Consider the following 227,883-nt stretch of genomic DNA (forward strand, 5'->3'; position numbering starts at 1 on the left):
ATAGAATGCGGTCGGCGTGATCGTCGCTCCCGGCAGTCCTGCGACCACATAGTGAAGCGCATCCTCGTCCATGTCGGACACGTCGAGAATTGCCTGGTAGGTCTCGCCCACCACCGCCACCGCGTCGCCCAAATAGGAGATCACCGGCGCCTCGTTCTCGCTGGTGACGCTGATGTTGAACGTATAGCCGCCGGTAAGCGGCTCGCCCGTGCCGTCGCCATCGTCGGTCGCAGCGACGATGATCGTGTAGTCCCCGCGCGTATTGGCGCCCGGCGCCAGGTGCAGCATGCCGGTGCCATCCCCATTGTCGGTAAAGGTTATGAAGCCAGGCAGCGGACGATAGGGGCTCTCGTTGATCGCGCGCAGCGTCAGCGGATTGCCGTCGCCATCGAAGGATTCGACCGGGATATCGAGCGTGTCGCCCTTGGCGATGGTAACGTTCTCGATCGGGGCGACGCTCGGGCGGCGGTTCTGGTTGAACACGCGGATCGGCACGTCGATCTCGGCGGAGAGCGGAGCTTCCTCGCCGTCACCGATATCGGTTGCGCGCAGGTGGATGACGTAGTCGCCCGCCTGCGCCGCCGTCGGTGTCCAGGCGAAAGCCAGCGTATCGGGATCGAAACTCGCCCCCTCGGGCAAGTCGCCGACCACTTCGACGCTCACAGTCTTGGGTAGATTTGTGGTCTCGGTCACATTGCCGAGGCTGTCGCGCAGGGCGGGCGTATAATATGGATTGTCCGGGTCAAAGGCGAAGGCGGTGAATGCCAGTTGCTGCCCCTCAAGAACCTGCCAGCCGTCCTGTTGATTGAACACCGGCGCGCCATTGGCGTTGAACACGGTGACCTGGCTGGTGACTTCGACATCGGTCTCGCCGTCGCTGACGGTGAAGGCAATGTCGTAGACGCCTTCCTGGGTGTAGGTCGGAATCCACTCGAACTCGCCGGTCAGCGGATTGAGGACCGCGCCGAAGGGCAGGTTGTCGCTGGTATAGGTCAGTTCGCGCCCGCTGTCGGCCTTGGCCTCGATCTTGAAGCGGACGAAGTCCCCCTCGCGCGCGCTGCGGTCGGCCGGCACCACGACCTGCGGCGGTTCGTTACGCTCGGCGACCCGCAGCTCGACCACGATCTCGTCGCTGTTGACGCCGTCGGTGACCATGAAACGGACCGGGTAGGTGCCGGCCGCCTGATAATCGGCAAGCCATGAGAAGGTGTGCGTCGCCGGATCGAATGCCGCACCGCCGGGCAGACCGTCGGCAAGGTAAGTGAGCTTGTCGAGATCGGGATCCAGCGCGACCAGCTGGAATTCGAACAATTGCCCCTCGCCGCCGTCGAGGGTGAGCGGGGGATTTATGAATTGGGGTGCCGAATTGCCGCCCGCGATCGCCAGCACGAAGCGCTGCAGGCTGACCGCGCCGCGCGTGTCGAACGCCTCGACCACCACCGGCACCGCGATCGCCGCCGTGGCGGGCACGTCCCATGAGATGAGCCCAGTCTCGGCATCGATGGTCATCCCCTCGGGCGCGGTGAGCAGGCCGAAATGGATCGCCTGCCCCTCGGCATCGGTGGCGGTCACCTGGTGCGTGAAGGTCCCGCCCTTCGCCAGCGGCGCGCTCGGCAGGTCGCTGGTGAAGACGGGTGCGGTATTGGGAAGGGTTCCGGCGACGATGCCGGTCGAGAAGGAAAGCCGCTGGTTGCCTCCGGTGACGATTGAGACGGTACGCCCGGTGGTCGATTGCCCCGCTTCGAGGATGCCGTTTGCGGGCAGCGCATCGCCGAGATCGATCAGCCAGCGGCCATCGTCGCTCTGCCCGGCGGCATCGACCGGCACGTTGGTGAAGCCCGCCAGCGGGTCGATCGTCAATAGCGCAGGCAGCGAGATCGGGCCGTCGGTCTTGTTGGTGACGATCACCTCGTAGGAAATCGCCCCCGTGGAGCGGTCGAGGCGAGTATTCACAAATTCCAGGTCGACGAGCGCGGTAATGTCGTCGAACGCGGTGAAAGTGCTGGCGTAATTGACGCCCAGCCGCTGGCCGTTCTGGCTTGCCAGCGCGGCATCGACGGTGAGCGTGAACTCGTCCGCCAGCAACGCGCCGAAATTGACATAGGCGGTGCGCGTCGCGGCATCGTAGGTGACGCTCTGCACAGCCTGCGCGCCCGTGCTCGCGCCCATGAGCGAGAAATAGTCGGGATTGAGTACCGATCCCGCATCGTCCGCAGCGCCGACGAACATGTCCTGGTCGAACGTGACCGAGAGGAACGGCTGCGGCAGCGCGATCTGCGAACCAGCGGGCGGATTGGTCGCGATCACGGTGGGCGCGGCGGCCGGCGCGATCAGGTCGACCTGGTTCGACTGGCTGACCAGCAGCCGTCCGTCGCTGGTGGCGAACACCACGTCGCCGCGGGTTCCGTCCTTCGCCACCGCAATCCGCTGGAGGGTGGCGAGATCGAGCATGGTCAGCTCGCTGCCCATCTGCGCCAGCCCGTCATCGCCGATATCGCCCGACGTGTGGCTGACGAACATCAGGTCCTCGAGCGCGGTGCCGGCCTTGCCGAAGGCGAGCGAATCCGCCGGCGCGTCGAAGGTCAGCACGGTCTCGGCGCGCGCGCGGTCGGTGAAGCGCACCACTTGCGTGCGGTCGGGCCAGGTCACCGCCCACAGGTCGCCCGCCTGGTCGAAGGCCAGGCTGCCGACGCGCAGGTTCTCGTCGCGGCTCCACTGGGCGAAGCTCCCCGTCTCGGGATCGAAGATCGACACGCCATTATTGGTCGAGACGTAGATGTCGCCCGAATCGGGATCGACGGCGAGCGCGATGGTGATGCCGTCACCGTAGGAATCGAGGATTTGCCCGCTTGCCGGGTCGAGCCGGACGAGGGCCCCGCCCCCGGTCGTCGCCCACAGGCGCCCTTCCTTGTCGAAGGCCATGTTGAAGATCGGCACGTCGAGCTGCGCCAGGGGTTCGCCCGCCACGCCGCCTTGCGCGCTGAACTTCCAGATCGTCCCGCGATTGGGTCCACCCGATACGAGGAAATCGCCGTCGGGCGTCTCGACGATGGCCATCGGGCCGATCCCGGCATCGCTGGTGCCGATGCCGGTGGCGAAAGCGTTGGCGATGAACGGGCTGAGCACGGAGTCGAATTCGCTCGGCCGGGTCAGCGGATCGGCGGCGGGCACGTTGGCCTCGGCTTCGAGGAACAGCGCATTGGTCGATGGCTCGGGCGAAGGCGCCGGCGGCTGCCCGAAATTGGGCGCGGTCGTGCCGGGCACGCTGGGCACGCCGCCGAGATTGACCGAGGACCCGTCATCGACCGCGTTGACGCCCGGGCGCGGCACTTCGCGATTGCCGGCGATATCGGTCGCCAAGGCCAGGAATTCGTAGCTCTTGCCTGCCTCGCCCTCGAACACCATCGACCCCGACGCGTCTGCAAGCTTGCGTTGCCAGATGCGGAAATCGCCGCCATCCTCGGCCACGTAGAGCGTGACGTGCCCGACGCCGGAGCCGGCACCGTCGTCCTCGACATTCCAGGTGATGTTGAAGTCCGACGTGCCGGGAACGCGGGTGGCGGTGATCGTGCTCGTGGGAGCCTTGGCGTCGATCACCTGGCTCAGCACGGTCGTGTCCTCGGGCGCGAAGCCGGTCATCACCACGCGTGCCGAGGCGGTGATTTGCTCGCCGGTGAGCAGGTCCTCGCGCGGCTCGACCGTGTAATTGACGAAGCCGGCTCCGGTGCCGAGCGCGTCGTTGGGCGCCAGCAGCCCGCGCGTGTCGTCCTCCAGCACTTCGCCCGTCAGCGCGTCGATCGCCTGGATCAGCCAGCTCGCGCTCGCCGGGTCCTGGAACAGGTCGAGCACCGCGCTCACCCGCAGGATGAAGCCGCGGGTCGCGGTGAAGTCGATCTCGGTCTGGAAGTTGCTGCGCCCGTCGGGGACGTCGATGGTGATGTCGCCGATCTTGATGTCGCCGAAATTGAACGTGCGCGGGTCGAGATCGGGATCGAGCTGGGTGACGACCCGGATCTCGTTGACATAGGCACCCGACCCGGCGGCATTCTCGAACCCGACCGAATAGGGCAGCGCCTGGTTCTCGGGCAGCCAGCCCTGCGTCTCGAGCGTCGAAGGGCCGGTGATCGAGGCGAGCCGGCCGACCTCGCCCTCGCTCGAGAAGACATTGCTGAAATCGAGGCTGGCGAAGGGATCGCCGTCGACCGGCTCGGGCCCGTTGATCTGGAAGTCGGCCGGCAGGCCCGCCCCGCGCTGGTCGAAGGGCATCCACGGCACATAGACGCGGAACGCCTCGAACTGCGTGGGATTGGACAGGCCGAGGTCGAAATCGGCGAAATCGGGCAGCGCCGGGATCGGCACCTCGCCGACATAACGCGGGCTCTGGCGCGGATCGTAGAAGTCGATATCCGCCATCAGCCCTTCCTGGTGGCCGTAGAGCTGGCGAACCTGCTCGAAGAAGGAGATGAGGTCACCGGTCGAGCGGATGTCGTTACCCGCGGGTCCGAACAATATGCCCGAGGCGAGCGTCGCCACCATCGAGACAACCTGCGCGTTCTCGCGGATCGGCGGCAGATCGCCCTCGGCCCGCAGCAAGCCCGCCTCCTCGAGCGCGGCGAGATAGAGATCGACCCATTGCCCCTCGTCCGCGGCGAGCGCCAGCAAAGCGGGCGGCGCATCGTCATTGGCGAGGATGGCATTGCGCATGTCGCGCGCGGCATTGCTCTGGAAGGCGACGAATTCGTCGCGCGTCATCGTCGTCGCGGCGGCGGCGATGTGGAAGCGGAACGGGATGAAGGGAATCTCGTCTTCGCTGGGTACCGCGCGGTTGGCATTGTAGAGGCCCACGAAATCGAGCCCCTCAAGCACCTTCCCGGCACCGGGCACCTCTTCCTCGACGGTATCCTTGACCGCGTCCCACCATTCCTCGAGCCCCGCCTCGCCCGAGGCGAGCAGGTCGTCGAGTTCGGGGAAGACCTGCTCCATCTGCGAGCGGAAGGTCTCGAAGGCCCGGTCCGACATCGCCTTCAGACCCGGATAGGTCAGCACGTTGAAGGTGAAGCCGTCGAAGCCGCTCGCCGCCTGGTCGTACAGAAAGCCCGAGGTCAGCAGCTGCCCGTTCGTGTTGGTAATCGACTCCAGGTTGCGCCACGGCACGTCTTCGTTGGCCGTGCCCACCGCGCCTTCGGGCGTGCCGCGGATGTTGGTGAAGAAGTCGAGGAAGGCGAGGCCGAAGACGTACTGGTTGAAGTTCAGCTCGGGCACACCGACCTGGAAATAGGTGTAGGGCGCGTCGAGGTTGGACTGGTTCTCCAGCGCCACCGAATAGGTCGCCTGGTCGCCCGCCAGGATCACCCGCGGGCCGCCCACGCCGATCGTCACTTCGGGTTCGATCCCGCGCTCGATCAGGAAGCGATAGGGCTCGACCGTCTCCTCGCCATTGGGATTGATGATCTTGAGGTCGTAGAGTCCGTGCGGCGCGTCGGTGAAATCGAAGGTGGCGATGATGGTCGAGGCGTCGATCACTTCCCACGCCACCGGCTCGAATTCGGCGATGCCGGGGCGCGAGAGCTTGACGATCGCGTCCTCGTCGAATTGCGCGCCCTTGATCGTGGTGGTGACGTATTTGCCGTCGCCGCCCGTATCGGTGTCGATATCAGTGATCACCAGCGGCAGCAGGTCCGCCGTCAGCGTCACCTGCGTGCCGTCTCCGGGGCCCGAATAGCCGCGAACCAGCACGTAATAGACGCCCGGTTCGGTGCCGGGGACGATGGCGGTCAGTTCCTGCGCCAGCGGGCCGGTATAGGTGGCATCGAACAGCGCCGAGGTCGGCACGCCGTCATGACGGATGAAAACCTCGTTGATGCTGCGCTCGTCGTCCGATCCCACGCGAAAGCGCAGGGTTTCGTCCGCCGGGACCTCGATCTTGTAGAGCCGCTCCTGCCCCGGGGCGAGATCGACCGTGAGCGGCACGCCGAGCTGCAATTCCTTGACCGATATGGCGAGCGTGGAGGGCGAGGCGGTGGTGTTGTTGGCCTCGCCGGTATCCTCGTGCAGCTGGTTGCGCACGTCGGTGCGCACGATGATCCGGTAATCGCCCTCCTCGGCCCCCGGCAGGGTGGTGTTGAGATTGAGCGAATAGCTCTGGCCCTCGAGCAGATTGCCGCTGAAACTCTGGCGGCCGAGCAACTGGTCGCCGATGTCCCAGGTCGCGTCCCTCGACAGGTACACCGCGTCAGTCCAGCTGCCGCTGGCAGTGACCGTACTCTTGTTCTCGACAGTCCAGCTGATCGCCACGTCGTCTCCCGGCCGCCCGCTGGAAGGGATGACGATGTCGGTGACCTGGATGTCGGAGGGCGGCGGCAGGTCGATGATGATCGGATCGACCGTGCCGACCGTGTTGTTGCGCTCCTCAGCCTCGAACACGTCGCCGGTCGAATTGTAGCGCGTGGGGTCGGTGACCACGAAGACGTAATAGGCATCCGTGCCAAGATTGCCCGGCATGGTCAGATCCAGGCTGACATCGTAGCTCTCGCCCGCACCCAGCCCGCCGGTATGCCTGACGCTGCCGAGATATTTGTCCGACGTCAGGTCGAGGAACGGATCGCGCGAGAGATAGACGAGGTCGTTCCACATCCCCTGCTGGGCCGGGGTCTGCCCGCCGGCATTGGTGACCGTGTATTCGACCGTGAACTTCTGCCCGCGCACCGCGCGTTCGGGCGCGACCAGAGCGCCGACCTGCAGGTCGGGCGCCGAATAGGGCGACAGCGTCACCGTTGCCGCGGTGGTGTTGTTGCCCTCGCCCTGGAATTCGCGCACCTGGCCATTCGAATTGCCACTCACCCCGCGCAGACGCGGCGAGAGGGTCGAGCCGCCATAGCCCGACTGGCCCGGCCCCGAATCCGCCATGGCGATGACGTGGAATTCGCCTTCGAGTTCGAACGGCAGCGTGACCGTGGCGGTGGCGATGTAGAATTTGCCCGGCGCCAGCGCGCCTTGATGCGGGACTTCGGCCTTGATCTCGATGCCGTTCTGGCCCTCGCGCGTCATCAGCCAGTCGCCGGTGTCGAGCGAGGCGTCGAGCGAGAGGTAAAGGCGGTCTGTCCAGTTGGTCTCGCGCGTGGTGCGGGTACCGACATTCTCGACCTTGAAGCTGATCTCCACCGTCTCGCCAGCGGTGAGGTTCTCAGGCAGGGTTAGCCCGGTGACCTGCAGATCGGGCTCGCGGTAGATGACCGGGAATTGCGCCGCGCCGCTATTGCCCGCGGGCAATTCGAAGGCGGACTTGGCGAAAGCGCCGTCGCGCAGCGAAGCGTTGTCGCCCCGGGTCACCACCTCCGGCTGTGCCGGATTGTTGCCGCTGACATTGGTGAACACGTAGACGTAATATTCGCCCTCCACCCCGGGTGGCATGCTGAATTCGGCGGTGTTGGTGTAGCTCTCCCCGGTCGCCAGCCCGTTGGCCGGCTGGAGGATGGTCGAGACCAGTTGCGCGCGCTTCGGATCGAAGGTCGGATCCTTCGAAATCCACACCTGGTCGCGCCAGTAGTCGGTGCCGTCCCACACATCGGCGCCATCGTTGCGCACGGTATAGGTGACGCTGGTCAGCTCGCCCGAATAGGCCGGCATCGACGGGGCCGAGGGAACCACCGAGACGACCCGCAGGTCTGCCGGGGTGTTGGTGACGTTGGTGGCGTCGAAATACTGGTTGTCGAGCTTGTTGGCGTCGGCCCCGTATTCGGAGACGACGATAACGTACATGCCCTTGGCCGCCGGGTTGAGGTCGAAGGTCTCGGTGCGCGAGTAGGAGGCGCCTGGATCGAGCGCGCGCAGGTTATTGAAGGAGCCGAGCAGGAACTTGTCGTGCGCGTCCTCCAGCAGCGGCGCATCGGCCAGATAAACCTGGTCGCGCCAGCCACTGGCGGTCACATCGCCCGCCGCCTTGACCGTCCAGCTCACGGTGAACGGCTGGCCGCCGGCGCCGGTGGGATCGGCATCAACCGCGGTGACGGCGATGTTCTTCGTCGTCGATTGCGCCGGAGTGCCGACGATATCGATCGCGCGCGCGCGATAATTGCTTGAATTGTATTCGCTGGGATCGTCGGGATTGATGTTGGGAACGAGCGGATCTTCGAGCAGGGTGCCGTAGGGATCTACCCATGGCGTGATGTAATAGGTGCCCGAAGTCAGGCCGGTCGGCAGGGTAACGGTCAGCTGGCGATCGTAGCCTTCGTCTTCCTGCAGTACGCCGTCGACATATTTGAGCGTGGTCAGCAGGATGTCGCCCTGCCCGGGATGCGGCCGGTTCTTGTCGCGGGTGAGCCAGATCTGCTCGGTCCAGGTGCCCTTGTCGGTCTCGCCCGCGCCGCGATTGGTGACGGTGTAGCGGACGTCGATCGTATTGCCCTCGAACGCCTGTGCGGCGGTAACCACATTGTCCACCACCAGGTCGGCGAAGGGGATCGGTTCGACGTAGAGCTCGTGCGCGACGAGATTGCTGGCGTCGGTATCGTTGGGCCATTCGTCGACCGCGTTGCCGCTGTCGGCTTTGACCAGCACGTAGACCGTGCCGCGGAAACGCTTGGGCCCGGTGAACACATCGGAGACCGAGCGATATTCCTCGAGCGAGCCCAGCGCCGAAGCGTTCTGCAGCGAGGAAACGAGGATGTCGTCGCTCGACAGCTTGTCGTCGAGCGAGAGCCAGACCTGGTCGGTCCAGGTGCCGCTGGCCTCCTCGAGGCCCTGGTTGACCACGGTGAACTCGATCGAGGCAGTGGCTCCAGCGGTGACCGTGTCGGGGCCGGTAATGCCGCTGACGGTGAGGTCAGGCCGCGGCAGGACCGAGACGACGATCGTGTCGTCGTCCACCGTCTGGTTGTTGCCCGACGCCGCGCCATATTCGTAAACCGAATTGCCGGCATCGGTGACCACCACGATCTCGAACGCGTCGCTGGTCTTGACCGGCAGGCGCATTTCCTCGCGCCTGGTGTAGCTCTTCCCGGCATCGAGCGGGCCGGTATAGGAATAGGAGCCGATCAGCGTGCCGTTGCCGCTATCGCCGACCCGGCGCAGGTAAACCTTGTCGATCCAGCTGCCGGTTGCGGGTGCCGCGCCGTTGTTCTTCACCGACCATTCGACGTCGATCACCGTCCCCTCGACGCCGGTGGACGGCGCGGAGATACCGGTAACCACGAGGTCGGGAGAGGGAGCGAGCGAGACGTCGAAGGTGCCCGATTCCCCGCGATTGTTGTCGGTGTAGATGAATTCGTAGGGGCCGCCGCCGGGATTGCTCGTGCCCGGCACCTCGATCGCGATGCGGTATTCTCCCGCGATCCCCTCGGGCAGGGTGAAACTCGCGGTGCGGCTGTAGCTGTCCTCGGGCGCGAGGAAGCCGAGATGGTTGACCTGCCCCAGCCGCACGCGTCCCGACCCGTCGGTCTTTTCCAGCCACACGCTGTCGTACCAGTTCGACGTGTTGGTCAGGCCCGGCCCCTGATTACCGACCTGCCAGGTGACCGTGATCTCGTCCCCCGATTGCGCATTGCCAGGTGCATCCACCCCGACGACGTAGAGGTCCGCCCACGGGAACGGCGAGACGTCGAACGGTTCGGCCATGGCGGTGCGGTTGTCGTCGGCGCCGTTCTCGAACACGGTGTCGCCCGCATCGCTGCGCACGAAGAGCGTGTAGCGTCCGTGAAAGCCCGCCGGCAGGATCAGGTCGAGACTGGCATCGTAGCTCTCGCCCACCTCAAGCGCACCTTCGTGCAGCAGTTCGCCGAGTACGATATCGTCGCCATCGCCAAGGATGTCGTCCGAGCTGACGATCACCTTGTCGACCCAGCTATCGGTCGCGCCGGGGCCGGTGCCGTTGTTGGTGACGGTCCAGCCGACGGTGACGCGTGCCGGGTCCTCCACGGTCAGCGTCGGCGCGCTGACATTGCTGACTTCGAGATCGGCATAGGGCGCGAGACCGACTGTCAGGTCGGCCGACGCGAAATTGTTCGCCTCGCCCGCGCTCAGTTCGGCGATCTGGCCGCCGCTATCGGTACGCAGCAACAGCTTGTATTCGCCGCTGGCATCGATCGGCAGCAGGACCTTGAGCGTGCCGTCATAGGTCTCGCCCGGCGCCAGCGCGTCGGGAGCGACAAGTTCGCCCAGTTTGATGTCGGTTGAACCAATTGTGCCGTCTCTTGAGAGCCAGATTTCGTCGGTCCAGCCCTCCAACGTCGTCCCGCTCCCGCCGTTGCGAATGGTCCAGCTGACCTCGATCTCGGTGTTCGACTGAAGATCGGCACCGCCGTCCTGGGCAAGGTTCTCGGGCACGAGGTCGGCATGTGAGAGCACCAGCTCCAGGCTCGCTCCGTCATTGTCGGTTTCGGCCCCGCCCTCGAAGATCTGCCCGTAAACGTCGGCGCGCACGAGGACGTGATAGCCCGCATCGCCGAGATTCTTCGGTAGGGTGACCGCCTGGGTGACCTCGTAGCTCTCGCCCGGGGCGAGGTCAAACAGCCGCCCCACGGTGCCCAGGATTGCCGCGCCCGAGACGGTCTCGTCATCGTCGATATAGATGCGGTCGGTCCACGGCGCAGTCGCCGGCTGGGTGCCGGTGTTGCGGATGACGTAGGTGACATCGACCTGCTGCCCAGGCACCGCGCCTTCCGGGACCGAGAGGCTCTCGACCACCAGATTCGCCGAGGGCGCGGAGGCGAAGGTGATCGGCGCTGAGACGCCGATATTGTCGTCATCGAGGAGGTTCTCGAACACCGTTTCGCCGGCATCGGTGACGAGTATCAGCCTGAACTGGCCCGACCGCCCGTCGCTCACGCTGACCGGGACCGACACTGAATAGGTCGATCCCACGGCAAGCGGCGCGTCGTGGGTAACTTCGGCGAGCATCAGGTCGTCGTCGCTGGCGGCCCCATCGGAGGAGAGAAGGATGCGGTCCACATGGCCGCCCGACGCGGCGGCGTCGCCGGTATTGCGCACACGCCAAGAGACGGTGAAGGTTTCCCCGCCCGACACCGTGCCGGTCGGTCCGAACACCGCATCGGCGACCAGGTTGGGCGCCTCGCTCGTCAGCGCGATCGAGGCCGGCCCGCCGACATTGTCGGCACGGGTGTCGGGCTCGACGACATCGGCATCGGCATCGGCGACGACGAAGATCGAATAGGTGCCCGCGACATCGCCCGGCAGCAGCACCGAGGCGGTCCCCGCATAATGGGCCCCGGCCGCCAGCGCCGTATCGCGCACCACCTCGCCGAGCACCACATCGTCCTCATTGCCGAGCACGCCGTCGCTCGACAGAATGATCCGGTCGACCCAACCGGCGGAAGAGACCGCGGGAACCGGCCCATGGTTGGTCACGGTCCAAGAAACATTGATCGTTTCCCCGCCTGCCGCCATCGCGGGCGCCGAGACGCCGCTGACGGCAAGGTCGGCATAGGCGGTTTCCTCAACATCGAAATTAAGGACAGGGGTGTTGTTGGCCTCGGCATTGTATCCCGCGGCGACCTCGCGCATCGTGCCCGCCGCGCCATTGGCACCGCGATCGCCATAGACGGTGACCCGCACGCTCCCGGCCGATGCCATGCCCTCTGGCAAGGTGAAGGTCAGGCTCTTGTCGCGGGATCCGCCCGCCGCCAGCGCATCGGTCGAGGCAACAGTGGTGTCGAGCAGGACCTGACCATTATCGAGATTCTGGATGTAGATGCGGTTGGTCCAGCCCTCGACGGTGGCGACATTGCCGATATTGCTCTCGGTCCAACTCAGCGTGATCGTGTCGCCCGAGGCCGGGGTGGCGGCGTCGATGGCGAGGTTGTCGAGCTGGATGTCAGGCGAGGAGACGATGTCCTGCGTCTGCAGATTGTTCGTCTCGCCGGTAGCGCTGTCATTGGCCTCGGCCACCTCGTCGAGAACGTCGGTGACGATCTCGAAGCGGAAATTGCCGTGGGCGCCGACCCCGTCGGGCCATACCACCTCGACCGAGGAATCGCGGCTGGCCCCGGCATCGAGCGCGCCTGCATTGACGATCGTGGCGAGATAGAAGGTCTGGTTGCTGCTCGTGTTGCGCACCGAGATGCGCTCGGAAAAGCTGCCCGCCGTGGCGCGGTTGCCGTTATTGGTCGTGGTCCAGGTGAGCGTCACCGGGTCGCCCGGCGCCCAACCGAAGGTAGGGTCGGGCTGGAGGTTGGAGGTGACGAGGTCGATGAACGGCGCGAGCGTCGAAACGACTTCGATACTCGCGGTATTGTTGCTCTCGGCGGTACCGTCGAGATTGGCCTCGGCCACCGTATTGGCATCGTCCAGCGCGAGCGAGAAGGACAGGCGGCCGACGGCGCTGTTGCCCTCCGGCAGGGTGATGTCGACCTGCCGCTGACGCTCCCCGCCGGCCGGGATCGTGCCGCCATTATCGTCGAACAGGTAATTGCCGATTACCTGCCCGGTATCGAGATTGCGCACGATCACCCGGTCGGACCACAGCCCCTCCGCGGGCTGCTGGCCGGCATTGGCGGTCTTCCACGCCAGCGTGACGGTTGCACCCGAATAAATGCCGTCTCCGCTCATCACTGCCAGTTCGGCGGCGACAAGGTCGGGTGCGTTGTTGGCGTCGAGGTCGATTTCGACGGGATCGCTTTCGACCTGCTCGATGACGTTCAAGCCGTAGGTGTAGATCGCGGAGGCATCGCCGATGCGCCCCTCGATGAGCAGGGTGTAGGTCCCGGTCGAAGGCAGGGTGAAGGCTTCGAGGTCCTGGAAGTTGTTGATGAAGAGCTGGCGCCCCGTGGGACTGATCAGCCGCCAATGCGCCGTGCCGCCAGAGAGCGAGAGGCGGTCGAAGAAGAAGGTGTCGCCGGCTTCGGCATCGAAGCGGTAGATTTCGGTCTCGGAAGCCGGGCTCAGTGTGCCGTTGACCGGCAGGCCCGGCGTCAGGTTCTGGCCGCTGGCGAGGTCCGAGACGCGGATGGCGAAGGGGCGGCCGACCACGTTCTGGTTCTCGACCCGCAGCACGTAATCGCCCGCGGGCAGGCGCAAGACGGGATTCCCGGAGATTTCCGGCCCGTCCGATTGGCGGAATTCGCGCGAAGCGACCTGGCCGAGGGGACCCGTCAGCGTCCAGGCGAGGTCGTTGTCGTTGGTCAGCGGATCGACGTTGACCAGCGTCTCTTCGGTCAGGCTGAACGAGAGAACCGCGTTTTGATATGGCTGGTCGAGGCTGGCCGAATAGGTTTCGCCCAATGTCAGGTCGTCGACGAGATCGGCCAGGCGGGTGACCTGGAACTGATAGGCGTCGGTCCCTGTATCGGCGATGCGCCCTTCGAACATCAGGTAATAGGTGCCGTCGCGATCGAGCGTGACCGGCCCGTAATCGCGGTCGAACGTGTCGTGGAACACCTGCCGCCCATTGCCATCGACCAGCCGCCACTCGCCAAGGCCTTGATTTATCTGGAAATCGAAGAAAAAGCGTTCGCCTGCCGCGGCGTCGAATGTGTAGATCGCCGTGGCATTGGCCGGGTCGAGTGTGCCCGTGGTCGGCGTGCCCAGCGGCAGCGCCGCGGCATTGGCGAGGTCGAGCAGGCGGAAGGCAAAATCGCCCAGCGCGTCGCCCGAGCCGTCGATGGTCAGCGTGTAGTCGCCCGCCAACGCATAGATCGCGGTTGAATCGTTGCGATAGGTGGAATCCGAACGCTGCAGCGTGCCGCCCGCGATCTCTCCTTCGGCGCGAGCAAGCGACCAGGTGAGACCGTTGTTGTCGGTCAGGCTGTCGAAATGAAGAAGCGCGGCTTCGGGCAGCGAGAAGGTAAAGCTTCGCCGCTCGCCCGCCTTGGACAGGGTGCCGGAAACCTGCGTGCCGAGTGTCATCGCCGCACTCGTCTCGACCATTTCGACCAGCGCGAATTCGAGCGTTTGCGGCGTAGTGGTGCCGATCCGGCCTTCGACCAGCAATGTGTAGGTGCCGTCGCGGTCGAGTGTGAAGCCCTCGTAATCGCCGATCCGCGTCACAGGGTAGACCACGTTCCCCTTGGGATCGACGATCTGCCAGAATGGCGAATTGGACCCGGAGACGAGGTCGAGGAACAGGCGCTGCCCAGCGGTGCCGTCGAAATGATAGACGTTGGCCGAATTGCCCGGCGCCTGCGTCAGTGCGACCGTGTCGCCGATGGCGATATCCTCGCCCGCACCCAGATCGAGCACCCGCAGCAAGAAGCTGCCGGTATTGCTGCCGCTGGCGGAGATCGCCATCTCGTAGTCGCCGGGATCGAGCCATACCACCGACTGGCGATTGCGGCCTTCGTAGGAATCGGTGTCGATAAAGCGGACCGCGCCGCCATCGTCGGTCGTCCCGGTGATATCCCAGTACAAATTGCCGTTATTTGTCAGGGTATCGACCGCGACCAGCGTCCGCTCGGGTAGGGTGAACCCGTAACGCTGGATCCCTCCCGCCTGCGCGATTGCGCCGCTGACGGTTTCACCGAGCACCAGCGCGGCGACGGGGTCGGCAGCTGGTGTCATCACGAGGCCGACATTGTCGATGTCGATATTGGCGATATTGCCGCTCGTATTGCCCGAGATCGCCGGTCGATAGGCTTCGAGCTCCGCACCGCCGAGATAATATTGGTCGACCAATGTGGTCGCGGTGCCGCCCGGCGGGGTCAGGATCAGCGAGACGAGCATGCCGCCATCGGCGCGCTCGAGCACCACTTTCACATGCGCCCAGTCGCCTGCCACGAGGTCGAAGCCGGGATCGATGCCGTCGAGCAGCTTGGTGCCATCGAAATGCATCTGGATGTGGTTGTCGTTGGGATCGTAAGAGCCACCATTGTCGGTATCGAAGTAGAATTCGATCGCGCGGTCGAACGCGTCCCAGTCCGCGGTGGCGGGGCCGGCCGGGCCGTAGAGCGAGACCGGCAACAATGACAGGCCGAGCCCGTAGGGCCGCCCCGACTGGCCAGGACGGTTCTGGATGCGGAAATCGAAATCGAGCGCGATCTGGTCCTGCCGCCCCTCGCCATTGGCGGAGAAATAGGCCGTGTTGGTCTCGTTGGTGGAAAGGATGTCGGTCAGCCGCAGGACGTTGTTGCCGCCATCGTCCACCACTTGCGCGGCAGAGCCGCGATTGTTGTAGAGGACATAGGGCAAACCGCCCGAGGACTCGAAGTCCTGCAAAGTCTCGCCTGTGCCATCGGGCTGGAGCGGCACCTGGAAGACGAAGGAATAGGGCACGTCGCCCGAGTTGCTGTCGCGGCCTTCGAGCAACAGCGTGTAGGTCCCCGCCACGGGCGCGGTGACAAAGCCGATATCGGCGATATTGGCCGGACCGAACACCACATTGCCGTTCGGGTCGATCAGCCGCCACTTGTTCTGGCTCGATACGCCATTCAGCACGTCGAGATAGAAGCGCATCCCCTTGGTCGCGTCGAAGCGGTAGAGGTCGGTCTCGCGGCCCTGCTGGCCGAGCACCCCGTTATAGGTGCCGCCAGCCACCATCTCCTGCGCGGTGCCGAGATCGAGGAGGCGGAAGGCGTAGGCGCCGGTAAAAGCGCCCGCCCCGTCGAGCGACAGCGTCCATTCTCCCGGCCCGAGCCGCAGCACCGGATTGCCGCCGAAATCGTAGCCGTCGCTCGAGCGCATTTCCCGCCCAATGACAAGCGTGCCATCGGGACCGGTCAGCGTCCAGTTGACGTTCTGCAGGTCGCTGAAGCTGTCGAAGACGACGGTCTTCGTTTCGGCCAAGGTGAAAGTGTAGCGGTCGGTCTCGCCCGGCTGGCCGATATCGGAATCGACGCGGGCCCCGATCGCATAGGCGCTGGTCTGCGCCGAAAGCGGGGTGACCGAGAAGGCGTAGCTCGCGGTCGATCCGTGATGGATATTACCTTCGATGAGCAGCGTGTAGGTGCCCGCGATATCGAGCGTGAGCCCGTCAATATCGGACATGCCCTGCGGTCCGAAGACCTCCTTGCCGAGTGGATCGAGCAGGCGCCAGTGGACGTCGTTCTGGACCGAGACGACGTCGAACACGAAACTCTCGCCTGCGTTCGCCGCAAAGCGGTAGGCAGCGGTGGAATTGGACGGGTCGAGATCGCCGGCCACTTCGCTGCCGAGCGGCAATGGCGCCACGTTTGCGAGGTCGCGCAGGCGGAAATTGTAAAAGCCGACGGTGTCGCCCACCCCGTCCACTGTCAGCGTATAGTTGCCCGGCACCAGGGACAGAGTCGGCGAACTGGAAAAGTCCGACCCGTCCGACTGGTCGAAACGCCGGTCGTTGACGATCGTCCCCTGCGGCCCCTCCAGCGTCCAATGGAAGTTGGAATTGTTGGTCAGGCTGTCGAAATAGGCGAGCGTGAAGGTGTCGGCACTGAAAGTGTAGCTCTGCGTCTCGCCCGGAATGGCGAGGCGGCCACTTACCCCGTTGGCGTTCATCGATTCCAGCGTCGCGCCCGAGGACAGGCCGGTGTCTTCGAACTCCAGCGCCAGCAGCAGGCCCGCTGTGCCCGAGGGCGGTGCGCTGGCCATGTCGGCAGCGACCTCCCCGGCGGTGCGCGCCACGTCCCACAGCCGGAACGAATCCACCGCCCCCTCGACCATGCCTGCGTAATTGGCCGGGGAGTCGTAGCGCCCGATCCAGAGCGGCTGGTCATTGTCGTACATCTGCGTGTTGCGAACCGTGCCCGATGCCTGCGCGACGCCATCGACATAGAGAGTCATCTGGCCGTTATCGCGATCGACGACGGCGGCGATGTGGACCCACTGCCCGGCCTTGAACACGCCCGAAGCGGTGCGTATCTCCTGGGCACCCGAATTGTCCGCGACATCGAGATTGACCGTGCCGTTGGCATTGACCGACAGGTGATAGGATAGGCGCGTGGGCGTATATTCGTTGCCCTTGCTCGCCAGCACCGTCCAGGTGTCGGTGAAGCGGTCGAGCTTGAACCAGCCTTCCAAGGTCATGTTCTTGGCGGGCGAGGTACTTGTCCCGTCGGGCACTTCGACGTAGTCGACACCGCGCAGCGCGAGCGCATTACCGTCGACGCCCGGGACCACCAGCGGCGCATCGGGGTTGGCACCGCCGAGCGTGATCGGGATCGCATCGTTGACCGGCACCGAATAGAGCGCGAGGCGATAATCGAGCGGCCAGTTGTGCCATACCTTGCCCTCGACAAGCAGCGTGTATTCGCCGCCCAGGGCGAGCACGCCGGTCTGGAAGTCGTCGAAGTTGAGCGGTCCTGCGACCTGCCTTCCATAAGGGTCGATCAGCCGCAGGCTGGCGCGGTTGCTCGATGATCCGAAAGCCAGCGCGTCGATGAACAGCTGCTCGCCGGCATCGACGTCGATCTTGTAGGCATAGTTCTCGCCCGAGCCCGAGATGGTTCCTTCGGCCACCCCGCACTTGCCCAGCGGCACGGCGGTCGCGAGGTCGAGGATGCGGAAGGCGAACCAGCCGCTGACACTCCCCGCGGCATCGACGGTGACCGTGTATTGCCCCGCCGGTGCGACGAAGACCGGGTTGCCTGCGCCAAACTCACTCGCATCGGCGTTGCGCAGATTGCGCGTGACGACGAGGCCGTCGGGCCCTTCGACGGTGATCCCGAAATCGCTGTCGTCATTCAGCGAATCCACTTCCAGCATCGTATCTTCGGCGAGGGTGAAGGTGTAAACGCGCTTGTCACCCGGTACGTCGAGCCGCCCCTGCACCGCGCCGTCGATGCTGGCGAGGTCGGAGACGACATCGACCGGCAATCCGGACACGCTCTCGGTCGTGGCACCATCGGAAAGGTTGTCGAATGACAGGCGGGTGACGAGGCCGGTCGTATCGCCCGGCGCGCCAACCAGCATGTCGCCCTGGATGTCGCTCTGCGTGCGCGCATGGCTCCAGATGCGCAATTCGTCGAGCCCGCCCTGCAGCCGGCGATAGGATTCGTCGATTTCCTGCGTGCTGCCCACATAGAGCGGCGTGTCGGGCGATCCGCTCGCCGAATTGGTGCTGATCGTACGCGAAGCGGCCAGTTCGCCGTCGAGATAGATCTGCATCGTGCCCGAAGGCCGGTCGATCACCACCGCGACATGCGTCCATTCGCCATAGGGGACCGAGCCGGAAGCGGTCTCAACCGTGTCGCTGGCCCCGCCCCTTTCGCTCGAGACGTGGATATAACAGCCGCGGTTGAACCACACCGAGTAAGTCCGCTCGTTGGCGGCGGTGCCCTTGTAGACGATGGGAGTCCAGGTATCGGGCGATTGTTCGGGATTGAGCCAGAACTCGACCGTCACCGTGTCGCGCAGGTCGAGCGCGGGATCGGCGACCTCGATTTCCTCGTGACCCGACATGGAGATCGCATTGCCGATCCGGCCGGGTCGCAAGGTGGGTCCTGAAATCGACCCGTCGAGCGGCAGCGCCGCGACAGAAGTGTCCGCATCGTAGAGCGCGAAGGAATAGGGACGGCTGGCGGCATTGTCCCACACCCGCCCCTCGACCAGGATCGTGTAGCGCCCGGTCTGGGCAACGGCGAACTCTTCCTCTCCGAAATTGCCGTCATAGACCGTCTGCTTGCCGTCGGGCCCGATCACCCGCAGCGTCGCCGAGCCCGGATCCTGGAACAGGCGGAAATAGAACCGGTCACCGGCCGTGGCGTCGAAGGAATATGTGTCGGTCTCGTTGGCCGGTTCAAGCGCCGCGCTGATCACGTCGCGAAAGGCGATCGGGGTGGCATCGGTCAGGTCGAGCAGGCGGAAGTGCGCTTCGCCGGTGTTGAAGCCATTGGCATTGACCGTGACGCGATAAGTCCCCGCCGCGAGCTTGATGACGCGCTCGGACGTATCCTCGGCAGCATCGGAATAGTAGAAATTGTCGGCGGCGATCTCGCCCGTGATCCCGGTCAACGACCAGTTCATCTGGGAATTGGCAGTCAGCGAATCGAAGTAGATGCTGGCATCGCTCGCGAGCGTAAATTCGAACGTCGCCTCCTCGCCCGGACGCGCGACATGGGCGATCGTCTCCTCGCCGATGACCAGCGCCGCGACGGGCGGATCGACCGGCCGGTCGAGAACGAAGGAAACGTCCCTCGAAGCGCCGGTCTGGAACACCCTTCCCTCGACGAGCAGATAATAGGTACCCGCCGCATCCGCGGTCAGGAACATGTCGCCGAGATTCTTCGGGCCCGTCAGATCGCGGCCATAGGGGTCGATCAGACGCACGCTGCCATAGGGGAGGCTGGTCAGCGCGTGGAGCGAGAACTGCTCCCCCGCCGCCGCGTCGAAGGCGAAGACCTTGGTCTCGTTCTCCGGCGTCAGCGTGGTATCGACCTGGCTGCCATCGGCGGAGGTCGCAGTGGCCGAGGCGGCCAGGTCGATCAGTTGAAAGGCATAGTCGCCGGTCGCATTGCCGCTCGCATCGATCAGCAGTTCGTAATCGCCGGCGGCAAGCAGCGCGTTGGGCAGGCGCGACAGGTCGTGCGAATCCGAATAGCGGAAATTGCCGTCGATCACGCCGTCGGGCCCGGTCAGGCGCCAGATGAGATTGGCATTGGACGTCAGCGAGTCGAATACCACCAGGCGGTCTTCGGGAAGCGTGAAGGTGTAACGCTGGACGTCGCCCGGCGCGGCCAGCGTCCCGCTCACCTGCGTATCGAGCGCCAGTGCGATCGGCGCGGGATCGGACGGGCGATTGAGCGTGAACGCATAATCGTCGCCCGCCGCGCTGTTCCATACCCTGCCCTCGATCAACAGCGTATAGGTGCCGTCGAGCGGGAGGGTGAGTTCCATGTCGGCGAAATTGAGCGGCCCGTTGACCTGTCGCCCGAAGGGATCGAACAGCCTCACGCTGGCAGAGGCGGCGACTTGACGGGTAAGGAAGATATGCTCGCCGGCGAGCCCGTCGAAGGTGAACAGCTCGCTTTCGCTCGAGGGGTTAAGCTCCCCGCTGATCGTCGAATTGTTGACCGCCACCGGCGTTGCTGATCCGAGGTCCAGCAGGCGGAAGGCGTAATCGCCGGCATCGCCTGTGACCTTGACTTGGTAGTCGCCAGCCAGTGGCAGGTCGATCGCGAGATCGCCGTATTTCTCGAAGGAATCGGAATAGTAGAAATCGACCGGACCGACTTCGACGCCGCGCGGCCCGACGATGGTCCACTGGCGGTCGGTCGTCGCAGCAAGCGAGTCGAAATAGAGCGTGGTCGGCCCGGTGGTGGAGAAGCTGTGCAGCGCGGTCTCGCCCGCGCCGAGCGTGCCCGCAACGCTGCTGCCGAGCGTGAACGGCGTGCCCGTGGAGGTATCGGCGGGGGGCGTGTTGCCGGTCAGGTTGACGCGGAACTGGTAGTCGTGCGTCGCGGCCTGCGAATAGCGGCCTTCCAGGACCAGTGTGTAATCACCGTCCATCGGCAGGGTGAAGCTCTGCGAGCCGTAGAAATAGCGCGGCGAGACGGTCTGGCGTCCGGTCGGGTCGATCAGCCGGAAATAGGTGTTGTGAGCGGTGCTTTCGCTTGGCTCGGCGATGGCGATCTCGTCGCCGGCCGAGCCGGTGAAGGTGAAGACGTCGCTCTCGTTCGCCGGGCTGATCGCACCTGAAACGTCGCTATCGTAGCCGATCGTCTGTCCCGCCGCGAGATTGAGCAGACGGAAGGAAAAGCCACCCGCCGCATCGCCATTGCCGTCGACCGTCAGCGTGTAGTTCCCTGCCCGAAGGTCGAGAACGGTATCGAAATTGGCGTCGATCGAATCCGAGCTCGAAAACAGGCGGGAGGAGACTTCCTGCCCGCGCGGTCCGGTCAGCGACCATGTGACACCCGGCGATGCCGACAAGGCATCGAACAGCAACTGCGTGTTGCTCGCCAGAGTGAAATCGTAGCTCGCCTTCTGTCCCGGAATCAGCGTGTCGGAAATCGTCGTGCCGGGCGCCAACGTGCCGGCGATATCGACCACTTCGAGCAGATCGGCGCTGAATTCGGCGGCTTGCGTCGCGTCGATCTCGCCCTCGATGACGATGGTATAGGTGCCGGTCTGCGGCAGGTCGGAAAGATCGAGGTCCTGCAGGGCAAAGGAGGGTTCGAGCAATTGCCCGTCCGGCCGGAACACCCGCGCCCGAAGATCGGCGCCGGTGTTGCTGGTCACGTCGAGGAATATATGCGCGCCCTGCGTAGCGTCGAATTCGTAGATTTTGGTCTCGGTCGCATGCACCGTGCGCTGGGTCGCGACGGCATCTGTAAGCGAGGAGTCGGCGGCAGTGAGCCCGTTCTCCTCGTCGAAATTCCAGTAGCCGACCAGTCCGCTTTCGGCGCCGGTCAGCGGGGTCATCCAGCTGTCGGCGATCTCGTTCTCGGTGCGCGCCCTGTCCCAGATGCGCACGTCGTCGAGCTGGCCGCCCCAGACGTAATCGCCCGAGGGCGTGGCGCCGATCGCCAGCGGCCCGGTGCTGTGCGCAATTCCCCCCGAATAAGCGGTTTCGCCGGCCAGCTCGCCATTGACGAACAGCCGCATCGTGGTCCCGTCATAAGTCGCCGCAACCTGGCTCCAGGCGTCGTCGGCAATCGTGGCGGAGACGTAATTCGTCGACCAGCCATTGATCCAGAAGCGCACCTCGCTGCCGAGCCGGATCAGGCCGTAGCCGTCGCTCCAGCTTGTGCTCGAGGTCTTGGCAAGAATGCCTTCGTAATATTGCTGGGGGTCGGGCTTGACCCAGGCTTCTAGCGTCAGCTGCGACGGCCGGTGCGCTGCGTTGTCCGGCACCAGCAGGTCGGCATTGCCATTGACGGCCCACCCGTGATTGACGCTGCCGGGCATACCTGAATAATCGAGCGGAGCGCCGTCGGGACGCGGGGCATTTTCCGACGCGCCGCCATCGCCGAACACCGAGCCGAACGTTCCGCCGAGCGGCACTTTTTCGCCGTCCGACAGATCGAGGAGGCGCAGGCCAAACGAACCTTGCGCATCGCCCTCGCCTGAGACGTCGAGCACGTAATCGCCGCCATCGAGGTCGAGCAGCGAATCCGCATAACTGCCGTCGGAGTGGCGCAGGTCGCGCCCGTCCACCACCGTCCCGTGCGGACCGATCAGGCTCCAGCGGAAATTGGGCGGGACCTTGAGCGCGTCGAAAAGCAGGCGCGTGTCGCCGGAAAGAGTGAGGTCGTAGCGGATCGAGCTGCCCGCTGCGCCGATCCGGTCGAAGATCGCCGTCCCCGGCGTGATTGTGCCACTGCCCTGGGTAACGCGCGACAGCGTGAAGGAATAGTCGAAGGCTTGGCTGTTCGAATCGCGTCCTTCGATCGCCAGCGTGTAATGCCCCCCGCGGTCGAGCGTGAATGGACCCGAATCGGCGAAACTCGCCGGCGCCGAAACCAGCTCGCCATCGGGACCCAGCATCCGCCACGAGGTGCTGCCGGAGGTGAGTACATGGGCATCGAAGAAGAAGCTGTCCCCCGCCGTCACGTCGAAACTGTAAAGGTCGGTTTCCTTTCCGGCATTGTGGCCGGAGACGACCTCGTCCGGCGCAATGTCGGCGGCATCGGCGAGGTTCAGCAGGCGAAAGCCGTAAGTGCCCGTGGCGTCTGCGGCCCCATCGACACGCAATGTGTATTCGCCCACTGCGAGGTCGAGAATATTCGAGCCCGGCGCGTCCTGCCCGTCGGAGGAGCCTAAGGCCTGAGGCGACTTTACCACCCCGTCGGGACCGACGACCCCCCAGGTGATGGAGGAGGAATCGGTCAGAGAATCGAAATAGAGCTTGGTCGGCTCGTCGATCTTGAACAGATAGCTGTCGACCTCGCCGGCGGAATCGATCGCCCCGGCTATCGCCGGCGCATCGGCGGAGAGCAGCAGGCGCGGTTCGAGCGGCTCGACCGCGATCCGGTTGCGCAACATGGAGGACGCGCGCAGCGCCGCCCTCTGTCGCTCACGGAAAGAGCGCGGTAGCGCCGATACGCGGCTCGCCCCGCGCGCGAGCACGTTGCGGAAATCGCCGAAAGTCATGGTGTTCATGCCCGCCCCTCCCGCGGGCCGCCGCCGGCAAGGACCGTCCGATGAGCGGCACGAAGACCGCCGAACATCTGCACTTTCGAATGATCGCGTCCCACCAGTCGCCCTCGCTCGATGCGGAGGCGCTCCGTCGCGGCACCTCACCCCTCGTTTAAGAAGGCGTTAAAACTGGGGCTGGGGGATCACGAAAAACGGATTCGGGTCATGGCTTGCGCCTGCGCGGACCTATTGCTCGGCCAGCACCTGGAACCGGGTGACCGGAGCGCCGGCGCGGCACAGGTCGAGATTGGCGTTTATCCCCGGCCGCAGGACGCCGACATAATTTGAAAGCTCGTCGCGCTTGGCCAGTTGCGCCATCAGTCGCTCCGCTTCTTCCCAGTTGCGGCAAGCCTCCTCGCGCTTTCCCGCCTCACGGTAGATCGAACCGAAGATCGCCCTTCCATAGGCCAGATCGCTAGTCGAGCGCGCCGAATGCGTTCGCTCGACCTTGGCCACACGCCCGTCGATCACCTGCTGCATCAAGGGAATAGCCTCGCGGTACCGACCGAGATTGGCGAAATATTCCGCTTGCGCCTCGCGCAGGCGCTCGTCGAAGGTCTGCAAAGAATTATCGGCCTCCTCGATTTGGATCAGCTTGCCGACCGATTCCCGCGCCTGCGCCAGCAGCCGCGTCGCCATCGGGTCGTCCTCCAGGGTCGCGGCCGCGGCATAGCCGTAATAGGCGTTCCAGCCGCGCCAGTAGAGCGTCATCGGATCGTTGGGAAAATCCTCGAGGATATCGGCATATTCGCCGTCGGCCTTGAGGTAGAGGTCGACCGCCCGGCGATAGCCCTCGTCATTGCCCAGATTGTGCTGCACGATCGCCTTGTAATAAGTACCGATTGTCCGATCGAAGCGCTCCTCGTAACCGCCTCTCTTGTCGCGCGGCCATTGCTCGATGTCCGCCAACAGCTTGTCCGACGTGTCGGCGATCAACGCACTGTCGAGTTCGAGATCGCCCCATTCGAGGGCGGCCACGCGGGCGATCCGCCGCGCATCCATCCATCGCCAATCGCGCTGCGGTACCGGCACGCGTTCGAGCGCGGCATCGGCCTTGGCGATCGCCTGCTTGGATTCATCCGGCTTGCTCTCGCCGTGGGCAAGCAGCAGCGCGCGATAGGCGTAAAGCCGCGCGAGGCCGATATCGGCGCGTGCCGAGCCGACCTTCGACAGCGGGCCGAACAGCGCCTCGGCCCGGTCGAGATTGCGACTCGCTGCTTCCGGCTCGCCGAAATTGGGATGAGCGGGTATCCCTTGGATCTTCGCAAGCTTCAGGAAACCCTCGGCTGTTTCGAGCTGAAGGTCGGCATCCTGGCTGCGGCTTTCGGCGAGACTGACGAGATAGGCCTGCGAGCGCTCGGCCAGCGCCAGTCGTGCGGCGGTATTGCCGATCACGTGGTCCAACTCGTCGTACAAGTCGAAGATCTGAAAATGGGCGAGGTCACGCAATTCGGTGAAGCGTTTCTCGGCCACGACGCGGGAGGCCTCCGCGCGACTATATGCGATGCCGGTGACCAGCAACGCACCGACGATTGCCAGCAGGATTGCCCCTGCCGCGCCGACGAGCGCCTTCTCGCGGGTCATGAACTTGCGCAAGCGATAGCCGGGCGTGTCGGCGAAAGTGACGACAGGCAGGCCGGCACGGTAATTCTCGATCTCGTCAATCATCTCGCTGACGCTGGAATAGCGTTGCTCGCTGTCCTCGTCCGAAGCCTTGGCGGCGATTGCATCGAGTTCGGGCTGCTTCTCGGCCCCCGTCATCAGGGAGAAGATACGGCCCAGGGAATAGATGTCGGTCAGTGTATTCGACCCAGTGCCCTGCGCGCGCTCTGGTGCGGCGAAGCCCGGCGTCAGGCTGAGCCCGGTCAGGCGCGACGGTTTGGCATGCTCGTTTTCGTCGGATTGCGGACGGGCGATGCCGAAATCGATCAGCTTGGCCTGCTCACCATCCGTGACGAGCACGTTGCCCGGTGTCAGGTCGCGGTGGATGACGAGGTTCTGGTGGGCAAATTCAACTGCGTGCGCCACTTGCAGGAACAAGTCGAGCTTGCGCTCGAGGCTGGGCGCGTCCTGCGAAATCCAGTCGCGCAGCGTGCGTCCCTGGACATATTCCATGACGATATAGGGCTGCCCGTCCTCGGTTTCACCGCCGTCGTGCAAGTGGGCGATATTGGGATGATTGAGCCGGGCGAGAATCTGCCGCTCGCGGCGAAAGCGGTCGACCAGCGTATCCCCCAGCACGCCCGGCTTGATGACCTTGATCGCCACCTTCTGTTGGAAGTCGCGGGCGGTCCGCTCGGCAAGGAACACCGCGCCCATACCGCCACGTCCGAGCAGGCGCACGAGGCGGTAGCCAGGCAGGTCGGGCGGTTCGAATTCCTCGTCCGCGTCCCGCAGCGCCTCACCCGCCCCGCCGGTATTGATCGGGACGCGCATCTGGTTTTCGGATACGAGCAAAGCGAGCGCGAATTTCCGGATTTCCTCGGTCACGCCGGTGTGGTTCTCAATGTAGGCCTTCTGCTCCTCGGAGGGCAGGTCCAGCACCTCTTCGAGTAGGGCCATTGCCGCACCCTCGATCGAAGTTTCGGACGTACGGGTCACGCCGAGCCCGTCACGCCCGAGCGAGCCGGTGCCTGAGCCAGGCACGAGTCGAGGCCCAGCGGCGCTTTACGGTCGGTTCGGATACGCCGAGTACGGTGGCGATATCGCCTGTCGACATGCCGCCGAAGAAGCGCATCTCCACGATCTGCGCCCGCTCTTCGTCGATCTCGAACAGGTCCTGAAGCGCCATTTCGATGGTCATAAGATCGAGCGGCACTTCCCACTGCGCGACATTGGTGGTGAGCGTGATGGCGGTGTGATGGTGTTTGGCGCGGTTGCGTTTGCGCGCCTCGTCGATGAGGATCTGCCGCATCAGTCGCGAAGCCAGCGCGAGAATATGCGCGCGGCTCTGGATCTCCATGATGTTGAGGCGAAACAGCTTGATGATCGCTTCGTTGACGAGGTCGCCGGTCGATAGCGAGCAGTTGCGCTCCTGCCGCAGCCGCGCCGCGGCGATCGCTCGCAGTTCGTCGCCAATCGCGTGGAACAACTCGTCGCCCGCCTCCCGGTCGCCATCCTGCCAATCCGATGCCAGCTTCGCGTAATCCACCCATGCCCCCTTCACCGCATGGTAACCATGCCCCACGTGGCAAGGGCCTGCAAATTGCCAGTTGGTAGTCGTACCGCGACGGTACGTTGGGCAAGATGCGGCGGACAGGGGAGCCCTGAGCGGAGAGGCGCGGCATTCCCCTCATCGCTACCATTTGGCCCCGCTCAGCGGCCGGCACCAGGGGTGACCGGAATCGTCAGCTCAGCCGAGGGATCGACGGCAGAATCCTGCTTCGGCGTCTCATGCGTGCCGGTGGATCGTGCTTCGGGCGCGGGATCGGGTTTGAACTGAAATACGCGGGCGTGGACGCGGTCGTAATTGACCGCAGGATCGTAAAGCATCGCCGAATCGAAATTGAGGTGGTGTGCTTCGGCCAAACCCATCGCCGCCAGCAGGTCGAAACCCGCGACATAGGCGTCGCGTCTCGCGGTCAGCAGAGTGACCTGCGAATTGAGCAATTCCTGTTCGGCATTGAGGCGATCGAGCAGCGGGCGGAGTCCCGCCTTTGTCTCCGCCACCAACCCCATCAGGGCGCGCTGGTTAGCCGACGCGCCGCGCTCTGCCGAGGCGATAACCCGCATCGCCCCCTGCCACGAGGCGAAGGCGGAACGCGTATCCGCGACGGTCGCGCGTTCGGCCTCGTAAATGCGCTCGATAGCGACCGAACTCTTTGCCTGCGCCTGGCGGACGCGCGCCATTTCGCGCCCGCCTTGGAAGAAAGGAACGCGCAGCCGCATGCCAATGAAGGCGGTCGTACCTTGGTCGCCATTGCGCGGCCCGGTGCCCGTCTGCAATGATCCGAGGTAGTCGTACTGGTTAAGCCCTCCGATTGCGCTTAGTTTGGGCAGCCCCTCCGCGCGCACCGCATCGACATCGAGCGCCGCCGCTCGACTCTGCGAAAGGGCGGCGAGATATTCAGGGTTATTGTCGAGCGCGATATCGACCGCCGCGTCGGCGGTGTCGGGTAATTGCGGTAGCATCGGCGGCCGTTCGAGATCCTCCGGCGCATGTCCGACGAGTTTGATGTAGTTCTCGCGGCTAGCGATCAAGTCTGACCGGGAGCTTTCGAGCTGACTCTGGGCAAGCGCCAGCCGCGCTTCGGCCTGCGCCACGTCGGTCGGCCCCCGGTTCCCCGTGCGGTAGCGCTCCTGCGTCTCTTGCAGGGTAAACCGCATGACCTCGGCATTGCTCTCGTTGAGCGCCACCACCGCCTCGTCGCGCAGGACACCCATGTAGGCGGCGGCGACCGCGACGAAGAGGTCGCTCTCGACGCTGCGCAGACCGAGCCGGCTCGCTTGGACGCGCTCCTTGGCAGCGGCGATCGAATTGGTAGCGGCACCGAAATCGAACAGGGGCGCATCGGCATTGAGCTGGGCGACCACCTGACGGTCGGGATCGGAGAAGAAGCCGCTCGGCGAGGGATCGCCCTTGAGCACATTCTCCTGGTAGGTCGCACTGCCATCGAGCGTGGGCAGAGCGGCGGCACGTGCGATCGGCACGTCCTCGTCGGCGACCCTCACTTGCCCGCGCTGGGCGGCAAGCGTCGGATTTGTCTGATAGGCCGATTGCAGTGCTTCCTGCAGCGTCTCCGCCCGCGCGGGCGCTGCGATGGCAAGGGCGCTGCACCCCAAAAAGGCAAGCTTGCGGATCATCGTGTGGCTCCCTGTTTCCCCTCGGCACCCATCACATTTTGCGCCCGTCGCCCGTCTTGGTGGACGCAAGTTCGATGCTGCAGCGCAGCCCCGCTGGCAGGCTGTAATCGGGATTGGGCAGTTCCAGCCGCATGCCGAACGTACCGCTGGCGGCATCGAAGACGCGGTCGATCACCTTGATCTTGGCGGTGTATTCGCCGCCCACCGGGGCTTCGGGAATGATTTTCACCGGATCGCCGACATGCACCGCGTCGAGCTCGCTGATTGGGGCGAAGACCTCGACAAACAGCGGATCGACTTGCGCAACGGTCACGATGTGCGAAGCGTCGGGCCCTCGATATTCGCCCGGCGACATGACCCGCTCGGTTACGATGCCGGAGACCGGGCTGCGCACGGTTTTTTCGGCGAGGATGCGCTGCGACTGGACGTATTCGAGCTGCGCCACGCGCTGGTCCTCAGCCAGCGCCTGGCGCTCCTCGCGCGCGGCGCGGGCGTTGGATTGCGCTTCCTCGACCTTGTCGGCGGCGAGATATTGGCCAATCTGCTCGCTCCGCCGGCGCACCGCCTCGAGATAAGCGGCGCGCGTCTCGGCGGCGCGCACAGAGTACGAATTGTTGGCCTTGGCCTGCGCGGCAGCGGCGCCCGCGCGATCGACGTCGCTGCGCAACTGGGCGACCACCTGCCCGCGCCTGACAACGTCTCCGCGATCGACATAGATCGCCTGGATCACCCCCTCGACGCCGCTATTCACCTTAACAACCTGACTCGGTTCGATCAGGCAATCGGTCGGCCGCGCGGCATCGAGTCCTGGCGCGGCTATTGGCGAGGCGAGATCGGCAGGCATGTCCGAAGCCAGGTTGACTTGCCGCGGGACGGGCAAATCGGCTGCCCGCCTCGCCTCGTTCGCTGCGCCCTCGGCATCGTCCGAATTCAGTGCCAAAGCACCGACGACGACCGCGAACGCGGCAATGCCGCAACCGAGATAGACTTTCTGCCTGCCCTCCATACCTCGTCCCCAATTGCGCAGCCTCAATGAGGCCCAAGGCGAGACGGGTGCCACCGGCATCCCACCCGTCATCTCAATTGGCGACAGAATTGGATTGGCGGTATCAACTAATCGCGGGAAAGATTGTGCCCCCTTGCGTCTGGCTGGAAAGCTCTGGTGCGAACGCGGCCGAGCGAATGGTTCGTGGCGGCGACCCGAGCCACGGATCAAATTAGTACACTCAAAATGTTGACCAGCGGGCTTGCATGCAGCCGGCTTAGAGGCTTCAATCGCCTGGGAGAGTGCCGGAATGGCGAGTGCCGAACAGATCTATTCGTCCTCGACGAGCGAAGATGCGACGCCAGCGCGCTTGGCGGAGAAACTCGCCCGGCTGATCGAAGACGAAATCGCCATCAACAACCTCCCTGCGGGCGGAATCGTGGGTTCGCTGCGAGACCTGTCGGAGCGCTATTCGGTCGGTCGTGCCGCAACACGCGAGGCTGTCGCCCTGCTCGAGCGTCGGGGCCTGGGGCGACTGCGGCCCGGTCCTTGCGGAGGCTTTGTTGTCGCGCAGCCGGAGGCGGATTCGATCGGCACCGAACTGGCGAATTACTTCCGCTTGATCGAGGTCACGCGCAGGCAAATACAGGATGCGTACGAAGCGGTGGATCTCACAGCCGCCGGAGCCGCGGCCCGTGCAGAGACGAATGAGGATTTGCTCGAGTGGCTGCGCACGCCGCAAGAATTCGCGGGCCCCCAATGGCATCGCGAGATCAGGCGGGCGGTCGGGCGAATGTCCGGGGAGCCGGTGCTGGAGTTGTTCGTCCAGTGCCTGAACGCCCTCACGGAGCCGCTTGTCGGATCGGGGGCTCCGGACGCCGAGAGTGAGAGATCCGCGGCCATCGAAGCCGGACGTTTGGCCTCCGCCATCGAAGCCGGCGACGGCGGAGCCGCGACAGCCGCGGCGGCCCATCTCCATGCGCGCCTCCGTACCTGGCTTGAAAATGCGGATTCCCGCATCGAGTTGCCCGACATCGAGACCTCGCGAATGGCCGACGACCGAACACTCGCCTCGCTCGTCGCCCGGCGCATCGCGGCGGAGGTTGTTCGCGGATCTGGGTCGGGCCAGCGGCTGGGTTCGGAGTGGGACCTGTGCGAACGGTATAGCGTAAGCCGGACAACGCTCCGTCAGGCGATTAGGCAGTTGCAGGACAGCGGACTCGTCGAGTGCCGCCGGGGACGCGGCAACGGTCTGCTGACACGCGACCCGAGGGGTACCGGCAGCATCAGGCTCGTCCTCGCCTTCCTGATCAGCCGACAAATGGACCCGCTCAACGCCGGCACGTTCCTGTTCCAGCTCAACCGCTACGTTCCGGCCCTCGCGGTGAGCCGGGCCAGTCCAGCCCAGCGCGTGAGGCTCGAAAAGCTGCTGGCGCGGGTGCGGCGGAGTGTGTCAATCGATCGCTACGACTTGCTTCGCCTGGTCCAGTGCGTCTCGCAGGCAGCGAACAGTCCTATCATCGACCTTTTTTCGCGTTGCCTTGCGGCCTACGAAGCGAGGTTCCACCCACAGCTGATGGAGCGCCTGCCGACCGATGTGCAGAGCGAATACTTCGACTTGTTGTCTTCCTTGATGGCCGACTTCGACGACGGAAGCCGGTGGGACATCGATCGGGCAAAGGAGCAGTCGGCCAAGGTCATGCTCGAGATGAGCCGCACGCGGCCGATCTGAATTTCGCCTCAGGGCTGCGGTGGGAAATACAAGTCTTCCCGCAAGCGGCGGCCAGCAAGCCAGTAATGGAAAGCGGCCCAGGCAAACACCGCCAGAACGCCTAGCAGCGCCAGGCGCAGACCGTGTGTGGAAGCGACAAGGCAGGCTGTGTCAAGCACGGTGCCCATGCCGTCTTCGCCTCTGCCGCCCGGACAACGGGCGAAGAAATCTCCGCCGGCGAAGGATCGAGCGGCGAAGAGATCGCTGAGATAGCCCGTCACCGATGGTCCCAAGCCAGCACTCAAAATACCGACCATGAGCGCCACGATAGCCGCAGTGATGGCCCGCATTCTCGGACCGGCCAGGTTCTGCATCGTCGCCATGGTCTGCGCCATGTGCGTGCCGAGGATGAGGTTGCCGACGAAGACGAAGCCGAGCGAGACGTAAAGGTCGCGGGCGAGCAGCGCTCCGGCATAGGCCGGGATGCACAGCACGAGCGCGATCGCCGGCGCCCACATGGCCCAGCGTATGTCGCGCCGAACAAGCCGGTCGTAGCCGAAACCGCCGACCAGCATGCCGATGCCGTTTGAAAAGAAGCTCACCACGCCGAAGAGGAGGCCGATCGTCGCCAGGGGCACGGCGAACCCGCGCAAGTAGAAGGGCAGCACGAAGTTGGCGATGGCGTTCATCGCGAAGCCGGCCAGCACGAAACCGGCGAGCAATTGGCGAAATGTCGGCTTGGCCCACAGGAAATGGACGACGGTGAGGAATCCGGGAGCCTTCTCGTCTGGCGCGGAGATTGCACTTTCAGCCATTCCGCGAGGCGGCTCGCGCAAGGTGAAAGCCACGAGCAGCGCTACGACGAGGCCCGGCACACCCATCGCGTAGAAGGCCGCGCGCCAGCCCCACTGGCTGGCGAGAATTCCGCCTACGGATTGTCCCAACAGGAAGCCAACTGGGGCGCCGAGCAGGATGATCGCCATCATCGACCCTCGGCGCTCGGAACGGAAATGATCGGAAATCAGCGAATTGCTGATCGGCTGTGCGCCCGCCTCGCCGATACCAACGCCAACCCGGCCGAGCAGCAGGGTGGCGAAGTTTGTGGCGAAGCCGCAGGCGACCGTCATGATTGACCAAGCGGCGATGCACGCCGCCAGCAGGCGCGTTCGCATGGTCCGTTCGGCCAGCATGCCCAGGGGGATGCCGAGCACCGAGTAGAGGATGGCGAAACCAAGACCCTGCAACAGCCCAAGATCGGTATCGGTCAGGTGGAGGTCTTCCTTGATCGGCTGGGCGAGCACGGCCAAGATCGCCCGGTCGGCGAAATTCATCACCGCGACCAGCAGGAGGACGAATATCACCCACCGGCGATAGCCCGGCTGTAGCAGCGCGTGCTCGCCGCTTCCGGCCGCGTCCCCGGCTGGAACCGGCTCGTTCGCAATGTCTGCCACTCTCCCGCCCCCTTGTCCGTGCGCACCTTATTCAGCGGCATCCTGCAGCTCAGCGTGCGGAACGACGGTCACGTTATGGGCCTGCAGCCTGGGAAGCACTTCCTCGCCGATGCGGCGGATCTGGTTCATGTACTTCTCGTGCGGCATATCGCCCCGGTTGATCACCAACAGGACATTGTTTGCCCCTGCGTCGCTGCATTCGGCGGTGATACGCTCGACGATTTCGTCGGCGGTGCCCAGCGGCATGTGCTGCGCCGCGCCGCGCACCGTATCGATATCCCATTCGTTGAAGACGGTATCGTCCTCCGCCAGCGTGCCCTTCGCCCCATCGCGCAAGTGTTCGAAGGCCGTGGACGAGTAATACTTCGTCTTCTTCACGTCGCTCTGCCAGACTTGGTCATAGCGCAGCAGCGTGTTGAACAGGTACATAAGGTGTTCGCCATATTCGTCGATCGCCTGGTCCTTTGAATCTGCGACGTAGCAATCGACCATGATGCTGACCTTATTCGGATCGACCTTGCGACCGTACTTCGCCTGGCATTGCGCGAAGTAGCGGAGGGTGTCTTCGCGTACCGGACCGGCGAAGATACCGGGCGTGATGGTGGCATCGTGCTCTGCCGCCCACTCGATGGTTTCCTTGGAGCCGGTCAGAGGCACCCAGACGGGCGGGTGCGGCTGCTGCACTGGGCGGGGCCAGATGGCCACATCGTTGAACTGGTAATGTTCTCCGTCGAAACTGAAGCTGTCCTGCGTCCAGGCGCGGTGCATGACTTCGTAGGCCTCGTTGAAGCGCGAGCGCGATTCATCCATCGGCACGTTGAATATCTTGTACTCGCGCGGTGCGCCGCGACCCACGCCGCAGATCAGCCGCCCGCCGGTCATGCAATCGAGCATGGCGATCTCTTCGGCCAGCCGCAGCGGCTCGTGGATCGGCAGGAGATTGGCGTAGACGAGGATCTTGATCTTCTCGGTCAGCTGCGAAAGCGCCGCCGCCATCAGGTTAGGCGAATTGCCCAGACCGAAGGGCGTGCCATGGTGCTCGTTGATCGCGATTCCGTCGAAACCCTGTTTCTCGAGCTCGACCCAAGCTTCGACATGATTCCTATAGGTGTCGATGGCGACCTGCGGCTCGAAGTGCGCCTTTCCGAGCCGGGGCAGTTCGCCATCCTTGCGGAACTTGTCCACGTTTTCGGCGTAGGCGGTCCAATCGAAAACAAACACCTGCATTATCAAATCTCCGCGTACGATTTCGTTAACTTCCCGCGCAGGATGCGCCTTCGACGGCGGTCTCGGGCGCGGGCTCAGCCCGGGCCGGTTCCTTCCGGCGTCCCGATGCGAAACTGCGCTTCCTCCAGCCGGATCACCCGCGCCAGGCCCGACTGCTGCATCGGATCGCCGGCGAATCCGGCGCGCACCTCGTCGATATCGTTGGCGCGCATGACGAACAGCACCAGCTCGGACTCGGCGAGCAGGCCGGCCATGGCGATCATGCCCGACTTCTCGAGCGCTTCCATATAGGCCGCGTGCTCGGCGAAGCCTTCCTGTTCGAATGCAGGCTTGGACCGGTCCCATTTCTCGGTCCGCTCCACCAGCGCCACGTAACTCTTCAGCATCGTCTCCATCCCCTGTCCCGGCCGGTGTCGGTCATTCGTCGAATACCGCGATGGTGCGGACCTCGAAGCTCTCGCGCCTCGGCGAATCCGGGTCGGCGGTCGGGTCCACGATGGCGGTGTGGCCGGTGAACTTCCAGTCCGGGTCGGCGGTGTCGAACAGCCGGAACACCAGCGCCTCGTCAGGTTGCATGTCCGGGAAATAGTACCATTCGTGGTTCGGATTGTAGGCCATGTTGAGGCCCGCCGGCATGCCCGGCTTCCAGCCATTCTCCTGCTTGCCGAAGCAGACCCGCAGGAAGTCGCCCTTGTCCACGCTACGCCGGTCGCACACCGCCAGCGGCGAGTTCTCGACGGGCTTGGTGCCGCGCCAGACATTGACGTTCATCAGCCGCTTCCTGCCGATCTCCTCTTCCCGGCCGGGCGCCAGGCGAGGAATCCACATGCGCAGCGCCTCCTCGTTGAAATCGACGTGCGCGCTCAGCGCCGGACCGCCGCCCTTCTCATCCTCGCCGCCGCGCCAGATGCCCATGAAGGCGAAGACCTCGCTGGCGCCGGTGACGCGCTTCACCAGGTCGCAGACCTGCGGATAGTAGCGGGTCTCGAAATCTTCGGTGTTCGACCAGTCGATGTCGACAGGATGCTTTTCCAGCGTGAAGCCGTGCGTTTCGAACGAGGTGTCGGCCAGCCGCGCGTTTCGGACCACTGCATCGTGATCCTCCATCGCGAATGAGTAGCTGCCGTTCTTTTCGATCCACCCGCCGTCCGCCGCGCGTTCGGAATAGCGGACGAAGCTCTCGATTTGCCCGGCCCGCGGCTCCTTTTCCTTCACATCGGTCATCGCAGCCCTCTCCATCGGCGCTGTCAGGTCCGTTGCCGCCACGCGGTTCGATCCGGACCCGTCATCATCAGTTAGTGCCACGCGTGGAGTCGAAAATAGTGCCCACATTGCCGTGTGGCTGCGCGGCGCCGGCCCATCACGGCAAAGCGGATTCGATCATGTCGGCGGTTTCTGTGACCGCGACGTGCTGAAGATCGTGGGTGAACGGCATTTCCTCGACCCGCCAACCCTCGCGCTTGCGCAGCTTTTCGGCCACGGGAACGAAGGTATCGTTCTTGTAGCCGGTGGCTACGACATAGGTCTTGATCGGGATCCGCTCGCGAGCACCGGTAATCCGCGCCGGCTCGGTAAAACAATAGACCGACTGCGGCGTGCGGCGGTCTTCGTAGGACGCGCGCGCGGCATCGGTCATGTGGGTGTTGAACCCGACCTTGTTGATCCGCGGCGGCGGAACGAGGTACTCGCCTTCCTGCTCGGGCAGGTGGGCCGGCATCGCGGTGATCTCATTGAGGGTGTCGCCGTCTTCGGGGAAGAAGGCGTCGAGATACAGCAGCGAGGCAATCTTCCCTTCCGGGATCAACGACAGCGCCTGCGAAACGGCCATTCCGCCATAGGAATGGGCGACGAGCAGGACGTCGTCGAGATCCTCGTACTTGATGACGTTGGCGATGTCCTGCGCATGCAGCGAAAGGTTGACGTCCGGGCTCGTCAGGTGGGCCCGCTCCCCCAGCCCGGTCAGCGTGGGCGTGAAAACATAGTGGCCGCGATCGCGCAGCAGGTCCGCCACCTCGCGCCAGCGCCAGCCCCCGACCCATGCGCCATGGACGATGACGATATTCGCACGCTTGTCAGCCATTCAGCTCTCCGTTCGATTCGATGGCGATGCGCTCAGTTGTCCAGCGCGACATCGCGTAACTAGTGGCGACATTACCGCCGGTCACACCGGTAATCCCTCGGCGCGCATCTGAAGAATCCGCTCGCGATAGGCCTTGATCCCCAGCCAGTAGACGGTCGCCGCGGCCGGGAAGAAGATCGCCGCGCTGGTGGTCATTGCATAGCGCAACATGGCTTCGTCAGCGAAGACGACTTGCGTCAGGTATGCAATCAAGGTGGGCCCGATGGCAAAACCGGCGGCAAGCATCACGAACAGGTAGATCGCGGTAACCTGTCCGCGCATCTCGTTGGGTGTCATCACCTGCAAGGCGGTGTTGAGCGAGGGAAGCACCATCAGCATGAGTGCTGGGCCTATCCCGTGCATGGCCAGGGCCAGCCAGGGCGACGGCATCAGCGGCATGGCGATGGTGAACGGGACGGCGGCGGTTATGCCGATTGCCATCACTCGCAGGTTGGCATCCGCATGTCCGCGCCGGCTGAAATATTCGTTGATTTTCACCGCGGCATAAAGCGCCGGAGCTGCGAAGGCCAGACTGACGAGGCCATTGAACAGGCCGATCTGTGCAGGCTGCCAGCCATAGGTACGGGTGAAGAATGCCGCGTTCCATGCACCGACGCCGGTCATGTGGATCGACGTGAAGGAAAGGCCGAGGAACATCGGTAAATAGAGCTTCCAGTGCCGAACGAGGTACCGCACCACGTCGCTGAGAGTGGCCCCCCTCACCTTTTCACCTGGAAACGGCGCTATGCGAATTCCGCGACGCGCGGGCTCGGCCAGGAAGGTGAACAGCAAGGCGATCGGCAGACCGACAAGACCGGTCATCATGAAAACCAACTGCCAGTCGCGAAGTTCGCCGAGAATGGGAACTTCGATCGTTGGCAAGCCTGCGAGTATGTGGATCAGGAATGCCCCCAGCAGCAATGACATCGCGGTGCCGGCCTGCAGACCGACGTTGTAGATGGCGATGCCTCGGGGAAGCTTCTCGGGCCGGAAGTAGTCCGCCAGAAGCGAATAGGACAGCGGCCCCTGGATCGATTCCCCCGCACCGATCCCGAAGCGGGCCACGAAGAACTGCCAGAAGGTGACTGTCAGCCCGCACGCTGCGGTCGCGACGCTCCAGACCGCGATGGAAATGATCATCAGCCACTTGCGATTGTACCGATCCACCAGCCGCGCCGCGGGAATGCCCACCACCGCGTAGAACAGCACGACGGAGAACCCGAGCAGGTAGCTCATCTGCAGATCGGAAAGCTGGAGGTCGCGCTTCACCGGTTCAACCATCAGTGTCATCACGCCGTTGTTGAGCTGGGCGCACATCTGTGCGGCGGCCAGCGCCCATGCCGCGTAGTAGGCCTGCCGCATCGGAGGCCAGGAGGCGGCGCCTGCGACATGCGGCTCCTGAACTACCGCGATATCGGCGGGAGCGGACAAGCTTACATCGTCCACGCAATCATCTCCCGGCTTCGCTGCTGGCCATCGGTGTTCTCCCTCAATCGTAGACCGGCGGTGGAGCGCCGGCGAGCGCATCGCCGGTCCAATGCTCTGCGATCCATCCGTCGGCCATGCGAAACATGTCGAACCCCGTCGTCGTGTAGGTTTCGCCGCGGCGCGCCGGGTGGGGATGGACCCGCGCCGTGACCAGCACGACCAGGTTCGCTTGCGCCACGACCGCCACGACAGGCTGCGAGACGTGGGACTCAACCGACTTGTCGGGGAAACTCGCCAGTCGCGCTGTCAGCGCCTTGCGTCCGCTGGCATGGTTGGGGTCGTGCTCGACATAGGCCGCCGCGACGAAGCGTTCGGCTTCGTCTTCGTGAGTGGCTTCGAAGACCGTGCGCCAGGCGTCGAATACCAGCCGCTTATTGGCCGCCAGCGTCGGATCCGCTGCTCGCAGGAGGTCCAATTGCGCGTCGCCGACGCGCCCGGTCACACGCTGCGGACCGCCGGCTTCGGGTGGAGGGGTGGCTGGGCCCGGTGGAAGCTCGACCGAGTGCCAGTGTTCGGCCAGCCTGCCACCGGCGATCCGGAACAGGTTGAAGTGCGTGGTAACGAACGGCCTGCCGTCGGGCCCCTTCATCTCCTCGCGCAAGGCCATGACCACGAGGTCGTTCTCGGCCAGGATCGTTATCAGCGGGGGCGAGACGACATCAGGGATCTTCCGCCGCTCGACACCCGCGAAGACCTTCTTGAAGGCCTCGCGTCCGGTTGAGATGACCGGGCTGTGCTGGATGTATCCTTCGGCCAGCATGCTGTCGGCCAGTTCTTCGTGCCCGGCATTCACGACGCTGCGCCACATGTCGAAGACCAGGCGCTTGTTGGCCGCGAGCTGTGGATCGGCGTCTGCCAGCAATGACAAGGGGTGGGGGTGAGCCCACAGGTCGACCATTCCGTCTTTCGCCGATGGAGGAACGGGCGGCGCCAGCGTCACTTGAACCTTCGACTCGTCTGCCATCCCGGCACCCGCGCCCGGTATTGCGGCGAGCAGGAAAAGGACGGGGCCCACACCTGCTTTCACTCCCGTTCCGTCCGCCACGACGCGTCGCGCGTCACCGCCGTCGCCACACCGTCGGTCCGGGCGGGCGCTCAAAACTTCTTGCCGAGTTGGACCTGGAACACCCGCCCGAGCGGGCTGCCGTAGGTCGGATCGAACCGCACCGCGCTACCGGCTAGACCGGACTGGTTGACCACCAGCGGCGGGTCGGTGTCGAACAGATTCTGGACGCTCAGGATCAGCGACAGCCCGTTGGCGAGCCAGTTGCCGGGCGCGTCTCCGGTATCGAAGCCAAGCGTTAGGTCGACGGTGGTGTAGGACGATATCTTCGCATAGTTCGCCGCCACGCCGACCGGCAACTGCGCCAGGTCCATCTTGTAGGACCCGCGATAGTTGACGAAGCCATGAGCCGACAGCCGGCCGACGCCGACATCGCGTCCCCAGCCGATCGTGCCGCGACCCTGGAATCGCAGCGGATACCCGAACCTGTTGACCTGTTCGGTCAGCGGGGCGCCTGGGATTGGCGAGATCTGCCAGCCCAGCGTATAGGTCGCCACCACGCCCAGATCCCACTGGTTCAAGCCGGTGTCGAACGTGTAGTCGGCCGTGAAGTCGATCCCGTCGCCGATGGTCTTGCCGGCATTGATCCGCCGGCCGCTCACGAGGGCAAGCACGTTGCTCGGCGGCGTCGGCGGACCGAACAGCCCGCCGGTCTCACCCCCGGTGTTGTAGCAAGTGATCATCGAATCGTAGAGCGCCTGAGTGGTCACGGCCTGGCCGAAAACGGCGGCGCAGGCCGGGTTGCTCGTGTCGATGGTCGGGAATTCGCCGAAGAACGCCACCGGGTTGTTCGCCGCCAGCGTCGGGAAGAGCGCAGGGTTGTAGATGATCTGCGAATTGTAGATCTGCTGGTTGATCGCCGCCACCGGGCCGACGTTGTAGGCCGGGGTACTGACCTGTCCGTCGTAGGTGACGTGCCAGTACTTTGCGGAGAGGAAGAGCCCGGGGATTGCAGCCGGTTTCCAGTCGGCCCCGAAGGCGTAGGACTCCGATGTCTCTGGAGAGAGGTTTCCGTTCGCGCCGCCGATCGCCTGGTATATCGAGGCGAAGCCATATGCCGGGCCCTGGCAGGCGGCACAAATCGAACTGGAGATCTGCGATCCCGACGCGACTCCCGGAATCACGCCCGTCTGGGAAAACGGATCGTTGTCGGCGAGGCCGGGGGCGTGAAACGCCGTTCCCCAGCTGCCGTAGAGCTTGAGCCCCTCGACCGGCCACCAGTTCACGCCGACGCGCGGATTGGTCGTCCCCCCGGCGTCGCTGTAGTGGTCGTAGCGCCCGGAGACGTTGAGTTCGAGCTCGTAGATCGCCGGAGTCTCGCTGCCGGGCGAGACCAGCGGAACGTAGACTTCGCCGAAGACCGAATCGACGTTGCGCTTGTTGAAGTTGCTTCCGCCGAAGTTGTTCTGGTTGAGCAGCGAGCCGACATAATGCTCCCCGCCGAGTGCAAGCTTCACGTCGCCCGCTGGCAGCGAAAACAGCTTGCCGTTAGCGACTGCGGAATAGACCTGCATCTCGAACTTGGCGCGGTTCACCAGCGAAAGACCCTTAGCGAGGATCGCCTGAGCCGTCGCGTCGTCGGTACATTCGAACGCGGTCGGATCGCAGAAGAAATTGAACGTTCCGAAGTTCGGCGCGGGGGCGCCGCCGGTCTGCGTGGTAACGGTGGGTTCGTCGTGGGTGCCGGCGTAGGCCGACACGGTGAGGCCCCAATCGTACGGCAAGGAAATGTCCGCCCCGCCGCCGTAGCTCCAAGTCTCGGTCGTGCCGGTGCGCATCGGCGGGCCGATGTCGTAGACCGTGCTGTATGCGACGTTGAGCCCGCCCGACTGGCACGCCGCTACCAGTGCGGCGGGGCCGGTCACCACGCCGCCGGTGTAGTGACTCGGGTTGCAGGGGCTGAACGGATTGCTGTTGGGGATGACCGGCAGTTGGCCGAAGTTGGTAACCCGGTTGCTGGTCGACGAGTTCGGGCCGTTAATGGCGATATCGCGGTGGACGTAGAGACCATCGCCGAACAGCTCGAGCCACGGCGTCAGCCGCTGGCGAAAATTGGCGGCGACGCGGTCGGCCTGCATTTCCGGGATGACTTCGATGCCGTTCCACGTGTTGAAACGGTTGGCCGTCGTGCTGAGCTGCGACAGCGTCAGTGTCTTGCCGTCCTGCCCTGCGGGAATGCCGTAGTAGACTCCGTTCACCACGACGTTGCCGGGCGCCGAGAACAGCGACGATGCAGGGCCGCCGTACGGTGAGAGGTCGTCGTTGTAGAGATCGGGACGCGATGACGCGGCGAACGCGTCCTGGTCCGAATGCTGGTAGGATGCGATGATGCCGCCTTCGAAATCGCCGCCCTCGCCCCAGGTCGTGCCGGCGATGCCGGTGACGTACCAGCCCTCCTGCCCGTCGTTCTTGCGATAGCCGCCGTAGGCCTCGAGCGTGCGCTCGGGACGCCGCAGGATGTAATTCACCGTGCCGGCGATCGCGTCGGCGCCGTAGAGCGCGGAACCGCTGTCCTGCACCACATCGATGCGCTGGATCATTTGCGCGGGATAATTGTCCCCGTCGAAGATGTTCATGTTGGCGCCCTCGTACGGTACGCGGTGTCCGTTCACGAGACTGAGAGTCGCCCCGACCCCGAGTCCGCGGATGTTGGGCGATTTGCTATAGGTAAAGGCAGTCAGCGTGTTGCCCTGCTGGGCCTGCCCACCCGCATAACTGTCGCCGCTTCCCAGCTTGAGAATCGAGGGAACGGTGTTGAGAATGTCGGCCGTGCTGGTCAGGCCTGTCGCCTCGAGATCCTTCTGATCGAGCTGGACGAGCGATGCGCCGACCGGGGCCACACCTTCGATCCGGGTGCCGGTGACGATGATCGTGCTGCCGCCGCCGTCGCTTTCTTCGGAGGTGCTGCTGTCGGCGGGGTTCGCTTCTGCGGTATCCTGGGCGCTGGCCGATCCGGCGGACGCGAAGATCGAGGCACTCGCGAGAAGTCCGTAAAACGCCGCCCGCTTGAGGAAAGCCGGCTCGCTGCGCATCGCATTCATATCTTCACCCTCCCAAAGAGCACTCTTCGGCGGCAGCGATTCCGCCCGACTGCCGCGGCGCGGTGCATATCGCGCGACAAGTCGGCACGCCCGGTGCCTGCTCCCGAGTGCTCATGTGGAGCTTTGCACCTGCGTGAAAATAGTGCCGTCAATTGCGGCCGGCTCTGGCCGTCGCCCCACGGGCCGGCCTCCCACGCCCTCGGAAGACCGGGCAAGCGGCAGCTTTTTCGCTGCACTTTCCGCGGATTCGGCAACCTGGAGGATGAGCTGAAATGAGGGCACTATTTTACCACGACAACGGAGCGCCAGATGCATGCGACACCGGAACTTGGGTGAACGGGATGAAGTCAAAGCGTGGGCGCGGCGTGCCCAGGTCGCTTCGAAGACGTCGCCCGTGACCTAGAATAATCTGGCGGGAGGCGAGGTCATCTGCATGCAAATCAACCAACTTCATCCGCGTTTCGTCGGGGAGCTAGTCGGGCTCGACACGTCCGCGCCGATTTCGCAGGAAACCATTGACCAGGTCGAAGAGGCGATGGCGAAATACGCCGTTTGCGTGATCCGCGACGCCGCTCTCGGAGATGACGAGCACCTGGCCTTCAGCCGAGCTTTCGGCCCGGTCGAATTCCCGCCCTTCGGCGGGCAGCGCATCGCCAAGGAAATCTACGACGTCGGCAATCTCACGGCGGACGGTGAGATAAGGCCGTACAATCCCGACGGTCCGCAACCGGTCGACTTCGAACGCTTCCACACCGACAGTCCGTTCAATTCCCTGCCGACGAAGTGGTCGCTCCTGCTGGCTTACGAAACGCCGCCTGCCGGCGCAGACACACAATTCGTCGACCTTCGGGCGGTCTACGAGGACCTGCCTGACGAACTCAAGGAAGAGATCGATGGACTGCAGGTGGACCATGACATGTTTCGCGCGCTGCAGCGCACCGGGGTCGAGTTCACCGATGAAGAGATGCGCCGCACCTATCCGCGCATGACCCATCCGCTCGTACGCACCGCCGCCGATGGCCGCAAGACGCTGTACCTGGGCTGGCACGCAGTTGCGATCGAGGGGTGGGAGCGCGAAAAGGGCGAGGAACTGCTCGACCGCCTGTTCGCGCTCGCGGTCCAGGAAAAGTACGTCTATTCGCACAAGTGGCGCCCACGTGATCTGGTCATCTGGGACAACCGCTGCACGATGCACAGCGCGACATCGTTCGAGCGCTACAAGTACCGGCGCGACATGCGCCGCACGACCATCAACGAATACGGCCCAGAGGTCTCCGCAATCGAGCCGGAACGCAAAGAGGCGGTGTGAAAGCGGCGCAGACCGGACTGTTCTTGGAGTATTGCGCCAAGCCCCGACCCAGGAGAAGCAGCACTGACACGCGGAGCGGTACCATCGCGTGAAGGCCTGCTGGCCCAGCCTCGCGTCACGACAGGCGGGGGTTACCGGAACGCAACTTCGCAAAGCCGCTCTTCCGCTTTTGCCCCAATCAAAAGCTTCCCGCCAGATCCTGAAGTCAAGAACGAATGGTGCCGCTTACTGGACTCGAACCAGTGACCCCCTCATTACGAATGAGGTGCTCTACCAACTGAGCTAAAGCGGCGTCCGGCGGCCCCTTATCCGCGTTTGGGCTTGCCCGCAACGGTTCGTGGCGCTTTGTTGTCATTGAGAACTCGGTTCGCACGACAAAGGAACCGCGAATGACGAATCAAATGAAGGTGGACCGGCGCGGAGTGATCCGTGGGGGCGGAGCAATGGTGGCTGGGGCCATGCTGCCTTGGGCAGGCGCCGCGAGCGCTGCGGGCAGCGGCACGCAACTGCACATCCTCGGCTCGCGTGCCGGGCCTAGCGTCGGGAGCGGGTCGTACCAGACGAGCTACGCCCTGACCGTCGGCGACGCGCTGTACGTGGTCGACTGCGGCTATGGTGCGACCGAACAGTTGGTCCGCGCCGGCTTGCGCCCCCAGGACATGCGCGACTTGTTCATCACGCACCACCATCCTGACCACAACATCGAGCTCGGCACGCTGATCTATTTCGCCTGGTACGCCGGGCTGGAAAAGCCGCTCGGCATCTACGGCCCGCCGCCGATCGAGGCGATGACCAAGTCCTACCTCGCGGCGATCAAGCCCGACATCGACATCTGGCTCGACGATATCGGCCACGCGCCGCTCGGCCCGATCAACGTTACCGAGCTGAGCAAGCCGCAGGATGTGCTCGACGACGGCACGGTCAAGGTGCGGTGCACGCTGGTCAATCACCCGCCGGTGGTCCCGGCGCTCGCCTATCGCTTCGACACGCCCGGCCGTTCGATTGTGTTTTCAGGTGACACCACGCCGATGCAAAGCCTGGTGGAACTTGCGCGCGGCGCCGACGTGCTGGTGCATGAGGCGATTTACACCAAGGACGGCGTCACCGCGAACCTCACTCTCAACGGCGATGCGCGGGTGGATAGCAGCGCGGCCGGTTCGGCGATTGCCGGAAACGCGCAGAAGCTGCTCGACCACGTCCTCAATTCGCACACCAAGGCGGAGGATGCAGGGCGCATCGCCGCCGAAGCCGGAGTCAAGACGCTGGTCCTCGCGCACACGGTCTCGCTGGTGCCGGGTGTCACCGACGGCATGTGGATCGAAGCCGCGCGCAAACACTTCGATGGCGAGGTAATCTTCGCCCACGACCTGATGGTGATCTGACGCTTTCGGGAAGGATGTGGAGGCCCGAGCCGGAATCGAACCGGCGTGCAAGGATTTGCAGTCCTCTGCGTAACCACTCCGCCATCGGGCCCCCGATCCCGCCGATGGCGGACACCGCCGGAGCGGGGAGACGGGCACCTAGCGAATGGGCGGCAGGGGCGCAATGCGATTCCGCGCCCCCGCTTGCCCGCGCCGGGCAACACGCTTAGCACGCTAGCGATCGAGGGAGAGCCGCGATGGCCGACGAGGTAAAGCTGCAAAGGGTCGAGGGCCACAGCGAGGAGCGCTTCCTCGGCTCCGACGTGTTCCAGAGCGACGGACGCGCCCTGCCCGCATCGCGCCGCGGCGGTACCGTTACGGAAGAGGCGCGCGAGATCGACATCTACCACAGCGCCGACGTGGTCGTGGTCGGCGGTGGCCCGGCAGGCTGCGCCGCGGCCTGGGCTGCCGCCAAGGCCGGTGCCGACGTGACGCTGGTCGAGCGCTACAACTGCCTCGGCGGGCTTTCGACCGGCGGCCTCGTCATGTGGATCGACCGCATGACCGACTGGCAGGGCAACCACGTCATCCAGGGCTTCGCGCGCCACTTCATCGAGCGCATGCCGAAGGAGGGCGTTGCCGGCCCGCCGCCCGAGGACTGGGGCTCCACCGACGAGAAGAAGGTCGCCTACTGGGGCCAGCGGACCACCGCGTTCCACGGTATCGTCCAATGGGCGCCGACGCTCGATCCGGAAAAGATGAAGCTCCTGAACCAAGAGATGCTGCTCGAAGCGGGCGTGCGGATCGTGTTCCATGCCTGGGCGGCGCGGCCGATTGTCGAGCATGGCACGGCAAAGGGCGTGATCTTCGAGAGCAAGGCCGGCCGCCAGGCGATCATGGCCAAGGTCGTGGTCGACACCACCGGCGACGGCGACATGTTCGCGCGTGCCGGGGCGGAATTCGACACCGACATCGAGGAAGGCGATGTCCACCATTCGATGAACACCGGCTGGGTGCTCGGCGGGGTCGACATGAACCGGTGGATCAACTGGAAGGTGCTCTACCCCGAGCAGCTACGCGACTTCATGGAGAAGGGACGCAAGGAGCTCGGTTTCTTCCAGACGCCCTACGTCAGCTGGCGACCCGACATCGCACTGTTCCTCGGCCCGCGGCAGTCGGGCCTGTCGGCGCTCGACGTCGACGACATGACCGAGGTCGAGATCCGCAGCCACCGGCTGATGGAAGGCCATTGCCGCTTCTTCCGCGAAAATGCGCCGGGGTTCGAGAGCGTCTACAGCCAGCAAAGCGCCAGCCAGCTCGGCGTGCGCCACACCCGGCGCATGGCCGGAGTCGAGCGCATCGAGCGGAGCGGCTGGTCAGACCCGGCGCCGGCGGGAACCGAGGTCGGCGTCAGCCCCTCGATCAGCCCGAAGTTCCCGGTCGTCTCGGTGCCCTACGGCAGCCTCGTACCAAGGAACCTCGACGGGATGCTCGCGGCAGGGCGGCACATGAGCTGCGACGCCAACAGCCACGGTTTCATGCGCGAGATCCCGCAGTGCTGGCTGACCGGCCATGCCGCCGGAGTCGGCGCGGCGGTGGCCGCCAACCGCGGCGTGCAGCCCCGCGAGGTCGATGTCGACGAGGTGCGCAGCATCCTGCGCCGGCAAGGCGCCCACCTGCACGACGATGCCGCTGTGGAGGCGGCGAGACACAGCGAGGCGGTCGCGGCGGAGTAACCCTTCGCAGGCTGCCTCAGCGCTGGAAGCCGTACTTGCGGCCCAGCTCGGGATTGCCGAGATCCATGACGATCGTGCGGCGAGCGATTTTCCATTCGCCGTTTTCGCGTGCGTACCGGTCCTCGTAGCGGCCGACCGAGAGCACTTTGGGACCCTCCTCGCCGTCGCGGATCAGCGTCGTGACGAAGCTCGTGCCCGTCGCCTCGTCGCCCGACAGAGTCTCGATCACCGTGTTCGTGATGAGATGGCGCATGAGGAAGGTGGTCGTTCCGTCGGGGAGCCGGACCGCGAATCGCTCGTGATCGCGCGCCGCCTGTGCCGCTATATTGTCGCGCCCCTGGACCAGCACCCTGCCTCCCGACGCGATTTCACCGTCGGCGGTGAACAAGGAAGCGTACTCTTCCGGAGCGCCAAAGTCGTGAACCTCGCCGTAGCGCATCATGAGATTGACGATCGCAGCGCGGTCATCGGCTTCTCCGGCGCTCGCCGGAATTGTCCATAACAGGCCAAGGGTGGCCGCCGCCGCCAAGGCTCCGCGGATGTTTGATCGCATTTCGTTCTCCCCTCCCGACTTGCTCGCCGACCGAAGCCTTATCGAACGCATTGGACAAGCGCGCCAGTCGGGTTATTCTTTGCCCGGCGAATTATCTGCTGCAACCGGGGGAGAGAACGGTGACTACAGTGTTCAGGGCCGTGGGGGCGGCATGCGCCCTTGCCGTCTCCGCCGCCGCGGCGGGCCATCACTCGACTGCGGAATTCGACTATTCGAAGACCGTCCTGCTCGAAGGAACCATCAAGGAGGTGCAGTGGACCAACCCGCACTCCTATGTTCAGGTGATGGTCCCGCAGAAGGATGGATCGGTCGCCCAGTGGGGGATCGAAATCGGCGCGCCGGCGATCAACGTGGCAATGGGTTGGCGCAAGAACAGCGTCAAGCAAGGCGACAAGGTGAAGCTCGACGTCGCGCCGGCGCGGAGCGGAGCGACCTACGGCACGCTCCGTCACCTGACCTTTCCCGACGGGCGGACGCTTGACGGCGTGGCGGCGCGCGTGAAGGCCGGCCCTTCGGGCAGCATTGCGGGCTAGATCGTGTCGCACCTGCCCAGCCGCCGCCTCGGAGCCCACCTCGCACTGGTCTTCGCCTGTCTAGTCCCCGCATCGTCCTGGGCGCGAGCTGCGCCGAGCCCGATCGCCGGGACCTGGATCGCCGACAGTTCCCCAGTCCATGTCCTGACCCGGGAGGGCAAGGAACCGCCGATGACTGCGGATGGCAGCGATGCCTACCGCGCCAACCTGGCCGATTCGACATCCGCTCAACCGCAGTTCGATCGAACGAGGTGGTGCGCCGGCCCCGGGGTCCCGCGCATCATGTTCATGCCGACTCCTTTCGAGATCGTCGTGAACCCGAGGATCGTGGGGTTCATCTATGGTTGGTACCGCTGGCATCGCGCTGTCGACATGAGTGGAGAGCCGGCCGACCCGTTGCTGCCGCAGCCGATGGGGTATCCGGTGGGCCGCTGGGAGGATGACACGCTCGTCATCGTATCCAACGGCCTGTCAGGCGACACGATCATCGACGGTTCGGGTCTGCCGCATAGCGACGACATGGTTCTGGAGGAACGCCTGCACGTGGACGGTAGGGACAAGCTGCACGTGCGCTTTCGCATTACCGATCCCGAGTTTTACAGTGCCCCGTGGGAAACCGAGATGACCTATCACCGCGCCCCTGCCGGTCAGCGGGTCGAGGACGACGTCTGCCCGGACCGCATTGCGGCCGGCGGACCGGCGATTGAGCGGGAGGTGCGGCCATGAAGCGGCTCTCGTTCGTCCTGGCCCTTCCGCTGCTGTTCGGCACGGCACCGGTCGGCGCACAGGACGCCGCGCGCGACAGGCACGATCTCAGCGGGATGTGGGAGGCCGAGCGGTTCTTCTTCAAGGTAGACGATCCGCCGCTGCTCCCGGCCACCCAGGCCATGATCGACGGTTATCAGCAACGGATGAAGGCCGGCCAGATCATCTACACCGGCTGGACCTCGTGCCGGCCGGGGGCGGCGAATGCGATGGTCATGACGATGAACACCATCGCCATCGTGCAGACCGCGGACGAGATCGACCTGCTCTACGAAGAGCCGCGGATGAACCGGCGTATCCGGCTCGGCGGCAAGCACCCCACCAAGCTCGCGCCCAGCTACCTGGGGGACTCGGTCGGGACCTGGGACGGAGACACGCTGGTGGTGGACACCATCGGCTACAACGGCAACTTCGAGCTCGACGCCTTTGCCCTTCCCACCAGCATGAGCATGCACACGGTGGAGCGCTTCACCCCCTCCCCGGACGGCAAGCAGATCGCCATCGAAATCACCTTCGAAGACCCGGAGTACTACAGCGCGCCGTTCAGCGTGAAGCGGGTCTGGAAGGCATCCGACAAGCGGCACCAGTTCGATTACGACTGCTCGGAGAACCCGCGCGAGGAAGAATTCTCGCACACCTATTTCGTCAAGGATCTCTATCGTCCGACCTGCGTGCGTTACGAGGGCAAGGGCGCCGAGCTGTCGAAGATCGTCTGCACCAAGCCCGACGAGGTCGGGGTCGAAGCGGCGAACTGACGTTCCAAGCGGCCTCCGGGAACCGCCGCGCGCGCGGCGGATTGCCCGGTCATGAGGTTCATCTCCAGTCTCGCCGTCCTGCTGCTCGCCGGGTGCGCCACGACCGACGCGGGCCCGCAACTGCGGCCGGCCTATCTCTCCGAGCTGGAGCTTGCCGCGCCGCCGCAAGCGGTCGTCGCCGGCGCAACCATTCCCCTGACGCTGACGAACCGCAGCGGACAGGCGGTGGGCGTCGATCTCTGTCGCGGCGCGCTCGAAAGGCGGGTGGCCGGCATCTGGGTTCCCGCGCTCACCGCTTACCACCCCTGCCCTGAAGGTCTCGCCCCGCTCGCCCCGGGCGCGCAGGCCAGCGGTGTCGCGATGGTGCCCAGCGAGTTGGAGAGCGACGAGTACCGCTACGTCACCGAAGTCAGCGACGTTGTCGGCACGCCGGTCCCCCAACTCGTGCGCAGCAATCCGTTTCATGTCTTGGCCGTGTCCGCGCAGGACTAACCTGAACGCTATGCGGCTTTGGGCGGCGCGAATGCGCCGCGCCGACATCACGCGATCAGCAGCTCGGCGGTAGGAGGACGCCTCCGGTCGACATGTCGCGCACATCCTGTCGGAAGGTGCCGAGATAGCCGCGCGCGTCGGTGCGATAGGCGCCGATCGCGCGCGAAGCCAGTTCGTCGGCCGGCACGTCGATGTCGATGCTGCGGTTCTCGACCGAGATGCGTACGATATCGCCGTCGCGCACCTTGCCGATGGGGCCTCCCGTGGCCGCTTCGGGATGGACTTCGGCCACGGTCAGCCCCTTGAGGCACAGGCCCGAGAGCTGTCCATCGGTGACGAAGGCGGCCGTCTTGGCGAGGCCGGCGGCGTCGAGCGCAAAGAGGATGACGCTGGCCGAACCGCCCATCGCCGGGCCGCCCTTAAGCCCCTGGTTGCGCGCCACGACCACGTCGCCAGGCTGGACCACGCCGTCCTCGATCGCCTGCATGCATTCGGCGGTGCTTTCGAACACCCGCGCCGGGCCGGCGAATTCCTCTGGACGCGAACCGTCGCGAATGCCGAGCCGCACGACGGCGGTCTCGGCGAAGCTGCCGCGCAGGATGGCGATACTCGGCCCCTCGCCGACAGGATCGTCTACCGCATGGATAATGTCCGGGCCCGGGATCACGTAACCCTCGAGGTTCTCGCCCAGCGTCTTACCGGTGCACGTCAGCGCCGCGGTAGCGATCCGGTCCTCGAGCCGTTTGAGCACCGCCCGCGCCCCGCCCGCATCCTCGAACTGCTCGATGCGGACATGACCGGTAGGCCGAACTGCTGAGAGTACCGGCACGTCGCTCATCTCCTCCCACAGCGCAAAAACGTCGACGCCGTTCTCGGCCTCGATAGCGGTCGCCTGGAGGTGCTTGATGGCGTTGATCGAGCCGGAGACCGCGAGCACCGTCGCCACCGCGTTCCTGAAAGCGCCCGGCGTGAGGATGTCGCGCGGCTTGAGGTCTTCGGCGACCATCTCGACGATGCGGCGCGCGGCGGCGCGGGCGTTGTCTCGCATCTTCGGACTGTTCGCGCGCACCGGGGCGTGGCCCGGCAGGCACATGCCCAGCGCCTCGCCCACAGAGTGCATGGTGTTGGCGGTCGCCATCCCGGCGCACACGCCCGGACCCATGATTGCGTGCTCGGCCATCTCGGCGACCGGAAACTTCGGCTGCGCGCCGAACCGTTCGCCGACGCTGCCCGACCACACGTCCTCGACATCGACCGGCTCGCCGTCGATCTCTCCGGCTTGCTGGTAGCCGCCGATGACCAGGATCGTCGGGATGTTGAGACGCGCCGCCGCCATCAGGTGGCCCGGCGGGGTCTTGTCGCAGCTGGTCAGGCAGATCATCCCGTCGAGGAGTGCCGCCTCGACCTGGACCTCGATGTCGTTGGCGATGATGTCGCGCCCGGCGAGGATGTAGCTGCCGGCCTTGTTGGCCCCAGTGATGAAGTCCGACGGCGCCGCGGTGCGGACCTCGAACGGGACCGCCCCGGCGGCGCGGATTTCTTCCTTCACGAGCTCCGCGATCGCGTCGAGATGGGCGTAGCAGATCGCCAGCTCGCTCGAGGAATTGACCACCGCGATCTTGGGCTTGAGCATGTCCTCCTGCGACAGCCCGAGCGCGCGCCAGTTGGCACGGCGGCCGGGCGTGTTGGCCGCGAGGCTGCGCAAGGTCATTCGGCCGGCTCGGGAACGGCGCCGGACAGCCCGGCCTCGGCCTCCTGTTCGCGGCCAAGCCGCCGGGCGAAGAAGGCCAACGCGACGATTCCGACGACGACACCGGCAAGGCACAGGCCGACGAAGCTGTAGCCGTCGAGCACATCCTGCTTGGTGGCGACGAACATGTTGGCCGCCACCATCGGGGCGAGCACCGCGGCGAACTTGGCCATGAAGCTCGCCCAGCCGCCGCCGGTCGCGCGGACCGAACTCGGGTAATAGATGCTGGTAATCGAGATCACCGAGGCATGGCCGACACCGACGGCGATCATGCCAAGCATGATGACCGTGATGAACAGTTGCGAACCGATCGGTATCGCGCCCGTTCCGATCAGCAACGCCAGCGGCACGCCGATCAGGGGCGCGGCCGCGATCCAGATCGGCCCCTTCTTCTCGGTGACCATGAGGAGGAAAACTGCGCCGACCGCGCCGACCAGCCCGCCGACCGAGGAGATGTTGCGCGCCACGTCGGGGGCGAGGCCGAGCACCTGGAGGAACTTCACCCCGAAGCTCGCCTTGATGTAGATGGCGAAGGAGGAAAAGAAGTAGGTCACCCAAATGATCGGGGTGATCCATGCGAGCTGGCCTTTGAACAGCGCTGCCGACTTGGCCAGCGGCGAGGTCCCGCCCTGCTTGCGTTCGTCGGACAGGACCAGTTCGGTATAGCCCTCCTGCCCGACGCCAGGATCGAACCGGCTGAGCAGTGGCAGCACTTCAGCCACCGGTTTGCCCTTGGCGACCATCCAGCGGGCAGATTCGGGCATGGTGAAGCGCAGCACCAGTGCCAGCAGACCCGTCGTCGCCCCGGCGAAGAAGAACACCCCTTCCCAGCCGAAAGCCGGCGCAATCAGGTTGGTGATCTGTGCCGCGGCTGCGCCGCCGACGCTGAAGCCGAGCATGATGATCGTAACCGCGGTGGCGCGGTACGAGCTCGGCATCGCCTCGATATTGATCGCCCAGGCCGGGGCGAGCAGCCCGCCGATGGCGAGCCCCCCGACCAGCCGTAGCGCAATCAGCATCTCCGCACTGGAGGCAAATCCGGTGAGGAAGGTGAGCAGTGCGCCGATCGCGGTGCACCACAGGATTACCGGCCGCCGTCCGAATACATCGGCCATGTAGGACCCGGCGAGCGAGCCGATCATCTGCCCGAGGAACGCGGCGGAGTTGACCGGACCGAGCATCTCGTTGCTGAGGCGCAACCCGTTCTGGATCTCCGGCAGCGCGACCGAGACGAGCGAGAAGTCCATCCCGTCGAAGAATGTTACGAAGCACGAGATAATCAGTAGCCGGTAGTGGAACGGCGTCATCCCCGAACCCTGCAGGAACGCGGTAACGTCAAGCGTCCGGTCTGGCGCGCCATTGGCCATCGACGATCTCTCCCATGCATCGTTAGCACGGCAACAGTATCGTGCCGCCGCCGGCTAGACCACCCGGATAATCGCTGCGGTCCAAGCGACCGGCACCGCGCGGCTATGCCGTACCGGCGGCGCGCCGCCCGCGTGTCAGACGTTGACGCCCCTGGACTGGAGATAGCGCTTCACGTTGCGCGCCGCCTGGCGCAGGCGCTGCTCGTTTTCGACCATGGCGATGCGCACGAAGCCCTCGCCCTTCTCGCCGAAACCCACGCCCGGCGCGACCGCCACTTCGGCATGAGTCAGCAAGTCCTTGGCGAACTCGAGGCTGCCCATGTCCTTCAGTGCCGGGGGCAGCGGAACCCAGGCGAACATCGAGGCCGGCGGAGGCGGGATGTCCCAGCCGGCGCGGCCGAACGATTCGACCATCACGTCGCGGCGCTTCTGGTAGAGTTCGCGGTTGCGCACGACGATGTCCTCGGGCCCGTTGAGCGCCGCGCAGGCGGCTGCCTGGATCGGGGTGAAAGCACCGTAATCGAGGTACGACTTGACCCGTGTGAGCGCAGCGATGACCTGCCTGTTGCCGACCGCAAAGCCGATCCGCCAGCCGGCCATGGAGAAGGTCTTCGACAGCGAAGTGAACTCGACAGCCACGTCCTTGGCCCCGGGCACTTCGAGGATCGAGCGCGTCGGCTTGCCGTCGTAGTAGAGCTCCGAATAGGCGAGGTCGGAGATTACCCAGACCTTGTTCTCCTTGGCCCAGGCGACGAGCCGTTCGTAGAACTCGATGCCGACCGTCTCCGCCGTCGGGTTGGAGGGGAAGTTGACGATCAGCACCGTGGGACGCGGCACCGTGAAGTTCATCGCCGCCTCGAGCGCCTTCCAGTAGTTCTCGTCCGGCGTGGTCGGCACCGCGCGGATGGTCGCGCCGGCAAGGATGAAGCCGAAGGTGTGGATCGGGTAGCTCGGGTTGGGCGCGAGGATCACGTCGCCGGGGGCGGAAATCGCCGTCGCCAGGCTGGCGAGCCCTTCCTTCGAGCCCATGGTCACCACGACTTCGGTCTCGGGATCGAGGTCGACCCCGAAGCGGCGGCCGTAGTAATTGGCCTGGGCCTTGCGCAGTCCCGGAATGCCCTTGGATTGCGAATAGCCGTGCGCGTCGGGCTTGCGCGCCACTTCGCACAGCTTCTCGATGACATGGTCGGGCGGCGGCAGGTCGGGGTTGCCCATCCCCAGGTCGATGATGTCGCGCCCTTCCGTGCGTGCTGCGTGCCGCATCGCATTCACCTCGGCGATGACGTAGGGCGGCAGGCGCTTGATGCGGTAGAAATCGCTGTCCATGTGACCTTTTACTGGCTCGCGCGCGGCGCGATTGCCGCACGGGCCGCGGACATAGGCGGAAACGCGCGGCTTCCGCAATTGATTGCTCGCAACTGCAACGTGCCGGAGCTAGGCTCCGCGCATGGACGAGACCGAAAGCGGCGATGCGGTGGACGTGTTCGCCGAGATGCTGAAGATGCAGAGCGAGGCGGCGCGCGCGGTGTTGGCAACGACGAACCCCGACGAGCGCGCGGTCGCCGAATGGACCGAAGCGGCGGGCCGATTGCAAAAGATGTGGCTCGAATTCCACGTTCCGGGAGATCGCGATCCCGACGTGCCGGTGCCGATGTTTGCCGATCCCGCGCAATGGTTCGGGCTGGTGCAGGAATGGCAGCGCCAGGTTCCGTGGCTCGACCCTGAGCGGCAGGGTCAGCTGATGGCCGAAAGTGCGGCCTTGTGGGACCAGGTCCTGACCCAATTCGGCCTCGGTTCGAAACCCGATTCCGACGGCCCCGAGGTGCACCTGCCGCGCAGCGACCGGCGCTTCAGCGACCCGGCGTGGCGCGAGCAGCCGGTCTATGCGCTGATCCATCAAACCTACCTGCTCTTTGCGGAGCGCATGCAGGACATGATCGGCGAAGTCGGCGGGCTCGACGAGGCCGAGCGCGACCAGCTGCGCTTCGCGCTGCGCGGCGTTCTCGACGCGATGAGCCCGGCGAACTTCCCGCTCACCAACCCCGTGGTGCTCGAACGAACGCTGGAAACCCACGGAGCGAACCTCGTGAAGGGGATGGAGCGGCTGATCGCCGACCTTGAGAAGGGCCAGCTGACCCACACCGATTCGAGCAAGTTCAGGCTGGGCGAAAACATCGCCTGCACGCCCGGCAAGGTGGTCCATGAGACCCGGCTCTACCAGCTGATCCAGTACAGCCCCGACACCGAAGAGGTCGCCGCGGTGCCGGTGGTCATCTTCCCGCCGTGGATCAACCGCTTCTACATCCTCGACCTCAACCCCAAGAAGAGCTTCGTCAAATGGGCGGTCGAGCAGGGTCTGACCGTGTTCATGGTCAGTTGGAAGTCGGCCGACGAAACGATGGCCGACGTCACCTGGGACGATTACGTCCGCGCCCAGATCGACGCGATCGACCATATCCGCGAGCGGCTCGGCGTGCGGGCCGTGCATACCATCGGTTACTGCGTGGCGGGAACGACACTCGCCGCGACCCTGGCGATCCTGGCGCGGCGCGGCGAGGCCGACAAGGTTGCGAGCACCACCTTCTTCACTGCCCAGGTCGATTTCGAGCGCGCCGGCGAGCTCAAGTACTTCGTCGACGAGACCCAGCTCGCCCTGATCAAGCAGGCCAGCCAGGGCGGGTACCTCGACGGCCGATACATGGCGGCGACCTTCAACCTGCTGCGCGGCACCGACCTGATCTGGAACTATGTGGTCAACCACTACTTGCTGGGCGAGGACTATCCCGCGTTCGATCTGCTGCACTGGAACGGCGACGTGACCAACCTGCCGGCCAAGTGGCACGCACGGTACCTGCGCGACCTGTACCGCGACAACAAGCTCGTCCAGCCCGACGTCATGAGCGCCGACGGGACCCCGATCGACCTGAGACTGATCGAGACCCCGGCCTACGTCCAGGCCGGCCGCGAGGATCACATCGCTCCCGCCGGCAGCGTGTGGAAGCTGACCGGTACGCTGGCGGGGCCCGTCCGCTTCGTCCTCGCCGGCAGCGGCCACATCGCCGGGGTGGTCAATCCACCCGCGGCGCGCAAGTACCAGTACTGGACCAACGAAACGCCCGCCGGCTCGCTCGAGGCATTCGTGGCCGGGGCGACCGAGCATCCCGGCAGTTGGTGGACCGACTGGATCGCCTGGCTCGAGAACCTCGACGCGACCCGCGTCAAAGCGACCGGGAAACGAAAGCCCGGAGGCAAGGGCGACACCGTCATAGAAGACGCACCGGGACGCTACGTGGCGATGCGCTAGCAGCGTGCCGCCGGACAAGTGGAAGACGAGGGAGAGGACACGAGATGAAGAAGATCATGTTTGCCATCGCGGCGGGAGCCATGCCGCTCGCCCCGGCTGCCGCGCAGATCGGTTCGCCGGGCGCCACCGACTGGGCGCAGAAGCTGCAGCCACCCGCGGCCAGCCCGTTTTCGCCCGTCGTACCGGCCGGCCGGGCCGACGACTACGTCTCGATCGTCAACCTGCTGAACACCTATTTCATTGCCCTCGATGCCGGCGACCTCGACACCTACACCAACACCTTCGCGCCCGATGCGGTGATGTACTGGGTCGGCGGTGTCGAACGCGGGCGCGAAGCCATTTACAAGAATCTCGCCAGCTTCGGCACGGGGCGGCAGTCGCTCGACAAGGCCGCGACGACCCGCCCGCGCTTCATCCACACCTTCGGAAGCCAGCGGATCGACTTCACCGGACCCGATACCGCGCACGACGTCGGCATGTGGCTGGGATTCAACAATCAGGCCGAAGATGGCAGCTTCCGCGTCGCCGAGTTCGGCCATTACGAGGACAAATACGTCAAGATCGAGGGCCGCTGGTACATCTCGGAACGCCGTATCTACAACGAACGGCTCGGCAACAAGGCGCTCTACTACCCCGAACTTGGCGAGAAGGACCCGCGGCAGAAGTAGGGCCGTTCCTGGCGTGAAAGGCCCGCTCCGAACGCAGGCCGACATCCCGCAAGGTCCACGCTCCAGCACACCTTTGCTGCACTGCACCATTTTTGCTTGACTTCGCGTCTGCAGCGCCTATTTTGTGCACTGCAACAAGGCCGGCAATCGTCCCCGGTCGGCATGGAAGCGAGGAAAGATGGCCGAGTCTCCCGACAACGCCGCCGATAGCGCCGAAAAAGCCTACGCCGCCGCGGCGGAGAAGGCCAAGCCGGTCGCGTCCGTAACTGCCCAGCCCGAAGCCGCTCCGGTTCCGGACGCGCCCGCCCCCGCCGACAAGCCGGTCGCTGCCGCCAGCGCACCGGAACCGGCGAAGGCCGAGCGCCCCTCTGTCGCGAAGCCGGTTGTCGCCAGAACCGCCTCGAAGAAGGCGGCGGTAAGAAAGAAGGCCGCGCCGAAAAAGGCAGCGACCAGGAAAGTCAAAAAGCCGGCGGCGAAAGCCGGGCCGGCCGCAGGAAAGAAACCCGTCGCCGCGAGACAGGCCGCCCGTGCGGACAAGCCTGCCGCGAGCAAATCCGAACCCACGATTACCGAACTCAAGGAAAAGATCATGGCTACTGCCAAGACCCCGGATTTCATGAAGACCGTTACCGACGCGATGAGCGAGCTGCAGTCGAAGGCCAAGGAAACCTTCGAGAAGAGCACTGCCTATGCCGGCGAGATGACCGACTTTGCCAAGGGCAATGTCGAAGCCCTCGTCGAAAGCGGCAAGGTCTTCTCGAGCGGCATGCAGGACATGAGCAAGACCGTCGTCGACGAAGCCAAGTCGGCTTACGAGACGATGACCGCCGACATGAAGGAAATGGCCGCGATCAAGAGCCCCGCCGAGCTGTTCCAGCTGCAGGGCAAGCTTGCACGCCGCAACTTCGAAACGATGGTCGCCTATTCGTCGAAAGCCGGCGATTCGGTCATGAAGCTCTACAGCGAAGCGTTCGCCCCGATTTCGGGCCGCATGAGCCTGGCCGCCGAGAAGGTCTCGAAGGCCGCCTGAGCCTAGCTCTCCCGCCGCTCGTTCTCTCTCCTCTCCCTCGAGCGGCAAAAAAGCGGGTCGGACGGTCTTGCCGTCCGGCCCGTTTTCTTTCGCGCAGATAGCGCCCGCGAGCCGCGTTAACTCTTCTTGCGGCGATCCAACCTTGCCGTTTCACCAATCGATACGATATTTGCGGACCGATGCAGATGAATCGCCCTTTTCGCCCGGTCGTCCCGGCTGCCGCGCACGCGGCCGGCAGCGGCACGCCCGACGATGGCGATAACGGGGGCGATATCGGCGTGAGCGATGGCGAGGGCCAGGTCGGCATCGCCACCAAGACCCGCACCAGACCGAAGAAGCCGAGCCAGTACAAGGTGCTGATGCTCAATGACGACTACACGCCGATGGAATTCGTCGTGATGTGTCTCAAGCGCTTCTTCCGCATGGATCTGGAACAGGCCACCCGCGTAATGCTTCACGTCCACCAGAAGGGCGTCGGCGTTTGCGGCGTCTTCCCCTACGAAGTGGCCGAAACCAAGGTCAATCAGGTCATGGATTTCGCCCGCCAGAACCAGCACCCGCTGCAGTGCACCCTGGAAAAGGCCTGAGCCCCGGCGCAATCGGCACATGACCTGCGCAGTTTCGGCGGTTATAGCCCGGCGCACCCCGATGCCGCTAACGATACCAGATTGAAATTCCTTACCGCCCTCGACCGGTACATCCTGCGCCTCGTGCTGATGCCGATGTTCGCGGTGTTCGTGATCGCCGCCTCGCTGCTGATCCTCGACAAGATGCTGCGCCTGTTCGAGTTCGTGTCGACAGAAGGCGGGCCGGTCGGGGTGGTCTTCCGCATGTTGGTCAACCTGATCCCGGAATATGCCGGCCTGGCCATCCCGCTTGGCCTCATGCTCGGGATCCTTCTCGCCTTCCGCAAGCTCGCCACCTCGAGCGAGCTCGACGTCATGCGCGCGGTAGGATGGAGCTACATACGGCTGCTGCGCGTGCCGTTTCTCATCACCCTGGTGCTGATGGCTGTGAACCTGGCGATCGTCGGCTATCTCCAGCCGCTCAGCCGCTATGCCTATGCCCAGCTCGACTACGAGCTGCGTTCGGGCGCGCTGGGGGCGTCGATCAAGGTCGGCGAGTTCACCACCCTCAAGGACCGGATGGCGCTGCGCATCGAATCGAGCGAAGACGAAGGCCGCAAGCTCAAGGGCATCTTCGCGCGCTTTGCCGGCAAGAACGGACAGGTGCTTTCGATCTCGGCGCGCGAGGGTCAGTTTCTCGCCAATCGCGAGGACCGTAACACGATCATTCTTCGCCTGCTCGACGGGACCATCGTTCAGGATGTCGCCGGCAAGGAGCCGCGCGTGCTCAGCTTCAGCCAGCATGACCTGCCGGTCGACTTGCCGGCGATCGACCGTTTCCGCGCCCGCGGCGACCAGGCGCGCGAATATGTCCTGCCCGAGCTGCTGCGTCTCGGCTGGAGCAATTCGCTCCCCGAGGTCCAACGCGCCGGGTCGCAGGCCAACTTCAACTACCGGCTGGTCGAGGTCATGATGATGGCGCTGCTGCCCCTGCTTGCGGTGGCGCTGGCGATCCCGCCCAAGCGATCGACCAGCGCGCTCGGCGTCTTCGTGTCGATCGTCTTCGTCGTCGCCTACCACAAGGTGAACGAGTACGGGCAATCCATCGCCCAACTCGGCCGGATCGATCCCTTTCTCGCCCTGTGGGGCCCGTTTGCGTTGTTCTCTGTCCTCATTGTGTGGATGTTCTATCGGGTCGCCTACGTGCCCGGCGGGCAGGCCATCGGCGCGCTCGAGTCCGCCTACGCCAAGATCGGCAAGCGCCTGCGCAAACTGCTCAAGCGGCGGGAGCATGTGCGCGGCGCCGGCCTTGATCCCCTCGCGGATGACGAGGAGCTCGGCCAAGTTGCTGTTTGACTTCTTCCCCTCTCGAACGCTGACGGCGTACCTGGCCCGCACCTTCGTGACGCGGATTCTGGCCGTGCTGGTCATGCTGGTGCTGGTGCTGATGATGCTCGACCTGCTTTCGAACAGCGGCGACATCCTGGCCCATCCCGGCAACGGCGAAGGTGAGCTTCTGCGCTATGTGGGGTACCGCGTGCCGCAGCTCATCGCCCGCTTCGTGCCGTACTCGGTGCTGCTGGCCACGATCATCACGCTGGTCACGTTCAATCAGAACAGCGAGGTCGTTTCGATGAAGGCGGCCGGAATGTCGGCCCACCAGATCCTCGCCCCGCTGTTGCTCGCGGCGGGGATCGTGTCGCTCGGCTCGATTGCCTTCAACGAACTCGTGGTGACGCGGGCCACGGCTTCGCTCAAGGCTTGGGAGGCCGCCGATTACGGTCCGGCCCCGCAGGAAACCGAGACTCGCGCCAACGTCTACTTCGCCGACGGCAACAACGTTCTGACCGCGACCCTGATGGAGGGCAGCGGAACCGACACGATCCTGCGCGGAGTGACCTTCTACGAACGCGATGCCCAGGGCATGATTCAACGCCGCGTGCGCAGTGCCATCGCGACTTATGCCAACCCAGGCTGGAAGCTTGCCGCGCCCGACGTGTTCGATGTCCAGCAGGCCGAGGACAGCAAGCTGCCGGCCCCGATCGTCGTCGCCCCCGAACTTACGCTCGACCAGATCGAACTGAGCAAGGTCGATCCCGATGCGCAGTCGCTGCCCGAACTGTCGCGGTCGATCGCCGCGCTTGACGCAGCCGGTCGCCGCACGGCGGAACTCAAAGCCAAATGGTGGCACAAACTGTCGGGCCCGCTCTCCGCTGTGCTCATGCCCCTCCTCGGCGCGGTGGCGGGGTTCGGACTCGCCCGCTCAGGTCAGCTGTTCGCCCGCGCGGTGATCGGCATGGCGCTCGGCTTCGCCTATTTCGTCGTCGACAACGCCGCGCTCGCGATGGGCAGTTTCGGCGGTTATCCGCCCTTGCTCGCCGCTTGGGCCCCGTTCCTGCTGTTTTTACTGCTCGGAGAAACCGTCCTCGTGCGGACAGAAGAATAGTAGTTGCCACATTTTTGCCCTTTTTCGGGAACCCGCCCCGAGGCCGCGCGTCCTTGCCTCGATGTCCGAGAAGGAGAATACCGGCATGAAGAAGCTTATCCTGACCGCCGCCGTTGCCGCCGCCGCGCTTAGCCTCGGGGCCTGCGACAACGATGCCGACGACGCGGCGACCGAAGGCGCCGACACCACCATCGTCGAAACCCAGCCCGCCCCGACCGCAACCGAAACGACGGTGGTGACCGAAGAAGCCACGCCTTCCGATGGCAGCACCGTCAGCATGGGCCCGGACGGCGCGAGCGCCGACATCGACGCCGGCGACACTCGAATTACCGCCGATTCCAGCGGCAACGCGACGGTCAAGACCAACTGATCGCCAACAATTAAGTGAAGGCCTCCTGCCTCGCGGAGGGGGCCTTTTCTTTTTCGCGGCGTGCCACCGGGAGTGGCTGAGAACCCGGTTAGCGGCGGGCCATCGTCGAGCGGGCAATCCGCGCGACCAGCGGAGCCATGCCCTTGTGCGTCGTTTGCGCGAAGGTCGACTGCGGTCCGAGCCGGGCGCTGATGCGCTTATGCGCCTCACCCAACGAATGATAAGGGAGCGAAGGCATCAAGTGATGCAGCGCGTGATAGCGCAGCCCCACCGGTGCCCAGAGCGCGGCCAACGGCGAGGGTGGCGGAACGTTCACGCTGTCGAGATACTGCCCGGTCACCGTCATCGCTTCGCCCTCGTTCTCCCACAGGTGGGCCACAAGCGTGCGCAGCTGGTTCAACACCGCCACCGCCGAGAACACCGCGAGCGCGATCAACAGCGGGCGCCAGCCGAGCCAGAAAACGCTCGCCACGAGCAACAGCGCCCAGAGCGCCGCGCCCGCCTCCTGCCAGAAAAACCGGCTCCGAAAGGCGGGCTCCGCAGGGCGGCGGCGGAATGTCGGATTGATCGACAGCGCCGAGAACCGTTCCCACGTCACCCGTCGCAGCGGCGGTATGAGCAGACCCAGCGGGGCCAGAACGCCGAAACGGATGACCAGGGCGGGCGGCGCCAGAAGGGCGATCAGGATGAACACCGGAAGAGACCATGGCTTCATCAGGGCCAGCGGCAGGTACTCCGGATCCTCGACGGTGCCGTAGCGGGTGCGCGCGTGGTGCAGCGTGTGCACCGCTTCGTACATCAGCGAAGGCGTCAGCATCGGGATGCCGACCAGCGCGTTCCAACCGAACAGGAAACCGGGCACCTCGTTTTTCCGGAAATGCGAGATCTCGTGGATGAACAGCAGCGCCCGGTACAGCAGCAGCACGGCGGCCGCGCCGCTGGCCCAGGCGAGCCAGGCCGGCTGAAGCAGGATCGCCCCGGCAAGCAGGGCATAGCCCGCCAGCGCGGAGCCGAGCATGTCGGCCCAGTAGATCGCCGGGCGATGCGCGGCGATGTCGCGCGTCAGCTCGGCCGCGGCGCGCATCATCGCCTTGTCGTCAGGGATAGTCGCCAGCACGCGGCGCTCCGCAGCGGGTGCGGAGGACGTTGCGCCCGCCTCGATCGATCCAGCCGTGTTCATCATTCAATCCTATGCCCGTCGTTGTCCGTAGACAATCCGAGGCGGAGTTCCCGTTACAATGGTGCTTGCCGACCATTAGCAGGCGTGCAATCCGCGTGCCTTCTTTCGCCATGCCACTAACGGCAAAACGAGGCCTGAACGTGTCCCAGAAGATAGATATCGCCCCCGTGTCGGGCAAGAAGGACCTCAACGCTTTTGTCGATGTCGGTTATCGACTGAACGAGGCGGACCCCAATTACGTGCCGCAACTGCGTTCCGAGGTGGTCGAGCTACTGACCCCGGGCAAGAACCCGTTCTTCGAGCATGCGCGCGTCCAGTTCTTCCTCGCCCGCAGCGAGGGCCGGGTCGTCGGTCGCATCTCCGCGCATATCGACGAGCTCGCGCTGGCCCAGCCGCCCGAGCAGGGCATGGGCCCGGGCACCGGCAACTGGGGCCTGTTCGAGGCCGAAAGCGAGGAAATCGGCCGCGCGCTGATCGCCCGCGCCGAGGACTGGCTGCGGGAACAGGGCATGACCCGGGTGCTGGCGCCGATTTCGATGTCGATCTGGGAAGAACCCGGTCTGCTGGTCAAGGGCCACGACCACCCGCCGACGGTTATGATGGGGCACCACAATCCCGCCTACCAGGGCTGGTTCGAACGCGCCGGATACAGCGAAGCTAAGAAGTTGCTGACCTTCGAACTCGACATCACCAAGGAGTTTCCGCCGCTCGTTCAGCGTATCGTCGCCGCGGGCGAGAAGAACCCGCGCATCACCATCCGCTCGATGGAGATCAAGCACTTCGACCGCGAGGCCGGCATCGTCATCGATATCCTCAACGATGCCTGGTCGAGCAACTGGGGCTTCGTGCCGTTTACCGAAGCCGAAGCCGAGTACGGCGGCAAGAAAATGACCCCGCTGATCCGCGAGGATCTCAACATGGTCGCCGAACTCGACGGCGAGCCTGTCGCCTTCATGCTCACCTGGGGGAACGCCAACGAGCCGATCAAGCAGATCGGCGGCAAGCTCTTTCCCTTCGGGTGGATCAAGATGCTGCGCTGGCTGCGAAACCCGCAGTGCGAGACCATGCGCGTGCCGCTGATGGGGGTGAAGAAGGAATACCAGAACTCTCGCCTGGCCAGCCAGCTGGCCTTCATGATGATCGAGTATATCCGCCGCAATGCGGTCAAGAACTACGGCGCGACCCGGGGCGAAATCGGCTGGATCCTCGACGACAACAAGGGGATGCTGGCGATTGCCGAGACGATCGGCAGCAAGGTCAACAGGGAATACGTGATCTACCAGAAGGCATTGTAACGCAGCGGGAACCGGGCGGCGCCGAGCGCCGTTTCCCCAGCGCGAAGGCCCGAACCGTTCCGGCTTTGCATGAGGTGGCTGGAAAATGGGTACGACGATCGACGAAACCAAGCGCCAACGGGCCCGGCCGGCGCTCGATCGCGTGCTCATCGTCGAAGACGACGCTCTTCTAGCCATGGCCATCGAGGACTCGCTGCGCTCTCAGGGGCTGGCCCGCGAAGTCGTCATCTGCCCGAGTACGGCAAAGGCGATGAGCGAACTGGAAAAGGCCCGGCCCGATGCCATCGTGATCGACGTTCACCTGAGCGACCGCGACGATGGCTGGGCCCTCGCCGAACTGGTCGAACTTCTCGGCGAGAAGCGGCCGCGAATTATCTTCTCGACCGGCTCGCCCGAAGACATCCCGCCGAACATCGCCGAAATGGGTCTGGTGTTCGACAAGCCCTACGATCCGGACGAGCTTGCCCGGGTCCTGGCGAGCGACCGCAAGGAAGGGCTGTTCGCCCGCCTCCGCCGCAAGGCCTGATCACCCCTTCCAGACAGCACGACCAGCACCCTGCGGCACTTTCGTGTTCGTATGTGTTCGACAAAAAAAGGCCTCCGTGCTCTCTGCACGGAGGCCTTTCGGGATCGTATCACCAGCCGCTTGGACGGGAGGGGGGGTCTCGGCGGTGACATAGCAATAAATGACCGGACAAAAGGTAGGTTCCCGCCGCCTCCAAACTTTTTTCCCAGTCCCCTTTTGCCATGTGCAGTGCAGCGCGCTAGATGGCGCGCAAGGCCGACCCGGCGGGCCGTACAGACGGTTTTTTGGGGGGCCGTGGAACCCGGAAGGCGCTTGTCCGTTCCATGCACGCCTGATCTCTCTCGGGAAGGGGAATACATGTCTATCGGTGCCGAAGTCGCCGCTCATTTACCGTACCTCCGCCGTTATGCCCGCGCCCTGACCGGGTCGCAGACCACCGGCGACGCCTTCGTCAAGGCCACTCTCGAAGCCGCTCTCGCCGACCAGGCGCTGGCGGATTCGCTGCGTGGCGGGCGGGTTCCGCTCTACGCCGCGTTCAACAAGCTGTGGGCGAGCGCCTATCTCGAAGTCGCCGAAGAAGGCGACGGGACGGGCGGGCTTCACGAGGTCGCCGCGCGCGATCAGCTCAAGAAGATCACCCCTCTCAACCGCCAGGCGCTGCTCCTGACCACGGTCGAGGATTTCACGCCTGCGGAAGCGGCGCAGATCATGGGCGTCGACGAGAACGATATCGAGCAGCTGGTGCGCGAGGCGATCGAGGAAATCGACCGCGAAAACTCCACCACGGTCCTGATCATCGAGGACGAGCCGCTGATCTCGATGCAGCTCGAGGATCTCGTCCGCTCGCTCGGCCACGATATCTGCGGCACCGCGGCCACCCGCTCGCAAGCGCAGAAGGTCGTCGCCGAGGCGATGCCCGGCCTGGTGCTGGCCGACATCCAGCTCGCAGACGGGTCCTCCGGTCTCGACGCAGTCGACGACATCCTGTCGATCGGCAGCGTGCCGGTGATCTTCATCACCGCTTATCCCGAGCGCCTGCTCACCGGCGACCGGCCCGAGCCGACTTACCTCGTCACCAAGCCGTTCCAGGAATCGACCGTGCGCGCGGCTGTCAGCCAGGCGCTGTTCTTCGGCTCGAGCCGCCCGCCGGGCTAAGCGTGGGCTGACAAACAGCAAGCAGAACGCCCCGCCATCGAGCGGGGCGTTTTTCTTTGCGGGATCAGCTGTCGCGGCGCTGGGCGCGCATCGAGAACGGGGTCGGCTCTCGCACCGGAATGGTCATCACGCATTTCACCCCTTCCGGCTCGAAGCTGAGGTCCACGGGGCTTCCGAGCTCGTGTGCGACGATCTTTTCGATGAGGTCGGTTCCGAACCCCCGGCCCGGCGCCCCGCTGACCGGCGGCCCGCCGCGCTCGACCCATTCGAGCCGTACCCGGTCGTGCGACGATTTGTGCCAGGAAACGCTCACGCTGCCCCCGTTGCTGCCCAGCGCGCCGTATTTGGCGGCATTGGTCGCGAGTTCGTGGATCGCCAGTCCGAGCGAGAGCGCGTCGTTGGGCGCGAGCTGAATTTCCGGTCCGCGAACCTCGATCCGTTCCTCGCCGGCGTGGAGGTAGGGAGCCAATTCGGCATCGACGACCGCGCCGATCGGCGTTGTGCCCCAATCGGACTGGGTCAGCAGATCGTGGGTCGCCGAAAGCGCGCGGATGCGACCGTCGAGACCTTCGGCGAAATCCTCGAGGTTCTCCGCCCTGCGCCGTGTCAGGGCAATGATCGAGAGGACGTTGGCGAGCGTGTTCTTGACGCGGTGATTGAGCTCGCGGGTGAGCGAGTTGCGGATCGAGGCCTGTTCCTCGAACCAGCGCAGCGCCGCCTCGTTCTCGGACGCCTGCCGCGTCAGCATGCGCATCACCAACATCAGCAGGCTGGCAACGAGCAGGCCGAAGATCAGCGTGACCATCGACAGGCCGGTCAGCGTGCGGTCTCCCGGGGCGTCGAGCTGCAGCGTCCAGTCGTGATTGGCGATGGTGATGGGCTGGCTGTAAGTGGTGCCGTAATCGGAGTCGCGCGCGAAGGTCGCCAGAAGGTTTTGCGGCACCACGTCGCCGTCATAAATCCGCACGCCGTAATTGCCCGGCTCCTCCAGTTCGAGCGCCGAGGCGAGAAAATCGTCGGCATTGAACGGGCTGTAGATGAAGCCTTTCAGATCCCGGCCCGTGGCGGTGGTGACGAAGACCGGCATGTACATGAGGAAGCCCGCCCCATCGCCGCCGCCCTCCTGCTGCAGCACGACCTTGCCCGAGACCGTGGGACTGGTCGTGCGCATCGCTTCGTCCATCGCCGCCCGGCGCGCCGGATCGGAGTACATGTCGTACCCCAGGGCACGGCGGTTTCGCTCGGTATCGGGCTGCAGGAAGGTAACCGGGACCGCGAACGGCTGATTTGCGCCGATCGCCGGGTGGAGCTTGGGCGAGCCCGGCGCCTCGCGCTTCATCATCTCGTCGAATTCCTCGACTCCGTCCGGATAGACCAACTGCGCCCAGCCAATTCCCTCGCCCCCGCGATAATCGGCATCGAGCCGTAGTTCGCTGACGAAGCGGCGGAAACGCGCAGCCGGAATCTCGTCGAGCGAGGCAAGCAGAGCCGCCCCCGAACGCAGATAGGCGCTATTGGCGTTGGCCCGCCGCTCCAGCGCCGAGGCGACCTCTACCGCGCGGCTGCTCAGTTCGGCCTTCTCGCGTTGCTCCTGCCCGCGCTCGATGGCGAAGACACTGAGCAAGGTCACGGCGATGACGAGCAGGAAGATCGCGATCGGAATGCCGCGCGGGTGTTGCACCAGCCAGTGGCGCGGTCGCCGATTCTTGCGTTCCAGCTTCTGCACCTCTTCCTCCGGCCGCGCGAACCGACCTGTTACGAGCCCTCGTTTGCGCGCAGTCGATCCCGTCGCTCGCGCGCACCCTGTCGCCAGGTAAAGGGCGGATGTTTTCGGGGAACCTTATCCGGCAGGTTTCGTTCCACTCCACGTCGCAAGATGCTACAAAGATGCATGCATGCAACAGGTATCGGTAGCTCTCGCAGATCATTCTTAGGGACGGGCAAACTTGCAATTCATGGCTGGTAGAACTCAGGATAAGCGCGCGGCGCCGCCCGGCAAGGGCAAGGCCGCGCCCGGCGAGTCGGATTGGACCAAGGGGCTCAAGAAGCTTTACGATTCGGTCGTCGACGAACCCTTGCCGGACTCGTTTCGGGATTTGCTGTCGAAGCTGGATTCCGAGGACTGAATGGCGAAAAGCAGCCCGGACAGGGAACTGCCTGAACGCAGCGCGGATGAACGGCGCGCCTTCAAGCGAGAACTTACCGAAGTCGTCCCGCACCTGCGCGCGTTTGCCCGCGGGCTTTGCGGCCGGCCCGACATGGCCGACGACCTGGTGCAGGAGGCTCTGCTCAAGGCATGGGCTGCGCAGGAGCGTTTCGAACCAGGCACCTCGATGCGCGCCTGGACTTTCGTCATCCTGCGCAATGCCTACCTCACCGACATGCGTCGCAACCGTTTTCGCGGCGAGTATGACGAGACCGTGGCCGAACGAATCCTCACCGCCCCTGCCGGGCAGGAGGAACCGATCCACCTGTCCGACATGCACCGCGCCTTGTTGACGCTGCCCCCCGAACGGCGCGAAGCCTTGCTGCTGGTCGGCGCCGGCGGCTTTTCCTACGAAGAGGCGGCGAGCATCTGCGGTTGCGCAGTCGGAACGATCAAGAGCCGGGTCGGCCGGGCCCGCGCTGCGCTGACGGCGATGATCGAGGAGGGCAACATTCCCGACCGCTCGCTCGACGATCCCTCCGCCCACCGGGCGATCCTGGAGGAACTGGAAGATGTGGCCGCCGGCAACGGTCAGGCCGTCGCCACGCGCTGAAGCCTTGTGCATACCGGCTTGATCGGCCGGACCGCGCGCGGCACAGTCCGCGCCCCTGCAGGCCCGCATTTCGAAAGCCCAGCGCGCCATGAGCGATAGCATCCCGCCCGAACCGCAGCCGGCCCAGCCGCCGCGGCGCCGCGCTCTGACGTTCGCAGCGCAGGAACTGCGGTTGATCTCCTCGCTCGTGCTGCTGCTTGCACTGGGCCTGTTCCTCGCCCTGCCGTTCGTGCTGTCGATCGGGGCGGTGGTCTTTCTGCCGGTGGTTACGGCGATCATCCTCACCATCGTGCTTTCGCCGCTGGCGGATCGGCTGGCGCAGGCCGGTCTGCCCAACCTGCTCGCCAGCCTGCTGTCGCTGATCGTGTTCCTGGCGGTGCTGATACTTGCGCTGACCGCGGTATTCCGCCCCGCGGTCGGTATGTTCGACGAGATGCCTGCCTTGCTCGGCCGCATCGGCGAACACTTCCGGCATCTACAGCACAACTTCGCCTGGGTTTCCTCGCTTAACCGGCAAGTCCTCGAGCTGACCGGGCGCGAGGAAGGCCGCGAGGTCGTGCTCAAGACTCCGACAATGCTCGAACAGGTCGCCTTCGCCACGCCCACGGTGGTGCTCGAAATCCTGCTGACCTTCCTGATGTCGTTCTTCATGATCGAGGGCCGCGTGCGCATGCGCCGCCGGCTGCTTCTCGACCGCCAGCACTTCGGATCCAGCGTCAAGGCGGCGCGAGTGATCCGCGACGTGCAGGACCGCGTCGCCGCCTATATTCTGACGGTCGGCCTGATCAACCTCGGCGTCGGTGTGATCGTCACCCTCGGCGCCTGGGCGATGGGGGTCGATGCGCCGTTCATGTGGGGCGGGCTGGCCATGCTGCTCAACTTCCTGCCCTACATCGGACCGCTGACGATGGTCGCCCTGCTCGCCTTGTTCGGTCTCGGCAGCTCGGCCTCGCCGTTCCTCGGCATCCTCCCGGCCCTCGCCTATCTCGGCCTCCACGCGATCGAATCCAACGTCGTCACCCCCGCGATCCTTGGCGCGCGCTTCACCATGAGCCCGGTGATGATCCTCATCGCGCTGAGCTATTTCACGTGGATCTGGGGCGTGACCGGGGCGCTGCTGTCGGTGCCGATCCTCCTCGCGGTGACGGCGCTGATCGATCACCTCGGCAAGCCCAACCTGATCGGCTTCATCTTCGGCGAACCGCTGTTTACGACCAACCCGCTCGACCTCGGGGTCGACGACGACGTGACTGCGGATACCCCCTGACAAACGAAAGGGCCCGCCCTGCCGCATGGCGGGGCGGGCCCTTCGATCGCGCATCCGTCGGGACCTAGGCCGGGTAGGTCCAGGCCGATCCGCGGGCCAGGTTCTCGGCCGCGAAGTCCCAGTTGAGGTGATTGTCGATCACCGCCTTGAGATAGCTCGGCCGGGCGTTCTGGTGATCGAGGTAATAGGCGTGCTCCCACACGTCGATGGTCAGAAGCGGATTGAAGCCGCTGTCGGCCAGCGTGTCGCCATCGTGGGTTTCCTCGATCGACAGGTTTCCGCCCTTCTCGGCGAGCCAGACCCAGCCGCTGGCGAAGTGGCCCGCGCCGCGCTCCGCCAGCTTGCTCTTGAGATCGTCGAGACTGCCGAAGGCGCTGTCGATCTTGCCGGCGAGGTCCCCTGAGGGCGCGGCGGAAGAGCCGGTCAACGAATGCCAGTAGAAACCGTGGTTCCAGCTCTGCGCGGCGTTGTTGAACAGGCCCTGGTTCGAACCGCGGGCGGCGGCGATGACCGCCTCGAGCGGCTTGCCGTCGAGCTCGCCGCCTTCGATCGCGGCGTTGGTCTTGTCGATATAGGCCTTGTGGTGCTTGCCGTGATGGTAGCTGAGCGTCTCGGCGCTGATCGCCGGAGCGAGCGCGTCACTGCTATACGGCAGGTCGATGAGTGCGAATGCCATTTCGGTCCGTCCTTCCTGTTTCTTGCGGGGCTTCACGTGCCCAACGCGCGAGAGGCGCGCCGGGTTTCGGACCGGTATGCCATGCACTGGTGACAACGCGGCTGCAACGCGCCATTGCGCGTGCAGCGACAAGGAAAACTGTTTCGAGGGGCCTCCATGGCACGTAAGTACTTCGGCACGGACGGAATCCGCGGACGCGCCAACGCCGCTGTCCTGACACCCGAACTGGCGATGAAAGTAGGTCAGGCGGCCGGGTGCCACTTCCTGCGCGGCGATCACAAGCACCGGGTGATCATCGGCAAGGACACGCGCCTGTCGGGCTACATGATGGAGACCGCGATGGTCGCCGGGTTCACCAGCGTGGGGATGGACGTAATCCTGACCGGCCCGCTGCCCACGCCCGCGATCGCCATGCTGACGCGGGAGATGCGCGCCGACCTGGGGGTGATGATCTCCGCCAGCCACAACGCCTTTCCGGACAACGGCATCAAGCTGTTCGGACCCGACGGGCTCAAGCTCTCCGACGAGGACGAGGAAGCGATCGAGGCGCTCATCGCGTCCAAAATGCCGCTGGCCACCGGAGGCGACATCGGCCGAGCGCGGCGGATCGAGGATTCCCGTGGGCGCTATATCCACGCGGTGAAAGGCTCGATCGGCCAGGACGCCCGGTTCGACGGGCTCAAGGTGGTGATCGATTGCGCCAATGGCGCCGCGTACCAGGTCGCGCCAACCGCTATCTGGGAACTCGGCGCCAAGATCTTCGCCGTCGGGGTCGAACCCAACGGCACCAATATCAACGACAACGTCGGCTCGACCGCACTCGATGCGGTGAAGGCCAAAGTGATCGAGGAGCAGGCGGACATCGGTCTCGCGCTCGACGGGGACGCGGACCGGCTGATCGTGGTCGACGAGAAGGGGGAGACGGTCGACGGCGACCAACTTATGGCGCTCATCGCCACCGAGCTTGCCGCAGCGGGCAAGCTCAAGGGCGGCGGCGTAGTCGCCACGGTGATGAGCAACCTCGGGCTCGAAAGGTACCTCGAAAAACTGGGGCTTCCGCTCGTGCGGACGGCGGTCGGCGACCGTTACGTGCTCGAAGCGATGCGCGCGGGCGGTTACAACCTGGGCGGCGAGCAATCTGGGCACATGATCCTGCTCGACCACGCGACCACCGGCGACGGCACGATCGCCGCGCTGCAAGTGCTGGCGGCGCTCGTTCGGTCGGACAAGAAGGCGAGCGAGTTGCTGCACCTGTTCGACCCGGTCCCGCAATTGCTCAAGAACGTGGTCTACGCCGACGGCGATCCGCTGGCCCACGCCGACGTCAAGGCCGCGATCGCCGAGGGCGAACGCGCGCTCGACGGCCGCGGACGCCTGGTGATTCGCAAGTCGGGCACCGAGCCGAAGATCCGCGTGATGGCCGAAGGAGACGATGCGGGTGAAGTCGAGCGAGTGGTCGATGCGATCTGCGACGCGGTGACGAAGGCCGCCGCGTAGTGGCGCTCGAAATGCGCCCCGATTGCGAACGTTGCGGCGCCGCTCTGCCGGCCGAAAGCGCCGGCGCCTTCATCTGCAGTCTCGAGTGCACCTTCTGCGCAACGTGCGCCGAGGCGATGGACGACATCTGCCCCAACTGCGGAGGCGAACTGGTCGACCGGCCGACTCGCGCGGTGCGGCACCACGCAAGCAACCCGCCCGGAACGGTGCGCCGGTTCAAGGGATGAGCAGGCCGCCGCGCGTCCTCGTCATCGCCGGCTCGGACAGCTCGGGCGGCGCCGGAATTCAGGCCGACATCAAGACGATAACCATGCTCGGCGGCTACGCGATGACCGCGATCACCGCCGTCACCGCGCAGAACACCCGCGGGCTGCAGGCGGTCGAAACGTTGTCGCCGCAGCTCGTTGCCGCGCAGATCGACGCCTGCCTCGGCGACATCGGCGCCGATGCGGTCAAGATCGGCATGCTCGGTTCGGCCGACATTGCCGAAGTCGTCGCCGACCGGCTCGAGGATCTCGGCAAGCCGATCGTGTTCGATCCCGTCATGGTCGCGACCAGCGGCCACGCGCTGGCCGACGCGGCCACCATCGCGGTGTTCGGCTGGCTGATGGAGATCGCCACGCTGACCACGCCCAACGTGCCCGAACTGGCGGCGCTGGGGGGCCGTGCGGCGCTCGAAGACGCGGACATCGCGTTTCTAGCCAAAGGCGGCGATGCCGACGGTCCCGAGGTCACCGATTTGCTGGTCCGGCCCGGGCGGCCCGACCGCATGTGGACCGCCCCGCGGATCGACACACCTCACACCCATGGCACCGGCTGCACGCTGTCGAGCGCCATCGCTACGCTGCTCGCCCAGGGCAGCACGCTGGAAGAGGCGATCGAGGGTGCCCGGGCCTTCGTCCGCGCCGCGCTCGATGCCGCGCCCGGGTTCGGCGGCGGAAGCGGCCCGATGGGCCACCAGGCGGTGCGGCCCGGTTGGGCGACCTAGAACTCGGGCCGGTCCGGGGCGTTGATGCCATAGAAGGCGGAAATGTGGCCCCAGGCCTCCTCGGCCGTCTCGCACCAGCGGAACAGGTCGAGGTCCTTGCGTGACACCGTGCCTTCCTCGCACAAGGCGTCGAAGTTTATCACCCGGCTCCAGAAATCCTTCCCGAACAGCAGGACCGGGATGGGCTTCATCTTGCCGGTCTGGATCAGTGTCAGCAGCTCGAGGAACTCGTCCAGCGTTCCGAAGCCGCCGGGAAACACGGCCACCGCGCGGGCGCGGATGAGGAAGTGCATCTTGCGCAGCGCGAAGTAATGGAACTGGAAGCTGAGGTAGGGCGTGACATAGGGATTGGGCGCCTGCTCGTGCGGGAGGACGATGTTGAGCCCGATGCTTTCCGCCCCGGCGTCGCTCGCCCCCTTGTTGGCCGCTTCCATGATCGAGGGGCCGCCGCCCGAACAGACGACGAACTGGCGCTGCCCGTCCTCGATGATCGACTTCTCGCTGACCAGCCGCGCGAGGTCGTAGGCTTCGCGGTAGTACTTTGCCTTGGCGGCCAGACTCTCGACGATCTTGCGCTCATCTTCGGGCAGATCCTTCGCTCCGGCGAGCGCCGTCTCGACTGCCTCGGGCGGGGGAATGCGAGCCGAGCCATACATCACCAGGGTAGAGCCGACGCCGGCTTCCTCCAGCAGCATCTCGGGTTTGAGCAACTCGAGCTGAAAGCGCACCGGGCGCAATTCCTCGCGAAGCAGGAAATCGGTGTCGCGGAAAGCGAGGCGATAGGCCGGATGGCTCGTTTGCGGGGTGTGAACCGGGCTGGCATCGGCAAACCCGGCTTCCTGCTCCGCACGGTAGAACTTGCGGGCCTTGAGAGCGCGTTCGCGCTTTTCATCTTCTGTCATGGGCCGTCGGTTAGGCGCAGTGCAAAAGCGCCGCAACCGTCAGTTGCCGCGCTACCCTTAAACCGGCGCCCACCCGCCGGATCAGCGCGCTTTCGCGCACTCTTCCCGCAACATTCGCACAAGCCCCCAGGCCATCGCCAGCAGCACCAGCGCAAAGGGCAGGCCGGTGACGATCGCCGCGGTCTGCAGCGCGGTCAGCCCGCCGGCCCAGAGCAGGGCTCCGGCAAGCAGCCCCATGGCGACCGCCCAGGTCACCCGCGGCAGGAAACCGGCGTGGTGGTGTCCCCCAGAAGCGATCATCGCGGTGACCAGCGCGCCAGAGTCCGCCGAGGTAACGAAGAACGTCGTGACGATGACGATCGACAGCGCCGAAAGCCCGCTCGCCCACGGATAGTGCGCGAAGAAGGCGAAAAGCGCGTCGGGCATCGAACGGCCGACCGCCTCCGATAACCCGCCTTGCCCGAACAGTTCGATGTACAATGCGCTGTCGCCGAAGATCGTCATCCAGGCGAAGGTGAACAGCACCGGCACCAGCAGAACCCCGCCGAGGAATTCGCGCACCGTGCGCCCATACGAGATGCGGGCGATGAAGATGCCGACGAAAGGCGACCAGCTTATCCACCAGGCCCAGTAGAACAGCGTCCAGCTGCTCTGCCATTCGCCGACGTTGTAGGTCTCGGTCCAGGTCGAAAGGTAGATGAAGCGTTGCAGGTAATAGCCGATGTTCTGCACGAAGGCGTCGAACAGGAACACGGTGGGGCCAAGCACCAGGATGGCGAGCGTCAGCAGCACCGCCAGACCCATGTTGAATTCCGACAATCGCTTGATGCCGACATCGAGCCCGAGCGCGACCGAGATTGTCGCCAGCGACGTGATCACGGCGATGATGATGGCGTGGCTGACACCGTTCTGGGGCACCCCCGTCAGCAAGCTCAATCCGGCGTTGACCTGATTTGCGCCGAAGCCGAGCGAGGCGGCGACGCCGCAGACGGTGGCGACGATCGCCAGCACGTCGATGGCGTCGACCAGCCAGGTGGGAATTTTCGGGTAGGCGGTGCGCAGGAAGGCGCCGATGCTCAGGGTCAGCCCGCGGTTGAACGCCACGTAGGCAAGCGCGAGGCCGATCATCGCGTAGATTCCCCAAGCATGCAGCCCCCAATGCAGGAACACCAGGCCCATGGCGTGCTGGGCGTTGCCGGCAAGGCCGCGGGGCAGTGCCGCGTCGGGAGTGGAAAAGGCGCTTACCGGCGGGTTGGAGAAATGCATCACCGGCTCGGCGACGCCGTAGAACATCAGGCCGATGCCCATGCCGGCACTGAACAGCATCGCGAACCATGTGGCGCGCGAATATTCGGGGCGCGCCGCCTCGCCGCCGAGCCGGATGTGCCCGGTTCGCCCGAAGGCCAGCATCACGCAGCCGAGCAACAGGACGTTGACGGTCAGCACCAGCACCCAGCCGAAGGTGTGCGTCGCGACCGCTTGCACTGCGCCGAAGCGCGCGGCGGCGAGTTCGGGATCGGCGACGGCGGCAACGATCAGGACGGCGATGAGCGCAATCGCGCCAAAGAACACCGTCGGCTTGAACTGCGATCGGTCGGCTCCGGCCGAAGCTGGACTTGCGCTCATCCGCCAAGCCCTGAAATGAACGGTGCAGATAATCGAGTTAGGCGGATGCTATTTCACCTCGGTGCAAAGTAGTTATCCCACGAGTTTGCCGCACTTGCGGTCGAAATCGGTCCGGCGCGCCGGCGAATGGCGTCCGCGGTACCGCCGCGCGGCCGCTATTGCAACGATTGCACCCCATCGGCGCGCATCGGGCCTCCCGTTATTTTCCGACAACTGTCCGAAGCGGGAATTGTTTTTCCACGCTGCGAGCGGCCAGCGCAAACGCCTCATTTTGATGACGACAGGCATTCTGGTAATCGTAGACGAGAGGGGGATTTCTCGTGCGGTATGCGATGGCGTTGCTTGCGCTCCTGTGGACGTCCGGCCTGCTGGCCCGCGATGCAGACACGCCGATCGATGCGTTTGTCGATCGGGAGCTGCCCGCATCCGGAGCTCCGGGGGTCGCGTATGCCGTTGTCGACAACGGCAAGATCCGCACCGGCGCGCGAGGCACGGTGCTGGCGGGAGGCGATCGGATAGTCACGCCCGACACCCCCTTCCACATCGGTTCGATCTCCAAGAGCTTTACCGCGCTTGCAATCATGCAGTTGGTCGAAGCCGGACAGGTAGACCTGGATACCGGGGTGGCAGACTATCTCGACGTCTTTCGGGGGCGTCCGCAGGGCCAGATAACCGTTCGCCAGTTGCTCAGCCACACGAGCGGATATTCGACGGTGCAAGGCAATAGCCGGCATGGGGACAGCACGCTTGCGAAGCACGTCGCTCGCCTGGCCCGCTGGAAACCGGCCTATTCGGCGGGCGAGCGATGGGAGTATTCCAACGCGAATTACCAGATCCTGGGCGCTTTGATCGAGGCAGTGAGCGGCCAGGATTACGCCACGTACGTCCAAGTCAACATCTTGATCCCGCTCGGGATGAGCGACAGCTTCGTTGCTGACGGCGGCACGCCGCGAGGCGTCGCCGTCGGACACCGTCCGTGGTTTGGCGGAAAGCGCGCCTATCAACGAGGCGGGACGGAACCCGCGAACGCGCCCGCGGGAGGCGTGTTTTCTAGCGCTCGCGACCTTGCCCTCTACCTCGCCATGATGATCAACGGTCAAGACGACCTTATCAGCGTAGCCGGCAAGGCGATGATGTTGAAGCCGGCAAGCGAGGCGTCGCCGTTCTACGGTCTGGGATGGTTCGTCGACTCTGCGACCGGAACTGCATATCACGACGGCCTCGTCCCGGGGACGGAGACACTCGCCACACTGCTGCCCGATAAAGCACAAGCAGCAGTCGTGCTGGTCAACGCTAACGGCGGGATTGGCTTCGGCGAAAACCTGCAACTGCGCAAAGGTATCACCGCAAAGGCGTTGGGCGTGCCATACCACGGTGAAGGCTCGCGTATCTGGTCAAAGGCGACGTACCTGATGGTACTCCTGTTGCCGGTCTTCTTCCTGGCGAGCATCGGCTGGGCCTGGTTCGCCCGCGACAAGATCAGGGCCAAGTCCGGCGCTGCCGGTCTGTTTAGTCTATGGCTTCGCTCTTTGCCATGATCGTGCTCGCCGCTTTCCTGCTGATTGTCATCCCGCGGATGTTCGGCGGCTCGATCGGCACTCTTCTGCTATTCCAGCCCGACTTCGCATGGGCGATGGTCGCTGCCGCCGCCTTGGGCCTCCTATGGGCGGTGTTCAGACTTTCGGTGGCCCACGGCGGCTAAACGCCCTTACCGTGTACGTCAGGAATGTCTGCGGCTGGCCTGCTTTCGGCCTCGGTTTGCGCTTTCAGGACCGTGCGAAGCGGACCATTCGACAACGGCCTCGATTCGGCCATTTGCATGTATGTAGGATTTCCGTGCATGAAGGATCGGGGACTGGACGGGGCGCATGGCTCCTGGCGCCCCCGGGCAGCACAGGAGACAGGCATGCCAGCACCGATCGTGTTCTTCGACATCGCCGGGCCCGATGGCGCGGCGGTGCAGGCATTCTATGCCGAGGTGTTCGGCTGGAAGGTTGCCGCGGACGGCGCGGTGTCGGTCGCGACCGCCGGGCAACTCGAGGGCAATCTGCGCACCGAGGGCACGAACGAAAGCATGCTCTATTTCGGCGTGCCCGACGTGACCGTCGCGCTTGCCCGGGTGACCGCCAACGGCGGCACGGTCGAGGCTCCGCGCTTCGAAGTTCCCGGGGTGGTCATCCTCGGCCTGTTCCGCGATCCGGCTGGCAACCGCATGGGCCTTGTCGAGATCGGCGAGGACGGCCGGGCGATCATTCCATAGGAGAAGATATTTCCTCGCCCGAGGGCCGCTTCGCCGCGTTCATTTGCTGAACATCATTTGGCAGCACGGTGGGCGCGCAGCCGCTCTCTAAGAGCTCGCCAAGGAACGATTTTTCAGCGCAAACCTGGATGCCCCGCGTGGATTCGAACCACGATTGACGGAGTCAGAGTCCGTAGTCTTGCCGTTAGACGACGGGGCAACGAGGGGGCGCACTTAGGCAGGGGCCGGGGCCACGTCAAGTCGCGCCGAGCGGCAAACTTGCCCCGCCTGCCGCGCTCGGCTAGCCTGCTGGCAGGTTCGGTTCCCGCACGGGGCCGCGAATGACAGAGAAGTTGGATTTCCATGGCGGATCACTCACCGCCCGAGCAGCTCCGTTCGGCTGCATCGAAGGCAAACGGCACGACGCAGCCGCCGGAAGGGTGGCGGCGCCCGCCGCACAATCATTATCGCCAGGCCTATGCCGCGATCGACCTCGGCACCAACAATTGCCGCTTGCTGATCGCCCGCCCGACCTCGGAAAACTTCATCGTCATCGACGCCTTCAGCCGCGTCGTGCGGCTCGGCGAAGGGCTGGCGCAGTCCGGCCGCCTGTCGGATGCGGCCATGGACCGCGCCGTCGGGGCTCTCAAGATTTGCGCCGAAAAGCTGCGCCGCCGCAATGTTCATCTCGCCCGCTCGGTCGCCACCGAGGCGTGCCGCCGCGCCTCGAACGGCGCCAGCTTCATCGAGCGCGTACAGCGCGAGACGGGTATCCTCCTCGACGTGATCAGCGCGCAGGAAGAGGCGCGGCTCGCGGTGCTCGGCTGCCACATCCTGCTCGAGGACGGGATCGGCCCGGCGATGATCTTCGACATCGGCGGCGGCTCGACCGAACTTGTCCTGATCGAACCCGGCGGCCCGGTGCCGCGGATCATCGACTGGCAGAGCGTTCCTTGGGGCGTCGTCTCGCTGACCGAGACGGTCGGGCCTGAAAAAGAGGACGCCGACGACGAGGAGCGCGCCGCGCGCTACGCCGAAATGCGCCGCATCGTATCCGAAAGCTTCGCCGCGTTCGCCGCGCGGATCGAAGGGCATCGCGCGCCCGACCTGCGGCTGCTCGGCACCAGCGGCACGGTCACGACCCTGGCCAGCGTCCATCTCGAACTGCCGCAATACGACCGCAACGCGATCGACGGGCTGGTGGTGCCGTCGGACTCGATGCGCGATATCGCCACGCGGCTTTCGTCGATGGCCCCGCCGCAGCGGCGCGGTCTGCCGTGCATCGGCAACGAGCGTGCCGATCTGGTGGTGGCGGGCTGCGCCATACTCGAGACGATCCTCGACATCTGGCCGGCGCCGCGCCTCGGGGTGGCCGACCGCGGCATTCGCGAAGGCATCCTGCGCTCGCTCATGGCCGCCGACGCCGAGGGCAGCCAGGCCCGCGCCGAACTCAAGCGCGCAAGGCAGGGGGAAGCATGAGCCGCTCGGGCAAAGACTCCGATCGCCGGGTCAAGACCGGCCGGGGGCGCACCGCATCCTCGGTCCGCTGGCTCGAGAGGCAACTCAACGATCCCTACGTCAAGCAGGCCAAAGCCGAGGGCTATCGCAGCCGTGCGGCCTACAAGCTGATCGAGCTCGACGACCGTTTCGGGCTGGTCAAGGGAGCGAAGCGGGTGGTCGATCTCGGCATTGCCCCCGGCGGCTGGAGCCAGGTGGTCCGCAAACGCGCGCCGCAGGCGAAGGTGGCGGGCATCGACCTGCTCGAAACCGAGCCTATCGAAGGGGTGACCATCCTGCTGATGGACTTCCTTTCCGACGAAGCGCCCGCAGCGCTGTCCGAAGCGCTCGGCGGCGCGCCCGACCTCGTGCTGTCGGACATGGCCGCCAACACCGTCGGTCACAAGCAGACCGATCATTTGCGCACCATGGGGCTGGTCGAGACCGCGGCCGACTTCGCGATCGCGACGCTGGAGGAAGGCGGCGCATTCGTCGCCAAGGTCCTGGCCGGCGGGACCGACGCCGACCTCCTGGCGCAGCTCAAGCAGCACTTTCGCAGCGTCAAGCACGCGAAACCCCCGGCGAGCCGCAAGGGCTCGTCGGAGTGGTACGTGGTAGCGCAGGGGTTCAAGGGGCGCGGTTAGCGCCCCTGCGCCGAGTTTACGGGTTCGTGGTCGCCCCGACCTGCTCTGGCACCGGCTTTTGCATGCCCGTCGCGTCGGCCGCCTCGACCGGCTCGACCGCGCTGCCTTCGACATCCGCGGTGATCGCTTCTTCGCCGGCGGCAGCGGCATCGCCTTCCGCCGGAGCTGCGGCCGGAGCGGGATAGTCGGGACCGCCGCCGTTGGCCTTGAGGTAAGCGATGACGTTGGCGCGGTCTTCCGGCTTGCCGAGGCCGGCGAAGCTCATCTTGGTTCCGGGCGCGAAGGCTTTCGGGCTGGTGAGCCAGGCATCGAGGTTTTCGTAAGTCCAGTTGCCGCCATGGCCGGACAGCGCGCTGGAGAAGGCGTAACCGGCCTTGCCCTGACCGATCGGCTCGCCGACCGTGCCGTAGAGGTTCGGCCCGATGCCGTTGGCGCCGCCCTGCTCGATCGTGTGGCACGAGGTGCACTTGGCGAAGATCTTTTCGCCCGCCGCCGGGTCGGCCGCGGCCAGCAGGGTGCCGAGATCCGGCCCCTGGTCCGCCCCGCCGCCTTCGTCCGCCGCCTCGACAGGATAGCCGGCTACTTCCGGCCCTTCATGCGAATCGGCCCGGAACACGTGCGAGCTGACGCTGCTGAGGCCAAGTGCGACGATGCCGGAAGCAAGAACCCAGCCTGCGATAGTGTTGAAACGGTCTGTCATCGGTGCGGTAAGTCTGCCTAGGGAACTTCGCGCGCCGCTCTAGTGGGGCGCGCCGCGCTTCGCAAGCCCGATACTGGCGCATAAGCGGCTTGTCCCCTGCCCCCCGCGCGGTTACGCGCCCTTGCACCATGCACAGCTTCCCCCTCCCCGCCCTCGCCCTGGTCGAGCAGATGGCCGCCGCGGCCGCCGAGAACCCGGCGCAGGCCATCGCCTTTCAGGGCGCGCCGGGGGCCAATTCGCACAAGGCTGCGCTCGAATGGGCGCCCGGCTGCCTGCCGCTGCCGTGCTTCAGTTTCGAGGACGCGATCGAGGCGGTGAAATCCGAGCGGGCGGGCTGCGCAATCATCCCGATCGAGAATTCGCAACACGGGCGCGTCGCCGACATTCATTTCCTGCTGCCGGAAAGCGGCCTGGCCATTGTCGGCGAGCATTTCCTGCCCATCCGCTACGCCGTGATGGCGCTCGGCGAAGGACCGTTCGAAGCGGCCTATTCGCACCCGCAGGCGCTGGGCCAGACGCGGTTCTGGCTGCGCAAGCGCGGCATCGTGCCGATGACCTACCCCGACACCGCCGGCGCCGCCGCCTTCGTCAAGGAGCAGGGGGATACCAGGGCCTGCGCCATCGCTCCGCGCATCGCCGCCGACCTCTACGACCTCAAGGTGATCGAGGAAGACGTCGCCGATGCCGACGACAACACGACGCGCTTCGTGATACTTGCCAATGAGGCGCTCGATCCGGCCGCGCTGCGGGGCGCAGCGGCCATGACGACCTTTGTCTTCGAAGTGAAGAACATCCCCGCGGCGCTGTACAAGGCCATGGGCGGTTTCGCGACCAACGGGGTCAATATGACCAAGCTCGAGAGCTACCAGAAGGGCGCGAGCTTCGCGGCGACGATGTTCTATGCCGATATCGTCGGCGCGCCCGGCGATCCCGCGGTCGATCGCGCGCTCGACGAGCTGGCGTTCCACTGCAAGGAGCTGCGGATCCTCGGCACTTATCCGCAGGCACTGCAGCGCGGCTGACGCTCATTCACCGCCGAAAATCGCCACTTCGTCGAGCCCCGCGCTGTCGCAGCGGGCGCGGTACATTCCAGCGGTATTGAAGGCGAAGGCGGTGGTTCCGTCGGCGGCGACGACGATCAATCCGCCGTCGCCGCCGAGAGCCGCCACCTCGGCCAAGGCCGCGTCGGCTGCGGTCTGCGCGTCCTCTCCCAGCAACCGCATGCGCATCGCCACGAGGTGCGCTGCGGCGGCGCGCAGGAACACCTCGCCCGCGCCGGTCGCGGAAACCGCGCAACACCGGTCGTCGGCCCAGGTCCCGGCGCCGATCACCGGCGAATCCCCGATCCGGCCCCAGCGCTTGCCGGTCAGCCCGCCGGTCGAGGTGGCGGCCGCGAGATGGCCGTGAACGTCGCGCGCCGCCGCGCCGACGGTGCCGTATTTGACGTCGGCGTCGAACCAACCGGTCTTGCGCGCGCGGAATTCCTCCCACTGCTGGCGCCGCCGCGCCGCTTCGAACCAACCCTCGGGCGCTGGCTCGATCCCGTGCAAGCGGGCGAATTCCTCGGCGCCGGCCCCCGCGAGGAAGACGTGCGGCCCTTGTTCCATGACCTTGCGCGCCAACGAGACCGGGTTCCTTATCGTGCGTACCCCCGCGACCGCCCCGGCGGCGCGGCTGCGGCCGTCCATGACCGCCGCGTCGAGCTCGAAATGCCCTTCGTAGGCGACGGTCGAACCGCGTCCGGCGTTGAACTGCGGATCGTCTTCCAGGACCCGTACCGCTGCCTCGACCGCATCGAGCGCAGTTCCGTGTGCGGCAAGAATAGCGGCGGCCGCGCCGCGCGCGGCAGCCAGGGCGGCGCGCACCGCTGCCTCGTCCGCCGCCGATATGGTCGTGCGCGCGAGCGTGCCTGCGCCGCCGTGGATCGCCAGACTCCAGCCGGTGTGCGTCATGGCGGCACACCTGCCCACCGGCGCGCTCGCTGGCAAGCTTGCGCGCGCGCTGCGCCCATGCCACCACCCGAGGGTGACGACGGGTCGGGGGGATAATACGGCGGGCGGCGCGGGCAGCGATTTCCTCCGCGACTGGGCAGCCGTGCGCCACGACAGCTCGATCCAGTTCGCTCCGATCAAGGAGCCCGAACCGGAAGCGACACCGCAATGGCTCGAAAATCTTCTCGACTGGCTCGGCGACCTGTTCGCACCGGTGGCGCGCGCACTGGCCGGGTTTTTTCACGCCATCGGTCTGACCGGCCCGGCATGGCCTTGGATCGGCGGCGCACTTCTGGCCGCCTTGCTGGCCTTCGCGGCGTGGCGGTGGTGGCCGCGCGAGCGAGAGCGCGGCGAGGCGGAGCGCGAGGATAGCACCTGGTCGCCCGAGCGCGGCGCGGCGCTCGGGCTGCTCGAGGATGCCGATCGGCTCGCTTCGGAAGGACGCTACGGCGACGCGGCGCACCTCTTGCTGCAGCGCTCGGTCCGGCACATTTCCGAAATGCGGCCCGATGCGATGCGGCCCTCGTTCACGGCCCGCGACATCGCCGCGCTGCCGGTGCTTTCGGAAGGCGCGCGCGCCGCCTTTGCCGCGATTGCCGAGCGGGTCGAGCGCAGCCTCTTCGCGCTGCGTCCGCTCGATGCCGGCGACTGGCAGGCGGCGCGCGAGGCCTATGCCTATTTCGCGCTGGGCCGCGGCGCATGAGCCGGCCCGGCTCGCCGTTCGACCCGCGCGTCGTCCTCGCCGTCGTCGCGGTTGGCGCGGCGACCTTCCTGCTGTTCCTCTACGCGCTCGGAGCGGGCTGGACCGGCGGCGACCGCGCCACCGGTTCGGGCCACGCGGCGAGCAAGGCGCTCAATGGCTACGCCGCGCTCTACGCCTTGCTCGACCGCCGCGGCTACGACGTATCGATGTCGCGCAATCGCGGCACGCTCGACGCCGACGGGCTGCTGGTGCTGACCCCGCCCCACTTCATCGAAGCCAAAGGCCTCGCCGAGCTGCTCGCCAAGCGGCGCCTGCAGGGACCGACGCTGCTGATCATGCCCAAGTGGTTCGGATTCGATGCGCGGCGCTTCTCCGCGGCCAAGGACGCGCCGCGCGGCTGGGTCATCGTGTCCAACCCGGAAAGTCCCCCATGGGCCGGCAAGATCGGCCTGCCCGAGCTCGATCTCGAGCTGCGCAAGGAGCCGAAGTGGCGGGCGCGCGGTGCGAACGGTGCCATGCCGGCGCCGGGCGCGGTCCAGACGATCGAAGCGCCCGCAATTTCGGCGCTTGTGCGCGGCAGCGACGGCAGGGTGCTCGCGGCTTATCGCGAGGACGGTGGAGATTATCGGGCGCTGCGCGAATGGTCCGATGCGACGTCGCGCAACCCCGCCGCGCTCGAACGCGCACGGCAGCGCGACAGGCCTATCGTCACCCTCGATGCCGCTCCGACGCAGGGAAGCGATCCGGCCGAGGACTATTGGCCGCTGGTGGTCGTTGCCGACCCCGATCTGCTCAACAACAGCGGCATGGCCGATCCCGACCGCGCGCGGCTCGCGGTCGATCTCGTGGAGGCGACGATCGACGGTTACGATCTGCCGGTGGTGTTCGATCTGACCCTGGCCGGCCTCGGCAGCCAGCAGAACCTCCTTACGCTGGCCTTCGAACCGCCGTTCCTCGCCGCCACGCTGACCCTGTTGCTCGCCGCCCTGGTGATCGGCTGGCGCAGTTTCGTGCGCTTCGGGCCGCCGCGTCAGGGCGGCCGCGAGCTGGCCGGCGGCAAGGCGCAGCTCGCGCGCGACGGGGCCCTGCTGATCGAGCGCGGACGCCGCTTCGCGCTCGTGGGCGCGCCCTACGCCGCGCTGGTCGCGCGCCGGATCGGCCGCGCGCTGGGCATGCGCGATACCGCTCCGCCGGCAATCCGCCGCCTGGCCATCGTCCGTGCACTCGAACGCCGCGGCGAGGACCGCGACGGCTTTGACCGGGCGAGCGAGGTTCTCAAGGCGGCGCACCGCCCGGCCGACCTCCTGCGCGCCGCGCAGGCACTCAACACGATTGAAAGGACCCTCCGCAGATGACCACAGCACTCGACCAGACTCGCCAGCTGGCAGAGGCCATCAGGGCCGAGGTCGGCAAGGCCATCGTCGGGCAGGACGAGACTGTCGAGCACCTGCTTATCGCGCTCATCGCGCGCGGCCATGTCCTGCTCGAAGGGCCGCCGGGCACGGCCAAGACCTTCCTCGCGCAGTGCTTCGCCGCCGCGACAGGCCTGGAATTCGGCCGCATCCAATTCACCCCCGACCTGCTGCCGGGCGACATCCTCGGCTCCAACTTGTTCAACTTCCAGACCAGCCAGTTCACGCTGACCCGCGGGCCGATCTTCCGCGAGCTGCTCCTCGCCGACGAGATCAACCGCACGCCCCCCAAGACCCAGGCCGCGCTGCTCGAGGCGATGCAGGAACGCCGCGTGACGCTCGACGGCGAGAGCCACCCCTTGCCGCAAGAATTCATGGTCGTCGCGACGCAGAACCCGATCGAGCACCAGGGCGTCTATCCGCTGCCCGAGGCGCAGCTCGACCGCTTCCTCTTCAAGCTGCTGGTCGGCTATCCAAGCGCCGAGGAAGAGGCGGCTATTGTCGCCCGCTTCGGCGAGCGCAGCGGACCCCAGGCGCCGGGCGACTTCGGCATCGCCGCGGTGGCCGACAAGGCGACGCTGGCCGCGGCGCAACAGGCGGTCCTGGCGGTGACGCTGGCGCCCGAGGTGATCGACTACACCGTGGCGCTCGTGCGGGCGACGCGCGAAAGCCCCGATCTCGAAAGCGGGGCCAGTCCGCGCGCCGCGGTACTGCTCGCCGGCGGCGCCCGCGCCCGAGCGGCGCTGCAGGGCCGCGACTACGTTTTACCCGACGACGTCAAGGCCCTCGCCGCCGCCGCCTTGCGGCACCGCCTGCTGCTCTCGCCCACGGCCGAAATCGAGGGCCGCCGCATCGAGGACCTCGTTGCGTCCCTGGTCGAACAGGTCGAGGCACCGAAGTGAGCTTTCTCCCCGGGATGGGGAGGGCGACCAGCCGCAGGCTGGTGGAGGGACCCGCGCGCCAGGCGCGACAGTGCCGGCGGAGCGACGCCCGATGGGGCCCCTCGATCCTCCGTTTCGTGGGCGGTCCCTCTCGCCGTGCCTGGGAGGAACGATGATCGCCCCGACGGCCCGGACCCTGGCGCTGATCGTGTTCGCCGCGCCGGCCGCGCTCGTGGTCGCCGCCTTCGCGCCCGCGGCATGGCCGCTGGTGCCCATCGCCGGGCTCGCCCTGCTCGCGCTGGTGACGCTCGACGGATGGTTCGCCGGCCCCTTGCGCGATGTGCGGCTGATCGTGCCGCGCGACGCCGAGATCGGCCACCGGACCGAAGTGCCGCTGCTCGCCGAGATCGATCCCCGCGCTGGCGCCGCCGCCCCCCGCGCGGCACTCGGCTTCGATTACCGGCTCGGCGCGGAAGCCGCGGCCGAATGCCGTCTTGAACCCGACGAAGCGCGCGGCGTCTGGCGAGGCAGCTTCGCGCTGACCCCGAAGCGGCGGGGAACCGGCACGATCGACACGCTGTGGGTCGCCTGGCGCGGCCCGCTCGGGCTCGCCCGGCGGCAGGAGCGGCGCGAGATCGGCGAAGAGCTTCGTGTCTGGCCCGACCTTTCGCCGGTCCGCTCTCCGGTGCTCCAGCACTACTTGCGCGACGCCCAGTTCGGCACGGTCGCGCGGCGCATTCGCGGCGAAGGTACCCAGTTCGAGGCGCTCAGCGAATTCCAGCGGGGGATGGACCGGCGGCAGATCGACTGGAAGGCCAGCGCGCGCCACACCGGTCTGCTCGCCCGCGAGAACGAGGCCGAGCGCAACAACCAGATCGTCTTCGCGCTCGATTGCGGGGCAGCGATGAGCGAACCGATCGACGGTTTGCCGCGCCTCGACCGCGCCGTGTCTGCAGCGCTCACCGCGGCTTTCGTCGCATTGCACGGCGGAGACCGCGTGGCGCTGTTCGGCTTCGCCGAGCGGCCCGGCCGGCTCTCGCCCTTCGCGCAGGGCACCCGCGCTTTCCCGCAACTGCAGCAGGCCGCCGCCGGGTTCGACTATTCCGCGCGCGAGCCCAACTTCACCCTCGCGCTGACCACTCTGGCTACCGCGCTCAAGCGGCGCTCGCTGGTGGTCATCGTCTCCGACTTCACCGACCCGACCTCGGCCGAACTGATGATCGAGAGCGTCGAGCGACTGGTGCGCCGCCACCTCGTCCTGTTCGTGACGATGGAAGACGCCGAGCTGGCGGCGCTGGCCGCGGCCGCGCCGAGCAGTGTCGGCGATATCGCCGCGGCGGTTGCGGCCGATGCCCTGGCCCGCCAGCGCGCGCTGGTGCTCGAACGGCTGCGCCACCTCGGGGTCGACGTCATCGAGGCGCCTTGGGAGGCGCTGACGTACCAGTTGATCGACCGCTACCTGGCGACCAAGCGCGCCGAGGCGATCGGCTGATGGCGCTGACCCTCAATCTCCCCTTCCTGCGCCGCAAGCCGCCCGCGCCGCCGCCCGACGCGGCCGCCGCGGCGCTGCGCTCGGACCGCTTCCGGCTCGAACGCGAGACCGACTGGCGACGGCTCGAGGACGTCGTCGCCCGGCTCGAGAAAAACCGGTTGCGGCGCATCTCGGACGCGGACCTGCTCGATCTGCCGGTGCTCTACCGCCAGGCCGCCTCGAGCCTCGCGGTGGCGCGCGAGACCTCGCTCGACGCCGCGACGCTCGACTATCTTGAGGGGCTGGTGCGGCGGGCCGCGCTGCAGGTCCACGGCCCGCGCGAGGGCTTCGGGCGGTGGATGCTGCGCTTCCTCGGCGGCGGCTGGGCGCGGGCGGTACGGGCGCTGTGGCTCGACATCTGCATCGCGCTGGCGGTCTCGCTCGCCGGCACGCTCGCCGGGTGGCTGCTCGTCGCCCGCGACGACGCCTGGTACTACGCCCTCGTCCCGGCCGGCTTCGGCGAAACGCGTCAGCCCGGAGCGACGCGCGAAGTGCTCGCCGAGACGCTCGCGGGCACCGACAAGGCGCACGGCCTGACGGTGCTGGCGACTTATCTGTTTTCCAACAACACCGGTGTGGCGATCATGGCCTTCGCGCTCGGTTTCGCCTTCGGCGTGCCGACTTTGTTGCTGCTGGTCCACAACATGGCGATGCTCGGGGCGATGCTGTGGCTGTTCGGCAGCGTCGGGCTGCTGCCCGATTTCGCCGCGTGGATCTCGGTTCACGGGACGACCGAAATCAGCGCCATCGTGCTCGCGGGGGCGGCGGGGCTGCATGTCGGCCGGGCGATGGCTTTTCCCGGGCAGCGCTCGCTGCTTGCCGCGGTGCAGGATGCCGGACAGCGTTCGGCGCGGGTCATGGCCGGGGTCGTCATCATGCTGATCTGCGCCGGCCTTCTCGAAGGCTTCGTGCGCCAACTGGTCGAGCCGACCCCGGCGCGCTTTGCCGTCGGCGGGGCGATGCTGGCGCTGTGGGCCGGCTATTTCACCCTGTCGGGACGGCAGCGGGCATGAACGCCCCGGCACGCCGGATACGCGCGATGACGACGCCCGAGGGCATCGCCATGCCGGTGACGCTGGCCGGCCGCGGCACCCGGGCTGCGGCGCTGGCGCTGGACCTTGCCTTGATCGTGTTCGCCTTCGGCGTCGTGGTTCTGGGCCTGATTGCGCTCGGTATCGGGCTCGATCGAGTCGGCACGGGCCAAAGCTCGCCGGTCGCCGAATTTCTCATGGTCGTGCTGATCCTCGCCGGCTTTCTCGCGCGCTACGTCTACTTCGCCGCATTCGAGCTCGGTCCGCGCGGGGCGACGCCGGGCAAGCGCGCGCTCGGCATCCGCGTTGCCGCCCGCGACATCGGCCGCGGCAACGGCCGGCTGACCGCCGAAGCCGTGCTGGCCCGCAACCTGATGCGCGATGCCGAGCTGTTCATTCCCTTCGTGTGGATCGGCACGAGCCTGACCGGCGAGGCGGGGATTGCCGGCTACGCGGCCGGGGCCTGGCTCCTGGTCTTCGCCCTGTTCCCGTTCTTCAACCGCGACGCGCTGCGCGCCGGGGACCTCGTCGCCGGGACCTGGGTGATCGAGGCGCGGCGACCCCGGCTCCAGGCCGCGATGTCGGTCGGCGAGGACCACCGCGAGCAGTACAGGTTCGGCCAGGAGGCCCTCGCGGCCTACGGGGAACACGAACTCAAAGTGCTCGAAAGGGTCCTGCGCGAAGACCGGCCCGAGGCGCTGCGCCAGGTCACCGAGACGATCTGCGCCAAATTCGGCTGGACCGCGGGCAACGGCGACGAGCGCGAATTTCTCGCCGCGTTCTACGCCGCCCTGCGCCAGCGGCTCGAGGCCGACCTGCGCTTCGGCAAGCGCAAGAAGGACAAGTTCTCCTAGAAGGCCACAGCCACGAGCGCGCCGCCGCCATGGCTGTCGCCCCACGGGACCACGGCCACCCGCTTGTCCGCCAGCGGATGCGTGATCAGCAGCCCGCCCGCCGTGCCGATCGCGGCCCCGGCGAGGACATCGTACCAGTAGTGTTTCCTCGCCTCGACCCGCGCCAGGCCGACGAAGCTCGCCAGCGCCAGCGCCGGGATGCCTTCCTCGGGCCCGCGCCGCTCGAGAATGCTGGTCGCCGCCGCAAACGACAGCGAGGCATGGCCGGACGGGAAGCTGCGCCGGTTGCTGCCGTCGGGGCGCGTCTCGTGCACGGTGTACTTGAGCGCCTGCGCCGCCGCCTCGGCGGAGGCCATCGACCCGGCGGCCTGCAGGGCCCCGCTGCCGTCGCCTTCGGCCAGCGGTACGCCGAGCGCCCAGAGGGCGAGGATGCCCTCGCCGGCATCGCTGGCGTGGGCCCAGCCGCGTTCGTGGGCCGCCGCCGGAGCGGCCAACGCCATGGCCAGTACGGCGACGAGCAAGCGCAGGCTTGCCCACGCGGCGAATTGCGGGGATGGACCGCAGCGTGAAACCCAGCGGATCGGCATGACGACCTCCTATCGCATTGTTACCGACGACCTCACGGGAGAAGACGTCGCCGACCTGCTGCGTCTGCACCTCGAGGAAATGCAACGCTGGTCGCCGGCCTGCAAGGTCCACGCCATGCCGCTCGAACGCCTGCGCGAGACGGACGTGACGTTCTTCAGCGCATGGGACGCCAACCGGCTCGCCGCAGTCGGCGCGCTCAAGGAGCTCGGGGCGGGCCGCGGCGAACTCAAGTCGATGCGCGCCGCGCCGGCCTATCGCGGGAAGGGAGCGGGCGAAGCCATCCTCATGCACCTGGTGGCCGAGGCGCGGGCGCGCGACCTGACCTGGCTCGGGCTCGAGACCGGCCGCCCCGCGCCCTTCGTGCCGGCGCGGCGTCTGTACGAGAAGCACGGTTTCGCCGAATGTCCCGCGTTCGGCGACTATGTCAGCGACGAATTCTCGCTGTGCATGGAGCGTGTGCTGTGAGGATTCGTCTCGCCGGTCCCAAGGACGCAGAGTTGCTGGCCTCGATGGGCCGCGAGAGCTTCGTCGCCGCCTTCGCCCACCTCTATTCGCCCGAGGATCTGGGCAGCTTCCTCGAGGCGCACAAGACCCCCGAGGCTTTCGCCGCCCATCTTGCGAAACCCGGCTACCGCACGGCGATCGCCGAAGTCGACGGCGCTCCCGCCGGCTATTGCATCGTCGCCATGCCGAGCGAATTCGCGCAGCACTCCGAGGCGGCCAACCCGCTGGCGCTGAGCCAGCTCTACACCGCACCCGGACGCACCGGAGAGGGCATCGGTGCGGCGCTGATGGACTGGGCGCTGGGTCAGGCGCGGGTCCTCGGCGCAGATGCCGTGCAGCTATCGGTGTGGAGCGGCAACACGCGCGCGCAGCGGTTCTATGCCCGCTATGGCTTCGCCAAGGTGGCCGACATCGATTTCTGGGTCGGCAACCAGCGCGACGAGGAGTTCCTGTTCGAGCTGAAGCTCTAGAGCCACTTCCAGCGGCGGAACAGCCACAGCATCGCCACCAGGATCGCGAAGCACAGCACAACCACGGCCCAGAAGGCGTAGGGGTGGAGTCCCTCTCCCGCCCCCGGCATCCCGTCGACGTTGATCCCCAACAAGCCGGTGAGGAAGGTCAGCGGCAGGAAGATCGCCGCGACGATGGTCAGCAGGTAATTGGTCCGTTCGGCGGCGGCGAGCGCGCGGCCGCGCAGTTCGTCGAGCAGCACCACAGCGCTTTCCTTGCTCACGTCGATATCGTCGAGATAGCGGCGCAGGAGGGCGATGGTCTCGCCGATCTCGCGCCGGTCGTGGCCCTCGAACCAGTCGGGCGCATCGCGGCTGATCGCCTCCAGGGCCACGTGCTGGGGCCCCATGTGCCGCTGCAAGGCGAGGCAGTTGCGGCGGATGAGGGTTATCTTGCGCAGCAGCGCCTCCTGGTCTTCCTGGTCGAAATCGAGTTCCTCGACGAGCGTGAGTTCGTCGTTCATGTCGACGATCGCCGCGTTCATCCGATGAACCATGTGCTCGGTGAGCGAAGTGACCAGCGCGCCGGCGTCGCCGGGCCCGTGGCCGGCATCGATCTCGGCCAGCGTGTCGCGCGGCGTCTGCAGGGGAATGCGGCGCAGCGTGACCAGCCGTTCGCCGTCGCACCACAGCTGCATCGACACCATGTCCTCCGGCTCGGCGCCGGGATTGAAGTTGATCCCGCGCAGCGTGGCGACGAGCACGTCGCCGTCGCGAAAGGCGCGCGGCCGGGACATGTCGCCGGTCAGCAGTTCGGCGGTCGGTTCGGGGATATGCAGTTCGCTCTGCAGCCAGTCGCGCACGCCCGGCTCGTTGCGATAGAGGTGGACCCAGAGCATTTCGCCGGGCCGGGCGGGCTGCCAACCCTGCAGCTCGTGCCAGCTTATCGGTCGCCCGCCGCCCAGACCGTCGAGCACGCGGGCAAACAGGAGCGGGCCTTCGGCGGTAACGTCGTCGGTGCGCGTGAGGTCGTCCATCGAACCGGACTACCTCATGCCAACGCGATTGCCCATGCCCCGACGGGCGGCGTCAGGCCGCCGCCTTCAACTCGGCGAAGGCGCCCGCGTCGAGCGCCTTCGCACGGCGCTTCTCGATGTCGTACATCGCGGTGGTCAGGAAGAACGAAACGATGATCATCACGAACTCGCCGCCGTCCTCGATGAACGCCTCGATGTCGGTGCGCGCCACGGTGTGCGGACCCCAGTCGGTCGCCGCGTCGACGACGATGCCAAAGAACGCGGCCATGAAGATGCAGCCGACCAGCAGCAGCGAGTTGATGATCGGGCGGGGCCGCGACTGGCGCAGCGACAAGGCCAGGCCGACGAGCCAAACCAGCCCGACCGCGACGAACAGCAGCGGCTCGCCGAAATAGTGCGCGTCCATCGGCAGGTTGGCCGGCAGGACCATTTCGAGCGTCGGTGCGATCCAGAAGCCGAACGCCTCATGGATCTCGACCGCGTTGTCGATCGTCAAATAGGCGAACAGGACCGCGTTCACGAGGTAGATCGGCGAACGGTCGCGCCGCCACATCAAAAACAGCATCACCGAAGTGGCTGTCATCACGCTGTATTCGAGCGTTTCGCCGAAGCTCCAGTCCTGCGAGACGAAGAACTGCGCCGGCAGCGCCTGTCCCGTAATGTCGCCGTAGCGGCTGGCGACATCCAGGCCGATAATCACCCCCACATAGGGCAGGATGATGAGCGCGATCGTGCTCAGCGCCGGGGCGAAGAGAACTTCGCGCAGAACGGCGGGGACTTCCTTGACCATGGCTGCAATCTGCACGGCCGCCACCCTTTCGATTCGTTACCGCACACCGCGCGCGGCAACGGGATTTCCTACGCGCTCGCGAGGGGGATGTCGGTTAAGGAAAATGGTGAAGATTGGCGCCATCCCGAAACGGCACAGATGGCGCCGGGGCGTTTCGGGATGGTCTCGGCCCAGCGGCTGCCATAGAGTCCGGCGTGGGAGAGAGCGACATGATCGATTGCCCGGTGCTGATCGTCGGGGGAAGCCTGGTCGGCTTGTCGGCGACCTGTTTCCTCGCCGCGCAGGGCGTTCGGCCCCTGGTGGTGGAGAAGCACGCCGGCACCTCGATCCATCCTCGCGCCGGCCATTTCCACCTCGGGACGATGGAAGCCTATCGCCGGATCGGCCTCGAGCAGGCGATCCTCGCCGCCAGTCGCGAGCAGTTCGGACCCGACGGCGGGATCAACCTCGTCGAATCGCTCGCCGGGCGCGAACTGGCGCAGTTCATTCCCGACATCAACGCAGGCGTTGAACCCTACAGCCCGAGCCGCCGCTTCTTCATGACCCAGCAGAGCCTCGAACCGCTGCTCCTGGCGCGGGCGCGCGAGCTCGGTGCACGCCTTTCCTACCAGACCGAGCTCACCGGTTTCGAGCAGGATGGCGAAGGCGTGCGCGCCGCGGTGCGCGACCTGGCAAGCGGCGAGGAGCGCGAAATCCGAACGCGCTACATGGTCGCCGCCGACGGCAACCGCAGCGCCGTGCGCAAGGCGCTCGGCATATCGACCAGCGGTCCGGGCTGGCTGTCGGATTCGATCACGATCTATTTCTCGGCCGACTGCCGCCCATGGCTCGAAGGGCGCAAGATGGGCGTGATCTACGTGAAGAACGCCGACCAACGCGGCTTCTTCCGCTTCGAGGCAGACGGCACGCGCGGTTTCCTGGCGGTCAACACGCTGGGCGATCTCGCGCTCCCGGGCGCGAAGGACGTTGCGGGCGACCTCTCGCCGGAGCGCTGCATCGCACTGGTCCGCTCGGCCGTCGGCGTGCCTGACCTCGCGGTCGAAATCGAAGACGTCGCCACTTGGAAGGCCGAGGCGATCTGCGCCGACCGCTGGCGCGAGGGCCGAGTGTTCCTCGCGGGGGACGCGGCGCACGTCGTGCCGCCGACCGGCGGCTTCGGCGGCAATACCGGCGTGCAGGATGCCGACAACCTGGCCTGGAAACTCGCGAAGGTGCTCGGCGGCGAGGCCGGCGAGGCCTTGCTGGACAGCTACGAAGCCGAGCGGAGCCCCGTCGCCCGCCTGACTGTCGAGCAGGCCTATGCCCGCTACATCCGCCGGGTCACGCCCGAGGAGATTACCCCCCAGACCCCGGAGATGATCGACGACCTGGCGATCGAGATCGGTCAGCTCTACCGCTCGAGCGCGATCATCGGCGGTCGCAGAGAGGGCGAGCCCGCGTGCCTGCACCCCGACGAGGCGCGCGGCCGATCGGGCGCCCGCGTGCCGCACGCCTGGCTCGCGGGCGGCCGCTCGACGCTCGATTGCGCGGGCGACGGCCTCGCGCTGCTGGCCGCCCCGCAGGCCGATGCATGGCTCACCGCCGCCGCGGACTTCGATCTGCCCCGCGTGACGCTCCCGACCGACGCTGCGCGGCAGTGCGGCCTTGGCGCGACCGGCGCCCTCCTCCTTCGGCCAGACGGCTTCGTCGCCTGGCGGAGCGATGAAGCGGACGATACCGCTCGCGCCCTGCGGCATGCGCTCGCCCGGTTGCTTCAGCGGGCGTAAAGCGGCGTTTTCCTACAGCGCGCAAAGCTGCTAGAGGCTCGCCGCGATGATCGATCTTGCAACAATCCATTCCGCACACGCCGGACGCCGCGCCGCTGGCGCGACGGGGGGCGATTTTTTTGCCCCTGGACCGTGTAACACGCGGTCCATGTGTGTCACCTTCACCGCACGAGCGGGTGGGCCCCGATGAGCGCGATTCGCCCCTGGCGCACGATCGAGCGGCGCAAGTCGCGTCAGATCATGGTCGGCAAGGTTCCCGTTGGCGGCGATGCGCCGATCACCGTGCAGACGATGACCAACACCCCGACCGAGGACGTCGGCGCGACGATCGACCAGATCCGCCGCTGCGAGGATGCCGGGTGCGACATCATCCGCGTCTCGTGCCCCACGGCAGAGGCGACGGCGAACTTCGACCAGATCGTCAAGGCCAGCAGCATCCCGATCGTTGCCGACATCCACTTCCACTACAAACGCGCGCTCGAAGCGGCCGACAAGGGCGCGGCGTGCCTGCGGATCAACCCCGGCAACATCGGCAGCAGCGAGCGCGTCGCCGAGGTGGTCCGCGCGGCCAAGGCCAACGGCTGCGCGATCCGCATTGGGGTCAACGCCGGCAGCCTCGAGAAGGACCTGCTCGAAAAGTATGGCGAGCCGTGCCCCGAAGCGCTGGTCGAGAGCGCGCTCGACCACATCAAGCTGCTGCAGGACCACGACTTCCACGAATACAAGGTGGCGGTGAAGGCCAGCGACGTATTCCTCGCGGTCGCCGCCTACATGGGTCTCGCCGATGCAGTCGATTGCCCCTTGCACCTCGGCATTACCGAGGCCGGCGGGCTGATCGGCGGCACGGTCAAGTCTTCCATCGGCATCGGCAACCTGCTGTGGGCGGGCATCGGCGACACCATCCGCGTCAGCCTCTCGGCCGAGCCCGAGCAGGAAGTGCGCGTCGGCTTCGAGATTCTCAAGAGCCTCGGCCTGCGCACCCGCGGCGTGCGCGTCGTCTCGTGCCCGAGCTGCGCGCGGCAAGGCTTCGACGTCATCCGCACGGTGCAAGCACTCGAAGAACGCCTGCAGCACATCAAGACCCCGCTTTCGCTCTCGGTCCTGGGCTGCGTGGTCAATGGGCCGGGCGAAGCGCGCGAGACCGACATCGGCCTGACCGGCGGCGGCGCGGGAAAGCACATGGTCTACCTCTCGGGCGTAACCGACCATCATGTGAAGGACGCCGACATGCTCGACCACATCGTCGCGCTGGTCGAGGCCAAGGCGGCGGAAATCGAGGACGGGATGAGCGATGCGGGAATGAGCGATACCGGGACCGCCGTTGCCGCCGAATAGCCGCCAAGCCGGAATTCGATGATCGCCGATTTGCTCGCCGCACTCGCACTGTCCGTCGCGCTGGCGATGGACGCCTTCGCCGTCGCGCTGACGCAGGGCGCGCGCTTTCGGCCGGGATGGAAGCAAGGCGCGGCGATCGCCCTGACCTTCGGTGCATTCCAGGGGCTGATGCCGCTCGCCGGCTGGCTCCTCGGCAGCTTCGCACTGGCCTATGTCGAGGCGTGGGACCACTGGATCGCCTTCGCGCTCCTGGCCTTCATCGGCGTGCAGATGATCCGGGCCAGCGACGACACCTACGAGACCGGCCTGCCCCCGCTGTCGGGCGCGGCCTTGCTGACGGCGGCAGTGGCGACGAGCATCGACGCCTTCGCCGCAGGGCTGACGCTGCCGGCGCTCGGAGTCCCGCCGCTCGCCGCCTGCGCCCTGATTGCGCTCGTGACCGCGGCGCTTTCCGGCGCGGCGCTACTCGTCGGCCGGCGCGCCGGAGACCGCTTCGGACGGCCGGCGGAGATCGCCGGCGGCGTGCTGCTGATCGTGCTGGGCGCAAGCATCGCCTTCGAACACGTCACCGCCGCCTGAGGTGCTCCGCGTCGTGAATGCCGACGAGCTCCACGAAGGGTCTCGCCGCGCCCGCTTTACGCTCGCTTAAGCCTGTCCGGGTACGATTGCCGCCCATGAAGTCGCTCGTCCCCTCCGTGCTGATCATCGGTGCCGTCGTCGGCTGGATCGGACCCGACCTGAGGGCGCCGGACAAGGCGGCGGCAAGTTCGGCTGCGTCCCTGGAACCGAAGGCTCAGCTCGAACTCGCCGCGGCGCCGAAGTGGTACGGCGGCGACATGCAGCTGCAGCGCGCGAACGACGGACACTTCTACGCCGGTGTCCGGGTGGACACGCGCGACTACCGCATGCTGGTCGATACCGGCGCCAGCATGGTCGCGCTGACCGGCGACGATGCCCGCAACATGGGGCTCGACTGGGATCCCGGCCACCTGGTCCCGGTAGCGCGCGGCGCCAGCGGCGCGGTGCTGGGCGTCCCGGTGCGACTGCGCGAAGTCGCTGTCGGCGATTTCGTCGCGCGCAACGTCGATGCGGTCATCATCCCCGACGGTCTCGCCGTCTCGTTGCTCGGACAAAGCTTCCTGTCGCATATCGACAAGGTCGAGATCGCCGGCGACACCCTGACCCTTTCCCAGTGACCCTGACCGCACCGAAACCAAGAATCGCTTAACTTCCGCCCGATAGAGTGCCGTCCATGACCATGTCAGGCCTCCTGCCGCAGCGCTGGCGCACCGGACCCGGCGACCCGCACCGGGCAGAGGCGCTCGCCGGAGTGCTCGACACGCCGCCGCTTGTCCCATCGGGCCAGGGCTTGACGCTGTGCGTCCGCATCGGAACGCAGCAACTGCTCCCGGCCCTCGTCGCACTCAAGAGCCTGCATGGCCGGCTCGGCCGCGGTCGCTGCATGGTGCTCGATGCCGGGACCCTGACCGGGGCCGACCGCGCGACACTGGCGCACCACCTCGGCGATCCTTCGATTGCCGCGCGCTCCTCGCTGCACCTCGACGGCTTCCCGCCGGACCATGGCTGGGAGCCGTTGCTCGCCGCGCTCGACGGGCGGGCCGACACGTATTGGCTGCTGGTCGATCCGCACGCCGTGGCGCTGGGCGAGGTGACCGACGTCGTCCGTGCGATCGCCGCGAACCGCAGCTTGTGCGGCCCCGGCCTGCTCGGCTTCGCCGCCGGTGGACCTGCCCGGCCGGACGCCGAACGGGTCCTCGCCGCCCAGGCGCGAACGAAGCTGGCGCCCCACGCGCTGCTGCTTGGCCGCGAAGCCGCGCCGATCCCGCTGCCCCCGGAACGCTACCGCGCCAACCCGGCGAAGAAGGACCTGCCGGCCTGCACCTTCGCCGCTTTCGGCAAACCCGGCCTGCGCTCCGCAGCCGCCCATGCCGCGGCCAGTTGCACTGCGCTTGCGACGCTCGGACGGTGACAGTGCATCATTCCGCGCCAACACGACGAATATTTGCTATGCAGGGTTCATGCTCAGGCGGACCGACAGCGTGAGAGTCAGCCGACGCGGCTTCATCGCCGCCAGCGCAGCGGCGGGCGGCGCTCTCGTCGTTCCAGCGCGGGTCTTCGCGCAGGCCTCGACCGCGAGCGAACGCGACCGCAAAATCCTCGACGTGGCGCGGCGCGAGGTCGAGCGCGCGGGCGATGTTCTGTGGCGCCGCGATGTCGCCGGCATCGCCGACTTCGGCCTTCACTCCGCGCAGCCCCGCTTCCACTTTGCCAATCTCGAGCAGGGCACCGTCACCAGCTACCTGGTCGCGCATGGCCTCGGTTCCGACCCCGAGCACGACGGCATGCTCAACTGGTTCTCGAACGAGGTGAACTCGAATGCCACCGCGCGTGGAGCCTACATTTCGTGGGAATGGTACAAGGGCAAATACGGCACCTCGATCCGCCTTGGCGGGCTCGATCCCGACAACACCAACACCTACGAACGCGCGATCGTAATGCACGCCGCCGACTACGCGGCGCCCGAACATGTCGAGAAATGGGGCCGCCTCGGCCGCTCGAACGGTTGTTTCGCGATGGCCCCCGACGACTTCATGTTTGCGCTGACCCGGCTTTCGGGCGGGCGCCTGGTCTACGCGGACAAGCTCGACATCGCCTGAACGTCAGGGTGGTTGGCGGTCCCGGTCTTATCCGCCCGTCTCCCGAGCGCCGGGGCGGTGAGCGATCAGCGGCCCTCCTTCGTCCAGGGCGAGACGGTGTAGTACGGCGCCTGGTAGAAGCCTGCGACGACTGCGGCGATGCAACCATCGGTCACCTTGAAGGCCTCGAGCAGGCCCCAGCTCTGCGGCTCCTGGAATACCGACTTGGTCTCGGTGCCGTCGGTCAGCTTGTAGGTGTCGAGCACGCCCTTGTGGTCGATGAACCCTCGGCCCAGCGCAATCTGCCGTGCCTCGTCGACCAGCACGATCTCGCGCCGGACGCGGTTGTTGAACAGGTAGCGGCCGGACTCGAAGCCCTGCTTGATGTCGTTGAACATCATCATGTTCTCGCGCCGCGTGGCGTGTTCGTGGAAGCAGGTCCCACGAATTTCGCCGTCGTTGTGCTGCAGGGTGTCGAAATAGCCGTTGGCATGGGCCGCAAGCTCCGCGCGGGTCAGCCGCTTCGCCGCCGGCTCGACCCGGTCGACCGTCGGATCGTAAGCGAAGCCTTCGATTTTGCCGATCGGAGTCGGCGGGCTCGACAGGTTGCGCGCGGTCGAGATGATGTGCTCGACTTCGGTGATCTTGCCGCCTGAGACTTTGAAACGGACGCTGAGGAAGCCGGGCACCTCGCGCTGGCGGATGGGTGCGAAGATGGCCGCCTGCTCGGTCGCCGGGTCGGACAGGGTCAGGACCGGACCAGGCATCTCGGTCACGGTGTCCCAGGTCCCGTCGGGGAACGGCATCTCGACGTTGTTCTCGGTGTAGCGCACGTGCGCAGCGAACGGCGCCTTGGAGGGATCGTGCGCGAGATAGGCGGCACGATATTGGTCGGCGATGCCCTCGAGGCAGGCCTTGTCGCAGGATCCGGCCGCACCGGCTACCGTGCTCGCGGCGAGCATGATCGCAGCGAGCAAGCCTTTCACCACAACTTGCTTCCTGCTCGCCCCTCCGCTCGCGTCCTTTCTACTGGTCATGCTCTGGCCTCCTTTTCGGCGAGGCCAAGATCCTCGGCGTCCCACCAGTATCCGTGCACCTGCGTCGAAGCGCGAAACGGCAAATAAACTCGGGCGATCTCCTCGAGCTTTTGGGCGTCAACTACGATGAGTTCGGTGCGCATTTCGGCCAGATCACTGGCCGTCCCGATCAGGTAACCATCGCCCTCCTGGCTGCTGCCGCGGCGAGGCACGAAGGTCAGTTCCTGCAGCGAATGGGTGTCGCCGGCGAAGAAGCTCTTCATCACCCCGTCCTCGAGATCGAAGCGGGCATAGGAGTTGACCGGCGCGCGGCCCACGTCCCCGCCCCGCTCCCGATCGAAAGGTTTCGACGGATCGGCAAACGTGGTGAAGGCATAGCGCTGCGGCAACGTGGTGTAGCGCTGGTCGACCTTGCCGAGATCGACGATCGAGGTGTCGAACAGCGTCTCCTCGCGCCAGCTGTCGTCCTTCGAGGAAAGGTCGAAGGTGTACTTGCGCACGAACGCCTGCGCCCGGCGGGGGTCCCACGGGCTGCCATCGATGTTCGGGAAGAACGGGAAGAAGTTGCCGTCCCAGAAGGGCGCCAGAAGGGTCACCTTGTCGCCCTCGCTCTGCGCGTTGAAGACGTGCATGAAGCAGCGTTCGGGGCCTTTGAACCACCTCAGGTCGCTGCCGTCGCCGTCGCGGCGCATGATGCCGATCATGCTGGGGCGGCTCCGATCCCATTGCCAGTGGATCTTGCCCGCCTTCAGCTGCTCCATATCGGTATAGTAGCAGGCGAAAGGGAAGATCACGTGGTCCTGCGTCAGCGCATAATCGTGGATCAGCGAGACGTAGGGCTGCTTGATGCGGATCTCGTGCTTGACGTTCCCTTGCTTGTCGACGCGGTAGAAGAACACGTCGTCGCTGGCGAGGCCGGTGGCTTCGTAGCCGAAGGCGTAAAGATCGCCGGTCAGCGGGTCCCACTTCGGGTGCGCGGTGAAGGTCTGGCTCTTCCAGCCGCCGCCAAAATCATGGAACCCGATCGTCTCGAGCGTGACCGGGTCGATCTCGATCGGCAGGGCATCTTCCTTGAGCGTAAAAAGCTTGCCGGCGTGGACCATCGGCGCGGTGTTCGAGACAGTGCCGTTCACTCCTTTCGCCGCCGGGTCGTCGGTGAAAGGATTTCGGTAAAGTCCGAACAGGTTCCTGCCCGCAGCCAGATTCGCCTCATAGCGCGGGGTGCGCACGTACCTGCCCTGATAAGAGACGCGCCCGTTCTTGAAACGGAATTTCGAAACATAACCGTCCGAATGCAGCGGGGCGTCGTTCGGCAGCAGCGGCGGGTAGAGAAACTCGCCGCCGACCCGCATAAAAACGCCATCCATGTCGGCCGGGATCGTTCCCGACACCTCGCAATCTGCGACCGTGCCCTCGAATCGCTGGGGCGCGAAGAAGCCGTCTGTCAGCGTACCGTCGAATACCTTCACCATGATCGCGCTCTCCCGTGGCGATGCCCTGTCACAGCGCGAACCCGGCGGCGATCCGCTCGGCCTCGCTCATGCGCGACGTCCGGCCGGTCCCGCGATAGCCGCCAGGCCGCCGATAGGGCGGCAGGGTGGCGCTGGGATCGGCCATAAGCCCGTCGTTGAAATAGGCGACAACCGCACCGGTCGGCCGCTCCGACCCCGGCGCGCCCGGCAGCCGGGCACCGAGCGGGCCTGCAAGCCCTGCAGCCAACCCGAATCCGCCGAGAGCGAGCAAGGCGGTTCGCCTGGTGCATCCGGTCCGGTCAGCCATCCGCTACTCCCTCGCCCCCCCCTGTCATTCCGGGGCTAGGCCTGATCATTGTCACCTTGCTCGCACGCGGGCTGGCAAAACGCTATGCGTTTTCAAGTTCTTTCGACTTCGCCAGACCAATGTCCTCGCTGCGGGCGAAATTGCCGTGCAGGCCGAAGCGAAGGCGAATCGGGATGTGCACCGTGGCCAACGGTCCTTTTTCGATGTCGAGTGCATCGAAGATCAGAAGATCGGTGTTGCGGTTCTCGAGTCGGTTGCACAGCATGACGATCCAGCCATCGCCCTCGGGCGCGTCGGGGGTACGCGGAATGAAGCAGGGTTCCTGAAGCGAGGAGACCGGACCGCACCACCAGTGCTTTTCTTCGCCGCTCTCCAGGTCTTTGAGGAACAGGCAGTTCATCAGGAAACCGCCGGCGCTGCCGCCCTTGAGCTCGTTGGGCCGGCTCATGTCCATTTCGAGCCCCCAGGCGTAGCGATTCTTCACGCCGGTGAAGCGATCGTCGATCCGCGGGAACTCGCTGGCGGTGTCGGTGAGCTGCTTGATTTCGTCGAACTCGTCGCCGTTGCTGGCCATGTCCACCGTCCAGCGGGTCAGCTTGCTCATCGCCTCGGCTCCGTTGAACGGCGCGCCGTGGATGTCGGGGAAGAACGGGAACATGTTGTTCTTCGCCTCGGGGATGACGAAGTGGACCTTGGTCCCTTCCTGCCAGGCGTTGACCACGTGACTGGCAAAGCAGTTGTCGCGCTTGAACCAGCGAATGTCCTCGTCCTTCAGGTCGTCGCGGCGCGGGATGATGCCGAGGTAGACCGGTTTGGTAGTGTCGAAGGCGAAGTGCTCGCGCTTCTGTTCGAGATATTCCCAGCTGCTGGTCGAGGGGACGATGTGCAGCACGAGGTAATCTTCGGTAATCGCGAAATCGTGCATCATGCAGTAATAGGGGACCTTGAACCACTTCTCGCGCACGAGGTTACCCTCGGGATCGACCTCCATGTAGGAGACGTCGTCCGAACACAGGCCGCTGGCGGCATAGCCGATGGCGACCATGTTGCCGGTGGCGGGGTCGATCTTCGGATGCGCGGTGAAAGTCTGGCTCTTCATTGCCCCTTCCCATGTCTCGAAAGCCTCGGTTTCGAGCGTCACGGGGTCCATGATCAGTGCCGGCGAATCCTCCTTCATCGCCCATAGCTTCCCGGCGTAGACCCAGGCGTTGGTGTTGGCGGTCGAGCGGATCATGCCCTTGACGCTCGGATCGTCGGTGAGCGGGTTGCGGTACCTGCCGAACAGCCCGTGTCCGGCCTCTCGTTCGGCCTTCCACTTGTCGGTGTGCGCCCAGCGCTGGCGGAAATCGACCTGCCCGTCGTGGATATGAAAGCGGGTGATCATCCCGTCGCCGTTGAAGGCGATGTCGTCGCCCAGCATCGGCGGGAACTGCGGGTCCGGCTGGACGCGAAAAAACGCGCCGTCGATCTCAGGGGGGATCGTCCCTTCGTAAGCCAGGTCTTCGATATCCGCCTCGATCCTGCTCGGCGTGTTGAAGCCGGTGAAATTGGGTGTGTCGGGAAACTGGGCCATGTATCGAGTCCTCTCCTTGCGAAGAATTGTATGCTCCACTAACAAATAGGCAAGCACGACAAGAGGCGTGGGGATAGGATCGCAGTGCCGACGGCCGCATTGACCGAGGACAACGAAGACGACATCGGCGAACTGGCCGATATCGTCGGCTTTCACATCCGCCTGGCGCACGTCGCGGTCTACCGTCATTTTACCGAAACTTTTTCGAATCTCGACCTGACCCAGAAGCAGGTCAGCGTGCTGTGGCTGGTCGACGACCACCCGGCGATTTCGCAGATCGACGTCGGCCGCCGGCTACGGATGGACCGGGCCACGACCATGACCATCGTCAACCGGTTGCAGGGCCGCGACTTCCTGCGCCGCGAGCGCTCCGAGAGCGACGGACGTAAGCAGGCGCTGTATTTGACCGACGAGGGCCGCGACGCCCTGTCCGGTGCAAAAAGCTGCATCGCTGAACACGAGGCCTGGTTGAAGAGCCGCTTCAGTGCCGCAGAAACCGAAAAACTGGTGGAAATGCTCGCGCGAATCCACGAATGACCGAGCATTCCAGGGAGAGGAACTAAACCAAATGGCCGGACCCGCCGCAGTCGCGAACCCCATAGCAGCCATCAACGACACGCCCATGGGCGCGCGGCAATGGATTGTCGTGTTCCTGATGATCTTCCTCAATGCGCTCGACGGCTTCGATGTGCTTTCGAGCGCCTTTGCGGCGCCGGGCATCACGAAGGAATGGGGCATTCCGCGTTCCGAGCTGGGCATCGTCCTTTCGGCCGAGCTCGTCGGCATGGGCTTCGGCTCGGTAATCCTTGGCGGCATGGCCGACCGCTATGGTCGGAAGAGCACCATGCTGGTGTGCCTCGCGATCATGACCGCGGGCATGTGGCTGGCCCATGCAGCGACCGGAGTGACCGAGCTGACCGCCTGGCGCTTCATGACCGGCCTGGGCATCGGCGGCATGCTGGCGGCGACCAACGCGGTCACTGCCGAAAGCTCGAGCAAGGCGAGCCGCAGCATCGCCATGGCGCTCTACGTCATCGGCTACCCGGTCGGCGGCGTGATCGGCGGCTTTGCAGCGCAGGGCTGGCTTCTGGTTCCCGGCCAGGACCCGTTCTTCCTCGGCGTCGGCGGCGTCGGCGTCAGTTTCGAACTCGGCAGCTGGCGTTCGGTGTTCCTGTTCGGAGCCGTGGTCACCGCGGCCATGATCCCGCTGGTCATGCTGCTGGTGCCCGAGACCCCGGCCTATTTCCTGGCCCGCCGCCCCGAGGGGGCGCTGGCCAAGATCAATCGCTCGCTCAAGGCCTTCGCCAAGCAGCCGATCGCGGAAATCCCCCCCGCACCCAGCGCGGCGGACAAGCCCAAGGTTACCGACATCCTGGCCAATCCGCGCCTGCGCCCGGTCACGCTGATGCTGGCCTTCGGCTACATGTTCCACACGCTGACCTTCTATTACATCCTCAAGTTCGCGGTGCAGATCGTCGCCGACACCGGATTCAGTCAGCCCGACGCGGCAAGTACGCTGACCTATGCCAACATCGGCGGTGCTATCGGCGGCGCGCTCTTCGGACTGTTCCTCAAGAAGTTCGACATCAAGGGCCCAACCATAGGCGCCTGCGTGCTCGGGGTGATCGCGGTGGCGTGGTTCGGGCTGGGGCACGGCACGTTGGGCGCATGGCGCCTGGCGGCGTTCTTCACGATGTTCTTCCTCAACGCCGCGATTGTCGGATACTACGCCGCTTTCGCCCGCGGTTTCCCGGCCTATGCCCGGGCGACGGGCACCGGTTTCGTGCTCGGCGTCGGCCGGGCCGGCGCCGCGGGTTCGCCGATCATCGCCGGCTATCTTTTCACGGCGCTGGGCAACGACAACCTGCTGGCCGTTTCGCTGATCATGTGCCTTGGCGCGTTGCTGGGAGCGGTTCTGGTCTGGATGGTACCGCTGCGCGATGCCGACGCCGACCTCGAGGCCCTGGCGGCCCAGCCCATCGACTGACCTGACGGAGACAAGACCGAAATGAAGACCCGTGCCGCCGTAGCTTTCGAAGCCAAGAAGCCGCTCGAGATCGTCGAACTCGACCTCGAAGGCCCGAAGGAAGGCGAGGTGCTGGTCGAGATCATGGCGACCGGCATCTGCCACACAGATGCCTATACGCTCGACGGGCTCGACTCCGAGGGCATTTTCCCGAGCGTGCTTGGCCACGAGGGCGCGGGCGTCGTGCGCGAGGTTGGTCCGGGGGTGACTTCGGTCAAGCAGGGCGACCACGTGATCCCGCTTTACACCCCGGAATGCCGGCAGTGTAAGTCGTGCCTCTCAGGCAAAACCAACCTGTGCACCGCGATCCGCGCGACGCAGGGCAAGGGGCTGATGCCCGACGGGACCAGCCGTTTCTCGTACAAGGGCGAGACGATCTACCACTACATGGGCTGTTCGACCTTCTCGAACTTCACCGTGCTGCCCGAGATCGCCGTCGCCAAGATCCGCGAAGACGCCCCGTTCAAGACAAGTTGCTACATTGGCTGCGGGGTGACCACGGGCGTGGGCGCAGTGACCAACACCGCCAAGGTGCAGGTGGGCGACAATGTCGTGGTGTTCGGCCTCGGCGGGATCGGGCTCAACGTGATCCAGGGCGCCAGGCTCGCCGGGGCGAACAAGATCATCGGCATCGACATCAACCCCGAGCGCGAGGAATGGGGCCGCCAGTTCGGCATGACCGACTTCCTCAACACCAAGGGGATGAGCCGCGACGAGATCGTCGCCAAGGTCGTCGAGATGACCGACGGCGGGGCAGACTATACCTTCGACGCGACCGGCAACACCGAGGTTATGCGCACCGCGCTCGAATGTTGCCACCGGGGCTGGGGCACCTCGATCATCATCGGCGTGGCCGAAGCCGGCAAGGAAATCGCCACCCGCCCGTTCCAGCTCGTCACCGGCCGCAACTGGCGCGGGACCGCATTCGGCGGGGCCAAGGGGAGGACCGACGTGCCCAAGATCGTCGACTGGTACATGGACGGCAAGATCCAGATCGACCCGATGATCACCCACGTGCTTTCGCTCGAGGAGATCAACAAGGGCTTCGACCTCATGCATGCGGGCGAAAGCATTCGCAGCGTCGTCGTGTTCTAATGCCCGAGGAGATCAATCTCGCCGGGAAGTTTGCGCTTATCGACGAGCATTGGTCTCCGCGGCTCGCCGCTCGCTACAACGGCAACGAGGTTCGACCAGCCAAGGCCTCGGGCGATTTCCATTGGCACAGCCACCCAGACACCGACGAACTGTTCCTTGTCGTCGAGGGGCACCTCGAAATCGATTTCCGCGAGCGCACCGCCCGCCTCGCCCCGGGGGACATGATCGTCGTGCCGCGCGGCACCGAACACCGCCCGCGCGTGCCGCAGGGCGAAGTGAGCATGCTGGTGATCGATGCGGAGGGCACGCCGAACACCGGCGACCCGGGAACGGCGAAAGTCGTCACCGCGATCTAGCGAGGAATGGGAATTTCGGTCTTTCACAAGTCCGAAATTTTCGTCTATGCGATGAACAACCGCGACGCGCGGGCGATTCCGTGCGCGCCTGAGAGGAGAAAGCCCCATGTTCACCCACGTTTTCCTTGGTTCGAACGACGTCGAGCGCAGCCGCAAGTTCTACGATCCGGTGATGGACGTGCTCGGCTACAAGAATGTCGCCCCGCCGGAAGCCGGCCGACTGATCTACGCCGGCCCGCAGGGCACTTTCATCGTCGCCCCTCCGCTCAACGGCGAGCCTGCGACGGTATCGAACGGCCATACGCTCGGGTTCGCAGCGCCGGATGACGAGACCGTGGTGAAGTTCCACGATGTCGGCGTCGCCAATGGCGGCACCGACGAGGGCGGCCCGGGTCCGCGCGAGGCGGCTCCCAACCAGTCGCACGGCGCTTACCTGCGCGACCCCGACGGTAACAAGATCTGCTGCTTCCACATGCGCCACTAAGCGGCCTGGACCGCCCCGAACCGAGCCATGAGCACTGCCGTTGCCTTGATCCTGTTCGCCTGCTGGTGGCTGCCGCCGCTGGTGCTGGCGCTCGTACTCAAGGTAACGCGGCAGACGCATCTGGACTGGCGCTGGTTCGGCGCCGCGGCGGCAACTTATGCGATCTATTCGCTGGCCGGGCACTGGACCCTGCCCGCGGACGTCGCCTCGCTTCCGGCCGAGGCGCGGTGGTACAGCCGGATTGCCCAGCTCGTGACCGGCGCAGTCATCGCCTTTGCGCTGTGGAAACGGCACCGCCTGCTGGACGCCAAGGGCCTCGGCCTGACGCTCAGGCAGAACCCCGGCTCGCTGAAGTGGTCGCTGCTCGGGCTCGTGCTGCTCGTCGCGCTCGGCCTGATGCCGGGCGGTATGGACGCCGGCTCTGGCGACGTGCCGGGGCCGCTCGGCTGGCTCTATCACCTGACCCTGCCGGGCATCGAGGAAGAGCTGATGTACCGCGGACTCGAAGTTTCGCTGCTCTCCGCCGCGCTCGGCGGCACGGCCAAGGCGATCGGCTGGGCTGCGGTCATGGCGACGATGGTCTTTGCCCTCGCTCACGGGATTTTTCCCAGCGGCGGGCAAATTGGCGTAAACGTGTTCATGATCGCGTATGTTGCCGCGGCAGGAACCATCCTGATGGGCATGCGCCTAAGGAGTGGCAGCCTGGTTCTGCCGGCCGTGGGCCACAATCTCATCGGCCTGGCGATGCGGCTGGCCTAAGGAGACAGACGGATAATGGAACGGGTCAGCAATTCGATGTGCTTCGGCGGCAGCCAGGGGGTCTATACCCACCATAGCTCCGCCACCGGCACGCCGATGACCTTCCAGGTTTTCATACCCGAGCATCGCACCACCGAAGCACTGCCTGTGCTGTGGTACCTTTCGGGCCTGACCTGCACCCATGCGAACGCGATGGAGAAAGGCCATTACCAGCGCGCCTGCGCCGAGCACGGGGTGGCGCTTATCGGCCCCGACACCTCGCCGCGCGGCGATATCGTACCGGACGACGAAGCCTACGACTTCGGCAAGGGCGCGGGCTTTTATGTCGATGCGACGCAGGAGCCGTGGAAGGCGAACTACCGGATGAGGAGCTACGTCGAGCGCGAATTGCCCGAGCTCGTCGCCGACGCGTTTCCGATGCTCGACCTGTCGCGGCAGGGCATCACCGGCCATTCGATGGGTGGGCACGGCGCGCTGACGGTAAGCTTGCGCAACCCGGGGCGCTTCCGCTCGACCAGCGCCTTCGCGCCCATCGTCAGCCCGATACATGTGCCGTGGGGCGAGAAGGCGCTCGGCGGGTATCTCGGCGAGGACAGGGCGGCCTGGCGCGAATACGATGCCTGCGCGCTGATCGAGGACGGTGCCCGCCTGCCCGACTTGCTGGTCGACCAAGGTCGCGCCGACCAGTTCCTCGAAGACCAGCTCAAGACTCACCTGCTCGAAGAGGCCTGTCGCGAGGCCGACATCCCTCACGAGATCCGGCTCCACGAAGGGTACGACCATTCGTATTTCTTCATTTCCACATTCATCGCAGACCACGTCGCCTGGCACGCAGAGAGGCTGAAGGCATGAGTTCGAAATCCGAAAAAATCGGCGAGATCGTCGCCCAGCATCACGGCCGCGAAGGACCCCTGCTGCCGATCCTGCACGACGTGCAGGCCGAGTTCGGCTGCGTCGATGCCGAGAGTGAGGCGCTGATCGCCAAGGGCCTCAACCTGAGCCGCGCGGACGTGCACGGGGTGGTCAGCTTTTATCACGATTTCACCCCCGAGCCTGAGCTACGCCCGGTCGTGCAGATCTGCCGCGCCGAGGCCTGCAAGGCACGCGGCGTCGAAGAGATCATGGACCAGGCCCGCGCCGCCGCCGGCGATCGCGTCAAGCTTCACACGGTCTATTGCCTCGGCCTGTGCAGCGTCGGCCCCAGCGCCCGCGTCGGCGATACCCTCCACGCCCGGCTCGACGGCCCGGCGCTGGCCAAAGTAATCGAGGACGCGTGATGTCTGAGCAACGCCTTGTGAAGATTTCCGACGACGCCCTGGCCCGCGCGCTGGGCGCCGACAAGCTCACCGCCGCCTTCGAGAAGAAGGGCTGCGAGGTCCACCGCACCTCGAGTTGGGGCATGCAGTGGCTTGAGCCGATGGTCGAGATCGACGGCATCGGCTGGGGCCCGGCGACTCTCGAGGACGTCGACGATATCCTCGATGGCGGGGCCGACGAGATCTGCATCGGGCGGATCGACGCTCACCCGTTCATTTCCCGCCAGCAGCGCCTGACCTTCGCCCGCGCGGGCAAGACCCGTCCGACGAGCATGGAAGACTACGAGGCGACCGGCGGGTGGGCTGGGCTGCGCCGGGCGAAAGAGATCGGCAGTGAGGCAATCCTCGCCGAGGTCACTCAGTCGGGCCTGCGCGGCCGCGGCGGGGCAGGCTTCCCGGCGGGCATCAAGTGGCAGACTGTGGCCCGGGCGCCGGGGGCGCAGAAATACATCGTCTGCAACGCCGACGAGGGCGACAGCGGCACTTTTGCCGACCGCATGGTGATGGAGGGCGACCCCTTCCTGCTAATCGAGGGCATGGCGATTGCCGGCGCTGCGGTGGGAGCGGACCAGGGCTATATCTATATCCGCAGCGAGTACCCCGACGCCATCCGCAAGATGAACGAAGCGCTCGAAAAGTGCCGGGACACCATTGCTCCCTTCCGCTGCGAAGTCCGCGTCGGCGCGGGCGCCTACGTCTGCGGCGAGGAAACTTCGCTGCTCAACAGTCTCGAGGGCAAACGCGGCGAAGTGCGCGCCAAGCCGCCGCTGCCGGCGCTCGAGGGCGCGTTCGGCAAGCCCACGGTGGTCAACAACGTGCTGACCCTGGCGGCCGTCCCGCACATCCTGACCGAGGGCGGGTCCTCGCTTTACGACAGTCTCGGCATCGAGCGCTCGAAGGGCACCATGCCGATCCAGCTGGCCGGCAACATCAAGCACGGTGGGCTGTTCGAAATCGCCTTCGGCATCACGCTCGGCGAACTCGTCTACGAGATCGGCGGCGGCACCGAGAGCGGCCGCCCGGTCAAGGCGGTGCAGGTCGGCGGCCCGCTCGGCGCCTACATCCATCCAGACCAGTTCGACATCAAGTTCGACTACGAGGAATATACCGCCGCCGACGCGTTGATCGGCCACGGCGGCATCACCGTCTTCGACGACACGGCCGACATGGGTGCGATGGCGCGCTTTGCTATGGAGTTCTGTGCTGCCGAGAGCTGCGGCAAGTGCACCCCGTGCCGCATCGGCGCGACGCGCGGAGTCGAGATTATCGACCGCATCCGTGCAGGCGGCCGCGCGCCCGACGAGATTGAGCGCGCCCCGCAGATGCACAACGCCCCGCGCCACGGGCGCAGCGCAGGCGACGAGATCGGACTGCTGACCGACCTGTGCGAGACGATGAAGTTCGGCTCGCTCTGTGCACTCGGCGGCTTCACCCCCTACCCGGTAATGAGCGCGCTCAAGAACTGGCCGAAGGATTTCACCGGCAAGACTTCCGCCGAGACGGAAACGGCGGAGTGATGGGCTCTTCGAAATGATTTTGGGCGTAGTCCTCGCAGGCGGCAAGTCGACCCGGTTCGGCAGCGACAAGGCGCTCGCCGAGCTCGGCGGGCGAACGCTCCTGGCGCGCGCGGTCGACGGACTCTCGGGCTTCTGCGAGCTGGTGGTGATCGCCGGGCGCGACCACGGTCCGGCGCGCTGCATTCCCGATTGGCCGCACGCCGGCGAAGGGCCGCTTGCGGGCATTGCCGCCGGTCTCCATCTTGCCCAGGACGAAGACTACGCGACGGTGCTGACCTGCGGCGTCGACAGCGCACAGCTGCCCGACGACCTGCTCGACCTACTCAGTCCGCCTCCGGCTTATCTCGCCGACCAGCCGGTCGTCGGCCACTGGCCGACCAGCGCGGCGAAGGACATCGAAGCGATCCTCGAAGGCACCGGACGGCATTCGATGCTGGCCTTCGCGGACAAAATCAACGCGCGCCCCGTGAAAAGCGCGCAGGAACCTGCTAATATCAACACACCGGCGGATTTGGCCGCTGCGGAGAAGACCCATGGGATATGAACGCCAGAAGGATTTCGGTACCCCGGAATCGAACGCGACCGAAGCGGTCACGCTGACGATCGACGGGCGCACGGTCACCGTTCCGGCCGGCACCAGCGTCATGCGCGCGGCTGCCGAGATCGGCGGCGAGATCCCCAAGCTCTGCGCGACCGACAACATGAAATCGTTCGGTTCGTGCCGCTTGTGCCTTGTCGAGATCGACGGCGCGCGCGGCACCCCGGCCTCGTGCACCACTCCGGTGGGTGAGGGCATGGTGGTCCACACCCAGACCCCTCGGCTTGAGAAGCTGCGCCGCGGCGTGATGGAGCTGTACATCTCCGACCACCCGCTCGACTGTCTGACCTGCTCGGCCAACAACGATTGCGAGTTGCAGGACCAGGCCGCCGCGGTCGGCTTGCGCGACGTGCGCTACGGCTACGAAGGCGATAACCACCTCGACCAGCCGACCGACCATTCGAACCCCTACTTCGACTTCGATCCTTCCAAGTGCATCGTCTGCAGCCGCTGCGTGCGCGCCTGCGACGAGGTCCAGGGCACCTTCGCGCTGACCATCGACGGGCGCGGCTTCGCCTCGATGGTTTCGGCCGGGCAGGACGACGATGACTTCCTTTCCAGCGAATGCGTCAGCTGCGGCGCCTGCGTGCAGGCTTGCCCCACCGCCACGCTGCAGGAGAAGAGCGTCAAGGCGATTGGCATGCCCGAGCGCGCTGTGGTCACGACCTGCGCCTATTGCGGCGTGGGTTGTACCTTCCGCGCGGAGATGCGCGGCGAGCAGCTGGTCCGCATGGTCCCCTACAAGGACGGCAAGGCCAACCGGGGCCACTCCTGCGTCAAAGGCCGCTTCGCTTACGGCTATGCCAACCACAAGGACCGCATCACTTCGCCGATGATCCGCGAGTCGATCGACCAGCCATGGCGCGAAGTGAGCTGGGACGAGGCGATCGCCCACACCGCCGGCCGGCTGCGCGAACTGCGCGAATCGCACGGTCCGCGCGCACTCGGCGGGATCACCTCAAGCCGCTGCACCAACGAGGAGACCTTCCTCGTCCAGAAGCTGGTCCGCGGCGTGTTCGGCGCCAACAACGTCGATACCTGCGCCCGCGTGTGCCATTCGCCGACGGGTTACGGCCTCAAGACCACTTTCGGCACCAGCGCAGGCACGCAGGACTTCGATTCGGTGATGGACTCGGACGTCATCCTGGTCATCGGCGCCAATCCGACCGACGCCCACCCGGTGTTCGCCAGCCGCATGAAGCGACGGCTGCGCCAGGGCGCCAAGCTGATCGTGATCGACCCGCGGCGGATCGACCTGGTCAAGTCGCCGCACATCGAGGCCGCCCACCACCTGCCGCTGCAGCCGGGCACCAACGTCGCCGTTCTCACCAGCATGGCCCACGTGATCGTCACCGAAGGCCTGGCCAACGAGGAGTTCATCCGCGAACGCTGCGACTGGGACGAATACGAGGACTGGGCGCGGTTCGTCTCCGACGAGCGCCACAGTCCCGAAGTGCTCGAGGCCGTCACCCGCGTCCCGGCCGAAGAGCTGCGCCAGGCGGCCCGGCTCTATGCCACCGGCGGCAACGGCGCGATCTACTACGGCCTCGGCGTGACTGAGCACAGCCAGGGCTCCTCCACCGTGATGGCGATCGCCAACCTGTCGATGGTGACCGGCAACATCGGCCGTCCCGGGGTCGGCGTGAACCCGCTACGTGGACAGAACAACGTGCAGGGCGCCTGCGACATGGGCAGCTTCCCGCACGAATTGCCGGGCTATCGCCACATCCACGACGAGGTGACGCGCGGCCTGTTCGAAAAGGACTGGGGCGTCACGCTCGACAGCGAGCCGGGCCTCAGGATCAACAACATGCTCGACGCCGCCGTCGACGGCAGCTTCAAGGCGATCTACATCCAAGGCGAGGACATCCTGCAGTCCGACCCCAACACCCAGCACGTCGCCGCCGGGCTCGAGGCGATGGATCTGGTCATCGTCCATGACCTGTTCCTCAACGAAACCGCCAATTACGCCCACGTCTTCCTGCCGGGCAGCACCTTCCTCGAAAAGGACGGCACCTTCACCAACGCCGAACGCCGCATCCAGCCGGTGCGCAAGGTGATGGAACCAGCCAACGGCTATGGCGACTGGGAAGTGACCCAGCTGCTCGCCAATGCCCTCGGCGCGGGATGGACTTATACCCATCCAAGCCAGATCATCGACGAGATCGCCCGGCTGACGCCGAGCTTCGCCGGCCTGAGGTGGGACGACCTGCTGGTGCGCGGCAGCGTGCAGTGGCCGATCAACGAAGCCCACCCCGACGGCAGCCCGGTGATGCACGTCGACGGTTTCGTACGCGGCAAGGGCAAATTTGTGGTCACCGACTACGTGCCGACCGACGAGAAGACGGGACCGCGCTTCCCGCTGCTCCTGACCACCGGCCGCATCCTCACGCAATACAACGTCGGCGCGCAGACGCGGCGCACCGGGAACGTCGTCTGGCATCCCGAAGACGTGCTCGAAATGCACCCCACCGACGCCGAGAACCGCGGGCTCAAGACCGGCGACTGGGCGCGGCTGGCGAGCCGCAAGGGCGAGACCACGCTCAAGGTGCTGGTCACCGACCGCGTGGCGCCCGGGGTGGTCTACACCACCTTCCACCATCCCGAGACCCAGGCCAACGTCGTCACCACGGACTTCTCCGACTGGGCGACCAATTGCCCCGAGTACAAGGTCACCGCGGTGCAAGTCATGCCCTCGAACGGGCCGAGCGAGTGGCAGGAGGAGTATACCGAGCTCGCCGAGCGTTCGCGCCGGATCGATCCGGCGATGGAGCCGGCCGAATGAGTTCGACCATCGAGACGCTGCGGCGGATGGCCGGCGACATCGCGCGCAATTTCGAGGCCATCGGCCACGAGAACGCGGTGCTGGCGACGGCCGATCATATCAACCAGTTCTGGGACCCGCGGATGAAGGCGGCGATCTTCGCCGACGATCACAGCAAGCTGATCCCGATCGCCCGCGAGGCGATCGAACACCTGCAGGAGGGCGGCGATCCGCCGCCGCAGACCAAAGCGACCGAGTTCAACGCCGCCTTTGAAAGCGGCCATTCCGATGCAGGGTAGGTGTGCGGCGCGGAACCGGTGACACGTGGAGCGAATGTCCAAGGTAACCGAGGTTGGCTCAGACGGCACCCGGCGTTCGCTCGTCCGGGAGTGGGTGCCCGAAGTCCCGGTCGCGCTCGAATTTAACGGTCTCAGCTATGCCGTGATGATGGCCACCCCGGCCGATCTCGAAGATTTCGCCCGCGGCTTCGCGCTGACCGAGGGCCTGGCGAAAATCCCCGCCGACATAACCGACATTGCCGTGGCAGAGACCGATCTCGGCTGGATCGTGCGCGCGCAGCTCGCGGGGCTGGGGGTCGACAAGCTGACCGAACGGGTTCGCACCCGCGTTGCGGAATCGAGCTGCGGCCTATGCGGCATCGAGAACCTCGAAGCGGTGAACCAGCCGCTGCCGCCGGTGCCCGCCCACGCAGCGCTCGCGCCTGAGGCAATCTTCGCCGCGCTGGCAAAACTGCGCGACCTCCAACCCTTGACGGGCCGCACAGGCGCAGCGCATGCCGCCGCTTTCTGCAGCCTCGACGGCACGATCATGGCGGTGCGCGAGGATGTCGGCCGGCACAACGCGATGGACAAGCTGGTCGGCGCGCTCGCCGCGGCGAGTGCGAATCCGGCGCACGGCTTCATTCTCTCGACCGCGCGCTGTTCCTATGAAATCGTCGAAAAGGCGGTGCGCGCCGGCGCAGCGCGACTGGTCACGGTCTCACTGCCGACCTCGATGGCGGTGGAGCGGGCCAAGGCGGCGGGTCTTGGCCTGTGGTGTCTGGCACGCGGTGACAGCGTCTTGCAGGTCAGCACGCCCGAAGTGTGAGCGCCGCGCAGACGAAAAGGGCCGCCCCAAGGGCGGCCCTCCGTGAAATTGTTCCGAGCCTACTACGGGCTGGTCGGGCTGTCGTTGTTGTCGTCGAAGATCAGGATGCCGGCGACGATTGCAGCCGCGACGATCGCACCGATCAGGATCATGTTGCTGCCCTGGAGCTGCTCGGACTTGCTGGCCGGCGAGCCCTCGCGAGCATCGGCGGCCTGCGCCATGACCGGCGCGACGATCAGCCCGAAGGCGGCAGTGGTGGCAAGAAGCTTCTTCATCGACCCATTCCCCTTAACAGAATTGCCCTAATCGCTTGTTTCCTAGCAGAATGTGCCAACAAGTCTTGCCTGATGAATCACGCTTCATCGCATAATTCACACATTTCATCGCGAAATCGGGCTATCTATGCTGCACCGCACTATTGCCCAAACCCGCGATGATGTTCGATGCCACGGCCTTGCCGAGAAGTACCGCGCGGTTTCGCTCTCCTCACTGCACGTCTGCTCGGAGGTTCTTGTGAGAACGCCGCGGATTTCAAAACCGCATGTCGTGTCACCGGCTCAGCAGGTAGACCGCATGCTCGGCGCGCCAGTTGGCGCCTCGGTCGCCAATCTCGCGGCCGCCCGAGAAGAACCAATTGGACTCGACGGTAACACCCTTCGTTCGTAGCAAGTCGCGAAAGTCCTCGACCGTCACGTGATGGATGTTCTGCGTCTCGTACCAGCTGACGGGCAGATGCCGTGTCACCGGCATGCGCCCGTTTGTGAGGAGCGAGAGGCGCATGCGCCAGTAGGCGAAGTTCGGGAAGCTGACGAAGGCCTGTCGCCCGACGCGCAGCAGCTGGTCGAGCATCTGGTCGGGGCGCGCCGCCGTTTGCAGCGTCTGGCTGAGGATGGCGACGTCGAACGCCCCGTCGGGATAATCGGCGAGATCGCGGTCCGCGTCGCCCTGGATGACGGAAAGGCCGCGCGCGACGGCGCGCTCGACGAGCCCGGGATCGATCTCGAGCCCGCGGGCGTCGACGTGGCGGCTTTCGCGCAGAACTGCCATCAATTCCCCGTCGCCGCAGCCGACGTCGAGGACCCGCGCGCCCTCCGGCACGTTCTCCGCGATCTTGGCGAGATCGGGACGCAGGCTCATCCCAGGAAGCCTTTCACGACACGGTCGAGCGCAGGGCTTTCGAGCAGGAAGCTGTCGTGACCGTAGGGCGCGGAGAGCTCGACGAAGCTGACCGGCGCGGCGACCGCGTTGAGCGCGTGGACCACGTGGCGCGATTCGGCGGTCGGGTAGAGCCAGTCGGTGTCGAAGCTGACGAGACAGAAACGCATGTCGCCGACATTGGCGAAGGCGTCCGCCAGCCGTCCGCCGTGCTCCTCGGCGAGATCGAAGTAGTCCATCGCCCGGGTAATGTAGAGGTAGGCGTTGGCGTCGAACCGGTCGGTGAACGCGATACCTTGATAGCGCAGGTAGCTCTCGACCTGGAAATCGGCGTCGAAGCCGAAGCTCTTGGCCTCGCGGTCCTGCAGGCGGCGGCCGAACTTCTCGGTCAGCCCCTCCTCGGAAAGGTAGGTGATGTGCGCCGCCATCCGCGCCACCGAGAGGCCCTTTTCCGGCCCCTTGCCATGCGCATAATAATCGCCGCCGTGCCACTCGGGATCGGCCATCACCGCCTGGCGGCCCACCTCATGGAAAGCGATGTTCTGCGCCGAATGGCGTGCAGTCGTGGCGATCGCCAGCACCCGGGCGGTGCGGCCGGGAAAGTTGGCGGCAAAGCTCAGCGCCTGCATCCCGCCCATCGACCCGCCGACCACCGCATGCAGTCGCTCGATGCCGAGCGCGTCGAGGAGTGCGATCTGCGCGCGGACCATGTCGCGGATGGTGATGACCGGGAAGCGCATGGCATAGGGGGCTCCGTCCGGCCCGGCGCTGGCGGGGCCAGTCGAGCCCATGCAGCCGCCGACGACGTTGACGCAGATCACGTGATAGCGGGCCGAATCGAGGGGCTTTCCGGGGCCGACCATGCGGTCCCACCACCCGGGTTTGCCCGTGATGGGGTGAGTGCTGGCCACGTATTGATCGCCGGTCAGCGCATGGAAGACGAGAATGGCGTTGGTCTTCCCCGCGTTGAGCTCGCCGTAAGTTTCGTAGGCGAGCCGCACGCCGGCCAGTTGCTGACCGCTGTCGAGCGGCAGGGCCTGATCGAGCACGATGCTCTTTCCATCGAGGGCGACAGCGCTGGTCACGTGCGGCGATTGGGGGTTCACGCAAGTGCTGTCAATTGCCGCCCGCACCGGCTATGCGCCCCGCGGTTATGAGCGAGCGGCCTGCGATGAAGCCCCAGATGAAGGAATGGATAGCGGGCATCCATGCTTACGTGCCCGGCCGAAGCGCGGCGGCCGACGGTACGCCGCTGGTCAAGCTCTCCGCCAATGAAAACCCGCTCGGGACCAGCCCGCAGGCGCTCGCCGCCCGCGCCGAGGCCGCGGGTCCCGCGGCCTACCCCGACCCGGACAGCACCGCGCTGCGCGCCGCGCTGGGCGCGCTGCACGGCATCGATCCCGCGCGGATCGTCTGCGGCACCGGCTCCGACGAGTTGCTTAACCTCACCGCACAGGCCTTCGCCGGGCTCGGCGACGAGGTCCTGTTTCCGCGCTATTCCTTCGCCGTCTACGACATCGCCGCACGGCGCTGCGGAGCGACGCCCGTCGAGGCGGAAGACAGCGATTTCACCGCCGACGTCGATACACTGCTCGCTGCGGTGAGTGAGCGGACTCGGGTGGTCTATCTCGCCAACCCCAACAATCCGACCGGCTCGTTCCTGCCGCGCGCCGAGGTCGAGCGCCTCCATGCCGGCTTGCCCGCAAATGTCTTGCTGGTGATCGACCAGGCCTACGCCGAGTACGTCGGACCCGGCGACGAGGACGGGGGGCTGGCGCTGGCGGCCGCGCACGACAACGTACTGGTGACGCGCACCTTCTCGAAGATTTACGGCCTCGCCGGCGAACGAATCGGCTGGGCCACCGGCGCGCCCGGCCTGATCGACGCGCTGAACCGCATCCGCGGACCCTTCAACGTGACCGAGAGCGGGCAGAAAGCTGCCCTCGCCGCGCTCGCCGATCAGGATTTCGTGACGGCCAGCCGCGAGCACAACCGCGCGGTGCGCCGGGCTTTCGTCGCGGCCATCGAGGCGCTCGGCAACCACGGCCTGCGCCCCCTGCCGAGCGAAGGCAATTTCGTGCTCGTGCTGTTCACGGGCGAAGTTTCGGCGGAGGCGGCGCTGACCGCGATTGCGCAGGCCGGATACGCAGTCCGCCACTTGCCGGGACAGGGCCTGCCGCAGGGATTGCGCATAACGATCGGCACCGCCGAGCAGATGGATGCGGTGGCCGCTGCGCTGCGGGAATTGTGCCGGTGAGCTTCGAGCGCGTCGCCATCATCGGTCTCGGCCTTCTCGGCGGTTCTGTCGGGCTGGCCGTGCAGGAACACCTTCCGGGCGTCGTCACGAGCGGCTTCGACGCGGATCCCGCCGTGCGCCGACGCGCCGCCGAGCGCGGGCTCACCGCAAAGGTGTGCGAAAGCCCGCAGGAAGCGGTCGCGGCTGCCGATCTCGTCATTCTTTGCGTTCCGGTCGGCGCGATGGCTGAGGTGGCGCGCGAGATTGCCCCCGCCCTGTCACCCGGCGCACTTGTCAGCGACGTCGGTTCGACCAAGCAATCGATCGCCGCCGCACTCGGCGAGGCGCTGCCAAACCATGCGGTCATCCCGGCCCATCCGGTCGCAGGGACCGAGCACTCCGGGCCAGACGCCGGCTTTGCCAGCCTCTTCCGCCACCGGTGGTGCATCCTGACGCCACCGGCCGACGCCGACCCGGTGCAGCTCGACGCGCTAGCCGCCTTCTGGCGCGCGCTGGGCGCGACTGTGGAGATCATGGACGCGGCGCACCACGACCTGGTGCTCGCGGTGACCAGCCACATCCCCCACCTCATTGCCTACACCATCGTCGGAACAGCCAGCGATCTCGAGGACGTCACGCAGGGGGAAGTTATCAAGTACTCCGCGGGCGGCTTCCGCGACTTCACCCGCATCGCCGCGAGCGACCCGACCATGTGGCGCGACGTGTTCCTCAACAATCGCGAGGCCGTGCTCGAGATGCTTGGCCGATTCACCGAAGATCTGACCGCGCTGCAGCGCGCGATCCGCAGCGGCGACGGCGAGATGCTGTTCGACCGCTTCACCAAGACCCGCGCCATCCGCCGCTCGATCATCGAGCAGGGCCAGGACGACGCACGACCGGACTTTGGCCGCAAGCACGACGCCGACTAGTCGTTCAAGGCATTGATCGCCTGGTGCACCCTCGCCTCGATCTCCTCGCGTGGCAGGCCGGCCGGGATCGCTTTCATGAAGCGCACGGTTATCGTGCCCCGCCGCTTCCAGAGCCGGTGATAGGTCGGCCCCGAATCGATCGCTACCGGCACGACCGGTAGCCCAAGCAGCTTGTACAGCCCCGCAAAGCCCGAGCGCAGCGGCGGGCGGGTTCCGTGTGGGACCCGCGTGCCTTCGGGAAGGATGCAGAACGGGCGGCCGCTGCCGACGAACTTGCGGGCGTCGGACAGCATCTTGCGCAGCCCCTTTGCCCCCGAATCGCGGTAGACCGGCACCGAGCCATAGGCGAGCGCGGCGCGGCCCCAGCCGGGTATACGGTAGAGCTCTTCCTTGCCGAACGGCACCGGCATGTCGAACAGCGTGCCGAGATCGATAGCCTCGAAGAAGCTCTCGTGCTTGAGCGCGTAAATCGCTTGCTCGGCGATCGGCTCACCTTCGACCCGCACCTCGATCCGCAGCACGTGGACCACGCACCAGCGGTGGAAGCGCGACCAGGCGTTGGGCCAGGCGCGGAAATGCTCCCCCGGCACAAGAGCCTTGCTGAGCAGCGTAGCGATCACGAACAAGGGGGAGGCCCCATAGAACAGCAGATAAAAGGCAAGACTGCGGAGGACGTTCACAGGTTGCCCAGCCAACTCGCCAGCAGCTTGAGATATTCGAGAAATAGGATGCGGAGCGAGGGTTCGCTCGGCACGGCGTCTTCGACCACCCGGACCTTCGGCGGCAGGACCTGTTCAAGCTCGTTGGCGCTGCGCCGCATGTGCCAGTCGCTGGTGACGAGGCGCAGCGAGCGGTACTGGCCGTCGCGTATCCATTGCGCCGTTTCGCGCGCGTTGCCGCGGGTGTCGAGCGCGGAGAACCCGAGCACGACGCAGCAAGCCATTTCCTCAGGACTGAGGCGGTATTCGGCGGCGAATTCGGCCGGTGTAACTCCTTCGAACACCCCCGAGACGAGCAGCTTCTGCGCGGCGCCCGCGCGAAGCAGTTCGACGCCGCGATCGATCCGCCCGACACCGCCGGTCGGCACGATAATCACGTCGGTTCGGTCCTTGACCGGTGCGGGTTGCGGCAGCGTGGCTGCGAACCACGCAAAGCCGAGCAACCAGACGGCCAGCACGAACCCGGCGAAGCGCAAGATCACAGCATCCTCCGCAAGGCGGCGAGAACCGTAAACCGGGCCGTCAGCACCGCGAGGACAATGCCGGCGACGGGAATGGCGCCGATCAGCACCCAATCGACCATCTTGAGCCCGCCCCCACCGACCATGCCCGAATCGAGCGCTGCAAACTGCCGTCCCAGCACGAACAGTGCAGCCACGCCGAGCGCGAGACCCACCACTCCGCCAACAGTGGCATCGGCGGCAATCGAGCGCTGGAAGAGGCGAGCGATCTGGCGGTCGGTCCCGCCGAGCAAGTGGACGATCTCGATGGTGTCGCGGTTCGAGCCGAGCGCACTGCGCGCGGCCAGCCAGACCGCCGCGGCGCTGGTCAAGGCAAGCAGAACGACGAGCCCGATGGCAAGCCATTGCAGCGAGGCAATGGCCTGGAACACGGGGGCGAGCCAGCCGGCCTGGGCGTCGACGCGCGCCGAAGGCACCGACGCCGACAAGGTGTCGCGCAATTCGGCCAGCCGCCGCGGCGTAATCGGTCCCTGCAGCCGGGCATCGATCAGCGCAGGGGTCGGAATGGCCTCGTCGCCCTGTCCGGCGAAGTCGCCAAGCCACGGCTCGAGCAACTCCGCAAGTTCCTCGTCGGGGACGCGCCGTACGCTGGCGATATCCTCACGGTTGGACAGGATCGCCACCGCGACCTCGGCCTGACGATTGCGTTCGGCCGGTGCCGCCTCGACCACTTGCACGGTCAGGCCGCCGGCGATCTGGGAGCGGGCATGCGAGGCGATGTTGCTCAACGCCAGCCCCCCGGCCGCGGCGATTACGGTCAATGCGATCATGATCGCGATGACCCACGGCATCGGCCCGGCGAGGCGGGTCTGCTGCAAGATACCCGAGCGCTCGGCGCCGAAGCGCGGCTGATTGCGCCGCAGGAGTCCGGGAATCGCCATCAGCCTGCCTGCCGCCGCGGCGGATAGCGCAACGCGCCGGTCGGATCGTGCAGTCGCCCCTTGTCGAGCCGCATGATAAGCGAATCGGGCACCTTCTTGAGCAGGTGCACGTCGTGAGTGGCGACAACCACCGTGGTTCCGAGCCGGTTGAGCGCTTCGAACAGCCGCAGCAGCTTGAGGGCCATTTCCGGATCCACGTTGCCGGTCGGCTCGTCGGCGACGAGGATCTCGGGTCGGGCAATTACCGCGCGGGCGATCGCCACACGTTGCTGCTCGCCGCCCGAGAGCGTGGCCGGACGCGCATCGGAGCGGTGCGAGAGCCCGACCCATTCGAGCATGTCGGCGACCGGCTTCTCGATATCGCTCTCGGCGACGCCCGATACGCGCAGCGGCAGCGCGACGTTGTCGAATGCGGAGAGGTGGTCGACCAGGCGGAAATCCTGGAACACGGTCCCGATACGGCGGCGTAGCGCCGGCAGCCGCTCACGCCGGAGCGTTATGACGTCGGTGCCGAACATACGGATCATCCCGCGCGAAGGGCGCTGGGCGAGGTAAAGCAGCCTGAGCAGCGAAGTCTTGCCCGCGCCGCTGGCCCCGGTGAGAAAGTAGAAGCTGCCGGGATAGAGCGTGAACGACACGTCGCTGAGCACTTCACGGTCGGTTCCATAGCGCAGCCCGACATTGTCGAACTGCACAATGTCGCCCTCCGCCGAAGTCATCGGCGGAAATCCGGCTCGGCTTTGACCAGGATGGCGGAAAAGGGCGGCATGCGCGCGGGCTATAGCTTCCTATCAGTGTGGAAAAAAGCCACGGTGGGACGCATGTTCACGGTCGCACATCTTGTTGCCATGTATCGCGGGGCGCTAGGCTGGCCCGCAACATGATAATCGCCTGCCCCGCCTGCTCGACCCGGTACGTTGTGCCCGACAGCGCCATAGGCGTCGACGGACGAACGGTGCGCTGCGCCAAATGCCGGCATTCGTGGTTCCAGGAAGGCGCGCCCGCGGGGCCAGCGGCCGAACCGGCCCAGGAGAGACAGCGCGCTCGTGCACCGCAACCGCCCGTAGCACCGCCTCAACCACCGGCCCCCGCCCCTGTCGCGCCGAGCAGGGCCGAGCCGGAGCCCGAACCCGAACCCGAGCCGCCCACCACGGCATTCGACGAGCCTCTGCCGCCGCCCGTCCGCAGCGCACCGCCCCCACGCGAAGAGGAGCCCTCGCAGTTCGAGCACCAGCCGCCGTTCCGCAAGCGCCGCAACTGGCTCAGGGTGTGGACTTACGCCGGTGCCGTCTTTGCGCTCGTCGCCGCCGGCTTGATTGTCGCGGTGAGCTATTTCGGGCTGCCCGACTGGGTGCCGGTCAACCGCCCGACGTTCGCGATGGGCCAGCGCGACCTGCAGCTCGACTTTCCCGCCGATCAGCAGGAACGACGGCAACTGCCCAATGGTACCGAGTTCTTCGGCGCCAGCGGAACGATCACCAACATCGGCAGCACGGCGCACGATGTCCCGCCCATCCTCATCGTCCTGCGCGACGGACGCGACCGGATCGTCTATTCCTGGGAAGTCTATCCGCCGAAGCGCACGCTGGCGCCGGGCGAGACGATGTCGGTAAACGAGGCCGTGACCGACGTGCCGCGCGCCGCCAAGGTTGCCGAAATCGGCTGGAAACCGCAGTAGCGCGGCGCGCCTATTCGAATTCGAAGGTGACCCTGGCGCCGCTCTTGCGCACCTGGCTTCGCGGCGCGTCGGGGGAATTGCCGCTGGTCAGCTTGCCGTCCTGCACCACGGCCGGGCGCACAATCCGGGCGGACACCTCGGCGCCGACCACTTGCGCGCCCTCACCATGCACCTCTTCGCGCGCCGCGGGCGCGGTCTGCGTTGCGACGACGGCAAGAACGAGGGCGGGGGCGAAACTCATGGGCAAGATGTTGCCGCGCCGTTCACCACGTGTGCAAGGGGACCGTTAGGAGCGTTCCGCGGTGAAACGACGGGGCGTGCATTTCCTAGTACCGAGCCGCTTGCAGGGGGGTGACCCCTTTGCTAAGGGCGCGCACCTACCCCGGAGGAGCCGGTGTTAACGGCTCCTTTTTTCACGTGCGGTCGTGGCGGAACTGGTAGACGCGCAACGTTGAGGTCGTTGTGGGCGAAAGCCCGTGGAAGTTCGAGTCTTCTCGACCGCACCACTCAGTCCGAGAGGACTTCGAAAACCGGAAGCCAGCGCCCGAAAAAATGGCGCAGGTCCGCGGCCTTTCGGCCCAGCCATTTCCCCTCCAGCCGAACACTCGCTCATCCCCCGCGGCGGCCGCCGCTCACGGAAACGATTTTCGGAAGATTTCCGCGCTCGGGGCGCGGAACGATCTCGGTGCCGCACGGATTATCATTTGCGATGATTGCCGTGATGTTTCCGTGAAACCGCGGGCGAGTGCAGCGCAGTTCGAAGGCACCCCGCGCCGGCGCTATTATACCGGCCGAAGCCTCTCGCGCGTGCAGACCGTCGAAGACCTTCGCGCCAGGGCGCATCGGCTCATGCCGCGCTTCGTGCTCGAGTATCTCGAGGCGGGCAGCGGCGAGGAAGCCACCCTGGCGCGCGAGCGGGAGGCCTTTGCCGAATGGCGGGTGATCCCTCATACCCTGGTCGATGAATCGACGCGCGATGTCTCCGCTCCGATCCTCGGCAGCAAGGCGCCGCTGCCGCTGGCCATCGCGCCGACCGGGCTCAACGGCATCTTCATGCACCACGCCGACCTCGCCCTGGCGCGAGCGGCCGCGGCCTCCGGCGTTCCTTTTATCCAGAGCACGATGTCGAACGACCGGATGGAGCAGGTCGCCGCGATCGACGGGCTGCGGCACTGGTGGCAGCTCTACGTCTTCGGCGGCGAGGAGGTCTGGCAGGAGCTGGTCGACCGCGCCGAACGGGCAGGATGCGAAGCCCTGGTGCTGACCACCAATGCGCAGATTTTCGGCCAGCGCGACTGGGACAAGCGCGACCGCGCACCGAGCGGCTTTCCCGATGCAGCCGACCTGCTCAATGCCGCCACCCACCCGCGCTGGGCCGTGACGACCCTCACCGGCGGCTTGCCCGAATTTGCCAACGTGATCGACTTCGTGCCGAAGGACCGCCGCTCGTTCTTCGATTCGGCCAACTGGATTCGCCATCAAATGCCCAAGACTCTGTCATGGCGCGATGTGGCGCGGATTCGCGATCGATGGACGCGGCCGTTCTTCGTCAAAGGCATTCTCAATCCGGACGACGTGCAGCAGGCGCTCGACTGCGGAGTCGACGGGGTCATGCTCGGAGCCCACGGTGGGCGGCAGGCCGACTGGTCGGTCTCTGCGCTCGACGTCTTGCCGCGCGCCCGCGAGATCGTCGGCGATCGGATCGAACTCTACATCTCGGGCGGCATTCGCAGGGGGAGCGATATCCTCAAGGCCTGCGCGCTCGGCGCCGATGCCGTCCTCGCCGGGAGAGCCCCGCTCTATGGCCTGTGCGCGCATGGTGAGGACGGCGTCCGCAAGGCGATCGAGCTGCTCCGGTCGGAGATGCTGAACGAGCTCGGCCAGTACGGCGTGCCCGGCCTCGACAAACTCTCGCGCTACCTGCTCGTGCGGACCGAGAACCTGCCGCTCTAGTCGGCGGCGAAGGCCATTGTCGTCATCAGCGAAATTTCCGCGGCCCGGCTGTCGAGCCGCGTGTGCTGGACGACGATCGGGCGGTCGCTCTCGATCACGCTCGCATAGCTCGTGCCGCGCGGAACCCGCTCGGGATGGTCCAGGTCGTTGAAGCGCAGGTGCCGGGTGCGCCGGGCTTCGACCGACAGGCGGTATGGCCCGGCCGGTTCGCGGTCGGTGAAGAAGATGGTGATCTCGACCTCGGCATCCTCGTCTCCCGTGTTGAGGATGCAGGCGGCCTCGTGGCTGATCAATGTCTCGTCGGCGCCGGCCATGCTGCCGTCGGGAATGTAGCCTTCGGCGATGACCCAGCGCTTTCGGCCGATCGAATCCATGGTTCCTCACCTCTCAAGTCAGCGCTTCGTCCTGTGCTTTTTTCGGAACGCCGGCGGGCCCGCTCCGTTTCCGAATCGACGCCAAAACGCATCGAGCCAAGGAGAGTCGCCATGTCGCAGACCGTTTCCCATTTCGTCTGGGAGCGTCTTCACGAGTGGGGCGTGCGGCGCATTTTCGGTTTCCCCGGCGACGGCATCAACGGGCTCGTCGGCGCGCTCGACGAGATGAAGGACAAGTTCGACTTCGTGCAAGTCCGGCACGAGGAAATGGCCGCCTTCATGGCCAGCGCCCACGCCAAGTTCACCGGCGAGCTCGGCGTCTGCCTCGCCACCTCGGGTCCCGGCGCCTCGCACCTGCTCACCGGCCTCTACGACGCACGGATGGATCACATGCCGGTGCTGGCCATCGTCGGCCAGCAGGCGCGCACCGCGATCGGCGCGCATTACCAGCAGGAACTCGACATGACCTCGATGTTCAAGGACGTCGCCGGCGCGTTCACCGGCTATGCCATGGTGCCTGCGCAGGTCCGTCACCTGGTCGACCGCGCGGTACGCATCGCCAAGGGGCGCAACCGGGTCACCGCGCTGGTCTTCCCCAACGACCTGCAGGAAAAGAAGTACACCGAGCCGCCGCGCAAGCACGGCGCCGTGTTCTCGGGCATCGGCTACTCGCGCCCGCAGATCGCGCCCGCCCCGGCCGACCTCGAGCGTGCGGCCGAAGTCCTCAATGCCGGCGGGAAGGTCGCGATGCTGGTCGGCGCCGGCTGCAAGGGCGCCACCGATCAGGTCATCGCCATAGCCGATAAGCTGGGCGCCGGCGCGGCCAAGGCGCTGCTCGGCAAGGACGTCCTGTCCGACGACCTGCCGTGGGTCACCGGCTCGATCGGCCTGCTCGGCACCAAGCCGAGCTGGGACCTGATGAAGGAATGCGACACCCTGCTCACGCTCGGCTCGGGATTCCCCTATTCGGAATTCCTGCCCGAGGAAGGCCAGGCGCGCGGAGTGCAGGTCGATATCGAGCCCGAGATGCTCTCGATCCGCTTCCCACACGACGTCAATCTGCAGGGCGACGTAGCGCTGACCATCGAAGCGCTGCTGCCGCTGCTGGAGCAGAAGACCGACACCGGCTGGCGCGACGACATCCGCGGCTGGAAGGAAGACTGGGAGGAGACGCTGCGCGACCGCGCGATGGTTTCCGCCGACCCGGTCAATCCGCAGCGCATCTTCACCGAGCTTTCGCCGCGCCTGCCGGAACGGGCGATCATCACCAGCGACAGCGGGTCGGCGGCCAACTGGTACGCCCGCGACCTCAAGTTCCGTAGCGGCATGATGGGTTCGCTTTCGGGCGGGCTAGCCTCGATGGGCGCCGGCGTGCCGTACGCCATCGCCGCCAAGTTCGGCTATCCCGACCGTCCGGTGATCGCGCTGGTCGGCGACGGGGCCATGCAGATGAACGGCATGGCCGAGCTGATCACGGTCAAGAAATACCACGACAAATGGCCGAACCAGACCTTCGTCGTCTGCGTGCTCAACAACCAGGATCTCAACCAGGTGACTTGGGAACAGCGGGTGATGGAAGGCAATCCCAAGTCGGCGACGACCCAGCGCGTGCCCGATATCCCCTATCACAAGTTCGCGGAGCTGATCGGCTTCGAAGGCATCTTCGTCGACGATCCCGAGCAGCTCGGCGCCGCGTGGGAGCGGGCGCTTTCGAGCGGCAGGCCGACCCTGATCGAGGTCAAGTGCGATCCAGAGGTTCCGCCGCTGCCGCCGCATATCAAGTTCGCCCAGGCTAAGGCTTTCATGACCGCTGCGGTGCAGGGCGACCCAAACGAAGAAAGCATGATCATGGGCAGCGTCAAGCAGGTGTTGAGCTCGGTAATGGCAGACGATTGATGCCCGCGGCCGCGACACGGAGCGCGGCCCGGCTCGTCGCTGGAGGGGCTGCGGCGGTGGCCGGGTCGGTGCTGGCGGACTCCGCGATGGAGCACTACCGCGGATCGTTCGACAACCGCGCCATGCTGCTTCCGATCGCCTCTTCGGCGCTGGCGATCGCTGCCGACAGCCGGCTGGCGTCGGGCCGAGTTACCGGCGCTTCGCCGCTCACTGCCTCGATTCACGCTGCGAGTATTGCGGTGGGCGCAGCCGGGCTCGGCTTCCACACCTACAACGTGACCCGCAAGGCCGGCGGGATAAGCTGGAACAACCTGTTCTACCGTGCTCCGATCGGCGCTCCCGCAGCGCTGGTCACTTCCGGCATGCTGGGTGTTGCCGCACAGGCGTTGGGGAGCGGGGCAAGCTATCTCGGCCCCCTGCCCTTGCTCTCGGGGCGCGCGCTGGCCGGCTTTACCGCGTTGGGCCTGGCCGGTGCATCGGCCGAGGCGGCGCTGCTGCATTTTCGCGGCGCCTATCACGATTCCTTCATGTGGCTGCCGGTGACGCTCCCGCCGCTCTCGGCCGCCGCTCTGGCGCGCGCAGCGATGACCGGGCGGGCCGGGTGGATCACGACCGCGACTCTCGCCGCGACGGCCGCGGTCGGCCTGTTCGGCATGGCGTTTCATGCCTACGGCGTATCGCGCAACATGGGCGGCTGGAAGAACTGGCGGCAAAACATCCTCGCCGGGCCGCCCCTCCCCGCTCCGCCTTCCTTCACCGGCCTGGCCATCGCCGGGCTCGGCGCGCTCATGCTGATCCGCAGGTTCGCCCGTGGCTGACCCGTTCCCCGGCTACGACGTCCTCGACAAGCGCGGCAGCTTGAGCTGGAACGAACCGACCCGCGCGGCGATCGACCACCGGATGAGGCTCGAAGTACCTGGCGGGGTACTAAGTGAAAGGCAGCTTGCAACCCTGCACCTCGTCGCGGCGCGCGTGTGCCCCGATCCCGAAGGCCGGGCGCCGACCACCACGCTGGCGATGGTGGTGGAGAAGATCGCACAGGATGCCAGCGACGGTTTCCGTCACCACACCCTGCCGCGCACCGCAGAATGCTGGCGACGCGGACTCGACGCCATCGAGGCCGAGGCGCAGGCCCGCTACGGCGCGAACTTCGCTAGCCTCGATGCAGCGCAAGCGGACGCAGTCCTGCGTGAGATCGAAAGCGGCAATGTGCGGGCCCGCGAGTGGGATTCCCTGCCCCCGCAGACGTTCTGGAACTGGCGACTGCTCCACGATCTCGTCTCGGCGCACTGGGCGCAGCCGTCGCTATGGAGCGCTATGGGTTTCGGGGGTCCTGCCTCGCCGCGCGGTTATGTCCGCACGTCCGCCAACCGGCGCGATCCGTGGGAGGCGATCGAACGGGGCGAAGACACCAGAGGACTGCCGCGGCATCGTGAATGACGACCCCCAGCAGACGCCCCGCGCAGTGCGAGGCCGCGCGCCCGATGTCTTCACGCCGGGCGGATGGGTACCGATGCGCGAATACGGCGAGAGCGAGGTCGATTTCGTCATCGTCGGGACCGGCGCGGGCGGCGGCACGCTGGCCTGCAAGCTGGCCGAAGCCGGATTCTCGGTCATCGCCATGGACGCCGGGCCATACTGGCGGCCGCTGGAGGATTTCGCCTCCGACGAAGCGCATCAGGAAAAGCTCTACTGGACCGACGAACGGATCGTCGACGGCGCGGACCCGCTCACGATGGGCTCGAACAATTCGGGCAAGTCGGTGGGTGGATCGACCGTGCATTTTGCGATGGTCTCGCTGCGCTTCCGGCCCGAATGGTTCAAGGCGCGCAGCAAGCTGGGCTACGGCGTCGACTGGCCGCTCGATTGGCGCGAAATGTGGACTTATTATCGCGAGGTCGAGCAGGCGCTGTGCATCGCGGGCCCGCTGACCTACCCGTGGGGCCCGAAGCGGCCGCGTTATCCCTACCGCGCGCACAAGCTCAACGCCCCCGCGCGCTATCTCGCGCAAGGGGCGGAAGCTCTGGGGATAGAGTGGACCGAAACGCCGATTGCCACTCTTTCGGCCCCGCGCGGACAAGCCACCCTTGCGTCTATCGCGGCTTCTGCGTGGCGGGCTGCTCGACCAACGCGAAGCAATCGGTGCTCGTCACCTGGCTCCCGCGCGCCCTGGCGGCGGGCGCGGAAATACGCGACCTGGCAATGGTCGGACGGATCGAGACACGAAACGGCCGCGCCACCGGCGTGCATTTTCGCCGCGAGGGCGAATGGCACTTCCAGAAGGCGAGGAACGTCGTGGTGGCGGGCTATGCGATCGAGACGCCGCGCCTGCTGCTGAACTCCGCCAACGACGAGTTCCCCGACGGCCTGGCCAACTCCTCGGGAATGGTGGGCAGGAACCTCATGGTGCAGCTCAACCAGGCCGCGTGGGGACGCCTCGAAGACGAGGTGCGCTCCTACAAGGGGCCGCCGAGCCTGGCGATCTCCGAGCATTGGAACTACGCCGATAGCGGCAAGGATTATCACGGTGGCTGGTGCTATATGAGCCAGGGCCCGCTGCCGATAAGCTGGGCCAACACCCTGTCGCGCTGCCGCGGATTGTGGGGGCAGGCGCTGCTCGACGAGATGAACCGCGCCAACCATTCGGTCGGCCTCAAGATGGTCGGCGAGGTGCTTCCCTACCCGCACAACCGCGTCACCCTCACGGACGAGACCGATCAATACGGGCTGCCGGTACCGCGCGTCACGTACTCGCTCGGCGACAACGAGAAGGCGATGATTCGGCACGCCGTCGATTTCATGGACCGTTCGCTCGAGGCGGTCGGCGCGACCGAGCGCTGGCAGGAGATGGACGACACCTGTCACCTCAACGGCACCGCGCGCATGGGCGACGATCCGGCCACCAGCGTGGTCGATGCCGACTGCCGCAGCTGGGACGTGCCCAACCTGTGGCTCTGCGACGGTTCGGTCTTTCCCACCGTGGGCGGCGTCAACCCGTCGCTGACCATCCAGGCGATTGCCTGCCGCACAGGTGACCGGATTGCGGAACTAGCCCGCCGGGGTGAGCTTTAACTGGATATGAGACAGAACCTTGCCAATCCGCCCGTTGTAGTCGTCACCGGCGCCTCGGCCGGCGTCGGCCGCGCCGTGGTCCGCCGGTTCGCGCGCGACGGAGCGAAAATCGCCCTGATCGCCCGCGGCATCGACGGTCTTCAAGCCGCGAAGCGCGAAGTCGAGGCCGCTGGCGGCGAAGCGTTGGTCTGCCCGTGCGACGTGGCCGAATACGAAGCGGTTGCGGCCGCTGCCGAACGGATCGAGCAGGAACTCGGGCCAATCGATATCTGGGTCAACGCGGCCTTCGCCGGCGTTCTCGGCCCGTTCGCTGAAATGGCCATGGAGGATTACGAGCGCGTCACGCGCGTGACCTATCTCGGCCAGGTGCACGGGAGCCGGGCCGCGCTCGACCGCATGCTGCCGCGCGACCGCGGCTCGATCGTGCTGGTGGGCAGCGCGCTCGCCTACCGCGGGATACCGCTGCAATCGGCCTATTGCGGTGCAAAGCACGCGATCCAGGGGTTCCAGGACTCGCTGCGCTGCGAATTGCTTCACGCGAAGTCCAACGTCCATGTCAGCATGGTCCAGCTGCCCGGCGTCAACACTCCGCAGTTCGACTGGATCAAGTCGCTGATGCCGATGAAGCCCAAGCCGGCGAGCCCGCCGTACCAGCCCGAGATTCCCGCCGAAGCGATTCACTACGCCGCGCACCACAAACGCAAGGAGATCAAGCTCGGCTGGGCGACGCTGCAGGCGATCTGGGGCGATCGGCTCGCCTCGCCGCTGCTCGACCGGTACCTGGCGCGAACCGGGTATTCCGGACAGCAGGACACCGAACCGGTGGCGCCCGACCGCGAGAACAATCTCTACCGGCCGGTACCCGGCGATCGCGGCGCACACGGCCGCTTCGATCGCAAGGCGCGCAGCCGCAGCTCGCAACTTTGGTTGACGACGCACCGCGCGCAGACCGCGCTGGCGGCAGGACTCGCGCTCGCCGCCGGTGGAATAGCGTGGATGGCCAAGCGCGCCCGCGCATGAGCGACAAGCGCATCGAAGACTATGCACTGATCGGCGACGGAGAGACCGCCGCGCTCGTCCATCGCAATGGCACGATAGATTGGCTGTGCCTGCCGCGATTCGATTCGGAAGCCTGCTTCGCCGCGCTGCTGGGCGACGACGAAAACGGTTGCTGGCACTTGCGGTTCGAAGGCGAAACCGGCCGCAGCCGCAGCTACCGCGACGGCAGCTTGATCCTTGAAACCGAAATCACCTGTTCGCAGGGCAAGGCTCGCCAGATCGACTTTATGCCCATGCGCGCGCAAGTCCCGCGCATCGTGCGCATTGTCGAGTGCCTCGAAGGCGAGGTGTCGGTGCGCAATGAGATGCGGCTGCGCTTCGACTACGGGCGGATCCATCCGCTCGTCCGCGGCGCGGGCGACGGGTGCGTCATGGCGATCAGCGGACCCAACGCCGTCAGTCTCGAATTCGACGTACCGATCGAGTTCGCCGACCGCCGCTTTGCCAGCGCGCAGCGTCTCGGCGCCGGGGAGAGGGCCTGCTACGCCTTGACCTGGTTCCCGAGTCACGAAGAGACTCCTGCGCGGATCGACCCGTCCGAGGAACTCGGGAGCACCGAAACCTTCTGGCGCGAGTGGTCTGGTAACATTACGCGAGATGGCCGCTACAGCGCGATGATCGCCCGGTCGCTGATTACCTTGAAGGCGCTGATGTTCACGCCCACCGGGGGAATGGTCGCGGCGCCGACCGCATCGCTTCCCGAACAGCCTGGCGGCGAGCGCAACTGGGATTACCGGTTCTGCTGGCTGCGCGATGCAACCTTCACTCTGCTTGCACTGACCCGTTGGGGCCTCGATGACGAAGCGCGCGACTGGATCAAGTGGCTGCGCCGGACAGTAGGCGGTGAACCCATCGACCTGCAGCCATTCTACCTGGTCGACGGAGAGCGACGCGCGATCGAGTGGCAGGCCGGCTGGCTGCACGGCTTCAACGGCGCGCAGCCCGTGCGGTTCGGCAATCGCGCCGAGGATCAGCTCCAGCTCGACATCTATGGCGAGGTCATCGATTCGCTCTACCAGGCCAGCAAGGAGGGAGTCGGCGACGACGACGATTCCGACCAACTGATTCGCCTGCTCGCTTCGCGCCTCGAGGAAGTATGGCAAAAACCCGACGCCGGTATTTGGGAAAGCAGGGGCGAGCCGCGTCACCATACCTATTCCAAGGTCATGTGCTGGGTCGCTTTCGATCGCGCGTCGGCATGGCTGGAACAGCGCGACACCGCGCTTTCGGCGCACTACCGCGACCTGGCTCGGACGGTCCATGCGCAGGTGCTGGACGAGGGCGTGGATGAGGAGCGCGGGTGCTTCGTGATCGCGTATGGCGATACCGCCGTCGACGCCTCCGCCCTGCGCATTCCCTTGGTCGGGTTCCTGCCGGCAGACGACCTGCGGGTCCGTGCCACCGTCGCGGCGATCGAGACCGACTTATGTCGCAATGGGCTGTTCGCCCGCTACGATACCGCAGCGACCGAAGACGGCGTCGAGGGCTCGGAGGGCGCTTTTGTCGCGGTCTCGTTCTGGTTGGCCGAAGTCTACCACATGCAGGGCCGAATCGACGACGCACGCACCCTCTTCGAGCGCGTGCTGGGCCGCGCCAACGATCTCGGCTTGCTCGCCGAGCAGCTGGAGTTTGGCGGCGACCGTCAGCTCGGCAATTTTCCGCAGGGCTTGTCGCACATTGCTCTACTGGCCGCGGCCGATCGAATGCAGCGCGGGCGAGGCGGGGCCCGCGAACCGGCGCAATCGAAATGAAGCGCGCGGAACTTCAGGGCCTTCAATCCGGTTCGGATATCATGGATCCCGCCGAGCGCAACCTGTCGCACCGTCGCCCACTCTTGGCGGCCATCTGCGCGCTGGGCGCCTGCGCGTGGCTTGGCGCTTGCGCACCGCATGATGGCGATGCGCCCGCCTTGGGCAATCCGGAGGCCGGCGCGCTGGTCATCAGCCGCAAGGCTTGCGGATCGTGTCACACCATTCCCGGCATTACCGGGGCGGATGGGCAAGTCGGTCCGTCGCTCGCCGGTTTGGGCGAACGGCACATCATCGCCGGCACGCTGCCCAATTCGCGCCCGAACCTCGAGTATTACCTGCTGCATCCACAGGAAGTCGTGAAGGGCAACTACATGCCCGACCAGGGTCTAACGGCGCGTCAGGCACGCGATGCGGCCGCTTACTTGCTGGAGCTGCGATGAGACGGATTCGGCAGCTGATTCGCGAACACAAATTGCTGGCCGGGCTGGCAGGAGGCGTTGCGCTCTCGGGCGCCGTGGCCGCTTTGCTAGGGGTGTTCGTCCTGTCCGGCCGATACAACACGGCGGCGAGCAGCCCGCACGCCAAACTGGTCGCCTGGGCGGTCCACACCACCATGGTCAATTCGGTCAAGCGGCGAGCCCCCGAAATGCGGCGTACGCCGCCTCTTTCGAAGGCTCGGCTCCTTTCCGGCGCGACTGAATACGAAGAGCACTGCGTCGAGTGCCACGGCGGCCCGGGCGTGGCGCGCGCGCACTGGGTTAGCGCCATGTTACCGACCCCGCCGTACCTGCTCGATGCGGGAAGCCGCTGGACCCACGGCGAGCTCTACGAAATCGTCAACCACGGCGTGAAGATGACAGCCATGCCGGCGTGGGGAGAGGTCATGTCCCCCCAAGAGGTCGAAGACGTCGTCACATTCGTGGAGCTTTTGCCCAAGATAAGTCCCTCGGAATACGGCCTTCTGCGCAAAGCCGCCCAGATGTCGATCGCTAGAAAGGATTCGACCGATAGTGAAGCCGCGCCTTCCGGCGAGGCGGTGGTCTCCGAACAACTTGGTGAACCCGGTTAAATATCGCAGCAAGGCACCCGCGATATTCAGGAATGGCAGGCCTCAGCCTGCAGCCACGTTCCCGGAGAGAGCGCCTATTGGCCCCCCTCCACGAAGATGCGGAGGAGCAATACGAAAGAAGCCAGGAAGAAGCCCGAGAGGGCTGCGCGAAACGCGTCGGCGTGCTCCTTCCACCACGGCGAGCGATTCATGTCCGCGGCCTCCCGTTATCGGCCGCCCAGCCCCCGCCGAGCGCACGAAACACCCCGATCTGGTAGCGCGATACTTGCGCGTCTTGCTCGGCAAGCTGAGCGCGCGTCTCGGCGAGAGTGCGTTCCGCGTCGAGAACCTGAAGCGAGTCGACCGTGCCCTCGCGTCGCTGAGCACGCAGGATCGCGGCTGCGCGTTCGGCAGCCGCTTGAGCGTCCTGCAAAGTGCGCCGCCGATCGAGCGAACGGGCATATCTCGTCAGCGCGACCTCTGTTTCCTTCAGCGCCTGCAGAACGGCTCCGTCGAAGGCCGCGAGCGATTGCTCGGCGTCGGCATTGGCGGCTTCGATGCGCGCCCTCGTCGCTTCCTGATTTGGGAACACCCAGTCGATCAACGATCCGACGAGGTAGCTTAGCGAACCGCCCGTCAGCAGATCCCCGAGGCTCGTCGCACTCGACCCTGCATTCCCGCCCAGCGTGATGCGGGGATAGAGATCGGCGGTGGCCACGCCGATCCGCGCCGTGTCGGCCGCCAGTCGCCGCTCGGCCGCGCGCACGTCCGGCCGTCTGGCGAGGAGCGACGCCCCGTCTCCGACCGGCAAGGGCGCGGCGATCTCCAAGATCAGTGCCCGGCTTCCCGCGATAGGCGGCAAGTCCGCCGGGGCGCGGCCGGTCAGCGTTGCGAGCGCGAAAAGCGCAGCGCGCCGCTCGGCTTCGAGCGCCGGAATTTCGGCCGCCCGCTGCTCGCGCAGCGTCTCGATCCGGGCGACGGCCAGTCCGTCCTCCAGGCCCGCATCGTGCCGTCGATTCGTCAGGTGCAGCGTCTCGTCGAGCAGACCGACTATCGATTTGGCGACCGCGATCCGCGCGGCCGCGCTCGCCGCGTCGGCATAGGCCCGCGTGGTATCGGCAACGACCACGACGCGAACCGCATCGGCTTCGGCCTGGGCAACCTCGAGGTCGGCCCGGCTGGCCTCGATGCCGCGCGATATCCGGCCGAACGCATCGACCTCGTACGACACGTCGAGGCCGAGATCGAAGTTCGCGCTTTCGCGGTCGGCACCGGGCATGAGCTGGCTGTCGGGCGTGCGCGCATACGAGCCCCCGGCCGAGAGCGACGACTGCGGCAGGCGCTCCGCCCCGGCGCCGCGCAAGACGGCCCTCGCCCGCGCAATCCGCGCCTTCGCCTGGCGAACGTCGGTGTTTGCCGCCAGTGCGTCGGATACGAGCCCGTCAAGGACCGGATCGTTGTAGAGGTGCCACCAACCAGTGGGCAGCTCGGTGGGGCGAACCGCTGCCGGGTCGAGCGAAAGAAAGGGGCCGGTCGCCGCAGAGGATTGGGGGGTGGGTGCGACGTAGTCCGGCCCCACCGCGCACCCGGCAAGGGCGAGCGCGGATAGCGAGACGAATGCGAATGCAGGATGGCGCATGGACGATGCTCCTATTCGGCAGGGACTGTGAAAGGTTCCTCGCCCGCAGACGGCTCGGTGCGGTTGCGTAGGGCGGCGAGCCGGTCGCCGAGCTCGCGGCAGACGACGTAGAAAGTCGGCGTGAACACGAGGCCGAAACCGGTTACCCCCAGCATCCCGAAGCAAACCGCGGTGCCCAGCGCCTGGCGCAGTTCCGCTCCGGCCCCGGTCGCGACGACCAGCGGCACCGAACCGAGAATGAAGGCAAAACTCGTCATGAGGATCGGGCGAAGCCGGGTGCGTGCGGCCTGAACTGCCGCGTCGACCGGCGAAAGCCCGTCGCGCTCCTCGCCCTGGCGGGCGAACTCGACGATCAGGATCGCGTTCTTCGCCGCCAGGGCGATCAACACGACGAGACCGATCTGCGTCAGCACGTTGTTGTCCATGCCGCGGATGTTCACCCCTACCATCGCGGCGAGCAGACACATCGGCACGATCAGGATGATCGCCAGGGGCATGACCAGGCTTTCGTATTGCGCCGCGAGAACGAGGAAGACGAGCACCACGGCCAGCGCGAAGACGAGGATCGCGGTGTTGCCGGCAGTCGCCTGCTGGAAGGCGATACCGGTCCATTCGGATTCGTACCCGCGCGGCAGCGCTTTCGCTGCCACGCCTTCCATCGTCGCCAGCGACTGACCCGACGAGAAGCCGGGCGCCGTGTCACCGTCGATCGCGACCGCCGGGGCGAGGTTGTAGCGCGTGACGCGGTATGGGCCGGTCGTGTCGCTGAGCTCCGCCACCGAACCGAGCGGGACCATCGCCCCGTTGTCGGAACGGGTGTAGAGATTGGCAATGTCCGAGGCATCGTTGCGAAACGGCGCATCGGCCTGCGCGGTAACGCGATAGGTCCGCCCCAGCAGGTTGAAGTCGTTGATGAAGGCGCTGCCGAGATAGACCTGCAGCGTCTCGAACACCTTGGCGGGCGACACCCCGAGGATCTGCGCCTTGTCGCGGTCGATGTCGGCCTTCACGCGCGGCGTCCCGGTATCGAAGAACGTGTAGACCCCGGCGAGGCCCTTGTGCTGGTTGGCCTGCGCGATCACGGCATTGGCGATATCCTGCATCTTGCGATAGCCGGCGCCCGATCGGTCCTCGATCATCATGCGGAAACCGCCGGCCGAACCGATACCGCGAATGACCGGCGGCTTGACGATCATCAGACGGGCCGACTTGATGTCGGCCGTGGCGGCCTGCGCCTGCTGCATCAGGGCGTCGATCGTCTCGCCTTTGGCGGCGCGCGTCTTGAAGTCGTCGAGCACCCAGTAGGCGGCCGCCGAACTGGCCGACTGCGTCTCCGACGTTCCGTCGAAGCCGGAGAGCATAACGGTGCCCGAAATTCCGTCGATCGGCAGCATCCGTTCGGCGACCTGCTTCATCACCGCGTCGGTGCGCGTGGTGGCAGAACCGGGCGGCAGCTGGATGACCGTCAGGAAGTATCCCTGGTCCTGCTGCGGCACGAAGCCGGTGGGCGTCCAGACCAGGGCGGCCGCGGTCAGCGCGATGAGGCCGGCATAGGCGGCCATCATGCGCCGGGGCATGCGCACAAGGCGCGCGGTGAGCGCCGCATAGCGTTCGCTGAAGCGCTCGAAGGCGCGGTTGAACCTGTCGCCCGCAGCCTCCACCGCCTGGCGCCAGCGCGGCGCGTCCCGACGCAGCTTTCGGTGCGGACGCAGCAAGAGAGCCGAAAGTGCCGGAGATAGCGTGAGCGAAACGACCAGCGAGATGATGGTGGCCGCCGAAATGGTGACCGCGAACTGCTTGTAGAACTCGCCAGACAGGCCGCCGATGAACAGCGTCGGCACGAACACTGCGCACAGCACCAGGACGATGGCGATGAGAGCCGTACCGACCTCGTCCATCGACCGCCGCGCGGCTTCGAGCGGCGAGTGCCCCGCCTCGAGATTGCGCTCCACGTTTTCGACCACGACGATCGCGTCGTCGACGACGATCCCGATCGCCAACACCAGTCCGAATAGCGAGAGGTTGTTGAGCGAATAGCCGAGCATGGCCAGCACGGCGAAGGTGCCGACCAGCGAGACGGGGATTGCCAGAACCGGGATGAGCGAGGCACGTGCCTTCTGCAGAAAGGCGACGATCACCAGCACGACGAGAACGATGGCCTCGAACAGCGTGTGGACCACCGCGCTGATGCTTTCGGAAATGAATTCGGTCGGATTGTAGACGATCCTGTATTCGAGCCCCGCAGGGAAGCTCTTCGACAGCTCGCTCATGGTCGACTTGACCTCTTCCGCCGCCGCCAGGGCGTTCGATCCCGGAGCCTGGAAGACCGGGATGATGACCGAGTCCATCTGGTTGAGGTAGGCAGACGTGGCGTAGTCCTGCGCCCCGATCTCGACCCGGGCGACATCGCCGACGCGAACCTGGCGGCCCTGCTCGTCCGTGCGGATGACGACGTCGGAAAATTGCTGGGGATCGGTGAAGCGGCCCTGCGTCTCGACGTTGAGCTGGAACGCGCTGTCGGGACTCGGCTGCTGGCCGAGCGTGCCTGCTGCGACCTGCACGTTCTGCGAGCGCAAAGCCTGGACGATGTCGCCCGCGGTCAAGCCGAGTGCGGCGGCGCGGCCGGGGTCGATCCACACGCGCATGGCCAGTTCGCGTTGTCCGAACAGTTGCACGTCTCCGACCCCCTCGATGCGGGCGAGGCGGTCCTTGATGCGGGTCTGGGCGTAATTGGAGATGTATTCGCGGTTGAGCGACCCATCGGGCGAAATGAGGTTTACGACCAGCAGGAAATCGGGCGTCGTCTTGCGGGTCACGATACCGAGGCGCTGGACTTCCTCAGGCAGGCGCGGCTCGGCAATTGCCACGCGATTTTGAACCAGCGTCTGCGCCTGGTCGAGATCGGTACCGGGTTCGAACGTAACCGTGATCGTCACTCGCCCGTCCCCAGTGGACTGGCTGGAGAGGTAGAGCATGCCGTCCACCCCGTTGATTTCCTGCTCGATCGGATTGGCGACCGTGTCAGCGACCGTTTCGGCCGACGCGCCGGGATATACCGCGCTCACCGTGACCGTGGGCGGCACGACTTCGGGGTACTGGCTGACGGGCAGGAACGCATAGGCGATTGCACCCACCAGCGTGATGATCACGGCGATGACCACTGCGAAGATCGGCCGATCGATGAAGAAGCGCGGCAGACGCATGGGCTTGGCTCCGGTCGGTTGGTCAGTTGGCGAGTGTGGCGGCGCTGGCGGGCGCTTCGTCGAGCGCCTTTTCGGTGTATGCGGCCCCGGGTTCCGGCACCTTGCCTTGCTTGGGCTTCACCGTCTGGCCTGGCATGGCGAGCTGCACGCCGTCGATGATGACGCGGTCGGTCGGGGCGAGGCCCTTGCGGACCACTCGCAGACCGTCGACCAACGGGCCGAGTTCGACTTCGCGGGCGGCGACCGCATTCTTGCGATCCACCACCATCACCAGCTTGCGAGTCTGGTCGGTTGTAATCGCGGTATCGGGCACCAGCAGCGCCTGCTCCGTGCCCCCGGTCGCCATGCGCATGTTGCCGAACAGTCCCGGCGTCAGGAAGCCGTCGGGATTGCGAACGCGAGCGCGAGCCCGGATCGTGCCGGAATGCGCGTCGAGGCCGTTGTCGACGAAGTCGAGCGAGCCGTGCCAGCGATAGTCGGGCTCGTCGGCGAGGCGGATGTCGACCGGAACTTTCTTGTCGAGGCCCTCGCGCCGCGTCTTGAGGAACGTGCTTTCCGATCCCTCGAAGGCGAAATAGATCGGATCGACTGCGTTGATCGTGGTCAGCAGAGTGGCTGCCTGCCCGCTTCCGGCCGCGACCAGATTTCCCGCGTCGACCCGGCGGTCGGAAATCCGTCCTGATATTGGCGCGCGCACAGTGGTGAACTCCACGTCGAGCTGGCGCGAGCGCACCTGCGCGCGGGCAGCGGCAAGCTGAGCCTCGTGCATGCGCACTTCGGCTTGCAAGCGGTCGATCTCGTTGGCCGCGACCGCGTCTTCCGCAACCAGGCGCTGGGCCCGGGCCAGGTTGCTGCGGGCGAGCGACAGCGCGCTCGATGCGCTGGCGGCGCTCGCCTGCGCCTCGGCTAGGCTGGCGCGGAACGGCCGGGCGTCGATGCTGAACAGCGGAGCGCCTGCGCGGACAAATTGGCCGTCGGTGAAGTGGACCGCGGTCACCTGGCCGGAAACGCGCGGGCGCACTTCGACCGCGCGGCTCGGCTCGAAACGACCGATGAAGTCGTCCCACTCGGTCACTTCGCGCTGGATCGGCTGGGCGACCGTTACTTCGGGCGGCGGCGGCGCGGCAGCCGGAGCCACGTCGGTGCGCAGGAACCACCAGGCGGCGAGCAGGGCAGCGGCCATCGCGACCACGAGGACGATGCGCCGGTTGCGGCGAGCGTGTCGGCCGCGATACTCGCCCTCTTCGTCCCTTGCCATTTCCATGGGCTGCATGCGCGCCGGATATCCATCGACGAGGTCCCCGTCGTTTGGCGAATTGCTCCCGCGCTGGTCTTCGGAACGATCGAACGGTGTATCGAACATGACTACCCCTCGCCCGGTCAGGGCGCTTTTCTCCGCGTCCCGAAGCGCGCTCCGGGAGGGATTCTTTCGGACAAGGCCGGAATGGCGAGCGCCGCGAAGCGGCCCCGCCCTGGTCGGCAGCATCAGCTACCGCCCGGGCCAGACTTCTGTACCGCTAAGTATGTAATCTGGGGTTCAGGTCAAGCGATATTTCTATACCGACCGATATTTTTTTCGCAATGCAGCAAAAAAGGGGCCATCAGCGCGAAGGCCAAATCGCCACCGCAGCTTGGGCGACGCTCTCAAGCTGGGACCGCGACATGCCCGAGCGGGCCTGCACGGAAAGGCCCTGCAAGACAGTCTTGAGATAGTTGGCGAGCGCTTCGGGGTCGGCCGGCGCATCGAAATCGCCGGCAGAGATGCCCTTCTCGATACGTTCGACCAGTGCGCGGTGCGTGTTGGCCGCGATACCTTCGATATGCTGGCGGATCGACGAGTCCTCTGCGCCGCAGGTGACCGTTGCCGTCACGCCCAGACATCCCCGGCAATCGCCGCTCACCAGGTCGATGGCGCCGTGGAGCAGGTTCGCTACCATTCCCTTCGTCGTGGGCGCATCCAAAGCCTCGCGAATGTAGGCGAGCTTTTCGCGTTCGTAGAGGTCGAGCGCCCGGGTAAACAGCTCTTCCTTGTTCCCGAAGGCTGCGTAAAGGCTCGGCCGGGTGATGCCCATGGCGTCGGTCAGGTCGGTGAGCGACGATCCTTCGTAACCGTTGGTCCAGAAAACCCGCAGGGCTGCGGCGAGCGCATCATCGACGTCGAATTCCCTGGGGCGCCCTCTGACAGCAACATTTTCCATATCGCTCAGTATATATAGATGGGGTCGCGCAAAACAAGCTCGCCGCTCTCATCCGTATAATTGCGGGGCGCTACCGCCTGCGCATCGCGTTACCCGGTGCTCTTCCGCCTTAATTCCTGTCCTTGCCGTGGAGCGGCGCATGACTTTCAGACCTATCCCGACAATCGGTGCGATTCTGCGCAGGCTGGCAACCGTGCCCGCGTCCTGTCTTTTGCTCCTGGTCGCCGCTGGCGCGCCGGCGCAAGAGCCCGCTCCGCGGCACTGGGACCAGCCGGCGGCGGAAGCCTTGCTGGCATATATCGACGGCGTCGGCTCGCACGGGCTCGACGCGGCGGATTACCAGCCGGCCCTCTTGCGAGCGGCACTGCAATCCGGCGAGCCGGTGGCGATCGAAAAACAGGCGACGCTCAGCTTCACCCTGGTGGCCGCGGATCTGGCGCGGGGTCATATCAAGCCCGGCAACAGGGGCAGGACCTATATCGTATCGGATACGCTCGATCCGCAACGGGTCGCCCTTATGATCGACGAGGCGATCGCAAAGCGCGACGTCGCCGGGGTCCTTGAGAGACTGGCACCGGCCAATCCCCAGTACCGCAGTCTTCGGCTCGCGCTTGCCAAGCTGCCCCCCGAACGCGCCGCGGAGCGCGAACGCATCAAGCTCAACCTCGAGCGCTGGCGCTGGCTGCCGCACGATCTCGGCACGCGCTATGTCATCGTCAATATCCCGGAGTACCGCCTGCGCCTGGTGGAGAATGGCAGGCTGCTTTCCGCCCACCGCGTCATCGTCGGCAAGACCTCGACGCCGACCCCACGATTCCAGGCGCGCATCAAGGGTGTCATTATCAACCCTTCATGGCACGTGCCCCAGTCGATCGTGGCCGAGAGCGTCGGCTCCTTGGTGCGCAACCGGCCGCAGGTCGCCCGCTCGCGGGGGTACACTTGGAACTGGAACGGCGGCAAGCTCAACGTCACGCAGATGCCGGGGCCCGAGAACGCGCTCGGGCAGATGAAACTCGACATGCCCAATCCCTTGTCGATTTTCGTGCATGACACCCCGTCCAAGGACCTTTTCGAGCGCGATGTGCGCGCCTTCAGCCACGGCTGCATCCGCACGCAGGATCCGTTTGCACTTGGAGAACATCTCCTAGCCGGCTCGGAATGGACACGCACGAGGATCGACGCTGCGGCGGCAACCAGGAAAACCGTTGAGATTCCGCTCGAACAACCGCTGCCCATCTATGTCGTCTATCTGACCGCAATTGCCCAGGCCGACGGCAGCATTCGCGAGTTCGACGATGTCTACAAGCTCGACGGCTGCTTGGAAAAACAGCTCGCGTCAGCGGGAACCGAGCCGGTCTTTCGTGCCGCGCCGGGCTTTGAATCGGAATGCAAGGCCGCCTGAGCGATCGGCGACTCGGCAAGCTCACCGCCCCTAGCGGTCGTCGGCGTTCTCAGCCGGGCCGGCCTGATGCGACGCAAGCCACGCTTCCTCGGAGCCCATGCCGGCGGTGAAGGCGACACGCAGGGCGTCGGCGAAGTTCGTCACCTCGAGCTTTTCCATCACATTCGCGCGATAGACCTCGACCGTGCGCGAGCTGATGCCGAGGTCGTAGGCGATTGTTTTGTTGGGGTAGCCGCAGGCGAGCCCCTCGAGTACTTCGCGCTCGCGCTCGGTCAACCGGGCGATCTGCGTCCTTGCCCATTCAAGGCGATTGCGCTGGCCGGCCTTGTCGGCCAGTTGCGACTGGGCGACCGCGACGGCCTCGAGGAGGCGCTCGCGCTTGAACGGCTTTTCGAGAAAATCGGTGGCACCTCCCCGCATCGCCCGTACGGCCGTGGCGATGTCGCCGTGACCTGTGAGCACGATGACGGGAAAGTTCAGTCCACGCTTCGCCATCTCCTGCTGCACCTGCAGCCCGTCCATGCCCGGCATTCGCACGTCGAGTAAGACAGAGGCCGGCGTGTTGCGATCGGCGCCCTTGAGAAAGGCTTCGCCATCGGGCCAGCGCTCCACCGCATATCCAGCCGAGCGAAGCAGGAAATCGAGCGACCGGCGAATCGAATCCTCGTCGTCGACAACGTGGACCAGCATTTTGTCTGCCAAACCGTCCTTCCTCCGCGCTAGCTCATCGGCCGCCGATTCATAGTCGGCGCTCGGTCGTCAATATATTATCAGGCGGCGAACTGCCCACCCGACCTGGCGAAAAATTCACCGGTCATGCAGATGCTGGTGCTGGGATGCGCCAAAGTGCGAGGATGCCGTCGCGGCAGCGCAGGCAATCCGATACCATGTCCTTTGGAGAGCTGACTTGCATCGCGTCCCGCTACCATTGCTCTGGCTGATTGTGCGAGAGTCCATTAGGTTTGTCTAACGAATCCCTTAGTCCGCGGCAAACGCGCCCCGTTGACCTCGAAGGAGTGCATGTGAAGCAGATGTTGCCCCGGCCTGGCGAGGAGATCCTTCTGCGGTCGATCCTCGATACCGTGCCCGAGGGCATGATCGTGATCGATGAGGGGGGGCAGATTGTATACTTCAGCGCGGCGGCGGAACGCATGTTCGGGTACCGTGAGCAGGATGTAGTCGGCGAAAATGTCAGCACGCTGATGCCATCGCCCGACCGCGAGAAGCACGACGGGTATCTCGCCAACTACATGCAGACCGGCGAGCGGCGCATGATCGGCATTGGCCGCATCACGACCGCTCGGCGGCGGGACGGCACCACTTTCCCGATCGAACTCGCCGTCGGCGAAGCGAAGCATGGAGGCCGCAGGCTGTTCACCGGCTTCATTCGCGATCTGACCGAGAGCCAGGAGACGGAAAAGCGTCTGCACAATCTGCAGGACGAGCTGGCCCACGTCGCCCGGGTCACGGAAATGGGAACGCTGGCAACCTCGATCGCCCACGAACTCAACCAGCCACTTACCGCGATCGCCAACTACGTCGAAACGGCGAGCGAGATGTTGGTCGACCCGCAGCTCGAAGACTGCGAGATGGTCCGGGAAGCGCTGGACGAATGCGCAGCGCAAGCGATCCGGGCCGGCCAGGTCGTGCGGCGACTGCGCGATTTCATCGCCCGCCGCGAAACCGAACGGCAGATCGTGCCGCTCGCGCGACTGGTCAACGAAGCCAGCGCCCTTGCCTTGCTGAGCACCGGTAGCGACCAACTCGATTTCCGAGTCGACATTCCCGTCGACCAAACCGTTCTCGTTGACCGCATCCAGGTTCAGCAAGTGTTCCTGAACCTTATAAAGAACGCCATCGAGGCCATGCAGGACAGCAAGTTCAAGCGACTCGAGGTGACGAGCAGCACCAGCCCCGGCGGCATGGTGCACGCCTCGGTGACGGACAGCGGACCTGGATTGCCGGCCGATATAGCGGCGGACCTGTTCTCCCCTTTTCGCACCACGAAATCGAGCGGGATGGGGCTTGGCTTGTCGATTTGTCGAACGATCGTCGAGGCGCATGAAGGACGTATCTGGATCGAACCCTCGTCGCTTGGCGGGACGTCCTTTCACTTCACTCTGCCGGACGCCTCGGCCACCGATCTCGATTAAGACCCGCGGGAGGCAGGCAGAAGGGCCTAGCGTGCGACTTCTGCAACCTTGAACGGAAACTGCCGTCCGTCCGGCTCGGTCAACGTGACGAATTCCCCCAGCGCGAGGGGGTGTGTTTCGAGGTGAAACAGGCTTTCATCGTCGTCCTCGCCCACCCTGTACGAAAAGGCCCAGTGGTCGCCGGCCCTAACGACATACCCTTGTTGGTCGGGCTCGTTGGGCCAGAACCGGCGAACCGTCGCCATCGAGCGATGCTCCTTGACCGCGTCTTCGTCGATCATGCCGTCCTCGTAGACCGGCAAACGCAAGATATAGGCCCGGCTGGCCGAGCCGGAGGGATATTCCGGGGTGCGCGCCAGCTCGAGTCGGATGATCTTCCACTCCGAAGCTCGATGAAATCCTGCGTCCATGAAGCATGAATGCAGACTTCCCGGGCCAGCGGACATTGGGAGATATACGAATGTCCGCAGTCCTTGCTGGCGGGCGCGATCACTCCGCCTCGGTTAGGAGAACGAGCGCCTCCCGATCCAGAATCATGATCCGGCGGGTTCCCGGAGTCTCGATGATTCCGCGGTTTCGCAGTGCGGTAATCTGCCGGCTTACAGTCTCGATGGTCGTTCCGAGCATATCGGCGATCTCCTGCCGGCCGCAAGGAAGCTCGATAGTCACCGGGCCACACTCCGGTGCACCCGATGCGCGAGCGCGCTCGACCATGTCGAGGAGGAAGGTGGCAATCTTCTGGCCGGCGGTCTTGCGGCCGAGCAGCATCAGCCAGCTTCTGGTGCGATCGAGGTCGGTAAGGGCACGCTCCAAGAGATCGTGTTCGAGTTCCGGCTGGGTGCGGGCGAAGCTGTCGAACTCGGCACGCCGGAACGTGCAGACCTGGGCATCGGTGAGAGCGACCACCGAATGGGCAGACTTGGGGCCGAAGGGTCGACCGACAAAATCGCCCTGGTGGGCTAGGCCCAGGGTCTGCTCACGGCCGTCGCTGGCCGTCGAGGACAGCTTGAGCACACCTTCGATGACGTTGCCCACCAGAAGCGATTCTTCGTCTTCCCACTGCAGCACCGTCCCGCGGCGAAGGCGTTGCAACCGGCCGAACTGACCGAGCCGCGCCACATCATCGTCAGAAAGCGAACTGCAAATGGCCTGATCGCGAACTGGACACTGGGCACAATCGGTCATCGAAATCTCCGTCGGCATCGTGCGGCTGCGCCGCTCCAAGGCGTTTGACTTCGATCAAATTGCGCAGCGCCGGTATACGCAGATATCCGGAGACGCCGGGCGATCCGATGCGAGGATCGCCATTCCGCTGCTTCGAGCCTGCCCGCGCCCTAGCCCAAGGCGGCCTGCGTCCACTGCACAATGGCGCTCTCGTTCATCGCCCCGGCCTGCCGCGAAACCTCCGCTCCGCCATGAAACAGGATCAACGTCGGGATCGAGCGGATGGAGTAACGTGCGGCCACAGACTGTGCCCGCTCGGTGTCGACCTTTGCGAGCACGACCCGTGGCTCAAGTCTCGCCGCCGCCGCTTCAAATGCGGGTGCCATTGCCCTGCAAGGGCCGCACCATTCGGCCCAGAAATCGACCAATACCGGAAGGCTGCCCTTCCCGGTCAGCTTGTCGAAAAGCGCCGCGTCGGCCGCGATGGGCTTGCCCGTGAAGAGCGGCTGGCCGCATTTGCCGCATTTGGGACCGGAAGCCAGCCGCTCGCTCGGCACTCGATTGAGGGCGGCGCAAGAGCGGCACACCACGGTTTGCGAAGTCATTCAATCGTCTCCCGCTGCATCGCGCGTGGTCATCGGCCGACCATCGTCGCGCAGCACGATGTAGATAGCAGGAATTACCAGAACGGTCAGGACGGTCGACGAAGCGAGGCCGAAGAGCAACGAGATTGCGAGGCCCTGGAAGATGGGGTCGGTCAGGATAACCGCGGCCCCGATCATCGCTGCCGCGGCAGTCAGAACGATCGGCTTGAAACGGATCATCCCGGCCTCGAGCAAGGTATCGCGCAAGCTCGTGTCAGCGCTTCGGGAATGACCAATGAAATCGACCAGCAGGATCGAGTTTCGCACGATAATCCCGGCGAGGGCGATAAAGCCGATCATGCTGGTGGCAGTGAACGGCGCGGCGAAAAGCATGTGCCCGATCACGATGCCGACCAGCGTGAGCGGAACAGGGGTGAGGATCACGAGCGGAAGGGTGAAGCTGCGAAACTGCCCCACAACGAGGACATAGATGCCGAGCAGTGCAACCATGAAAGCGGCGCCCATGTCGCGAAAGGTTACCCAGGTGATTTCCCATTCCCCATCCCACAGCAGCGTCGGCCGGCTTTCGTCCTGCGGTTGACCGTGCAGGCTGATCGCGGGCTTCGGTAAGCCCGCGGCCGCCCAGTCGAATGCGTCGATCTTGTCCTGCACTTCGAGCATGCCGTAGATGGGTGCCTCATAGCGCCCGGCGAGTTCGGCGGTAACCATCGTTGCCCCGCGGCCGTCGCGGCGGAAAATGGCCGGCTCGCCTTGCGTCATGTGTGCGTCGACCACTTCGCTGAGCTGGATCAGCTGCGGGCCAGCGGGACCCTGCGCAGCCGCGACGGGGGTCGCGCCCAGCGACTGGCTCCAGCTGCGCTGCGACTGGTCGAGGCCGATGACGATCGGCAGCGGATCGCGCCCGCCGCCCTGCGGTGCATAACCGATGGTTTTCTCGCCGAGCAGCGCTCCGATCGAGTCGAACACGTCGCGCTGCGAGAGGCCGTAGTAATCGAGGCGATCGCGTTGCGGGACCAGGCGCAATAGCGGCGCCGGACGGCCGAACGAATTGTCGACGTCGACAATGAAGGGAACCTCTTTGAAAATGGATTCCACTTGCTGCGCGACCGCACGTCGGGTTGCCTCGTCGGGCCCGTAGATCTCGGCCAGCAAAGTCGCGAGAACCGGTGGCCCGGGCGGAGTTTCGACCACCTTGAGGGATGTCCCATCGGGCAGGTCGAGCGCGGCAATCTTCCCGCGCAGGTCGACCGCCACCTCATGGCTCGATCGGTCCCGCTCGCCCTTTTCCTGCAGCGTCACCATGAGATCGCCCATCCATGGCCGATCTCGGAGGAAGTAATGGCGCACCAGACCGTTGAAATTGAACGGCGCGGACGTTCCCGCATAGGCCTCCATCGCAACCACCTCGGGCACGCCGCGAACGATCGCCGCGGCCTGCTCGAGCACGCGCGACGTGGTTTCGAGACTGGATCCTTCGGGCAGGTCCGCCACCAACTGGACTTCGGATTTGTTATCGAATGGCAGGAGCTTCACGGTCACGGCTTTGAAGTAGAACATCGAGCAGGCGATCAAGGTCGCGATGCCGACCGCGATGAGAAAGCGCGACGCACCCCTGCGTGTGGCGATCACGCGCGACGCGACACTGGCATAGAGCGCGCCGAGCTTGCCGCCGTGCGCATCTGCGTGACCATGGGCGAGCGTCTTCCTGGCGAAGCGGATCATCAGCCAGGGGGCGATGACGACAGCCACGAAAAACGAGAATACCATCGCTGCCGAGGCGTTGATCGGTATGGGTGCCATATAGGGACCCATCAGGCCCGAAACGAAGAGCATCGGCAGCAGCGCGGCGACCACGGTGAGGGTGGCGACGATGGTGGGGTTGCCGACTTCGGCCACCGCGGCAATGGCAGCTTCGGGCCGGCTTCGTCCGTCCTGCATGGCCCAATGCCGGGCAATGTTCTCGATTATCACGATGGCGTCGTCGACAAGTATGCCGATCGAGAAGATGAGCGCGAACAGGCTGACGCGGTTGATGGTGAAACCCATCGCGTTGCTGGCGAACATGGTCAGCAGGATGGTCGTGGGGATGACGATGGCCGTTACGCCCGCCTCGCGCCAGCCGATCGCAAAGCCTATCAGGACGACGATCGAGACGGTGGCCAGTGCCAGATGGAACAGCAGTTCGTTGGCCTTTTCATCGGCCGTTTTCCCGTAGTTCCGGGTGACTGAAACCTCGACACCTTCGGGGATAAGGTCGCCCTGGAGCGCCTCGACCCGCTGGACCACTGCCTCCGACACGTAGACCGCGTTTGCACCGGCCCGTTTGGCGATCGCAAGACTAACGGCGGGCGCCTCCGCCCATCGGCCTTCGTTACCCTGCCGCGCCCACCGCCACGCGCGCGATTGGTGCTGCGTCGGTTTCTGCGCAACGCTGGCGACGTCGCGCAAGTAGACCGGCGCCCCGGTGATCGAGCGCACCTGGAGCGCGCCCACTTCGCCGGCAGTTCGCATCTGGGTTCCAGCCATGACCGTTGCGGCTTGGCCGCCCTCTCGCACGGTCCCCGCCGGAAACGACCGGTTGGATTGCGCGACCGATTCGACGAGGTTGCCGATCGGGACCTGGTGAAGCGCCAACAGAGCGGGATCGGGAACGATGAGGATCGCCTGTTCCTGTCCCCCGACGATAAAGCTCAGACCGACGTCCTCGACCTTGGCGAGTTCAGTCCGCAGGCGGGCAGCCAGTTGATGGAGCGATTGCTCCGTCCACTGGCCCGGGGCGCCGGGCTTCGGACTGAGAGTCAGGACGACAATCGGAACGTCGTCAATTCCGCGCACGGTGATTTGCGGCGGTGGGATGCCAACCGGGATCCGGTCGATGTTCGCGTTGATTTTTTCGTCCACCCGGGTGGCCGCGTCCTCGGCATCGGAACCGACAAGGAACCGTGCGGTGACCAGAACGCCGTTGTCCTCGGCCTGGGTGTAGACGTGCTCGACCCCGTCGATGCTCTTGATGATCGTTTCGAGCGGTTTGGCGACGACCTCGACGGCGTCGCTCGCAGACAGTCCCGGCGCGGGGACGCGAATGTCGACCATCGGCACGCTGATCTGCGGTTCTTCCTCGCGCGGAATGGTCATCGTCGCGATCAATCCGACGCAAATCGCCGCCAGAAGAAACAGCGGCGTAAGCGGCGAAGCAATCGTTGCCCGGGTCAGGCGCCCCGATATCCCGAGCTTCATCGTGCGGCCCCGTTGACCACAACGTCCCCCGCCGAGACGCCGGAGAGAACTTCGACCATGCCCTGCTCAGCTGTCGGCGCAGTCTGCACCGGCACACTCGTGAGACCTCCGTCCTTCGCCCGCAGAGTGACATAATCGATACCGTAACGCGTCGAGACATAGCTCGCGGGAACGAGCAACGCCTTGCGCCGTCCATTCTCCACCCGTGCCTGCAGTCGGCGGCCGATCAACGTGGCGTCGAGACCGGGTACATCGACGTCAGCCCGGACCTGGCCCGCGCGGACCGACGGATAAACCCGCGCGACGGCTCCGCGCAGGGCTTTCCCCGGCTCGTCGATCACGACGGCCGAACCGGGATGTACGGAGGCAGCGAGCGATTCGGGCAAGTCGAGTCGCAAGACCACCGGACCCGAGGTTATGGTCGCGATCGTCATGCCCGGCGCCACCGGCGCACCGGCGGGAATGTCCGCCGCGAGCACGCGACCAGTGGCCGGCGCCTGGACGACACCCTGGCCAGCGACGGCGCGCACGGATTTCTGCTGTTCGAGAGCGGCGTTGACCTGCGACCGGGCGGCCTTTGCCGCCGCCTCGGCCTTTTCGAGCCGTGCCTTCGCGTAGACGCCGTTTTCATAGAGGTAGCGAGTACGGGCGAGCTCCGCTTCGGCCTGCGCCGCCTGCGCCTGCGCGGCCGCGGCCTGTGCGCCGTAGGCTCCGCTCTGATAGCCGAGCGAACTGTCGACTATTCGTCCGATCGCCTGGCCCTTGGTCACGTAATCGCCTTCCCGCACCGTCAGTGACGAGAGGATGCCGGGTATCCGCGCCAGGACCTGCGCCTCGTCGCGTGTGGCCACCTGAGCGCTGACCGGAGCCCACTGGACAGTCTCTGACAGCCGCAGCGTCAGCCCTCCGGAACGCGTGGCGGCAGTTTCGGGAACGGTCGCCTCATCTCCGCCGCAGCCGCCGACCACGATGCAGAGCGCCAGCAAGCCAGCATGTTTCCAGCAGTTCGCCACCCGGTTCCTCCTTGGTTTCCGAATGCAGGCTAACCGTTCGCCGAAGCTCCGCCTCTCCGGAAATAAACGGATAGAGCCGGCGCGGACGCTTCGTCAGGTTACGGGCTTCAACACAGGAGCAAAATCGATGGCCGCTGTTCATGTCGTGATACTCGGGGCGGGTCTCGGGGGGACGATCGCCGCGTACGAAATCCATCACGCGTTGAAGGGAAAGGCGCGGGTCACCGTGATCAACAAGGGGACCGACTACTGGTTTGTACCCTCCAATCCGTGGGTCGCGGTGGGCTGGCGTGAGCCTGAGGAGATTCGAGTCAAGCTTCCGCCGATCATGGAGAAGCTCGGCATCGAATTCATCGGCACCGGGGCGCGCAAGGTCGATCCGGAAAACAACCGCATCGAACTCAATGACGGCGCCACAGTCGAATACGATTACCTGATCGTGGCGACGGGGCCGGAATTGGCATTCGACGAGATCGAGGGCTTCGGCCCAGACCGCAATACCGTCTCGATCTGCGAGACCTCTCACGCAGTGAAGGCGAGGGCCAAGTTCGAGGAGCTGTGCGCGAATCCCCGACCGATCGTCGTCGGCGCGGCACAAGGGGCCTCGTGCTACGGCCCGGCCTACGAAATGGCGATGCTGCTCGACACCGAGCTACGGCGCCGCCAGGTCCGCGACAAGATACCGATGACCTTCGTCACTCCCGAACCCTACATCGGCCACCTCGGTCTCGATGGAGTCGGTGACACCAAAGGTCTGCTCGAAAGTGAAATGCGCAACCGCCATATCAAGTGGATCACCAATGCGAAGGTGGCCAGCGTCGAGGCCGCCACGATTCACATCGAAGAGGTGGGCGAGGACGCCAAGCCGAAAAAGACCCACGATCTCGATTTCGGGTGGTGCATGCTCATGCCGCCGTTCCGCGGCATCGAAGCTCTGATGGGGCTCGACGGGTTGGTCAATCCGCGCGGCTTCGTGCTGGTCGACGACCATCAACGCAATCCCAAGTACCGCAATGTCTTCGCCATCGGCGTGTGCATCGCGATCCCGCCGACCGGGCCGACCCCGCTGCCGGTCGGCGTACCGAAGACCGGCTTCATGATCGAAAGCATGGTCACTGCGGTTACCGAGAACTTGCGCGAGCTGCTCGAGGGCAAGGAACCGACGCACGAAGCTACCTGGAACGCAATTTGCCTCGCCGACTTCGGCGACGGCGGCGTCGCGTTCATCGCCAAACCGCAGATCCCGCCGCGCAACACCAACTGGTCGAGTGAAGGCCGCTGGGTACACCTCGCGAAGATCGGGTTCGAAAAGTACTTCCTGCGCAAGATCCGCAAGGGCGAGACCGAACCGTTCTATGAGAAACTGGCGCTGCACATGCTGGGGGTGAAGAAACTTCGCTTCGACAAGGAGAATGCGTGATGAACATCGATCGTGCCGTTCTGGCGTTCGCCGGCTTCGTGGTGTTGCTCAGCGTAGCGCTTGCCGCGAGCGTCAGCTCCTGGTGGCTCCTCCTGACCGCGTTCGCGGGCCTCAACATGCTGCAAGCCAGTGTGACGGGATTCTGCCCAGCGGCGATGATATTCCGCAGGCTCGGCCTGCGCGAGGGCAGCGCGTTTAGCTGAAGAATCCATGCGTTTCGGACATCTCGCCCCGGCGCTGCTAGGCGCCGCCCTCGCCGGCAGCCCCGCTCTGGCGGATACGCTCGACGAGGCCGTCGGGAAAAGCTTGGCTCATTCGCCCGAACTGGCCGCGGCCCGCGCCAGGGAAGATGCCGCCGCGGCCTCGCTCGACGAGGCGCGCGCCGAGCGAATGCCGTCTGCTAGCGCGCAGGGCCAGATCGGCACCGGCTATATCGATCCGCGCGGCTTCTTTGGCTTGCCCGCGGACAACGTGACGCCGCGGGTCGCTCAGTTGTCGCTCGACCTGCCGATCTTCACCGGCGGGCGCATTGCAGCCGGCCGATTGCAGGCCGAGGCCGGGGTCGCAATGGCCGGTCTTGCCAGCCAAGTCACAGCGTTGGATCTCCGAATTGCCGTCGTGCGAACATATAGTGCCGCGCGCGACGCCGAAGACGAGGTGCTCGGCTATCGCAAGATGGACGAAACGCTGGGCGAAATCTTGCGTCAGGCACGCCTCAGGTTCGAGGCCGGCGAAGGCACGAGCACCGAGGTGGCGCAGGCTGAAGCTCGCCGTGCCGAAGGGCAGGCGGGCCTCGCCGCCGCTGAAGGACGCCTGCGATCGGCACTTGCTCGCCTGGCACTGCTTGCCGGGCAGCCGGTGGACCCGAGCGAAGGTTTGCCCGAACCGCCGCCGGTGCCGCAAAGCGCCGAGGAGGCGGTGAAGCTCGCTCTCGCCGCCAATCCGGCACTAGGCAAGGCCAAGAGCGCCGCCGACATGGCCCGGGCGGGCGTGAAGGCGGCAAAGGCCGCGGAGCTGCCAACGGTGGGCCTTTACGCGGAAGGTTCGAGCGTACGCGATCAGTTCTTCCCCGGCTATGCCGCCGACAGCGCCAGCGTCGGGCTGCGCGCCAGCTGGAATTTCTTTTCCGGCGGCCGCGCATCCGCGCGCGTGCGCAAGGCTAGCGCCGAAGCCCGCGCTGCAGAAGCAGATGCAGCCGCCGCGGCGCAGCAGATCGAGGGACAGGCGGTCGAGAGCTTCGCCACTCTGCGCTCGGCACGATCGCAGCTGGCCGCCGCGCGTGCGCGCGAGGCGGCAACCGAACAAGCCCTTCGAGGCACGCGGCTCGAGGTCGAGGTCGGGGCCAAGCCGCAACTTGCGTTGCTCGATGCCGAGCGCGAAGCCATCGCTGCCCGTACTGCGAGAATATCGGCCGCCGGGCAGGTCCTCGTCGCAGCCCATGTTCTGAGGGCGATCGCGGGTCTCGAAGACCGCCCCTAAGCGGTCATTCGTGTCGCAGGGCCTCGATCGGATCGAGCTGGCTGGCGCGGCGAGCCGGGAAATAGCCGAAGACGATGCCGATGAGCGCCGAGATCACGAAGCTCAGGATGTTGATGAACGGGTCGAACACATAGGGCAGCTCGAAGGCGCTCGACAGGCTGTAGGACAGCGCGAAACCGAGCAAGATGCCGATAATGCCTCCGAAGCAACACAGCACCACGGCCTCGGTCAGGAATTGCATCTGTACCTCTCGGGCCAGAGCACCGATGGCCAAGCGGATGCCGATTTCTCGCGTCCGCTCCGTCACCGAGACGAGCATGATGTTCATGATGCCCACACCGCCGACGACGAGGCTGATGGCGGCGATGGCGGCGACCATGACGGTCAGCGTTCCCACGCTGCTGGCGACAGTATCGTTGATTTCGGCGGTATCGATGATGTCGAAATCGTTGGGCTGGCCCGCCAAGAGCACCCGGCGCTCGCGCATCAGGTCGACCAGCGCCTGGGTCATCGCCGCGCTGGAATAGGAAGAATCGTACGAAACGACCATGTAACCGATCTTGTCGTTGCCGGTGAAGCGCCGCTGGACGTTGGTCAGCGGCATGAACACCGAATTGTCGTCATCGCCGTTGCCGCCGACGCTGCCGCGGGAGGCGAAGACGCCGATGACCTGGCACGACACGTTGTCGAGCCGCATCCGTTCGCCGATTGGACTCTGGTTGGGAACGAAAATCTCGTCGCGCACGGTCGGTCCGATGATGCACACGTTGGCGCCGGCGGTCTCCTCCGCTTCGCTGAACGCGCGACCTTCGTCGATCTCGATCCCCCGCGCGCGCAGGAAATCGTTGCCGACGCCTTCGACCTTGCTCTTCCAGTCCTGCCCGTTGTGGATCGCGGTCACGTTCTTTTCGACCTGTCCGGCGACATCCTTCACGCCGGCGATCTGCTCGCGTACCGCCGTTACGTCACGCTCGTCGAAGGGCCGCAGCTGGCCCCGATCGGTCTGGACCGGGAATACGAAAAACACGTTCGAACCCAGCGAGCTGATCTGCTTTTCGATATCGGCTGTCACGCCCTTGCCGAGCGTTACCATGGTGATGACCGCAGCGACGCCGATGATGATACCGAGCGTCGTCAGGAAACTGCGCAGGATGTGTCGCCTGATTTCGCGCAAGGCGAGCAGGAGTGTCGTGCCCCACATCAGGCCGCTCCCAGCGGAGCGCCTTGGCGGTGCCCTTGCTCGATTCGTTCCACGAGACCATCCTTGAAGTGAACGATGGTCTTGGCGAACTCGGCCATCTCCGGCTCGTGCGTGACCATGAGAATGGTGATTCCAGTCTTGTTGAGTTCGCCGAGGAATTCCATGATTTCGAGCGAGCGTTCCGAATCGAGGTTGCCGGTGGGCTCGTCGGCCAGCAGCACTTCGGGGTCGGTGACCAGCGCCCGGGCAATCGCAACGCGCTGCTGCTGACCGCCGGACAGTTCCGCGGGCGTGTGATCAGCCCACGGCACCAGTCCGACGCGGTCGAGGGCGCGCAGGGCGGCTTCGCGCCGCGCTTCCTTCTTTTCTCCGCGGTAGATCAGCGGAAGCTCCACGTTCTCCGCCGCACTGGTGCGGGCAAGCAGGTTGAAGCCCTGGAACACGAAGCCGAGGTACCTGCGGCGCAGCAGCGAACGCTGGTCGCGGCTCAGCGACTGGACCTCGGTGCCGAGGAACCGGTAGACGCCGGTCGTGGGAGTATCGAGGCAGCCGAGGATGTTCATCGTCGTCGACTTGCCCGAACCCGAGGCGCCCATGATGGCCACGAAATCCCCACGGGCGATCGTCAGGTCCACGCCGCGAAGCGCCTGGAAAGCGGCGGATCCCTGACCGAAGGTCTTAGTGATCCCTTCGAGTTCGATGATCGCTTCGCCGATCACTTTTCCTTGGCCTTGATCGACGTCACGACCTTCATCCCGGTCTTCAGGTCCTTCGAGGAAACGACCGTGTAGCGCCCGTCGCTCTGCCCGGTGACGACCTCCATCGGCTTCAGCTCGTTATTGGCCTGGAGGACATAGACCGTCTGCCGGCTGCCGCGGCCGATCGTCGCCTGCTCCTTCTCGCGATCGAGCCCAAAGTCGTTGCCGTTGTTAAGCTGCACTCCGCCCGTGCTGTCCTTTTTCGGCGGCTCGAAACGCAAGGCACCGTTGGGCACGAGCATGCGTTTGCCGGTGCTGTCGGTGGCAATGTTGGCGGTCGCGGTCATGCCGGGGCGCAAGAGGCCCGCGGCATTGTCGACGGTCAGGCGCGCCTCGTAGATGATGACCGAGTTGCCCTGCTGGCCCGCAGATTGCTGCTGCTGGCTCGACTGCGCAGTGTTGTTCGACGCCAGATCGACCCTTTCGACCTTCGCAGGGAACTTGCGGCCCGGGTAGGCATCGACCGTGAAGCTGGCCTTTTGGCCGGCCTCGACCTGGCCGACGTCGGCCTCGTCGATCGAGACGCGCAGCTGCATTTGCGAAAGGTCTTCGGCGATCACGAACAGGGTCGGCGTGTTGAAGCTTGCCGCCACCGTCTGACCGGGTTCAACCTGGCGGGCGAGAACGACGCCCGAAACCGGCGAGCGAATGACTGCCCGGTCGCGATTGGTCATGGCCGAAGAAAGCTGCGCCTGCGCACTGGCCACATTGGCCTGTGCAGAGGCGACAGATGCCCTGTCCCGCTTGACGTTCGCTTCGGCGGCCTCGAGCTCGGTGCGCGAGGGCACCTTGCCTTCCGACAGGCGCCAGACCTCCTGCAGGCGGGCGAGCTGGGCGGTGTCGACATCGAGCGTCGCCCCGGCCTGGGCGACCGAGGCCCGCGCCGCGTTGACGTTTGCCTGGGCCTGGCGAATCTGGTCCTGAATCACGTCGGTGTTGATCTGCGCCAGCACTTGCCCGCGGCTCACCCGATCATTGACGTCGACCAGTATGCGGTCGATGCGGCCCGAAACTTCCGAACCCACGTCCACCTGGTTGGTCGGCCGCAGGTTGCCCGTCGCAGTGACGTCGATATCGAGCGAGCGCTCGACCACCGGCTCGGTGATGTACTGCTGCTTGTCGTCGCCGCCCCGCAGGAAGACTGCTGCGAGAACGAGCAGGACGACGGCCGGCAGCCAGTACTTCATCCACCGGCGCCAGCGCGGCTTGGTCTCGCTGCCGAGGAACTCGTCGACCGAGCGGGCGTCCGTGGTGGCGGTGTCGTTCATTGGTCTGTCTCTCGATCGGAAATCGCGGGATAGGCGGCAGGCGTCCAGCCGCCGCCCAGCGCTTGGGTGAGGCGAACGAAGGCGCCGGCGAGGTCAGCCTTGGCGCCGATTTCGGCGTTGCGCGCCGCGAGCAGCTGGTTCTCGGCGCTGAGAAGAGTCCGAAAGTCGGTGAGGCCCGCCTGGTACTGGCTGCGGGCGAGCAGAGCGGCGTTAGCGGCTGCGTCGCGGCCCTCGCCCTGGATCGCCACGCGCTCGCGCGCAGCGCGCAGGTCGACGGCGCTGGTCTCGACGTCTTCAAGCGCGCCGAGGATGCTTTGCCGCCACGCGGCCAACGCGCCCTCGGCCGCGGCCTTGGCGCTGTCGATTTGTGCCTGGGTGCGGCCGCCGTCGAAGATCAGCTGGCCGATGCTGGCAACGATGCCGCCGGTGATGATGTCGAAGAGGCTGCCCACGCTGGTCGCTCCGGTACCGATGTTACCGGTCAGCCGAACTAGCGGCAGAAGCTGGGCCTGGGCCACGCCGACCCGCGCACTCGCGGCGACCAGCGACGCCTCCGCGCCGCGCACGTCGGGGCGGCGGCGCAGCACATCGGCAGGTGCCGCGAAACCCTCGAGTGCGGGCGGTTCGGGCACGAAATCGCTGCCCTGAAGCAAGGTGAGGACCCTGCCGGGTGGCTCGCCGATCAGCGTCGAGATGGCATTGGCGCGCGCAGCCAGGCTACTTTCAAGCTGCGGGATGGTCGCCGCCGTGGCAGCGCGCTGGCTGCGCGCCTGCTCCACATCGAGACTTGAGACGAGCCCGGCCTGGTTGCGCCAGCGCGCGATCTGCAAATTGTCGTCCTGGTAGTTCAGCGTGTCGCGGGCGATCGCCAGTTGCAGCGCCGTGGCGCGCGCCTGGATTGTGCCGAGCGCGACCTGGCCGACGATCAGCCGCTGGATGTCGGCGAGCGAATATCCGGCTGCTTCGAGATCGGCGCGGCTCGCCGCCACATTGCCCGAAATGCGGCCGAACAGGTCGGCTTCCCAGCTGGCGTCGGCGCCGACCGAAAAATTGAAGTCCTTGCTCGCAAAATCGCCGACGTCGCGCTGAACTCCGCCGCTGGCGTTGATCTGCGGGGCATAGCCGGCGCGCGCGGCGCGCAGCTGCGCGCGCGCCTGGTCGAGACGCGCGGCGCTCTGCGCGATGTCGAGGTTCTCGGCCACGGCCTGCTCGACGAACTCGGTGAGCAGCGGATCGCCGAGCATGGTCCAGTATTGCGCGACGTCGAGGTCGGCTGGCGGCGCCTGCGTCTCGGCCCAGCTGCCGGGGACCGCGACGCCGGCGCCGGCAGGCGGGACCGGCGTGGCGCAAGCGGCCAGGCCGAGCAGCAGCGGCATCGTCAAGCACGCCTTGCGATAACCCTCGAACGGCACTGGAACCCCCTCGCATATGTACGAATTAGCCAAATGACTAACAGGCCTGCCCGGCAATCCCAAGCGGGCAATTGTAAGAATTGGTCGCGAGCGCTCGCTCGAAACCCGTCTTCGCGTATTAGAATGGTAATACAGCGCAGCACAGACGCAAGGTGCGCCGGACGAACGACAGACGATTTTCGATTAGCGGCTCGGGGCGTAGGCAGGTAAGGCCGCGACTGCCGGCCGCTCGGCCATGCGGGCCAACCAGGCCGTTGTTGCCGGGGCCGCCACGGCATTGCACGCCTGCACCATGACCCGCGGCAGCGCCGGAGCCATCGAGTACCATTTGATGTCGGCGAGCGTGTAGGTCCCGCCCATCAGCCAGGGGCGCCCGTCGCCGAGCTGGGTTTCCAGTCTGGCGATACAATTGCCGAGCCTGCGCCGGGCATCGGCCAGCTCGGCATCGGAAAATCCCGCGTCGGATATGGTCGCCCACTTCCGGCGGACCTCCTCGTTCGGCATATTGGCCAACCGCTGGGCCATCACACGCTTGTCGATCTTCGAGGCAAACGCTGTAGCCCCGTGCGCACCCAGCACCGTCAGTGCCGGACAAAAGTACTCATCGACGTACTTGGTCAGAACGCGCATCTCGGCCCGTTCCCAGGGATCGGACGGCCGCAGCGGCGGATCGGGAAGGATGTCGTCGAGATATTCGTTGATGACGGTCGATTCGCGCAGCACCCGCCGGTCATGCACGAGAACGGGCACCGTGCCCTCGGGATTGATTGCCCGGAATTCGGGATCGTGGTGCTCCCACTTGCGGCCATCAAGCGCCCTGCTTTCGAACGCCGCTCCTTTTTCGAGCAAGCAGAGAAGGGGTGTGAGCGAGTTTGCGACAGGCCCGAAATGGTAAAGCGCCAGCACAGTCAGGCGCCGGCCTGCTGTTCCTTTTCGAGCATCGCCTGGGCGCGGCCGATCATCGTTTCGGTCACTCGGAGCACGGTGTCGAGGTCACCCTGATCGATCCCGCCGGTCAGAGCCGTGTCGCGCTGGGCTGCCCAGCGCACCATTTGCGCGTGCAACGTCGCCCCTTCGTCCGAAAGTTCGATCTCGATCTCTGGACCACCCGGCTTGCGCTCGCGCCTGAGCAGACCGCGCGAAACCATGCCCTTCACGGCGCGGCTGAGCTGCCCGCGATCCTGGACGAGGGCATCGGCCAGGCCGTTGAGCGACAGAGGCGCGGTGTCGCCCAACTGGACCATGATGCGCCATTCGATTTCGGAAAGTTCGAACAGCCGCTTTTGCGCCAGGACGCCGGTCCGGCGCAGCAGGACGAACAGGCGGATCATCCGCATGCTGACCAGCCCGCGCAGCTCTGCGTTCCTTTTGGCGGGGTTGCACACCCCCTCCTGCTTGTTCATGTCACTACCCTTCCGCGTCCGCCCTAGACAGTATTGCTAGCGTCAAAAAGGCCTTTCTCGCTAGGAGGGCGTCGCGGGCGACGGAAAACACGTAGCCTTTTTGACTGACCGCTTTCGTCATTCCAAGGCGCGATCGGTCTTGGCGTGGTCGGGGCCGCTTGCAGATAAAGGCAGCGCCGGCGACCTTCGTGCAAGGTGGCATGTGCCCCCGCAGGCGGTGCGAACTGAGACCTCTAGCGCCGAGCTTTGCGGTTCTTGCGTGCGGCGTACTTGGCATCGCGCTCCGCCTTGCGCTCGGCTTCGGTGGGCGTTGCAGCGCGAGCCGACTCCGCTGCTTCCTCGGCTTCAAGGCGAGCCCGCGCCGCCGCTTCACGCTTATGCGCCGCAGCCGCGTCGCGAGCTTCCCCTGCTTGGCGGCGCCGGGCGAGTTCGGCCTCGCTCACTGCAGGTTTCGCCTTGAGCTTCGCCAGGGCGGCGTCTCGCGCTTTCTGCGCCGCGGCGCGGCGTTCGTTGAAATCGAGCTCTTTGAAACCGGCCATTATCGCGTCCTAGAATTTGCCGCTCCCCCGTGGCGGTTTTCCGGACAAAGCGAAAGCGGAATGACCAATCTTCGCAGTCTTGCCACGGACCGCGTCGAGGAGTTTTGCTTGACCTCGCCGGCAAAATCCCTATTGGCCCGCCCCGACCGGTTCGCCGGTCATCCGTCCGAGACAGCTGCCGGGGGCTTCCCCCTTAATCTGCAGCCTAGACGGGGAAACGAGATTTCTCGCGGAGGCCACGGCTTCCGTTTCGCACGTTCATGACGTGCACTCCTTCCCCATCAACGGACTTGCCCGTGTCGGTGAACGGCATGGGCTAACGTAGCCGGTCGCAGGCGCCCCAGCGCAAGCGGCCATAGTGAAGGAGTATGGCATGGATCGTTCGCAGAAAGCCGATTCGGTCGCCCAGCTCAGCGAAGTCTTCAACGAGAGCGGCGTGGTGGTTGTCACCCGCAATCTCGGCCTGACGGTGGCCCAGTCCACCGACTTGCGCTCGAAGATGCGCGATGCCGGCGCGTCCTACAAGGTTGCGAAGAACCGCCTCGCCAGGCTCGCCCTGAAGGACACCGACTACACCTCCCTCGAGGCATACCTCGTCGGCCCGACCGCTCTCGCCTATTCGGCGGATCCGGTTGCCGCCGCCAAGGCCGTGGTCGAGTTCGCCAAGACGAACGAAAAGCTCGAAATCGTCGGCGGTTCCATGGGCAGCGTGGCGCTCGACGCCGATGGGGTCAAGGCGCTCGCCGCGATGCCTTCGCTCGACGAGCTCAGGGCCAAGATCGTCGGCCTGGTCAATGCACCCGCCACCAAGGTGGTGCAACTGGTCAACGCCCCGGCGAGCAAGCTGGCGCGCGTTTTCGGGGCCTATGCGGCCAAGGAAGCGGCGTAAGCGGTTTTTCCAAACGCGAATTTGCCGGGCGCAGGTTTGCCCCGGTCCATCATTTGAACGGAGTACGAAGTCATGGCCGATATCGCCAAGCTTGTTGAAGAACTGTCGAAGCTGACCGTCATGGAAGCCGCCGAGCTTGCCAAGGCGCTCGAAGAAGAGTGGGGCGTTAGCGCCGCCGCCGCTGTTGCCGTTGCTGCCCCCGCGGGCGGTGGCGACGCTGGCGCCGCTGCCGAAGAGAAGGACGAATTCGACGTCATTCTCACCGGCGACGGTGGCAAGAAGATCCAGGTCATCAAGGAAGTCCGCGCCATCACCGGCCTGGGCCTGACCGAAGCCAAGGCCCTCGTCGAGAGCACCCCGAAAGCGGTGAAGGAAGGCGTGAACAAGGCCGAGGCCGAAGAGATCAAGGGCAAGATCGAAGCTGCCGGCGGCACCGTCGAGCTGAAGTAAGCCTTGAAGGTTTGCGGATGTCTTGAAGCATCCGTGATCGGGAGGGCGGTGCCGCGAGGTGCCGCCCTTTCTCTATGCGGGACGCGACCGGGGCCGATCGGCATTCGGCCCACAGCGGCGAGGCGCTTGTCGCCGCGGCGCCGCCCGGATCGCCAACCGGTGACCGAAAGCGCCTCAAAAGTGGCTATCCGGCTTAGTCGCCGCGGCGTGCGGACCGGGTTTCCTGGGTGATGATCCGGTCGCGCCCTGCGCGGTAGTTGCCTTCACCCTTCTGCAGGTCGAGCCGTTCGCGGTCGTTGTCGCGATAGGTCTTCTCGGTCTTGTCGATGTCCTCGAGGTTGTCGCCCAGCTCCTCGAGCGCGGCGCGGGCCATCTGTACCGCGCTCTCCATCACCTCGCGGATGGCGAAGTCGACCGGCGCGCCGCGCAGATCGATGAGGCTGCGACGATCGAACACCCGGGCGTAGATCTTGGCCTGCGGGAAATGCTCGCGCACCGATCGCAAAAGGTCGGCCGTCGGATTGTCGCCGTCGAGGCAGAACAGGATCATGCTCGCTTCGCCCGCACCCGCCTGACGGAGAAGATCGATACGCGTGCCGTCGCCGAAATAGACCTTCGCGCCGAAGTTGCCGGCAACGTCGATCATCTCGGTGTCGGTGTCGATCAAGGTCACCGGGATGTTTGAGGTAATCAGCATCTGCGCCACGGTTTGCCCGAAGCGGCCATAGCCGACAACGAGCGCGCTGGCCCCGTCGGTGCGTGGGCCTTCGCGCTCTTCCTGCACCATCGGCTCCCGGCGGATGCGCTTGGTCGCCATCATCAGAAACGGCGTGGTCGCCATCGACAGCGTGACGATCGCTCCGAACAGGCTGGCCGCCTCGGGCTCGATCAATAGGCCCTGCTGGGCGCGGGTGAACAGCACGAACCCGAATTCGCCGCCCTGGCTGAGCAGCAGGCCCAGCGCCAGTGCCGCCCGCCAGCGCATCCCGAAGACAAGGCCGAGCCCGCCGATCACCAGTGTCTTGGTCGCGATCAGCGCCCCCGCCATACCCACGACGAACAGCGGATTGGCAGCGATGACCGAGAGATCGAGCATCATGCCGACGGCGAGGAAGAACAGGCCGAGCAGGATCGAGCGGAACGGCTCGACATCGGCTTCGATCTCGTGGCGGAACGGAGTGTCGGCCAGCATCACGCCGGCAATGAACGCTCCGAGCGCGGTCGACAGGCCGAGCACTTCCATTAGCGCTGCCGCCGAAACCACCACGGCCAGTGCGGCGACGACGAACATCTCGCGCTCGCCGAGGCGCGAAATCAGCCGGAACAGCGGCCGCACGAGGAAGCGCCCGGCAAGGATCAGTCCGGCGATCGCCGCCAGCGTTATCAGCACCATTTGCCAGCCGGGGGGACCCGTGTCCTGGGCAGGGTTCCGGCTCAGCGCGGCGACGATCGTCAACAGCGGAATGATCGACAGGTCCTGGAACAGCAGAATCGAGAAGGCCCGCTCGCCGAACGGCGTGTGCAGCCGGCCGGCCGACTGCAGCATCGGCAGGACCTGTGCGGTCGAGCTGAGCGCCAGCGGCAGCCCGATCGCCAGCGACGCGCCGAGCGTGAACGGGGTGGCGACATAGAGCAGCGCACTCAGCGCCAGCCCGCACAGCGCGACCTGTAGCAGGCCAAGGCCGAAGATTTCGCTCTTCATCTCCCACAGCCGGCTTGGCGAGAGCTCGAGCCCGACGACGAACAGCAGCAGCGTAATGCCGAGTTCCGCAACCGGGATCATCGCCTCGGCGTCGCCGGCGAGGCCGAGCACATCGGGCCCAACCACCGCGCCCGCCACGAGGTACCCGAGCGTGGCGCCCAGACCGAGCTTGCGGAACAGCAGCACGAAGCCGAGACCGAAGCCCAGCAAAAGGACCCCGTCCATCAGGAACGAGGCGCCTCCATGTGCCATGAGCGGCCTTACAGCGTCTTCAGATAAGCGATGATGTCCGCCCGCTTGCCGGCGTCCTTGATGCCGGCCAGAGCCATGGTCGTGCCCGGGACCACGGCTTTCGGGTCGGTCAGGTAGCGATCGAGCGTCGCCTCGTTCCAGGTCAGGCCGGAGTTCTTCATCGCATCGGAGAACTTGTAGCCCGGCACGTCACCCGCCTTCTCGCCATAGATCCCGGCGAGCGAGGGGCCGATCAGCGTCTTGCCCGGTTCGGTCGAGTGACACACCGCGCACTGCTTGAATGCCTCGGGCGGGCCGGCTGCGGCTACCTTGGTCGGCGTCGGAGTCGCGCTGGCGGACGCACTGGCGCTCGCACTGGCAGTGGGGCTCGGGGTTGGAGCAGGCGTCTCTGTTGCCCCCGGAGCGGGCGTGTCGCTGGCGGAAACCGCCGGTGTCTCAACCGCCATGGCATCGGTCGCTACGGTTGTGGAGGAAGCCTCGGGTCCCGTGTCGGAAGTATTGTCGGCGCCGCAAGCGGCGAGCGCGAAAGCGAGAGCGGCGGCAACGGCAAGGCGGGACGTCATGACAAGCTCCTGAATGCGTTCGCGCGCTTCCTACCGCGCGCCGCGCAATTCACAAGCGCCAGTTGAGCCGCACGCCCATCATGTCGACGCCCGGGTTCTGCCGCGCGTTAAACAGTCGGGCATGGCTGATGTGCACCCAGCTCGCTTCGACAGAAAGCTGCTCGGATAGCTTGGTACCAAGCGCGAGCTCGGGTTCGAACAGCACCCGGCTTCCAAGCTCGGTATGCTTGCCCGACAGCGGATCGATGCGGGAACGCGGGCCATCCTGCACCACGAACCCAATCCCGGGGCGGATATAGAAGCGCCCCTTCTCGACTTTCCACGCCAGGCCAGCCCCGGCAAAGCTGGTATCCCCGCCAGTGTTCACGGAAGCGAACAGATAGGGCGACGGCTTGCCGATCGCCCGCAGTCCCTCGATCGGATCGAAGCGGTAACCGAGTTCGACGTCGGTCCCGCTCTCCGGCGTGTCCAGTGTGAAAGGGGTGTCCACCCCGTGCACATATGCACCGGCGAACACCTCGCCGGCATGCGCGGGGACCGTCCAGGCGGCGAGCGCAGCGGCGCAGGCAAGGGAAAATCGATACATGTCGGCGCGTGTCCTTTCAGTCGATTGGCGCATGGCTGTGGCAAGCTTGCCGCAAGCTGAAGGAAAGTTTCTCCGGCAACCACTGGGCACTTTTCGGGGCCTGCGCGCGCGACTATCCGGGCCGGCTTTGCCCGGGTCGAACCTGGGCGAAGCGCAGACGATCATGACCACGGACCCGATCCTCAAGCCCCCGCGCGCTCGGGAAGGCTGGCGCGGCGAGATACTCGCTACCCTGGCGCTCGCCTGGCCGCTGGCGCTCGCCAACACGGCGCAGATGATGGTTCACGCGATCGACGTCATCTTCGTCGCCCGGCTGGGTGAGGATGCGCTGGCGGCATCGAGCCTCGGCATTTCGCTTTTCATCGTCGTTCTCGGTTCGCTGACCGGGATGACCGGGTTCGTGGCGGCGCTGATTGCCGCTGAACTCGGGCGGCGCAAGCATGCCGTGCGCGAGGTCCGCCGCTCGGTCCGGATGGGACTGTGGCTCGCAGTGGGGCTCGGCGCCGTGACACTGCTGCCGCTGCATTTCGGCAACGCGATCATGCTCGCAACGGGCCAGGACCCGCACGTCGCCGACCTCGCCGGGCGTTTCCTTCGCATCCTGATGTGGGCGGGTGTGCCGATGCTCTGCTCAAGCGTCCTGCGCAACTTCGTCTCGGCGCTCGGTCGGCCGGTCTTCGCCACGATGATCACCGTCACGGCGATCGGCGTCGGCGCTCTGGCCAACTACAGCTTCGTGTTCGGCCACTTCGGGATGCCGGCGCTGGGGATCGAGGGATCCGCCCTGGCCAGCGTCACGGTGTCGTGCTTCATCTGCGCGAGCTACGTCGTGGCCATCTATTCCGACCGGCGGCTGCGCCGCTACCGGGTGTTCGGCAACTGGTGGCGGCCCGAATGGAGCCGGCTGCGCGAACTGCTGGCCAAGGGATCGCCGGTCGCCTTCACGATCCTTGCCGAGATCGGGTTGTTCGCTTCCGCCGCATTCCTGATGGGCCGGATCGGACCCGCCCAGCTGGCCGCACATGCCCTGGCGCTGCAGCTCGCCTCGATCGCTTTCCAGATTCCGTTCGGCGTGGGCCAGGCGGCGACGATCCGCGTCGGCTACCATTTCGGGGCGAAAGACGAGGACGGGATCGCCCGCGCGGGATGGAGCGCGCTGGCCATCGGCGCCGGCGTCATGCTGCTCTCGGCCGGCCTGATGGTGCTGGCGCCGCTACCGATCCTGCGGCTCTACGTCGATGTCGACCTGCCGCAGAATGCGGAAATGATCGCCTTCGCCGTCCAGTTCATGATGATCGCCGCGGCGTTCCAGCTTTCCGACGGGGTGCAGGCGGTTGCCGCCGGCGTGCTGCGCGGCCTGCAGGACACCCGCGTGCCGATGTGGCTGGCGCTGCTGGGCTACTGGGTGCCCGGTCTCGGCACCGCGGTCTGGCTGGGTTTCTACACCCCGCTGGCCGGAACCGGCATCTGGATCGGACTTGCCATCGGCCTTACGGTTGTCGCGGTCTTGCTGACCTTGCGCTTCGCAGCGCGCGGCCGGATCGGCCTGGTGCCCGCCTGATCCGAAAAATATTGTCGCCGACTCCGCTTGACGCCCGCGCGCGGCATACTCATATGCGCGCCGCTGGCACTCACGCATAGAGAGTGCCAAACCAGGGTTCACTTTGTAGAGAGGCTACCACGATGGCATTTCGTCCGCTGCACGATCGCGTGCTGGTTCGCCGCATCGAGGCCGAGGAAAAGACGGCCGGCGGCATTATCATTCCCGACAGCGCCAAGGAAAAGCCGAGCGAGGGCGAAATCGTCGCCGTCGGCACCGGCACCAAGGCCGAAGACGGCAAGGTCACGCCGCTCGACGTCAAGGCCGGCGACCGCGTGCTGTTCGGCAAGTGGTCGGGCACCGAGGTCAAGCTCGACGGCGAAGACCTGCTGATCATGAAGGAAAGCGACATCATGGGCGTGATCGGCTGATCGCCGCACTCCCGCACGCTTTCCCAACAGACACGAATTTCCAGGAGAAACGAAAATGGCTGCCAAGGACGTAAAGTTCGGCCGCGATGCGCGCGAGCGCATCCTCAAGGGCGTCGACACGCTCGCCAATGCCGTCAAGGTCACGCTCGGCCCCAAGGGCCGCAACGTCGTGCTCGACAAGAGCTTCGGCGCGCCGCGCATCACCAAGGACGGCGTTACCGTCGCCAAGGAGATCGAGCTCAAGGACAAGTTCGAGAACATGGGCGCGCAGATGCTGCGCGAAGTGGCCTCGAAGACCAACGATCTCGCCGGTGACGGCACCACCACCGCCACCGTGCTGGCCCAGGCCATCGTGCGCGAAGGCATGAAGTCGGTCGCCGCCGGCATGAACCCGATGGACCTCAAGCGCGGCATCGATACCGCCGTCAGCAAGGTCGTCGAGAACCTCAAGGGTCGCTCCAAGGACGTCTCCGGCACCGCCGAGATCGCCCAGGTCGGCGTCATTTCGGCCAACGGCGACAAGGAAGTCGGCGAGAAGATTGCCGAAGCGATGGAGAAGGTCGGCAAGGAAGGCGTGATCACCGTCGAAGAAGCGAAGGGTCTCGAATTCGAGCTCGACGTCGTCGAGGGCATGCAGTTCGACCGCGGCTACCTGAGCCCGTACTTCGTGACCAATCCCGAAAAGATGGTCGTCGAACTCGACAACCCCTACATCCTGATCCACGAGAAGAAGCTGTCGAACCTGCAGTCGATGCTGCCGGTGCTCGAAGCGGTTGTGCAGAGCGGTCGTCCGCTGCTGATCATCGCCGAGGACATCGAGGGCGAGGCGCTGGCGACCCTGGTAGTCAACAAGCTGCGCGGCGGCCTCAAGGTCGCTGCCGTCAAGGCCCCCGGCTTCGGCGATCGCCGCAAGGCGATGCTGCAGGACATCTCGATCCTGACCAAGGGCGAGATGATCTCCGAGGATCTCGGCATCAAGCTCGAGAACGTCACGCTCGGCATGCTCGGCGAAGCCAAGCGCGTCACCATCGACAAGGACAACACCACGATCGTCGATGGCGCGGGCGATGGCTCCGACATCAAGGCCCGGGTCGAGCAGATCCGTGCCCAGATCGAGACAACGACCAGCGACTACGACAAGGAAAAGCTGCAGGAACGCCTGGCCAAGCTGGCCGGCGGTGTTGCGGTGATCAAGGTCGGCGGCGCGTCCGAGGTCGAGGTGAAGGAACGCAAGGACCGCGTCGACGACGCGCTCCACGCGACCCGCGCCGCGGTCGAGGAAGGCATCGTTCCGGGCGGCGGTACCGCGCTGCTCTACGCCACCAAGGCTCTCGCCGGGCTCAAGGGTGACAACGACGACCAGACCCGCGGCATCGACATCGTCCGTCAGGCGATCATGTCGCCAATCCGGCAGATCGCCGAGAACGCCGGACACGACGGTGCCGTGGTTTCGGGCAACCTCCTGCGCGAGGATGACGAGACCCAGGGCTTCAACGCCGCGACCGACACCTACGAGAACCTCGTGGCGGCCGGCGTGGTCGACCCGACCAAGGTCGTTCGCACGGCGCTCCAGGACGCGGCTTCGGTCGCCGGCCTGCTGATCACCACCGAAGCGGCGATCAGCGAGGTCCCGGAAGACAAGCCGGCCCCCGCCATGCCCGACATGGGCGGCATGGGCGGCGGCATGGGCTTCTAAAGTCCCACGCCGAAGCAAGCAAACGAGGGGCCGGCGGAGCGATCCGCCGGCCCCTTTCGTCGTCGGGAGCTCGGAGCTGAACTCCGGTGATTTACGAGTGGCCCGAGGCGCTCTGCGGTTCCACATCTCGTTTTCGAGGCGCGGAGCCGGCACTTTGGCGACGCTCGCCCGTTCGGTTGGCGAACGCCCAAGAAAGGAGAGACGATGAAGCTCCCAAACAACGCCCACGTCGCGCTGCTCGACGGAGAGCGCTTTCTCATGCTGCGCAACACGGGAACCCTGTTCGAACCCAAGCTCGAAGCTCTCGGCGAACCCGATATCGAAGCGACCAATTTCAGCGCCGGCGTGCGCCATCAGGACGATGCAGGCCAGCGCAACGGTTCGACCGATCTGAACGAGCTCGCCCACGGCGCAGCTGCGGTCGAGTGGCTCAACGCACAGGTGCTGAGCAACGAAATAGATGCGCTCTTGGTCATCGCCGATCCCAAGACGCTCGGCGAAATGCGCCGGCACTACCACAAGGAACTGGACGCTCGGCTGGTCGGCGAGATTGCCAAGGACCTGTCCGGTGAACCTCTGCCGGCAATAGAGGCGGCCATCGAAAGCGCCTGAGAGATGCGGCGATGACGGACTTTACCGCCCTTCGCGATCGGATGGTGGAGCGGCAGATCGGCCGCCGAGGGATCGATGCCGCCGAGGTGCTGCGTGCGTTCCGCGAGGTTCCGCGCGAGGAGTTCGTACCTGAATCGCTGCGGGAATTCGCCTATGAGGACGGCCCCTTGCCCATCGGCGCCGGGCAGACGATCAGTCAGCCCTATATAGTTGCGCTGATGATCGACGCCGCCGGCGTGAAGTCGGGGGACCGCGTGCTCGAAGTCGGCGCGGGATCCGGCTATGCCGCGGCCGTGATCGGCCGGATCGCGGACAAGGTTTTCGCAATCGAGCGGCACGAGGCGCTGGCGCGCAGCGCGGCGGAGCGGATCGACCGCCTGGGTTACAAGAACGTCTCGATTATCTGCGCCGACGGAACCCAGGGCCTGCCGAACGAAGCGCCGTTCGACGCCATTCTCGTCGCGGCCGGCGGTGACAAGGTGCCCGAGCCGTTGAAACGGCAGCTCGCGGTGGGCGGCAGACTGGTGGTCCCGGTGGGCAGCGAAAGCGTCCAGTCGCTGCTCTGCGTTACGCGCACGGGACCGGAAAGCTGGCGCGAACAGGATCTCGGCGGCGTGCGCTTCGTACCGCTGATCGGCGCGCACGGACGCTGGGAGGAAGGCACCAGGGCAGCAACGAACCACCGCCCAGCGCGCGAGCTGAGCCTGTCCGAATGCATTGCCGAGAGCGCCGAGCCGCTACCTGCGATCGACGATCCCGCCTTCGCCGCCGCCTTCGATCGGTTCGCGGATAGGCGTGTCGTCATGCTGGGCGAAGCCAGTCACGGGACATACGAATTCTATGCCGCCCGCGCGGCAATCACGAAACGTCTGGTGGAGGAGCACGGCTTCACCATCGTCGCCGCGGAGGCCGACTGGCCCGACGCCGCCGTGCTCGACCGGCATATCCGCCATCAGCATCCCCGCGCCGGCGCGCCGCGTCCGTTCCGGCGCTTTCCAACCTGGATGTGGCGCAATTCGGTCATTGCCGGACTGATGCACGATCTCCACGCCGCCAATCGCGGCCGTCCTTCTGGCGAAATGGCCGGCTTCTACGGGCTCGACATTTACAACATGGCCGGATCGATCGCCGCAGTGCTGGCCTATCTCGACGAGCACGATCCAGAAGCCGCCGCGATTGCGCGCGAGCGCTACGGCTGCCTGACGCCTTGGCAGGCGGAGCCCTCGACCTACGGTCGCGCCGCGCTGAACAAAGGCTATGCCGAATGTGAACGGCAGGTGGTCGATGAATGCCGGGACCTGCTCGAACGCGCGCTGCACGAAGATGGGGAGATGTTTGGGGCGGCGATGAATGCGCGCCTCGTCGCGTCGGCCGAGCGCTATTACCGAGTCATGTACTATGGCGGCGCAGAGAGTTGGAACCTGCGCGACAGCCATATGGCAGATACGCTCATGCACCTCCTCGAACACCGCGGACGCGAATCGAAGGCCGTGGTCTGGGCGCACAACAGCCATATCGGCGATGCCCGCGCGACCGAGATGGGCCGGGTACGCGGCGAGCACAATATCGGCCAGCTGGTACGCGAGAGGCTCGGCGAGGAGGTGGCGTTGATCGGGTTCGGCACTCACACCGGAACCGTCACCGCCGCCGCCGACTGGGACTCGGACCACGAGACGAAGCACGTGCTGCCCTCGCGTGGAGACTCCTACGAGCGAGTACTCCACGACAGCGGCGTCCCGCGCTTCCTGCTCGACCTGAGGCGTGAGAAACACCAGGCGCTGACGAAGCGGCTTTCCGAGCCCCTGCTCGAGCGCTTCATCGGGGTTATCTATCGGCCCGAGACCGAGCGCTGGAGCCATTACAGCCACGCCATCCTGTCCGAACAGTTCGATGCACTGGTCTGGTTCGACGAAACGCGCGCGCTCCCTCCCCTCGTCGCGCACGAGAGCCATGAAGGCGACGCGGAGACCTATCCGTTCGGGCTTTGACGCGTTAGGCTGCCGGCTCTTTGGGAGAGGAGATGCCGATGCGCCGTTCGTTCTTGTTGCCCGCCCTTGCCTCGCTTGCCCTGTCGGCCGCTTGCTCGCCGGCCACGCAGGGCGATGCACCGGCATCGGCCGCGCCCGCCGACTACAGCCCCGCGATTGCCGATTCGCGCCGTCCGGCTGCCGATACGGAGCGCGACGCGTTGCGCCTGCCAAAGCAAGTGCTCGAATTTACCCAAGTGAAGAAGGGCGACATTGTCGGCGACTACCTCATGGGCAGCGGCTACTGGACCCGAATGCTTGCCCCGGCCGTCGGCGAAACCGGGAAAATCTACGGTTTCACCGCTGACGAATTCGTCGCCTTCCGGCCGGCCTATGCCGACGAACAGGACGCGGTGATCAAGGACTACGACAATGTCCTCAAGGTCCGTTCGCCGATCGCCGCCCCAGCCTTCCCCGAACCGCTCGATCTGCTGCTCACGGTGCAGAACTTCCATGACCTGTTCATCGAACAGATGCCAAACGGAACGGGGGCCAAAGCGGTCAAGGCGTTCTACGACGCTCTCAAACCCGGCGGGACGCTGGTGGTGATCGATCATTCCGCGCCCGACGGCAGCGGCACCAGCCGCACCAGCGAGCTGCACCGGATCGACCGGCAATTCGTCATCGACACGCTCACAGCAGCCGGCTTCGTGCTCGACGGCAGCGCGGATTTCTATGCCCGGCCCGACGATCCGCGCGATGCCAACGTGTTCGCACCAACGATTCGCGGCAAGACCGACCAGTTCGCGCTGCGGTTCAGGAAGCCCATCTGAGAGAGCCAACTCTCTCGAATTTGGCTTTATTCCGGGTAAACGGGTCATCGCAGACTCGTCTCGTCCGGCCGAAAACGTCCGTTCGTCGCGGGCATCGTTGCAGTTTGGCGGCGGAAAGGATTAACTTTTCAGCAGGACTGGATGGATAATTCTAACGGTATGACTTTTCGCACGATCGGACGCCTGATCGCCCCGCTGGCCTTTGCGCTTGCCGCTGCGGTCCCTGCACAAGCCGACGATGCCGGCCTTGGGTCGCGCTTCGAGGCCGCCTTCGACAACACCTTCGGGACCGAGACGCGCGTGCCGCGCGATTTCACCCCGAGTATCGACAGCCCGCTCGAGCAGCTCGTCGCCCAACTCGCCGATGGCTCCAAGGGCCGCATCGGTGTGGCCGCGGTCGATCTTTCGACCGGTCAGGAGATCGGCGTGCTCGGGGACCAGCGCTTCCCCATGGCCAGTACCAGCAAGATCGCCATTGCCGCGACGTACCTTGAAGGGGTCGACAAGGGCCGCTGGACGCTGACGCGCGAACTGCCCCTGCTTATCCCGATGCGCTCGGCACCATTCTCGACAACGTCTGCGCCGGTACGCGAGGGACAGTACTACACTGCGCTCGACCTGATCGAGTTGATGCTGACGCGCAGCAACAACTCTGCAACCGACGCGCTGCTCCATGCCGTCGGAGGACCGGCGGCTGTCAACGATTGGGCACGCCGCGCGGGCATCAAGAACTACAACCTAACCCGCAGCATCGCCACGCTGGTGCGCGACGACGGCGAGTTCGACCCGGCAACCCATATCGACGTTCGCGACAGCGCGACTCCGCGCGACATGGTCCAGCTGGTCACCGGCATCTATCAGGGCAAGTGGCTTTCGGCCGAGAGTCGCATGATCCTGGTCGATACGATGGAGCGTTGCCGCACCGGCACACGCCGCATCCCCGCGCTGCTACCCGACGACGTCCGAGTGGCGCACAAGACTGGGTCGCTCAACAACACCTCTAGCGACGTCGGTATCCTGATGGGCCCCGACGGGCGCTCGATCGCGCTGGCAATCTACGTCACCGGCCAAGGCTCGCGCGCCAACCGCGAGGCGAAGATCGCCAGCATCGCCCGGGCGATCTACGACGGCTACGCGCAATCCTATGTCCAACGTCAGGCCGAAGCGCGCGAGTGGACCTCGGCGAAATACGAAGACTCCGGCGGTTGACCAGCGATCGCGCGCAACCCGGCGCAAAGAAAAAGGGCGCGGCCTGAAGGCCGCGCCCTTTCTTTTCGTTCGGTTGAACGAAACCGATTAGTCGGCAGCAGCTTCCGAAGAAGTCTCGTCCTGCACGGCGGCTTCGGTCGAAGCAGCAGCGTCGGTCGCGGCGTCGGCGGTGGCGTCGGCAGCGTCGGTCGTTGCGTCAACCGCGGCGTCGGCGTTGGCTTCGGTGTCGGCCATGGCCGAATCCGTAGCTTCCGTAGCGGCGTCTTCGGTCTTTTCCGAGCAAGCGGCGAGCGACAGGGCGCCGGCGGCAATCGCGGCAACGAGAACGATCTTGCGCATGTTTTAGTATCCTTAAACAGCGAGTTTGGAATGCGTTGGACCGGCAGTCTGCCGTACCCCCCGCGAAACCCACCCGGGGGTGGATCTCGAAGGCGGCCAATAATGGCGACTTTGTGGCGAGGCAAGCAGAATGTGGCAAAGCGCCATATTTGGTTCACCTCCGCGCAAGCTGCAGTTGCCGCGCCCCTGCACTGAACAGGACGGGCAAATCCCCGGCAATGCGCGGGCGAAAACGGCTGACCTGATCTGCACTCGCTGCTACCACCCGCGCCATGGCCGAAAAGCAGCATCTCTATCTCGTCGACGGATCGAGCTACATCTTCCGAGCCTATCACCGCCTGCCCCCGCTCACCAATCCGGAAGGCACTCCGGTGGGCGCGGTCTATGGTTACACCACGATGCTGTGGAAGCTGGCCGACGATCTCGACAAGGCTGACGGCCCCACACATCTCGCGGTGATTCTCGACAAGTCGAGCCACTCGTTCCGCAATGAACTCTACGCCGAATACAAGGCGCACCGGCCCGCTCCGCCCGAGGACCTCGTGCCGCAGTTCCCGCTGATTCGCGACGCAACGCGCGCCTTCAGCCTGCCTTGCATCGAGGAGCAGGGCTACGAGGCCGACGACCTCATCGCCAGCTATGCTCTGGCGGCCACCCGCAAGGGCTGGGATGTGACCATCGTCTCGAGCGACAAGGATCTGATGCAGCTCATCGGGCAATGCGCGCAAGACGATCTCGAGCCGGGCGTGGACGAAGGCGGCTGTATCGACATGCTCGACACGATGAAGGACGCCCGCATCGGCCGTGATCAGGTGATCGAGAAGTTCGGCGTCCCACCCGAAAAGGTCGGCGATGTGCTGGCATTGATGGGCGACAGCGTCGACAATGTCCCCGGCATCTACGGCATAGGTCCAAAGACCGCGAGCAAGCTGATCGCCGAAAACGGCAGCCTCGCCGCCGCGCTCGATTCGGCGGCCGAGATGAAGACTTCCAAACTCAAGGAACGCCTGCTCGAGGGGCGCGACATGGCGATGCTTAGCCGCGAGCTCGTCGAGCTCAAGTGCGACATTCCCCTGCCCGTCCCCCTCGACGACATGAAGCTCGACGGAATCGCACCTGAGCCGCTTGCCGCCTTTCTCGAGACTCACGGCTTCAATTCCCTGCTCAAACGGCTGCACGCGGGACGCGGCAGTCCGACCCGCACTACCAATCTCAATCCGGCAAAACGGGACACCGGGGGCGCGCCAGCGGGGGCGGATGGCAACCGCCAGCTTCCCCCCGACATGCCCGCGCTCGACCGCACGACCTACGAATGCGTGCAGACGATGGAGCGGCTGCAGGCGTGGATCGAGCGCGCCTTTGCCGCACGGCTCGTTGCCATCGACACCGAGACGAGCAGCATAGACGCGATGCGCGCCGACCTTGCGGGGATCAGTCTTGCCCTCGGCCCGAACGACGCCTGCTATGTGCCACTGGGCCACGGCGGCAGCGATATGTTTGCCGAGGCGCCCGAGCAGATCCCACTGGCAGACGCGCTCACCGCGCTCAAACCGCTGCTGGAAAGCGATGCGGTGCTCAAGGTCGGGCAGAACATCAAGTACGACATCAATATCCTTGCGCGGGCCGGAGAAAGCGTCGGCGGCATTGCCCTCGGCCCCGTCGACGACACGATGATCATCAGCTTTGCCATGGACGCCGGACGCTCGATCGAGGGGATTGGCGGCGGGCACGGGATGGACGAGCTCAGCCAGCGCCACCTCGGCCACACCACGCTGACCTTCAAGGATATCTGCGGCAGCGGGAAGAAGCAGATACCGTTCGGCGAAGTCCCGCTCGACAAGGCGACGCAGTACGCCGCCGAGGACGCCGACGTGACCTGGCGGCTGCACGCCCTGCTCAAGCCCCGCCTGGCTCTCGAAGGGGGCACGCGGATCTATCAACGAGTCGACCGACCGCTGATCCCGGTGGTTGCGCAGATGGAAAGGCACGGCATCCTCGTCGACCGTCAGCGGTTGGCTGGGCTGAGTAAGGAATTCGCCGCCGAGATCGCGCGCATCGAGCAGGAAATCTACGACTGCTGCGGTCAGGAATTCACCATCGGCAGCCCCAAGCAGCTCGGCGACATCCTGTTCGACAAGATGGGCTACAAAGGGGGCCGCAAGGGCAAGAGCGGGCAGTATTCCACCGACCAGGCGATACTCGAGGGGCTCGCCGCGCAGGGCGCAGAAGTGGCGCAGAAAGTGCTCGACTGGCGCCAGTTGGCCAAGCTTAAGAGCACCTACACCGACGCCCTCCAGGCAGCTATCAACCCCGCCACGGGCCGCGTCCACACCAGCTATTCGCTGGTCGGCGCGCAGACCGGGCGGCTGTCGTCGACCGACCCGAACCTGCAGAACATTCCGATCCGGACCGCCATCGGCCGCCAGATCCGCGAAGCCTTCGTCCCCCAGGAGGGTAACGTCCTGCTTGCAGCCGACTACTCGCAGATAGAGCTCCGCCTCGCCGCGCACATGTGCGACGTGCCGACGCTGAAGGAGGCGTTCCTTGCCGGCGAAGACATCCATGCGCGCACTGCACAGGAGATGTTCGGTACCGTCGACCGCGACACCCGGGCTCGGGCCAAGACGGTCAATTTCGCCATCCTCTACGGCATCAGCCGCTGGGGCCTGGCCGGCCGGCTGGGGATCGAGCCCGACGAGGCGCAAGCGATCATCGACACTTATTTCCAGCGCTTCCCCGGGATCCAGGCCTACATCCACTCCACCCTCGAGCAGGTCCGCGAGCGCGGCTATTCGGAGACCCTGTTCGGGCGCAAGACCTGGTTCCCGCGGATCGGCTCGAAGAACCAGGCCGAGCGACAGGGCAGCGAACGCGCGGCGATCAACGCGCCGATTCAGGGGACCAGCGCCGACATTATCAAGCGGGCCATGGTGCGCATGATGCCCGCGCTCGGCGAGGCCGGGCTCGGTCATGTGCGCATGCTGCTACAAGTTCACGACGAGCTCGTCTTCGAAGTGCCCGAAGGCGATGTGGACGCCGCCGCTCCGGTGATCGAGCGGGTCATGGCGGAGGCGGCGCTGCCGGCGGTCGAGCTGACCGTCCCGCTTGGCATAGAGATCGGCCACGGCAAGAGCTGGGACGCCGCGCACTGACGGAACGGGAGGCTTGAAGGCGCGGCTTCCTCCCCCTACCCGGCTGCCATGAGGGAAACGATCGACAGCCTGGCTGCCAAATTCGAGCCTTGGGCATGGGACCTGATCGTCGCGGTCACGGCAGGAGTGCTCGGCGTGGCGCTAGCGCTGCTGGCGCACCGCGTGCTGTTCGACCTGCTGCGCCGGCTCGCCAGCCACAACAACACCGAGAGCGACGACATTATCGTCGAATCGATGGAGCGGCCCACGCGTTGGGCGATGGGGACGCTGGGCCTGGTGCTGGCGGCGCGGGAGACCCCGGCGCTGCAAATGGCTTGGGAGAGGTTCGCCGGTCTGGTCATGCCGGTGCTGCTCGGCTGGATTGCCTTTAGCCTGGTCAAGGGCTTCGCCAGGGCCATGACGCTGCACGCACAGGCCTCGGTCGACCTTGCCGCAGCGCGCAGCCGACAGACCCGCATCGCCATTCTTTCGCGCACTGCCTTGCTGGTCATCGTGATCGTCACCGTGGGCCTAGTGCTCCTCGATATCCCGGGAGTGCGCGATATCGGCACGACGCTGCTCGCCTCGGCCGGACTTGCCGCCCTCGCCGTTGGCGCAGCGGCGCAGCCGGCACTCAAGTCGCTCATTGCCGGGCTGCAGATGGCGATTACCGAGCCGGTGCGCATCGGCGACCTGGTGGTGGTCGACGGACATACCGGGCGTGTCGAGGAAATCCGGATGAGCTTCGCCACGGTTCGCACCTGGGACGAGCGGGTGATCATCGTCCCCACATCGCGTTTTCTCGAGCAGAGCTTCGAGAACTGGTCGCGCAAGAGCGAGATGTTGACCGGCCCGGTGTTCCTGCACCTCGATCCGGCAACCGAGGTCGAGCCGATCCGCGCCGAATTTCTGCGCTTTCTCGAAACGCGCGAGGAATGGGACCATCGCACCGCCGCGCTGCTGATGACAGAGGCCCATCCCGAAAGCATCGAGCTTCGGCTCGGGATGAGCGCGGCGACGATCGGCGACCTGTGGGGACTGCGCTGCGCCGTACGCGAGCACATGATCGACTGGCTGCGGCGCGAGATGCCGGACGCGCTGATCCGCCACCGCCTCGAAGTCGAAGCGGCCAACGCGCGGGTGGCACAGACCTGACGGGGTCCGGAAATCCTCTCCGCATCGCCGCATCGGCAAGCGAAGAGGATAGTCGGCCGTCAGTCTCCGTGCTTCTTGTCGCGCGTACTTTCGACCATGCCTTCGTGGACGAAACCGATCGGGTTGACCTCGAGCGCCTTGCGCTTGAGCTCCCCCTTCATCTTCGCGTATTCGCTTTCCATCTGTTCGGTAACCGTCGGGCGGCTGTCCTCGAGGGCTTCGGCGAAGTCGGTGGCGCTGACGTCCTTCGCTTCGGCGCCGCCCTTTCGGATGGCTATCAGGCCCGCGCGGCGCACCACGTCTTCGAGATCCGCCCCGGTGTAGCGCTCGGTCTTGGAGGCGATCTTGGCGAGATCGACGTCGCTGCCGAGCGGCATGTTGCGCGTGTGGATGCCGAGGATGCGCTCGCGTCCGGAGGCGTCGGGCGGGCCGACGTAGACCAGCTCGTCGAACCGGCCCGGGCGGAGCAGGGCCGGATCGATCAGGTTCGGCCGGTTGGTCGCGCCGATCACGACGATCGAATTCATCTCCTCCATCCCGTCCATCTCGGCGAGGATGGTGTTGACCACACGGGCGGTAACCTGCGGCTCGGCACCGCCGGTGCCCCGCGCCGGCACGAGGCTGTCGATCTCGTCGATGAAAATGACGCAGGGCGCGACCTGGCGGGCCCGGGCGAACATCCGGCTGATCTGCTGCTCGCTCTCGCCGTACCACTTGGAAAGCAGGTCCGAGCTCTTCATCGAGATGAAGTTCGCCTCGGCCTCCTTGGCGACCGCCTTGGCCAGCAGGGTCTTGCCGGTACCCGGAGGTCCGTAGAGCAGGAAACCCTTGGCCGGGCGAATGCCGAGTCTGTCGAAGGCTTGCGGGTTCTTGAGCGGAAGCTCGACGCCTTCGCGCAGGCGCTCCTCCGCCTCGTCGACCCCGGCGATGTCGGCCCAGCCGACCTTGGGCGCCTGGACCATGACCTCGCGCATGGCGCTCGGCTGGACGCGCTTGAGCGCCTCGCGAAAGTCGTTCTTCTCGACCTGCAGATCCTCGAGCACGTCGGCCGGGATCTCGCGCGCCTCGAGGTCGAGCCGCGGCATGATCCGGCGCACCGCCTCGATCGCCGCCTCGCGCGCCAGCGCAGCGAGGTCCGCGCCGACGAAGCCGTGGGTAGAACGCGCCAGCTCGGTGAGGTCGACTCCTTCGCCGAGCGGCATGCCGCGGGTGTGAATGGCGAGAATCTCGCGCCGCCCGCCTTCGTCGGGTACGCCGATGACGATCTCGCGGTCGAAACGGCCGGGCCGGCGCAGCGCCTCGTCGATCGCGTCCGGTCGGTTGGTCGCGGCAATGACCACCAGGTTGGTGCGGCTTTGCAGCCCGTCCATCAGCGTCAGAAGCTGGGCGACCAGGCGCTTCTCGGCCTCGCCCGAGACGTTCTGCCGCTTGGGCGCGATCGAATCGATTTCGTCGATGAAGACGATCGCCGGCTGGCTGCGCTCGGCCTCCTCGAACACCTCGCGTAGGCGCTTCTCGCTCTCGCCATAGGCCGACCCCATGATCTCGGGGCCGTTGATGGTGAAGAACTCGGCATCGCTTTCGTTCGCGACGGCCTGGGCAAGCCGGGTCTTGCCGGTGCCGGGCGGGCCGTGCAGCAGCACGCCCTTGGGCGGATCGACGCCGAGGCGGGTGAACAGCTCGGGATAGCGCAGCGGCAGCTCGACCATCTCGCGCAGCTGCTTGATGGTCTCCTCCATCCCGCCGACGTCGTCATAGTTGATGACCCCGCGGCCATCGCGCGGCTCTTCGAACTCGGCGCGCAGTTCGACCTCGGTGCTCTCGTCGATGTGGACCACGCCCTTAGGACTGGTCGAGACGACCTGCAGGCGGATCTGGGTCAACGCATAGGCCGGTGCGTTGAACATCCGCGCCACCTGCGGCGGCACGTTTTGCACCGGCTGCTGGCCATGGGTGGCGACGAGGTCGCCAGCGACGAGCGGCTTGTTGAAGAACACCCGCTTGAGCGCTTCGGTCGGGCCCTGGAGCCGCATTTCGCGCTGCGCCGGTGCGAATATTACTCTCGTCGCGGGTTTGGTTTCGGCGCGGCGGATGGTCACGTGTTCGCCACTCGCCGTCTCTGCGTTGGCGCGCTGCAGGCCGTCGAGCCGGACCACCTCGAGCGCTTCATCCTCGTCATAGGCCGCCATAGCGACCGCGGCGGTGACGCGCTTGCCCTCGATTTCGACGAAATCGCCTTCGGTGATGCCGAGCTTCTGGAACGCACTCCGCGGCATGCGAGCGACGCCGCGCCCGCTTTCTTCCTGCCGCGCTGCGGCGACCTGCAGCCGTATGGTACCTTCGTCGACCTTTGCCGCCACTTGCGCGTCTGCCATGGGCTCGCCTTCTTCCGCCTGCTTCTGATCTTGTGTCCCGGCAAGCTAAGGATGCGCATCAGCGAATCCAAGGCGTGCCACGAGTCAAAGCGTTCGGAGCGCAAGACGGGTTCCGCCCGAGACACCGAAAGTGCAGCTGTGGATCGCAAACAAGAAAAAAGCCCGGGCGTTTCCGCCCGGGCTGAAAGTTTGGGAGAGGATGCCTGAAAGGCGCGTTCCTTATGCTGCACCCGCGAAATCTTCGCAAGTGCGAAAAGAGCATCGCATATTGCACATGGCGCAACTCCATTGTTTTCTATCGTAAAATAACCTCGTGAGACCTGAAAGTCGGTTCACGTTGCGGTGCACCATTCCTTTTTCGGAACCGCCAGAGAGCGCGTGACACCCCGATTTTGAGACGCTAACCAGCCGCCATGCAGAAACTCTATCCATCCGCCGCCGCCGCCCTCGACGGGGTGCTGCGCGACGGCATGCTCATCGCCAGCGGCGGCTTTGGCCTGTGCGGCGTCCCCGAACGGCTGCTCGAGGCGATACAGGCAAGCGGCGTCAAGGACCTGACTTTCGCCAGCAACAACGCCGGGATCGACAACGAGGGCATCGGCAAGCTGCTGCGCACCAAGCAGGTGAAGAAGATGATCTCGTCCTACGTCGGGGAGAACAAGGAGTTCGAACGCCAGTACCTCGCCGGCGAGCTTGAGGTCGAGTTCTGCCCCCAAGGCACACTGGCCGAGCGCATGCGTGCCGGCGGCGCCGGCATCCCGGGGTTCTACACCAAGACCGGCGTCGGCACGCAGGTCGCCGAGGGCAAGGAAGTGAAGACCTTCTACGGTGAGGACTACATCCTCGAACGCGGCATCTTCGCCGACCTCGCCATCGTCAAGGCGTGGAAGGCCGACGAGACCGGCAACCTGGTCTTCCGCAAGACCGCGCGCAACTTCAACCTGCCCGCCGCGACTTGCGGCAAGGTCTGCGTCGTCGAGGTGGAAGAGATCGTGAAGCCGGGCGAGCTCGACCCCGACTGCATCCACCTGCCCGGCGTCTACGTCCAGCGCATGGTGCTCGGCGCGCCCTACGACAAGAAGATCGAGTTCACGACCACTCGCGAGCGGGAGACGGCCTGATGACCACGCACGACCACCTCGCAAAGGGATGGACCCGCGACCAAATGGCCGCCCGCGCAGCCCAGGAGCTGGAGGATGGCTATTACGTCAACCTCGGCATCGGCATCCCGACCCTCGTCGCCAACCACATCCCGGCCGGCATGCAGGTCACGCTGCAGAGCGAGAACGGCATGCTCGGCATCGGCCCCTTCCCCTATGCGGGCGAAGAAGACGCCGACCTGATCAACGCCGGCAAGCAGACCATCAGCGAGCTGCCGCACAGCGCTTATTTCGACAGCGCGGCCAGCTTCGCGATGATCCGCGGCGGTCACATCGATCTGACCGTGCTCGGGGCGATGGAGGTCAGCGAGAATGGCGACATCGCCAACTGGATGATTCCCGGCAAGATGGTCAAGGGGATGGGCGGCGCCATGGATCTCGTCGCCGGGGTCAAGAAGATCATCGTGGTGATGGAGCACGTCAGCAAGAACGGCGATCCCAAGTTCATCCCCGAATGCACGCTGCCGCTGACGGGGACCAATGTGGTCGACATGATCATTACCGACCTGTGCGTCTTCCACCGCCCCGACCACGATAGCCCGTTCAGGCTGGTCGAACGGGCACCGGGCGTGACGGCCGAGGAAGTGGCCGAGAAAACCACCGCACGCTACGTGACCTGATCCGCCTGCGCTGACTGGTCGCCCACTTGCAGATCCGGCGCAGTGGGGATGACCGCCGACCATCGCAAGCCTGACGGGGTGAGTTCCCGTTCCACGCGGCCGCCGGTCGCTCCGGCAAAGATGCGGGTCAGGAGCGCCGTGCCGAAGCCTTCCTTGTCGCTCGCCGCTGGCGGGGTTGGCGAATGTTCGACCCAGGCGATGCGGAGGTCGCCTGCCCGATCCACCTGCCATGCCAGCTCGACCTTGCCCTCGGCTTGCGCCAGTGCGCCATACTTGAGCGAATTGGTGCCGAGTTCGTGAAGCGCGAGAGCGAGGTAGGGCGCCGACCGTCCTGGCAGAGTGGCCTCGTCCCCACTGACGTCGACAGCGCTCAAATGGCGGAGATTCGCCTCGGCGATGGATTTGACCGAAACGCGGTCGTTGGGACTGGCCAACAATGAATCCTGTGCATGGGCCAGCGTCGCGAGGCGCTCAGACACCGAACGCACGAAGTCCGGATCCACATCGGCCGTGCGGGCCGACTGCTGGATGATGGCCTGCGTTACCGAATAGATGTTCTTCACCCGGTGAGCCAGTTCGCGCGCCAGCACTTCGAGCTTGTCTTCGTTCAGCTTACGCGCCGTGACGTCGAGCGCGCTGGCGATTACCCGGGGCTCGTCGCCACCCGCCTCGGTACGGCAGGCCTGGATCTCCCACCAGCGCCTCTGGCCCTCGACCGTGAAATCGATCTCGGTCGCCGCCGGCTCGCCGGTCTCGAGAACACCCTTTAGAATTGCTTCGACCCTCGCGCCGAGCTCTCCGCCGACAAATTCCGCGGGCGTCTTGCCGAGGCAGGCATCGGGCAGATTGTGGGCCCAGGTATAGCGAAGGGTGCGGTCGTGTTCCGACATGGCCAGGCCGGAAATCCGGCTCGCCAGCTCGAACCTGCGGGTCGCGGCGTTCGCCAGGCGAAGGCTGCCAGCCAGTTCCCGGTTGCGCGTGTCCAGGTCCGCCTGAATATCCTTGAGGTCGGTCACATCCTGATTGACGCCGATCATCCCGAGAAAGACGCCCTCCTTGAAATACGGAGCAGCATTGGTTCGCAGCACCCGGATGGCACCGTCCGCCCGCCGGTACCTGGCCTCGCAAGTGAACGCCTGGCGGTTGGCCATGCCCTCCTGAAACGGACCGAACACGAGTTCACGGTCTTCGGCGAGCAACGTCGAGGACCAGTCGAACGCGTCGAGCACGGGATCCTCGACACCCCAGAATTCCCTTTGCGCCCGGTTGAGAAAGACGCAGCGTCCGTTCTGGTCGCCCCGCCAGAGCATCGCCGGGGTTTGTTCGATCAGCGCTTTCAACCCCGACGCAGTCTCAGGCACTTCGTGCTCCTCAAAAACCGGAAAGCCGCACTATCGCCCCTTTGCCTACCGGTCCAGTTAACGGTGCGTGCTTGCCTGGCCACTCGCGCTTTCACTGCAGGCGGACGCGCTGCGCGCATCGCCTTGGGAAAAGTGCCGCAAGCTGGGATGATAGGCGAACTTCGCTAGTGAAACGGACTCCGAACCGGCTATGCCCGCACAAACGGGAGCGGGAGAGTTCTGCAAATGAAAACGCGCCGCGACGCGCCATGGCTGGCCTTGGCCATCCTGACCGGCATCGCCACCGTCGGCTTCGTCGACCGGATCGTGGTCAACGTGCTGGTCGAGCCGCTGAAATTGGAATTCGGTCTCAGCGATACCCAAGTCTCGCTGCTCGGCTTCGCCTATGCCGCGGTCAACATCGGTCTCGCCATCGTCGTCGCTCGGCTTGCCGAGCGCGTCCGGCGCCTGACGCTGATTTCGGCCGGCACGATGTTGTGGTCGCTCGCCACCGCGGCCTGTGGCTGGGCGGGGACCTGGGCGCATCTCCTGCTTGCACGCGTCGGAGTCGGCGTCGGGGAGGCGGTCGGGCTGCCGGGCAACCAGTCGGTCGTCGCCGACTACTTCGCCGCGAACAAGCGCGGCCTTGCCATGTCGATGCTCATGCTCGCTCCGCCGGTCGGCGCCTTCATCGGCTACGTGGGCGGCGGCGCCATCGCCCAGTCCTACGACTGGCGTTTCACCTTCCTGATCGCGGCGATTCCGGGCGCGATCCTCGCCGTGCTGGCGTGGCTGTTCGTCGCCGAACCGCCGCGCGGCCGGCACGACGCCGGTGCCAGCGAAGAGGTGCCCTCGCTCGGACGGGTGGTCGCGAGACTGTTCGGCCTGCCCAGTTCGCGCAACCTGGTCATAGGCTCGGCCATCGCGGCAACGCTGGGCTTCGGCATCAACTACTTCTTCACCTCGCTGATGATGCGTCAGTTCGCGCTCGGCATCGGCGAGGCGGGGCTCTACGCCGGGGTCATCGCCAGCCTGCCCGCGGCGATATCGGTGGTGCTGTCGGGCTGGCTTGGCGACAAGTTCGGCGAGAAGCACCCGGCGGCCTACGCCCTTGTACCGGGAGTGTGCCTGCTCGTCGGCGGGCCGCTCTATGCCTTCTCCATCACCCGCGGCGACCTGACCGTGCTGCTCGCGCTGGTCAGCGTCTCGACCGTTTTCATGTTCGGCTATCTCGGCATCACCTACGCCGCGCTGCAGAACCTTATGCACCCGCGCATGCGGGCGACCGCCAGCGCGCTGCTCGGCATGGTCTACGGCGTGGCCGGCGGTTTCGGGCCGCTGGCCGTCGGATACCTCAGCGATACCTTTTCGCTTCGCTATGGCCCCGCACAGGGCCTCACTTACGCCATGGCGCTTTCGGCGCTGGCCTACCTGTGGGCCGGAACCCACTACCTGCTCGCCGCGCGCCACCTTGCGGCGGACCAGGCAAAGGTCCGCGGTGAAGGGGGATGAGTCAGAGCAGCGCCTCGATCTGGTCCATCGTGTCGCTCATGGTCGCCACGAAGTCCCGGTAGACGTCGGGCTTGGTCATATCGAGACCGGCCTTCTTCTTGAGGATGTCGACCGGATAATCCGATCCGCCCGCCTTGAGGACCGCGAGGAAGGCATCGCGCTCGGCCTGGCCGCCCTCAAGGATCGACTTGGCGAACCAGGTGCCGGCGGAGATCGAGGTGGCGTACTGGAACACATAGTACGGCGTGCCGCGGAAGAAGTGGCTGATGTACGACCATTCGTGCGCCACGTTGTCGGGCAGGATCATGTCGGGTCCGTGATAACGGCGTAGCAGGTCCATGTAGAGTTCGGCGAACTTGCGACCCGAGAGCCCCTCGCCGTTCTCGGCCAACTCGTGGGCTTTCAACTCGAACTCGGCGAACATCGTCTGGCGGTAGAAGGTGCCGCGGGCGTTCTCGAGCTGCTGGCCAAGGTAGAACAGCTTCTCTTCCTTGGTGCTGGCGCGTTCCATCATGTAGCGGCTGAGGAAAACTTCGTTCACCGTTGAGGCGATCTCGGCGATGAAGGTCGCATAGCTATAGGTCTCGTATGGGTTCTGCGCCTTCGACAGCAGCGTGTGGATGGCGTGGCCCCATTCATGGGCGTAAGTGGACAGCCCCTCGTAATCCTCGCCCAGGTTGAGCAGCAAATAGGGGTGTACGTCGTAGATGCTGCCGTTCATGTAGGCGCCCGAGCGCTTACCCGGCCGCGGACGCGGATCCATCCATTTCTTGGTCGTCGCTTCGGTCAACAGGCTGACGTATTCGGGCCCAAACGGGGCCAGCGCCTGCAAGGTGATGGTGCGCATTTCCGGCAAGGTGAACTTGCGGTCGAGCGAGACCAGCGGCGGATAGATGTCATAATAGCCGATGTCGGGCAGGCCGAGGATTCGCCGGCGCAGGTCGAAATAGCGATGCAGCTGCGGCAGGCCCTTGTTGGTCTCGTCGACCAGTGTGCGATAGACACCCTCGGGGATGTTCGGCCCGTCGAGTGCATAAGCCAGCGTGTTGGGATAGTTGCGCGTCTTGGCGCGAAACACGTCGCCCTTGATCTTCGAAGCATAGGCCGCACCGAGCGAGTTGCTGAAGGCGGCGTAGGAATCCCAGAATTCGGCGAACACCTTCTTGCGATCGTCGCGGTTCTCGGTGCCGCGGGCGAGCGTGTATCCTTGGTCGTCGAGCCGAATCTCGGTGTCGTCACTCAGGGTCACGGTTGGCCGCGGCATGTCCGATGCAACGAGTTGCCCGCGAACGTCCGCCGGGCCGTTCAGCGGTGCGCCGGCCGAAGCCAGGATCGCTTCGCCGGAGGCATCGAGCGTGTGCGCCGCTCCGCGCAATGTATCGCGCAGGCCGAAGGCGAAGCGGGCCGCGAGCGTCGAGTTCTGGGCAATGAAGCTTTCGACCCGGTCTTGACCGAGCGCGAGGATTTCGGGCGACGTCCACGAGGTCGCCTCGCTCAGCGCGGTGAACATGTCCGAGGCCTGGCCGAGCCGTTCCTGGTTTTCCGCCACGCGCACGTCGGCATCCGCGTTCAGCGACGAAAAAACGTAAACCCTGACCGCCGTCTTGGTGACATCCGAGATATCCACCATGGCCTTGGCCATAGCCGCCGCACTGTCGCCGAGGTGACCTTTGTAGGCGGCAAGACGCGGGAGCGCGGCGAGCACATCCTTGCGTGCGGCGTCCCATGCCGCCCAATCGGGGTAGATTTCGCTGAGATCCCAATCGCCGCCGGCAGCGCCATCGGCGGCCTGGGCGAGAGCCGGAAGCGAACTGGCGGCGAAAGGCATGGTGGCGGCCAGAGCCAGGATGCTGCGACGATCGGTGTGAAGCATGTCATATGTTTCCATTGGCGCCAGGCAGGCGCGTTCATGGCGCGCAGGCTAGCTCACCGCGCGTCATGGGCAAGGGCGCTGACGGGCTTCGACGAAGGCAGGCGGGCATTGGTCGAACGCCCGCCCCGATCAGCCTATGGCGGCCTTGAGATCGTCGACCAGATCGGTCTTTTCCCAGGGAAAGAAATCGCCTTCCGCCTTGCGCCCAAAATGGCCGTAGGCCGCGCTCGCGCGGTAGATCGGCTTGTTGAGCCCGAGGTGCGTGCGGATGCCGCGAGGTGTCAGCTTGCCAAGCTTGTCGATCGACTTGATCGCCTCTTCCAGCGCGCCGTCTTCGACCGTACCGGTACCGTGGGTGTCGACATAGAGCGAAAGCGGCTCGGACACACCGATGGCATAGGCGAGCTGGATCGTGCAGCGCTTGGCCAGGCCCGCGGCGACCACGTTCTTCGCAAGATAGCGTGAAATGTAAGCGGCCGAGCGGTCGACCTTGGTCGGATCCTTGCCCGAAAACGCCCCGCCACCGTGCGGCGCAGCGCCGCCGTATGTGTCGACAATGATCTTGCGCCCGGTCAGGCCGGCGTCGCCGTCCGGGCCGCCGATCTCGAAGCTACCGGTGGGGTTGATGTGGTAGACCGTCTCGTCGCTCAGCAGCTCGGACGGAAGGACATCGGCAACGACCTTCTTCACGTAGTCTTCGAGTTCGGCCTTCTTGTCGCCCTTATCGTAACCTGGCGCGTGCTGGGTCGAGACGACGATCGCGGTTGCTGCGACCGGCTTGCCGTTGGCGAAGCGCAGCGTCACCTGGCTCTTGGAATCCGGCTCGAGGAAGGGCGCCGCTCCGCTCTTGCGATCCGCCGCCATGCGGTGGAGGATCTTGTGGCTGTAATCGAGCGTCGCCGGCATGAGGTCGGGCGTTTCGTCGCAGGCAAAGCCGAACATGATGCCTTGGTCGCCGGCGCCCTCGTCCTTGGCCTCGCCGGCATCCACGCCCTGCGCGATGTGCGCGCTCTGGCCGTGCAGCAGGTTTTCGAAAGTCAGCGTTTCCCAGTGAAAGCCGTCCTGCTCGTAGCCAATGTCTTTCACCACGCCGCGCACGGTGCGCTCGATTTCCTCGAGAGCGCCCGGCGCCCAGGCGCCGTTTTCATAGACCCCCTTGCAGCGAATCTCGCCCGCGAGGACGACCCGCTGAGTGGTGGTAAGTGTTTCGCAGGCGACGCGCGCTTCCGGATCCTTCGCCAGGAAGAGGTCCACAACAGCATCCGATATCTGGTCCGAAACCTTGTCGGGATGGCCTTCGGACACACTCTCGGACGTGAACAGGTAGCTGTTGCGCATCGGGTTATCGTTCCTTTCAGGGAATGGGCTCTCAGGACGAATTTTCGTAAGCCGTCTAACGATCCCGCTGCCGCGTTACAACAAGGCCGGCCAAAAGAAAAAGCAGCGCCCAGCCAAGGGCCAGCAGGTTGCCGGTACGAGCGAAGAGCGTCGGCGGCGCGGGGGGCGGAATCGTGCCGTCCATGCGCCCTGCCCGCAGGCGGCCAATGTGATCGCGAACCACGCCGCGCGCGTCGATGATTGCGCTGATGCCGGTGGTCGTGGCGCGCAATATCGGCAAGCCTTCCTCGATCGCCCGCATGCGCGCCTGCGCGAGGTGCTGCGGCGGGCCAGATGGACCGAACCACCCGTCGTTCGACGGATTGAAGATGTAGTCCGGGCGATGCGCTGCATCGACGACCTGACCCGAAAAGACGATTTCGTAGCAAATCTGCACGCCGGCCTTCCCGAGCCCGCCGAGATCCAGCGTCCGCGGCCCCGGGCCGGGCAGGAAATCGAGCGCTCCGGGCACCAGCCGCGTCGCGCCGAGCGGTTCGAGAAGCCAGCGCAGCGGAAGGTATTCGCCGTAGGGCACCAGGTGCGCCTTGGCGTAGGAGGCGACGATCGCGCCCGCGGAATCGACCGCGGTCACGACATTGAAGGCGCCTACGGCACGGCCATCCTCGATCTTCAGGTCGACCGTGCCCGTCAACAGCGTGCTACCCGGCCCGATGGCCTGACCGATGCGCCTTCGCGCCAGCGCCGGATCGGCGAACGCCGTCGCCGCGTCGTAAAAGCGCTGCGGATAGCCGTCCTCGAGATAGTCAGGGACGCCGGACTCGGGCCACAGCAAGAGCCGCTCCGCGCCAGGATCGTGGGCCGTGCTGAGTTGCACGGTCTTGCGAAAATTGTCCTCGTAGAAACGCGGATCGTCGAGTTGCTCTTGCCGGATATCCGGTTGGACCAAGGTAAATCGCGTCGAGCCCGGCGCTCCGGGACCGGCGGGCAGGTACATGCCGGCGCCCAGGAGCGCCGCAGCGAGACCAAAGGGCAACCAGCGCCGGCCCGCGAGCGCCGCTGCCAGCAGCACCGATACGAGAACCGCAACGCCGGACAGCGCGTACGTACCCATCCACGGGGCAATCGCGGCCAGTCCCGGGCGGTCGAACGGCCCGAGCAAGACCATGGCGAAGGGATTCCACGGGTAACCGGTGAAGAGCCAGCCGCGCAGCCATTCCGACAAGACCCAGCACCCGGCAAACGCGAGCGGAAACGCGATTCGGCCGGCGAGTGCACGGGCCCCCGCCGCGGCCAGGGCCGGGAAGACCGCGAGATACAATGCCAGCAGCGGCACGGCGATCCAGCCGAGCGCAGGCGGCATGTTCGCCTGGTAAGTGAATGCGGTGGCGATCCACGCATTTCCGAGGGTGAAATGCCCTATGCCGAAAAACCAGCCAGTCACGGCTGCCTGGCGCCAGCCCGGGGCGCGGGGGAGCAGCAGCGCGAAGCCGCCCATGGCGAGGAGCGCGAGGGGCCACAATCCCCACGGCTGGAATCCGGTCGCGGCGAGAACGCCGAAACCGAAAGCGGCAATCCGCGGCCTGTCGGGGAACCAGGTCAGCGCGCGCGAAAGCCGCTCCATGGCTTAGCCGTGCGCTTCGAGAGCCTCTTCGTCGCCGCTCGGACGGCGGCTCCGGGTGCGGCGACGCGGACGCTCCTCCTGGCCGTTGTCTTCGCCCTGGCTGCCGTTGTCCTTGCCGATCGCAGGAGGCAGGCTCGAAGGGTCGAGACCGCCGGAATCGCTGTCGTCGGCCTTCTTGCGCGGACGTCCGCGGCGCGGTTTGCTATCGCGCACGAAGGGATTGTCGCCCTCGCTCTCGTCCTGCTTCTTGTCCGAGGCTTCGTCGGCCTGCTGGCCGCGATCGCCATCGTTGTCGCGATCGTCACGGTTGCGGCGGCCGCGCTGGCTGCCGCCGCGGTCGTCGCGCGACTGGCGCTCGTCCTCGCCGTCATCGTCGTCGTTGTCGTCGTCGTCGCGGTCATTGTTGCCGCGCGAACGCTGCTGTTCGTCCTTCTGCGTCTTGATGTCGGCGATGACGCGGAAATAGTGATCGGCAAATTGCAGATAGTACTCGGTCTGCACGCGGTCGCCGTTGAGCGAGGCGTCGTGCGCCAGTTTCTTGTACTTCTCGAGCATCTGCGGCGCGTTGCCCCGCGCCCGGCTGTCGATCCGGTTGCCCTGGTTGCCGCCACCCGGGCCGCGATTGTTCCGGCCGCGGCGGCGATTGTTGTTTCGATTTTGACTCAAGGGAAATTCGCTTCCTTGTTGCGGCAGGCAAACGTGCCCTCGCCCGACCTTAGACCCCTCGTCACGCGCGCGCTGGGGCGCCTGCGTGTACCCACCTTGCACATGCCAGTTGCGGCCTGCGCCGCACTCCACGCAATTGATGGGGTTAGACCCGGCCCTGGCCCGATTGCCGTCGGCCGCTGGTCTGGACTTAGAGGTAGCTACTCCATCGCGCTTTGCCAAGTGCTTAATCGCAGGACCAGAGCGCGCGGCCGATCGGCGAGATCGCGGTGCAATTCGCTGGAGAATCCATGGCGGCGCGCGAGTTCGGCCACAGCATCCGCCTGCGCGGCTCCGATTTCGAGCACCGCCGCACCGCCCGTGGCCAGCAAATCGGAAATTTGCGGGATGAGCACTGCGTAAGCGTCGAGGCCCTCCGGCCCGGCATAGAGCGCACCGGCCGGTTCGAAATCACGCACCGAACGATCGAGATCGGCACCGGTCTCGACATAGGGCGGGTTGGCGATGACCAGGTCGAACCGCCCGAGGTCGTCGCTCCAGCCCGGCGCGTTCCAGTCGGCAACGCGCAGCTCGCAGCGCCCGGCCAGACCGAGGTGCGCGGCATTCTTCCTCGCTACGGCGACCGCCTGCGTTGCGCGGTCGATTCCGACACCCGCTGCGGCCGGCCGCTCGTGCAAGAAGGCCAGCAACAGGGCGCCCGACCCGGTGCCGCAGTCGAGCACCGTGGACGCCGAGGGCGCGGCCTCGAGCGCGGCGCGCAGTGTCGTTTCGCTGTCGGCACGCGGGATCAGGACGTCGGAAGACACGGCGAAGGGCAAGCCGAAGAACTCCTGCACTCCGACGATGTAGGCAAGCGGCTCGCCGCGCTCGCGGCGCGCGACCCAGGCCTCGAACCCTTCGGGCTGCGGCTCGGCCATGCGCTTGAGCAGGAGTTCCGACCGCGAAACGCGCAAGGCGTCGGCCATGAGGAATTCGGCGTCGAGCCGCGCGGTATCGGAAACGCTCCCCAGCCGCCGCGTCGCGTCGCGCAGCGCTTCGGCGACGGTGATCATCAGGCGTCCATGGCCGCCAGGCGCTTGGCTTCGTCTTCCGCAATCAGCGCATCGATCATTTCGCCCAGACCATGTCCGGCGAGCACTTCGGGCAGCTTGTGCAGCGTCAGGCCGATACGGTGGTCGGTGACCCGGCCTTGCGGGAAGTTGTAGGTGCGGATGCGCTCGGAGCGGTCGCCAGAACCGACCATCGCCTTGCGCGCCGCGGCCTCGGCGCCTTCGACCTCCTCGCGCTTCTTTTCGTAGATCCGCGCGCGCAGCACCTGCATCGCCTTGTCGCGGTTGCGGTGCTGGCTGCGCTCGTCCTGCATGGCGACGACGATACCGGTCGGAATATGGGTCATGCGCACCGCGCTGTCGGTCTTGTTGACGTGCTGCCCGCCGGCGCCGCTCGCGCGGTAGATATCGATGCGCAGGTCCTTGTCCTCGATATGGACCTCGACCTCGCTGGGCTCGGGCAGCACGGCGACGGTCGCCGCCGAAGTGTGGATGCGCCCGCCGCTCTCGGTCACCGGCACGCGCTGCACGCGGTGGACGCCGCTCTCGAACTTCAATTTGGCGAACACGCCCTTGCCGGTGACGTTGGCGACCACTTCCTTGAAGCCGCCGATCTCGTTGGCGTTGATACTGACGGTCTCGACCTTCCAGCCCTGCTCGGCGGCATAGCCTTCGTACATGCGGAACAGGTCGGCGGCGAACAGCGCGGCCTCGTCGCCCCCGGTGCCGGCGCGGATTTCGAGCATTGCCGGACGCTCGTCGGCGCTGTCGCGCGGCAGCATGGCCAGCGCGAGCTTGCGCTCGGCCTCGGGCAAGGCGCGGCGCAGTTCGCCGAGCTCTTCTTCGGCCATTGCGCGCATTTCCGGGTCCTCGGTCAGCGCGGCGAGTTCGGCGATCTCGGCGCGCATCTCGCGCACTTCGGCCGCCGCCCTGGCGACCGGCTCGAGCTCGGCATAATCGCGGCTGGCCTGAACGAACTCCTCGCCTTCGAGCGTGCCCGAAGCCATGCGCGCTTCGAGCTCGGCGAAGCGATGGGTTAGCTGGCGCAGGCGTTCTTCGGGGATGGTCATGCCGCGGCCATCGTCCCCGGGACACGCAAATTACACCCTGTCACCATGCTACAACAAGGTTCATCGCTTTGATTCATAAGAATATTATGGTCGAAAGCCACAGGTTACACTTCGCGGGAAATCGGACGGGAAATTTGGGGGCTCAGTCATTTGTCATGCCCGATAGACGCGAAGGGGGGCTGTAGGAAAGAGCGACGATGAGAGAGCGCGGCAGAATTGCCCCGACTGCGATTCGCACACGACGCCATCCCGGACCCGTTCCGGGATAGTGGTTTTCTTTCCGCGATCTCCGGCAAGTAGCGCGGCCCCGGAACAAGTCCGGGGTGACTGAGGATGGTGGCTATAGATAAGCCTCGCCATGCTGAATTCGTTTCAGCATCCATCGTGCCTCATGCTCGGGTTGCGCGAGTGGAGAAATGGACCCTGAAACAAGTTCAGGGTGACTAAGCGGGCTTCTGGCCGGACTGGTCATGACAATATGTAGGGCTTCATCTTCAGCCACTCCTGCTCGACTTCCGCCGCATCGGGATCGCTTCGCCGGACATTTGCCGTTGTACCGTTCAGGTCAGATCGCAGGCTGACGATACAAGTCGCGCCGCTCTTTACGGCCTTGTCGAAGCGTTTGCGTGTAGACCCGCTGACTATAAGATCAGCGGAATAGCCAAGCTCACGGAATCGCGCCGTGGTCTTAATTGCCGCAGGAATCATATCGTCGCTTTCGGCGACAACGACAACGTCGGCATTTGGCTCCCCCCGCTCCCCTACCAGCATCGCCAGCCGCTCGATCCCCGCAGCCCAGCCGACTGCGGGGGTCGGCGCGCCGCCGAGGCTTTCCATCAGCCCGTCGTAGCGCCCGCCGCCGAGCACGGTGCTCTGGCTGCCCAGGGTATTTGCCGAAACCGAACCCTCGTCCGGGATGAACTCGAAGGCGGTGTGACGGTAGTAGTCGAGACCGCGCACCAGTCCCGGCGAACGGATCCACTTCACGCCGGCGGCATCGAGGCCGCCGGTCACCGCGGCGAAGAAGGCCTGAGCCTCGTCGCTGAGAAAATCGTCGATCTTGGGCGCTTCGGCGACGAAGGCCTTGTCGCGCGAATCCTTGGAATCGAGGATGCGCAGCGGATTCTTCTCCAGCCGCTCCTGCGAATCTTCCGACAGCTCGCCCTTCACGGCGCGGAAGTGACCCAGCAGCGCGGCGCGCCAGGCCTCGCGGCTGTCGGCGTCGCCGAGCGTGTTGAGGTGCAGCGTGACGTCGGCGATGCCGAGTTCCTTCAGAAGCTGGTCGGCCAGCGCCAGCAATTCGACATCGGCCTGCGGCTCGGCGGCACCGATGATCTCGGCGTCGATCTGGTGGAACTGGCGATAGCGACCCTTTTGCGGGCGCTCGTAGCGGAACAGTGGGCCGTGGGTGGCAACCTTGAGCGGGGCGTATTGCTGCCAGCCGTCGGTCAGGTAGGCGCGGGCGATCCCGGCGGTGAATTCGGGGCGCAGGGTCAGCGATTCGCCGCCGCGATCCTCGAAGCTGTACATCTCCTTGGAGACGATATCGGTCGTCTCGCCGATCGAGCGCGCGAAAACCTCGGTCCGCTCGAACACCGGCATCTCGACCCGGCGGAAGCGGTAGAGCTTGCGCACCCGCTCGAAGGTCTCGACGACGTACGCGAAGGCCTCGGCGTCGGGGCCGAAGATGTCCTGCGTGCCGCGGATCGGGCGAGGGGTTTCGACTTTGCTCATTGCGCGGCGCGCTTAGCGCCAAACGCCCCGGCTCGCCAAGCTCCCTGCGCAATAGATGGTTGCAATCGAAATTACCGCGCGCCAAGGGTTGGGGGATGCAGACGAGATTCGTGGTCGCCCCACTCGCCGTTGCGGCGCTGATTGCCGTTGTTCCCAACACCTCCGCTGCCCAGGAGGCACTGCGTTCGGCGCCCGTCGCCACGGCGCTGCCCGATCCGGTTCCCGCTGCCCGCGACGTGCCGTTTCCCGGCACGGTGAAGCTGGATATCGACGCGACCGACCTGACCCGCGGTATCTTCCGGGTGAACCAGGTGTTTCCCGTGCCTCCCGGGACCAGCGACATGATCCTGCTGCTGCCCGAATGGATCCCCGGCAAGCATGCCAGCCGGGGCATGACCAACCTTCTCGCCGACGTCCGCTTCGAGGTCGACGGCAAGCCGGTCGCCTGGACCCGCGATCCGGTGACCGTCGCCGCCTTCCACGTGCCCGTGCCCGCCGGTGCGAAACAGGTCTCCGCCTATTTCGTGCACACCAGCCCGCTGCAGAAGAGCGAGGGGCGCATCGTGATGACGCAGGAAATGCTCAACCTGCAATGGGATTCGATGAGCCTTTACCCCGCCGGCTACTACGTGCGGCAGATCAAGGTGAATCCGACGGTCACGTTCCCCGCCGGGTGGACAGTGTTCACCGCGCTCGACGGGCAGAAAGATCTCGGCAAGGCGACGACCTGGGACACGGTCGCCTACGATACCCTGGTCGATTCCCCGGTCTTCGCCGGCAAGCATGCGGAGCAGTTCGACCTCGGACATGCCATCCGTCTCGACGTCGTGGCCGACGAGCCCGACTTGCTCGAAATCGAGCCGGCGCACCTCGCGACCTTCCGCAAGCTGGCCGACGAGGCCCTGGCGCTGTTCGGGGCGCGGCACTTCGATCATTACGATTCGCTGCTCGCGCTGACCGACCGCATGGGCGGTATCGGGCTCGAACATCATCGCTCGAGCGAGAACCAGTATTATCCCAAGACGCTGGTCGACTGGGATGCGATGGGCTGGGACCGCAACGTGATCGCGCACGAGCTGGTCCATTCGTGGAACGGCAAGTATCGCCGCCCGGCGGGGCTGTGGACACCCGATTATCACCAGCCCAAGCAGGGTGAGCTGCTGTGGGTCTATGAAGGCCAGACGCAGTTCTGGGGCAATGTCCTGGCCGCACGGTCGGGCCTGCAAGCCAAGGACGTGGTGCTCGGCGCACTCGCCAACCAGGCCGGCTATTACGCCACCCAGCCGGGGCGCGAATGGCGGCCGGTGGTCGACACCACCCGCGATCCCATCATCAACGCGCGCCGGCCGCTGCCCTATTCCTCGCTCTCGCGCAGCGAGGACTATTACAACGAGGGGATGCTGGTGTGGCTCGAGGCCGACCAGATCATTCGCAAGGGCACCGGCGGCGCCAAGGGAATGGACGACTTCGCCCGCGGGTTCTTCGGCGTCAACGACGGCGACTGGGGCGAGCTGACCTACACCTTCGACGACGTCGTGGCCGCGCTGAACGCGGTTTATCCCCACGACTGGGCAGGGTTCCTCACCAAGCGCTTCTACGCCGCCAACCAGCCCGCCCCCCTCGCCGGGCTCGAGAGCGCCGGTTATCGGCTCGTCTGGAAGGACGAGCCCAACCCCTACGAGAAGGGGCGGCTGGAGCATTCGAAGGACATCAACCTGACCTATTCGCTCGGCTTCACGCTCGACAAGGACGGCAAGGTGAAGTCTCCCATCTGGGATTCGCCGGCGTTCGACGCGGGGATCGTAACCGGGGCGGAAATCGTCGCGGTCGATGGCGAGGCGTTCTCCAAGGATGTCATTCTCGATGCGGTCAAGGCGGCCAAGGACGGCAAGAAGCCGATCGAACTGCTGATCAAGCGCGGCACGCGGTACCTGACCGTGCCGGTCGATTACCACGGCGGACTGCGTTACCCGTGGATCGAACCGGTCGGTGCAGGCGAGCAGCCGCTCGACCGCCTGCTCGCGCCGCGCACCGGCGAGCCGGCGCAGGGCTGATCGGCTCGCCTATTCCGCCGCTTCGAGGAAGCGGTCGTCGATGCTGGCTTCAGCCTCCCAGCTCTTGAGTTCGGGCAGGACCTTGGCGGCGAACAGCTCCATGTTCTTGCGCGCCTCGTCCTGCGGCATGCCGCCGTAATAGACGTGCGGGAAGAAGCCCTGCGGAGCGAACTGCTCCTTCAGTTCCCACATCCGCTCGAGAATCATCTGCGGGGTGCCGGTGACCGCGCCCTTGGCGAAGTTTTCGACGTAATCGTCGACCTGCTCGGGCGCGAGAACCATGTTCTCGTAGTGCTCGTAGCCCTTGATGTGCGGGAACTTGCCCGGGGTATCGAGGTGGTAGTTGCGGATCGCCGCGCGCATCGTGTTGGCGAGATACATCTGGCCCTGTTTCTCGGCGTATTCGGCGCTTTCGTCGACGTAGTAGTTGCCGCCGAGCATCGGCGGGGGCGGGCTCGAATCCGCGCCGTGCACTTCCTTCCATACCTCGGTGTACTTGTCGGGACCGACGTCCTTGCCGCGCTGCGGCAGCATCAGGATCATGTTCCCGCAGCCGAGCTTGGCCGCCATGTACATCGAGTTGCCCGACAGGCTGCCGCAGAACTTGCGTCCCTCGAAGCTCTTGATCGGTCCCGGTCGCAGTTCCTGCCGCGGAATCTTCCCGAACGCGCCCTCGCCCTCGATCACGCCGCTCTCGAGCGCGGGGACGACCACTTCGAGGATGTCGTTGTAGAGCGCGCGGCTCTTGTTCATGTCGATCCCGAGCCCGGCGAACTCGTGCTGCGCGAGGCCGCCGCCGAAGCCCAGGATGGCGCGCCCGTTCGAGAGGATGTCGAGGTTGATGATCTTCTCGGCCAGCCGCGCCGGATTGTGCCACGGCACGATGATGCACTGCGTGCCGAGCTTCACGTGCCGGGTCTTCGCGGCGATATAGGTCAGCAGCTGCAGCGGGTCGTTCGACATCGAATAGGTCGAGAAGTGGTGTTCGGTGATCCACACTGAATCGAAGCCCAGTTCCTCGGCGTAGACGAGGTTGTCGACCTCTTCGCGCACGAAGCGCGCGTCGTCGTACTCCCTGCCCCGCTGGTGGGCGAAACCGGTTGCCAAGCCTACGTGCATTTTCTCTCTCCGCAGGTCCGTCGCTCCCGGACGGACTTTGTCAAAGTCAACAATGCCCCAATCGGACGGGATTCGCAATTGCCGGGTGGCGATATGCGCCCCGGGGCGCTAGGGGCAGCGCGCGCCGGCGTGGGGAGAGGGTCCGGCCCGAGCAATTGCAAGAGAGACCGATGCGTATCGACCTGATCCCCGTGGGCGATAATCCGCCCGAAAGCCTCAACGTCATAATCGAAGTCCCGACCGGCGGCGAGCCGGTGAAGTACGAGTTCGACAAGGCCAGCGGCGCGCTGTTCGTCGACCGCATCCTGCACACGCCGATGCGCTATCCGGCGAACTATGGCTTCGTGCCGCACACGCTTTCGCCCGACGGCGACCCGCTCGACGCGCTGGTCATCGCCCGCAGCCCGTTCATCGCCGGCTGCGTGGTGCGCGCCCGCCCGATCGGCGTGCTCAACCTCGAGGACGAGCACGGCGGTGACGAGAAGCTGATCTGCGTGCCGATCGACACCACCTTCCCGTACTATTCGGACGTCGCCGAAACCAAGGACCTTCCCTCGATCATCTTCCAGCAGATCGAGCACTTCTTCACGCACTACAAGGATCTCGAGGCCGAGAAATGGGTCCGTGTCGGTGAATGGGGCGATGCCGCCGAAGCGCGCAGGGTCGTGGTCGAAGCGATCGAGCGGGCCGAGGCCGCCAAGGGCTGAACCCTAAGCGGGCCGGCGGGGCCTCTGCTTGGCCGAAACCGACTTGATGATCAGGCGCCCCCGGTGGTCCGGCGCCAGCGGCGGATCGGCCAGAGCGAGCGCCTGCTCGATCAACGCCTCGACCTCCGCCCGCTGGAAGTCTTCCAGCCGGCGCATCTTCACATGGCGCACGGTCGATCCGCTGCCCTCGAGCAGTCCACCGGGGTCGTCGAGCCGCGGCCCGTTGAAAAAGAACAGGCTCACCCACCGCGGATAGAATGCGAGCGAGAGGATGACATGTCCGGCGCTCTCATCGGGCGCGAAACCTGCGGCCAGCGCATTGTAATTGTCGTAGACGAGCACGTTGGCGTGCGGGAGCCGCGTGCGAAGATCGGCGAGGACGGCGCGGCCGAGCGCGGCCACTTCCGGCGCATAGCGATCGATGAAGGCCTCGAGCCGCCGGTGTGCGTCCTCGCTCACTCGATCGGCCGGTCCGAATCGAGCAGGTCCTGCTCCTTGCCGCCTGCGCCCGACTCGCGCTCGCGATCCACCATCTCGGCTATTTCGTTCTGCGGGGCGACGTCTTCGGTTTCGACCGGCACGACAGGCGGTTCGGGCGGAGGCGCGGGTTCTTCGGCCGGCTCCAACGCCGAGCCCCGGACGATGGGAAGGGGCGGCGTGCGCGCGTCGAAGCGCAGACGGTAGATGGGTTCGGGCAGGACGAATCCGGCGTCTTCGAGCGCGGCCTTGACCGCCGCGATGGCGTTGCTGCGCGCCTTGTACCAATCCGCCTCTCGCTGATCGATCCAGCCGAGGAAGCGGAGGATGATGTTCGAATCGCCAACTTCCATGATCCGCGCCTCGGGCCCGGGCTCGGGCAGCACGAAATCCAGCGTGGAGAGCGTCTCCCGCCCTAGCCGCCGTGCGGCGGTAGGATCATCGTCGGCGTCGATGCCGAGGTCGAATTCGAACCGCCGCTGGGGGTTGCGGGTGTAGTTGAGGATCACCGCCTTGAAGACGGCCGAATTGGGAATCCGCAGGTGGTTGCCGTCGAGCGTCATGAGGATCGTCGCCCGGCTGGTCAGGCGGATCACCCGCCCCTCGTGCTGGTCGATCACCACCCATTCGTTGGGGCGGAACGGCTGGCGCAGGCTGAGCATGAGCGAGGCGACGTAGTTTTCGATCGTGTCCCGCATGGCAAAGCCGAGCGCGATGCCGACCACGCCCGCGCCCCCGAGAACCGCGCCCATCAGCGCACCGGCGCCGAGCATGTTGAGCGCGACCACCAGCCCGGCGATCACGAAGACAAAGCGCACTGCGCTGGCAAGAAGCTCCGCGAGGAAGGAATTGGGCGCGAGCCGGTGCCACATGCCGCCCAGCCCGGCGATGAGATAGCCCACCAGCGCAATGACCAGCCAAACCAGCAGGGCGGCGCCGACCAGCGGGAGCGTCGCGGCGAAGTCAGCGAATTTCTGTGTGACCTGCTTGATCCCGGCGGTTGCCCCGCCGACCGAAGTGTCGCGCTCGATTCTATTCTCGATGGTCACCACCCCGGCGACTCGCGATGCTATCGCCTCCGCCCGGTCGCGGTTTTCGAAGTCGGGCACCGTGCCGGACAGTGTGACCACGCCCTCGCTCACCGCCACATCGACGTTCGCCAGATTGGGCAGTTCGGAAAATATTCCGCGAATGCGTTCGGCGATCTTGTTGTCGGCCTGGCTGTCGCGTTCGGCCGAGATCGACGACGCGGCTGCCGTCGCAGCCTGGGTCGGAGCGCTCCCCGGCACAAGCGCCTGTGCTGGCGCCGCAAGGCAGAGCGCCAGCGCGGTGAGCAACAAAAGGCGCCGGGCCAGTGCAAGGCCGAAGCGAGCAATTCGGGAGATCATGGCGGCCAGCCTACCTGCCGCCGGGCGATCAGAACAGGGCGAGTATGCCCTTGACCAACGCGGTCACGAGGAGCGGAAGTCCGATTGCGGACAGCCACAGCCCCAGCCGGTCGCGATTGAACAGGTGCTGCAGCTCGGCATCGCTCGCGCCGCCGGCGGCGAGCCTCTCCCAACGTTTTTCGAACAAGCGGCAGGCCGGGATGACCGCGGCGACGAGGAAGACGAGGCCGAAGTAAGGCAGAATCGAGCCGTGGTGGCCACTGAGCGCCTGCATGGTCACGAAGATGTGCAGACCGGTATAGACCAGCAAGGCCGCGGCGATGTGATCGCTCATTCGCTTGGGCCAGTCGACTGCGTGAGGGCGTTCACCGCCCAGAGTGCCAGCCTGTTCATGCCACAAGGCCTTTGCCATGCGCCTCTCCTTTCCCCGTCCCGAACCGCCACTATTTCAAAGCTGAGACAAACTTGCAAGCCTGCTAACATGACCTGACCTAGCGCGGCACACATGCGCATCGGCAACATCCATGCAGGAATCTTGCCAAACGCCCTTCAACAGGCTCGAATCCGTTGATACATCGCGTGCCATGACGACACTCGAGAACCAGGCCCTCCACGAGGCCGCACTGGCAGAAGCCATGGAGCATGCTCCGCAAAATGCCGCTCCGCCGATCCCACAGGGCGGGCTGGAAGTGATCTCGATCGCCAAGAGCTACGACAAGCGCAGCGTGCTCAGCGACATATCGCTCACTGTCGGCAAGGGCGAAGTCTTGGGACTGCTCGGGCCCAACGGCGCCGGCAAGACGACATGCTTCTATTCGATCATGGGCCTGGTGCGCCCCGACTCGGGCCGCATCCTGATGGACGGTGTCGATGTCACCAAGCTGCCGATGTATCGCCGCGCGATTCTCGGGCTCGGGTACCTGCCGCAGGAAACCAGCATCTTTCGCGGATTGACGGTCGAAAAGAACATCGAGTGCGTGCTCGAGATGGTCGAGCCCGACAAGGAGGTCCGCGCAGCCGAGCTCGAGCGGCTGCTCGACGAGTTCGGTCTGACGCGGCTGCGCGAAAGCCCTGCGATGGCGCTTTCGGGCGGCGAACGGCGGCGCTGTGAAATCGCCCGCGCACTGGCCGCCAAGCCCTCTATCATGCTGCTCGACGAACCGTTCGCCGGCATCGACCCGCTGTCCATCGGCGACATTCGCCATCTCGTGATCGACCTCAAGGAGCGCGGCATCGGGGTGCTGATCACCGACCACAACGTGCGCGAGACGCTCGATATCGTCGACCGCGCCTGCATCATCTACGGCGGGCAGGTGCTGTTCGCGGGAAGTCCGGCGGACCTGGTGGCGGACGAGAACGTCCGCCGCCTGTACCTGGGCGAATCCTTCACCCTCTGAGGGCGTCGGGGAGGAGGGATAAGTATGGCATTGGGGCCGCGGCTCGATCTCCGCCAATCGCAGTCGCTGGTGATGACTCCGCAGTTGCAGCAGGCCATTCGTCTGCTGGCTGCGAGCAACCTCGAGATCGAAACCTTCATCGGCGAGGCACTGGAGGCGAATCCGCTGCTCGACGCCGGCGACGTGAGCAGCGTCGAGAGCGAGGCGCCGGCCGAAAGCGCGGACCAGGAGATCCGCGATGCCACGCCCGACGTCACGTCCGGCGACGGCGAACAGGCGCTCGACATCGACACGAGCGCGCTCGACCGCGACCGCGATACCGGGGACTGGGCGGCGCAGCCGGCCAGCGCCATGTCGGGCGACGACCTGCCCGATGCGGGCGAACGCTCGGACGACGACCCGACGCTGAGCGAGCACCTCGAAACGCAGGTCGGCGCGGCCTCGCCCGACGTGCGGACCGAGTTCGTCGCGCGCCACCTGATCGGGCTGCTCGACGAAGCGGGCTACCTGCCGGTGTCATTGCGCGAAGTGGCCGGCGATCTGGGCATTCCCATCGCCGAGGCCGAGGGGGCACTCGCGGTCGTTCAGTCGCTCGACCCGACGGGGGTTGGTGCGCGGACTCTGTCCGAATGTCTCGCCCTGCAAGCGATCGAGGCGGACCGCTACGATCCGTGCATGCGACGGCTCATCGAAAACCTCGACCTCGTCGCGCGCGGCGAATTCGCCCGTCTCAAGCGGATGTGCGACGTCGACGACGAGGACTTCGGCGACATGCTGGCCGAACTGCGCAGCTACGATCCCAAGCCGGGGCTGAAATTTGGCGGGGGAGGCGGCGAGCCGGTGGTACCCGACATCCTGATCACCGCGCTGGGCGGCGGATGGGACATCCGGCTCAACGAGGAAACACTGCCGCGCCTGGTGGTCAATCGCGCCTATTACGTGGAGCTGCGCGGCGGCTGCACCGACAAGGCGGCGAAGTCGTGGCTGAGCGAGAAGCTGGCCGACGCCAATTGGCTGATCAAGGCGCTCGACCAGCGCGCCAAGACGATCCTCAAGGTCGCCACCGCCGTGGTGAAGGCGCAGGAAGGGTTCTTCCGCAAGGGCGTGAGCGAACTCAAGCCGCTGACGCTGCGCCAAGTGGCAGAAGAGATCGAGATGCACGAAAGCACGGTCAGCCGGGTGACCAGCAACAAGTATCTGCACTGCGACCGGGGGACCTTCGAGCTGAAGTACTTCTTTTCGAGCGGGGTGGCCTCGTCCGACGGCGAAGGCGCGGTCTCTGCCGAAGCGGTCAAGGCGCAGATACGCGCCTTGTGCGATGCCGAGAATCCGAACGCGATTCTTTCCGACGACAAGCTGGTGGAACTGCTGCGCGATAAAGGTTTCGATCTCGCCCGCAGGACCGTCGCCAAGTACCGCGAATCCATCGGTATCGGCTCGAGCGTGCAACGGCGGCGGCAGAAGAAGCTCGCGTCGGCCTGACCGAGGTTTCCGCGCGTTTTCCAACACTTTCTTCACACAGGTAAATGCCCCTGGCATCCGTAACTTCACCTGTGACTCGAAAGCCCCACCCGCAAAACGTTAATGCTGCAAACTCTTTATTAACCTTTTTCCTTGAGACATGGCGTGGTTAACACCGGGCAACACCCGTTAGCGGGTCATTACCGGGGGTGAAGAAGGGGCTTTTGCAATGCGCGTCCTGCTGATCGAAGACGAGCCGACAACCGCCAAGGCGATCGAGCTCATGCTTACGACCGAAGGGTTCAACGTCTATTCGACGGACCTCGGCGAAGAGGGCTTGGACCTCGGCAAGCTGTACGATTACGACATTATCCTGCTCGATCTGAACCTCCCCGACATGCACGGGTACGACGTGCTCAAGAAGCTGCGCGTCGCCAAGGTGCAGACGCCGGTACTGATCCTGTCGGGCATTTCCGAAATGGATTCGAAGATCCGCTCGTTCGGCTTCGGTGCCGACGATTACGTCACCAAGCCGTTCCACCGCGACGAGCTGGTCGCGCGCATCCACGCCGTGGTGCGTCGCTCGAAGGGGCACAGCCAGTCGGTCATCCGCACCGGCAAGCTGGCGGTCAACCTCGATGCCAAGACCGTCGAAGTCGACGGCGCCCGCGTGCATCTGACGGGCAAGGAATACGCGATGCTCGAGCTGCTTTCGCTGCGCAAGGGCACCACGCTGACCAAGGAAATGTTCCTCAACCACCTTTACGGCGGGATGGACGAACCCGAGCTCAAAATCATCGACGTGTTCATCTGCAAGCTGCGCAAGAAGCTTTCGAGCGCCTGCGGCGGCGAGAACTACATCGAAACCGTCTGGGGCCGCGGCTACGTGCTGCGCGATCCCGACGCCGAGGCGGAAGCCGCCTGACACAGATTCCTTGGACGGAAACCGCGAGAGGCCCGCTGCCGCAAGGTGGCGGGCCCTTTCTCTATTTGCCGAACCATTTTCGCGCCAGGGCGGCAATGCCGTAGGGCACGACGACCACGGCGGTGTGCAACAGCAGCGAGAATACGAAGCTGCCCGTGGTCAGGTAGGGCACGCTCGCCGCGGTGGTGACGGCGGTCCAGCCCGCCACGACCAGCGCCATGACCTGCACTTCGCGCTTGCCGAAGCTGGCGTGTTGCCAACCGAGAACGGCAGCGATGATGATGGCGATCAGTTCCATAGCCTCGTTTCCTCCCGCATTGCGCGCCGCGGGTCAATCGAGCGGCTGGACAAGCCGCGGGCCGAAGCCCTAGCGGCAGGCGCATGAGCGCGCACAAACCCGGCGATCCGACCACTCTCAACCGCCTCTACGGCCGCAGCAAGGGCAAGCCGCTGCGCGCCCACCAGCAGGAGCTGGTCGATTCGCTGCTGCCGAAGATCGCCGTTCCCGACGAAGGCCCGGTGACTGCGGAGGGTCTGTTCGGCCGCGATTGCCCGCTGCATTTCGAGATCGGCTTCGGCGGCGGCGAACACCTGGCGGCGCGCGCCGACATGCTGCCCGACCACGGCTTCATCGGCGCCGAGCCGTTCCTCAACGGCGTCGCCCAGGCGCTGGTCCACATCGATGGCGACAACGGCGCGCATCCGCCGCTCGGCAACGTCCGGCTGCATCTCGGCGATGCGCTCGAAGTCCTCGCCCGCATCCCCGACGGCGCGCTGAGCTTCCTCTACCTGCTCCACCCCGACCCCTGGCCCAAGGCGCGCCACGCCAAGCGGCGGATGATGAACGACGGGCCGGTGGAGATGTTCGCCGCCAAGCTCAAGCCCGGCGGAGAGTTTCGCTTCGGCACCGATCACCCGGTCTACCTGCGCCACGCACTGATGGTCATGCGCCGCCACACCGACACCTTCGAATGGCTCGTCGAAGGGCCGCAAAGCTGGCAGGATCGGCCCGGCGGCTGGACCGAAACCCGCTACGAACGCAAGGCGCGCGAGGTCTTCGGCCACGAAGTGTGGTACTTCCGCTATCGGCGGCGCTAGACTATCGCACTTCCCCGGCAAACCGCAGGTTTTGCGGTGCCGACCCTCAGCGCAATCGTTCCTCTGAGTTGTAACGACCCGGGCCAATTGCGTTCCCCGTCACCGTTGGGGGTGCCGTTCACGCGCTTGCCCTACTTTCCCCGCCCGCATTCCGGCGTCGTGCATACCGTCGCCTCGTGAATGTAGCGATTCCTGCCGTTCTCGACTCGAAACATCTGGCTGGCCGGGGTCGCCCGATCGGCTGGCAGTCCGGCATCGAGCCAAGGGAAGTCGTGGAAGATCGAGACTGCACCGATGGTCTCGTCGATGACATAGCGGCGATGGCCCACTTTGAGCTTCTGCGGGAACGCCCCCATGTCGCATGTATTGCCCTCGGGGTCCTTGCTGCCGGTGTTTATACGGCCCTCGAGCCGGTGGCAGGGCGTGCCGTGCGGCACCGGGAGCTCCGGGTCTCCCCAATTGTCCAGGTACGCATCTGCTGCCGCCTGGAGGACCGCCCGCGTGTCGCGTTTGGTCCTGGGAATCTTATCCCACTTCTCGCTTTGTGTGACGGCAAGGTGCTCGCGCGCTCCGAACATCCAGTCCCCGGCGTCGGTGACGACGGATTCCATCTTCGAGACTTTCCCGTCCGTTGTCGCCTCGATGTGGGTGTGGATCACGTAGGGATGCGGATCGCTGGCCGCCACCAACTCGGTAAAAGTGGCGCATTGCGTGGTGTCGAGGAAGCTGCGGGTGAAGTCGACCTTGAGGGGGCCGGCCAGCACGCCCTGGCCGATGTCCATGACCTTGTCGTTCTCCGCGTAGGACGCGCCCTTCGCGAGCGGCACCAGATCGGCGCTTCCGGACCTTTGCGCCTTCACGTAAGTGCCGGCCAGCTTCTGCAGCGTTGCCCGGCTGCATTGCGCCTGGGCGGCCGTCGCGAAAGCGAGTCCCGCGGCCACGATGAAGAGCTTGGCCACGGCTCGCGCCAGGGCCGCCGGGCCCTCGCGGCGGTTCATTGCGCGGTCTGGTCGGGCCGGCCCCTCCGGGGTGCCCGTGTGCCGGATGAGCCGATTCATTCGCGGCGGCCCGCATCGTCGGGGGCGGCCGTCGCGACCGAAGCGTGCCGGCTGACTTCGATGGTGGCCTGGGCGCGCAGTTTGCCGACCTGGACGACGATCGGGCCGCGCGGCGTGGGATCTTCGACCACGACCTTGGCCCACAGGCCCTTGTCATCCTTGAAATATGACGTGGTGTTCGCCGCTCGCAGCGCCTCCAGGCTAGCCTGCGGGGTTCCCCCCAAGGCGGACGCGAACCCCGGCAGTTCGAAGATAACCCAGCTGCCCTTGTCCATTTCGCGCAGGCTCAGCGAAAGCTTGTCTCTCGCCGTCGCCACCCTGATCTCTGCGCCGCTGGGGATGGTGGTCTCGCCGTTATATTCGTAGCGTTTGCCCTCGCGCTGAAGGACGACCGGTTCGGTGGCCGGTCCGGTGACGAACTCGGGGAACACTTTCGTGTCGTCGATACTGAGGCGGCCCATGTCGCCCTTGCATACGGCTGCGCCCCAGCTCGCCTTCATTTCACAGTTTTTCTCATTGGATGCGATGCCGTTGTCGATGACGATATAGGCACCGGGGACGCCGCCGACCGAGCCGTCCAGATCATGGAACGCTGCGCTCCGATAAGCGGCGCGGCCACCGAAGTCGGAGGCCCAGCGGCTCTGGACCGCGGGGAAATCGACCGGCTTGGAATTGATGAACTTCAAGCCCTTGACCGAGTTCTCGGTGCTCATGCCGAAACTGGTGAACAGCAGGTAGGAGATCGCGCCCGCATCGCGGGTGGCGTTGGGCTGGTAGTTCACGAACGTAGTGTTCACCACCTCGTGGAGGTAATCGTAGTATTCGTAACCGCGGATCGGGAAGTCGGCGGTTTCCTTCGGCAGGCTGCGGCCATAGGCCACTTCCGCTGGCGTCGCGGGGTTGCCGATATTGCCGCTTTCGCCGACGAACAGCGAATCGATCACCCGCGAGGTGTACGGACCGAGACCCGCCCCACCGGACGCATGGGTGAAGCCGATCGCGTTGTCGGCCAGCTTCATGTTGCGGTAGAGATGGGCCTCGCCCCGGCTCCAGATGGCGCCGTTGCGGTTCTTGTAGGCGGTATAATCGTCGATGGCCGACACCACCACCTGGCTCTTCGTGTCGGTGGGGTCGGCATAGCTGATATGGCCTGCCCCGCCGACGTTGAAAGTGCCGTCGGGTGCTGGGCCGCGGTCGAACATGACCCCGTCGAAATTGGAATGTGCGGTATTGCCTCTGAACTCCCGGATCTTCGTTCGCCGGGGCCAGATCCTGTCACTGCCTTCCTTGTCCAGGAACGCGCCGGTCGGATGCTGCGGCAAGGCGAACCAGAAGCCGATCGCCTCCGAGCCCGCGGCGACGTTGCCGACGTAGGTGTTGTCGGGATTGGTGATCCAGAAGGTCGATGCGGTGTTGTCGGACGGGATCAGGATGTCCTTGGCGTGTTGACCGGCCGGAGACTGGTGGGCGAGAGTCAGGTCGGTTGGTACGCACGGCTTGCCGTCGGGATGGCACTTGGTGAGGATGCCGAGGTTGTGGACGAACTGATTGCCGTGTTCGACCGCGTCTTCGAGGAAGAAGCAGTGGCCCACCGTATTGAAGGTCACGTTGTTTTCCACCCGCACGTTGTTGGTGCCATGCACCGTGACGCAGCGGCTGTAGGTATCGTGGATCGAGGAGTTCTGGATGTACTGGCCCTTGCCTTCGCCCAGGACGTGCCAATGCATCGGGTAACGGGCGAGGTGCATGTTCTGACCCATGCGATAGAGCTCGGCGCCGGAGATGTGCACTTGCGAGCCGGGCATGGCCATGATGTGCCCGCCGAAGTAGCTCCGCTCGGCATCCTCCGACGCCTGGACGCGGATGTTGCGCGTCAGCAGGCCGACCTCGCCCCGCTCGTCGACACCGTAGGTGATCTCGCCGTAGTGCATGTAATCGAGCGGCTTATCGAGCGTGAGCGTGTTGCCGCTGACGGCGGCGACCGCGCGCCGCTCTGCCTGGTGGGGGTCGAAGTCGGTCGAGGCCAGGACAATCTGGTCCCCCTTGCGCCACCCGCTTGCATCGAGGACCTCGATCTTCGTGCTGCCGGCCTTCGCTGTCCGAGCGAGCTTGGTCCAGGTGTTGGTGCGGTCGCCGTGCAGCTCGAGCGTACCGTTCAGCATCATGATGCCGCGGTCGCCCATGGTATTGATGTCTTCGTCGGGAATGGTGTCGGTCAGCGTGATCGTCGCCTGCCGGGTGAACGGCCGGGCTTCGCTGCCGATGTCGAGCTCGCCGCCCGCCAGATAGATCCACTCGGTCTTCAGCTCGGTATCGCGATCGTCTGCAAAACTTAGCTTGCCGTTGATTGTCAGACTGCGCAGTGCCGGCGGACTGACGTCGAGAACGATGTTCTTGTCCCTTGCGATCGTGACGGCGTCGCCCGCACCCGGCACCTTGCCGTCGGGCCAGGAAGCCGGATCGGACCAACGCGACGCGGGGACCGCCGAATGCGGTGCCTGCGCGGGCATGTCCATATGAGCGTGCGCATCCTGCCCTTCGGCCTGCGCAGTGCCGAGCAGAAGGAAGGCAGGGAAGAGCGAGAATACAAGAAACTGGCGCGACAATATCCGCATGGCGTTCATCCCCTCCGTCGGACCGCGAGGCCCGCATTCTTTATCCGAGCGGGAGAGTGCAACGATTGGGACCGTTTGCCAAGCGACTAGAAGGTGAGCGTCGGACCTGACCGAGATTGGAGTGCCGAATGAGGGCGATTGATTCGCAGCGATTAACGCGGCCAGTCAGCAAACGACCCAAAGCCTGCCCTTCTGCCAAGCGCCCCAAAACCCGGTCATAAGAGCTGGTGTTACGAAGCCGCCCGAACACCGCTTTCTCGCCGAGGGCGGCAGCGGGATCGCCTGGTGAGCTAGCTCACCACGCCGGCGCCGGCGAGCACCGCCAGGGTCAGGATATCGGGCGCCGTGGCGGTCATCGGGGCGACCTGCACGGGTTTTTCCATCCCGATCAGCATCGGCCCGATCACTGCATTGCCGGCCAGCTCGCGCAGCATCTTGGCGCTGAGGTTGGCCGATTGCAGGCCGGGCATGATCAGCACGTTGGCCGGTGCGGAGAGCCGGCTGAAGGGATAGAGCTTCATAACCGTCGGATTGAGCGCCGCATCGGGCGCCATTTCGCCCTCGTACTCGAACCCCGGGGGGTCGGCATCGAGGATGTGCACCGCGTCGCGGATGTTCTCGAGCCATTTGCCCGACGGGTTGCCGAAGGTCGAGTAGCTGAGGAAGGCGACGCGCGGTTCGTGGCCGAGCCGCCGGGCGACGCGAGCGGTCTCGCGGGCGATATGCGCCAGCTCCTCGGCGCTGGGCCGTTCGTTGATCGTCGTGTCGGCGAGAAACACGGTGTAGTTCTTGCCGATCATCATGTGGATGCCGAACGGCACCTCGCCCGGCTTGGGATCGAGCACCTGGCTGATCTCGCGCATGGTCTGGGCGAAGGTCCGGGTAATGCCGGAAATCATCGCGTCGCCGTGACCCAGCGCAACCAGCAGGCTGGCGAAGATGTTGCGTTCCTGGTTGACGAGCCGGCGCACGTCGCGCTCGGTATATCCGCGCCGCTGCAGACGCTTATAGAGATAATCGACCATCGCCGGCACATATGGGCAGTCGGCCGAATTCTGGATCTCGAACGCGTCGGTGTCCGGCACGCCCAGTTCGGTCAGCTTCTCCTTCACCGCATGGGTCCTCCCGACCAGCACCGGGGTGCCGTAGCCGAAATCGCGGAACTGGATCGCCGCACGCAGCACGACGTCCTCTTCGGCCTCGGCGAAGACGATGCGCTTGGGGTCGCGCTTGGCATCCTCATAGACGCCCGTCAGCACCGAGGTGGTCGGGTTCAGCCGCGCCCGCAGGCTCATGCGATAGGCATCGAAATCCGCGATCGGCTTTTGCGCCACGCCCGAATCCATCGCCGCCTTGGCGACTGCCGAGGAGACGGTTTCCATCAGGCGCGGATCGAACGGGGCCGGGATGATGTATTCGGTGCCGAAATGGTGATCGACGCCATAGGCGGCGGCGACCTCGTCGGGCACGCGCTCGCGCGCCAGCCCGGCAATCGCCTCGGCCGCGGCGATCTTCATCTCTTCGTTGATCGCCGTCGCCCGCACGTCGAGCGCGCCGCGAAAGATGAACGGGAAGCCGAGCACGTTGTTGACCTGGTTGGGGTAGTCCGACCGGCCGGTGGCGATGATTGCGTCGGGCCGGACCGCCTTGGCATCTTCCGGGCGAATTTCCGGATCGGGATTGGCCATCGCGAAGATGATCGGCTTGTCGGCCATGGCCGCCACCCATTCGGGCTTGAGCGCTCCCGCGGCCGAAAGGCCGAGAAAGACGTCGGCGCCCTTGAGCGCCTCTTCCAGGCTGCGCGCCTCGGTCGGCACGGCGTGCGCGCTCTTCCACTGGTCGACGCCGTCGCGCCCCGGATAGATCGGGCCCTTGCGATCGCAGACGATGACGTTTTCGTGCGGCACGCCCATCGCCTTGATCAGCGCGGTGCAGGCCAGCGCCGAAGCCCCCGCGCCGTTCACCACCATGCGCACGTCCTTCATTGCGCGGCCGGTCAGATGGACCGCGTTGATCAGGCCGGCGGCAGCGATGATAGCCGTGCCGTGCTGGTCGTCGTGCATGACCGGGATGTTCATCCGCTCGCGCAGCGCCTGCTCGATCACGAAGCATTCGGGGGCGGCGATGTCTTCGAGGTTGATGCCGCCGAAGCTCGGCTCCATCAGCGCCACCGCTTCGATGAATTTGTCGGGATCTTCGGTGTCGAGCTCGATGTCGATCGAATCGACGTCGGCGAAGCGCTTGAACAGCACCGCCTTGCCTTCCATCACCGGCTTGGCGGCGAGCGCGCCGAGATTGCCCATGCCGAGGATTGCGGTGCCGTTGGTGATTACCGCCACGAGATTGCCGCGCGCGGTGTATTCGTTGGCGCAGGCGGGATCGTCGGCAATCGCCTGGACCGGCACCGCCACGCCCGGAGAATAGGCCAGGCTCAAGTCGCGCTGGGTGGCGACGGGCTTCGACGGAACGATCTCGATCTTACCCGGGCGGATGGCGCTGTGATAGAACAGCGCTTCGCGGTCGGTGAAACTCTTGGTGTCGTCTGCCATCCATCTCTCCTGATCGGGACCGTCCCTAACCGCCCTTGCCGCGAAGCGGTAGGGGAAAGCAGCGCGCCGGCGCTTCCCGAATCGCCGGGGCCCCCGCTACGCCACGAAGATGGCCGATTCCGCCCCGACCCCGATGATGGCGCAGTATCTCGCGCTCAAGCGCGAGGCCGGGGACTGCCTGCTGTTCTACCGCATGGGGGATTTCTTCGAGCTCTTTTTCGAGGACGCACGGATAGCCGCCGGGGTGCTCGACATCGCCCTGACCAGCCGCGGCGAGCACGGCGGCGCGCCAATCCCGATGTGCGGTGTCCCGGTGCATTCGGCGGAAGGCTATCTCGCCCGGCTGATCAAGGCCGGTTGCCGCGTGGCCATCGCCGAACAGACCGAATCGCCCGAAGAGGCGAAGAAGCGCCGCGGCTCCAAGGCGCTTGTCGCGCGCGATATCGTTCGCTTCGTCACCGCCGGGACGCTGACCGAGGAAGCTCTGCTCGAACCGCGCCGGGCCAACGTGCTCGCCGCCGTCTGCGAAGTGCGCGGAGCCTGCGGCATCGCCGCCTGCGATATCTCGACCGGCCGGATGGAGCTGGAGGAGTGCGAGCCCGGCCAGCTCGCGGCGACACTGGCGCGCCTCGGGGCGAGCGAAGTCGTCTGCCCGGAAGAATGGGACGGCGCGCCGCCCGGCGCCAGTGGGCGGCCCCGTCACGACTTCGCCAGCGAAGAAGGCGAGGCGCGGCTCGAGTCGATCCACGGCGTCGCGACGCTGGACGGCTTCGGCAGCTTCTCGCGGCCGATGCTCGCGGCGGCAGGCGGACTCGTCGCCTATCTCGACCATGCGGGTCGCGGCACGCTGCCGCTGCTCCTGCCCCCCATCGCGCGCGCAAGCGGCAGCACGCTGGCGATGGACGAAGCAACCCGCAGCAGCCTGGAAATCCTCGAAAGCCAACAGGGCGGGCGCGCCGGCAGCCTGCTCGCCGCGGTCGATCGCTGCGTGACCGGCGCAGGGGCCCGGCAATTGGCCGAAGATCTCGCCGCGCCGCTTACCGGACGCCCGGCCATCGAGCGACGACTGGCGCTGGTGCAATGGTTTCACGCCGATTCGCTGCTGCGCGCCGACTTACGCGGGGCGCTGCGTTCGCTGCCCGACATCGGCCGCGCACTCGGCCGCCTGGTCGCCGGGCGCGGCAGCCCGCGCGACCTCGGCCAGCTACGCGACGGGCTCGGTGAAGCCCGCCGCATCCGCGACGCGCTGCAGGCGAAGAGAGAGCGCCCCGAGCTACTCGAAGAACTCCTGCCTAGCCTCGCCGGGCACGGTGCGCTGACCGATCTGCTGGCGCGGGCACTCGTTCCCGCGCCGCCGACCGAACGGCAGAAGGGCGGATATATTGCCGAAGGCTACGACCATGCGCTCGACGAACTGCGCGACGTGTCGGGCAATGCCCGACGGGCGATCGCCGCGCTCGAGGCGAAATACCGTGACGAGACCGGCATCGCCGCGCTCAAGATCCGCCACAACGGCGTCCTCGGCTATTTCATCGAGGTGCCGAGCCGGCATGCCGACGCCCTGATGGCCTCGGACAGCGGCTTCACCCACCGCCAGACGATGGCCAGCGCGGTCCGTTTCAATTCGCTCTCCTTGCACGAGGAGGCGAGCCGGATCGCCGAGGCCGGCGGCCACGCGCTGGCCGCGGAAGAGCGACATTTCGAGGACCTGGTCGCCGAGGTGGTCGCGCGGGCTCGCGATATCGCCGCGACCGCCGCAGCGCTGGCCCGGATCGACGTGGCCGCCGGTCAGGCCGAGCGGGCGGCCGAAGGCGGCTGGGCCCTGCCCGCGATCGTGCCGGAGCGCTGCCTCGAGATTGTCGGCGGACGCCATCCGGTGGTCGAGGCCGCATTGGCGAAAGCCGGGGAGCGCTTCGTCGCCAACGACTGCACGCTATCGCCCGAGGACCGGCTGTGGCTCATCGGCGGTCCCAACATGGGCGGCAAGTCGACGTTCCTGCGCCAGAACGCGCTCATCGTGCTGCTTGCCCAGGCGGGATGCTATGTCCCCGCCGAGAGCGCGCGCATCGGCCTGGTCGACCGCTTGTTCAGCCGCGTCGGCGCGAGCGACAACCTGGCGCGCGGGCGATCGACCTTCATGGTCGAGATGGTCGAAACCGCGGCCATCCTCGCCCAGGCGAGCGAGGACAGCTTCGTCATCCTCGACGAGGTCGGGCGCGGCACATCGACCTACGACGGGCTCGCGCTGGCCTGGGCGGTGGTCGAGGCGGTGCACGAACGCAACCGCTGCCGCTGCCTGTTCGCCACCCACTATCACGAGCTGTCGCGGCTCGCCGAGACGTGCGACTCGCTGTCGCTGCACCACGTCCGCGCGCGGGAGTGGAAAGGCGACCTGGTCCTGCTGCACGAACTGGCCGAGGGGCCCGCCGACCGCTCCTATGGCCTCGCCGTCGCCAAGTTGGCGGGGGTGCCCAAGGAGGTCGTCGCCCGCGCCAAGGCGGTGCTCGACCGGCTCGAGAAAGGCCGTGCCGAGACGGGCGGGCTGGCGGCGGGCCTCGGCGACTTGCCGCTCTTCGCCGCGGCCGCGCAGCTCGAGGAAGAGCAGTGCGACGAATTGCGCGAACGGTTGCAGGCGCTCGACGTGGATGCCCTGACACCGCGCGAGGCGCTCGACCTTCTCTACGAGCTTAAGCGCGAAGCCGACGGAACCTAACGCCCGCCGCAGGACTTCTTGCGGTATGGCGCAGGACGATCCCCCTCCGGGTCCCGACGAGCCCGACAAGAACACCAAGTGGGCGGAATTCCGCACCGACCTGGCGGAAGACCGCAACATCATGGCCATGGAGCGGACCTTTGCCGGCTGGATGCGCACGGCCTTCGCCGCGATCGGCATCGGTCTCGCCTTCAAGGCGGTGTTCGGCGAGTTCGACCCGCCCTGGCTTGCCAAGGCCATCGCCACGGTCTTCATTCTCGCCGGCGGCTGGCTGGCGATTTCCGCCGAGCGACGCACCTGCCGGACGCTCAAGAAGCTCGACGCCCACAAGCTCGATGCCGTTTCGCCGCCGAATTTCCGGACGCTCGCCTACGCCGTGGCGCTCGGCGCGGCGATACTCGTGGCCGGCCTTTGGATTCTCAACGACGGCCAGATCAGCGGCTAGGAAACCCTAGGCGCCGTCGGACGGCAGGTCGGGATCGACCTTGTTGCTGTCGCCGTACTTGCCTTCGTTGTCGTCGAGATTGGGTTCGCCGCGATAGGCGTCCATGTCGATCTGGCCCGATTGTTCCATGTCGCGCATTTCATCGATGACATCCTGCGCCGGGCTGTCGCCCAGCGGCGCGTGGACCTTCTCGCTGTCGAGCGGGCTTTCCTCGGCGTCCTTGCCGCGGGCGTCTTCGGCCACCTCCTGCGCCTGGCTGAGGTGATCGTCCTGCTCGTCGTTGTGCGTCTCCGGGGCGAGATTGGCCTGGCGCTGCTCCTGGCTCTTCACCCGTTCGTTGCTCTTGTCGGTCATGGGGGTAATCTCCTTTGCGCGACCAACGAACGCGCCGAGGAGGCGGTTCCGCTCAGCGGTTCGCGCCGGGCACCCAGAGCACGTCGCCTGCGCCCGCGGCGTTGACCGCACGGGCGAGTACGAAGAGGTAATCCGACAGCCGGTTGACGAAGGCCAGCGCGGCCGGGTTGACCGGCTCGGCGCCGGCCAGCGCGGTCATCGCCCGCTCCGCCCGGCGCACCGAAGCGCGGGCGAGGTGAACCCGCGCCGCCGCTTCGCTGCCGCCCGGTAGGATGAAATTCGTCAGCGGATCGAGCGTCGAATTCATCGCGTCGATACGCTGTTCCAGCCATTCCGCCTGGCGGGGGACGATCCGCAGCACCATATCCGACGGCGCGAAGTCGTCGCCCCCCATTGCACCGCGCGGAGTTGCGAGGTCGGCACCGAGGTCAAACAGGTCGTTCTGTAGCCGGATGCAGTCGGCTTTCGCTTCCTCCTCCAGCGCGAGCACCGCGAAGCCGAGCGCCGAGTTCGCCTCGTCGACCGCGCCGATGGCTTCCATCCGGGCGTCGTGCTTGGCGCGGCGCGAGCCGTCGACGAGACCGGTGGTGCCGTCGTCGCCGGTGCGGGTGTAGATCTTGTTGAGCTTGACCACGGCGGCGGGCGGCGCGGCCCTAGCGGGTCAGCGACAGCAGCAGGAAGACGATCAGGATTGCGCCCGCCTGGTACATGATGCGGTTCATCATCATGCGGTTCTGCTTCAGTTGCAGTTCCTTCTGGCGCCCGCCGCCGGCCTCGATGTCGGCCTTGTTGGCCTGAAGGAAGGCGATGATGCCGCGCACCAGCGAGACGATCACGCCGAGCATAAGGAGCACGAGGACGATGATGAGGAAAGTCTGCATGGTGCCTATCTAGTCACTCGCCGAAGGTAATGCCAGCGGGCAGGCGCCCGGCGCGCAGCGCCACGGCCAGCGCATGCCCGTCGTCCCCGGCCAGCCGGCGGTCGGCCAGCGAAGGAGAGCCCCGGCGCTTGGCCAGTTTCTGCCCGTCCGCATCGAGCAACAGAGGGTGGTGGTGCCAGACGAGCACCGGCAGGGCGAGCAGTTCCTGCAACAGGCGGTGAAGGTGGCTGGCGGGGAACAGGTCCGTCCCGCGCGTGACCAGCGTGACTCCGTCGGCCGCATCGTCGACAGTGACCGCGAGATGGTAGCTCGCCGGGGTCTCGGCATCCTTGCGCACCAGCACGGGATCGCCGCCGAGCTCGGGCCGCGCGGCCTGCTCGCCCGCGCGTTCGTCGCTCCAGGTCAGCGGACCGGTCCGGCGCAGCGCCTCGGCGACGTCGAGCCGCCATGCCGCGCCCGCCGGGTTGACACCTCGCCCCCGGCACGTGCCGGGGTAGACAGGCCCGTCGGGTCCGACCGTCGTCGCCGCAGCGGCGATCTCGCCGCGGGTACAGCGGCAGGAGTAGAGCAGCCCCTCAGCCTTCAACCGCTCCGCCGACTGCGCATAGGCCGCGATCCGCGTCGACTGCGCCGGGACCTCCTCCCATTCCAGCCCGAGCCAGGCGAGGTCGGCGCGGAATTCGTCCGCCATTTCCGGACGCGAGCGGGCGCCGTCGATGTCCTCGATCCGCAGCAGGAAGCGTCCCCCGCGTTCCTTTGCCAGGTCGTGCGCCACAATCGCCGAATAGGCATGCCCGAGATGCAGCGGGCCGTTGGGGCTGGGGGCGAAGCGGGTGACGGTCATTGCTGCGATGTCTGTTGCCTTGAGGACCACGTTTGGGCCGGCGACTGGTGGATGATCCTGTGGATTTGCTGTTTGTAACGGGCTTGACGCTTTTCGGCGCAAATGCTCCCTAAGCGAAATCAGGGAGGAACGCGAAAGGTGTTCAAGGCCGAACTGATCGAACGCGCCGCGACCTTCCGCAGCGCCATGGAAGACCCGACGAGGCGGCTCGAAAGCTGCCCCTCGCTGGTGCTCAACGCCGACTACACGCCGCTGTCGTACTATCCGCTGAGCCTGTGGCCCTGGCAGACCGCGATCAAGGCCGTGTTCCTCGAACGGGTCGACATCGTCGCCAGCTACGATCGCTGCGTCCATTCGGTCAGCCTCGACATGCAGATCCCCAGCGTGATCGCGCTCAGGCAATACGTTCGCCCAAGCGAGTTTCCCGCCTTTACCCGCTTCAACCTGTTCCTGCGTGACCGCTTCTCCTGCCAGTACTGCGGCAGCGAGCAGCACCTGACCTTCGACCACGTCGTGCCCCGCCGGCTGGGCGGCAAGACAACGTGGGAGAACATCCTCACCGCCTGCGCCCCATGCAACATGAAGAAGGGCGGCCGCACGCCCAAGCAGGCGCACATGCACCCGCTGGTCGAACCGATCCGCCCGACCCACTGGCAGCTGCAGCAGCACGGCAAGCGGTTTCCGCCGGGCTACCTGCATGAGACGTGGCGGGATTGGCTCTACTGGGACATCGAGCTGGAGGCCTGAGGCAAGGCGTCATCCCAGCGAAAGCCGGGACCGCCCTCGATCCGGTGCTACGTCACCGCCGCCCGCTGCTTGAACTCCTCGCGCTTCCACTCCCCGCTCGCCAGTACCTCGCCGAGCGCCTCGGCAGCGTGCCAGCAGTCTTCGAAGCGCAAGTAGGCCGGGGCGAGGCCGAAGCGCAGGATGTCGGGGTCGCGGAAATCGCCGATCACGCCGCGGGCGATCAGGGCCTGGCTGAGCGCGTAGGCTTCCGGGTGGCCGAACGAGAGCTGGCTGCCGCGCCGGGCCGGGTCGGCGGGGCTGACGCACGGCAAGTCGGGGGCGAAATCGGCCATGGCCGCGCGGAGAAATTCGGACAGCGCGCGTGACTTGGCCACCAGCCGCTCGATACCGATCTCGGCGATGATCCGCACCCCCTCTTCGAGCGTGACCATGCCGAGGATCGGTGGGGTGCCGGTCAACAAGCGGCCGATCCCGGCGGCGGGGGCGTAGTCGTCGGTGAAGGCGAAGGGCGCTGCGTGGCCCATCCAGCCGGTCAGCGGCTGTTGCAGGGCGGCGTGGTGGCGTGTCGCGACGAAAGCGAAAGACGGGGCGCCGGGGCCGCCGTTGAAGTACTTGTAGCCGCAGCCGACCGCGAGGTCCGCGCCGCAGCCGTTCAAGTTCACCGGCACAGCGCCGGCGCTGTGCGAGAGGTCCCACAGCACCAGCGCCCCCACGTCGTGCGCCGCCTCCGTCAGCCGCACCATGTCGTGCATCGCGCCCGTCTTGTAGTGGACTTGAGTCAGGAGCAGCAGCGCGACGTCCTCGTCGAGCGCGGCTTCTAGTTCGCCGCGCTCGGCCAGCCGCCGTTCGGCGAGGCCCTGCGCTTCCAATCCGGCGATCATGTAGAGGTCGGTCGGGAAGTTGCCCGGCTCGCTCAGCACCACCTTCCTGCCGGGCCTCAGGGCCAGGGCCGCCGAAATAAGCTTGAACAGGTTTACGGATGTAGAATCGCAGGCGATTACCTCGTCCGGCCCTGCGCCGATAAGCGGGGCGATCATGGCGCCGATCTTTTTCGGCAGATCGATCCAGTTCGCGCTGTTCCAGCTGCGGACCAGCCCCTCGCCCCATTCCTTGCGGATCACCTCGCCCATACGGCTGGCGGTGCCGAGCGGCAGCGCGCCGAGCGAATTTCCGTCGAGGTAGACCACCCCCGGCGGCAGCGCGAACAGGCCGCGGTAGCCGGCGAGCGGATCGGCCGCGTCGAGCGCGCGGGCCTCCTGCAGCGACGGCATCAAGCCCTCTCCCCTTCAGGGGAGAGGAGGGAGCCGCGAAACGGCGGAAGGAGAGGGGATCGTGCGCACCCCCCCTCTCCCAACCCTCTCCCCTGAAGGGGAGAGGGCCAGGGTGTTGCGCCCCCTCTCATATCTCAGTCCTGACCGCCAGCAGCTCTGGAAAGAAGCCCTTCTTCAGCACGCTTTCGAGGTAGGGCACGCCGGCCGTCCCGCCGGTGCCGCGCTTGAAGCCGATGATCCGCTCGACCGTCTTCAGATGCCCGAAGCGCCAGCGCTGGAAGTGGTATTCGAGATCGACCAGCTTTTCGGCCAGCTCGTAGAGGTCCCAATATTTGTCGGGATCGCGATAGACCTGCGCCCAGGCTTCGACGATCGCCTCGTTCACCTCGTGCGGCCGCTCGAGCCCGCGCTCCAGCACCTGCGCCGGGATGGCGAAGCCGCGGCGGTCGAGCAGGCGGATGACCTCGTCGTAGAGGCTCGGGCGTTCGAGCTCGGCGCGCAATTCCTCCGCAACCTGGGGCGTGGCTTCGTGCATTGTCACCATGTCGGGATTGCGCCCGCCGAGCATGAATTCGAACAATCGATACTGCGCGCTCTGGAACCCGCTCGAATTGCCGAGGTGCGGGCGGATCGTCGAATAGTCGTGCGGGGTCATCGTGCTCAGCACGTCCCAGCTGGTGATCAGCTGACCCTGCGCGCGGGCGATGCGGGCGAGCATCTTGAACGCCGGGCTGAGATCGCCAGCCGCGATCAGCGCGCGCGCCGCGGTCAGTTCATGCAGGCACAGCTTGAGCCAGAGCTCGCTCGCCTGGTGGACGACGATGAACAGCATCTCGTCGTGCGCGTCCGACGAGGGATGCTGCGCGGCGAGGATGCGGTCGAGATCAAGGTACGAGCTGTAGGTGACGTCCGAAGGCATCCGGGGCCTATAGGACGCAAATCGTCGCGGGTGAAACTACTGATCGATCACGCGGGTCTGCGGATGGTGCTTGTCGAGATGCTTCTTGACGATCCTGAGGTTGCGCGTGTTCGAGCGGAACAGGAAGTCCAGCGCATCGCCGGCCACGGGGACGAAGCCAACAGCGGTGTCGAGCCCGACGTTGCCCATCATCCGCCACAGCTTCCATTTGGGCATGCCGAGGTTCTTGGCTTCCCAGACCAGATAGGTGCCGAGTGCGGCGCCGATGAAGTCGCCGATTACCGGGATCAGGCCGACGACGGCGTCGAGCCCGAACTGGTAATTTGTGCCCGGTACCGTGAAGCCGCGTTCGAGCAGCCGCTCCATCGCCTCGATCCGCTGGCGCACACTGGCCGGATCGGTGCCCGTCGGCAGCTGCGAGGCCATCCGGCGCAGTCGTTCCGCCTGAGCGCTGCGCTGGCTGCGGGCGGGGTCATACGTCTCGATAGGGTCCATTACGGCCCTCCTCTCGAGTGTTACTTGGGTATCATCGCCAGCGCCGGCAAGGGATGCCAAGCCCACTGGTTGGCCGTGTATCCCGTGACGTCGCCGCGCACCAGCGACCAGCGCAGCGGCATGGCAAGCGGGATGTAGGCGTCGATTGCGGTCAGCTTGGCCTCGGCCCGCGCCAGCGCCGCACCGCGTTCCTCGGCCGTTTCGGCGGTCAGCGCCGCCACCACCTCGGCGTCGGCATCCGACGAACAGAGCCCGCGCCGGAGCGTGCAGTTGAACTGGTTGAGGAACCAGCGCGGCTCGGCGTAGCGGGCGACGCGGTCGACGAGTTCGAGGTCCGCAGGCTTGCCCGGCTCGCTGCGTTCGAGGCTTACGCCGATCGTTTGCCACTGGGCGGCGAGTTCGTTGAACAGCGCGGCGTTGCCGGGCGCATCGGCGAGCGCAATGCGCAAGGTCGGCATCTTGCCCTCACCGCTTCCGCCCACCCAGCCGGCGACGCGCCGGCGCGCTTCGCCGCGCAGGTCGGCGATGTCGATTCCCGCCCAGCGCTCGCTCGCCCCGGCGCCGGCGATCGAGACCGGGACCAGCCGCGTGGTCGGCACCCAGCCGCTGATGTTGAAGGCCGCGAGCAGCGCCGGGCGGTCGAGCGACATCGCCAGCGCCTCGCGGTTTTCCGGCCGGGCGAGAAAGCCGTTGGCGTTCTTGATCTGCAGCCCGAACAGACCGATCGCCGGATCGACCCGCCGCGTGCCGCGCGACAGCGGCCCTGGTTCGGCAAGCGGCCAGCCGCCGATCCGCCCGCCCAGCACGACATCCACGCTCCCGTCGTCGAACGCTGCCAGCGCGCGCTTCGCATCGAGCGCCTTCAGCGCCAGTGGACGGGCCCGATCCCGCCACTCCTCGTCCTCCGGCAGGCCGCGGTCTTCGGGCGGTTTGAGGGTCAGGTCGGCCACGCTGCTCGCCTTGTCGGCTCGGTGCAGGACCATTTCGCCCGAACCGACACCGCCGTGCGAGAGCGCCAGCTCAGGTTGCGCCATCAGGCGCAGGAAATCGGGCATCGGCGCGCTCAGGCGAATCTCCACCACCCGGCCGGCCATCGCCCGGACGTCGCTGATCGGAGCGAGGTCGAGGGCCAGCGACGTCCCGCGCAAGCTGCGAAGCACCCGGCGCAGGCTTTCGCGGGCCCGCTCCCCGGTGAGATCCGTACCGTCGGCCCATTTCCCGTCACGCAGGCGAAAGATGTAGCTGCGCCCCTCGTCGGCGACGATCCAGCGGTCGGCGAGCGCAGGTACGATTTCGCCCTGCGCGTCGAGCGCGACGAGACCGGTCGAGGTGGCTGCGCGGACGGCCTGGCCGCCGGGTGAGAGGCGCAAGCCGCTGGCGAACAGCTGATCCTCGCTGTCGATGAAAGCCACCCCGAGCGGCCCGCTTTTGCCGCTGCCGCAGCCAGCGAGCGCCAGGCAGCCGAGGGCGACGAGCAGGAGGACGCGTCCGCGCATGCCGCCGTCCCTAGGACGTCGGCCCGCCCGGCGAAAGGTCAGATCGCGCGGAGCTTGCGCGGGTCCGTCTTGTCGAGCGCGGGACGCGTGAAGCGCGGGCTGGAAAGGTCGTTGGCGGTGGTGCCGACCGGCGCACGCGCCAGCTTGGGGTCGATTTCCTCGAGGAAGGCAATGCCGAAGCGGTTGCCCTCGATCCACGCGATCGATCCCTCGACCGGACCGATATTGCGCAGATCGACCGTGACGAGAGCGCCGCGCGCCACCTTGAGCTCGGCCTCCGCCATCATGCCGCCGGACGACAGGTTGCGTACCTTGACGCGGTGGCACTTCTCGCCGCCGTCGATACGAACTTCCGCGATCAGCAACAGGCTGTCGCGATCCACCTGGCGGGTTTCGACGCTGCTCATCGGTCGGTTTCCATGCCTCCTGAGTGAAGCCTCGCTGCACACGCCGAATGCGCGCGCAAATCGATGCGCGGACTTTGGCTGCGTTTGGTTATCAGGCTGTTAATGGATACGCGAATTTGCACGACATGTACCGAAACGGGTCAGTCGTCGCGCGAAACCTTCTCGCGTCGCTCGTGGGCCTGTTGCGCCTCCACCGTCATGGTGGCGATGGGCCGGGCAATCAGGCGGTTGATGCCGATCGGTTCGCCGGTCACCTCGCACCAGCCGTATTCGCCTTCGTCGATCCGGCGCAGGGCCGAGTCGATCTTCGCGATCAGCTTGCGCTGGCGGTCGCGGGTACGCAGTTCGATGCCCCAGTCGGTTTCGCTCGAGGCGCGATCGTTCATGTCGGGCTCGCGAATCGGACCGTCCTGGAGCGACTGCAAGGTGAACTCGGAAGCGGTGAGGATAGACTTCTTCCACTCGAGCAGCAGGACCCGAAAATAGTTCAGCTGCCGGGCCGACATGTATTCTTCGTCATCGCTGGGGGTATAGTCCGCGTCCAAGGCCCGCTTGGCCTTGGCGAGGATATCGATGTCGTCACCCATCACAGACGCCATCAGTGGTACTCTCCGGTTGGATCCTGGCCCTCGAACGGCCGGCAAAATCGCGATGCCGCCGTCCCCCCGCGCCCACCGCCCGGTGGGCTGGTTGGCGCGCCTATACGGACCTCGCGGAGCCCGCACAAGCGGCAATGGGACCGAATAGCCCCCGATTCCTTAAGCTTGGCCGAACGGCCGAATTTCGTTGGTAAACAGCACGGTCAAACTTTTTGCCGCGCCGTTAACCATTCTTTTAGGCGAGTGGGACGAACGTGCATTCCAGCGAAGTCGCGCGGCATATGCGCCGCCGGCATCAGGGGGTAGGTCATGAAGCTGACCAAGATTGAAGGGGTTGCCGAAATTCACGCCGACGACGTCGGAGTCGCCAACATGATCGTGGCCAGGTGCCTTGCCGCTGCGACGCAGGGCGACCTTTCCGCCTACTACGATCTCGGGGTCGCATTCTCGACCGGCAGCCACGGCGTCGGCGTCGACATGATCGAAGCGCACAAATGGTTCAATCTCGCCGCTTCGCACGGGCACGAGGAAGCCGCCTGGTGTCGCGCCGATATATCGGAAGAGATGACCGCGCGGGACATAGCCGAAGCCCAGCGCCGGGCACGCGAATGGCTGAGCGACGGCGCCCGCCACGCCGCCTGAGTTTCGCGTCCGACGCGTTCAGCCCTTCCTGAAGGGCGTCCTTGCAGCAAGATAGAGGCTGTCCTGCGCCACGCCTTCGCGTTCGCGTTGGAGATAGTCGGCCACGGCCTCGCGAAATCCCTGATCGGCGATCCAGTGCGCCGACCATGTCTGCACCGGGGCATAGCCACGAGCCAGCTTGTGCCCGCCCTGCGCCCCGGCCTCGACCCGCTCCAGCCCCCGCTCGATCGCAGCGTCGATGGCCTGGTAATAACACAGCTCGAAATGCAGGAACGGCCGGTCGACGGTGCAACCCCAATAGCGGCCATAGAGCGCATCGGCGCCAATGAAATTGAGCGCCCCGGCGATCGGCGCGCCGTCCTCGTAGGCGAGGATCAGCAGGACACGCTCGCCCATGCGCTCGCCGAACAGGTCGAACGCCTCGCGCGTCAGGTAGGGCTGGCCCCACTTGCGGGCGCCGGTGTCTTGATAGAACACCCAGAATGCGTCCCAGTGCTCGGGACGGATGGCGCGGCCGCTGAGGTGGCGGATCTCGACTCCGTCCTGCGCCCTGGCCCGCTCCTTGCGCAAGTCCTTGCGTTTGCGTGAGGACAGATCGCCAAGGAACTCCTCGAAGCTTTCGTAGCCGCGGTTGTGCCAGTGAAACTGGATGTCGTTGCGAAGCAGCCAACCGGCGCGCTCGAACAGGTTCCGCTGCGCCGGCTCGATGAAGGTGGCGTGAGCCGACGACAGGTCGTTCTGCAGACACAGGCTCTCCGCCGCGCGCAGCAAAGGGGACGCATAAGCTTCGTCGGAGAGCAGCAGGCGCGGGCCCGTCGCCGGGGTGAAGGGCGCGGCAATCTGCAATTTGGGATAGTAGTGTCCCCCGGCGCGGTGCCAGGCATCGGCCCAGGCGTGATCGAACACGTATTCGCCTTGGCTGTGCCCCTTGAGGTAGGCCGGCAGCGCGCCGAGCAGCGTCCCGCGCGCGTCCTCGATAACGATCGGCGAGGGGCTCCAACCGGTGCCGGGCCCGACGCTGCCCGAATCCTCAAGCGCGGCGAGGAAGGCGTGGCTGACGAAGGGATTGTCCGGTCCGGCGACGGCATCCCACGCCTCGGCTGGAACGGCGTTCACTCCGGATACTGCGCGCGCAATCAGGTCGCCGTCGGCCATAGACCCATATTAGGGATTTGCCGCCGTCTTTGCGACTCCTTCGCCTTCGGCAATCGGCGCATCGGCAAATTGCGCCGCGCGCTCGCGCAAGGCCGGACTGGAGACGGTCCAGGTCAGCACCGGCACCCCGCGACGGCGCTGGGCGGCGGCAAAGCGGCTGGGCAGGTCGCGCACGTCATAGGCAAGGAAGTCCGGCCGTGCCTTCCACAGCCACAGATGCCGGCGCAGACTTCCGATGAGCCCGCGATCGTTCTCCTCCGTCATCACCAGTCCACGCAGGATACTCGGCGCGTTGCGGCCGAACCAAGCAACGACCCGCGGGTCGAAGCTCATCACCGCCGCTTCTCCGCGATAGCCTTCGAGCTCGCGGCGCACCGCCAGGCACACCGCGCCGATGCGCATCTCGCGTTTGGACTTGATCTCGATCAGCAGCGGCACCCGGCCCCGCACCAGCCCGAGCAGGTCGCGCAGGGTCGGGATTCGCTCTCCCGAAGCCATCAGTGCCATGGCGACGAGTTGCGCCGCGGTGCGCTCGCGCACGGGCCCGCTTTCGGCGGTCAGGCGGTCGAGCTCCCAGTCGTGGAACACCATCGCTCGACCATCGCGGCTGAGCTGGACGTCGCACTCGATGCCCATGCCCCGTGCGATTGCCCCGGATGCGGCGCCGAGCGAATTCTCGACATCGGCGGAAATATGCAAGCCGCGGTGGGCGTAGTCCGTCGCCCTCAGCCAGGACACCCGCGCCGCATCGGGCGCCGGCGCGAGCCAGCCATCAAGCAGTGACAAGCGCCACCACGGCGTCGATCTCGACCGCCGCCCCGAGCGGCAACGCCGGGACGCCGACGGCGGCGCGCGCGTGCTTGCCGGCCTCGCCGAAGATGTCGACCATCAGGTCCGAGGCGCCGTTGACCACCTTCGGCTGGTCGGTGAAGCCCGCGTGCGAATTGACGAACCCGCCGAGCTTGACGATCCGTTCGACCTTGTCGAGCGAGCCGAGCGCCGCCTTGAGCTGAGCGAGGATCATCAACCCGCAAGCACGCGCCGCGCGGATTCCCAGCTCCAGCTCGACGTCCTCGCCCAACCGGCCGGTCACGAGCTCGCCATCGATGAACGGCAACTGGCCCGAGACGTGGGCGACGTTTCCGAGCGTGACCACGGGCACGTAGCTGGCCACCGGGGCAGCCGCTTTTGGCAGGGTAATGCCGAGTTCCGAGAGGCGTTCTTCGATGCTCATTCAGGACTTTCCATGCAAAGTTTCGAGGAGCCAGGGCAAGGCGTCCTGCCAGGTGTCGAGCCGGGCATGGGCGTGACCCTGCTCCAGCGCGCAAGGAATGTGCGGCGCAATCGCCGGTTCCCCGCAAAAATGCAGCCGCGAGATATCGGGCAGGACCTCGCCGGCGCTGGCATGGTGGACTGCGAGATCGTCGATGAACACCGCCCGCGACGGACCGAACTCGTGGACAATGCGGCGCAGCGCCTCGCCCTTGGGGCCCTGGTTGGTGAACACCCGCGCCTCGATGCCGTGATCGCGCAGCTGCTCTGTCCGGGCCGACGCGAAGCGATCCGAAAGGTTGGTGAGGATGACGACGTCGGCCTCGCGCTGCAGTTCGGCGAGCGCTGCCGCCGCCCCTTCGATCGCGGTCTGGCGCGACATTTCGGTGTCGAAGAACTCGGTCAGCAGGCGCCACAACTCGGCTTCCTCGACCGGTTCGCCGCTGGCGCTGTAGCTTACCGACTGGGCGAAGGGATTGCCCTCGAGCCGGAACTCGATTCCGTGGTCCTCGCCGAGCCAGTCGCGGAAATGCCGCACCATGTGCAGCAGGACCTCGTCGCAGTCGCTGACAACCAGGGGGCGGCTCATAGGGCAAGCGCCTCGCGCGCTGCGGCAACCTGCGCGGGCGGAAGGTCGATCGCCTCGGCCACGGCCATAAGATCGGGCTCGTGCGCGCAGAGGAAGTCGAGGACCGAGAGCTGGACTTCGCGGCTGGCAATACGCTCGCGCAGGATCTCCGGCGTCAGCCCGGTGAGATCGAGGAACCGCCGCGCCCGCCTTTCTTCCTGCAACAGCGCTGCGAGCGCCTGCAGGGCGATCCCGGCGGGGTCGGTGGGAACGGTGCGGCGGTTATGAATTGTCAGTTATCCCTTGGTTCGCTACAAGTTATCCACAGACCGGCGTGGGCAAGCCGGCCGTTCGGGGGCGTCAATGACGAAGAGAATCCTCGTTGTCGAGGACAACGACCTCAACCGCAAGTTGTTCTGCGACGTGTTGCAGGCAGGCGGTTTTTCGGTCGAACCATGCGCCGACGGGGAAAGCGCGATCGAACGCGCCAGGGCCTTCGTCCCGAACCTCGTCATCATGGACATTCAGCTGCACGGCATTTCCGGGCTCGACCTGATCGCCGTAATCAAGCGCGACGTGGAGCTGCGCGACATCCCGGTTCTCGCCGTGACGGCCTATGCAGGCAAGGGCGACGAGGAGCGGATTCGCGAGACCGGGGCCGAGGGATACCTTGCCAAGCCGGTGTCGATCGGGCCGTTCATGACCGCGGTCAAGGGCCTACTCGAGCGCACCCCGCCACGCCCCCTGCACGCTTGACATTTCGGCGTCGAGACCGCTTGTGCGGGGCATGAACCGCACCGAAGTCGAGCAACGCATTCGCACCCTGATCGAACCCTTCAACAAGAAGGGCGTCGAGATCGCGGAAGGCACCACCTTCGCCGGAGATCTTGAATTCGACAGCCTGACCGTGATGGATTTTGTCGCCGCGATCGAGGACGAGTTCGACATCATCATCAGCATGAACCAGCAGGCCGAGATCGAGACCTGGGGCCAGTTGGTCGATGCCGTGTGCAAGCTGGCGGGCGACTGAGGCGCATCGTGAGCGAGGGAATCAGCCAGCCCGACGCGCCTGCCGAGCGCGAAGCGGTCGCGTCGCCGCCGAGCGGCGACCTGTTCAGCAAGTTCGACCCGCTGATCAAGCAGCGCAACGACCTGCTCGCCAGCGGCGTCGAAGACCCGTTCAACCTGGTGATGGAGAAGGTCCTCTCGCCGACGAGGGCGGTGTGCAACGGGCGCGAGACGATCCTGCTCGGCACTTACAACTACATGGGCATGACCTTCGACCCGGACGTGATCCAGGCTGGCAAGGATGCGCTCGACAACTTCGGTTCGGGCACAACGGGCAGCCGCGTTCTCAACGGCACCTACCAAGGGCACAAGGAAGTCGAGCAGGCGCTCATGGACTTCTATGCCATGGACCACGCGATGGTCTTCTCGACCGGGTACCAGGCCAACCTCGGAATCATCTCAACGATCGCCGGCAAGGGCGACTACGTCGTGCTCGACATCGACAGCCATGCCTCAATCTACGACGGCTGCGCGATGGGCAGTGCCGAGATCGTGGCGTTCCGCCACAACGACATCGGGGCGATGGAGAAGCGGCTCAAGCGCATTCCGGAAGGGGCCGGCAAGCTGGTGGTGCTCGAGGGGGTCTACTCGATGCTCGGCGACGTCGCGCCGCTCAAGGAGATGGTCCGCATCGCCAAGGACAACGGCGCGATGGTGCTGGTCGACGAGGCGCACTCGATGGGCTTCATCGGCGAGCACGGGCGCGGCGTGGCCGAAGACCAGGGCGTGATCGACGATGTCGACTTCATCATCGGCACCTTTTCCAAGAGCGTCGGCACGGTCGGCGGCTTCTGCGTGTCGAACAATCCCAAGTTCGAGATCCTGCGGCTGGTCTGCCGGCCCTACGTCTTCACCGCCTCGCTCCCCCCCAGCGTGGTGGCGACGGCCGCGACCAGCATCCGCAAGCTGATGCACGGCTCCAACAAGCGCGCGCACCTGTGGGAGAATTCCAAGACCCTGCACGGCGGGCTCAGGAAGCTCGGCTTCACGCTCGGCACCGAGACGCCGCAGAGCGCGATCGTCGCGGTGATCATGCCCGATCTCGAGAAGGGCGCGGCGATGTGGGAGGCGCTGCTCAAGGAGGGCCTCTACGTCAACCTGGCGCGGCCGCCGGCAACCCCGGCGGGCATGACGCTGCTGCGCTGCTCGCTGTGCGCCGAGCACTCGGCCGACGAGGTCGAGACCATCCTCGGCATGTTCGAGCGCGCCGGCAAGGCCATCGGCATCATCTGACCCGGCCTTGAAATCGCCTCGCGGCCTCGTATCTTAGCGCACGCTAATTTACTCACGGTCGAGGATTCCCAATGCCGCTGCAGACTGTCACTCCCGCCGAAGCCCGGCGCATCGTTGCCGAAGGCGGACGGCTGGTCGATATCCGCTCGGCGGGCGAATTCGCCCGCACACGGGTGCCGGGGGCGGAGAATCGCCCGGTCGGCGCCCTCGCGCCGCTCGGCGGCGAGGGGCCGGTGGTGTTCATGTGCCGCTCCGGCATGCGCACTTCGGCCCATGCCGACAGGCTCGGCGCGTGCTGCAGCGAAGGCTACCTGCTGATCGGCGGGCTCGAAGCCTGGCGCAAGGCCGGGCTGCCGGTCGAGGAGGACCGCCGCCAGCCGCTTGAGATCATGCGCCAGGTGCAGATCGCCGCCGGCTCGATGGTCGTGCTCGGAGTGCTGCTCGGCTTTGCCCTCTCGCCGCTGTGGTTCGGCCTCAGCGGCCTTGTCGGGGCCGGGCTCGCCTTTGCCGGGGCGAGCGGGTGGTGCGGCATGGCCCAGCTGTTGGCGCTGATGCCGTGGAACCGCCGCGCCGCCGCGGGGACGCGTTCGCCCGGCTAGCCGAGGCTTTCCAGCGTGGCGGCGGAGCATTTGTCGCCGGGCGAATCGCCGCCGCCGCCGAAGTGCACCGCGAGGTAGAACCCGCCGACCACCAGCACCACGAAGCCGATCGTCACCAGCCCGAGATACTTGTCGATGAAGCGCTTGATCGGCGCGCCGAACACCCGGAACAGCACGCCGACAATCATGAAGCTGATCGAGCGGCTGACGATGCTGGCGAGCACGAAGGTCCCGAGGTTCATGCCGATGAAGCCGGCGGTGATGGTGAGCAGCTTGAAGGGGATCGGCGTCGCGCCCTTGATCATGATGATCTCGGCCCCGTACTCGCGCAGATAGCAGGCCGCGGGGGGGAAGCTGTCGGTCAGATGCAGCAGCGCCAGCAACTGGCGCCCGACCGTGTCGTAGAGCAGCGCGCCGATGGCATAGCCGAGCAGCCCGCCGGCGACCGAGGCGAAGGTGGCGACTGCGGCATAGCGGATCGCCTTCTTCGGTTCGGCCAGACACATCAGCCCGAGCAGCGGGTGCGGCGGGACGGGGAAGAAGCTCGCCTCGATGAAGGCGAACAGCGCCAGCCACCATTCGGCATGGCGATGCGCGGCCTTCTCGAGCGTCCAGTAATAGAGCTTGCGCAGCATATCGGCCCCGTAATCCCTCCGCGTTTCCGCGCGGTTAAGCGAGCGCGCGAACCGCCGCAATCGAAATGATTTAACCTGTTTGGCACTTTTTGATTGACAGCGTGACGCTGTTTGGTTAGAGAAGAAGAACATCGCGATGGTGTGATTCGAAAAGGGCGGCCCGGAGAGGGTCCGCCCTTTTTCGTTTCGGCATCGCCCCCTTCCCGGAGACTTCCAGATGAGCCCGCGCAGCAAGCCGCGCCGCAAGGCGCACACCAAGATTCGGCCCGAGCAGAAGACCGGCGAAAAGCCGAAACTCAACCGCCATTGGCGGCGGCTGTTTCTCGACACCCTTGCCGACACCTCGAACGTGACGGCCGCCGCGAGGATGGCGGGAATCAATCCGGCGCGCGCGTACAAGGTGCGGCGCAGCGAGGCGGAATTCGCCCGCCAATGGACCGCCGCGCTGATCGAAGGCTACGAAAACCTCGAGCTCGAGACGCTCAACCGGCTGCGCCACGGGACCGATAGCGCCGGGCCCCGGTTCGACGTGGGCGCGGCGCTGCGCCTGCTGACGCTGCATCGCGCGTCGATCGTGCGCGAACGCGCCCGCGACGACGATGCCGACGAGGAGGCCGTGCTGGCCGACCTCAACGCCCGGCTCGAAGCGATGCGCATCGCCGACGAGGCGCTGGAAAACCTGCGGCCGAAGCGCAGCGCCGGTGCGGACTCTGAGCGCCCATGATCGGGACGGTCGGTCTGATCAACTGGCTGCGCGGGCTCGACGACACCGGCAGACGGAACCTGGTGCGCCGTCTGCCGCGCCGCGAACGGGCCATCCTGCGCCACGCCTGG

The 227,883-nt window shown here is 65.9% G+C and carries 197 protein-coding genes, 4 tRNA genes and 1 pseudogene (2 of these 202 only partly in view); 105 read left to right on the forward strand and 97 right to left on the reverse strand.

Annotation, left to right across the window (positions count from 1 at the left end; genetic code table 11):
- The 5 genes from Q7I88_RS01065 to Q7I88_RS01085 form a co-directional block, all read right to left on the reverse strand.
- Positions 1-22,959, reverse strand: partial view of an Ig-like domain-containing protein gene (locus tag Q7I88_RS01065; RefSeq protein ID WP_305097194.1) — the 5' portion only. Its footprint begins 14,718 nt before the window's first position; only the first 22,959 of its 37,677 coding nucleotides appear in the window; the start codon lies at positions 22,957-22,959; its stop codon lies off the left edge, out of view.
- A 222-nt stretch (positions 22,960-23,181) separates the two neighbouring features.
- A complete protein-coding gene (locus Q7I88_RS01070; protein WP_305097195.1) occupies positions 23,182-25,557 on the reverse strand; it encodes a serine/threonine-protein kinase in 2,376 nt (791 codons plus the stop codon).
- 49 nt (positions 25,558-25,606) lie between these two features.
- Positions 25,607-26,146, reverse strand: coding sequence for an ECF-type sigma factor (locus Q7I88_RS01075; RefSeq protein WP_305097196.1), 540 nt, complete (start codon positions 26,144-26,146; stop codon positions 25,607-25,609).
- A gap of 164 nt (positions 26,147-26,310) precedes the next feature.
- Positions 26,311-27,798 (reverse strand): TolC family outer membrane protein, encoded by a 1,488-nt coding sequence (locus tag Q7I88_RS01080; RefSeq protein WP_305097197.1) that lies wholly within the window; start codon positions 27,796-27,798, stop codon positions 26,311-26,313.
- Positions 27,799-27,829: 31 nt separating this feature from the next.
- Positions 27,830-28,804, reverse strand: a complete 975-nt coding sequence (locus Q7I88_RS01085; protein WP_305097198.1) for an efflux RND transporter periplasmic adaptor subunit — start codon at positions 28,802-28,804, stop codon at positions 27,830-27,832.
- A gap of 289 nt (positions 28,805-29,093) precedes the next feature.
- Here Q7I88_RS01085 and Q7I88_RS01090 point away from each other — a divergent pair, with 289 nt between their 5' ends.
- Entirely contained in the window at positions 29,094-30,515 is a 1,422-nt protein-coding gene (locus Q7I88_RS01090; protein WP_305097199.1) for a FadR/GntR family transcriptional regulator, read from the forward strand.
- Between the two features lie 8 nt (positions 30,516-30,523).
- On the opposite strand, the gene Q7I88_RS01095 is transcribed toward Q7I88_RS01090, so the two are convergent.
- The 8 genes from Q7I88_RS01095 to Q7I88_RS01130 all read right to left on the reverse strand — a co-directional run bounded on the left by Q7I88_RS01095 (position 30,524) and on the right by Q7I88_RS01130 (position 40,883).
- Positions 30,524-31,945 (reverse strand): spinster family MFS transporter, encoded by a 1,422-nt coding sequence (locus Q7I88_RS01095; protein ID WP_305097200.1) that lies wholly within the window; start codon positions 31,943-31,945, stop codon positions 30,524-30,526.
- Between the two features lie 27 nt (positions 31,946-31,972).
- A complete protein-coding gene (locus tag Q7I88_RS01100) occupies positions 31,973-33,172 on the reverse strand; it encodes an LLM class flavin-dependent oxidoreductase (RefSeq protein WP_305097201.1) in 1,200 nt (399 codons plus the stop codon).
- Between the two features lie 74 nt (positions 33,173-33,246).
- A complete protein-coding gene (locus Q7I88_RS01105; RefSeq protein ID WP_305097202.1) occupies positions 33,247-33,558 on the reverse strand; it encodes a YciI family protein in 312 nt (103 codons plus the stop codon).
- A gap of 31 nt (positions 33,559-33,589) precedes the next feature.
- Positions 33,590-34,477 (reverse strand): CmcJ/NvfI family oxidoreductase, encoded by an 888-nt coding sequence (locus Q7I88_RS01110; protein WP_305097203.1) that lies wholly within the window; start codon positions 34,475-34,477, stop codon positions 33,590-33,592.
- A gap of 55 nt (positions 34,478-34,532) precedes the next feature.
- Entirely contained in the window at positions 34,533-35,252 is a 720-nt protein-coding gene (locus tag Q7I88_RS01115; RefSeq protein ID WP_305097204.1) for an alpha/beta fold hydrolase, read from the reverse strand.
- Between the two features lie 81 nt (positions 35,253-35,333).
- Positions 35,334-36,818, reverse strand: a complete 1,485-nt coding sequence (locus Q7I88_RS01120; protein WP_305097205.1) for an MFS transporter — start codon at positions 36,816-36,818, stop codon at positions 35,334-35,336.
- A complete protein-coding gene (locus Q7I88_RS01125) occupies positions 36,781-37,743 on the reverse strand; it encodes a nuclear transport factor 2 family protein (RefSeq protein WP_305097206.1) in 963 nt (320 codons plus the stop codon). The genes Q7I88_RS01120 and Q7I88_RS01125 overlap by 38 nt, the downstream gene beginning before the upstream one ends.
- A gap of 131 nt (positions 37,744-37,874) precedes the next feature.
- Positions 37,875-40,883: a TonB-dependent receptor plug domain-containing protein gene (locus Q7I88_RS01130; RefSeq protein ID WP_305097207.1), complete on the reverse strand. Its 3,009-nt coding sequence runs from the start codon at positions 40,881-40,883 to the stop codon at positions 37,875-37,877.
- 433 nt (positions 40,884-41,316) lie between these two features.
- Here Q7I88_RS01130 and Q7I88_RS01135 point away from each other — a divergent pair, with 433 nt between their 5' ends.
- Positions 41,317-42,192, forward strand: a complete 876-nt coding sequence (locus Q7I88_RS01135; protein ID WP_305097208.1) for a TauD/TfdA dioxygenase family protein — start codon at positions 41,317-41,319, stop codon at positions 42,190-42,192.
- Between the two features lie 216 nt (positions 42,193-42,408).
- Here Q7I88_RS01135 and Q7I88_RS01140 read toward each other — a convergent pair.
- Positions 42,409-42,484 (reverse strand) — tRNA-Thr (locus tag Q7I88_RS01140).
- A 97-nt stretch (positions 42,485-42,581) separates the two neighbouring features.
- Between Q7I88_RS01140 and Q7I88_RS01145 the strand changes: the two genes are divergently transcribed.
- A complete protein-coding gene (locus tag Q7I88_RS01145; RefSeq protein WP_305097209.1) occupies positions 42,582-43,574 on the forward strand; it encodes an MBL fold metallo-hydrolase in 993 nt (330 codons plus the stop codon).
- Positions 43,575-43,591: 17 nt separating this feature from the next.
- Here the strand turns inward: Q7I88_RS01145 and Q7I88_RS01150 are convergent.
- Positions 43,592-43,665, reverse strand: a tRNA-Cys gene (locus tag Q7I88_RS01150).
- A gap of 145 nt (positions 43,666-43,810) precedes the next feature.
- Between Q7I88_RS01150 and Q7I88_RS01155 the strand changes: the two genes are divergently transcribed.
- A complete protein-coding gene (locus Q7I88_RS01155; RefSeq protein ID WP_305097210.1) occupies positions 43,811-45,289 on the forward strand; it encodes an FAD-dependent oxidoreductase in 1,479 nt (492 codons plus the stop codon).
- 16 nt (positions 45,290-45,305) lie between these two features.
- Here Q7I88_RS01155 and Q7I88_RS01160 read toward each other — a convergent pair whose 3' ends face one another.
- The gene (locus tag Q7I88_RS01160) at positions 45,306-45,842 is read right to left on the reverse strand and encodes a nuclear transport factor 2 family protein (protein WP_305097211.1); all 537 of its coding nucleotides are present in this window, start codon (positions 45,840-45,842) and stop codon (positions 45,306-45,308) included.
- Between the two features lie 119 nt (positions 45,843-45,961).
- On the opposite strand from Q7I88_RS01160, the gene Q7I88_RS01165 reads away from it, so the two are divergent.
- Genes Q7I88_RS01165 through Q7I88_RS01180 form a run of 4 tightly spaced genes read left to right on the forward strand, consistent with a single transcriptional unit; the run spans position 45,962 to position 48,387 of the window.
- Positions 45,962-46,375 (forward strand): DUF6152 family protein, encoded by a 414-nt coding sequence (locus Q7I88_RS01165; RefSeq protein WP_305097212.1) that lies wholly within the window; start codon positions 45,962-45,964, stop codon positions 46,373-46,375.
- 3 nt (positions 46,376-46,378) lie between these two features.
- On the forward strand, positions 46,379-47,101 hold the full coding sequence (locus tag Q7I88_RS01170; protein ID WP_305097213.1) for a hypothetical protein: 723 nt from the start codon (positions 46,379-46,381) through the stop codon (positions 47,099-47,101).
- The gene (locus tag Q7I88_RS01175; RefSeq protein ID WP_305097214.1) at positions 47,098-47,895 is read left to right on the forward strand and encodes a hypothetical protein; all 798 of its coding nucleotides are present in this window, start codon (positions 47,098-47,100) and stop codon (positions 47,893-47,895) included. Before Q7I88_RS01170 ends, Q7I88_RS01175 begins: the two co-directional genes overlap by 4 nt.
- Positions 47,896-47,946: 51 nt before the next feature.
- Positions 47,947-48,387: a hypothetical protein gene (locus Q7I88_RS01180; RefSeq protein ID WP_305097215.1), complete on the forward strand. Its 441-nt coding sequence runs from the start codon at positions 47,947-47,949 to the stop codon at positions 48,385-48,387.
- A gap of 55 nt (positions 48,388-48,442) precedes the next feature.
- Here Q7I88_RS01180 and Q7I88_RS01185 read toward each other — a convergent pair whose 3' ends face one another.
- From Q7I88_RS01185 to Q7I88_RS01195, 3 genes are all read right to left on the reverse strand, one after another.
- Positions 48,443-50,098, reverse strand: coding sequence for a dihydroxy-acid dehydratase domain-containing protein (locus Q7I88_RS01185; protein ID WP_305097216.1), 1,656 nt, complete (start codon positions 50,096-50,098; stop codon positions 48,443-48,445).
- A complete protein-coding gene (locus Q7I88_RS01190) occupies positions 50,095-51,504 on the reverse strand; it encodes an MFS transporter (RefSeq protein WP_305097217.1) in 1,410 nt (469 codons plus the stop codon). Before Q7I88_RS01190 ends, Q7I88_RS01185 begins: the two co-directional genes overlap by 4 nt.
- 135 nt (positions 51,505-51,639) lie before the next feature.
- Positions 51,640-52,830, reverse strand: coding sequence for an LL-diaminopimelate aminotransferase (locus Q7I88_RS01195; protein ID WP_305097218.1), 1,191 nt, complete (start codon positions 52,828-52,830; stop codon positions 51,640-51,642).
- A 121-nt stretch (positions 52,831-52,951) separates the two neighbouring features.
- Between Q7I88_RS01195 and Q7I88_RS01200 the strand changes: the two genes are divergently transcribed.
- The 7 genes from Q7I88_RS01200 to Q7I88_RS01230 all read left to right on the forward strand — a co-directional run bounded on the left by Q7I88_RS01200 (position 52,952) and on the right by Q7I88_RS01230 (position 59,888).
- Positions 52,952-54,808: a PHA/PHB synthase family protein gene (locus tag Q7I88_RS01200; protein WP_305097219.1), complete on the forward strand. Its 1,857-nt coding sequence runs from the start codon at positions 52,952-52,954 to the stop codon at positions 54,806-54,808.
- A gap of 44 nt (positions 54,809-54,852) precedes the next feature.
- A complete protein-coding gene (locus Q7I88_RS01205) occupies positions 54,853-55,476 on the forward strand; it encodes a nuclear transport factor 2 family protein (protein WP_305097220.1) in 624 nt (207 codons plus the stop codon).
- 178 nt (positions 55,477-55,654) lie between these two features.
- Positions 55,655-56,506, forward strand: coding sequence for a phasin family protein (locus Q7I88_RS01210; protein ID WP_305097221.1), 852 nt, complete (start codon positions 55,655-55,657; stop codon positions 56,504-56,506).
- Between the two features lie 185 nt (positions 56,507-56,691).
- On the forward strand, positions 56,692-57,093 hold the full coding sequence (clpS, locus tag Q7I88_RS01215) for an ATP-dependent Clp protease adapter ClpS (protein ID WP_439648396.1): 402 nt from the start codon (positions 56,692-56,694) through the stop codon (positions 57,091-57,093).
- 81 nt (positions 57,094-57,174) lie between these two features.
- A complete protein-coding gene (locus Q7I88_RS01220) occupies positions 57,175-58,428 on the forward strand; it encodes an LptF/LptG family permease (protein ID WP_305097223.1) in 1,254 nt (417 codons plus the stop codon).
- Positions 58,418-59,518: an LPS export ABC transporter permease LptG gene (gene lptG / locus Q7I88_RS01225; protein WP_305098638.1), complete on the forward strand. Its 1,101-nt coding sequence runs from the start codon at positions 58,418-58,420 to the stop codon at positions 59,516-59,518. The genes Q7I88_RS01220 and lptG overlap by 11 nt, the downstream gene beginning before the upstream one ends.
- A gap of 85 nt (positions 59,519-59,603) precedes the next feature.
- Positions 59,604-59,888: a hypothetical protein gene (locus tag Q7I88_RS01230; RefSeq protein WP_305097224.1), complete on the forward strand. Its 285-nt coding sequence runs from the start codon at positions 59,604-59,606 to the stop codon at positions 59,886-59,888.
- Positions 59,889-59,976: 88 nt separating this feature from the next.
- Here the strand turns inward: Q7I88_RS01230 and Q7I88_RS01235 are convergent, their stop codons facing one another.
- The gene (locus tag Q7I88_RS01235; protein WP_305097225.1) at positions 59,977-61,068 is read right to left on the reverse strand and encodes a fatty acid desaturase family protein; all 1,092 of its coding nucleotides are present in this window, start codon (positions 61,066-61,068) and stop codon (positions 59,977-59,979) included.
- Between the two features lie 110 nt (positions 61,069-61,178).
- On the opposite strand from Q7I88_RS01235, the gene Q7I88_RS01240 reads away from it, so the two are divergent.
- From Q7I88_RS01240 to Q7I88_RS01250, 3 genes are all read left to right on the forward strand, one after another.
- Positions 61,179-62,363 carry a GNAT family N-acetyltransferase gene (locus tag Q7I88_RS01240; protein WP_305097226.1) on the forward strand — a complete coding sequence of 395 codons (1,185 nt, stop codon included), beginning with the start codon at positions 61,179-61,181 and terminating at the stop codon, positions 62,361-62,363.
- A gap of 85 nt (positions 62,364-62,448) precedes the next feature.
- Positions 62,449-62,889 (forward strand): response regulator, encoded by a 441-nt coding sequence (locus tag Q7I88_RS01245; RefSeq protein WP_305097227.1) that lies wholly within the window; start codon positions 62,449-62,451, stop codon positions 62,887-62,889.
- 357 nt (positions 62,890-63,246) lie between these two features.
- Complete coding sequence (locus tag Q7I88_RS01250) at positions 63,247-64,044, forward strand: response regulator (protein WP_305097228.1); 798 nt, start codon at positions 63,247-63,249, stop codon at positions 64,042-64,044.
- A 64-nt stretch (positions 64,045-64,108) separates the two neighbouring features.
- Here Q7I88_RS01250 and Q7I88_RS01255 read toward each other — a convergent pair whose 3' ends face one another.
- Positions 64,109-65,770, reverse strand: a complete 1,662-nt coding sequence (locus Q7I88_RS01255) for a CHASE domain-containing protein (RefSeq protein WP_305097229.1) — start codon at positions 65,768-65,770, stop codon at positions 64,109-64,111.
- Positions 65,771-65,999: 229 nt separating this feature from the next.
- On the opposite strand from Q7I88_RS01255, the gene Q7I88_RS01260 reads away from it, so the two are divergent.
- The 3 genes from Q7I88_RS01260 (at position 66,000) to Q7I88_RS01270 (ending at position 68,070) form a co-directional block, all read left to right on the forward strand.
- Entirely contained in the window at positions 66,000-66,170 is a 171-nt protein-coding gene (locus tag Q7I88_RS01260; RefSeq protein WP_305097230.1) for a NepR family anti-sigma factor, read from the forward strand.
- The gene (locus tag Q7I88_RS01265) at positions 66,171-66,803 is read left to right on the forward strand and encodes a sigma-70 family RNA polymerase sigma factor (RefSeq protein WP_305097231.1); all 633 of its coding nucleotides are present in this window, start codon (positions 66,171-66,173) and stop codon (positions 66,801-66,803) included.
- Between the two features lie 88 nt (positions 66,804-66,891).
- On the forward strand, positions 66,892-68,070 hold the full coding sequence (locus Q7I88_RS01270) for an AI-2E family transporter (protein WP_305097232.1): 1,179 nt from the start codon (positions 66,892-66,894) through the stop codon (positions 68,068-68,070).
- 64 nt (positions 68,071-68,134) lie between these two features.
- Here the strand turns inward: Q7I88_RS01270 and Q7I88_RS01275 are convergent, their stop codons facing one another.
- Positions 68,135-68,746 (reverse strand): superoxide dismutase, encoded by a 612-nt coding sequence (locus Q7I88_RS01275; protein ID WP_305097233.1) that lies wholly within the window; start codon positions 68,744-68,746, stop codon positions 68,135-68,137.
- 156 nt (positions 68,747-68,902) lie between these two features.
- Between Q7I88_RS01275 and glmM the strand changes: the two genes are divergently transcribed.
- From glmM to thiD, 3 genes are read left to right on the forward strand one after another with little or no spacing between them, the layout of a single operon-like run.
- Positions 68,903-70,243, forward strand: coding sequence for a phosphoglucosamine mutase (gene glmM / locus Q7I88_RS01280; protein ID WP_305097234.1), 1,341 nt, complete (start codon positions 68,903-68,905; stop codon positions 70,241-70,243).
- Positions 70,244-70,254: 11 nt separating this feature from the next.
- Positions 70,255-70,470: a DUF1272 domain-containing protein gene (locus Q7I88_RS01285; RefSeq protein WP_305098639.1), complete on the forward strand. Its 216-nt coding sequence runs from the start codon at positions 70,255-70,257 to the stop codon at positions 70,468-70,470.
- Positions 70,467-71,231, forward strand: a complete 765-nt coding sequence (gene thiD, locus Q7I88_RS01290) for a bifunctional hydroxymethylpyrimidine kinase/phosphomethylpyrimidine kinase (RefSeq protein WP_305097235.1) — start codon at positions 70,467-70,469, stop codon at positions 71,229-71,231. Before Q7I88_RS01285 ends, thiD begins: the two co-directional genes overlap by 4 nt.
- Here the strand turns inward: thiD and Q7I88_RS01295 are convergent.
- On the reverse strand, positions 71,228-72,133 hold the full coding sequence (locus tag Q7I88_RS01295) for an LOG family protein (RefSeq protein ID WP_305097236.1): 906 nt from the start codon (positions 72,131-72,133) through the stop codon (positions 71,228-71,230). The two genes, thiD and Q7I88_RS01295, sit on opposite strands and share 4 nt — an antisense overlap.
- A gap of 81 nt (positions 72,134-72,214) precedes the next feature.
- Positions 72,215-73,759: a BCCT family transporter gene (locus Q7I88_RS01300; RefSeq protein WP_305097237.1), complete on the reverse strand. Its 1,545-nt coding sequence runs from the start codon at positions 73,757-73,759 to the stop codon at positions 72,215-72,217.
- 332 nt (positions 73,760-74,091) lie between these two features.
- Here Q7I88_RS01300 and Q7I88_RS01305 point away from each other — a divergent pair, with 332 nt between their 5' ends.
- From Q7I88_RS01305 to Q7I88_RS01315, 3 genes are all read left to right on the forward strand, one after another.
- Complete coding sequence (locus Q7I88_RS01305) at positions 74,092-75,297, forward strand: serine hydrolase domain-containing protein (RefSeq protein ID WP_305097238.1); 1,206 nt, start codon at positions 74,092-74,094, stop codon at positions 75,295-75,297.
- On the forward strand, positions 75,294-75,461 hold the full coding sequence (locus tag Q7I88_RS01310) for a hypothetical protein (RefSeq protein WP_305097239.1): 168 nt from the start codon (positions 75,294-75,296) through the stop codon (positions 75,459-75,461). The genes Q7I88_RS01305 and Q7I88_RS01310 overlap by 4 nt, the downstream gene beginning before the upstream one ends.
- 204 nt (positions 75,462-75,665) lie before the next feature.
- Entirely contained in the window at positions 75,666-76,019 is a 354-nt protein-coding gene (locus Q7I88_RS01315; RefSeq protein ID WP_305097240.1) for a VOC family protein, read from the forward strand.
- Positions 76,020-76,144: 125 nt separating this feature from the next.
- On the opposite strand, the gene Q7I88_RS01320 is transcribed toward Q7I88_RS01315, so the two are convergent.
- Positions 76,145-76,218: transfer RNA gene (locus Q7I88_RS01320), tRNA-Gln, on the reverse strand.
- Positions 76,219-76,361: 143 nt separating this feature from the next.
- Between Q7I88_RS01320 and Q7I88_RS01325 the strand changes: the two genes are divergently transcribed.
- On the forward strand, positions 76,362-77,477 hold the full coding sequence (locus Q7I88_RS01325) for a Ppx/GppA phosphatase family protein (RefSeq protein WP_305097241.1): 1,116 nt from the start codon (positions 76,362-76,364) through the stop codon (positions 77,475-77,477).
- The gene (locus tag Q7I88_RS01330) at positions 77,474-78,139 is read left to right on the forward strand and encodes an RlmE family RNA methyltransferase (protein ID WP_305097242.1); all 666 of its coding nucleotides are present in this window, start codon (positions 77,474-77,476) and stop codon (positions 78,137-78,139) included. The genes Q7I88_RS01325 and Q7I88_RS01330 overlap by 4 nt, the downstream gene beginning before the upstream one ends.
- Before the next feature lie 16 nt (positions 78,140-78,155).
- Here Q7I88_RS01330 and Q7I88_RS01335 read toward each other — a convergent pair whose 3' ends face one another.
- Positions 78,156-78,839, reverse strand: a complete 684-nt coding sequence (locus Q7I88_RS01335) for a c-type cytochrome (RefSeq protein WP_305097243.1) — start codon at positions 78,837-78,839, stop codon at positions 78,156-78,158.
- A 128-nt stretch (positions 78,840-78,967) separates the two neighbouring features.
- Here Q7I88_RS01335 and Q7I88_RS01340 point away from each other — a divergent pair, with 128 nt between their 5' ends.
- Positions 78,968-79,861 carry a prephenate dehydratase gene (locus Q7I88_RS01340; protein ID WP_305097244.1) on the forward strand — a complete coding sequence of 298 codons (894 nt, stop codon included), beginning with the start codon at positions 78,968-78,970 and terminating at the stop codon, positions 79,859-79,861.
- 3 nt (positions 79,862-79,864) lie between these two features.
- On the opposite strand, the gene Q7I88_RS01345 is transcribed toward Q7I88_RS01340, so the two are convergent.
- Complete coding sequence (locus tag Q7I88_RS01345) at positions 79,865-80,791, reverse strand: isoaspartyl peptidase/L-asparaginase family protein (RefSeq protein ID WP_305097245.1); 927 nt, start codon at positions 80,789-80,791, stop codon at positions 79,865-79,867.
- Between Q7I88_RS01345 and Q7I88_RS01350 the strand changes: the two genes are divergently transcribed.
- The 6 genes from Q7I88_RS01350 to Q7I88_RS01375 all read left to right on the forward strand — a co-directional run bounded on the left by Q7I88_RS01350 (position 80,790) and on the right by Q7I88_RS01375 (position 87,242).
- Positions 80,790-81,533, forward strand: coding sequence for a hypothetical protein (locus Q7I88_RS01350; RefSeq protein ID WP_305097246.1), 744 nt, complete (start codon positions 80,790-80,792; stop codon positions 81,531-81,533). The genes Q7I88_RS01345 and Q7I88_RS01350 overlap by 2 nt on opposite strands.
- Positions 81,530-82,888, forward strand: a complete 1,359-nt coding sequence (locus Q7I88_RS01355) for a DUF4350 domain-containing protein (protein ID WP_305097247.1) — start codon at positions 81,530-81,532, stop codon at positions 82,886-82,888. The genes Q7I88_RS01350 and Q7I88_RS01355 overlap by 4 nt, the downstream gene beginning before the upstream one ends.
- Positions 82,885-83,847 (forward strand): AAA family ATPase, encoded by a 963-nt coding sequence (locus Q7I88_RS01360; protein WP_305097248.1) that lies wholly within the window; start codon positions 82,885-82,887, stop codon positions 83,845-83,847. Before Q7I88_RS01355 ends, Q7I88_RS01360 begins: the two co-directional genes overlap by 4 nt.
- Positions 83,848-83,998: 151 nt before the next feature.
- Positions 83,999-85,318, forward strand: a complete 1,320-nt coding sequence (locus Q7I88_RS01365; RefSeq protein ID WP_305097249.1) for a DUF58 domain-containing protein — start codon at positions 83,999-84,001, stop codon at positions 85,316-85,318.
- Positions 85,318-86,370 (forward strand): stage II sporulation protein M, encoded by a 1,053-nt coding sequence (locus tag Q7I88_RS01370; protein WP_305097250.1) that lies wholly within the window; start codon positions 85,318-85,320, stop codon positions 86,368-86,370. Before Q7I88_RS01365 ends, Q7I88_RS01370 begins: the two co-directional genes overlap by 1 nt.
- Positions 86,371-86,396: 26 nt before the next feature.
- Complete coding sequence (locus tag Q7I88_RS01375) at positions 86,397-87,242, forward strand: RDD family protein (protein ID WP_305097251.1); 846 nt, start codon at positions 86,397-86,399, stop codon at positions 87,240-87,242.
- On the opposite strand, the gene Q7I88_RS01380 is transcribed toward Q7I88_RS01375, so the two are convergent.
- Entirely contained in the window at positions 87,239-87,829 is a 591-nt protein-coding gene (locus Q7I88_RS01380; RefSeq protein ID WP_305097252.1) for a phosphatase PAP2 family protein, read from the reverse strand. The two genes, Q7I88_RS01375 and Q7I88_RS01380, sit on opposite strands and share 4 nt — an antisense overlap.
- Here Q7I88_RS01380 and Q7I88_RS01385 point away from each other — a divergent pair.
- Both Q7I88_RS01385 and Q7I88_RS01390 read left to right on the forward strand, forming a co-directional pair.
- Entirely contained in the window at positions 87,828-88,295 is a 468-nt protein-coding gene (locus Q7I88_RS01385; RefSeq protein WP_305097253.1) for a GNAT family N-acetyltransferase, read from the forward strand. The two genes, Q7I88_RS01380 and Q7I88_RS01385, sit on opposite strands and share 2 nt — an antisense overlap.
- Positions 88,292-88,804: a GNAT family N-acetyltransferase gene (locus Q7I88_RS01390; protein ID WP_305097254.1), complete on the forward strand. Its 513-nt coding sequence runs from the start codon at positions 88,292-88,294 to the stop codon at positions 88,802-88,804. Before Q7I88_RS01385 ends, Q7I88_RS01390 begins: the two co-directional genes overlap by 4 nt.
- Here Q7I88_RS01390 and Q7I88_RS01395 read toward each other — a convergent pair.
- Positions 88,801-89,820 carry a zinc transporter ZntB gene (locus Q7I88_RS01395; RefSeq protein WP_305097255.1) on the reverse strand — a complete coding sequence of 340 codons (1,020 nt, stop codon included), beginning with the start codon at positions 89,818-89,820 and terminating at the stop codon, positions 88,801-88,803. The genes Q7I88_RS01390 and Q7I88_RS01395 overlap by 4 nt on opposite strands.
- 52 nt (positions 89,821-89,872) lie before the next feature.
- Positions 89,873-90,625 carry a DUF8692 domain-containing protein gene (locus Q7I88_RS01400; RefSeq protein ID WP_305097256.1) on the reverse strand — a complete coding sequence of 251 codons (753 nt, stop codon included), beginning with the start codon at positions 90,623-90,625 and terminating at the stop codon, positions 89,873-89,875.
- Between the two features lie 194 nt (positions 90,626-90,819).
- Between Q7I88_RS01400 and Q7I88_RS01405 the strand changes: the two genes are divergently transcribed.
- The 6 genes from Q7I88_RS01405 (at position 90,820) to Q7I88_RS01430 (ending at position 96,389) form a co-directional block, all read left to right on the forward strand.
- Complete coding sequence (locus tag Q7I88_RS01405) at positions 90,820-92,376, forward strand: FAD-dependent monooxygenase (RefSeq protein ID WP_305097257.1); 1,557 nt, start codon at positions 90,820-90,822, stop codon at positions 92,374-92,376.
- Positions 92,377-92,562: 186 nt separating this feature from the next.
- Positions 92,563-93,711, forward strand: coding sequence for a flavodoxin-dependent (E)-4-hydroxy-3-methylbut-2-enyl-diphosphate synthase (gene ispG / locus Q7I88_RS01410; RefSeq protein WP_305097258.1), 1,149 nt, complete (start codon positions 92,563-92,565; stop codon positions 93,709-93,711).
- An 18-nt stretch (positions 93,712-93,729) separates the two neighbouring features.
- Positions 93,730-94,290 carry a manganese efflux pump MntP gene (locus Q7I88_RS01415; protein WP_305097259.1) on the forward strand — a complete coding sequence of 187 codons (561 nt, stop codon included), beginning with the start codon at positions 93,730-93,732 and terminating at the stop codon, positions 94,288-94,290.
- Between the two features lie 95 nt (positions 94,291-94,385).
- Complete coding sequence (locus tag Q7I88_RS01420; RefSeq protein WP_305097260.1) at positions 94,386-94,907, forward strand: retropepsin-like aspartic protease family protein; 522 nt, start codon at positions 94,386-94,388, stop codon at positions 94,905-94,907.
- Positions 94,908-94,963: 56 nt separating this feature from the next.
- Positions 94,964-95,701, forward strand: coding sequence for a hypothetical protein (locus tag Q7I88_RS01425; protein WP_305097261.1), 738 nt, complete (start codon positions 94,964-94,966; stop codon positions 95,699-95,701).
- Positions 95,702-95,750: 49 nt separating this feature from the next.
- Complete coding sequence (locus Q7I88_RS01430) at positions 95,751-96,389, forward strand: murein L,D-transpeptidase catalytic domain-containing protein (protein ID WP_305097262.1); 639 nt, start codon at positions 95,751-95,753, stop codon at positions 96,387-96,389.
- A 65-nt stretch (positions 96,390-96,454) separates the two neighbouring features.
- Here Q7I88_RS01430 and Q7I88_RS01435 read toward each other — a convergent pair whose 3' ends face one another.
- The 4 genes from Q7I88_RS01435 to Q7I88_RS01450 form a co-directional block, all read right to left on the reverse strand.
- Positions 96,455-97,405: a DUF8021 domain-containing protein gene (locus tag Q7I88_RS01435; RefSeq protein ID WP_305097263.1), complete on the reverse strand. Its 951-nt coding sequence runs from the start codon at positions 97,403-97,405 to the stop codon at positions 96,455-96,457.
- Positions 97,402-98,877, reverse strand: a complete 1,476-nt coding sequence (locus tag Q7I88_RS01440; protein WP_305097264.1) for a carotenoid oxygenase family protein — start codon at positions 98,875-98,877, stop codon at positions 97,402-97,404. The genes Q7I88_RS01435 and Q7I88_RS01440 overlap by 4 nt, the downstream gene beginning before the upstream one ends.
- A gap of 28 nt (positions 98,878-98,905) precedes the next feature.
- Complete coding sequence (locus Q7I88_RS01445; RefSeq protein WP_305097265.1) at positions 98,906-99,184, reverse strand: hypothetical protein; 279 nt, start codon at positions 99,182-99,184, stop codon at positions 98,906-98,908.
- Positions 99,185-99,266: 82 nt separating this feature from the next.
- Entirely contained in the window at positions 99,267-100,757 is a 1,491-nt protein-coding gene (locus Q7I88_RS01450) for a lignostilbene-alpha,beta-dioxygenase (protein WP_305097266.1), read from the reverse strand.
- Between the two features lie 84 nt (positions 100,758-100,841).
- On the opposite strand from Q7I88_RS01450, the gene Q7I88_RS01455 reads away from it, so the two are divergent.
- From Q7I88_RS01455 to fdhD, 13 genes are all read left to right on the forward strand, one after another.
- Positions 100,842-101,294 carry a Saro_0803 family transcriptional regulator gene (locus Q7I88_RS01455; RefSeq protein WP_305097267.1) on the forward strand — a complete coding sequence of 151 codons (453 nt, stop codon included), beginning with the start codon at positions 100,842-100,844 and terminating at the stop codon, positions 101,292-101,294.
- 31 nt (positions 101,295-101,325) lie between these two features.
- Positions 101,326-102,744, forward strand: coding sequence for an MFS transporter (locus Q7I88_RS01460; RefSeq protein WP_305097268.1), 1,419 nt, complete (start codon positions 101,326-101,328; stop codon positions 102,742-102,744).
- A gap of 21 nt (positions 102,745-102,765) precedes the next feature.
- The gene (locus tag Q7I88_RS01465; RefSeq protein ID WP_305097269.1) at positions 102,766-103,878 is read left to right on the forward strand and encodes an S-(hydroxymethyl)glutathione dehydrogenase/class III alcohol dehydrogenase; all 1,113 of its coding nucleotides are present in this window, start codon (positions 102,766-102,768) and stop codon (positions 103,876-103,878) included.
- Complete coding sequence (locus Q7I88_RS01470) at positions 103,878-104,234, forward strand: cupin domain-containing protein (RefSeq protein ID WP_305097270.1); 357 nt, start codon at positions 103,878-103,880, stop codon at positions 104,232-104,234. Before Q7I88_RS01465 ends, Q7I88_RS01470 begins: the two co-directional genes overlap by 1 nt.
- Positions 104,235-104,340: 106 nt before the next feature.
- Positions 104,341-104,718, forward strand: a complete 378-nt coding sequence (locus tag Q7I88_RS01475; RefSeq protein ID WP_305097271.1) for a VOC family protein — start codon at positions 104,341-104,343, stop codon at positions 104,716-104,718.
- Positions 104,719-104,745: 27 nt separating this feature from the next.
- Positions 104,746-105,477 carry a CPBP family intramembrane glutamic endopeptidase gene (locus Q7I88_RS01480; protein WP_305097272.1) on the forward strand — a complete coding sequence of 244 codons (732 nt, stop codon included), beginning with the start codon at positions 104,746-104,748 and terminating at the stop codon, positions 105,475-105,477.
- A gap of 15 nt (positions 105,478-105,492) precedes the next feature.
- Entirely contained in the window at positions 105,493-106,329 is an 837-nt protein-coding gene (fghA, locus tag Q7I88_RS01485) for an S-formylglutathione hydrolase (protein ID WP_305097273.1), read from the forward strand.
- Positions 106,326-106,754: an NAD(P)H-dependent oxidoreductase subunit E gene (locus tag Q7I88_RS01490; RefSeq protein WP_305097274.1), complete on the forward strand. Its 429-nt coding sequence runs from the start codon at positions 106,326-106,328 to the stop codon at positions 106,752-106,754. Before fghA ends, Q7I88_RS01490 begins: the two co-directional genes overlap by 4 nt.
- The gene (locus Q7I88_RS01495; RefSeq protein ID WP_305097275.1) at positions 106,754-108,310 is read left to right on the forward strand and encodes an NADH-ubiquinone oxidoreductase-F iron-sulfur binding region domain-containing protein; all 1,557 of its coding nucleotides are present in this window, start codon (positions 106,754-106,756) and stop codon (positions 108,308-108,310) included. Before Q7I88_RS01490 ends, Q7I88_RS01495 begins: the two co-directional genes overlap by 1 nt.
- A 13-nt stretch (positions 108,311-108,323) precedes the next feature.
- On the forward strand, positions 108,324-108,854 hold the full coding sequence (gene mobA / locus Q7I88_RS01500) for a molybdenum cofactor guanylyltransferase (protein ID WP_305097276.1): 531 nt from the start codon (positions 108,324-108,326) through the stop codon (positions 108,852-108,854).
- Positions 108,844-111,693, forward strand: coding sequence for a formate dehydrogenase subunit alpha (fdhF, locus tag Q7I88_RS01505; protein WP_305097277.1), 2,850 nt, complete (start codon positions 108,844-108,846; stop codon positions 111,691-111,693). Before mobA ends, fdhF begins: the two co-directional genes overlap by 11 nt.
- Positions 111,690-111,971 (forward strand): formate dehydrogenase subunit delta, encoded by a 282-nt coding sequence (locus Q7I88_RS01510; RefSeq protein ID WP_305097278.1) that lies wholly within the window; start codon positions 111,690-111,692, stop codon positions 111,969-111,971. The genes fdhF and Q7I88_RS01510 overlap by 4 nt, the downstream gene beginning before the upstream one ends.
- A 34-nt stretch (positions 111,972-112,005) precedes the next feature.
- Positions 112,006-112,779, forward strand: coding sequence for a formate dehydrogenase accessory sulfurtransferase FdhD (fdhD, locus tag Q7I88_RS01515; RefSeq protein WP_305097279.1), 774 nt, complete (start codon positions 112,006-112,008; stop codon positions 112,777-112,779).
- Between the two features lie 62 nt (positions 112,780-112,841).
- On the opposite strand, the gene Q7I88_RS01520 is transcribed toward fdhD, so the two are convergent.
- The 3 genes from Q7I88_RS01520 to metX all read right to left on the reverse strand — a co-directional run bounded on the left by Q7I88_RS01520 (position 112,842) and on the right by metX (position 115,019).
- Entirely contained in the window at positions 112,842-113,054 is a 213-nt protein-coding gene (locus Q7I88_RS01520) for a hypothetical protein (RefSeq protein ID WP_305097280.1), read from the reverse strand.
- A 274-nt stretch (positions 113,055-113,328) separates the two neighbouring features.
- Positions 113,329-113,916 carry a methionine biosynthesis protein MetW gene (metW, locus tag Q7I88_RS01525; RefSeq protein ID WP_305097281.1) on the reverse strand — a complete coding sequence of 196 codons (588 nt, stop codon included), beginning with the start codon at positions 113,914-113,916 and terminating at the stop codon, positions 113,329-113,331.
- On the reverse strand, positions 113,913-115,019 hold the full coding sequence (metX, locus tag Q7I88_RS01530; RefSeq protein ID WP_305098640.1) for a homoserine O-acetyltransferase MetX: 1,107 nt from the start codon (positions 115,017-115,019) through the stop codon (positions 113,913-113,915). Before metX ends, metW begins: the two co-directional genes overlap by 4 nt.
- Positions 115,020-115,105: 86 nt before the next feature.
- On the opposite strand from metX, the gene hisC reads away from it, so the two are divergent.
- Entirely contained in the window at positions 115,106-116,191 is a 1,086-nt protein-coding gene (gene hisC, locus Q7I88_RS01535; RefSeq protein WP_439648353.1) for a histidinol-phosphate transaminase, read from the forward strand.
- On the forward strand, positions 116,188-117,099 hold the full coding sequence (locus tag Q7I88_RS01540) for a prephenate/arogenate dehydrogenase family protein (protein WP_305097283.1): 912 nt from the start codon (positions 116,188-116,190) through the stop codon (positions 117,097-117,099). The genes hisC and Q7I88_RS01540 overlap by 4 nt, the downstream gene beginning before the upstream one ends.
- Here Q7I88_RS01540 and Q7I88_RS01545 read toward each other — a convergent pair.
- From Q7I88_RS01545 to ftsE, 4 genes are read right to left on the reverse strand one after another with little or no spacing between them, the layout of a single operon-like run.
- Positions 117,096-117,779: a lysophospholipid acyltransferase family protein gene (locus Q7I88_RS01545; RefSeq protein ID WP_305097284.1), complete on the reverse strand. Its 684-nt coding sequence runs from the start codon at positions 117,777-117,779 to the stop codon at positions 117,096-117,098. The two genes, Q7I88_RS01540 and Q7I88_RS01545, sit on opposite strands and share 4 nt — an antisense overlap.
- Complete coding sequence (locus tag Q7I88_RS01550; RefSeq protein ID WP_305097285.1) at positions 117,776-118,300, reverse strand: YdcF family protein; 525 nt, start codon at positions 118,298-118,300, stop codon at positions 117,776-117,778. The genes Q7I88_RS01545 and Q7I88_RS01550 overlap by 4 nt, the downstream gene beginning before the upstream one ends.
- Entirely contained in the window at positions 118,297-119,220 is a 924-nt protein-coding gene (locus Q7I88_RS01555) for a cell division protein FtsX (RefSeq protein ID WP_305097286.1), read from the reverse strand. The genes Q7I88_RS01550 and Q7I88_RS01555 overlap by 4 nt, the downstream gene beginning before the upstream one ends.
- A complete protein-coding gene (gene ftsE / locus Q7I88_RS01560; RefSeq protein ID WP_305097287.1) occupies positions 119,220-119,939 on the reverse strand; it encodes a cell division ATP-binding protein FtsE in 720 nt (239 codons plus the stop codon). The genes Q7I88_RS01555 and ftsE overlap by 1 nt, the downstream gene beginning before the upstream one ends.
- 161 nt (positions 119,940-120,100) lie before the next feature.
- Between ftsE and Q7I88_RS01565 the strand changes: the two genes are divergently transcribed.
- On the forward strand, positions 120,101-120,898 hold the full coding sequence (locus tag Q7I88_RS01565; RefSeq protein WP_305097288.1) for a zinc-ribbon domain-containing protein: 798 nt from the start codon (positions 120,101-120,103) through the stop codon (positions 120,896-120,898).
- Positions 120,899-120,908: 10 nt separating this feature from the next.
- Here the strand turns inward: Q7I88_RS01565 and Q7I88_RS01570 are convergent, their stop codons facing one another.
- Positions 120,909-121,139 (reverse strand): hypothetical protein, encoded by a 231-nt coding sequence (locus Q7I88_RS01570; RefSeq protein ID WP_305097289.1) that lies wholly within the window; start codon positions 121,137-121,139, stop codon positions 120,909-120,911.
- A 178-nt stretch (positions 121,140-121,317) separates the two neighbouring features.
- Between Q7I88_RS01570 and Q7I88_RS01575 the strand changes: the two genes are divergently transcribed.
- A tRNA-Leu gene (locus tag Q7I88_RS01575) sits at positions 121,318-121,404 on the forward strand.
- 301 nt (positions 121,405-121,705) lie between these two features.
- Positions 121,706-122,851 carry an alpha-hydroxy acid oxidase gene (locus tag Q7I88_RS01580; protein ID WP_305097290.1) on the forward strand — a complete coding sequence of 382 codons (1,146 nt, stop codon included), beginning with the start codon at positions 121,706-121,708 and terminating at the stop codon, positions 122,849-122,851.
- Here Q7I88_RS01580 and Q7I88_RS01585 read toward each other — a convergent pair.
- On the reverse strand, positions 122,848-123,225 hold the full coding sequence (locus Q7I88_RS01585; RefSeq protein ID WP_305097291.1) for a sensory rhodopsin transducer: 378 nt from the start codon (positions 123,223-123,225) through the stop codon (positions 122,848-122,850). The two genes, Q7I88_RS01580 and Q7I88_RS01585, sit on opposite strands and share 4 nt — an antisense overlap.
- Before the next feature lie 111 nt (positions 123,226-123,336).
- Between Q7I88_RS01585 and Q7I88_RS01590 the strand changes: the two genes are divergently transcribed.
- The 8 genes from Q7I88_RS01590 (at position 123,337) to Q7I88_RS01630 (ending at position 132,072) form a co-directional block, all read left to right on the forward strand.
- Positions 123,337-125,121, forward strand: a complete 1,785-nt coding sequence (locus tag Q7I88_RS01590; RefSeq protein ID WP_305097292.1) for a thiamine pyrophosphate-requiring protein — start codon at positions 123,337-123,339, stop codon at positions 125,119-125,121.
- Positions 125,122-125,177: 56 nt separating this feature from the next.
- Positions 125,178-125,939, forward strand: coding sequence for a hypothetical protein (locus Q7I88_RS01595; protein WP_305097293.1), 762 nt, complete (start codon positions 125,178-125,180; stop codon positions 125,937-125,939).
- Positions 125,932-126,561, forward strand: coding sequence for a gluconate 2-dehydrogenase subunit 3 family protein (locus Q7I88_RS01600; protein ID WP_305097294.1), 630 nt, complete (start codon positions 125,932-125,934; stop codon positions 126,559-126,561). Before Q7I88_RS01595 ends, Q7I88_RS01600 begins: the two co-directional genes overlap by 8 nt.
- Before the next feature lie 375 nt (positions 126,562-126,936).
- Positions 126,937-128,193: a GMC oxidoreductase gene (locus Q7I88_RS16520; protein WP_369426091.1), complete on the forward strand. Its 1,257-nt coding sequence runs from the start codon at positions 126,937-126,939 to the stop codon at positions 128,191-128,193.
- Between the two features lie 6 nt (positions 128,194-128,199).
- Entirely contained in the window at positions 128,200-129,213 is a 1,014-nt protein-coding gene (locus tag Q7I88_RS01615; RefSeq protein WP_305097295.1) for an SDR family oxidoreductase, read from the forward strand.
- A complete protein-coding gene (locus tag Q7I88_RS01620) occupies positions 129,210-131,003 on the forward strand; it encodes a glycoside hydrolase family 15 protein (RefSeq protein ID WP_305097296.1) in 1,794 nt (597 codons plus the stop codon). The genes Q7I88_RS01615 and Q7I88_RS01620 overlap by 4 nt, the downstream gene beginning before the upstream one ends.
- A gap of 41 nt (positions 131,004-131,044) precedes the next feature.
- Entirely contained in the window at positions 131,045-131,443 is a 399-nt protein-coding gene (locus Q7I88_RS01625) for a c-type cytochrome (protein WP_305097297.1), read from the forward strand.
- Positions 131,440-132,072, forward strand: a complete 633-nt coding sequence (locus tag Q7I88_RS01630) for a c-type cytochrome (RefSeq protein WP_305097298.1) — start codon at positions 131,440-131,442, stop codon at positions 132,070-132,072. The genes Q7I88_RS01625 and Q7I88_RS01630 overlap by 4 nt, the downstream gene beginning before the upstream one ends.
- Before the next feature lie 187 nt (positions 132,073-132,259).
- Here the strand turns inward: Q7I88_RS01630 and Q7I88_RS01635 are convergent, their stop codons facing one another.
- The 4 genes from Q7I88_RS01635 to Q7I88_RS01650 form a co-directional block, all read right to left on the reverse strand.
- Positions 132,260-133,690, reverse strand: a complete 1,431-nt coding sequence (locus Q7I88_RS01635; RefSeq protein WP_305097299.1) for an efflux transporter outer membrane subunit — start codon at positions 133,688-133,690, stop codon at positions 132,260-132,262.
- Between the two features lie 11 nt (positions 133,691-133,701).
- Positions 133,702-136,893 carry an efflux RND transporter permease subunit gene (locus tag Q7I88_RS01640; protein ID WP_305097300.1) on the reverse strand — a complete coding sequence of 1,064 codons (3,192 nt, stop codon included), beginning with the start codon at positions 136,891-136,893 and terminating at the stop codon, positions 133,702-133,704.
- Positions 136,894-136,915: 22 nt separating this feature from the next.
- Complete coding sequence (locus Q7I88_RS01645) at positions 136,916-138,256, reverse strand: efflux RND transporter periplasmic adaptor subunit (RefSeq protein WP_305097301.1); 1,341 nt, start codon at positions 138,254-138,256, stop codon at positions 136,916-136,918.
- 238 nt (positions 138,257-138,494) lie between these two features.
- Positions 138,495-139,091, reverse strand: a complete 597-nt coding sequence (locus tag Q7I88_RS01650; RefSeq protein ID WP_305097302.1) for a TetR/AcrR family transcriptional regulator — start codon at positions 139,089-139,091, stop codon at positions 138,495-138,497.
- Positions 139,092-139,218: 127 nt separating this feature from the next.
- On the opposite strand from Q7I88_RS01650, the gene Q7I88_RS01655 reads away from it, so the two are divergent.
- The gene (locus Q7I88_RS01655) at positions 139,219-140,493 is read left to right on the forward strand and encodes a L,D-transpeptidase family protein (RefSeq protein ID WP_305097303.1); all 1,275 of its coding nucleotides are present in this window, start codon (positions 139,219-139,221) and stop codon (positions 140,491-140,493) included.
- Between the two features lie 30 nt (positions 140,494-140,523).
- Here the strand turns inward: Q7I88_RS01655 and Q7I88_RS01660 are convergent, their stop codons facing one another.
- On the reverse strand, positions 140,524-141,195 hold the full coding sequence (locus tag Q7I88_RS01660; RefSeq protein WP_305097304.1) for a response regulator transcription factor: 672 nt from the start codon (positions 141,193-141,195) through the stop codon (positions 140,524-140,526).
- Positions 141,196-141,524: 329 nt separating this feature from the next.
- On the opposite strand from Q7I88_RS01660, the gene Q7I88_RS01665 reads away from it, so the two are divergent.
- Positions 141,525-142,646, forward strand: a complete 1,122-nt coding sequence (locus Q7I88_RS01665) for a PAS domain-containing sensor histidine kinase (protein WP_305098642.1) — start codon at positions 141,525-141,527, stop codon at positions 142,644-142,646.
- 26 nt (positions 142,647-142,672) lie between these two features.
- Here the strand turns inward: Q7I88_RS01665 and Q7I88_RS01670 are convergent, their stop codons facing one another.
- From Q7I88_RS01670 to Q7I88_RS01690, 5 genes are all read right to left on the reverse strand, one after another.
- Positions 142,673-143,056 (reverse strand): hypothetical protein, encoded by a 384-nt coding sequence (locus Q7I88_RS01670; protein WP_305097305.1) that lies wholly within the window; start codon positions 143,054-143,056, stop codon positions 142,673-142,675.
- Between the two features lie 79 nt (positions 143,057-143,135).
- Entirely contained in the window at positions 143,136-143,831 is a 696-nt protein-coding gene (locus tag Q7I88_RS01675; RefSeq protein ID WP_305097306.1) for a Crp/Fnr family transcriptional regulator, read from the reverse strand.
- 149 nt (positions 143,832-143,980) lie between these two features.
- On the reverse strand, positions 143,981-144,415 hold the full coding sequence (trxC, locus tag Q7I88_RS01680; protein ID WP_305097307.1) for a thioredoxin TrxC: 435 nt from the start codon (positions 144,413-144,415) through the stop codon (positions 143,981-143,983).
- Complete coding sequence (locus Q7I88_RS01685; protein WP_305097308.1) at positions 144,416-147,652, reverse strand: efflux RND transporter permease subunit; 3,237 nt, start codon at positions 147,650-147,652, stop codon at positions 144,416-144,418. It abuts the gene before it with no gap.
- Complete coding sequence (locus Q7I88_RS01690) at positions 147,649-148,665, reverse strand: efflux RND transporter periplasmic adaptor subunit (protein ID WP_305097309.1); 1,017 nt, start codon at positions 148,663-148,665, stop codon at positions 147,649-147,651. Before Q7I88_RS01690 ends, Q7I88_RS01685 begins: the two co-directional genes overlap by 4 nt.
- Positions 148,666-148,792: 127 nt before the next feature.
- On the opposite strand from Q7I88_RS01690, the gene Q7I88_RS01695 reads away from it, so the two are divergent.
- From Q7I88_RS01695 to Q7I88_RS01705, 3 genes are read left to right on the forward strand one after another with little or no spacing between them, the layout of a single operon-like run.
- The gene (locus tag Q7I88_RS01695; RefSeq protein WP_305097310.1) at positions 148,793-150,085 is read left to right on the forward strand and encodes an NAD(P)/FAD-dependent oxidoreductase; all 1,293 of its coding nucleotides are present in this window, start codon (positions 148,793-148,795) and stop codon (positions 150,083-150,085) included.
- Positions 150,085-150,288 (forward strand): YgaP family membrane protein, encoded by a 204-nt coding sequence (locus tag Q7I88_RS01700; RefSeq protein ID WP_305097311.1) that lies wholly within the window; start codon positions 150,085-150,087, stop codon positions 150,286-150,288. Before Q7I88_RS01695 ends, Q7I88_RS01700 begins: the two co-directional genes overlap by 1 nt.
- A gap of 7 nt (positions 150,289-150,295) precedes the next feature.
- Positions 150,296-151,564 carry a TolC family protein gene (locus Q7I88_RS01705; RefSeq protein WP_305097312.1) on the forward strand — a complete coding sequence of 423 codons (1,269 nt, stop codon included), beginning with the start codon at positions 150,296-150,298 and terminating at the stop codon, positions 151,562-151,564.
- Between the two features lie 4 nt (positions 151,565-151,568).
- Here the strand turns inward: Q7I88_RS01705 and Q7I88_RS01710 are convergent, their stop codons facing one another.
- From Q7I88_RS01710 to Q7I88_RS01740, 7 genes are all read right to left on the reverse strand, one after another.
- Complete coding sequence (locus Q7I88_RS01710) at positions 151,569-152,765, reverse strand: ABC transporter permease (protein WP_305097313.1); 1,197 nt, start codon at positions 152,763-152,765, stop codon at positions 151,569-151,571.
- The gene (locus tag Q7I88_RS01715; protein WP_305097314.1) at positions 152,765-153,484 is read right to left on the reverse strand and encodes an ABC transporter ATP-binding protein; all 720 of its coding nucleotides are present in this window, start codon (positions 153,482-153,484) and stop codon (positions 152,765-152,767) included. The genes Q7I88_RS01710 and Q7I88_RS01715 overlap by 1 nt, the downstream gene beginning before the upstream one ends.
- On the reverse strand, positions 153,481-154,791 hold the full coding sequence (locus tag Q7I88_RS01720; RefSeq protein WP_305097315.1) for an efflux RND transporter periplasmic adaptor subunit: 1,311 nt from the start codon (positions 154,789-154,791) through the stop codon (positions 153,481-153,483). The genes Q7I88_RS01715 and Q7I88_RS01720 overlap by 4 nt, the downstream gene beginning before the upstream one ends.
- Positions 154,788-156,203, reverse strand: a complete 1,416-nt coding sequence (locus Q7I88_RS01725) for an efflux transporter outer membrane subunit (protein ID WP_305097316.1) — start codon at positions 156,201-156,203, stop codon at positions 154,788-154,790. The genes Q7I88_RS01720 and Q7I88_RS01725 overlap by 4 nt, the downstream gene beginning before the upstream one ends.
- Before the next feature lie 183 nt (positions 156,204-156,386).
- Positions 156,387-157,109 (reverse strand): glutathione S-transferase family protein, encoded by a 723-nt coding sequence (locus Q7I88_RS01730; protein WP_439648354.1) that lies wholly within the window; start codon positions 157,107-157,109, stop codon positions 156,387-156,389.
- A gap of 2 nt (positions 157,110-157,111) precedes the next feature.
- Positions 157,112-157,606: a MarR family winged helix-turn-helix transcriptional regulator gene (locus Q7I88_RS01735; protein WP_305097318.1), complete on the reverse strand. Its 495-nt coding sequence runs from the start codon at positions 157,604-157,606 to the stop codon at positions 157,112-157,114.
- A gap of 233 nt (positions 157,607-157,839) precedes the next feature.
- Positions 157,840-158,145: a DUF6481 family protein gene (locus Q7I88_RS01740; RefSeq protein ID WP_305097319.1), complete on the reverse strand. Its 306-nt coding sequence runs from the start codon at positions 158,143-158,145 to the stop codon at positions 157,840-157,842.
- A 373-nt stretch (positions 158,146-158,518) separates the two neighbouring features.
- On the opposite strand from Q7I88_RS01740, the gene rplJ reads away from it, so the two are divergent.
- Positions 158,519-159,034, forward strand: a complete 516-nt coding sequence (gene rplJ, locus Q7I88_RS01745) for a 50S ribosomal protein L10 (protein ID WP_305097320.1) — start codon at positions 158,519-158,521, stop codon at positions 159,032-159,034.
- Between the two features lie 72 nt (positions 159,035-159,106).
- The gene (rplL, locus tag Q7I88_RS01750; protein ID WP_305097321.1) at positions 159,107-159,484 is read left to right on the forward strand and encodes a 50S ribosomal protein L7/L12; all 378 of its coding nucleotides are present in this window, start codon (positions 159,107-159,109) and stop codon (positions 159,482-159,484) included.
- 193 nt (positions 159,485-159,677) lie between these two features.
- Here the strand turns inward: rplL and Q7I88_RS01755 are convergent, their stop codons facing one another.
- The 3 genes from Q7I88_RS01755 to Q7I88_RS01765 are packed head-to-tail and all read right to left on the reverse strand — an operon-like array spanning position 159,678 to position 162,587.
- Complete coding sequence (locus tag Q7I88_RS01755) at positions 159,678-161,411, reverse strand: cation:proton antiporter domain-containing protein (RefSeq protein WP_305097322.1); 1,734 nt, start codon at positions 161,409-161,411, stop codon at positions 159,678-159,680.
- A gap of 35 nt (positions 161,412-161,446) precedes the next feature.
- Complete coding sequence (locus tag Q7I88_RS01760; protein ID WP_305097323.1) at positions 161,447-162,001, reverse strand: c-type cytochrome; 555 nt, start codon at positions 161,999-162,001, stop codon at positions 161,447-161,449.
- A 49-nt stretch (positions 162,002-162,050) separates the two neighbouring features.
- Positions 162,051-162,587, reverse strand: a complete 537-nt coding sequence (locus Q7I88_RS01765) for an acyloxyacyl hydrolase (RefSeq protein WP_305097324.1) — start codon at positions 162,585-162,587, stop codon at positions 162,051-162,053.
- 163 nt (positions 162,588-162,750) lie between these two features.
- Between Q7I88_RS01765 and Q7I88_RS01770 the strand changes: the two genes are divergently transcribed.
- From Q7I88_RS01770 to Q7I88_RS01800, 7 genes are all read left to right on the forward strand, one after another.
- A complete protein-coding gene (locus tag Q7I88_RS01770; protein WP_305098643.1) occupies positions 162,751-164,148 on the forward strand; it encodes an MATE family efflux transporter in 1,398 nt (465 codons plus the stop codon).
- Positions 164,149-164,270: 122 nt separating this feature from the next.
- Positions 164,271-164,558: a co-chaperone GroES gene (gene groES, locus Q7I88_RS01775; protein ID WP_305097325.1), complete on the forward strand. Its 288-nt coding sequence runs from the start codon at positions 164,271-164,273 to the stop codon at positions 164,556-164,558.
- Positions 164,559-164,613: 55 nt separating this feature from the next.
- Positions 164,614-166,254 (forward strand): chaperonin GroEL, encoded by a 1,641-nt coding sequence (gene groL, locus Q7I88_RS01780; protein ID WP_305097326.1) that lies wholly within the window; start codon positions 164,614-164,616, stop codon positions 166,252-166,254.
- 204 nt (positions 166,255-166,458) lie between these two features.
- Complete coding sequence (locus Q7I88_RS01785; RefSeq protein WP_305097327.1) at positions 166,459-166,866, forward strand: baeRF12 domain-containing protein; 408 nt, start codon at positions 166,459-166,461, stop codon at positions 166,864-166,866.
- Between the two features lie 11 nt (positions 166,867-166,877).
- Entirely contained in the window at positions 166,878-168,854 is a 1,977-nt protein-coding gene (locus Q7I88_RS01790; protein ID WP_305097328.1) for a protein-L-isoaspartate(D-aspartate) O-methyltransferase, read from the forward strand.
- A gap of 38 nt (positions 168,855-168,892) precedes the next feature.
- On the forward strand, positions 168,893-169,666 hold the full coding sequence (locus Q7I88_RS01795; RefSeq protein WP_305097329.1) for a class I SAM-dependent methyltransferase: 774 nt from the start codon (positions 168,893-168,895) through the stop codon (positions 169,664-169,666).
- Between the two features lie 159 nt (positions 169,667-169,825).
- Positions 169,826-170,875: a serine hydrolase gene (locus Q7I88_RS01800; protein ID WP_305097330.1), complete on the forward strand. Its 1,050-nt coding sequence runs from the start codon at positions 169,826-169,828 to the stop codon at positions 170,873-170,875.
- 87 nt (positions 170,876-170,962) lie between these two features.
- On the opposite strand, the gene Q7I88_RS01805 is transcribed toward Q7I88_RS01800, so the two are convergent.
- A complete protein-coding gene (locus Q7I88_RS01805) occupies positions 170,963-171,214 on the reverse strand; it encodes a hypothetical protein (protein WP_305097331.1) in 252 nt (83 codons plus the stop codon).
- A gap of 272 nt (positions 171,215-171,486) precedes the next feature.
- Here Q7I88_RS01805 and polA point away from each other — a divergent pair, with 272 nt between their 5' ends.
- Positions 171,487-174,366: a DNA polymerase I gene (polA, locus tag Q7I88_RS01810; protein ID WP_305097332.1), complete on the forward strand. Its 2,880-nt coding sequence runs from the start codon at positions 171,487-171,489 to the stop codon at positions 174,364-174,366.
- A 48-nt stretch (positions 174,367-174,414) separates the two neighbouring features.
- Entirely contained in the window at positions 174,415-175,500 is a 1,086-nt protein-coding gene (locus Q7I88_RS01815) for a mechanosensitive ion channel family protein (RefSeq protein WP_305097333.1), read from the forward strand.
- Positions 175,501-175,559: 59 nt separating this feature from the next.
- Here the strand turns inward: Q7I88_RS01815 and Q7I88_RS01820 are convergent, their stop codons facing one another.
- Complete coding sequence (locus tag Q7I88_RS01820) at positions 175,560-177,875, reverse strand: CDC48 family AAA ATPase (RefSeq protein ID WP_305097334.1); 2,316 nt, start codon at positions 177,873-177,875, stop codon at positions 175,560-175,562.
- Positions 177,876-178,288: 413 nt separating this feature from the next.
- On the opposite strand from Q7I88_RS01820, the gene Q7I88_RS01825 reads away from it, so the two are divergent.
- Together Q7I88_RS01825 and Q7I88_RS01830 are read left to right on the forward strand one after the other, a co-directional pair.
- Positions 178,289-178,996, forward strand: coding sequence for a CoA transferase subunit A (locus tag Q7I88_RS01825; protein ID WP_305097335.1), 708 nt, complete (start codon positions 178,289-178,291; stop codon positions 178,994-178,996).
- Complete coding sequence (locus Q7I88_RS01830) at positions 178,996-179,655, forward strand: CoA transferase subunit B (protein ID WP_305097336.1); 660 nt, start codon at positions 178,996-178,998, stop codon at positions 179,653-179,655. The genes Q7I88_RS01825 and Q7I88_RS01830 overlap by 1 nt, the downstream gene beginning before the upstream one ends.
- On the opposite strand, the gene Q7I88_RS01835 is transcribed toward Q7I88_RS01830, so the two are convergent.
- Positions 179,643-181,016, reverse strand: a complete 1,374-nt coding sequence (locus tag Q7I88_RS01835; RefSeq protein ID WP_305097337.1) for a sensor histidine kinase — start codon at positions 181,014-181,016, stop codon at positions 179,643-179,645. The genes Q7I88_RS01830 and Q7I88_RS01835 overlap by 13 nt on opposite strands.
- 225 nt (positions 181,017-181,241) lie before the next feature.
- Here Q7I88_RS01835 and Q7I88_RS01840 point away from each other — a divergent pair, with 225 nt between their 5' ends.
- A complete protein-coding gene (locus tag Q7I88_RS01840) occupies positions 181,242-182,507 on the forward strand; it encodes a spinster family MFS transporter (protein WP_305097338.1) in 1,266 nt (421 codons plus the stop codon).
- A 1-nt stretch (position 182,508) separates the two neighbouring features.
- On the opposite strand, the gene Q7I88_RS01845 is transcribed toward Q7I88_RS01840, so the two are convergent.
- The 7 genes from Q7I88_RS01845 to hisS all read right to left on the reverse strand — a co-directional run bounded on the left by Q7I88_RS01845 (position 182,509) and on the right by hisS (position 191,858).
- Entirely contained in the window at positions 182,509-184,380 is a 1,872-nt protein-coding gene (locus Q7I88_RS01845; protein WP_305097339.1) for a M3 family oligoendopeptidase, read from the reverse strand.
- A 129-nt stretch (positions 184,381-184,509) separates the two neighbouring features.
- Complete coding sequence (gene metK, locus Q7I88_RS01850) at positions 184,510-185,718, reverse strand: methionine adenosyltransferase (RefSeq protein ID WP_305097340.1); 1,209 nt, start codon at positions 185,716-185,718, stop codon at positions 184,510-184,512.
- A gap of 55 nt (positions 185,719-185,773) precedes the next feature.
- The gene (lnt, locus tag Q7I88_RS01855; protein WP_305097341.1) at positions 185,774-187,339 is read right to left on the reverse strand and encodes an apolipoprotein N-acyltransferase; all 1,566 of its coding nucleotides are present in this window, start codon (positions 187,337-187,339) and stop codon (positions 185,774-185,776) included.
- A gap of 3 nt (positions 187,340-187,342) precedes the next feature.
- Complete coding sequence (locus tag Q7I88_RS01860) at positions 187,343-188,005, reverse strand: DUF4167 domain-containing protein (RefSeq protein ID WP_305097342.1); 663 nt, start codon at positions 188,003-188,005, stop codon at positions 187,343-187,345.
- A gap of 200 nt (positions 188,006-188,205) precedes the next feature.
- A complete protein-coding gene (gene prmC / locus Q7I88_RS01865) occupies positions 188,206-189,057 on the reverse strand; it encodes a peptide chain release factor N(5)-glutamine methyltransferase (RefSeq protein WP_305097343.1) in 852 nt (283 codons plus the stop codon).
- Positions 189,057-190,124 carry a peptide chain release factor 1 gene (gene prfA / locus Q7I88_RS01870; RefSeq protein WP_305097344.1) on the reverse strand — a complete coding sequence of 356 codons (1,068 nt, stop codon included), beginning with the start codon at positions 190,122-190,124 and terminating at the stop codon, positions 189,057-189,059. Before prfA ends, prmC begins: the two co-directional genes overlap by 1 nt.
- A 468-nt stretch (positions 190,125-190,592) precedes the next feature.
- Positions 190,593-191,858, reverse strand: coding sequence for a histidine--tRNA ligase (hisS, locus tag Q7I88_RS01875; RefSeq protein WP_305097345.1), 1,266 nt, complete (start codon positions 191,856-191,858; stop codon positions 190,593-190,595).
- A gap of 95 nt (positions 191,859-191,953) precedes the next feature.
- Between hisS and Q7I88_RS01880 the strand changes: the two genes are divergently transcribed.
- Positions 191,954-193,912: a M61 family metallopeptidase gene (locus Q7I88_RS01880; protein ID WP_305097346.1), complete on the forward strand. Its 1,959-nt coding sequence runs from the start codon at positions 191,954-191,956 to the stop codon at positions 193,910-193,912.
- 9 nt (positions 193,913-193,921) lie between these two features.
- Here Q7I88_RS01880 and Q7I88_RS01885 read toward each other — a convergent pair whose 3' ends face one another.
- Entirely contained in the window at positions 193,922-195,031 is a 1,110-nt protein-coding gene (locus Q7I88_RS01885; RefSeq protein ID WP_305097347.1) for an LLM class flavin-dependent oxidoreductase, read from the reverse strand.
- A 170-nt stretch (positions 195,032-195,201) separates the two neighbouring features.
- Between Q7I88_RS01885 and ppa the strand changes: the two genes are divergently transcribed.
- A complete protein-coding gene (gene ppa / locus Q7I88_RS01890) occupies positions 195,202-195,738 on the forward strand; it encodes an inorganic diphosphatase (protein WP_305097348.1) in 537 nt (178 codons plus the stop codon).
- Between the two features lie 3 nt (positions 195,739-195,741).
- Here the strand turns inward: ppa and Q7I88_RS01895 are convergent, their stop codons facing one another.
- From Q7I88_RS01895 to Q7I88_RS01905, 3 genes are read right to left on the reverse strand one after another with little or no spacing between them, the layout of a single operon-like run.
- Positions 195,742-196,197, reverse strand: a complete 456-nt coding sequence (locus Q7I88_RS01895) for a DUF1801 domain-containing protein (protein ID WP_305097349.1) — start codon at positions 196,195-196,197, stop codon at positions 195,742-195,744.
- Positions 196,194-197,603, reverse strand: coding sequence for a mechanosensitive ion channel family protein (locus Q7I88_RS01900; protein WP_305097350.1), 1,410 nt, complete (start codon positions 197,601-197,603; stop codon positions 196,194-196,196). The genes Q7I88_RS01895 and Q7I88_RS01900 overlap by 4 nt, the downstream gene beginning before the upstream one ends.
- Before the next feature lie 28 nt (positions 197,604-197,631).
- Positions 197,632-198,015 carry a hypothetical protein gene (locus tag Q7I88_RS01905; protein ID WP_305097351.1) on the reverse strand — a complete coding sequence of 128 codons (384 nt, stop codon included), beginning with the start codon at positions 198,013-198,015 and terminating at the stop codon, positions 197,632-197,634.
- 223 nt (positions 198,016-198,238) lie between these two features.
- Here Q7I88_RS01905 and lptB point away from each other — a divergent pair, with 223 nt between their 5' ends.
- The 3 genes from lptB (at position 198,239) to ctrA (ending at position 201,386) form a co-directional block, all read left to right on the forward strand.
- Positions 198,239-199,000 (forward strand): LPS export ABC transporter ATP-binding protein, encoded by a 762-nt coding sequence (gene lptB / locus Q7I88_RS01910; RefSeq protein WP_305098644.1) that lies wholly within the window; start codon positions 198,239-198,241, stop codon positions 198,998-199,000.
- Between the two features lie 24 nt (positions 199,001-199,024).
- Positions 199,025-200,482, forward strand: a complete 1,458-nt coding sequence (gene rpoN / locus Q7I88_RS01915; RefSeq protein ID WP_305097352.1) for an RNA polymerase factor sigma-54 — start codon at positions 199,025-199,027, stop codon at positions 200,480-200,482.
- Positions 200,483-200,690: 208 nt separating this feature from the next.
- The gene (gene ctrA, locus Q7I88_RS01920) at positions 200,691-201,386 is read left to right on the forward strand and encodes a response regulator transcription factor CtrA (protein ID WP_305097353.1); all 696 of its coding nucleotides are present in this window, start codon (positions 200,691-200,693) and stop codon (positions 201,384-201,386) included.
- Positions 201,387-201,447: 61 nt separating this feature from the next.
- Here ctrA and Q7I88_RS01925 read toward each other — a convergent pair whose 3' ends face one another.
- Positions 201,448-201,684 (reverse strand): hypothetical protein, encoded by a 237-nt coding sequence (locus tag Q7I88_RS01925; protein WP_305097354.1) that lies wholly within the window; start codon positions 201,682-201,684, stop codon positions 201,448-201,450.
- A gap of 83 nt (positions 201,685-201,767) precedes the next feature.
- On the opposite strand from Q7I88_RS01925, the gene trmB reads away from it, so the two are divergent.
- On the forward strand, positions 201,768-202,484 hold the full coding sequence (trmB, locus tag Q7I88_RS01930; RefSeq protein WP_305097355.1) for a tRNA (guanine(46)-N(7))-methyltransferase TrmB: 717 nt from the start codon (positions 201,768-201,770) through the stop codon (positions 202,482-202,484).
- Between the two features lie 131 nt (positions 202,485-202,615).
- Here the strand turns inward: trmB and Q7I88_RS01935 are convergent, their stop codons facing one another.
- The 3 genes from Q7I88_RS01935 to Q7I88_RS01945 all read right to left on the reverse strand — a co-directional run bounded on the left by Q7I88_RS01935 (position 202,616) and on the right by Q7I88_RS01945 (position 208,706).
- On the reverse strand, positions 202,616-203,482 hold the full coding sequence (locus Q7I88_RS01935) for a DUF8021 domain-containing protein (protein ID WP_305097356.1): 867 nt from the start codon (positions 203,480-203,482) through the stop codon (positions 202,616-202,618).
- A gap of 56 nt (positions 203,483-203,538) precedes the next feature.
- Entirely contained in the window at positions 203,539-206,157 is a 2,619-nt protein-coding gene (locus Q7I88_RS01940) for a G8 domain-containing protein (RefSeq protein WP_305097357.1), read from the reverse strand.
- 290 nt (positions 206,158-206,447) lie between these two features.
- On the reverse strand, positions 206,448-208,706 hold the full coding sequence (locus Q7I88_RS01945; RefSeq protein ID WP_305097358.1) for an NADP-dependent malic enzyme: 2,259 nt from the start codon (positions 208,704-208,706) through the stop codon (positions 206,448-206,450).
- Positions 208,707-208,815: 109 nt separating this feature from the next.
- On the opposite strand from Q7I88_RS01945, the gene mutS reads away from it, so the two are divergent.
- Both mutS and Q7I88_RS01955 read left to right on the forward strand, forming a co-directional pair.
- Positions 208,816-211,419, forward strand: a complete 2,604-nt coding sequence (mutS, locus tag Q7I88_RS01950) for a DNA mismatch repair protein MutS (protein WP_305097359.1) — start codon at positions 208,816-208,818, stop codon at positions 211,417-211,419.
- 25 nt (positions 211,420-211,444) lie between these two features.
- On the forward strand, positions 211,445-211,864 hold the full coding sequence (locus Q7I88_RS01955) for a YidH family protein (RefSeq protein ID WP_305097360.1): 420 nt from the start codon (positions 211,445-211,447) through the stop codon (positions 211,862-211,864).
- A gap of 6 nt (positions 211,865-211,870) precedes the next feature.
- Here Q7I88_RS01955 and Q7I88_RS01960 read toward each other — a convergent pair whose 3' ends face one another.
- From Q7I88_RS01960 to gluQRS, 4 genes are read right to left on the reverse strand one after another with little or no spacing between them, the layout of a single operon-like run.
- On the reverse strand, positions 211,871-212,218 hold the full coding sequence (locus Q7I88_RS01960; RefSeq protein ID WP_305097361.1) for a hypothetical protein: 348 nt from the start codon (positions 212,216-212,218) through the stop codon (positions 211,871-211,873).
- A gap of 52 nt (positions 212,219-212,270) precedes the next feature.
- On the reverse strand, positions 212,271-212,852 hold the full coding sequence (locus tag Q7I88_RS01965; RefSeq protein WP_305097362.1) for a cob(I)yrinic acid a,c-diamide adenosyltransferase: 582 nt from the start codon (positions 212,850-212,852) through the stop codon (positions 212,271-212,273).
- Positions 212,853-212,871: 19 nt separating this feature from the next.
- Complete coding sequence (locus tag Q7I88_RS01970) at positions 212,872-213,099, reverse strand: HIG1 domain-containing protein (protein WP_305097363.1); 228 nt, start codon at positions 213,097-213,099, stop codon at positions 212,872-212,874.
- 13 nt (positions 213,100-213,112) lie between these two features.
- On the reverse strand, positions 213,113-213,943 hold the full coding sequence (gluQRS, locus tag Q7I88_RS01975; RefSeq protein WP_305097364.1) for a tRNA glutamyl-Q(34) synthetase GluQRS: 831 nt from the start codon (positions 213,941-213,943) through the stop codon (positions 213,113-213,115).
- A 186-nt stretch (positions 213,944-214,129) separates the two neighbouring features.
- On the opposite strand from gluQRS, the gene Q7I88_RS01980 reads away from it, so the two are divergent.
- Positions 214,130-214,690 carry an HNH endonuclease gene (locus tag Q7I88_RS01980; protein ID WP_305098645.1) on the forward strand — a complete coding sequence of 187 codons (561 nt, stop codon included), beginning with the start codon at positions 214,130-214,132 and terminating at the stop codon, positions 214,688-214,690.
- A gap of 47 nt (positions 214,691-214,737) precedes the next feature.
- Here Q7I88_RS01980 and kynU read toward each other — a convergent pair whose 3' ends face one another.
- From kynU to dksA, 6 genes are all read right to left on the reverse strand, one after another.
- Positions 214,738-215,961: a kynureninase gene (kynU, locus tag Q7I88_RS01985; protein ID WP_305097365.1), complete on the reverse strand. Its 1,224-nt coding sequence runs from the start codon at positions 215,959-215,961 to the stop codon at positions 214,738-214,740.
- A 127-nt stretch (positions 215,962-216,088) separates the two neighbouring features.
- Positions 216,089-216,880 carry a tryptophan 2,3-dioxygenase gene (locus Q7I88_RS01990; RefSeq protein WP_305097366.1) on the reverse strand — a complete coding sequence of 264 codons (792 nt, stop codon included), beginning with the start codon at positions 216,878-216,880 and terminating at the stop codon, positions 216,089-216,091.
- Positions 216,881-216,916: 36 nt separating this feature from the next.
- On the reverse strand, positions 216,917-217,306 hold the full coding sequence (locus Q7I88_RS01995) for a DUF4112 domain-containing protein (RefSeq protein WP_305098646.1): 390 nt from the start codon (positions 217,304-217,306) through the stop codon (positions 216,917-216,919).
- A gap of 89 nt (positions 217,307-217,395) precedes the next feature.
- Positions 217,396-218,871 carry an ABC transporter substrate-binding protein gene (locus Q7I88_RS02000; protein WP_305097367.1) on the reverse strand — a complete coding sequence of 492 codons (1,476 nt, stop codon included), beginning with the start codon at positions 218,869-218,871 and terminating at the stop codon, positions 217,396-217,398.
- A 38-nt stretch (positions 218,872-218,909) separates the two neighbouring features.
- Positions 218,910-219,278 carry a PilZ domain-containing protein gene (locus Q7I88_RS02005; protein ID WP_305097368.1) on the reverse strand — a complete coding sequence of 123 codons (369 nt, stop codon included), beginning with the start codon at positions 219,276-219,278 and terminating at the stop codon, positions 218,910-218,912.
- A gap of 140 nt (positions 219,279-219,418) precedes the next feature.
- Positions 219,419-219,877 (reverse strand): RNA polymerase-binding protein DksA, encoded by a 459-nt coding sequence (gene dksA, locus Q7I88_RS02010; protein WP_305097369.1) that lies wholly within the window; start codon positions 219,875-219,877, stop codon positions 219,419-219,421.
- A gap of 309 nt (positions 219,878-220,186) precedes the next feature.
- On the opposite strand from dksA, the gene Q7I88_RS02015 reads away from it, so the two are divergent.
- Positions 220,187-220,519 carry an SEL1-like repeat protein gene (locus Q7I88_RS02015; RefSeq protein ID WP_305097370.1) on the forward strand — a complete coding sequence of 111 codons (333 nt, stop codon included), beginning with the start codon at positions 220,187-220,189 and terminating at the stop codon, positions 220,517-220,519.
- Positions 220,520-220,537: 18 nt separating this feature from the next.
- Here Q7I88_RS02015 and Q7I88_RS02020 read toward each other — a convergent pair whose 3' ends face one another.
- The 5 genes from Q7I88_RS02020 to Q7I88_RS02040 are packed head-to-tail and all read right to left on the reverse strand — an operon-like array spanning position 220,538 to position 223,738.
- Positions 220,538-221,674, reverse strand: a complete 1,137-nt coding sequence (locus Q7I88_RS02020) for a GNAT family N-acetyltransferase (protein ID WP_305097371.1) — start codon at positions 221,672-221,674, stop codon at positions 220,538-220,540.
- 9 nt (positions 221,675-221,683) lie between these two features.
- Entirely contained in the window at positions 221,684-222,412 is a 729-nt protein-coding gene (locus Q7I88_RS02025) for a glycerophosphodiester phosphodiesterase family protein (RefSeq protein WP_305097372.1), read from the reverse strand.
- Positions 222,413-222,446: 34 nt separating this feature from the next.
- Positions 222,447-222,908 (reverse strand): RidA family protein, encoded by a 462-nt coding sequence (locus Q7I88_RS02030; RefSeq protein ID WP_305097373.1) that lies wholly within the window; start codon positions 222,906-222,908, stop codon positions 222,447-222,449.
- Positions 222,909-223,535 (reverse strand): HAD family hydrolase, encoded by a 627-nt coding sequence (locus tag Q7I88_RS02035; RefSeq protein ID WP_305097374.1) that lies wholly within the window; start codon positions 223,533-223,535, stop codon positions 222,909-222,911.
- Complete coding sequence (locus tag Q7I88_RS02040; RefSeq protein WP_305097375.1) at positions 223,532-223,738, reverse strand: DUF3572 family protein; 207 nt, start codon at positions 223,736-223,738, stop codon at positions 223,532-223,534. Before Q7I88_RS02040 ends, Q7I88_RS02035 begins: the two co-directional genes overlap by 4 nt.
- Positions 223,739-223,877: 139 nt before the next feature.
- Here Q7I88_RS02040 and Q7I88_RS02045 point away from each other — a divergent pair, with 139 nt between their 5' ends.
- The 4 genes from Q7I88_RS02045 to Q7I88_RS02060 all read left to right on the forward strand — a co-directional run bounded on the left by Q7I88_RS02045 (position 223,878) and on the right by Q7I88_RS02060 (position 226,414).
- Complete coding sequence (locus Q7I88_RS02045) at positions 223,878-224,270, forward strand: response regulator (RefSeq protein ID WP_305097376.1); 393 nt, start codon at positions 223,878-223,880, stop codon at positions 224,268-224,270.
- A gap of 31 nt (positions 224,271-224,301) precedes the next feature.
- A complete protein-coding gene (locus Q7I88_RS02050) occupies positions 224,302-224,544 on the forward strand; it encodes an acyl carrier protein (RefSeq protein WP_305097377.1) in 243 nt (80 codons plus the stop codon).
- Positions 224,545-224,564: 20 nt separating this feature from the next.
- Positions 224,565-225,815 (forward strand): serine palmitoyltransferase, encoded by a 1,251-nt coding sequence (gene spt / locus Q7I88_RS02055; protein ID WP_305098647.1) that lies wholly within the window; start codon positions 224,565-224,567, stop codon positions 225,813-225,815.
- A 71-nt stretch (positions 225,816-225,886) separates the two neighbouring features.
- A complete protein-coding gene (locus tag Q7I88_RS02060) occupies positions 225,887-226,414 on the forward strand; it encodes a rhodanese family protein (protein ID WP_305097378.1) in 528 nt (175 codons plus the stop codon).
- Here Q7I88_RS02060 and Q7I88_RS02065 read toward each other — a convergent pair.
- Positions 226,411-227,049, reverse strand: a complete 639-nt coding sequence (locus tag Q7I88_RS02065; protein WP_305097379.1) for a YqaA family protein — start codon at positions 227,047-227,049, stop codon at positions 226,411-226,413. The two genes, Q7I88_RS02060 and Q7I88_RS02065, sit on opposite strands and share 4 nt — an antisense overlap.
- Before the next feature lie 217 nt (positions 227,050-227,266).
- Here Q7I88_RS02065 and Q7I88_RS02070 point away from each other — a divergent pair, with 217 nt between their 5' ends.
- Complete coding sequence (locus Q7I88_RS02070) at positions 227,267-227,773, forward strand: hypothetical protein (RefSeq protein WP_305097380.1); 507 nt, start codon at positions 227,267-227,269, stop codon at positions 227,771-227,773.
- Positions 227,770-227,883: pseudogene (locus Q7I88_RS02075) on the forward strand (terminase large subunit domain-containing protein) (its annotated part continues 327 nt past the right edge of the window); the annotation flags it as partial. The gene Q7I88_RS02070 and the pseudogene Q7I88_RS02075, both read left to right, overlap by 4 nt.

Source organism: Croceibacterium aestuarii (assembly GCF_030657335.1).
Taxonomy (GTDB): domain Bacteria; phylum Pseudomonadota; class Alphaproteobacteria; order Sphingomonadales; family Sphingomonadaceae; genus Croceibacterium_B; species Croceibacterium_B aestuarii.

Excerpts from the sequence above, each read along its gene's own strand:
- Q7I88_RS01770 (WP_305098643.1), top strand. The coding sequence starts at position 162,751 with ATGACCACGGACCCGATCCTCAAGCCCCCGCGCGCTCGGGAAGGCTGG.
- hisS (WP_305097345.1), bottom strand. The coding sequence starts at position 191,858 with ATGAGCAAAGTCGAAACCCCTCGCCCGATCCGCGGCACGCAGGACATC.
- Q7I88_RS01350 (WP_305097246.1), top strand. The coding sequence starts at position 80,790 with ATGGCGGCACACCTGCCCACCGGCGCGCTCGCTGGCAAGCTTGCGCGC.
- metK (WP_305097340.1), bottom strand. The coding sequence starts at position 185,718 with ATGCGCAACAGCTACCTGTTCACGTCCGAGAGTGTGTCCGAAGGCCAT.
- Q7I88_RS01120 (WP_305097205.1), bottom strand. The coding sequence starts at position 36,818 with ATGCGCTCGCCGGCGCTCCACCGCCGGTCTACGATTGAGGGAGAACAC.
- thiD (WP_305097235.1), top strand. The coding sequence starts at position 70,467 with ATGAGCAGGCCGCCGCGCGTCCTCGTCATCGCCGGCTCGGACAGCTCG.
- Q7I88_RS01445 (WP_305097265.1), bottom strand. The coding sequence starts at position 99,184 with ATGGCTGACCGGACCGGATGCACCAGGCGAACCGCCTTGCTCGCTCTC.
- Q7I88_RS02050 (WP_305097377.1), top strand. The coding sequence starts at position 224,302 with ATGAACCGCACCGAAGTCGAGCAACGCATTCGCACCCTGATCGAACCC.
- Q7I88_RS01995 (WP_305098646.1), bottom strand. The coding sequence starts at position 217,306 with ATGGCCTCGCAGCTGCCGACGGGCACCGATCCGGCCAGTGTGCGCCAG.
- Q7I88_RS01840 (WP_305097338.1), top strand. The coding sequence starts at position 181,242 with ATGAAAACGCGCCGCGACGCGCCATGGCTGGCCTTGGCCATCCTGACC.
- ftsE (WP_305097287.1), bottom strand. The coding sequence starts at position 119,939 with ATGACTTCGGCGGAGGGCGACATTGTGCAGTTCGACAATGTCGGGCTG.
- Q7I88_RS01990 (WP_305097366.1), bottom strand. The coding sequence starts at position 216,880 with ATGCCTTCGGACGTCACCTACAGCTCGTACCTTGATCTCGACCGCATC.
- lptB (WP_305098644.1), top strand. The coding sequence starts at position 198,239 with ATGGAGCATGCTCCGCAAAATGCCGCTCCGCCGATCCCACAGGGCGGG.
- Q7I88_RS01635 (WP_305097299.1), bottom strand. The coding sequence starts at position 133,690 with ATGCGCCATCCTGCATTCGCATTCGTCTCGCTATCCGCGCTCGCCCTT.
- Q7I88_RS01085 (WP_305097198.1), bottom strand. The coding sequence starts at position 28,804 with ATGGAGGGCAGGCAGAAAGTCTATCTCGGTTGCGGCATTGCCGCGTTC.
- ctrA (WP_305097353.1), top strand. The coding sequence starts at position 200,691 with ATGCGCGTCCTGCTGATCGAAGACGAGCCGACAACCGCCAAGGCGATC.
- lnt (WP_305097341.1), bottom strand. The coding sequence starts at position 187,339 with ATGGAGCGGCTTTCGCGCGCGCTGACCTGGTTCCCCGACAGGCCGCGG.
- Q7I88_RS01940 (WP_305097357.1), bottom strand. The coding sequence starts at position 206,157 with ATGCGGATATTGTCGCGCCAGTTTCTTGTATTCTCGCTCTTCCCTGCC.
- Q7I88_RS01325 (WP_305097241.1), top strand. The coding sequence starts at position 76,362 with ATGGCGGATCACTCACCGCCCGAGCAGCTCCGTTCGGCTGCATCGAAG.
- Q7I88_RS01925 (WP_305097354.1), bottom strand. The coding sequence starts at position 201,684 with ATGGAACTGATCGCCATCATCATCGCTGCCGTTCTCGGTTGGCAACAC.
- Q7I88_RS02035 (WP_305097374.1), bottom strand. The coding sequence starts at position 223,535 with ATGAGCCGCCCCCTGGTTGTCAGCGACTGCGACGAGGTCCTGCTGCAC.
- Q7I88_RS01980 (WP_305098645.1), top strand. The coding sequence starts at position 214,130 with ATGGAAGACCCGACGAGGCGGCTCGAAAGCTGCCCCTCGCTGGTGCTC.
- Q7I88_RS01805 (WP_305097331.1), bottom strand. The coding sequence starts at position 171,214 with ATGCGCAAGATCGTTCTCGTTGCCGCGATTGCCGCCGGCGCCCTGTCG.
- Q7I88_RS01555 (WP_305097286.1), bottom strand. The coding sequence starts at position 119,220 with ATGGCGATTCCCGGACTCCTGCGGCGCAATCAGCCGCGCTTCGGCGCC.
- Q7I88_RS01365 (WP_305097249.1), top strand. The coding sequence starts at position 83,999 with ATGATCGCCCCGACGGCCCGGACCCTGGCGCTGATCGTGTTCGCCGCG.
- Q7I88_RS01450 (WP_305097266.1), bottom strand. The coding sequence starts at position 100,757 with ATGGCCCAGTTTCCCGACACACCCAATTTCACCGGCTTCAACACGCCG.
- Q7I88_RS01645 (WP_305097301.1), bottom strand. The coding sequence starts at position 138,256 with ATGTTCGATACACCGTTCGATCGTTCCGAAGACCAGCGCGGGAGCAAT.
- Q7I88_RS01175 (WP_305097214.1), top strand. The coding sequence starts at position 47,098 with ATGAAGCGGCTCTCGTTCGTCCTGGCCCTTCCGCTGCTGTTCGGCACG.
- Q7I88_RS01755 (WP_305097322.1), bottom strand. The coding sequence starts at position 161,411 with ATGGACGGGGTCCTTTTGCTGGGCTTCGGTCTCGGCTTCGTGCTGCTG.
- Q7I88_RS02015 (WP_305097370.1), top strand. The coding sequence starts at position 220,187 with ATGAAGCTGACCAAGATTGAAGGGGTTGCCGAAATTCACGCCGACGAC.
- Q7I88_RS01375 (WP_305097251.1), top strand. The coding sequence starts at position 86,397 with ATGACGACGCCCGAGGGCATCGCCATGCCGGTGACGCTGGCCGGCCGC.
- Q7I88_RS01090 (WP_305097199.1), top strand. The coding sequence starts at position 29,094 with ATGGCGAGTGCCGAACAGATCTATTCGTCCTCGACGAGCGAAGATGCG.
- rpoN (WP_305097352.1), top strand. The coding sequence starts at position 199,025 with ATGGCATTGGGGCCGCGGCTCGATCTCCGCCAATCGCAGTCGCTGGTG.
- Q7I88_RS01265 (WP_305097231.1), top strand. The coding sequence starts at position 66,171 with ATGGCGAAAAGCAGCCCGGACAGGGAACTGCCTGAACGCAGCGCGGAT.
- Q7I88_RS01235 (WP_305097225.1), bottom strand. The coding sequence starts at position 61,068 with ATGAACACGGCTGGATCGATCGAGGCGGGCGCAACGTCCTCCGCACCC.
- fghA (WP_305097273.1), top strand. The coding sequence starts at position 105,493 with ATGGAACGGGTCAGCAATTCGATGTGCTTCGGCGGCAGCCAGGGGGTC.
- Q7I88_RS01315 (WP_305097240.1), top strand. The coding sequence starts at position 75,666 with ATGCCAGCACCGATCGTGTTCTTCGACATCGCCGGGCCCGATGGCGCG.
- Q7I88_RS01830 (WP_305097336.1), top strand. The coding sequence starts at position 178,996 with ATGACCACGCACGACCACCTCGCAAAGGGATGGACCCGCGACCAAATG.
- hisC (WP_439648353.1), top strand. The coding sequence starts at position 115,106 with ATGAAGCCCCAGATGAAGGAATGGATAGCGGGCATCCATGCTTACGTG.
- Q7I88_RS01230 (WP_305097224.1), top strand. The coding sequence starts at position 59,604 with ATGAAGAAGCTTATCCTGACCGCCGCCGTTGCCGCCGCCGCGCTTAGC.
- Q7I88_RS02005 (WP_305097368.1), bottom strand. The coding sequence starts at position 219,278 with ATGAGCAGCGTCGAAACCCGCCAGGTGGATCGCGACAGCCTGTTGCTG.
- Q7I88_RS01355 (WP_305097247.1), top strand. The coding sequence starts at position 81,530 with ATGAGCCGGCCCGGCTCGCCGTTCGACCCGCGCGTCGTCCTCGCCGTC.
- Q7I88_RS01695 (WP_305097310.1), top strand. The coding sequence starts at position 148,793 with ATGGCCGCTGTTCATGTCGTGATACTCGGGGCGGGTCTCGGGGGGACG.
- Q7I88_RS01510 (WP_305097278.1), top strand. The coding sequence starts at position 111,690 with ATGAGTTCGACCATCGAGACGCTGCGGCGGATGGCCGGCGACATCGCG.
- Q7I88_RS01440 (WP_305097264.1), bottom strand. The coding sequence starts at position 98,877 with ATGGTGAAGGTATTCGACGGTACGCTGACAGACGGCTTCTTCGCGCCC.
- Q7I88_RS01205 (WP_305097220.1), top strand. The coding sequence starts at position 54,853 with ATGAAGAAGATCATGTTTGCCATCGCGGCGGGAGCCATGCCGCTCGCC.
- Q7I88_RS01685 (WP_305097308.1), bottom strand. The coding sequence starts at position 147,652 with ATGAAGCTCGGGATATCGGGGCGCCTGACCCGGGCAACGATTGCTTCG.
- Q7I88_RS01470 (WP_305097270.1), top strand. The coding sequence starts at position 103,878 with ATGCCCGAGGAGATCAATCTCGCCGGGAAGTTTGCGCTTATCGACGAG.
- kynU (WP_305097365.1), bottom strand. The coding sequence starts at position 215,961 with ATGCCGTCGCTGCAGGAGGCCCGCGCGCTCGACGCGGCCGATCCGCTC.
- Q7I88_RS01700 (WP_305097311.1), top strand. The coding sequence starts at position 150,085 with ATGAACATCGATCGTGCCGTTCTGGCGTTCGCCGGCTTCGTGGTGTTG.
- Q7I88_RS01670 (WP_305097305.1), bottom strand. The coding sequence starts at position 143,056 with ATGGACGCAGGATTTCATCGAGCTTCGGAGTGGAAGATCATCCGACTC.
- Q7I88_RS01665 (WP_305098642.1), top strand. The coding sequence starts at position 141,525 with ATGTTGCCCCGGCCTGGCGAGGAGATCCTTCTGCGGTCGATCCTCGAT.
- Q7I88_RS01785 (WP_305097327.1), top strand. The coding sequence starts at position 166,459 with ATGAAGCTCCCAAACAACGCCCACGTCGCGCTGCTCGACGGAGAGCGC.
- Q7I88_RS02065 (WP_305097379.1), bottom strand. The coding sequence starts at position 227,049 with ATGCTGCGCAAGCTCTATTACTGGACGCTCGAGAAGGCCGCGCATCGC.
- Q7I88_RS01765 (WP_305097324.1), bottom strand. The coding sequence starts at position 162,587 with ATGTATCGATTTTCCCTTGCCTGCGCCGCTGCGCTCGCCGCCTGGACG.
- Q7I88_RS01145 (WP_305097209.1), top strand. The coding sequence starts at position 42,582 with ATGACGAATCAAATGAAGGTGGACCGGCGCGGAGTGATCCGTGGGGGC.
- Q7I88_RS01825 (WP_305097335.1), top strand. The coding sequence starts at position 178,289 with ATGCAGAAACTCTATCCATCCGCCGCCGCCGCCCTCGACGGGGTGCTG.
- Q7I88_RS01585 (WP_305097291.1), bottom strand. The coding sequence starts at position 123,225 with ATGGATTCGATCGGCCGAAAGCGCTGGGTCATCGCCGAAGGCTACATT.
- Q7I88_RS01935 (WP_305097356.1), bottom strand. The coding sequence starts at position 203,482 with ATGAACCGCCGCGAGGGCCCGGCGGCCCTGGCGCGAGCCGTGGCCAAG.
- Q7I88_RS01285 (WP_305098639.1), top strand. The coding sequence starts at position 70,255 with ATGCGCCCCGATTGCGAACGTTGCGGCGCCGCTCTGCCGGCCGAAAGC.
- ppa (WP_305097348.1), top strand. The coding sequence starts at position 195,202 with ATGCGTATCGACCTGATCCCCGTGGGCGATAATCCGCCCGAAAGCCTC.
- Q7I88_RS01345 (WP_305097245.1), bottom strand. The coding sequence starts at position 80,791 with ATGACGCACACCGGCTGGAGTCTGGCGATCCACGGCGGCGCAGGCACG.
- Q7I88_RS01475 (WP_305097271.1), top strand. The coding sequence starts at position 104,341 with ATGTTCACCCACGTTTTCCTTGGTTCGAACGACGTCGAGCGCAGCCGC.
- Q7I88_RS01490 (WP_305097274.1), top strand. The coding sequence starts at position 106,326 with ATGAGTTCGAAATCCGAAAAAATCGGCGAGATCGTCGCCCAGCATCAC.
- metW (WP_305097281.1), bottom strand. The coding sequence starts at position 113,916 with ATGAGCCTGCGTCCCGATCTCGCCAAGATCGCGGAGAACGTGCCGGAG.
- Q7I88_RS01340 (WP_305097244.1), top strand. The coding sequence starts at position 78,968 with ATGCACAGCTTCCCCCTCCCCGCCCTCGCCCTGGTCGAGCAGATGGCC.
- groES (WP_305097325.1), top strand. The coding sequence starts at position 164,271 with ATGGCATTTCGTCCGCTGCACGATCGCGTGCTGGTTCGCCGCATCGAG.
- fdhF (WP_305097277.1), top strand. The coding sequence starts at position 108,844 with ATGGGATATGAACGCCAGAAGGATTTCGGTACCCCGGAATCGAACGCG.
- Q7I88_RS01435 (WP_305097263.1), bottom strand. The coding sequence starts at position 97,405 with ATGACCAGTAGAAAGGACGCGAGCGGAGGGGCGAGCAGGAAGCAAGTT.
- Q7I88_RS01105 (WP_305097202.1), bottom strand. The coding sequence starts at position 33,558 with ATGCTGAAGAGTTACGTGGCGCTGGTGGAGCGGACCGAGAAATGGGAC.
- Q7I88_RS01430 (WP_305097262.1), top strand. The coding sequence starts at position 95,751 with ATGCTCAGGCGGACCGACAGCGTGAGAGTCAGCCGACGCGGCTTCATC.
- Q7I88_RS01100 (WP_305097201.1), bottom strand. The coding sequence starts at position 33,172 with ATGCAGGTGTTTGTTTTCGATTGGACCGCCTACGCCGAAAACGTGGAC.
- Q7I88_RS01135 (WP_305097208.1), top strand. The coding sequence starts at position 41,317 with ATGCAAATCAACCAACTTCATCCGCGTTTCGTCGGGGAGCTAGTCGGG.
- Q7I88_RS01620 (WP_305097296.1), top strand. The coding sequence starts at position 129,210 with ATGAGCGACAAGCGCATCGAAGACTATGCACTGATCGGCGACGGAGAG.
- Q7I88_RS01795 (WP_305097329.1), top strand. The coding sequence starts at position 168,893 with ATGCGCCGTTCGTTCTTGTTGCCCGCCCTTGCCTCGCTTGCCCTGTCG.
- Q7I88_RS01415 (WP_305097259.1), top strand. The coding sequence starts at position 93,730 with ATGATCGCCGATTTGCTCGCCGCACTCGCACTGTCCGTCGCGCTGGCG.
- Q7I88_RS01495 (WP_305097275.1), top strand. The coding sequence starts at position 106,754 with ATGTCTGAGCAACGCCTTGTGAAGATTTCCGACGACGCCCTGGCCCGC.
- Q7I88_RS02020 (WP_305097371.1), bottom strand. The coding sequence starts at position 221,674 with ATGGCCGACGGCGACCTGATTGCGCGCGCAGTATCCGGAGTGAACGCC.
- Q7I88_RS01185 (WP_305097216.1), bottom strand. The coding sequence starts at position 50,098 with ATGACCTTGCGCAGCCTCGCGGCCAACACGCCCGGCCGCCGTGCCAAC.
- Q7I88_RS01305 (WP_305097238.1), top strand. The coding sequence starts at position 74,092 with ATGGCGTTGCTTGCGCTCCTGTGGACGTCCGGCCTGCTGGCCCGCGAT.
- Q7I88_RS01885 (WP_305097347.1), bottom strand. The coding sequence starts at position 195,031 with ATGCACGTAGGCTTGGCAACCGGTTTCGCCCACCAGCGGGGCAGGGAG.
- prmC (WP_305097343.1), bottom strand. The coding sequence starts at position 189,057 with ATGATCACCGTCGCCGAAGCGCTGCGCGACGCGACGCGGCGGCTGGGG.
- rplJ (WP_305097320.1), top strand. The coding sequence starts at position 158,519 with ATGGATCGTTCGCAGAAAGCCGATTCGGTCGCCCAGCTCAGCGAAGTC.
- prfA (WP_305097344.1), bottom strand. The coding sequence starts at position 190,124 with ATGACCATCCCCGAAGAACGCCTGCGCCAGCTAACCCATCGCTTCGCC.
- Q7I88_RS01570 (WP_305097289.1), bottom strand. The coding sequence starts at position 121,139 with ATGAGTTTCGCCCCCGCCCTCGTTCTTGCCGTCGTCGCAACGCAGACC.
- Q7I88_RS01565 (WP_305097288.1), top strand. The coding sequence starts at position 120,101 with ATGATAATCGCCTGCCCCGCCTGCTCGACCCGGTACGTTGTGCCCGAC.
- Q7I88_RS01735 (WP_305097318.1), bottom strand. The coding sequence starts at position 157,606 with ATGAACAAGCAGGAGGGGGTGTGCAACCCCGCCAAAAGGAACGCAGAG.
- Q7I88_RS01295 (WP_305097236.1), bottom strand. The coding sequence starts at position 72,133 with ATGACAGAAGATGAAAAGCGCGAACGCGCTCTCAAGGCCCGCAAGTTC.
- Q7I88_RS01200 (WP_305097219.1), top strand. The coding sequence starts at position 52,952 with ATGGACGAGACCGAAAGCGGCGATGCGGTGGACGTGTTCGCCGAGATG.
- fdhD (WP_305097279.1), top strand. The coding sequence starts at position 112,006 with ATGTCCAAGGTAACCGAGGTTGGCTCAGACGGCACCCGGCGTTCGCTC.
- Q7I88_RS01270 (WP_305097232.1), top strand. The coding sequence starts at position 66,892 with ATGAGCGATAGCATCCCGCCCGAACCGCAGCCGGCCCAGCCGCCGCGG.
- Q7I88_RS01760 (WP_305097323.1), bottom strand. The coding sequence starts at position 162,001 with ATGACGTCCCGCCTTGCCGTTGCCGCCGCTCTCGCTTTCGCGCTCGCC.
- Q7I88_RS01420 (WP_305097260.1), top strand. The coding sequence starts at position 94,386 with ATGAAGTCGCTCGTCCCCTCCGTGCTGATCATCGGTGCCGTCGTCGGC.
- Q7I88_RS01300 (WP_305097237.1), bottom strand. The coding sequence starts at position 73,759 with ATGAGCGCAAGTCCAGCTTCGGCCGGAGCCGACCGATCGCAGTTCAAG.
- Q7I88_RS02060 (WP_305097378.1), top strand. The coding sequence starts at position 225,887 with ATGCCGCTGCAGACTGTCACTCCCGCCGAAGCCCGGCGCATCGTTGCC.
- Q7I88_RS01900 (WP_305097350.1), bottom strand. The coding sequence starts at position 197,603 with ATGATCTCCCGAATTGCTCGCTTCGGCCTTGCACTGGCCCGGCGCCTT.
- glmM (WP_305097234.1), top strand. The coding sequence starts at position 68,903 with ATGGCACGTAAGTACTTCGGCACGGACGGAATCCGCGGACGCGCCAAC.
- Q7I88_RS01650 (WP_305097302.1), bottom strand. The coding sequence starts at position 139,091 with ATGGAAAATGTTGCTGTCAGAGGGCGCCCCAGGGAATTCGACGTCGAT.
- Q7I88_RS01705 (WP_305097312.1), top strand. The coding sequence starts at position 150,296 with ATGCGTTTCGGACATCTCGCCCCGGCGCTGCTAGGCGCCGCCCTCGCC.
- Q7I88_RS01160 (WP_305097211.1), bottom strand. The coding sequence starts at position 45,842 with ATGCGATCAAACATCCGCGGAGCCTTGGCGGCGGCGGCCACCCTTGGC.
- groL (WP_305097326.1), top strand. The coding sequence starts at position 164,614 with ATGGCTGCCAAGGACGTAAAGTTCGGCCGCGATGCGCGCGAGCGCATC.
- Q7I88_RS01190 (WP_305097217.1), bottom strand. The coding sequence starts at position 51,504 with ATGGCCAATGGCGCGCCAGACCGGACGCTTGACGTTACCGCGTTCCTG.
- Q7I88_RS01960 (WP_305097361.1), bottom strand. The coding sequence starts at position 212,218 with ATGACCGACAAGAGCAACGAACGGGTGAAGAGCCAGGAGCAGCGCCAG.
- Q7I88_RS01395 (WP_305097255.1), bottom strand. The coding sequence starts at position 89,820 with ATGGACGACCTCACGCGCACCGACGACGTTACCGCCGAAGGCCCGCTC.
- Q7I88_RS01370 (WP_305097250.1), top strand. The coding sequence starts at position 85,318 with ATGGCGCTGACCCTCAATCTCCCCTTCCTGCGCCGCAAGCCGCCCGCG.
- Q7I88_RS01380 (WP_305097252.1), bottom strand. The coding sequence starts at position 87,829 with ATGCCGATCCGCTGGGTTTCACGCTGCGGTCCATCCCCGCAATTCGCC.
- Q7I88_RS01815 (WP_305097333.1), top strand. The coding sequence starts at position 174,415 with ATGAGGGAAACGATCGACAGCCTGGCTGCCAAATTCGAGCCTTGGGCA.
- Q7I88_RS01070 (WP_305097195.1), bottom strand. The coding sequence starts at position 25,557 with ATGGCCCTACTCGAAGAGGTGCTGGACCTGCCCTCCGAGGAGCAGAAG.
- Q7I88_RS01905 (WP_305097351.1), bottom strand. The coding sequence starts at position 198,015 with ATGGCAAAGGCCTTGTGGCATGAACAGGCTGGCACTCTGGGCGGTGAA.
- Q7I88_RS01210 (WP_305097221.1), top strand. The coding sequence starts at position 55,655 with ATGGCCGAGTCTCCCGACAACGCCGCCGATAGCGCCGAAAAAGCCTAC.
- Q7I88_RS01330 (WP_305097242.1), top strand. The coding sequence starts at position 77,474 with ATGAGCCGCTCGGGCAAAGACTCCGATCGCCGGGTCAAGACCGGCCGG.
- Q7I88_RS01385 (WP_305097253.1), top strand. The coding sequence starts at position 87,828 with ATGACGACCTCCTATCGCATTGTTACCGACGACCTCACGGGAGAAGAC.
- gluQRS (WP_305097364.1), bottom strand. The coding sequence starts at position 213,943 with ATGACCGTCACCCGCTTCGCCCCCAGCCCCAACGGCCCGCTGCATCTC.
- rplL (WP_305097321.1), top strand. The coding sequence starts at position 159,107 with ATGGCCGATATCGCCAAGCTTGTTGAAGAACTGTCGAAGCTGACCGTC.
- Q7I88_RS01675 (WP_305097306.1), bottom strand. The coding sequence starts at position 143,831 with ATGACCGATTGTGCCCAGTGTCCAGTTCGCGATCAGGCCATTTGCAGT.
- Q7I88_RS01945 (WP_305097358.1), bottom strand. The coding sequence starts at position 208,706 with ATGGCAGACGACACCAAGAGTTTCACCGACCGCGAAGCGCTGTTCTAT.
- Q7I88_RS02070 (WP_305097380.1), top strand. The coding sequence starts at position 227,267 with ATGAGCCCGCGCAGCAAGCCGCGCCGCAAGGCGCACACCAAGATTCGG.
- Q7I88_RS01080 (WP_305097197.1), bottom strand. The coding sequence starts at position 27,798 with ATGATCCGCAAGCTTGCCTTTTTGGGGTGCAGCGCCCTTGCCATCGCA.
- Q7I88_RS01720 (WP_305097315.1), bottom strand. The coding sequence starts at position 154,791 with ATGAACGACACCGCCACCACGGACGCCCGCTCGGTCGACGAGTTCCTC.
- Q7I88_RS01245 (WP_305097227.1), top strand. The coding sequence starts at position 62,449 with ATGGGTACGACGATCGACGAAACCAAGCGCCAACGGGCCCGGCCGGCG.
- clpS (WP_439648396.1), top strand. The coding sequence starts at position 56,692 with ATGAATCGCCCTTTTCGCCCGGTCGTCCCGGCTGCCGCGCACGCGGCC.
- Q7I88_RS01130 (WP_305097207.1), bottom strand. The coding sequence starts at position 40,883 with ATGAATGCGATGCGCAGCGAGCCGGCTTTCCTCAAGCGGGCGGCGTTT.
- mutS (WP_305097359.1), top strand. The coding sequence starts at position 208,816 with ATGGCCGATTCCGCCCCGACCCCGATGATGGCGCAGTATCTCGCGCTC.
- Q7I88_RS01520 (WP_305097280.1), bottom strand. The coding sequence starts at position 113,054 with ATGAAGAAGCTTCTTGCCACCACTGCCGCCTTCGGGCTGATCGTCGCG.
- Q7I88_RS01425 (WP_305097261.1), top strand. The coding sequence starts at position 94,964 with ATGACCATGTCAGGCCTCCTGCCGCAGCGCTGGCGCACCGGACCCGGC.
- Q7I88_RS01625 (WP_305097297.1), top strand. The coding sequence starts at position 131,045 with ATGGATCCCGCCGAGCGCAACCTGTCGCACCGTCGCCCACTCTTGGCG.
- polA (WP_305097332.1), top strand. The coding sequence starts at position 171,487 with ATGGCCGAAAAGCAGCATCTCTATCTCGTCGACGGATCGAGCTACATC.
- Q7I88_RS01640 (WP_305097300.1), bottom strand. The coding sequence starts at position 136,893 with ATGCGTCTGCCGCGCTTCTTCATCGATCGGCCGATCTTCGCAGTGGTC.
- Q7I88_RS01310 (WP_305097239.1), top strand. The coding sequence starts at position 75,294 with ATGATCGTGCTCGCCGCTTTCCTGCTGATTGTCATCCCGCGGATGTTC.
- Q7I88_RS01125 (WP_305097206.1), bottom strand. The coding sequence starts at position 37,743 with ATGGCAGACGAGTCGAAGGTTCAAGTGACGCTGGCGCCGCCCGTTCCT.
- Q7I88_RS01335 (WP_305097243.1), bottom strand. The coding sequence starts at position 78,839 with ATGACAGACCGTTTCAACACTATCGCAGGCTGGGTTCTTGCTTCCGGC.
- trxC (WP_305097307.1), bottom strand. The coding sequence starts at position 144,415 with ATGACTTCGCAAACCGTGGTGTGCCGCTCTTGCGCCGCCCTCAATCGA.
- dksA (WP_305097369.1), bottom strand. The coding sequence starts at position 219,877 with ATGGCGTCTGTGATGGGTGACGACATCGATATCCTCGCCAAGGCCAAG.
- Q7I88_RS02000 (WP_305097367.1), bottom strand. The coding sequence starts at position 218,871 with ATGCGCGGACGCGTCCTCCTGCTCGTCGCCCTCGGCTGCCTGGCGCTC.
- Q7I88_RS01615 (WP_305097295.1), top strand. The coding sequence starts at position 128,200 with ATGAGACAGAACCTTGCCAATCCGCCCGTTGTAGTCGTCACCGGCGCC.
- Q7I88_RS01970 (WP_305097363.1), bottom strand. The coding sequence starts at position 213,099 with ATGCAGACTTTCCTCATCATCGTCCTCGTGCTCCTTATGCTCGGCGTG.
- Q7I88_RS01155 (WP_305097210.1), top strand. The coding sequence starts at position 43,811 with ATGGCCGACGAGGTAAAGCTGCAAAGGGTCGAGGGCCACAGCGAGGAG.
- Q7I88_RS01710 (WP_305097313.1), bottom strand. The coding sequence starts at position 152,765 with ATGTGGGGCACGACACTCCTGCTCGCCTTGCGCGAAATCAGGCGACAC.
- Q7I88_RS01180 (WP_305097215.1), top strand. The coding sequence starts at position 47,947 with ATGAGGTTCATCTCCAGTCTCGCCGTCCTGCTGCTCGCCGGGTGCGCC.
- mobA (WP_305097276.1), top strand. The coding sequence starts at position 108,324 with ATGATTTTGGGCGTAGTCCTCGCAGGCGGCAAGTCGACCCGGTTCGGC.
- Q7I88_RS01880 (WP_305097346.1), top strand. The coding sequence starts at position 191,954 with ATGCAGACGAGATTCGTGGTCGCCCCACTCGCCGTTGCGGCGCTGATT.
- Q7I88_RS01590 (WP_305097292.1), top strand. The coding sequence starts at position 123,337 with ATGTCGCAGACCGTTTCCCATTTCGTCTGGGAGCGTCTTCACGAGTGG.
- Q7I88_RS02045 (WP_305097376.1), top strand. The coding sequence starts at position 223,878 with ATGACGAAGAGAATCCTCGTTGTCGAGGACAACGACCTCAACCGCAAG.
- Q7I88_RS01955 (WP_305097360.1), top strand. The coding sequence starts at position 211,445 with ATGGCGCAGGACGATCCCCCTCCGGGTCCCGACGAGCCCGACAAGAAC.
- Q7I88_RS01630 (WP_305097298.1), top strand. The coding sequence starts at position 131,440 with ATGAGACGGATTCGGCAGCTGATTCGCGAACACAAATTGCTGGCCGGG.
- Q7I88_RS01275 (WP_305097233.1), bottom strand. The coding sequence starts at position 68,746 with ATGGCATTCGCACTCATCGACCTGCCGTATAGCAGTGACGCGCTCGCT.
- Q7I88_RS16520 (WP_369426091.1), top strand. The coding sequence starts at position 126,937 with ATGGTTCAAGGCGCGCAGCAAGCTGGGCTACGGCGTCGACTGGCCGCT.
- Q7I88_RS01820 (WP_305097334.1), bottom strand. The coding sequence starts at position 177,875 with ATGGCAGACGCGCAAGTGGCGGCAAAGGTCGACGAAGGTACCATACGG.
- Q7I88_RS02030 (WP_305097373.1), bottom strand. The coding sequence starts at position 222,908 with ATGAGCATCGAAGAACGCCTCTCGGAACTCGGCATTACCCTGCCAAAA.
- Q7I88_RS01405 (WP_305097257.1), top strand. The coding sequence starts at position 90,820 with ATGATCGATTGCCCGGTGCTGATCGTCGGGGGAAGCCTGGTCGGCTTG.
- Q7I88_RS01115 (WP_305097204.1), bottom strand. The coding sequence starts at position 35,252 with ATGGCTGACAAGCGTGCGAATATCGTCATCGTCCATGGCGCATGGGTC.
- Q7I88_RS01790 (WP_305097328.1), top strand. The coding sequence starts at position 166,878 with ATGACGGACTTTACCGCCCTTCGCGATCGGATGGTGGAGCGGCAGATC.
- Q7I88_RS01360 (WP_305097248.1), top strand. The coding sequence starts at position 82,885 with ATGACCACAGCACTCGACCAGACTCGCCAGCTGGCAGAGGCCATCAGG.
- Q7I88_RS01460 (WP_305097268.1), top strand. The coding sequence starts at position 101,326 with ATGGCCGGACCCGCCGCAGTCGCGAACCCCATAGCAGCCATCAACGAC.
- Q7I88_RS01195 (WP_305097218.1), bottom strand. The coding sequence starts at position 52,830 with ATGGACAGCGATTTCTACCGCATCAAGCGCCTGCCGCCCTACGTCATC.
- Q7I88_RS01740 (WP_305097319.1), bottom strand. The coding sequence starts at position 158,145 with ATGGCCGGTTTCAAAGAGCTCGATTTCAACGAACGCCGCGCCGCGGCG.
- trmB (WP_305097355.1), top strand. The coding sequence starts at position 201,768 with ATGAGCGCGCACAAACCCGGCGATCCGACCACTCTCAACCGCCTCTAC.
- Q7I88_RS01260 (WP_305097230.1), top strand. The coding sequence starts at position 66,000 with ATGGCTGGTAGAACTCAGGATAAGCGCGCGGCGCCGCCCGGCAAGGGC.
- Q7I88_RS01480 (WP_305097272.1), top strand. The coding sequence starts at position 104,746 with ATGAGCACTGCCGTTGCCTTGATCCTGTTCGCCTGCTGGTGGCTGCCG.
- Q7I88_RS01800 (WP_305097330.1), top strand. The coding sequence starts at position 169,826 with ATGACTTTTCGCACGATCGGACGCCTGATCGCCCCGCTGGCCTTTGCG.
- ispG (WP_305097258.1), top strand. The coding sequence starts at position 92,563 with ATGAGCGCGATTCGCCCCTGGCGCACGATCGAGCGGCGCAAGTCGCGT.
- Q7I88_RS01845 (WP_305097339.1), bottom strand. The coding sequence starts at position 184,380 with ATGCTTCACACCGATCGTCGCAGCATCCTGGCTCTGGCCGCCACCATG.
- Q7I88_RS01465 (WP_305097269.1), top strand. The coding sequence starts at position 102,766 with ATGAAGACCCGTGCCGCCGTAGCTTTCGAAGCCAAGAAGCCGCTCGAG.
- Q7I88_RS01240 (WP_305097226.1), top strand. The coding sequence starts at position 61,179 with ATGCCACTAACGGCAAAACGAGGCCTGAACGTGTCCCAGAAGATAGAT.
- Q7I88_RS01250 (WP_305097228.1), top strand. The coding sequence starts at position 63,247 with ATGTCTATCGGTGCCGAAGTCGCCGCTCATTTACCGTACCTCCGCCGT.